The sequence below is a fragment of the Ignavibacteria bacterium genome (assembly GCA_013177855.1).
In the GTDB taxonomy this organism is placed as follows: Bacteria; Bacteroidota; Ignavibacteria; order Ch128b; family Ch128b; genus Ch128b.
Window position 1 is genome coordinate 1,384,115 of sequence record JABLYA010000001.1, and the last position, 230,686, is coordinate 1,614,800.

Annotated in this window: 172 protein-coding genes, 6 tRNA genes, 3 rRNA genes and 1 CRISPR repeat array (2 of these 182 cut by a window edge); of the genes, 109 read left to right on the top strand and 72 right to left on the bottom strand. The window is 33.6% G+C overall.

The genetic code is table 11. From position 1 onward, the window contains the following. The 15 genes from HPY57_05825 to HPY57_05895 form a co-directional block, all read right to left on the bottom strand. Positions 1-833: the 5' portion of a KpsF/GutQ family sugar-phosphate isomerase gene (locus HPY57_05825; protein ID NPV11295.1), read on the bottom strand. 139 nt of this gene lie to the left of the window's left edge; 833 of the gene's 972 nt are visible here — the first part of the coding sequence; its start codon is at positions 831-833; its stop codon lies off the left edge, out of view. After that, entirely contained in the window at positions 821-1,597 is a 777-nt protein-coding gene (locus HPY57_05830) for a hypothetical protein (protein NPV11296.1), read from the bottom strand. The genes HPY57_05825 and HPY57_05830 overlap by 13 nt, the downstream gene beginning before the upstream one ends. Positions 1,598-1,608: 11 nt before the next feature. Beyond that, entirely contained in the window at positions 1,609-2,121 is a 513-nt protein-coding gene (locus HPY57_05835) for an HAD-IIIA family hydrolase (protein ID NPV11297.1), read from the bottom strand. Between the two features lie 34 nt (positions 2,122-2,155). After that, complete coding sequence (gene kdsA / locus HPY57_05840; GenBank protein NPV11298.1) at positions 2,156-2,986, bottom strand: 3-deoxy-8-phosphooctulonate synthase; 831 nt, start codon at positions 2,984-2,986, stop codon at positions 2,156-2,158. Between the two features lie 169 nt (positions 2,987-3,155). Further along, entirely contained in the window at positions 3,156-3,455 is a 300-nt protein-coding gene (locus HPY57_05845; GenBank protein ID NPV11299.1) for a hypothetical protein, read from the bottom strand. A 57-nt stretch (positions 3,456-3,512) separates the two neighbouring features. Further along, positions 3,513-5,753, bottom strand: coding sequence for a copper-translocating P-type ATPase (locus HPY57_05850; protein ID NPV11300.1), 2,241 nt, complete (start codon positions 5,751-5,753; stop codon positions 3,513-3,515). A 154-nt stretch (positions 5,754-5,907) separates the two neighbouring features. Then, positions 5,908-6,906, bottom strand: coding sequence for a cation transporter (locus HPY57_05855; GenBank protein NPV11301.1), 999 nt, complete (start codon positions 6,904-6,906; stop codon positions 5,908-5,910). 40 nt (positions 6,907-6,946) lie between these two features. After that, entirely contained in the window at positions 6,947-7,672 is a 726-nt protein-coding gene (locus HPY57_05860; protein ID NPV11302.1) for a hypothetical protein, read from the bottom strand. Position 7,673: 1 nt separating this feature from the next. Next, the gene (gene sfsA, locus HPY57_05865) at positions 7,674-8,849 is read right to left on the bottom strand and encodes a DNA/RNA nuclease SfsA (GenBank protein NPV11303.1); all 1,176 of its coding nucleotides are present in this window, start codon (positions 8,847-8,849) and stop codon (positions 7,674-7,676) included. A 239-nt stretch (positions 8,850-9,088) separates the two neighbouring features. After that, entirely contained in the window at positions 9,089-9,655 is a 567-nt protein-coding gene (locus HPY57_05870) for an SIS domain-containing protein (GenBank protein NPV11304.1), read from the bottom strand. 18 nt (positions 9,656-9,673) lie between these two features. Beyond that, positions 9,674-10,444 carry a geranylgeranylglyceryl/heptaprenylglyceryl phosphate synthase gene (locus tag HPY57_05875; GenBank protein NPV11305.1) on the bottom strand — a complete coding sequence of 257 codons (771 nt, stop codon included), beginning with the start codon at positions 10,442-10,444 and terminating at the stop codon, positions 9,674-9,676. 13 nt (positions 10,445-10,457) lie between these two features. Next, entirely contained in the window at positions 10,458-13,019 is a 2,562-nt protein-coding gene (alaS, locus tag HPY57_05880) for an alanine--tRNA ligase (GenBank protein NPV11306.1), read from the bottom strand. Between the two features lie 211 nt (positions 13,020-13,230). Beyond that, positions 13,231-13,941 (bottom strand): hypothetical protein, encoded by a 711-nt coding sequence (locus tag HPY57_05885; protein NPV11307.1) that lies wholly within the window; start codon positions 13,939-13,941, stop codon positions 13,231-13,233. Between the two features lie 286 nt (positions 13,942-14,227). Further along, the gene (gap, locus tag HPY57_05890; GenBank protein ID NPV11308.1) at positions 14,228-15,235 is read right to left on the bottom strand and encodes a type I glyceraldehyde-3-phosphate dehydrogenase; all 1,008 of its coding nucleotides are present in this window, start codon (positions 15,233-15,235) and stop codon (positions 14,228-14,230) included. A gap of 31 nt (positions 15,236-15,266) precedes the next feature. Next, a complete protein-coding gene (locus tag HPY57_05895; GenBank protein NPV11309.1) occupies positions 15,267-16,064 on the bottom strand; it encodes a hypothetical protein in 798 nt (265 codons plus the stop codon). A gap of 445 nt (positions 16,065-16,509) precedes the next feature. On the opposite strand from HPY57_05895, the gene fumC reads away from it, so the two are divergent. Then, a complete protein-coding gene (gene fumC / locus HPY57_05900; protein ID NPV11310.1) occupies positions 16,510-17,901 on the top strand; it encodes a class II fumarate hydratase in 1,392 nt (463 codons plus the stop codon). A gap of 66 nt (positions 17,902-17,967) precedes the next feature. Here fumC and HPY57_05905 read toward each other — a convergent pair. The 3 genes from HPY57_05905 to HPY57_05915 form a co-directional block, all read right to left on the bottom strand. Further along, a tRNA-Lys gene (locus HPY57_05905) sits at positions 17,968-18,040 on the bottom strand. Positions 18,041-18,328: 288 nt separating this feature from the next. After that, positions 18,329-19,105, bottom strand: a complete 777-nt coding sequence (locus tag HPY57_05910) for a tetratricopeptide repeat protein (GenBank protein ID NPV11311.1) — start codon at positions 19,103-19,105, stop codon at positions 18,329-18,331. A 27-nt stretch (positions 19,106-19,132) separates the two neighbouring features. After that, positions 19,133-19,618, bottom strand: coding sequence for a DUF2721 domain-containing protein (locus tag HPY57_05915; protein ID NPV11312.1), 486 nt, complete (start codon positions 19,616-19,618; stop codon positions 19,133-19,135). 338 nt (positions 19,619-19,956) lie between these two features. On the opposite strand from HPY57_05915, the gene lptB reads away from it, so the two are divergent. Continuing rightward, the gene (lptB, locus tag HPY57_05920; protein NPV11313.1) at positions 19,957-20,694 is read left to right on the top strand and encodes an LPS export ABC transporter ATP-binding protein; all 738 of its coding nucleotides are present in this window, start codon (positions 19,957-19,959) and stop codon (positions 20,692-20,694) included. Positions 20,695-20,731: 37 nt separating this feature from the next. On the opposite strand, the gene HPY57_05925 is transcribed toward lptB, so the two are convergent. Continuing rightward, the gene (locus HPY57_05925; protein ID NPV11314.1) at positions 20,732-21,850 is read right to left on the bottom strand and encodes a glycosyltransferase family 4 protein; all 1,119 of its coding nucleotides are present in this window, start codon (positions 21,848-21,850) and stop codon (positions 20,732-20,734) included. 137 nt (positions 21,851-21,987) lie between these two features. On the opposite strand from HPY57_05925, the gene amrS reads away from it, so the two are divergent. Further along, complete coding sequence (amrS, locus tag HPY57_05930) at positions 21,988-22,998, top strand: AmmeMemoRadiSam system radical SAM enzyme (protein ID NPV11315.1); 1,011 nt, start codon at positions 21,988-21,990, stop codon at positions 22,996-22,998. Positions 22,999-23,315: 317 nt separating this feature from the next. Here amrS and lptC (HPY57_05935) read toward each other — a convergent pair whose 3' ends face one another. Together lptC (HPY57_05935) and lptC (HPY57_05940) are read right to left on the bottom strand one after the other, a co-directional pair. After that, complete coding sequence (lptC, locus tag HPY57_05935; GenBank protein NPV11316.1) at positions 23,316-24,695, bottom strand: LPS export ABC transporter periplasmic protein LptC; 1,380 nt, start codon at positions 24,693-24,695, stop codon at positions 23,316-23,318. Beyond that, positions 24,692-25,243: an LPS export ABC transporter periplasmic protein LptC gene (gene lptC, locus HPY57_05940; protein ID NPV11317.1), complete on the bottom strand. Its 552-nt coding sequence runs from the start codon at positions 25,241-25,243 to the stop codon at positions 24,692-24,694. The genes lptC (HPY57_05935) and lptC (HPY57_05940) overlap by 4 nt, the downstream gene beginning before the upstream one ends. A gap of 570 nt (positions 25,244-25,813) precedes the next feature. On the opposite strand from lptC (HPY57_05940), the gene HPY57_05945 reads away from it, so the two are divergent. Beyond that, on the top strand, positions 25,814-27,301 hold the full coding sequence (locus tag HPY57_05945; GenBank protein ID NPV11318.1) for a citrate transporter: 1,488 nt from the start codon (positions 25,814-25,816) through the stop codon (positions 27,299-27,301). Between the two features lie 392 nt (positions 27,302-27,693). On the opposite strand, the gene HPY57_05950 is transcribed toward HPY57_05945, so the two are convergent. From HPY57_05950 to HPY57_05995, 10 genes are all read right to left on the bottom strand, one after another. Continuing rightward, positions 27,694-30,279, bottom strand: coding sequence for an aconitate hydratase (locus HPY57_05950; protein ID NPV11319.1), 2,586 nt, complete (start codon positions 30,277-30,279; stop codon positions 27,694-27,696). Positions 30,280-30,316: 37 nt separating this feature from the next. Continuing rightward, positions 30,317-31,303, bottom strand: a complete 987-nt coding sequence (locus HPY57_05955) for a pyridoxal-phosphate dependent enzyme (protein NPV11320.1) — start codon at positions 31,301-31,303, stop codon at positions 30,317-30,319. Beyond that, positions 31,300-32,049, bottom strand: a complete 750-nt coding sequence (kdsB, locus tag HPY57_05960; protein NPV11321.1) for a 3-deoxy-manno-octulosonate cytidylyltransferase — start codon at positions 32,047-32,049, stop codon at positions 31,300-31,302. Before kdsB ends, HPY57_05955 begins: the two co-directional genes overlap by 4 nt. Then, positions 32,049-32,333, bottom strand: coding sequence for an Asp-tRNA(Asn)/Glu-tRNA(Gln) amidotransferase subunit GatC (gatC, locus tag HPY57_05965; GenBank protein NPV11322.1), 285 nt, complete (start codon positions 32,331-32,333; stop codon positions 32,049-32,051). The genes kdsB and gatC overlap by 1 nt, the downstream gene beginning before the upstream one ends. A gap of 2 nt (positions 32,334-32,335) precedes the next feature. Beyond that, positions 32,336-33,046, bottom strand: coding sequence for a 1-acyl-sn-glycerol-3-phosphate acyltransferase (locus tag HPY57_05970; GenBank protein NPV11323.1), 711 nt, complete (start codon positions 33,044-33,046; stop codon positions 32,336-32,338). A 346-nt stretch (positions 33,047-33,392) separates the two neighbouring features. After that, positions 33,393-33,722 (bottom strand): hypothetical protein, encoded by a 330-nt coding sequence (locus tag HPY57_05975; protein NPV11324.1) that lies wholly within the window; start codon positions 33,720-33,722, stop codon positions 33,393-33,395. A 484-nt stretch (positions 33,723-34,206) separates the two neighbouring features. Continuing rightward, positions 34,207-35,952 carry a hypothetical protein gene (locus HPY57_05980; protein ID NPV11325.1) on the bottom strand — a complete coding sequence of 582 codons (1,746 nt, stop codon included), beginning with the start codon at positions 35,950-35,952 and terminating at the stop codon, positions 34,207-34,209. Between the two features lie 414 nt (positions 35,953-36,366). Further along, positions 36,367-36,438 (bottom strand) — tRNA-Asn (locus HPY57_05985). A gap of 67 nt (positions 36,439-36,505) precedes the next feature. Beyond that, positions 36,506-36,793 (bottom strand): hypothetical protein, encoded by a 288-nt coding sequence (locus tag HPY57_05990; GenBank protein ID NPV11326.1) that lies wholly within the window; start codon positions 36,791-36,793, stop codon positions 36,506-36,508. A gap of 16 nt (positions 36,794-36,809) precedes the next feature. Next, positions 36,810-39,485 (bottom strand): valine--tRNA ligase, encoded by a 2,676-nt coding sequence (locus HPY57_05995; GenBank protein ID NPV11327.1) that lies wholly within the window; start codon positions 39,483-39,485, stop codon positions 36,810-36,812. Between the two features lie 746 nt (positions 39,486-40,231). Here HPY57_05995 and HPY57_06000 point away from each other — a divergent pair. From HPY57_06000 to tal, 3 genes are read left to right on the top strand one after another with little or no spacing between them, the layout of a single operon-like run. Next, the gene (locus HPY57_06000; protein NPV11328.1) at positions 40,232-41,926 is read left to right on the top strand and encodes a proline--tRNA ligase; all 1,695 of its coding nucleotides are present in this window, start codon (positions 40,232-40,234) and stop codon (positions 41,924-41,926) included. Between the two features lie 14 nt (positions 41,927-41,940). Continuing rightward, complete coding sequence (locus HPY57_06005; protein NPV11329.1) at positions 41,941-42,177, top strand: CDGSH iron-sulfur domain-containing protein; 237 nt, start codon at positions 41,941-41,943, stop codon at positions 42,175-42,177. An 18-nt stretch (positions 42,178-42,195) separates the two neighbouring features. Continuing rightward, positions 42,196-43,311, top strand: coding sequence for a transaldolase (gene tal, locus HPY57_06010; GenBank protein NPV11330.1), 1,116 nt, complete (start codon positions 42,196-42,198; stop codon positions 43,309-43,311). A gap of 507 nt (positions 43,312-43,818) precedes the next feature. On the opposite strand, the gene HPY57_06015 is transcribed toward tal, so the two are convergent. From HPY57_06015 to HPY57_06025, 3 genes are all read right to left on the bottom strand, one after another. Then, positions 43,819-44,115 (bottom strand): MTH1187 family thiamine-binding protein, encoded by a 297-nt coding sequence (locus HPY57_06015; GenBank protein NPV11331.1) that lies wholly within the window; start codon positions 44,113-44,115, stop codon positions 43,819-43,821. A 51-nt stretch (positions 44,116-44,166) separates the two neighbouring features. Then, positions 44,167-45,864 carry a D-aminoacylase gene (locus HPY57_06020; protein ID NPV11332.1) on the bottom strand — a complete coding sequence of 566 codons (1,698 nt, stop codon included), beginning with the start codon at positions 45,862-45,864 and terminating at the stop codon, positions 44,167-44,169. A gap of 382 nt (positions 45,865-46,246) precedes the next feature. Then, positions 46,247-46,981 (bottom strand): hypothetical protein, encoded by a 735-nt coding sequence (locus HPY57_06025; GenBank protein ID NPV11333.1) that lies wholly within the window; start codon positions 46,979-46,981, stop codon positions 46,247-46,249. Positions 46,982-47,280: 299 nt separating this feature from the next. On the opposite strand from HPY57_06025, the gene cas6 reads away from it, so the two are divergent. The 14 genes from cas6 to HPY57_06095 all read left to right on the top strand — a co-directional run bounded on the left by cas6 (position 47,281) and on the right by HPY57_06095 (position 66,513). Continuing rightward, complete coding sequence (gene cas6 / locus HPY57_06030) at positions 47,281-48,021, top strand: CRISPR-associated endoribonuclease Cas6 (protein NPV11334.1); 741 nt, start codon at positions 47,281-47,283, stop codon at positions 48,019-48,021. Further along, positions 48,014-49,096 (top strand): hypothetical protein, encoded by a 1,083-nt coding sequence (locus HPY57_06035; GenBank protein ID NPV11335.1) that lies wholly within the window; start codon positions 48,014-48,016, stop codon positions 49,094-49,096. Before cas6 ends, HPY57_06035 begins: the two co-directional genes overlap by 8 nt. Further along, on the top strand, positions 49,078-49,554 hold the full coding sequence (locus HPY57_06040) for a hypothetical protein (GenBank protein ID NPV11336.1): 477 nt from the start codon (positions 49,078-49,080) through the stop codon (positions 49,552-49,554). Before HPY57_06035 ends, HPY57_06040 begins: the two co-directional genes overlap by 19 nt. Positions 49,555-49,566: 12 nt before the next feature. Next, positions 49,567-50,619, top strand: coding sequence for a type I-B CRISPR-associated protein Cas7/Cst2/DevR (gene cas7i, locus HPY57_06045; GenBank protein ID NPV11337.1), 1,053 nt, complete (start codon positions 49,567-49,569; stop codon positions 50,617-50,619). A gap of 21 nt (positions 50,620-50,640) precedes the next feature. Next, positions 50,641-51,453 (top strand): type I-B CRISPR-associated protein Cas5, encoded by an 813-nt coding sequence (cas5b, locus tag HPY57_06050; GenBank protein NPV11338.1) that lies wholly within the window; start codon positions 50,641-50,643, stop codon positions 51,451-51,453. After that, the gene (gene cas3, locus HPY57_06055) at positions 51,450-54,107 is read left to right on the top strand and encodes a CRISPR-associated helicase Cas3' (protein ID NPV11339.1); all 2,658 of its coding nucleotides are present in this window, start codon (positions 51,450-51,452) and stop codon (positions 54,105-54,107) included. The genes cas5b and cas3 overlap by 4 nt, the downstream gene beginning before the upstream one ends. Next, complete coding sequence (cas4, locus tag HPY57_06060) at positions 54,107-54,607, top strand: CRISPR-associated protein Cas4 (GenBank protein ID NPV11340.1); 501 nt, start codon at positions 54,107-54,109, stop codon at positions 54,605-54,607. Before cas3 ends, cas4 begins: the two co-directional genes overlap by 1 nt. A 12-nt stretch (positions 54,608-54,619) precedes the next feature. After that, the gene (gene cas1b / locus HPY57_06065) at positions 54,620-55,732 is read left to right on the top strand and encodes a type I-B CRISPR-associated endonuclease Cas1 (GenBank protein ID NPV11341.1); all 1,113 of its coding nucleotides are present in this window, start codon (positions 54,620-54,622) and stop codon (positions 55,730-55,732) included. A 3-nt stretch (positions 55,733-55,735) separates the two neighbouring features. Next, positions 55,736-55,999: a CRISPR-associated endonuclease Cas2 gene (gene cas2, locus HPY57_06070; protein ID NPV11342.1), complete on the top strand. Its 264-nt coding sequence runs from the start codon at positions 55,736-55,738 to the stop codon at positions 55,997-55,999. 97 nt (positions 56,000-56,096) lie between these two features. Next, positions 56,097-62,138: a CRISPR direct-repeat array (repeat unit 30 nt; unit sequence GTTTTAATCGAACCATTGTGGAATTGAAAC). A gap of 868 nt (positions 62,139-63,006) precedes the next feature. After that, positions 63,007-63,516: a nitroreductase family protein gene (locus HPY57_06075; GenBank protein NPV11343.1), complete on the top strand. Its 510-nt coding sequence runs from the start codon at positions 63,007-63,009 to the stop codon at positions 63,514-63,516. A 14-nt stretch (positions 63,517-63,530) separates the two neighbouring features. Beyond that, positions 63,531-64,601, top strand: a complete 1,071-nt coding sequence (locus HPY57_06080; protein NPV11344.1) for a S9 family peptidase — start codon at positions 63,531-63,533, stop codon at positions 64,599-64,601. Between the two features lie 152 nt (positions 64,602-64,753). Continuing rightward, the gene (locus HPY57_06085; protein ID NPV11345.1) at positions 64,754-65,365 is read left to right on the top strand and encodes a TlpA family protein disulfide reductase; all 612 of its coding nucleotides are present in this window, start codon (positions 64,754-64,756) and stop codon (positions 65,363-65,365) included. Positions 65,366-65,369: 4 nt separating this feature from the next. Continuing rightward, positions 65,370-66,026: a signal peptidase II gene (locus HPY57_06090; GenBank protein ID NPV11346.1), complete on the top strand. Its 657-nt coding sequence runs from the start codon at positions 65,370-65,372 to the stop codon at positions 66,024-66,026. After that, positions 65,995-66,513 carry a PaaI family thioesterase gene (locus tag HPY57_06095; protein ID NPV11347.1) on the top strand — a complete coding sequence of 173 codons (519 nt, stop codon included), beginning with the start codon at positions 65,995-65,997 and terminating at the stop codon, positions 66,511-66,513. The genes HPY57_06090 and HPY57_06095 overlap by 32 nt, the downstream gene beginning before the upstream one ends. A gap of 244 nt (positions 66,514-66,757) precedes the next feature. Here the strand turns inward: HPY57_06095 and HPY57_06100 are convergent, their stop codons facing one another. Further along, a complete protein-coding gene (locus HPY57_06100) occupies positions 66,758-67,693 on the bottom strand; it encodes a hypothetical protein (protein NPV11348.1) in 936 nt (311 codons plus the stop codon). A 210-nt stretch (positions 67,694-67,903) separates the two neighbouring features. On the opposite strand from HPY57_06100, the gene HPY57_06105 reads away from it, so the two are divergent. Beyond that, complete coding sequence (locus tag HPY57_06105; GenBank protein NPV11349.1) at positions 67,904-68,560, top strand: fumarylacetoacetate hydrolase family protein; 657 nt, start codon at positions 67,904-67,906, stop codon at positions 68,558-68,560. 346 nt (positions 68,561-68,906) lie between these two features. Here HPY57_06105 and HPY57_06110 read toward each other — a convergent pair whose 3' ends face one another. Genes HPY57_06110 through HPY57_06140 form a run of 7 tightly spaced genes read right to left on the bottom strand, consistent with a single transcriptional unit; the run spans position 68,907 to position 75,953 of the window. Next, a complete protein-coding gene (locus tag HPY57_06110; GenBank protein NPV11350.1) occupies positions 68,907-70,034 on the bottom strand; it encodes an ABC transporter permease in 1,128 nt (375 codons plus the stop codon). Then, a complete protein-coding gene (locus HPY57_06115; GenBank protein ID NPV11351.1) occupies positions 70,031-71,170 on the bottom strand; it encodes an ABC transporter permease in 1,140 nt (379 codons plus the stop codon). The genes HPY57_06110 and HPY57_06115 overlap by 4 nt, the downstream gene beginning before the upstream one ends. Further along, positions 71,163-72,104, bottom strand: a complete 942-nt coding sequence (locus HPY57_06120; GenBank protein NPV11352.1) for an ABC transporter ATP-binding protein — start codon at positions 72,102-72,104, stop codon at positions 71,163-71,165. Before HPY57_06120 ends, HPY57_06115 begins: the two co-directional genes overlap by 8 nt. After that, entirely contained in the window at positions 72,104-73,408 is a 1,305-nt protein-coding gene (locus tag HPY57_06125) for a TolC family protein (GenBank protein NPV11353.1), read from the bottom strand. Before HPY57_06125 ends, HPY57_06120 begins: the two co-directional genes overlap by 1 nt. Further along, on the bottom strand, positions 73,405-74,325 hold the full coding sequence (locus HPY57_06130) for an ABC transporter ATP-binding protein (protein ID NPV11354.1): 921 nt from the start codon (positions 74,323-74,325) through the stop codon (positions 73,405-73,407). Before HPY57_06130 ends, HPY57_06125 begins: the two co-directional genes overlap by 4 nt. Positions 74,326-74,367: 42 nt before the next feature. Further along, a complete protein-coding gene (locus tag HPY57_06135; protein ID NPV11355.1) occupies positions 74,368-75,330 on the bottom strand; it encodes an HlyD family efflux transporter periplasmic adaptor subunit in 963 nt (320 codons plus the stop codon). 2 nt (positions 75,331-75,332) lie between these two features. Beyond that, positions 75,333-75,953 (bottom strand): TetR/AcrR family transcriptional regulator, encoded by a 621-nt coding sequence (locus HPY57_06140; protein ID NPV11356.1) that lies wholly within the window; start codon positions 75,951-75,953, stop codon positions 75,333-75,335. A 317-nt stretch (positions 75,954-76,270) separates the two neighbouring features. Between HPY57_06140 and HPY57_06145 the strand changes: the two genes are divergently transcribed. From HPY57_06145 to HPY57_06250, 22 genes are all read left to right on the top strand, one after another. Then, the gene (locus tag HPY57_06145; protein ID NPV11357.1) at positions 76,271-76,714 is read left to right on the top strand and encodes an Rrf2 family transcriptional regulator; all 444 of its coding nucleotides are present in this window, start codon (positions 76,271-76,273) and stop codon (positions 76,712-76,714) included. A gap of 12 nt (positions 76,715-76,726) precedes the next feature. Beyond that, complete coding sequence (locus HPY57_06150; protein ID NPV11358.1) at positions 76,727-78,061, top strand: cytochrome ubiquinol oxidase subunit I; 1,335 nt, start codon at positions 76,727-76,729, stop codon at positions 78,059-78,061. After that, the gene (cydB, locus tag HPY57_06155) at positions 78,061-79,089 is read left to right on the top strand and encodes a cytochrome d ubiquinol oxidase subunit II (protein NPV11359.1); all 1,029 of its coding nucleotides are present in this window, start codon (positions 78,061-78,063) and stop codon (positions 79,087-79,089) included. The genes HPY57_06150 and cydB overlap by 1 nt, the downstream gene beginning before the upstream one ends. A gap of 162 nt (positions 79,090-79,251) precedes the next feature. Continuing rightward, positions 79,252-79,905: a peroxiredoxin gene (locus HPY57_06160; protein ID NPV11360.1), complete on the top strand. Its 654-nt coding sequence runs from the start codon at positions 79,252-79,254 to the stop codon at positions 79,903-79,905. 79 nt (positions 79,906-79,984) lie between these two features. Further along, the gene (locus tag HPY57_06165) at positions 79,985-80,950 is read left to right on the top strand and encodes an ROK family protein (GenBank protein ID NPV11361.1); all 966 of its coding nucleotides are present in this window, start codon (positions 79,985-79,987) and stop codon (positions 80,948-80,950) included. Between the two features lie 123 nt (positions 80,951-81,073). Continuing rightward, on the top strand, positions 81,074-81,544 hold the full coding sequence (locus HPY57_06170) for a MarR family transcriptional regulator (GenBank protein ID NPV11362.1): 471 nt from the start codon (positions 81,074-81,076) through the stop codon (positions 81,542-81,544). Next, a complete protein-coding gene (locus HPY57_06175) occupies positions 81,541-82,875 on the top strand; it encodes a TolC family protein (GenBank protein ID NPV11363.1) in 1,335 nt (444 codons plus the stop codon). The genes HPY57_06170 and HPY57_06175 overlap by 4 nt, the downstream gene beginning before the upstream one ends. 11 nt (positions 82,876-82,886) lie before the next feature. Further along, positions 82,887-83,915 carry an efflux RND transporter periplasmic adaptor subunit gene (locus HPY57_06180; protein ID NPV11364.1) on the top strand — a complete coding sequence of 343 codons (1,029 nt, stop codon included), beginning with the start codon at positions 82,887-82,889 and terminating at the stop codon, positions 83,913-83,915. A gap of 18 nt (positions 83,916-83,933) precedes the next feature. Then, entirely contained in the window at positions 83,934-87,038 is a 3,105-nt protein-coding gene (locus HPY57_06185; protein NPV11365.1) for an efflux RND transporter permease subunit, read from the top strand. A 2-nt stretch (positions 87,039-87,040) separates the two neighbouring features. After that, positions 87,041-87,331 carry a hypothetical protein gene (locus HPY57_06190; GenBank protein NPV11366.1) on the top strand — a complete coding sequence of 97 codons (291 nt, stop codon included), beginning with the start codon at positions 87,041-87,043 and terminating at the stop codon, positions 87,329-87,331. A 471-nt stretch (positions 87,332-87,802) separates the two neighbouring features. Beyond that, complete coding sequence (locus HPY57_06195; protein NPV11367.1) at positions 87,803-88,516, top strand: hypothetical protein; 714 nt, start codon at positions 87,803-87,805, stop codon at positions 88,514-88,516. A gap of 25 nt (positions 88,517-88,541) precedes the next feature. Beyond that, a complete protein-coding gene (locus HPY57_06200) occupies positions 88,542-91,406 on the top strand; it encodes a S8 family serine peptidase (protein NPV11368.1) in 2,865 nt (954 codons plus the stop codon). A 1,711-nt stretch (positions 91,407-93,117) separates the two neighbouring features. After that, a complete protein-coding gene (locus tag HPY57_06205; protein ID NPV11369.1) occupies positions 93,118-96,354 on the top strand; it encodes a protease in 3,237 nt (1,078 codons plus the stop codon). Positions 96,355-97,012: 658 nt separating this feature from the next. Further along, positions 97,013-101,860 (top strand): hypothetical protein, encoded by a 4,848-nt coding sequence (locus HPY57_06210; GenBank protein ID NPV11370.1) that lies wholly within the window; start codon positions 97,013-97,015, stop codon positions 101,858-101,860. 176 nt (positions 101,861-102,036) lie between these two features. Then, positions 102,037-103,482: a phenylacetate--CoA ligase family protein gene (locus HPY57_06215; GenBank protein ID NPV11371.1), complete on the top strand. Its 1,446-nt coding sequence runs from the start codon at positions 102,037-102,039 to the stop codon at positions 103,480-103,482. Then, positions 103,479-105,038, top strand: coding sequence for a DUF362 domain-containing protein (locus tag HPY57_06220; GenBank protein NPV11372.1), 1,560 nt, complete (start codon positions 103,479-103,481; stop codon positions 105,036-105,038). Before HPY57_06215 ends, HPY57_06220 begins: the two co-directional genes overlap by 4 nt. Positions 105,039-105,177: 139 nt before the next feature. Beyond that, positions 105,178-106,776: a sodium/solute symporter gene (locus tag HPY57_06225; GenBank protein NPV11373.1), complete on the top strand. Its 1,599-nt coding sequence runs from the start codon at positions 105,178-105,180 to the stop codon at positions 106,774-106,776. A 40-nt stretch (positions 106,777-106,816) separates the two neighbouring features. Continuing rightward, a complete protein-coding gene (locus tag HPY57_06230) occupies positions 106,817-107,821 on the top strand; it encodes a Gfo/Idh/MocA family oxidoreductase (protein NPV11374.1) in 1,005 nt (334 codons plus the stop codon). Then, positions 107,796-108,473 carry a class II aldolase/adducin family protein gene (locus HPY57_06235; protein NPV11375.1) on the top strand — a complete coding sequence of 226 codons (678 nt, stop codon included), beginning with the start codon at positions 107,796-107,798 and terminating at the stop codon, positions 108,471-108,473. The genes HPY57_06230 and HPY57_06235 overlap by 26 nt, the downstream gene beginning before the upstream one ends. Then, positions 108,470-109,453 carry a D-alanine--D-alanine ligase gene (locus HPY57_06240; GenBank protein ID NPV11376.1) on the top strand — a complete coding sequence of 328 codons (984 nt, stop codon included), beginning with the start codon at positions 108,470-108,472 and terminating at the stop codon, positions 109,451-109,453. Before HPY57_06235 ends, HPY57_06240 begins: the two co-directional genes overlap by 4 nt. Then, positions 109,450-109,740 carry a septum formation initiator family protein gene (locus HPY57_06245; GenBank protein ID NPV11377.1) on the top strand — a complete coding sequence of 97 codons (291 nt, stop codon included), beginning with the start codon at positions 109,450-109,452 and terminating at the stop codon, positions 109,738-109,740. Before HPY57_06240 ends, HPY57_06245 begins: the two co-directional genes overlap by 4 nt. After that, the gene (locus HPY57_06250; protein NPV11378.1) at positions 109,741-111,015 is read left to right on the top strand and encodes a replication-associated recombination protein A; all 1,275 of its coding nucleotides are present in this window, start codon (positions 109,741-109,743) and stop codon (positions 111,013-111,015) included. It abuts the gene before it with no gap. Here HPY57_06250 and dprA read toward each other — a convergent pair. The 4 genes from dprA to HPY57_06270 form a co-directional block, all read right to left on the bottom strand. Continuing rightward, positions 111,012-112,130, bottom strand: a complete 1,119-nt coding sequence (gene dprA / locus HPY57_06255) for a DNA-protecting protein DprA (GenBank protein NPV11379.1) — start codon at positions 112,128-112,130, stop codon at positions 111,012-111,014. The two genes, HPY57_06250 and dprA, sit on opposite strands and share 4 nt — an antisense overlap. Then, positions 112,130-112,405 carry a EutN/CcmL family microcompartment protein gene (locus tag HPY57_06260; GenBank protein NPV11380.1) on the bottom strand — a complete coding sequence of 92 codons (276 nt, stop codon included), beginning with the start codon at positions 112,403-112,405 and terminating at the stop codon, positions 112,130-112,132. The genes dprA and HPY57_06260 overlap by 1 nt, the downstream gene beginning before the upstream one ends. Positions 112,406-112,408: 3 nt before the next feature. Then, the gene (locus tag HPY57_06265; GenBank protein NPV11381.1) at positions 112,409-112,657 is read right to left on the bottom strand and encodes a hypothetical protein; all 249 of its coding nucleotides are present in this window, start codon (positions 112,655-112,657) and stop codon (positions 112,409-112,411) included. A 108-nt stretch (positions 112,658-112,765) separates the two neighbouring features. Continuing rightward, a complete protein-coding gene (locus HPY57_06270) occupies positions 112,766-113,017 on the bottom strand; it encodes a hypothetical protein (protein ID NPV11382.1) in 252 nt (83 codons plus the stop codon). 335 nt (positions 113,018-113,352) lie between these two features. Here HPY57_06270 and HPY57_06275 point away from each other — a divergent pair. From HPY57_06275 to HPY57_06300, 6 genes are all read left to right on the top strand, one after another. Continuing rightward, a 16S ribosomal RNA gene (locus HPY57_06275) occupies positions 113,353-114,899 on the top strand. 77 nt (positions 114,900-114,976) lie between these two features. Next, positions 114,977-115,050, top strand: a tRNA-Ile gene (locus HPY57_06280). 41 nt (positions 115,051-115,091) lie between these two features. Continuing rightward, positions 115,092-115,164: transfer RNA gene (locus HPY57_06285), tRNA-Ala, on the top strand. A 113-nt stretch (positions 115,165-115,277) separates the two neighbouring features. Further along, positions 115,278-118,344: ribosomal RNA gene (locus HPY57_06290) — 23S ribosomal RNA — on the top strand. A 65-nt stretch (positions 118,345-118,409) separates the two neighbouring features. Next, a 5S ribosomal RNA gene (gene rrf, locus HPY57_06295) occupies positions 118,410-118,526 on the top strand. Together the 16S, 23S and 5S rRNA genes with 3 tRNA genes alongside form the textbook arrangement of a ribosomal RNA operon. Positions 118,527-118,608: 82 nt before the next feature. Next, positions 118,609-118,697, top strand: a tRNA-Ser gene (locus HPY57_06300). Between the two features lie 49 nt (positions 118,698-118,746). Here HPY57_06300 and HPY57_06305 read toward each other — a convergent pair. The 9 genes from HPY57_06305 to HPY57_06345 all read right to left on the bottom strand — a co-directional run bounded on the left by HPY57_06305 (position 118,747) and on the right by HPY57_06345 (position 131,442). After that, positions 118,747-119,283, bottom strand: coding sequence for a hypothetical protein (locus tag HPY57_06305; GenBank protein NPV11383.1), 537 nt, complete (start codon positions 119,281-119,283; stop codon positions 118,747-118,749). A 58-nt stretch (positions 119,284-119,341) separates the two neighbouring features. Continuing rightward, positions 119,342-121,456: a glycoside hydrolase family 97 protein gene (locus HPY57_06310; protein ID NPV11384.1), complete on the bottom strand. Its 2,115-nt coding sequence runs from the start codon at positions 121,454-121,456 to the stop codon at positions 119,342-119,344. A gap of 11 nt (positions 121,457-121,467) precedes the next feature. Beyond that, positions 121,468-123,492 carry a T9SS type A sorting domain-containing protein gene (locus HPY57_06315; protein NPV11385.1) on the bottom strand — a complete coding sequence of 675 codons (2,025 nt, stop codon included), beginning with the start codon at positions 123,490-123,492 and terminating at the stop codon, positions 121,468-121,470. Between the two features lie 10 nt (positions 123,493-123,502). Further along, the gene (locus HPY57_06320; protein ID NPV11386.1) at positions 123,503-125,347 is read right to left on the bottom strand and encodes a hypothetical protein; all 1,845 of its coding nucleotides are present in this window, start codon (positions 125,345-125,347) and stop codon (positions 123,503-123,505) included. Positions 125,348-125,512: 165 nt separating this feature from the next. Continuing rightward, on the bottom strand, positions 125,513-126,727 hold the full coding sequence (locus tag HPY57_06325; protein ID NPV11387.1) for a cellulase family glycosylhydrolase: 1,215 nt from the start codon (positions 126,725-126,727) through the stop codon (positions 125,513-125,515). 132 nt (positions 126,728-126,859) lie between these two features. Further along, on the bottom strand, positions 126,860-128,137 hold the full coding sequence (locus HPY57_06330) for a hypothetical protein (GenBank protein ID NPV11388.1): 1,278 nt from the start codon (positions 128,135-128,137) through the stop codon (positions 126,860-126,862). Between the two features lie 70 nt (positions 128,138-128,207). Next, the gene (locus HPY57_06335; protein NPV11389.1) at positions 128,208-129,173 is read right to left on the bottom strand and encodes an ROK family protein; all 966 of its coding nucleotides are present in this window, start codon (positions 129,171-129,173) and stop codon (positions 128,208-128,210) included. Beyond that, positions 129,173-130,501 (bottom strand): L-fucose:H+ symporter permease, encoded by a 1,329-nt coding sequence (fucP, locus tag HPY57_06340; GenBank protein NPV11390.1) that lies wholly within the window; start codon positions 130,499-130,501, stop codon positions 129,173-129,175. Before fucP ends, HPY57_06335 begins: the two co-directional genes overlap by 1 nt. A gap of 200 nt (positions 130,502-130,701) precedes the next feature. Beyond that, on the bottom strand, positions 130,702-131,442 hold the full coding sequence (locus HPY57_06345; GenBank protein NPV11391.1) for a hypothetical protein: 741 nt from the start codon (positions 131,440-131,442) through the stop codon (positions 130,702-130,704). Positions 131,443-131,535: 93 nt separating this feature from the next. Between HPY57_06345 and HPY57_06350 the strand changes: the two genes are divergently transcribed. From HPY57_06350 to HPY57_06420, 15 genes are all read left to right on the top strand, one after another. Beyond that, on the top strand, positions 131,536-132,861 hold the full coding sequence (locus HPY57_06350; protein ID NPV11392.1) for an extracellular solute-binding protein: 1,326 nt from the start codon (positions 131,536-131,538) through the stop codon (positions 132,859-132,861). 2 nt (positions 132,862-132,863) lie between these two features. Continuing rightward, entirely contained in the window at positions 132,864-134,330 is a 1,467-nt protein-coding gene (locus tag HPY57_06355; GenBank protein ID NPV11393.1) for an ATP-binding protein, read from the top strand. 12 nt (positions 134,331-134,342) lie between these two features. Next, complete coding sequence (locus HPY57_06360) at positions 134,343-135,797, top strand: sigma-54-dependent Fis family transcriptional regulator (protein ID NPV11394.1); 1,455 nt, start codon at positions 134,343-134,345, stop codon at positions 135,795-135,797. A 153-nt stretch (positions 135,798-135,950) separates the two neighbouring features. Further along, a complete protein-coding gene (locus tag HPY57_06365) occupies positions 135,951-138,278 on the top strand; it encodes a T9SS type A sorting domain-containing protein (protein NPV11395.1) in 2,328 nt (775 codons plus the stop codon). A gap of 357 nt (positions 138,279-138,635) precedes the next feature. Then, complete coding sequence (locus tag HPY57_06370; GenBank protein NPV11396.1) at positions 138,636-140,264, top strand: sodium/solute symporter; 1,629 nt, start codon at positions 138,636-138,638, stop codon at positions 140,262-140,264. Positions 140,265-142,349: 2,085 nt separating this feature from the next. Further along, the gene (locus tag HPY57_06375) at positions 142,350-142,787 is read left to right on the top strand and encodes a T9SS type A sorting domain-containing protein (protein ID NPV11397.1); all 438 of its coding nucleotides are present in this window, start codon (positions 142,350-142,352) and stop codon (positions 142,785-142,787) included. A 183-nt stretch (positions 142,788-142,970) separates the two neighbouring features. Then, positions 142,971-145,694 carry a TonB-dependent receptor gene (locus HPY57_06380; protein ID NPV11398.1) on the top strand — a complete coding sequence of 908 codons (2,724 nt, stop codon included), beginning with the start codon at positions 142,971-142,973 and terminating at the stop codon, positions 145,692-145,694. A gap of 16 nt (positions 145,695-145,710) precedes the next feature. Then, positions 145,711-148,833: a hypothetical protein gene (locus HPY57_06385; protein NPV11399.1), complete on the top strand. Its 3,123-nt coding sequence runs from the start codon at positions 145,711-145,713 to the stop codon at positions 148,831-148,833. A gap of 13 nt (positions 148,834-148,846) precedes the next feature. After that, positions 148,847-149,878: a PorV/PorQ family protein gene (locus HPY57_06390; GenBank protein ID NPV11400.1), complete on the top strand. Its 1,032-nt coding sequence runs from the start codon at positions 148,847-148,849 to the stop codon at positions 149,876-149,878. A 64-nt stretch (positions 149,879-149,942) separates the two neighbouring features. Then, complete coding sequence (locus HPY57_06395; GenBank protein NPV11401.1) at positions 149,943-151,748, top strand: family 16 glycosylhydrolase; 1,806 nt, start codon at positions 149,943-149,945, stop codon at positions 151,746-151,748. A 19-nt stretch (positions 151,749-151,767) separates the two neighbouring features. After that, on the top strand, positions 151,768-154,002 hold the full coding sequence (locus HPY57_06400) for a beta-glucosidase (GenBank protein NPV11402.1): 2,235 nt from the start codon (positions 151,768-151,770) through the stop codon (positions 154,000-154,002). A 159-nt stretch (positions 154,003-154,161) separates the two neighbouring features. Next, positions 154,162-156,159, top strand: a complete 1,998-nt coding sequence (locus HPY57_06405) for a cellulase family glycosylhydrolase (GenBank protein NPV11403.1) — start codon at positions 154,162-154,164, stop codon at positions 156,157-156,159. Then, the gene (locus tag HPY57_06410; protein NPV11404.1) at positions 156,156-157,841 is read left to right on the top strand and encodes a spore coat protein CotH; all 1,686 of its coding nucleotides are present in this window, start codon (positions 156,156-156,158) and stop codon (positions 157,839-157,841) included. Before HPY57_06405 ends, HPY57_06410 begins: the two co-directional genes overlap by 4 nt. A gap of 461 nt (positions 157,842-158,302) precedes the next feature. After that, positions 158,303-160,258 (top strand): hypothetical protein, encoded by a 1,956-nt coding sequence (locus HPY57_06415; protein NPV11405.1) that lies wholly within the window; start codon positions 158,303-158,305, stop codon positions 160,256-160,258. A gap of 74 nt (positions 160,259-160,332) precedes the next feature. After that, positions 160,333-161,718, top strand: coding sequence for a T9SS type A sorting domain-containing protein (locus HPY57_06420; protein ID NPV11406.1), 1,386 nt, complete (start codon positions 160,333-160,335; stop codon positions 161,716-161,718). A 207-nt stretch (positions 161,719-161,925) separates the two neighbouring features. Here HPY57_06420 and HPY57_06425 read toward each other — a convergent pair whose 3' ends face one another. The 5 genes from HPY57_06425 to HPY57_06445 all read right to left on the bottom strand — a co-directional run bounded on the left by HPY57_06425 (position 161,926) and on the right by HPY57_06445 (position 167,342). Beyond that, positions 161,926-162,942 carry a T9SS type A sorting domain-containing protein gene (locus HPY57_06425; GenBank protein ID NPV11407.1) on the bottom strand — a complete coding sequence of 339 codons (1,017 nt, stop codon included), beginning with the start codon at positions 162,940-162,942 and terminating at the stop codon, positions 161,926-161,928. A gap of 3 nt (positions 162,943-162,945) precedes the next feature. Then, entirely contained in the window at positions 162,946-164,313 is a 1,368-nt protein-coding gene (locus tag HPY57_06430; protein ID NPV11408.1) for an insulinase family protein, read from the bottom strand. Then, positions 164,310-165,617 carry an insulinase family protein gene (locus HPY57_06435; GenBank protein NPV11409.1) on the bottom strand — a complete coding sequence of 436 codons (1,308 nt, stop codon included), beginning with the start codon at positions 165,615-165,617 and terminating at the stop codon, positions 164,310-164,312. The genes HPY57_06430 and HPY57_06435 overlap by 4 nt, the downstream gene beginning before the upstream one ends. 19 nt (positions 165,618-165,636) lie before the next feature. Then, positions 165,637-166,047 carry a methylmalonyl-CoA epimerase gene (mce, locus tag HPY57_06440; protein NPV11410.1) on the bottom strand — a complete coding sequence of 137 codons (411 nt, stop codon included), beginning with the start codon at positions 166,045-166,047 and terminating at the stop codon, positions 165,637-165,639. A gap of 239 nt (positions 166,048-166,286) precedes the next feature. After that, a complete protein-coding gene (locus tag HPY57_06445; GenBank protein NPV11411.1) occupies positions 166,287-167,342 on the bottom strand; it encodes a class I fructose-bisphosphate aldolase in 1,056 nt (351 codons plus the stop codon). 284 nt (positions 167,343-167,626) lie between these two features. Here HPY57_06445 and HPY57_06450 point away from each other — a divergent pair, with 284 nt between their 5' ends. The 15 genes from HPY57_06450 to HPY57_06520 all read left to right on the top strand — a co-directional run bounded on the left by HPY57_06450 (position 167,627) and on the right by HPY57_06520 (position 182,979). After that, a complete protein-coding gene (locus HPY57_06450) occupies positions 167,627-168,430 on the top strand; it encodes an isoprenyl transferase (protein ID NPV11412.1) in 804 nt (267 codons plus the stop codon). After that, on the top strand, positions 168,402-170,906 hold the full coding sequence (gene bamA / locus HPY57_06455) for an outer membrane protein assembly factor BamA (protein ID NPV11413.1): 2,505 nt from the start codon (positions 168,402-168,404) through the stop codon (positions 170,904-170,906). Before HPY57_06450 ends, bamA begins: the two co-directional genes overlap by 29 nt. A 44-nt stretch (positions 170,907-170,950) precedes the next feature. After that, on the top strand, positions 170,951-171,466 hold the full coding sequence (locus tag HPY57_06460) for an OmpH family outer membrane protein (GenBank protein ID NPV11414.1): 516 nt from the start codon (positions 170,951-170,953) through the stop codon (positions 171,464-171,466). Between the two features lie 12 nt (positions 171,467-171,478). After that, positions 171,479-171,982: an OmpH family outer membrane protein gene (locus HPY57_06465; GenBank protein ID NPV11415.1), complete on the top strand. Its 504-nt coding sequence runs from the start codon at positions 171,479-171,481 to the stop codon at positions 171,980-171,982. Between the two features lie 4 nt (positions 171,983-171,986). Beyond that, positions 171,987-173,033: a UDP-3-O-(3-hydroxymyristoyl)glucosamine N-acyltransferase gene (gene lpxD, locus HPY57_06470; protein NPV11416.1), complete on the top strand. Its 1,047-nt coding sequence runs from the start codon at positions 171,987-171,989 to the stop codon at positions 173,031-173,033. Between the two features lie 10 nt (positions 173,034-173,043). Continuing rightward, positions 173,044-174,462, top strand: a complete 1,419-nt coding sequence (locus HPY57_06475; GenBank protein ID NPV11417.1) for a bifunctional UDP-3-O-[3-hydroxymyristoyl] N-acetylglucosamine deacetylase/3-hydroxyacyl-ACP dehydratase — start codon at positions 173,044-173,046, stop codon at positions 174,460-174,462. 5 nt (positions 174,463-174,467) lie between these two features. Continuing rightward, positions 174,468-175,241 (top strand): acyl-ACP--UDP-N-acetylglucosamine O-acyltransferase, encoded by a 774-nt coding sequence (gene lpxA / locus HPY57_06480; GenBank protein ID NPV11418.1) that lies wholly within the window; start codon positions 174,468-174,470, stop codon positions 175,239-175,241. After that, positions 175,238-175,984 (top strand): hypothetical protein, encoded by a 747-nt coding sequence (locus HPY57_06485; protein NPV11419.1) that lies wholly within the window; start codon positions 175,238-175,240, stop codon positions 175,982-175,984. The genes lpxA and HPY57_06485 overlap by 4 nt, the downstream gene beginning before the upstream one ends. Further along, entirely contained in the window at positions 175,981-176,796 is an 816-nt protein-coding gene (panB, locus tag HPY57_06490; protein NPV11420.1) for a 3-methyl-2-oxobutanoate hydroxymethyltransferase, read from the top strand. Before HPY57_06485 ends, panB begins: the two co-directional genes overlap by 4 nt. Positions 176,797-177,165: 369 nt before the next feature. Then, positions 177,166-178,194, top strand: coding sequence for an ATP-grasp domain-containing protein (locus tag HPY57_06495; GenBank protein NPV11421.1), 1,029 nt, complete (start codon positions 177,166-177,168; stop codon positions 178,192-178,194). Then, on the top strand, positions 178,191-179,240 hold the full coding sequence (locus HPY57_06500) for an ATP-grasp domain-containing protein (GenBank protein ID NPV11422.1): 1,050 nt from the start codon (positions 178,191-178,193) through the stop codon (positions 179,238-179,240). The genes HPY57_06495 and HPY57_06500 overlap by 4 nt, the downstream gene beginning before the upstream one ends. Further along, positions 179,237-179,722: a GNAT family N-acetyltransferase gene (locus tag HPY57_06505; protein NPV11423.1), complete on the top strand. Its 486-nt coding sequence runs from the start codon at positions 179,237-179,239 to the stop codon at positions 179,720-179,722. Before HPY57_06500 ends, HPY57_06505 begins: the two co-directional genes overlap by 4 nt. Before the next feature lie 2 nt (positions 179,723-179,724). Next, complete coding sequence (locus HPY57_06510) at positions 179,725-180,864, top strand: KamA family radical SAM protein (GenBank protein ID NPV11424.1); 1,140 nt, start codon at positions 179,725-179,727, stop codon at positions 180,862-180,864. A gap of 157 nt (positions 180,865-181,021) precedes the next feature. Further along, positions 181,022-182,440, top strand: a complete 1,419-nt coding sequence (locus HPY57_06515; protein ID NPV11425.1) for a nicotinate phosphoribosyltransferase — start codon at positions 181,022-181,024, stop codon at positions 182,438-182,440. Beyond that, positions 182,437-182,979, top strand: coding sequence for a nicotinamidase (locus HPY57_06520; protein ID NPV11426.1), 543 nt, complete (start codon positions 182,437-182,439; stop codon positions 182,977-182,979). The genes HPY57_06515 and HPY57_06520 overlap by 4 nt, the downstream gene beginning before the upstream one ends. A gap of 1,227 nt (positions 182,980-184,206) precedes the next feature. Here the strand turns inward: HPY57_06520 and HPY57_06525 are convergent. Then, positions 184,207-188,343, bottom strand: coding sequence for a choice-of-anchor D domain-containing protein (locus tag HPY57_06525; protein ID NPV11427.1), 4,137 nt, complete (start codon positions 188,341-188,343; stop codon positions 184,207-184,209). Between the two features lie 252 nt (positions 188,344-188,595). Between HPY57_06525 and HPY57_06530 the strand changes: the two genes are divergently transcribed. After that, positions 188,596-188,775, top strand: a complete 180-nt coding sequence (locus tag HPY57_06530; protein ID NPV11428.1) for a hypothetical protein — start codon at positions 188,596-188,598, stop codon at positions 188,773-188,775. A gap of 962 nt (positions 188,776-189,737) precedes the next feature. Here HPY57_06530 and HPY57_06535 read toward each other — a convergent pair. Beyond that, on the bottom strand, positions 189,738-191,108 hold the full coding sequence (locus tag HPY57_06535; GenBank protein NPV11429.1) for a T9SS type A sorting domain-containing protein: 1,371 nt from the start codon (positions 191,106-191,108) through the stop codon (positions 189,738-189,740). A gap of 2,328 nt (positions 191,109-193,436) precedes the next feature. Then, complete coding sequence (icd, locus tag HPY57_06540) at positions 193,437-194,687, bottom strand: NADP-dependent isocitrate dehydrogenase (GenBank protein NPV11430.1); 1,251 nt, start codon at positions 194,685-194,687, stop codon at positions 193,437-193,439. A 489-nt stretch (positions 194,688-195,176) separates the two neighbouring features. Here icd and rsxC point away from each other — a divergent pair, with 489 nt between their 5' ends. The 9 genes from rsxC to HPY57_06585 are packed head-to-tail and all read left to right on the top strand — an operon-like array spanning position 195,177 to position 202,344. Continuing rightward, positions 195,177-196,496 carry an electron transport complex subunit RsxC gene (gene rsxC / locus HPY57_06545; protein ID NPV11431.1) on the top strand — a complete coding sequence of 440 codons (1,320 nt, stop codon included), beginning with the start codon at positions 195,177-195,179 and terminating at the stop codon, positions 196,494-196,496. Positions 196,497-196,520: 24 nt separating this feature from the next. Beyond that, positions 196,521-197,477 carry an RnfABCDGE type electron transport complex subunit D gene (locus HPY57_06550; GenBank protein ID NPV11432.1) on the top strand — a complete coding sequence of 319 codons (957 nt, stop codon included), beginning with the start codon at positions 196,521-196,523 and terminating at the stop codon, positions 197,475-197,477. Then, the gene (locus HPY57_06555; GenBank protein ID NPV11433.1) at positions 197,477-198,037 is read left to right on the top strand and encodes an FMN-binding protein; all 561 of its coding nucleotides are present in this window, start codon (positions 197,477-197,479) and stop codon (positions 198,035-198,037) included. Before HPY57_06550 ends, HPY57_06555 begins: the two co-directional genes overlap by 1 nt. Further along, positions 198,034-198,684 carry an electron transport complex subunit E gene (locus HPY57_06560; GenBank protein ID NPV11434.1) on the top strand — a complete coding sequence of 217 codons (651 nt, stop codon included), beginning with the start codon at positions 198,034-198,036 and terminating at the stop codon, positions 198,682-198,684. Before HPY57_06555 ends, HPY57_06560 begins: the two co-directional genes overlap by 4 nt. Positions 198,685-198,687: 3 nt before the next feature. Next, positions 198,688-199,260 carry an electron transport complex subunit RsxA gene (gene rsxA / locus HPY57_06565; GenBank protein ID NPV11435.1) on the top strand — a complete coding sequence of 191 codons (573 nt, stop codon included), beginning with the start codon at positions 198,688-198,690 and terminating at the stop codon, positions 199,258-199,260. A gap of 10 nt (positions 199,261-199,270) precedes the next feature. Continuing rightward, complete coding sequence (locus tag HPY57_06570; protein NPV11436.1) at positions 199,271-200,041, top strand: twin-arginine translocation signal domain-containing protein; 771 nt, start codon at positions 199,271-199,273, stop codon at positions 200,039-200,041. Then, positions 200,034-201,095, top strand: a complete 1,062-nt coding sequence (locus HPY57_06575) for an FAD:protein FMN transferase (protein NPV11437.1) — start codon at positions 200,034-200,036, stop codon at positions 201,093-201,095. Before HPY57_06570 ends, HPY57_06575 begins: the two co-directional genes overlap by 8 nt. Further along, positions 201,095-201,928, top strand: coding sequence for an RnfABCDGE type electron transport complex subunit B (locus tag HPY57_06580; protein NPV11438.1), 834 nt, complete (start codon positions 201,095-201,097; stop codon positions 201,926-201,928). Before HPY57_06575 ends, HPY57_06580 begins: the two co-directional genes overlap by 1 nt. After that, a complete protein-coding gene (locus HPY57_06585) occupies positions 201,925-202,344 on the top strand; it encodes a SoxR reducing system RseC family protein (protein NPV11439.1) in 420 nt (139 codons plus the stop codon). Before HPY57_06580 ends, HPY57_06585 begins: the two co-directional genes overlap by 4 nt. Positions 202,345-202,432: 88 nt before the next feature. On the opposite strand, the gene HPY57_06590 is transcribed toward HPY57_06585, so the two are convergent. The 6 genes from HPY57_06590 to HPY57_06615 form a co-directional block, all read right to left on the bottom strand. After that, a complete protein-coding gene (locus tag HPY57_06590) occupies positions 202,433-204,466 on the bottom strand; it encodes a VCBS repeat-containing protein (protein ID NPV11440.1) in 2,034 nt (677 codons plus the stop codon). 29 nt (positions 204,467-204,495) lie between these two features. Next, complete coding sequence (locus tag HPY57_06595; protein ID NPV11441.1) at positions 204,496-204,846, bottom strand: STAS domain-containing protein; 351 nt, start codon at positions 204,844-204,846, stop codon at positions 204,496-204,498. Between the two features lie 97 nt (positions 204,847-204,943). Next, the gene (locus tag HPY57_06600) at positions 204,944-205,189 is read right to left on the bottom strand and encodes a thioredoxin family protein (GenBank protein NPV11442.1); all 246 of its coding nucleotides are present in this window, start codon (positions 205,187-205,189) and stop codon (positions 204,944-204,946) included. Between the two features lie 41 nt (positions 205,190-205,230). Further along, the gene (locus HPY57_06605) at positions 205,231-205,656 is read right to left on the bottom strand and encodes an arsenate reductase ArsC (GenBank protein ID NPV11443.1); all 426 of its coding nucleotides are present in this window, start codon (positions 205,654-205,656) and stop codon (positions 205,231-205,233) included. An 85-nt stretch (positions 205,657-205,741) separates the two neighbouring features. Continuing rightward, positions 205,742-207,043: a hypothetical protein gene (locus tag HPY57_06610; GenBank protein NPV11444.1), complete on the bottom strand. Its 1,302-nt coding sequence runs from the start codon at positions 207,041-207,043 to the stop codon at positions 205,742-205,744. Positions 207,044-207,080: 37 nt separating this feature from the next. Next, on the bottom strand, positions 207,081-207,482 hold the full coding sequence (locus tag HPY57_06615; GenBank protein NPV11445.1) for a metalloregulator ArsR/SmtB family transcription factor: 402 nt from the start codon (positions 207,480-207,482) through the stop codon (positions 207,081-207,083). A gap of 739 nt (positions 207,483-208,221) precedes the next feature. Here HPY57_06615 and HPY57_06620 point away from each other — a divergent pair. From HPY57_06620 to HPY57_06645, 6 genes are all read left to right on the top strand, one after another. After that, entirely contained in the window at positions 208,222-209,685 is a 1,464-nt protein-coding gene (locus HPY57_06620; GenBank protein NPV11446.1) for a T9SS type A sorting domain-containing protein, read from the top strand. Positions 209,686-210,053: 368 nt separating this feature from the next. Then, on the top strand, positions 210,054-210,965 hold the full coding sequence (locus HPY57_06625) for a TIGR01777 family protein (protein NPV11447.1): 912 nt from the start codon (positions 210,054-210,056) through the stop codon (positions 210,963-210,965). A gap of 90 nt (positions 210,966-211,055) precedes the next feature. Beyond that, positions 211,056-212,495 (top strand): 2Fe-2S iron-sulfur cluster binding domain-containing protein, encoded by a 1,440-nt coding sequence (locus HPY57_06630; GenBank protein ID NPV11448.1) that lies wholly within the window; start codon positions 211,056-211,058, stop codon positions 212,493-212,495. After that, entirely contained in the window at positions 212,492-214,780 is a 2,289-nt protein-coding gene (locus HPY57_06635) for a molybdopterin-dependent oxidoreductase (GenBank protein NPV11449.1), read from the top strand. The genes HPY57_06630 and HPY57_06635 overlap by 4 nt, the downstream gene beginning before the upstream one ends. 85 nt (positions 214,781-214,865) lie before the next feature. Then, a complete protein-coding gene (gene nikR / locus HPY57_06640; GenBank protein NPV11450.1) occupies positions 214,866-215,294 on the top strand; it encodes a nickel-responsive transcriptional regulator NikR in 429 nt (142 codons plus the stop codon). Between the two features lie 24 nt (positions 215,295-215,318). Beyond that, on the top strand, positions 215,319-215,810 hold the full coding sequence (locus tag HPY57_06645; protein ID NPV11451.1) for an NYN domain-containing protein: 492 nt from the start codon (positions 215,319-215,321) through the stop codon (positions 215,808-215,810). A gap of 73 nt (positions 215,811-215,883) precedes the next feature. Here HPY57_06645 and HPY57_06650 read toward each other — a convergent pair whose 3' ends face one another. Further along, positions 215,884-216,897 (bottom strand): DUF2279 domain-containing protein, encoded by a 1,014-nt coding sequence (locus tag HPY57_06650; GenBank protein NPV11452.1) that lies wholly within the window; start codon positions 216,895-216,897, stop codon positions 215,884-215,886. Between the two features lie 2 nt (positions 216,898-216,899). Continuing rightward, entirely contained in the window at positions 216,900-218,288 is a 1,389-nt protein-coding gene (locus tag HPY57_06655) for a phosphoglucomutase/phosphomannomutase family protein (protein NPV11453.1), read from the bottom strand. Between the two features lie 198 nt (positions 218,289-218,486). On the opposite strand from HPY57_06655, the gene HPY57_06660 reads away from it, so the two are divergent. The 13 genes from HPY57_06660 (at position 218,487) to HPY57_06720 (ending at position 230,663) form a co-directional block, all read left to right on the top strand. Beyond that, entirely contained in the window at positions 218,487-219,041 is a 555-nt protein-coding gene (locus HPY57_06660) for a sigma-70 family RNA polymerase sigma factor (protein ID NPV11454.1), read from the top strand. Then, positions 219,031-219,657 (top strand): hypothetical protein, encoded by a 627-nt coding sequence (locus HPY57_06665; GenBank protein NPV11455.1) that lies wholly within the window; start codon positions 219,031-219,033, stop codon positions 219,655-219,657. Before HPY57_06660 ends, HPY57_06665 begins: the two co-directional genes overlap by 11 nt. Positions 219,658-219,660: 3 nt before the next feature. Then, entirely contained in the window at positions 219,661-220,134 is a 474-nt protein-coding gene (locus tag HPY57_06670) for a hypothetical protein (GenBank protein ID NPV11456.1), read from the top strand. Between the two features lie 103 nt (positions 220,135-220,237). After that, positions 220,238-220,319: transfer RNA gene (locus HPY57_06675), tRNA-Leu, on the top strand. Between the two features lie 60 nt (positions 220,320-220,379). Continuing rightward, positions 220,380-221,141 (top strand): tetratricopeptide repeat protein, encoded by a 762-nt coding sequence (locus tag HPY57_06680; GenBank protein NPV11457.1) that lies wholly within the window; start codon positions 220,380-220,382, stop codon positions 221,139-221,141. Between the two features lie 94 nt (positions 221,142-221,235). Next, the gene (locus HPY57_06685; GenBank protein NPV11458.1) at positions 221,236-222,714 is read left to right on the top strand and encodes a DUF92 domain-containing protein; all 1,479 of its coding nucleotides are present in this window, start codon (positions 221,236-221,238) and stop codon (positions 222,712-222,714) included. Continuing rightward, entirely contained in the window at positions 222,711-225,683 is a 2,973-nt protein-coding gene (locus HPY57_06690; GenBank protein ID NPV11459.1) for a tetratricopeptide repeat protein, read from the top strand. The genes HPY57_06685 and HPY57_06690 overlap by 4 nt, the downstream gene beginning before the upstream one ends. Next, positions 225,680-227,281 (top strand): hypothetical protein, encoded by a 1,602-nt coding sequence (locus HPY57_06695; protein NPV11460.1) that lies wholly within the window; start codon positions 225,680-225,682, stop codon positions 227,279-227,281. The genes HPY57_06690 and HPY57_06695 overlap by 4 nt, the downstream gene beginning before the upstream one ends. Then, complete coding sequence (locus HPY57_06700) at positions 227,281-227,550, top strand: HU family DNA-binding protein (GenBank protein NPV11461.1); 270 nt, start codon at positions 227,281-227,283, stop codon at positions 227,548-227,550. The genes HPY57_06695 and HPY57_06700 overlap by 1 nt, the downstream gene beginning before the upstream one ends. Further along, positions 227,550-228,950, top strand: a complete 1,401-nt coding sequence (locus HPY57_06705) for a hypothetical protein (protein NPV11462.1) — start codon at positions 227,550-227,552, stop codon at positions 228,948-228,950. The genes HPY57_06700 and HPY57_06705 overlap by 1 nt, the downstream gene beginning before the upstream one ends. A gap of 8 nt (positions 228,951-228,958) precedes the next feature. Then, positions 228,959-229,588 carry a MotA/TolQ/ExbB proton channel family protein gene (locus HPY57_06710; GenBank protein NPV11463.1) on the top strand — a complete coding sequence of 210 codons (630 nt, stop codon included), beginning with the start codon at positions 228,959-228,961 and terminating at the stop codon, positions 229,586-229,588. Beyond that, positions 229,585-229,989 carry a biopolymer transporter ExbD gene (locus tag HPY57_06715; GenBank protein NPV11464.1) on the top strand — a complete coding sequence of 135 codons (405 nt, stop codon included), beginning with the start codon at positions 229,585-229,587 and terminating at the stop codon, positions 229,987-229,989. The genes HPY57_06710 and HPY57_06715 overlap by 4 nt, the downstream gene beginning before the upstream one ends. Continuing rightward, on the top strand, positions 229,986-230,663 hold the full coding sequence (locus HPY57_06720) for a TonB family protein (GenBank protein ID NPV11465.1): 678 nt from the start codon (positions 229,986-229,988) through the stop codon (positions 230,661-230,663). Before HPY57_06715 ends, HPY57_06720 begins: the two co-directional genes overlap by 4 nt. A gap of 1 nt (position 230,664) precedes the next feature. Here HPY57_06720 and HPY57_06725 read toward each other — a convergent pair whose 3' ends face one another. Further along, a protein-coding gene (locus HPY57_06725) for a hypothetical protein (GenBank protein NPV11466.1) crosses the window boundary here: on the bottom strand, positions 230,665-230,686 show its final stretch. The gene runs 278 nt beyond the window's last position; only the last 22 of its 300 coding nucleotides appear in the window; its start codon lies off the right edge, out of view; its stop codon occupies positions 230,665-230,667.

Sequence of the window (230,686 nt, forward strand, 5' to 3'; positions counted from 1 at the left end):
GGTTTAATTGATTTTGGATTTTTGCCCATTACATCTTTTGCTTTAAGAATTGAAAGATCCTGAAATTTTTCCATTGCACGTCGAAGATCGCCATCAGTAATTATTCCGACTAATTTCCCTTCATCATTAACGACGCAGGTTGCTCCAAGTCTTTTTGTTGTCATTTCAAGTATCGCTGAATGCAAATCAATGTCTTGATGGACAACGGGGACATTTTCACCTTTCGTCATAATCTCTTCCACTTTAAGAGTCAGTCTCCTTCCAAGCGTTCCACCTGGATGATAAAGCGCAAATTGTTCTTTTGTAAAATTTTTTGCCTTAAGCAAAGCGATTGCAATTGCATCACCCATAACTAACGTTGCTGTGGTTGAAGATGTTGGTGCAAGGTCATACGGACATGCTTCTTCATCAACTGAAACATCCAATGCAATATCAGCTTCTTTGGCAAGATAAGATTTCATATCCCCCACAAGAGCAATTATTTTTGTTCCTATTCTTCTTAAAACAGGAAATATTCTAATAATTTCTGGAGTTGAACCTGATTTAGAAATCAGAATTACAACATCATCCATTTTTACCATTCCAAGATCACCATGAATTGCATCACTTGGATGCATAAACAAAGCAGGTGTCCCTGTTGAATTCATAGTTGCGACAATTTTTCGAGCAATTATTCCCGATTTACCAACTCCTGAAATAATCACCCGTCCTTTTGTATTTAAAATCGCTTCGACAGCTTTTGCAAAATTTTCGTTAATTCTTTCTTCGAGTTTTTTGACCGCTTCGGTCTCAATTCTTACAACTTCTTTTCCATCCTGAATTATTTTTTCCATAAAAACCTCTCAAAAATTTTTTTGAAAAAGTTTTTCTTTTTCGGTTTCATAGGGATTTCTTTTTTCAATTCAAATTTTTTCCAGTATCGATTATAATTTATAAAAGCAGAACGAATTTGTTCATCAGAAAATTTTTTAAGATTAGTAAAGAAATAGTTTATATCAGTTATTTTACTTGCATCTTTAATTCCTGCAACTTTCAAAAGCTCCTGATAGAAATTTGTAACTGGAATAAACTTGTTGAATTTCAGATTATAATCATAAATCCATAAACGTTTATGTTTTGGAGAGATTACAAAATCAAATTCATCTTTTTGAATTTCAATTACTCTTAGTTCAGAGTTATCGAATGGATGATTTTGACCAGGAGACCAATTCGAATAAGTAAACCAATTCTTTTCTTTATTGATCAGCTCAGAAGATTTAATTTGGAAATAATCAAAACCTTCGGATTGAATATCAACTTCAATTTGATTTTCAAATTCCTCGAAAATTGAAATTGTAACGGATCCCAATTCATAAAAAAATTTTCCAGTTGCGATTAAAGGTTGAATTGGAATTGTTGGATCAGGTTTATCATCTTTTTTGCCTAATATTAAATTGTAAGGTGGGAACTTTCCATAACCAATTACAAATAAATCTTCAAGTTTATCGTGATAAAGCTTATAACCTGGCCTATCTTCGGGCAGAATTAATCTCAACCAGTATCTTTCCAATTCATTTAATCTTCGAGGAAAATCCTGTCCATTAAAATAAAAACTCATTTCAGTACTTGCTAATCAAAGTTTTTGCCTTTCTTTTGAGCATCAAGAATTAAGTCGATTACTTCTCTTACAGCTCCTTTCCCACCTTCATTTTTTGTTACATAATCTACAATTCTTTTAACTTCTTTTCGGGCATTCTTTGGTGCACAGGAAAATCCAACTTTTTGAAGTAATGGAATATCAAAAAGATCATCTCCCATAAAAGCGATTTCATCAAAAGTAATGTTATATTTTTTTGCGAAAGATTCTGCGGCAGGCACTTTATCAATTGTTCCCTGAACAAGGTCTTCAATTTTTAAATCCTTTGCACGAGTTTCAACAATCTTTGAATTCCTTCCTGTTATAATTGCAACAGGAATTCCTGATTGTCTAAGCATCTCTATTCCATAACCATCGTGCACATTGAAAGTTTTTATTTCTTCACCTTGAGAAGAATAGACTATGCTTCCATCAGTTAAAACACCATCAACATCAAGAATTAATAACTTGATTCTTTTGAGTTTTTCTTTTAGTTCTTTTTTCATAGTTGAATAATTTATTTTTTTTTGTGGAGTAAAATTATTTCAAATTTATTTCACTGAAATTTTTTACAAGCTCATCAATTTGTTTTACTTGAATTAAAAGAGTCTCAAGAAAATTAAGTGGCAGTTGGGAATCAGCATCGCTTAAAGCTTTTGAAGGTTCTGGATGTGTTTCGAGAAAAAGACCAGCAATTCCAATAGAAATTGCTGCTTTTGCAAGATACGGGATAAACTCTCTTGCTCCACCAGATTTACCTCCAACTCCAGGAATTTGAACAGCATGAGTTGCATCCATTATTACAGGATATCCTATCTTTTTCATAATCACAAGTGAACGCATATCAACAACAAGATTGTGATAGCCAAAAGTTGTTCCTCTTTCAGTTAAAAGAATTTTTTCATTCCTGGTCGATTTAACTTTATCAGCAGCGTACTGAATTTCATCAGGTGCGAGAAATTGTCCTTTTTTAATGTTAACTACTTTCCCCGTCTTGCCAGCTTCAAGAAGCAATTCTGTTTGTCTGCATAAGAAAGCTGGTATTTGAAGTATATCGACTACTTCGGCTGCTAATTTTACTTCATCAACAGAGTGAACATCCGTAAGAACTGGTACGCCAAAAGTTTTCTTTATCTCATCCAAAATTTTGAGAGCTTCCTGATCACCAATTCCAGTAAACGAATTCACAGAAGTTCGATTTGCTTTTTTATATGATGATTTGAAAATGTATGGGATGTTTAATCTCGAAGTAATTTCAATAATTTTTTCGGCAGTTGAAAATACAAGATCTCTGCTTTCAACCACACAGGGACCCGCGATTAAAATGAATGGAAGATTATTATCAATTTTAATTCCGTTTAGTTCAATCATATAAAATTAGATATAAGTGCTTAGTCTAAATTCAATTCGTTAAAAATTTGTTACTAACTTATTGATTTTCGTGGAATAATTCTTTTGGGTTTTTGATAACGACAAAAAAAAGGAGTTTTACCCGAAGGCAAAACTCCTTAACAACTGAAGTGGGCAATATTGATGGAAATTAGTTTTTACTTTCTTTTGATTTTGAAGAATTGGTTTTATCTGTCTTGCAGCAATCGTCTGATTTTACTTGATCTTTTTCAGCATCATGGCTGTGATCTTTTGATGCTTTATCTTTTGTATCGCAAGACTCTTTTTTCTCAACCTTCGCTTCTGATTTTTCGGTTGAACAGCAGGCATCTTTCTTTTCAACTTTTTCAACTTTGGTTTCTTTTTTGACGGTTTGCTTTTCCTGAGCCTGAGAAAAAACAACTATTGTTAAAAAGAAAACTATTGTTAATGCACTTATTAAGTATTTCATAGGTCTCTCCTAATAGATTATTAATTGTTGTTAATTACTTATTAAACTTGCAACAATTTAAAGATTTTTCTTCCTAATTCGCAATGAATTAGTCACCACCGAAACAGAACTTAGAGACATTGCGGCTGCAGCAATCATTGGGTTCAAAATTCCAGCGGCTGCGAGTGGAATTCCAATTACATTGTAAATAAAAGCCCAGAAAAGATTTTGTTTAATCGCTTTAATTGTTAAATGCGATAATTTTATTGCTTTATAAACATCCATCAAATCGTTTTTCATTAATGTGATATCTGCAGTTTCCATCGCTATATCTGTTCCACTCGACATTGCAATGCTTACATCAGCTTCGGCAAGAGCCGGCGCATCATTAATTCCATCACCAACCATCGCAATAACTTTATTCTGTCCTTTTAATTCACGAATAACTTTTGCCTTTCCGTCTGGTAAGACTCTCGCAAAGTATTTATCAATTCCTGTTTGTGCTGCAATTGCACGAGCAGTCTCTTCGTTATCACCAGTTATCATCATCACTCTAATTCCAAGCGACTTTAATTTTTCGATTGCCTGAATGGAATTTTTCTTAATTGGATCACTAACCGAAATTAATGCTGAAGGATTTTTATTGATAGAAACAAAAACTAAAATTTTACCTTCTGTGAAAAGCGTTTCTATCAACTTTTTATGAGTGGAAAAATCAATCCCTTCTCTTTTCATTAAATCTTCTGTTCCTATTAAAATTTTGTCTTCACCAAAATCAGCTTCAATACCAAAACCTGGAAAGTATTTAAAATTATCCGGTTCAACCAATTCAATTCCGTTTTCCTTAGAATGATCTCTAATTGCCTTAGCAATTGGATGTTCTGATTTATTTTCAGCAGATGCAATTAACCTCAAGTTTAATTCATTGTTTGTCTCATTCAGAAAAATTATTTCATTAACTTTTGGTTTACCTTCGGTGATTGTTCCTGTTTTATCCAGAACAAGATCTGTAATTTTATGAGTAAGTTCGAGACTTTGAGCATTCTTAATTAAAATTCCATTATCAGCACCAATGCCAGTTCCCACAATCAAAGCAGTTGGAGTTGCAAGGCCCAAAGCGCAAGGACAGGCAATAATTAAAACAGCAACAAAATGAATTAAAGCTGTAGAGAAATTTGAACCGCTTAAAATCCAGGCAATGAAAGTCAAAGTTGCAATAAGAATAACAACAGGGACAAAAACCGAAGCAATTTTATCTGCAAGATTTTGAATCGGCGCCTTGGATGCTTGTGCTTCCTCAACCAGTTTAATTATCTGCCCAAGAATTGAATTCTTCCCCGTTGCAGAAACTCTGAAATTAAAGCTTCCTGCAAGATTAATTGTACCACCAATAACTTTATCCCCTTCTTTTTTCTCAACGGGAAGACTTTCTCCTGTTATCATTGATTCGTCAATAGAGGATAAACCATTCACAATAAATCCATCAGCAGGAACTCTCTCGCCAGGTCTTACGACTACTAAGTCATTAATCTTTAATTCTTCAATTTTTATTGTTATTTCAATCCCATTTCTGATAACATTTGCAGTTTTCGGTTTCAATCCAATCAGTTTTTTGATTGCTTCAGAGGTTTTGGATTTCGATTTTGCTTCAAGGTATCTTCCAAAAAGAATTAAAGTAATAATTACTGCTGATGTATCATAATAAACTTGCTGATGAGCAGGATGTCCACTAATTCCCAAAAGTTCAGGGAAGAAAGTTACTATAGTACTATACAAGTAAGCCGAGCCCGTACCAACTGCAACGAGAGTATTCATATCGAAAGAAAAATGTTTTAGTGTACTCCAGGCAATCTTGAAAAATCTTTTACCGCTTTTAAAGACCACAGGTGTTGTTAATATAAAAAGCAAGTATGATGAATAATTGAAGAAGCTCCCAATTGCTTTTTGAAAAGGCTCATACATTATAAGCATACTTATCAGGAAAACTGGTAATGTAAATATGAGCGAGAATTTTAAGTCATTTTTTAAATCAGATAAATATTTCTCTCTTTCTTTATCAACAAAATCTTCAACCGAAAGTTTATCTTCATTTGATTCAATTACACTGTAACCTGCTTTTTCAACTGCTTCTTTTAATCTCTCAAAATCAACTTTAGACGGGTCAATTTTAACTTGAGCCTGTTCCGTTGCGAGATTTACAATTGCCTCTTGAACTCCTTCTACTTTTTTCAAAGCTTTTTCCACTCTTAAAACACAGCTTGCACAGGTCATTCCTTCAATTGGCAGAGTTATGATGTCCGTTTTAATTTTATTCTCCATTTTTCACCAAAGTTTTTCAATTAAACAAAACTAAAACAATGAAAGTTTTAAATTTTGAATTTATTAAGCTCAAGTGAATTATTTAAGAATATTATCTGATATCCACTGAACAAAATTTTTGAAAAGTAAAAACTATAATTCCTTGCTAAAAACTTCACTCCATCAACGGAATAACAACTGAGTTACTGATACAATTTTCCTTATTCCATTCAAGTTTGTTAATAAAATCTGAGCTTCGAATTGAACAATCTTTTTTCTCACAATACTGACAATGGTCAGGTTTACAGGGATCAAAGTGAAGCATTGTTTGGAGTTCTGCTTCAAGATTTTGTCGTAAGGATTCTGTAATGAATTTCTGAATTTGATGAGATTGTTCAATGGTATAGTAAGACGGAATTATTAAATGAAAATCCACATAATGATGATTGCCTGCACTCCATGTTCTTAATTTATGAATTTCGATAAAATCATCATGTCTTATTTTGTTAAGGGCAGGAATTAATTTTTCAAGGAATTGATCGTCTCGTTCTTGCATTAACCCGCGAATTGAATGACGAACGAGTTTATAACCTGTTACAATTATATTTAATGCAACAAAAATTGCAATAAGTGGATCGAGGATCTTAAAATCTGTTATCATCACTACCACAATAGATATAAGAACAGCAATGCTGGTAACTGAATCTGTCAAAATATGTTTTCCATCTGCTTCAAGAATTAATGATTTTGTTCTTTTACCAACTCGAATCAAAAACAATCCAAGAAACAAATTAATAGCTGATGCAGCAAAAATTAAATAAGCACCAACATCAAGTTGTTGAAGTTCAATTCCAAAAATTAAATCTTCAATTGCGAAAAATATTATTGACAAAGCAGCCACAATTATTAATCCACCTTCAAAACCAGCTGAAAAGTACTCAATCTTTCCATGTCCATAAGGATGAGTTTCATCGGGAGGCTTTAATGAAATAAGCAAACTTATAAATGCAATTGATGTAGCAAAAATGTGGACAATCGATTCAATAGCATCGGAAAGGATGGCAGATGAACCTGTTATTGCAAACGCAAAAATTTTCAGGAAGAACATTAAAAAGCCAATTAAAAGAGAGAGGAGCGCCGCTTTTTTCTTATCACGTTCAAAATTGTTTATCATTTATTACTCCTTCAATATCTCAAAACTATCAATTTTATTTTTAATATGAATAACCGGCATTAAAAGAGCGAACCATTGCAAAAAACACCGGCTGAAATTTTTTGAATTCATTTTCATTGGGCGAAGTTAATTTAATCACAAAATCAGCTTTGAATGCACCTGTTCTGATGTATACAACCTGGGTTACTTGTTCGTGAGTTTTCTGTGGTTTTGATATGTAATATTGCGCTCGATTATAAGTAAAAGATGAATCATACAAAGATGGATTGAAAAGATTTTTGTTTGTATTTACCTGAATTAAAACCGATAGCCTTTTATCATAATTGGAGTTCTCTCCGGGAATAAAAATTACACCATCGATTATTTCCTTCACACGGTTATCAAAAAAAATCCATCCGTCTGGAAATAGTATTGAAACATTCAAGGTATTTTCTTCATAACGATTGATGATATCTGTAGTGTCAATTTCAATTCCAGCAAAAAAAATTTTTTCAGGTTTAATTTCCAGAGTATCCTTTTGTGGTAATCCTTGAACGACGACCTGAGGTTTTGGTTCTTCAATTTGTTTAAGCTCAACTGCAAATAGTTTTATTTTTTTTATTCTAATTTTGGTTGATTGGTTGAAATTAAGCCCAAGCAAAATTTGAATTACAATGATAAAGATCAGGTGAGAGACAAAAGAATAGTAAACTCCACGCTTCAGACCTTGATACCATTCAAATTTTAATTTCTTGATTTTACTTTGAAAGTCAATATAACTATTCATCTTAAAGGTTGTACTTTTTTATAAGTCGTCCCATTCTAAAGTCCAGAATTAATTCAATAAAATCCTTTCGTTCCAAAGGATTTTGATAGAAATAGAAAAGATGAGAATTGCAATTACAATCACTTGAACCAAAATTTTTAATTTCCCCATCGGCGATTTTACTTAATTCAGAAGCAACTTCACATTCGAGTTTTTCGTTGCTTCTAATTTCGATTGATTTATGAATTTTCGTTTTATCGAGCAAGTAATCAATATGCCAGTGAAAATTTTTTATTTTTCGTTTATGTCTTTCGACTCTCTTTGAAAGATTTTGCATTGCACTTCCGATGTAACAATAGTATCCTTTTTCAAAAGAAATTTTGCCTAAACTTCCAATTTCAATTTTTTGTTTTCGATTATTATAAATTACAAGAACATAAGTTCCAGAATCTTCTAACTCTCTTTCCAGAACATTAAATGGAATTTTAACCTTTTTTATATTCATTGGATCAAGAGATAAAGTATAATCCCAATCAAGAGAATAGACAAAAAATCTCAGTTTATCTTTCAAATGAAAAAAGTTTCTTGCAAATTTTAAGTCAGTATGAAACTCAGGCAAAAAATATTCGACATTCTTATTATGAACTAAAAAAAGAACACCACCAATTTTATCATCAGAATTCAATTCAGCGAGTTCATTTAAATGCTTTGTCCCTCTTTCTGTAATTGCATCGGGGAACATTGCAAGTTTTTTATGAAATAAAGTACAGGATTTGACCTCTAAGAAAAGTTCTTGCCTTCCATTGGTGAGATGAAAGTCAATTCTGCTGTTGTTTAAAGTCTTTTCTCTTGAAATAATATTAAAATCTTTTAAATCCTCAATTAAATGATTTTTAAGAAGCCACTCAGCTACAGAATTTGTTTCGGAAGTATGAAGTAAAACTGGTTCTGAGTTTTTAAAAACAGCTGCAACCGTATAATTCAAATTTCGATCTTCTGAATTTGTCTTGTATAGAAGAATTCTAGAACCTTTAAAGAGCAGTTCCCACAACCTTCCTGGATTTGGCAGATGAGCAAGTTGTTTTTTGCCTTCAATTAAGCATTCAACAACAAAACGATTGAGTCTTCTGATGAAAATTCCTTCAATCAATTTTTCTCTTGTAAAATTAAATATTGAGTAGTTTTTTGACTCATTCATAATTACAAATTAAAAGATTGAAAACTTTCAATGAAAGTTTCTTTACTTGTTTCAAGCATTAGATTTTGAATAAGAATTTCTAGAAGAATGATCATCCAAGCGAAATAGATTTTGTTACGAAGTTATTAAACAGGGAATTAACTTGAACGCTTGATTATAATGAGCAAATTTAAAGGGAGGTAAATTAATTTTATGAATTGAATGACTTGCTGAACAAATTAATCAGATTGTTGCTTCGTTCAATTACAATACAATTCAAGTTCGACCATTTCGCAAATAATGTGTTCGATTGTCAGGTGTCCTTCTTGAATTCGCTGAGTGTTTTCTGAAGGAACTTTGATAATCACATCGCAAAGATTACTCATCTTTCCGCCAGTTAATCCACTCAAACCTAAAACATACATTTTTTTGCTTTTAGCCATTTCAATTGCTTTGATAATATTCGGAGAGTTGCCGCTTGTCGAGATTGCCCAGAGAACATCTCCTTCATTTCCAAGGCCTTCAACATTTCTTGCAAAAACATTCTCGTAACCAATATCATTTCCGCCGGCTGTTAAATTTGATGTGTCGGTTGTTAATGCAATCGCTGGTAATGCTGGCCTTTTAATATGATGACTCAGTCTTATCATTAATTCAGTTGCAATGTGTTGACAATCAGCAGCGCTTCCACCATTTCCAATCAATAAAAGTTTTTTTCCGCTCTTAAAAGCATTAACAAGCAAATCAACTGCTCTTAAAATATCCTGTTCACAATTTTCCAAAATTTGTCTTTTAAGATTTGCACTCTCGTTTAATGATTCTTTTATGAATTTTGATTTATCCATTTAAACCTCTGTTGTTTTTTTGATCTTGTAATGAACCGCCGAAGTAAATTCTTTTAAGTACTTAAAATTTTCAGGATTATCGAAATGATTTCCTACAACGATAATTTTTGCCCCTGCTTCAACTTTTTTTCTTGCTTCTTCCGGAGATCGAATACCTCCGCCAACAATCACTGGAACAGAAACAGTTTTACTTACTGCATAAATCATTTCTTCGGGAACAGAAAGTTCAGCACCGCTTCCCGCTTCAAGATATATTAATTTCATTCCCAGATATTCTGCCGCAAGTGCGTGAGCTGCTGCAAGATCTGGTTTGTGTCTCGGGATTGGTTTGCTGTTACTCAAAAATTCAGCTGTTGTTGCTTTGCCCGATTCAACCAAAATGTAAGCAGTTGATATAGGTTCTAATTTAATTCTTTTTATGAGGGGTGCAGCAATTACATGTTTACCGATTAAATTTTCCGGATTCCTTCCACTAACGATAGATAAAAACAGAATCGCATCAGCATAAGGACTTACCTGTTCAACACCACCAGGGAAAATCACTACAGGAATTTTGGTTTTTTCTTTAATCACTTTTACAAATTGATTGAAATCTGAATCCAGAATAAGACTGCCGCCAATTAATAAAACATCGACATCGGCATTTTCAAAGACCGGAATAAGTTCATCAAGTTTTTCAACTTTGGTTTTATCCGGGTCAAGTAGAAGGAAAAAAAGCGAGCCCTTCTTTTCTATATTTTCAAGAATATAATTATAAACTTTTGTGTTCAATTTTCAGCTGCATTTAGTTTTTAACTAATCTCTGAACAATTTTATCGAATTGATTTAGGGCATCATTCAGTTTCGAAAGATCTTTCCCACCAGCTGTTGCGAGATGAGGCCGTCCGCCGCCGCCACCGCCTACAATCTTAGCAACTTCGCCAACGATCTTTCCAGCATTCAATTTTTTCTCTTTAATCAAATTATCAGTCACAACACACACAAATTGTACCTTATCTTCAATTGTTGATGCAAGAAGTCCAACACCGCTTTTCAGTTTTTCCCTGAGAACATCACCAAGCTCTTTTAATTGATCAATGTTGTCAACATTAACTACGCCCGAAACAACCGCAAAACCATCTATTTGTTTTTTATTGGTGACAAATTTTTCGATATCATGGATTTTTTCTTGAAGCTTAAGCTTTGCAATTTCTTTTTCAAGCTGAAGTTTTTCTTCTAATAATTTTTCATACTTCTCGGAAAGTTCATTTAATTTTTGCAATTGTTCATCAATGTATTTTTCAACGCCTTCTCCTGTAACAGCTTCAATTCTTCTGACTCCACTGCTAATACTTCCTTCGGAAATAATTTTCAACAAACCAATTTCTGATGTATTTGAAACATGCGTTCCGCCGCAAAATTCCATAGAGTAATCTCCAAATTGAACAACATTAACTCTATCACCATACTTATCACCAAAAAACATTAAAGCGCCCATTTTCTTTGCTTCTTCAAAAGGAATATTTCTGTGATGAATCAGAGGAAGAGCTTCTCTTATTTTTTCGTTGATTAATTGTTCAATTGCTTCAAGTTCTTCTTTTGAAAGTTTTTTGTAATGAGTGAAATCGAATCTTAATCTTGACGGTTCGACAAGTGAGCCAGCTTGTTTTACATGATTACCTAAAATATCCCTTAAAGCTTTGTGGAGTAAATGAGTGGCGGAATGATTTCGCATAATTGATTTTCTTCGGAGTTTATCAACCACAGCTTTTACAGTTTTATCCATCAAATCAAAATCAATTTCACTTACTTTGTGAATTATTAAATCACCTTCTCGTTGGGTATCGATTACATCAATCAAATAATTATCGTAAATAATTTTTCCAGTGTCGCCAACCTGACCGCCGGCTTCACCATAAAATGGAGTTTGATCTAACACAACCAAATCTTTTTCCTGAGCAATGACTTTGCTTTCAGAATCGAGTTTATCATATCCAACGAATTCAACTTTTTGTAATTTATCGGTATCGATTTTGCCAACAATAGCTGGTGCACCAAAAAATTTTTTCGTCTCCCTCGAGCGCGTTCTTTGCTCTTCCATTAATTCGTCAAATTTCTTACGATCAACACTAAAACCAATTTCCCTCGCCATCAACTCGGTTAAATCAATTGGAAAACCGTAAGTATCGTAAAGTTTGAAAGCATCTTCGCCGGGAATAACCTTTGAATTTTCTTGTTGAAGTTTTTTCACAATCGAATCAAAAATTTCAAGTCCGCGATCAAGTGTTTCACCAAAGGATTCTTCTTCAGCTTTAATTACTTCTTCAACTTGTTTTTGATTCTGTTTGATTTCCGGAAATACATCGCCCATTGTTTCGACTAAAGTTGGGACAATTTTATAAATCATAGGCTCGTGCATTTCAAGCTTACGAGCAAATCTCGATGCTCTTCTTAAAATTCTTCTCAAAACATAGCCACGCCCTTCGTTCGAAGGAAGTGCGCCATCGGCAATTGCAAATGTAAGAGTTCGAATATGATCAGCGATAACCCTCATTGCAATTTGATTTTCGTTTGAATCATATTTTTTGCCCGTTAACTCTTCTATTTTTTTTATCAACGGCGTAAAGATATCTGTATCATAATTTGACCTTTTATTTTGCAGAACAGCACAAATCCTTTCGAAGCCCATCCCTGTGTCAACAAATTTATCTTTTAAAGGTTCAAGCGAACCATCTGGTAAACGATTGTATTGAATAAAAACTAAATTCCAAATTTCGATGCAATCGGGAGTTCCTGCATTCACAAGGGAGGCATCATCAGGATTATCAGATAGATTAATATGAATTTCTGAACAGGGACCGCAGGGACCAGTATCTCCCATTTCCCAGAAATTGTCTTTTTCTCCAAATCTTAAAATATGATCTGGATTAATATCTGTTAGAGTTTTCCAGCAGTTAAACGCTTCATCGTCTGTTTTATAAACAGTTGCGTAGAGTCTTTCTTTTGGTAATTTCCAAACTTCAGTCAGTAGTTCCCAAGCCCATTGAATTGCTTCTTTTTTATAGTAATCACCAAACGACCAATTGCCGAGCATTTCAAAAAAAGTGTGGTGATAAGTATCGAAACCTACTTCCTCTAAATCGTTGTGTTTACCAGATACACGAATACATTTTTGAGTATTAGCTGCTCGTTTATATTCCCTTGTTCCAATCCCAAGAAAAACATCTTTGAATTGATTCATTCCTGCGTTTGTAAATAGAAGGGTTGGATCGTCAAAGGGTATTACTGGTGAACTAGGGACAATTCTATGGTCTTTTTCTTTGAAAAAATCCAAAAATTGCTGTCTTATTTCTCTTGATGTTAACATAGTGTCCAATTTGTTTATTGATTGATTTTTATTAATAATCAAATATAAGTTTAAGATGAGTTTTATTCAATTTGCGGGAAAAGAAATGAATGATTAAAGCTTCGATATTATAAAAATTGCCAGACTGAAACTGCTCAGCCTGGCATTAAAAATTTTTTGTTGTTTTATTTCTTAGGAATGACAGTATGATAGTAATTAAATCATATAATTTTTATTCAAACAAATCCTGAAGTGCTTCGTACTTCGAATGCATATTTTCAACAGCATTTTCCATGTCTTTATCTTTTGCTTTACAAAGCTCGTTAACGGATTTAATTAATTCCTGAGCGAGCTTTTTGTATTCGTCTGTCTTGTTTTCGAGTTTCTTTGGCAGTTTTGCTTCATACACTTTTTGTGATTTTTCTTTCAAAGCTTCACATTCTTTTCTGATTTCTGCCCATTTTTTATCAGGCAAATAACGATGGTAAATTACATATAAAACTTTGTGGAATTCATCAAGTTCTTTCACGATTGGACGAATAATGCGGACAAGATTTTCATACTTTGCATGAAGTTCTTCTGCTGCATCTAAAAGAGCTTGGTCGTCTGAACCTTGAGCAGCTTCGTTATATTTTTCTACTGATGCTTTAAATTCTTCTACTCCCTTTTTCCATTTAGCTTCTTTTTCACGAAGGATACCTGGAAGTTTAACATTATAAATTTTTTCTGCTTTTTGATTTACTTCTTCGACAAAACTTCTTAACATCTCAATATCTTTAGCAGGATAGGCTGTATGCCAGATTGGATAAATTACTTCGTGAAACTCAGCAAGTGCTGGAATGTTTGTATTTGTTTCGTCAGCACATTCTTCTTCTTGAGCTGATAAATTAACTGAGAAGCAAAAAGTAAGTGCAATTATCAGATACATAAATTTTTTAGTCATTTTTAACCTCCGATTTATGTTAATGATGTTTTATTTCAATTATAAAGTCCTAACCGTGTTGCAATATAACAAAGAAAATTTGTTTTTTAAGTTATTCAATCAAACTGGAATATTGACAAAATTAAAAGAGAGAAAGTTTAATTTTCTTCGTCTCTAAATTTTTCGATTTTTTTCGATTGCTTTATAAATAAAAAGCTCTTTTTCTAAATAATGCGAGTTGAGGCAAGATTTTAAAATAAAAAATCCCCGACGCGTGTCGGGGATTTACTCTGAAGAATAACAATTCTTATTTTAATTCAGCTAATTTCTTTGCAAGATCAACAACACGGCAGCTGTAACCCCACTCATTATCATACCAGCCAAATACTTTTACCATGTTTCCTTCCATTACCATTGTCGACTTTGCATCGAAAATGCAGGATGCTGGATTGTGAACGATATCGGCAGAAACAATTTCATCTTCTGTATATTCAAGAATACCTTTTAGATTGGTTTCAGCTGCTTTTTTAAATGCAGCGTTTACTTCTTCAACGGTTACAGTTTTTTCAACTTCGCAAACGAAATCAGTAATAGAACCATCGGGAGTTGGCACTCTTAGAGCGATACCATCTAATTTACCTTTTAACTCAGGAATAATTTTTCCAATTGTTCTTGCTGCACCAGTTGATGTAGGAATTATAGACATTGCAGCTGCTCTCGCTCTTCTCAAGTCTTTGTGTGGTAAATCAAGCAAATTCTGATCATTTGTGTATGAGTGAACTGTGGTCATCAATCCGTATTTTACTTTGAAATTATCGTGAAGAACTTTTACCATTGGAGCAAGACAATTCGTTGTACAGGATGCATTTGAAATTAACTTCATATCTGGAGTAAGAACATTGTCATTTACTCCTAACACTACTGTCGCATCCATTTTTTCTTCTTTTTCATCAGCTGGAACAGTTAGAATAACTTTTTTTGCTCCGTTCTTTAGATGGACTTTTAATTGTTCTGGTTTTCTAAATTTTCCTGTTGATTCAATTAAAATATCTACATCATCCCACTTTAAGTTTGCGGGATCTTTTTCGGCGTAGACTTTAAGTCTATCACCATTAACTATTAAATCATTTCCATCAACTTCAACTGTTCCGTTGAATTTTCCATGAATGGAATCATACTTTAAGAGATGTGCAAGTGTTTTAGCATCGGTTAGATCGTTGATTGCGACGAAGTCGAAACCGCCGACTTCGAGGGCTCTTCGGAATACTAACCTTCCAATTCTTCCGAAACCATTTATTGCAACTTTAACTGCCATATTTTTTCCTCCAATTACATTTTATTTTTAATTACTTTGCGGCGTATTTCCACCAGTAGAAATACTTTGTTTCTAAATCTTCAATTGATGGCATTGGGTAAAATACCATTTCATCACCATCAACAAACCAGAAACCATGACGAATTAGTGAGAAGGAAATATCCTTTAATACAGATCCAAGACTTATTGTCTTTGTTAATTTTTCTGGATTAGATTTTAATTCTTCAATACATTCTTTAACACGATAGGGATTGACATTTGGAATTGCACAGGTGATAATTGATTTTCCTTTGTTCTCTTCAAAGAATTTATCAATGTTAAAATCAATTTGAGTAAATAAAATTTTTGGTGCACCTTTTGCTTTTGTTCCTCTTGTAATCCATTTACCAAATGCTCTTTGATCAAGTGTTGATGCAACCAATGTTTCAAGAGGACAAATCTCTTGATAAATTCTAATCAATCCAGGTTGATTAACAGCAGTATACTCACCTTTTTCGAGTGGAAGGACTTTTCCATTTGGATGTACCAAATACAAGTCCTTTAATACATTCAAAGGAACGTGCTCAAGAACAGCATAGGAACTGATAAACTTTGTTCTTTTTGGTCTTCCTGTCACCGGATCTGCTTTTGTTTCTTCAAGATATTTATCAATCTCAAAGTATGGATCACGGAAATTAATATCCAGTTCTACAAAAATTACTTTACCACTGTAATGTTTTGTGCTTCCAACAGCGTAGTGCATTCCAAAATCTTCTGGTTCAAGCTGGGAAGCTACAAGCGCGTTTATTGGAAAAACAATCATATACAAATGTTTTGGATAATCAGCCATAAATACCTCGTTCTTGATTATATTAAAATCTTAATTTTACTTTCACAAAGTTACTGATATTAAATTCTTATATCAATTGACAAAACACACACATTTTGAATAACTCTTATTTAGTTTTTAAAAGAGTTTTAAATCTTAAATAGTAAATATAATGAGGTTTAATTGTGGAAATTTCGAAAGATTAATAAAACAAATGGATTTTTTTATAAAGTTATCAACATAATGTTGTGGATAAGTAAAATTAATTCACATTATTTTGTTGCAGTGAACTATTAAAAATTTAATTAACACATTATCCACATCTTTTAAAAATTTATCCACATCAGATCAACATAATTTCATTCAAAAAAATAGTTTAATTTTGTATTGTAAAAATTAATTAAGAATGAAAACCAAGACATTATTCAATCAGGGGATAAACAAAAACAAATAAGTGAGAGGAAAAATGGAATACAGAATAGAAACCGACAGCATGGGCGAAATGAAAGTCCCAGCTGATAAATACTACGGAGCTCAAACTGCTCGTTCGTTGATGAATTTCAAAATCGGTGGTGAAAAATTTCCACCAGAATTTATTCGTGCTCTGGCTATTGTAAAAAAAGCAGCAGCTTTAACAAACAAAGAACTAGGAGTCTTAGCTCCTGAAAAAGCAGAATTAATTGTAAAAGCAGCTGATGAGATAATTGAGGGCAAATTAAATGATCATTTTCCTCTTGTTATCTGGCAGACCGGAAGTGGAACTCAAACAAATATGAATGTTAACGAAGTTATTGCTAATCGAGCTATTGAGATGGCTGGCGGTGTAATGGGAAGTAAAAAACCAATCCATCCCAACGATGATGTTAATAAATCTCAATCGACTAATGATGCTTTTCCAACAGCAATGCACATTTCTGCTGTTGAAGAAATTCATCGAAGATTAATTCCAATGGTTACAAAACTCAGAGACGCTTTGAAACAAAAAGCAGAAGAGTTTAAAGACATAATTAAAATTGGAAGAACTCATTTAATGGATGCGACTCCATTAACTCTTGGTCAGGAATTTTCTGGTTATGCTCAACAATTAACAAATGGACTTGAAAGAATTGAATCATGTTTACCACGACTTTATGAAATTCCTCTCGGAGGAACTGCTGTTGGAACAGGATTAAATAGTCATCCAAAATATGCTGAAAAAGTTGCCGAAAAAATTTCTGAAATTACCGGAAAGCCTTTCAAAACAGCACGAAATAAATTTGAAGCAATGGCTGGAAAAGATGCAATGGTTGAATTGCATGGTGTTCTGAAGACTCTTGCTGCGTCATTAATGAAAATAGCAAATGATATCCGCTGGCTTGCATCCGGTCCAAGATGTGGTATTGGCGAAATAAATATTCCAGAAAATGAACCTGGAAGTTCGATAATGCCAGGCAAAGTTAATCCGACCCAATCTGAAGCTATGACAATGGTTTGTGCTCAGGTTTTTGGAAATGATGTAACTGTAAACTTTGCTGGTGCAAGTGGAAATTTTGAGTTAAATGTATTTATGCCTGTAATTATTTTTAATGTTTTACAATCGATCAGATTGTTAGCTGATGCTTGTGAGAGCTTCACTGATAATTGTGTTGTTGGTATAACTCCTAATTATGACAGAATTAAAATGCATTTGAATAATTCTTTAATGCTTGTGACTGCATTAAATCCAGTTATTGGTTATGATAATGCTGCAAAAGTTGCTAAAAAAGCACACAAAGAAGGAAAAACTTTAAAAGAGGCTGCAGTTGAACTTGGACTTTTAACACCTGAAAAATTCGACGAAGTGGTAAGACCCGAGAAAATGATTGGACCGAATTTATAAGATTTAAAAGCCAAACTAATTCCAATTTAAAACTAAAAATCCCGACGCAGGTCGGGATTTTTTTTGTGCACCCTGCGAGACTCGAACTCGCGACCCACTGATTAAGAGTCAGTTGCTCTACCAACTGAGCTAAGGGTGCAATGCAATTTAAAAAATTTTGTAGTCTCTAAAAAATTTGGAAATTTCATCAAAACGAGAATTGATAATAAATTAAATAGATATGGTGAGGGTATTTATCTTCTTTTTGACTTAACAAGCAGTTGAATAAGCTTTATAAAAATTTTTTTGATGATATCTTTAATTCAAAGGATATTCTTTTTTTTAAAAAGATTAAACCTCTCAGCGAATTTGGAATTAGGAGTAAATGAATTTTAAAATCTTTTAATTAAAAATATCCAAAAACCCGCTGAGAGGTTCTGCTAAGGATTTACTTATTCTTTATTTCGTTTAGCAGTTTCCTTGCTTCAGCTCTATACTCGTCATCATCTTCATCGAGTTTTGGTAGATTTGGAATTACACTCAAATGCTCTTTTGCTTTTGCATAGTTTTCCATTTCGATATAATTTTTTGCTGCTTCAAGTCTGTACATTATAAAGTTCGGTCTCATTTTTATTGCTCTTTCAAAAAGTTTAGCTGCTTCTTCTCTATCACCCCAACCAAGTCCAATTATTGATCGTGCAAATTTTGGTTTTTCGCAGACTTTAGAGTGAGCTCGTGCAAGTACATAAAGAGCAACACTTTGATGAATTTCACCGCCATTATTTAAACTAATGGCTTTTTCACAATCAGCTTTAACGGAATTCACCAAACTAATAGTTTTGAAGACTCCTTTAAACAATGCAATTTTACCATTTGCAATAGCTCTTCTAATGTAACCAATGGATGAATTTGGGTTAACTTTAATAGCTTTTTCTGCATATTCAAGTGCTTTCTCGAACATTTTTAGTTGTTCTTCTTTTTCTTTATCATTTCTTGCAGGTAGATGTTCGCCGTAATCTACATAAGCACGAGACATTCTCCACAACACTTCAAAATTATTTGGTTCGAGTTTATAAGCCTGTTCGATAGTTTTTAGTGCGTTAACATTGTCGAATTTTTCTTCGATGTATTCGTCACATTTTTTGATCAGCTCCTGCACCGATTGTGCTTGTATTAATCCTGCTGATACAAGGATTAAGAAAAATGTTTTGAAAAATTTTTTCATTGAAGTTACTCCCATTTTGTTTGTTGATTATTCCTCTGCTTTAATTTCGAGTTCAATAATTTTATGCCCTCTTGTAATTTCTTTTAATGCATTTAAAATTCCGATGCCAACTGAAATCATTCCAGTGATGAAAGTAATCATCATCAAAACAATCCCCGAGCGAAGGTCAAAAATAAAGTCGAGACCAATCAAAAATGATGTTAAGATAAAAAGAAAAATTCCAGTAGAGTAAAAAACAACGCAATTCTTCACGAAACCTAATCGGCAAAAAAGTTGATCAAGTTGCTTTTTAATACTGGCTAATCTATTCGATTCCAGATAATCTAACTCTTTTCCATCTTTGATTTTAAGAATCAATCTTCTTCTTTCATCGTTTAGAAGTCTAATTCTATTTGCAATTGAAGAGTATCTATTATTGATTCCCAAAAGAAGCAGCCCGCAAGCAGAAATCATCACCGCTGGTGCAAGCATAAATTGAATCATTTTCACAAACATTTCAGATGTCAAGTTCATAGTATACCTTTCAATTTTTGAACTATAACAAAAATATTAAAATCATCTATAGATTGAAATTGGAAAGTATCTCATAAACACGGTATCTATGTTAAAAGAAATCAAGTTCACTAATAGATAAAAAATTCAAGTTTGATTTGTTTTTGATTGATCTAAATAGAGCTGTAAAAAAATACTTAGATATTTTTTTCTAAAGTATTAACAGAGCTAAAATCAGTCTACTCAATTTTTTGTTTTTTTATTTAGTTATTGTTATAAGAAAAACACCTGATAAATTAGAACATAAAGGATTAATCTAAAATTAAAACTCATTATCTTTGAAAAATTTTATTTGAATAATGATGGATATTCTTAGAGGCGAAAAGTTAATTAAGCGATATAAGAAAAGAAATGTGGTAAACGGAGTTTCCCTTCAAGTTCAAAAAGGGGAAGTTGTTGGTTTACTTGGTCCGAATGGTGCAGGTAAGACAACTACTTTTTATATGATCGTTGGAATGATTAAACCTAATGCTGGCAATGTTTTCCTCAATGATGTTGATATTACAAAAATGCCAATGTATAAAAGAGCCAGACTCGGGATTGGTTACTTACCACAAGAAGCATCTGTATTCAGACGTTTGACAGTTGAACAAAACATTCTTGCTGTGCTCGAGTTTATGAATTTATCAAACAGAGAAAGAAAAGAAAGATGCGAGCAATTGCTTGAAGATTTAGGAATTACTAAGATTAGAAAAACTTACGGCTATCAACTCAGTGGTGGTGAGCGACGAAGGACAGAAATAGCGAGAGCTCTCGCAACAAATCCGAAATTTATTCTGCTTGATGAACCTTTCGCAGGAATTGATCCAATCGCTGTTGAAGATATTATGAAGATAGTCGCAAATCTTAAGAATCGAGGTATTGGCGTTTTAATTACAGATCATAATGTTCATGAAACTCTGGCAATTGTAGATCGTGCTTATATCTTGATAAACGGAGAAATTTTACGAAGCGGTATTTCAGAAGAACTTGCAAACGATGAGCTTGTAAGAAAACTTTATCTTGGTGAGAAATTCAAACTTGAAAGATATCTTTAGTTAATTCAAATTCTTGCAAAAAATTAAAACAAAATCTCTATTGCTTGCCCAAAAGACTTTTATACAATTCAACAATTCTCTCGTTATATTTATCAAAACTAAATTCCTTCGCTCTTTCAATTGATTTTGTACTCAGGTGTTTTCGTAGTGCTTCATCAAATATAATTCTTAAAACGTTTTCAGAAAGTTTTTGAATATCATCTCTTTCAAAGACAAGAGAAGTTTCGTTTTCAATAATAATATCTAAAACACCATCAGCTTTACAGACGATGTTTGGTAACCCCATTGCCATCGCTTCAACCAAAGAAATTCCAAATGCTTCAGCATAAGATGGAAAAATAAAAGCGTCACTTGCAGAAAGAAGTTCAGGAACGTCTTTTCTAAATCCTAAAAACTTAAACATTCCTTCAAGTGAATTTTCTTTTACAAGATTGTGAAGATATTCTTCATAGAACTTTTCTGAAGGTTCTGCTTCGCCAACGAATATGAAGATTGTATTTTGAAGTTTTTCCTTAATTGAAGCAATCGCCTTGATTATGATATCCTGCCCCTTCCCTGGTGAAAGTCTTGCAATATTTGTAAAGATAAATTGATCTTTATCAAATCCAAGTTTTAATCTGATTAATTCTTTATCATATTTTGATGGATTAAATTTTTCTAAATCGACCACATTTGGAATGATTACAATCTTATTTTTTTCAAGAGGGGTTGTCTCAATTAAATTTTGTTTTATAACTCTGGAAATGGCAATTGCTTTATCAACTTTTTTATAGATAAACTTATGAAACAAGTCTTTCTTTTTTACAAACGAACCGAGTTGTTTGGTTAGTACGAGAGGGATTTTCTTATCAATTATCATTAATGATGGTGAGATTGTCCATAAATCTCTTGAAAATTGAGTGTGTATTAAATCAATATCATTTTGAATTAGAAATCTTTTAAGCTTTAGAATGTTTTTAATGTTGAAATAGGAATTTGATTTTACTTTTAATTTTTTTTGTTCAGGTATAAAATTAGAGTTTAAATCTATCTTTGAATCTTCAATGCAAAAAAGGTAAACATCAAATTCATTCTTTATCAACTGATCAGCCGATTGAACAGTGAACATTTCCATTCCACCCCAGGAACGAGATAAACAGGAAATTAATATTCTCATACTTAAACTTTTTTAAGGCAAATTAATCGAGATCTTGTATTTGAACAAAATTCAAGTGAGATATTAGAATATCTGCCTAATGACATTGTTAATGGTAAAAAACTTTTTAATTTTTACACAAAAGTTTGAGGTGAATTATGGTTGAAGCAAAATGGTGGAAAACATTAGATAATGGAAAAATCTTATGCACTTTATGTCCGAGATTTTGCACAATTGGGGAAGGACAATACGGTTTCTGTTATGTCCGTCAAAATCATAATGGGAAACTGTATTCGATTGCTTATGGAAGACCGACAGGATTTGGTATTGATCCCGTTGAGAAAAAACCTCTTAATCACTTTCTTCCCGGCACAACCATTTTAAGTTTTGGAACAGCTGGTTGTAATCTTGGATGTAAATTCTGTCAGAACTGGAGTATCAGCAAGGCTCATCTTGACGATACAAACGCAATGCAAGTTTCTCCTGAAGGTGTTGTTAAACTAGCTTTGAAATATAAAACACCAAGCATCGCATTCACTTACAACGAACCGACAATTTTTGGCGAATATGTAATCGATATTTCAAAAATTGCTCACCAGTATGGAATTAAAACTGTAATGGTTACAGATGGATATATTACCGATGAAGCTCGAAGAGAAATCTATCAGTACATTGATGGCGCTAATGTTGACCTGAAAGCATTTACAGAAAGGTTTTATCACAAATTAACTTTTTCTCATTTAGAACCTGTCCTTGACACTTTAATCTGGCTGAAGAAAGAAACTAATGTATGGTTTGAGATCACAACTCTTTTAATTCCAGATGAAAATGATTCAGATGAAGAGATAAATGCGATGTGCGATTGGATACTCGAAAATCTTGGCGATGAAGTCCCGCTTCATTTCACAGCATTTCATCCTGATTTTAAGTTGAGAGATAAACCGCCAACTCCACCATCAACACTTAAGCGTGCAAGAAGAATAGCTTTAAATAAAGGATTAAAATATGTCTATGTTGGAAATGTTTTTGATCGTGAAGGTCAGACAACATACTGTCCAAATTGTAAAATGAAATTGATAGAAAGAGATTGGCATTCAGTAATTTCAAATAGATTAAGAGATGGAAAATGTCCAGCTTGTCAAACCAAAATAGCTGGTGTATTTAGTTAAATATGATCAGCCACGAATTTTATTCGATGTAAAGAATACGAAGAAAGATTTTCAACACTGATGGGATTGAATTTGAAAACAAACACTTTAAGCGGAAATGTTTTTTAGAAATGAAACTTATTACTCAACACAAATCTTATATAACTCTTATCGAATTCTTTGATTTTTTATTACTTATTCTTTGTCTAATTCGAAAACCCAGCCAATCAGATTGAAGTTTAAATTAATTTTCTTCTTCTACTTTTTGATTGTATTCGATGTTAATTTGGGATTTCTTTGCTTGATTGATCATCTCGATGTATTACTTCGATATTTAATCAGAATAAAAAATTTCCTCTCCTTGCAAGGAGATTTTCCTTTTTAGGTCTATTTTCGATCCACTTAAATCCGCTTAACAAAAATTCTTTCTCTTTGCCTGCGATTTTTTCTTCGGGGTGATATTCCCCTTCTGGTGAACCAAAAAGTTTAACTTCCGTTACTTTGTTTTCTTCAATTACTATTAATGCACTATCACTGCTTGACTTGTTCAACCCACTTGGTTCGTTTTCGTCATACAAAAAATAAATACTCAATGCATTGCCGACAATAAAAACTTCTTTTAATTTGTTTTTCTCTGAAAGTTCATCAGTTGCAAATCTTAATTGAATGAAATTTCCATTCATCTGGTTGAATCGATTTTCCATAACAGTGTCTTTTGAAATTAGAAAAGCATTCTCATAAATGTTGACAAATTTTATTTTGTTTTCGTCCACAAATATTTCAACTGAATCACCATAGGAGAAATTTTCACTATACCAGAAGAGAGGTTGAAAATTGTTTGGTGTTGATGTTGTAATCTTTCCTTCGCTTTTATTATAAACAGCATAATCGCAAACAGCAGACAGTTCGTTTCTCCAGATTTTAACAGAATCGATTGCAAAAAATATATCCGATGTATCTCGATATGATTCCATTTTTTCAGCTGAAATTACGAGAGTATCGATTTTATTTTCTGAAGTCGTATCAATTTGAATTAAAATTGGATTGCCAGTTACATAAGTATATTTTTTGTTTTCATCGTTTTCGAGATAATCAGAATAAATCTTTAGATTATCTTTCGTGCTGAAAGCAATAACATTACCGCGAGCTATTGAAAATCTTCTTTTGCGGAAGTAATCAAGAGTGTCTGAGTAGATTTTATTTTCAAACTGGGTTACCTGAACATTGCCAATAGCTATTGCTCGCTCTTCTTCTGTGTAATAAGTCAATATATTTGCTTTCAGTTCAGTTGTATCATCATACAAGATAACTCTCCCTTTGAAAATGGCTTTCTTCTGATCAAAGAAATATTCGCCGCTGTCAGCTTTCAATGTGATTTTCCCATCGTAAAGAGTGATACCTTTTGTTCCAAACGCGGTTTTCGTATTTCCAAAATAAAAACCTTTCTGCGTTGTCAGAACCTGATTGCCCTGAATTATTTTAATATTACCTTCGAGTTCTGCTTTGTTAGATTGAAGATATTGAATCCCTTTATCGCAAAAAATTCGAATGTCTTCGTGAATTAATTGAACATTTCCAAAAAGAATTCTTACTCTTTCGTTATTGACAACTGTACCTATTAGACTATCTGAATTAATTAATTGAACAACTTTTATTTCTTGAGCTTTAAGAAATGAAATTGAAGCGAACAACAAGAAGATGAGCAATATTTTTTTCATTGTTTTGTTTCAATTCTCCCGCTTACTCTGAAGATTACATAATCTTTTAATGATTGATCTGACTCAAGGCCATAGCCTCGTATTTCTTCTGTTGGAGAAGTAATTTCAACATATTTATCTGTTACGATTTTTCTTCGAGCATTAATCCATTTCAATTCTTCTGTTTTCAAAACAACTCCGCTGTCAGACCGAGCGATGACATTCCCGAAAGCGTAAAGATCTTGTGTTAAATCATCTACTCTGCCTCTATCTGCAATTAAATTGCTTGTATGATTTCCATCTCGATCGTAAAAATCAACTTCAATTCCTCCATCGAGAAGAGTTTCATTTCTTGAAGAATAAACTGCGATATGACCAGCTCTTAAAATTGCTTTAACAATTCCCGAATCGGAAAAGACAACTTTTGAGTTAAATGACTCTTGATCAGGGAGCTCTCTGGTTTTAATTGAAATAACTTTTGGTTTTACGCTTTGATCTGAGCAGCCAATCATAAAAAGTGAAAAAACAGACAAGATCAAAAAAACAATATGATGAAAGTCTTTTTTCATATTTCTGGGTTAATTTTGCTTCGTTGTTTCTTTCAGGTAAACCATTAAACCTTAAATTAATAATTACAAATTTAATTTAAGACTTTTGGAAAATTTATTTATTTCTTGATCGGAAGTTAATTTCTAAATAGCTAAAGAGAGAGATTAAAACTCTCCAGATTTATGTAGATTAATTTAAAGAATGATGAATATGCTCATAAAGCTCTGGATTTTGTTTTGATTTGTGTTGATGTTGGTTGGATGAAGTTGAAGAGGCCCCTTCATTTCTAAGCTAACAAATTTTTGCTTCACGTTACTGTATTATCAATCCATTAGAATTAATTGTTTCGTTTTATTCTAAAATTTTGTTTGCGAATCAGGGCTATTCGTATTCAATCCTTTCGGTGTTGATTAACTTTTTCTCCGTCATCACACATTTTTAATTTACAAATGAATTAGGAATGTAAAATTTATTATGAATATCGAGAAGTGAATAATAAAAATTTTTGATCAGGCGCTTTTAATTTTTTTATTAAATTAGTTTCAAATTTTAAAGACAATCTTACCAAAAGAATAAAAACTTGTTGAGTTATGGAAACAATTCAATTGATACTCCTTCTTTTTGTTTTTCTACTGATGTCAATACTAATGTTCCTTAGAAAAATTCCTGCATTGCTTGCTTTACCAATTATGTCTTTTTTGATTCCGCTAATTGCAGGTGTTCCTGTTTTAGATATTCTCCAATATGTTATTGGAGAAGGAGCGGTTAAGCTCAGCAAAGCATACACAATAGCAATCTTTGGCAGTATGCTAAGTGTTTTTCTTCAAAAGACAGGAATTGCTGAAAGTTTTATCAAAAAAGGTGCAGAGCTTTCGGGAGATAAACCCTGGACAGTTGGTGTCTTAATGCTCACAATAATTGTCCTCCTTTTCACAACCCTGGGTGGACTTGGTGCAATAATTATGGTTGCAACTATTGTATTACCAATTATGTCTTCAGTAGGAATTGGTCCTTTAACAATTGCAGGTATTTTTCTTCTTGGATTAAGCATTGGAGGAACTTTAAATGCAGGCAACTGGGCTCTTTACATTGAGATTTTGAGATTAACTCCGGATGAGGTTAGAGAATTTGCAGTTATAATGTTTTTGATAACATTTTTAACGGCAATTGTCTATTTAACAATCCAACTCTATCGGGATGGTCATCAGTTGAATTTTATAAAGATAATTTTATCTACTCTGGTCTTACTTTTTCTTATTGGGCTTTCTCTTTTGATTTATAATTCGATAGATGAAAATTCACAAAAAAAAGTCACCGATGTTATACTAATGGTTTATCAATGGTTTAAATATTTAATTGGCATAGGAATAATTGGATTGATCGCATTAAATCTTATCAGAATAATTTTAAGAAAATCCAATCACAAAAATTTTAAAGAGCGAATTCACTGGAGTTCATATTTTACTCCTTTTATTCCATTAATATTGATTTTATTCTTCAACTTTGAATTTATCACTGCATTTATTTGTGGATTGATTTATGGAGTTTTATCTGTTTATAGAAAAGGAATAATGAACATTTTCGTTAAATCAGCTTTCGAAGGTGGAAGTATGGTAATGCCAGCAGTTGTTTTGATGTTTGGAATTGGAATGCTTTTAAATTCGATAATTGGTCCAGGTGAAAGCTGGACTAAATTAAATCCACAGGGTTGGCCTGTTTTAAATCTACTTCAACCATTTTTGAAACAAATTGTACCAGAAAATTTTTTGAGTTATGTTTTTACCTTCACTCTTCTTGCACCACTGGCTTTATATCGTGGTCCGCTTAATGTGTGGGGAATGGGTTATGGCCTCGCAGGAATTTTACTTGCAAGTGGTATGAATCCTGGTGCAATAATGGGACTACTATTAGGTGTAGGTCAGATACAGGGAGTAAGCGACCCAACAAATACACAAAATGTCTGGCTCGCAAATGAATTGAAAATTGATGTTCAAAAGATTTTGTGGAATACTCTACCATATACATGGGCTGTTGCTCTCTTTGGATTAATAGCCGCAGGATTAAAATATATGATTTGATTGTCTTTGTCATAAAAAATCTTCAATAAAAAGAAGAAAGTTTTTTAATTTTTGAGTAAATATTTTTCAATGGAAAATCTAAAGTTGTTGAATTAACAGTTTAATTATTTCATTATGTTTAAGCCTTTTTAGATAAAATCATTTTTGCTTCAATTAAATTTTTCATAATCCACTTCTTCTGAGTTTTTATTCACTTTCCACATTCACATTCCGGAATCGTATTAAATAAGATTTAATATTAATGAAACGGTAAGTTATGAAGAGATTTGAGATTGTATTTTTCCCCTACACGAATTTGAAGGAAATTAAAGAATGTTTAAAAACAAATCAGGCTAAGACTTGCTTAGCCTGATTATTGAACTAATTCAAAATTAGATTCTAATCAAAGAAAATTATTTTTTCTTTGATGTCTTCGTCTTACTCACAGATTTCTTTGCGGTTGATTTTTTGCTTGTGACTTTTGCTTTCTTTACAGCAGATTTCTTAGCCTTTGCCTTCGTTAATTTCTTCTTCGTTGATTTCTGTGCTTTTACCTTTTTCGCAGCAGCTTTTTTCTCAACTTTCTTTGTCTTCTTGCCCTTAGTCTGAGTTTTTTTGCCAGCCGCAGATTTTTTAACAGCTTTCTGCTTGGGCTTTACATCAACTTCTTGTTTCTCCTCTGCCGGTTCTTGTTTCACCTCAACTGGAGCCGTCTCAATTGCTTTCTTGTGAAATTGTTCTGCAACAAGATTGAGCGCACCACCTGCTTTGAACCACTCAATTTGATTTTCGTTGTATGAGTGATTTAACCAGATTTCGTCCGTTGTACCATCCGAATGTTTAACAATCATTTTCAACGGTTTATTCGGAGCAAAATCATTCAAACCGACAATGCTAACTCTATCATCTTCTCGTATCTTATCATAATCTTCTGGATTTGCAAATGTTAATGCTAAAATTCCCTGCTTCTTCAAATTTGTTTCGTGAATTCTTGCAAATGACTTAACTATGATGGCTTTACCGCCAAGATATCTCGGTTCCATTGCAGCATGTTCTCTTGAAGATCCTTCACCATAATTCTCATCACCAATCACAACCCAGCCGATGCCATTCTTTTTATATTCACGAGCAACTTCAGAAACATTTTTGTATTCACCGGTAAGAATATTTTTTGTTTTTCCTGCTTCTCCAGTGAAATAATTGATTGCGCCTAAGAACATATTATCAGAAATTTTATCGAGGTGTCCACGATATCTTAACCACGGTCCAGCAGGTGAAATGTGATCGGTTGTACACTTACCTTTTACTTTTAATAAAACAGGCAAATCAATAAAATCTTTTCCATCCCATTTTTCAAAAGGAGTTAATGCTTGAAGTCTTTCGCTATCTTCTTTTATCATAACCTGAATATCAGAACCATCTTCAGCAGGCGGAACATATCCTTTTTCATCAACAACAAATCCATTTTCCGGAAGCTCTTTCCCTTCTGGCGGATCGAGCTTTACTTCTTCTCCAGCTTCATTAATTAATGTATCTGTTAGTGGATTAAATGTCAGTTTTCCTGCAATTGCAAGAGCTGTAGTAATTTCTGGACTTGCAACAAATGCAAGTGTTTCAGGATTTCCATCATTTCTTTTTGCAAAATTTCTATTAAATGAAGTTACGATCGTATTTCTTTCGCCAATCTTAACATCCATTCTTTTCCACATTCCAATGCAAGGACCACAGGCATTAGCCAAAACAACACCTCCGAGATCTGTCAATATTTTCAATTGACCATCTCTTTCAATTGTCGCTCGAATTTGTTCAGAACCAGGGGTGATGGTGAACTGAGTTTTTGCTTTCAATCCTTTCTCAAGTGCTTTTTTAGCAACAGCAGCTGCACGTTCAATGTCTTCATAACTTGAATTTGTACAACTTCCAATTAAAGCAGCACTGATTTTTTCAGGATAATCATTTTGTTGAACAGCTTCTTTCATCTTAGAAATGGGCCATGCCAGATCTGGTGTGAATGGTCCATTCAAATGAGGTTCGAGTTCAGATAGATTTATTTCAATAATTTTATCGAAGAATTTTTCTGGTTCAAGCTCGACTTCTGGATCTGCAGCAAGGTAGTTTGAAGCAGCGTAAGCTAATTTCATCGCAAGTTCGGAGACAGCGTCTCTGCCAGTTGCATTAAGATAATCAATCATTCTTTCATCGAATGGGAAAATTGAGGTTGTTGCACCGACTTCGGCACCCATATTGCAAATAGTTCCTTTGCCTGTGCAGCTGATTGATTTTGTACCTTCACCAAAATATTCAATTATGTATCCCGTTCCACCTTTGACTGTCAAGATTCCAGCGAGCTTAAGAATAACATCTTTAGGTGAAGTCCATCCGTTTAATTGTCCTGTTAATTTAACTCCAAGCAATTTTGGAAATTTAAGTTCCCATGGCATTCCAGCCATTACATCGACTGCGTCGGCGCCGCCGACACCAATTGCGAGCATTCCAAGTCCGCCGGCATTTGGTGTATGTGAATCAGTTCCAATCATCATTCCGCCCGGGAATGCATAATTTTCAAGAACAACTTGATGAATTATTCCAGCACCTGGCTTCCAGAAACCGATTCCATACTTAGCAGAGACAGATGCAAGGAAATCATAAACTTCTTTATTTTCATCGAAGGCTCGCATCAAATCCTGTTCAGCACCAACCTGAGCCTGAATTAAATGGTCGCAATGAACTGTTGTAGGAACAGCAACTTTAGGTAATCCGACAGACATAAATTGGAGCAGAGCCATTTGTGCAGTTGCATCTTGCATAGCTACTCGGTCAACTCTAAATTCAACGAAATCTTTTCCTCTTTCAAAGGGCCTCGTTGGTAATTCCCAGGTATGAGCGTAGAGAATTTTTTCAGCGTAAGTCATTGGCCTGCCAAGAATCTTTTTGGCGTGATCAACCCTCTCGGCAAAATCGGAATAAACTTTTTTAATTAGGTCTAAATCAAAAAGCATAACTCCCTCATAATTTGTTTTTGATTAATTGTAAAAATTAAACTTTCGATTGTTCCATTGTTTCGAGATATTTTTTCATTTTTGGGAAAATTCCAAAAACTCCGCCTGTGTGAATAAACATTAATTTATTGAATTCATTCCCTTGATAAATAAAATGATCAACCATACCAAAAAATGCTTTGCCAGTATAAGCTGGATCGAGCAGCAAACCATAATCCTGAGAGATAAATGTAAGAAGTTCTAATTTTTCTTTTGAGATGTTTTCGTATCCTTCGGTTGAATAGCCATCGAGAATTGTGAAATCTTTAGTTGTCACTTTAATACCGAGTTTATATTTCCTGCTGCACTCATTTGCAAGATCACAAACAATTTTTTCAAAATCACCAGAGGTTTTCAGAACATTCACACCAATTAGATTTGACTTCAGCCCAAAAAGTTTTTTACCTACTACAAGTCCTGCTAATGTTCCACCCGAGCCTACTGCAGTTACAATGTGAGATGGTTTATTCTTAAAAGATTTCAATTGTTTTGAAATTTCTCTTGCACATTCAATATAACCCCAGATGCCGAGTGGAGAAGAACCTCCTTCGGGAATAAATACTCCTTTTAAACCTTTCTTTTTGAGAGATATAATTTCTTTCTCAGCAATTTCTTCTATGTTATCATATTCTTCTTGAGTTACAAATCTTATTTCAGCTCCAAATAATTTATCAAGAGCTAAGTTTCCGTCGTAGTGAGCGGGTTCATTACCTCTCAAGTAAAGAATGGATTTTAATCCAAGTCTTGCAGCAACAGCTGCAGTTGCTCTTGCATGATTTGATTGAATTCCACCGCAAGTTATAAGTACATCTGCTTTTTTCTGAAGAGCGTCGAAAACCAAATATTCCAGTTTTCTGATTTTATTCCCTGTCCATTCAATTCCTGTGTAATCATCTCTCTTAATTAGGATTTCGAATCCTTCAAAGAAGATCGCATGAATTGGAGTTGGTATATTGGCAAGTTCAACTTTATCTGGAATGTTCATTCTTTAATCCCATATTTTTCTTTCCAATAGTTGTTTGCATAGATTAAATCTTCTTCTGTATCGACAGATATTGGTTCGTAATCAACAAGTTCAACTTTGATTTTGAAACCATTTTCAATCATTCTGAGCTGCTCTAATTTTTCAATCCTTTCGAGTCTGGTTTGAGGCAGTTTTGTAATCTTTAACAATGCATCACGACGGTAAACGTAAATTCCAATATGTCTTATATATATTTTTTCAAATTCTTCACTCTGATAATATGGAATAACTGAACGAGAAAAATAAACTGCAAAACCATTTTCATCCAACACAACTTTTGGCAAAGATGGATTTGTTACCAGATTCGGATCTTTGAAATAAGTGCCTGCAGTTGCAACCTGAATCTCTTCAATTTGCAAAAGCGGTTTTATTGTTTTATCGATAACTTCTCTATGAATAAATGGCTCATCTCCCTGAATGTTTACTACAATATCGTATTCGGGAAATTTTTCTGAATAATAAGCACAACGATCAGTTCCGCTTTGCAGATCTTGTGGAGTAATTTCAACTTCACCGCCAAAACTTTTTACGGCATTGAAAATTCTAACATCATCAGTCAAAACAACAAGTTTATCTAAGTAAATAGATTTTAATGCAGATTCGTAAGTATGTTGAATCATTGGTTTATTTCCAATGAAGCGAAGCGGTTTACCAAATAATCTTGTCGAAGCAAATCGTGCTGGAATTAACCCTAATATTTTTGACATCAGATTACCTTTGGAACTTTGAAAAATTCTTCTGTTGAATCAGGAGCGTTCTTTAAAGCCTCTTCTCTTTTGACAGAAGGCACAAGTTTATCTTCTCTGGCAACATTAATCACTGGAAGCGGGTGAGACAAAGGTTCAACATTTTCAGTTTCGAGTTCATTTAATTTATCAACATATTCCAGAATTTGATTTAATTCTTGTTGAAATTTTTCAATCTCATCGTCTTTTAATTTCAAGTGTGCTAATTCAGCAATATGTATGACAAGTTCTCTGGTAACTTTCATAATTAAGAGTAATAATTTTTGACAATAATGTTTCTAACTTTTTCCATTAATTCAAGTTCTGATTTTTTATCAATTGATCCATCATGTTCAATTGGCGGATCAATAAACAGTTTAACTTTTCCAGGCCTTATTCTGAATTTTTTCTTTGGCAGAATCTCGAATGTTCCTTTAATTGTTAGTGGAACAATTTTCCTTCCGCTTCTTGTGGCAAGAGTAAAGGCGCCTCTTTTAAATGGTTGGATGTTACCATCCTGACTTCTTGTTCCTTCGGCGAAAAGAAGAACGCTTGCGCCTTTTTCAATTTTCTTTTTTGCGATTTCGAGACTTTCCATAGCTTTTGTTGGGTTTTCTCGATCAATTAAAATGTATGGACCTATTCTCAATTGCCAGCCAAATAATGGAATCTTTGTTAATTCCTTCTTGAAAACTATTCTCAACTGACCTGGAACTGATGCCATTACAACAGGAATGTCAAAGCCGCTGCAATGATTTGCAACATAAACATAATTTTCATTAGAGTTAATATTTTCTAATCCAATTATTTCAACTTTAACACCCGCAATCCATAGCAAAAGCTTTGCCCATATTCTGCCCAGAAAATGATAAACTTTACCGCTTCTATCAAGTAAAGAAGCAATAATTGCAAGTGATGCAAAGATGATTGTTACAATTACGATTAAAATTATTTTGATGACTGTCTTGATAAAATCCATTTTATCCTAAAGTTAATTATTAAAATTAAAGAAGAGCTCTCATCGCTCTCAACTTTCAATTACAAAGATTAATGATGAGTATGATAAAATCAAGATGTGTTTTGGACAAAGTTGATGTCTGTTTTTGATGAATATGATAAAAATTAGTGCAGGATCAGCCGAACTCAATTTTGAAAATGCAGAGAATAGAAGGGAAGGTAAATTGCATTTAAAAAATTTTATATAAGCTAAGTCAAATTTAAAGTGATTAGAACAAATCTGACTTACTCATAACAACTCATTAATAGCTTAAAATCTCCAATCATCACAGTTGCGAATTTCAAAATGACTAGAAATTCACCGCTCTTTACTTCTCGGGAGATTCGTTGTTATTATTTTCAGAAACCGACTTTTTTAAGACATACAAAGAAACAAGAAAAACAATCGCTGCGGCAATATCAACATATCTCCAGATATTTCTATCCAGATAAATTGGGAAAATCGGATTGAATAAAATTGCAATCATTATATGAATCCAGGCCCAGTTACTCTTTTTGATTGTAATAAATAAATAAACACTATAAACAGAAACACCGAAGACAACAAATCTGAGTAATGTATAATAACTATAAGGATGTCTATCAAGTGACCAAAACAACAAAATGACCGCTATAATGTTTACAACTCTGTAAACCATAAAATATTCCTTTCGTTGTTGTTTCAAATTATAAATTTCTCACAACTTAATTTAGCAGGAATAAAAAATTTGGATGGTGTAATCGAAGATATTTAAGAAATGTTTTCTAATGCGATCTTTATAAAAAAGAGTCTGTCATATCAAACCTTTCGAAATAAAATTCCCCTCTGGCTAAAAAGAGCTTGAGCATTCAATTGTTGAGCGGTGATAAAAAAAGTGAGGGAAGGATTTTTATTGAATTCTCCTTAGGTTTCACTTTGCAAAGGCTGACAATATTAATGCTAAGAAGCTACAAAGACCTGCTTTATTTTTTATTGATTTAATTAAAAAAGTCTCTCAGACATATTATAACCTATATTTTATAATATTAATCTCTCGTTTGTATGGTTATGCATAAAGTTTCCCGTCAGATAAATTTAGGCGGAGTAAACATAGAAGTTTGTTTGCTGTTACATAAAATTGGAACGGTCAAATATTTCACCTTTTAAGAAATTATGAAATCTAAAGTATTTCCACATTTTGTGTATTTAAGTACATCATCCAGTTTGTCACATCCTTCCTGATCAATTTCATGATACCTGCCAGCACCCGCATAGATCTGTACAGAGGGAAGTGCTTTCTTTAGACCGCTCCAAGCGTTTAGCCATGTTCTGATTTTTACCGTTGTATGAGGATGATGCAATACGATTTTTGGTTCCTCTTTCTTTGCCAATTCCTTAAATTTCCTATTAACTTCTTTACGCCAACCTTTTGCATTCTTTGATCTAGGATTGAATATAGATAAATCATGACAACCCAAAATCATAACTTTTCCAATATCTAAATTAAAAAAGTGAGATTTTAAGTTAGTATTTCGGACTAAGCTATTTTGTTGCTTTGGTGTAGGATATGATTTCCCGGTGGAGTACGGTTTATTACTCTTCAAATCAAACAAAAACACCAGTTCAATATGTGGTTGATTAATGTAAATTGAAGTTGCTGATATTTTATCTTTGTATGAATCCACACCTAATGTTACATAATCTGTCACTTCCTTTAATTTATTGCGCAAATCTTCGGTTAAAACAGACTCTACATATTTTTCAGCTTCTTTAACTAAAATGTTTACAATTTCACTATCTGGATTTTGGGGATTGTTAATTCTTTTTCTGGTTACATCTTTTGGCAAATCGAACTGTATAAAACCGCCACATGTGATAAGGAATTTTACCTTTGTCCCTTTTGGCCATTCATTATAAATTTCTTCAAGCAATTTTTTTACATTTTCAATCTTTCCTTCCCATTTATCAGCAATGATTATCCTTGCCAAGAAAGGATCCTTATCCATTCTTATTTCAATTTTCCAAAGTTCATCTTGTTTTTCTATCATTCTTTTGAACTTCGCCAAATCCTTTGGATTATCTGGATTTAAACTGCACCATTCAAAATCCTTAGCAAAAAGTCTAACTGTAGGTTTTAATTTAAATTCTGCTGGCAGGAAATCTCTTAAAGTATCATACCATGCGCGTTGTTCATCTCTATAAGGTGGATCATTATCTTTAGAATTAATTTTTTCACATAATCTGATCCATCTTTCTCTGTTAAAACCTAATTCAAGTTCGGAAGGATAATTTTCTAATGCTATTTTTCTAGGTAATGTGAAATGTTGCGATTCATCAAACTCAACAATAAATCCTGGATTTGGAACAAAGAAATCACAATTCGGAAGAGTTTTCGATTTAACAAATTCTTTAAATTCTCTATGCTTCTGGAGCACTTCATAAATTTCTTTCATTTTGTAATAGTATGGTGTGTCTTTAAAATCTTCTGGAGAAGTTCCAACATTAAACTTATAATTCATCTCAACTCTTCCATAAATTTTCTCTAAGAGTTTTCTAATATTTTCCTTACATTCTGGGCATCGTTCATAATGATGATTAACTGATAACTGTCTTTCTTTCTTTTTGTTAAATGGTTTAATTGTTTTCTCTTGTGTTGGAATTTCAACAATATTAAAGCCAAGACTCTTAAGGAAATCATTTGTTTCTCTGCCTCCATTGAACTGGGAAGGGTCTAATGTTTTACCATTAGCATACTTGTTTGCCAAAGAAATAACATATTTAGGTGGAAAGAGTATTCCGTTAAATTCCAAAAGATATTTCCTCGAACTCCTTTCTTTCGGAATTTCGGTTCTTTCAATTTCTTCTATCGCTTTAATGATGTGTTCTTTTCTTATATTCTTTGGAATCATATTAACGCCTCCCAATTTTTATAATGGTTGGGGTGTATCCAAAGTTTGCCAAAGACGAATTTTTCGAAAGGAGGAGAGAAGCATAGCTATATTTCATTTGTTAGTCGTAATTTTCATCATTCTCTAACTTAATTCCCCGATCTGAATGCTTTGTAGTATATCCAAATCTTAAATCATTAAACTATCCGATTTGTTACTTACCTGAGTTCATTAATTTTAAAAATCATTTAATTATACTAACGAATTGAAAATAAAAAGTCAATTTATTCGCAGAAAATTATTTCATTGGTAGATGTAGATAAGCATCAGATCAATCCAGAATATTAAAAGAGGGAATTAAATTTTTACTGACTTTTTTGTACGGATAAATGAAAGGTGAGCTTTGAAGAAGTTTGAAACAGCATTTAAGATTAGCTCCGCGTGCAGGACTCGAACCTGCAACCCTCCGGTTAACAGCCGGATGCTCTACCATTGAGCTAACGCGGAATGGAAATGAACTTTTTCAAAAATTTTCGTGTGCAATAATAATAAATAGAGTCGTTTTTTCAAAAATCTATCGTAAATCTTTCTCATCCGTCTTCTTTTTACCAGAATACATTATCTTCTGTATTAAAAGAATAACAGCAAATCCAAATATGATCGAATTGGTCAGCATTATTGCCCAGTCGTTTCGATATTTTCCATAGATGAACCAGAAAATTGTCGCAGTAATTATCATAAAAATGAAGATCCAGGAAATATCATTTACACTTTTTGTTTTAAAACCCTTCAACACTTGAGGTAACAAATTAAAGCAACTTAATGTAACAGCTATTCCGCCAACTATATCGTAAATATTCATTTTGATTACTTCTCTCTTAATTTTGTTCTAACATTGCAAGATTCTTTTTTACTTTTTCGAGAGCTTCAGAAAAGTTCTTCTGTTTTTCTCTTTCGTTCTTCACAACATCTTCGGGAGCTCTTGTTACAAAGTTTTCGTTTGAAAGTTTTTTATTTACTCCTTCTAAAAGTTTTTCTAACCTCTCAATCTCTTTCTTTAATCTTTCTCTTTCGACTTCAATATCTATTAGTCCTTCGAGCGGAATGTAGATTTCATTACCTTTTACAACTGATACAGAGGAATTTTTTGGTCTTTGAACTGTCTTTCCAACAAGTATGTTCTCAACTCTTGCAAGTTTTTCAATGTAAAAGGGATATGCATTTACTAAATCTTCAAAATCTTTATCTTCAGCCTTTATGTACACATCACATTTTTTCGAAGGTGGGACATTCATCTCGCCTCGAATATTTCGAATAGATGAAATTAAATCCTGCATAAGTTCGAGTTTCTTTTCAACATCTTCATCAATCCATTTTTCATCTACAGCTGGAAATTGTTCTGTCATAATTGTTTTGATTTCGCTCTTATCTTTTCTTGATAAATCAAGATCATAAATTGTCTGGAAGATTTCTTCTGTAATGAAAGGCATAATTGGATGGAGTAATTTCAAGATATTTTCATAAACATAAATTGCTCTCGAAAGAACGGCTGACTTCACATTTTCATTTGTTTCTTCTGCCAGTCTTGTTTTTACAAATTCCACATACCAATCGCAGTAGTCACTCCAGATAAAGTTGTAAATTATCTTCGACGCATCATTTATTCTGAATGTCTCGAGTGCTTCAGTATAATTTTTAATAGTTGAGTTTAATCGGCTCAAAATCCATTTGTCCGTTAAATCAAGCGATTCAAATTTCAAATTGTAATTAACTTTAATTTGCTCGGCATTCATTAATAAAAATCTTCCTGCATTCCAGATTTTATTGGCGAAGTTTCTGCCGATTTCACATTTGTCAACTGAGAATAGAACATCCTGTCCGAGCGGTGCCAGATAAATTATTGTAAATCTCAAGGCATCTGCACCATATTGAGCAATTACATCGAGCGGGTCGGGAGAATTGCCCAATGATTTGCTCATCTTTCTACCTTTTTCGTCACGAATAATACTGGTAAAATAAACATCTTTGAAAGGAATGTTATTGGTGAATTCGTGAGCTGCAATAATCATACGTGCGACCCAGAAGAAGATGATGTCGGGTCCAGTTACAAGTGTATCGGTTGGATAAAAATATTCGAGTTCTTCTTTTGTTCTAAAAACTCCATGCGCCCATAACCAGCTCGATGCCCAGGTATCAAGTACATCTTCGTCCTGTTTTAAATTTGTTGAACCGCATTTGGGACAACTTTGAGGTGGATCAACTTGAACAATAATTTCTTTACAACTTTCATTCTGGCAATACCATACTGGAATCCTGTGACCCCACCACAATTGTCTCGAAATACACCAGTCTTTAATATTATGCATCCAATGGAAATAAACCTTTGTCCACCTCTCAGGATGAAATTTTACTTTTCCTTCTTCAACAGATTTAATTGCGGGTTTAACAAGTTCATCCATCCGCATGAACCATTGTTCAGAAAGGTACGGCTCGATGGGGACTTTACCTCTTTCGGAATAACCAATGTTTGTTTTGTAATCTTCAATTTTTTCGAGTAAACCAAGTTCTTCAAATTTTTCTACAACTTTTTTGCGAGCTTCAAAGCGATCCAATCCACGAAATTCTTTCGGGACATTTTCATTAAGCGTTGCATCGGGATTTAAAATATTAATCACTTCAATCGGATGGCGCTGACTTATTTCAAAGTCATTTGGATCGTGAGCTGGAGTAACTTTAACACATCCTGTTCCAAATTCTTTATCAACATAATTATCAGCAATAATTGGAATTTCTCTATTAACAATTGGAAGGATTACTTTTTTACCAACTAAATGCTTATATCTTTCATCTTCTGGATTGACAGCAACGGCAGTATCTCCAAGCATTGTCTCGGGACGTGTAGTCGCAACTATAATAAAATCGTTACTGTCTTTTATTGGATACTTAAAATACCAGAGTTTCCCATTTACTTCTTGATAGATAACTTCTTCGTCAGAAATTGCAGATTGAGTTGCAGGATCCCAGTTTACCATTCTCAATCCGCGATAGATATATCCTTTTTTATATAAATGAACAAAAGCTTCCAGCACAAGTCGATAGTAATCATCATCCATTGTGAATCTTAATCTATCCCAATCGCAAGCGACACCAAGTTTTCGCAATTGTTTTAGAATAATTCCACCGTAAGTTTCTTTCCATTCCCAGCAGTATTTTAAAAATTCTTCGCGGCCAATTTTCTTTTTATCAATTCCTTTTTCCCTGAGATAAGCTGTTACTTTTGTTTCAGTTGCAATTGATGCGTGATCTGTTCCAGGAACCCAGCATGCATTATATCCGCACATTTTCTTCCAACGGATAAAAATATCCTGAAGTGTATTGTTCAGGATATGTCCCATTGTAAGGCTGCCAGTAATATTGGGAGGTGGAATTACTATTGTGTAAGGTTTCTTGGAATGATCAATTTCGGCATGAAATAATTTATTTGATTCCCAGTATTGATACCATTTATCTTCAACATCCTGTGGGTTATAAACTTTCGAGAGTTCCTTTTTCATACCTGTCTTTTCCCTTTAGATGAATTCATTCAAAAATTACTGAAAAATTTAATTAAGATTGTTTGCAATATAACAAAAGAGAAAATTTGACTTCAATTTAAGGTTAAGAGAAAGTTTATAAATGAGCAAAATTAATTTTCCAAAAAGGTTTAGAATAGACAAAGCATCGTTCAGTATAAAATTAAATTAGAAAGATGAATTTTGAAGTATTTTCAAAACCGCAAGATTCTCAATTTTGAATTCGACGAACAGAGCGCACCATTTAATCCACAACCCGAAAGTATTAAATATGGATTTTACAAGAAAAATATCAGGGGCTAAGAATTGAAGAAAAATTTTCCAACTCCAAAGGGGTTGAATATGAATAGCCCCGAGTTGCACTCGAAGAACATAGTGCATTGTAAAATCCAAAACATTGAAAAGGGTTGAATGTGAGTGACCATAAATAGTATTCGGAATTGGGAATGCGATAAGATTTTTCAATCCTGAAAGTGGTTGAATGTGATTAGCCCCGATTAGTATTCAGAATTAAGCTTGCAAGAAAAATTTTCCAACCCAAAGGGGTTGAATATGAATAGACCCGAGTTGCATTCGGGGAAAAGAATATGAATAAAGATTTTCAACCCCGAAGGGGTTGAATGTAAAGATTTATTCTCAAAAAAATCCTTTAATCAATTACACAAATTAATGATACTTTTGAAAAGCCTACATCGTTTTTTATTTTTGGAGAAATTTACAGGAAAAGTATGAGATTATCCAAAGTATTTATTCCAACAACTAAAGAAGCACCAGCTGATGCTGTAATTCCGAGTCATATTTTGATGATGAGGGCTGGAATGATTCGCCCGCTTGCTGCCGGTATTTATTCTTTTCTTCCTCTCGGTTATCGAATGATCAAAAAAGTTTGCGAAATCATTCGAAGAGAAATGGATGCAATTGGCGGACAAGAATTTCATCTTCCTGCTCTCAATCCCAAAGAAATCTGGGAAAAAACTAATCGTGTAGAAGCTTTTGGAGATACTCTCTTTCAGGTAAAAAATAGGGATTATGTTCTTGCACCAACTCACGAAGAAATTATAGCTCAAATTGCTGCTGACCACATTAAATCTTATCGAGATTTGCCACAAATCTGGTATCAAATTCAGACAAAATTCAGAAATGAACCGAGACCAAGAAGCGGAGTAATTCGCGGAAGACAATTTTTAATGAAAGATTCATACTCTCTTGATAAAGACTGGGAAGGACTTGATAGAAGTTATGAACTTCACGCCGAGGCTTACAGAAAAATTTTCTCTGCCTGTGGATTAAAATTTTTTGAAGTTGGTGCTTCAAGTGGTGCAATGGGCGGGACTGGCTCACAGGAATTTATGGTTGAATCCGATGCAGGAGAAGACACCTGTGCAATTTGTGATTCTTGCGGATATGCAGCTAATGTAGAAGTGGCAAAAGCTAAAGTCGAGGACTATCCAAGAGATGAAAAATCAGAAGAACTTCATGAAATACACACTCCAAATGTTAAAACAATAGATGAACTTTCTGAATTTTTAAAAATACCAACAACTAAATGTGCAAAATCTAGAGTTTACATTCATAACGATCAACCAATTCTTGTCTTGATGCTTGGAAATGATGAAGTTAACGAAGAAAAATTAGTCGCTGTACTTGGAGGAAAAATTCGTCCAGCTCACCCAGATGAATTATTAGAAATCACTGGTGCTGATGCTGGATCAATTGGTCCAATCGGTATTAATATGAGGATCATTGCCGATATAAAATTGCGTCATGCAAACAATATGGTTAGCGGTGCAAATAAAAATGATTATCATATCGGAGGAATTGATTTTGATCGTGATCTGCCGAATATCGAATATTTCGATCTCCATTTTGTTCAGGAAGGTGATAAATGTTATCAGTGTGGTAATAAATTGAGAGTTGTTAAGGCAATTGAACTTGGTCATATTTTCAAGCTCGGTACAAAATACTCTGAAGCGCTTGGAGCAAAATACCTTGATGAAAAAGGTGAAGAGCATCCAATTGTAATGGGAAGCTACGGAATAGGTGTGGAAAGAATAATTGCCTGTTTGATTGAACAAAACCACGACGAGAAAGGTATCATCTGGCCACGAGAAATTGCTCCATTCCAGGTTCATCTCATTGGCGTTAATATGAAGAATGAAGAAATCAAAAGAACTTGCGAAAAAATTTATTATGAAATGCAGGAAAGCGATATTGAAGTCCTTTATGATGATAGAGACGATGTATCAGCCGGATTTAAATTCAATGATGCCGATTTAATTGGTGTTCCTTTGCAAGTAATTGTTGGTGAAAAAAATCTTGCCAAAAACAAAGTCGAAATTAAATATCGAGCAACTGGTGAGAAGAAAATAGTCGAATTGGGAATGCTTATAAGAACTTTACAAGAAGAATTATTTTTACCATAAGAAAGGAGGTAATGATGGATAAACCAAATATTGCCGCTAAAATGCCTGCCGTCTTAGAACTCGAACCAGGCACATACTGGTGGTGCAAATGCGGATTGTCAAAAAATCAACCTTTCTGTGATGGTTCTCACAAAACAACTTCATTCACTCCAATTGAATTAAAGATTGAAGAGAAAAAAAGAGTGGCTTTGTGTCAGTGCAAACATTCTGAAAAAATTCCATATTGCGATGGGACTCACAGAAAATTATAAATCAAAAAGGAATGAATTATGAATAGCAGACTATATAAACTTTTGAAGATTGGACAAAGTATCTGGCTTGACAATATTAGTCGCAGCTTGATTAAAAGCGGTGAGTTGAAATCTTTAATTGACAAAGGAATTCGAGGGGTTACTTCAAATCCAACAATTTTCGAGAAAGCAATACTTGGCAGCAACGATTACGATGAAGCAATTCAAAAATTAATATCAAGAGGATTAAAATCTGAAGAGATACTTGAAGAATTGATGATTGAAGATATAAAAGATGCCTGCGATCTTTTCGGCGAAGTCTATAAAGAATCAAACGGTAACGATGGCTTCGTGAGTATTGAAGTAAATCCATTACTTGCTTACAACACAGAAGGAACAATAGAAGCTGTTAAAAGAATCTGGGAAAAAATAAATAAACCGAACTTGATGGTTAAAATACCAGCAACCAAAGAGGGATTGAAAGCAATCGAAGAATCAATAGCAAAAGGAATTAATGTAAATGTGACTTTGATATTTTCAATTCAAAGATACATTGAAGTTGCCGAGGCTTACATTAATGGAATTAAAAGAAGATTGGGAAATGGTGAAGAAGTAAATAATGTAAATTCAGTAGCTAGTGTTTTTGTAAGTCGATTGGATACCCTTGTAGATAACGAAATTGTAAAAATGATAAATCAGGGTAAACCAGAATTAACTAAATATCTTGGTAAAGCTGCAGTTGCTAATACTAAATTGATCTATCAAGAATTTAAAAAGATTTTCTTAAGTGAAAGGTTTGATGAATTAAAATCAAAAGGAGCAAAAATACAAAGACCGCTCTGGGCAAGTACGAGCACCAAAAATCCAATGTACAGCCTGTTGCTTTATGTTGATGAATTGTTTGCCCCACATACGGTTAATACTCTTCCGCCAAAGACATTAGAAATTATGCTCGAAGAAAGTATAATTGAAGATAGAATAGAAAAAGATCTTGAAGAAGCTAAGAAAATAATCGAAGATTTGAAATCATTGGGAATTGATTTCGAACAAATTTTTGAAAAACTTGAGAAGGATGGCGTGAAAGCTTTCGAAGACTCGTATCTCAATTTACTTTCCACATTAGAGCAAAAAGTTAAAATATTGCAAGACGTTTAATCGTGATATTTTATTTTTTAAACCGATGTTGAAAAACCATCGGATTAAATTTCAATTTTATCTTTAACTAAAATGATTTTTAGATCTTAATTTCATTTTGCGATTTTAATGCAATTGAACTATTCCAGAGTTCTTTATTTTTTTCAAACTTTATCATTTACCAATGCAATTGAGAGCTAATAATATTGAACCCCTTTCAGGGGTCTTTGTTTTTTTATTTTATTACACCAATTACAATTGGGGACCTATCACATTAAATCCTGTCTTTACCTGTCTAAAATTATTTTCAATTCAAAACTGGTTCTTTTCTTCCAATCAATTTAATGACTATAATTTCATATTTCTGAATGAAAACAATTTCGAGGCAATATTCCCTCGTCACAACGGATTTTTAGTCAATCGAGAGTTCTTAAAGCAAAAGATTTTTTAAAAACCTCTTTAGATTATCCAACCTCAAAACACCAATGGCCTGATGATTAACCATTACCAAATTCGATTTTTAATAACTCACATTTTTTCTTCAACACTTTTAATTTTATCCATCATTGTTTGATCTTTATCAATCCGAGTTCCTATTCGAACATTTGTCGAAATTCTTGGAACACCCATTTGATGCAGCCGCTCATGACATTTTTTAATTGCACCAAAAACCTCATCCCATTCACCCTCGATGTTCGTTCCATTTGCATGAAGCATCGTTGTAAGACCCGCTTCTTTAAAAATTTTTTCGCATTCTGCCACGTAAGGCGAAAGAGAGAGACCAACTCCAAGTGGAATTATACTTACATCAACAATTACTTTCATAATTTACCATTCAATTTTTGTTGAATGAAAAGATGATACATTGATTCTGTTTTAGATATTTAATCTCAACACCTGACCGGGCATTGCTCCAGTGTGATCATAATTTGAAATTACAATTTTCCCATTTACAATAACATAAGGAATTCCATCGGGATATTGATGAGGTTCGGTAAATGTCGCTTTATCTTGAATCTTATCGTAATCGAAAATTACAATGTCCGCAATTTTGTTCTCCTCAATTCTTCCTCTTTCTTTCAAGCCCAATTTATCTGCAGGCATCGATGTCATTTTCTTAATAATTTCTTCAAGTGAACAAATTTTTCTTTCCCTCACATATTTTGCAATTGCTCTTGGAAAAGTTCCATATGCTCTTGGATGAGCAATTTCTCTATTCATTGGAGGATATGGTGCATGACTTCCTGCATCTGATGAAATCATTACAAGAGGATGAGCCAAAATTTTCTCAGTTGATTTTTCTTCCATTCCGAAGCCCATCATCATAACCTGATTTTGAGCGTCGAGCAAAACTTTAACGGATGTTTCATAACCATCCATTCCAAATTCTTCGCTTAATTGATGAATTGTTTTACCCTGGTAATGTTTGAATTCATCTTTACCAATACTTGAAATTAAAACGCCATTCCAATCACCATCAAGATTCGATACTTTTCTCTCAACAAATTCTCTAATTTGATTCTGAAGATTTTTGTCTTTCAATCTATCGAGAAATTTTTGAGTTCCGCCCTCTCGAGCCCAGAGTGGAAAAAGTGACGAAAGATTTGTATGGTAAGCAACATAAGTATATCGATCGGCATGAACTTCGAGACCATCATTAACAGCTTTTTCAATTTTTTCAATCACCTGGTCGACTTTATTCCAGTTGCTTTTACCTGAAACTTTTAGATGAGAGATCTGAAGACGGGAGTTTGACCTTTTAGCAATTTCAATTGCTTCATCAATTGCTTCGAGAACATAATTATCTTCATTTCTCATATGAGTTGCATAAAGTCTAAATTTTTCTGGTGCAACTCTGCACAGTTCAATTAATTCCTCGGTCGATGCAAAAGAACCTGGTGTATATTCCAATCCTGTAGAAATACCAATTGCTCCTTCTTCAATAGCCTTGATTACTTCCTGCTGCATTTTCTTTATCTCTTCGTTAGTAGCAGCTCGTTCATCAAGTCCCACGACAAATTCTCTAATTGTACCAAGTCCAACCATAGTTGCAATGTTCACTGAAAATTTTCGACGAGAAAAGTCGTCCAAAAAATCACCTATTGAACGCCATTTCAATTCTTCACCATATTGTTCATAAAAATTCTTTTTGGTCAGTTCAAGTTCAGGTCCGCCAATAGGACCCCACGAAAAACCATCCTGACCTGTTATCTCTGTTGTTACTCCTTGTCGAATTTTGCTTTCTGCTCTTGGATTTATAATTAAATCAGCATCGGTGTGGGAATGAATATCAATAAAACCAGGAGCGACTTTTAATCCTTTTGCATCAATCACCGTTTTTGCATTAATATCAGTTATTTTTCCAATCAAAATTATTTTATCATCTTTAATTCCGATGTCTGCAACAAATTCCTTTTTGCCTGTCCCATCAATTATGGAGCCATTTTTAATTATGATATCAAGAGAGCGGTCCTTTGAAAAAATTTCTGGAAATGGTGAGCAGCCCATTAAGAGTAGCCCTGCGGTTGAAATTGAACCAGCTTCTATAAACTTTCTTCTTGAAATTTTTTTCATTTTTTACCTCACTAAAGTGATGGTTATGTAATATCTTTTTGTTAAAAATTTTTTTTGAAGAATAAACTTTGAGATTTTCTTCATCTCTGTAAAAATAATTAAAAAGAAATTAAAATTTTTTATAGTCTCTTAAACTTAGATTGATGAGAATTGAGATCAAAAATGCAGAGAAAAAAGATATGCTTTAGAATAATACTCTTTGAACGAGGGTGTTTGTAACAGATTAATTTTAAGAATGGTGAATATGCTAACAAAGGTTCCGATTTGTGATGATTTGTTTTTTAGTTCTGAAAGAAAAAACCTTTGAATAAAAACAAAAAATCTCAGCCAGAGAATTACCTCCAACTGAGATTTTTAGCTTTTTAATTAAAAAAGATCTGATTTAATTAAGAATAAATTTTGTTGTTATGGCTAATCCAAAGTCTCGTGAGTTAGAGATGCCTTTAGCAAACTCATTCTGCAAGTAGACTCTATTTCCTAAATAAGTTCCGAAAAATAAACTTGTTGAGAATTCACTTTCCGTTAATCTCTGTCCACCATAACTGCTGCTCTGGACACTTGCATATTCTGCACCAATTCCAACAAGACTATTTTGATTGAAAGAATAGAATAGCCCTAAGTGGCCACCGATGGTGAGGTCCTCGGAGTTATATCCGTAGCTCATTGTTGGATGAATAACATATGTAAAATCGTTGTTGTAGTAAATAAATGGAGTAGAAACTTCAAGTTCATTAGCTCTTTGATTTAAAATTCCGCGATGCTCAACTATTAAATTGAAATTATAGTCATATTGATAAGATGTATAAATATTATAAACACCTCTTACTGCATAAGCATCCAGATTGAATTCGCCTCTGGGTTTTTCACCTGATCCAAGTGTGAATTGCACTGAGAAATTTTTAGCAAGTCCATAGTAAAGACTTCCCATTGTGAAAAACATATCTTCAGCAGGATTGTTGAATCTGGTGAATGAGTATTCACCGTTTAATTCCATCACCAATGATTTATAAGGATAGACCATTGATGCTTTTTTAAGGAAGAGATAAGTGTCAAAGCAAGCATATGAAGAAGAATGGAATAAAATGAAAACGACGAATATTGAAAATAACTTTTTCATTTTTACGCTCCTTTGATTGTGATACTTTTTTTTCAAATATAGCATTGATTATTTATAATGTCAAAGGAATTATTAGTCAAGTTTTAACGACAAAACAAAAAAATACATTTAATTTTACCAAATAAACGATTAAGCATTGTGACCTTTGAGAATAATTCATTGATTTTGAATTATTTGAATAGAATCCGCCTTTAGCCTTGTTGAATATTTAAATCGGAAAATTTAAATTGTAAATGAAAAATAAAGGGCGAAAATGGAAAAAATTCAACACTTCAACTCTATATTAAATGAGGCCAATTATGAGAATAAGTTTTTTATTTCAATTAAAAGAGAGCAACCTGCCAAAAGATTATCGGAGAGGCTTTGCCTCTTTGATTAAGCACGCAATTTCAATAGCAGATCCTCAACTTTATAATATCTACTATAAAGGCAATTATAAGATAAAACCTTTCACATTTAGCGTTTATTTCCCCCATAGCCCGAAATTTCAAGATGATAAATTTATAGTGGGAGATGAAGCAATATTAAATATATCTACAAATGATTATCGTTTTGCATCAAAAATCTACAATGGAATGCTTTCAATTCTAAATTCACCTTATCCGATTTTTGAAAATTCTGTATCCTTAAAGACCATCACTTTTCATCCATTAAAAAGAATTAAAAAAGATGAAATTACCTTTAGAACAATGGATGCAATTTTGATAACAAATAAGAATTGTCATATCGATGTAAATGGTAATCAATACGATCTTTATCTCACTCCAGATGACGAAGGATTTGATGAAGGATTACGATTTTTAATCAAGGAAATAGTGAAAAAATTTTTGAATTATGAAAGGGATTTTTTCTTTGATTACGAATTAGTTCAAGACACGGTTAGAGCAATTCCAATTTGGCATTATAATCAATGGAACACAGGTATCAAAGGTAAAATCAAAATAAAAAGTCATCCCGAAATTCTACAATTAATTTACGATGTCGGGATTGGTGCAAGAAGAAGTCAGGGTTTCGGGATGCTGGAGGTGACAAATGAATGATAAAATAATTTTATATCCTTCAAACTGGCTTTATAATGCGGGTGTGGTTGGACTAATTCAGACACAACCAGATTTTTTTGAGTTTGAAGACAATTTAGTAATAATGGATAGACACATTTTCCAAAATATCGATATTGAAAATTACTTTGATCAAGCAAAAATTATAAATCTTAAAGGTAATAACAAGTTTTATCCAAATTTCATTGATACGGATGGTAACCAGAAAGAATTTTTTATAAAATTTGTTGAATCATTTTTTGACCATCTTAATCAATCAGGCAATTGTCATATTTGTGGGAACGCATATAATTTAGATAATACAGCATTACAAAAACTTATCAGTAAAGATGCAGGGCGACAGTTTATTGAGAAAATCAAAAAGTTTGAAATGGTTTACAATCGTTTGCTTGGTCCTTCGCTTAATAAATTTCCAAATGGGGCATGGAATTTAGACCAAAGCCTTGATATATGTAACCTTTGTACTTTTTTGCTTATTCATCATCATCTTTCGTATACAAAACTTTCTGATAGGTCGGAAATTTTTATAAATGCACCTTCATTCAAATTAATGTATGAATTAAATCGATTGATAAGGAGTTTATATGGACAATCTAATGCAAGTAAAACATCAGTTCGAGAATTATTAGCCATTTCCATAATTGAATATTCGAGAAGACTATCCACTCTTTTGAGCGAATGGTTAGCCTTAAATATTGAAGTCGTAATAAAAACTGATAATAAAATAGATTTCTTTTCATTACCTGCCGAAGTCTCAAACTTAATTTCAGATAGAGATATTTCTGCTCTTTTAGCAGCTATAGGTGAAAGCAAGATTCTTAATTTAGTATTAGATCAAAAATATTCTGATTTGATTGATTATGGTTATAAATTTTTAAGAATTGGATTAAAAGATAAAAATGAAATTAACGAAGCTGACAGAGGGTTTATATATAATACAATAAAGATGGAACGGAACAGAAAAAACCTTTCTGCATTAGCTGACCAACTCTTTAAACTCTATTCAATAATTGAAGAAAAATTAAAGGAGAATCAAAAATGGAATTACAGGAATTAAAAAATCAAATTCAGTTAGGAAATTTTTCTCTTGCTGCTTTTAAGAGTTTTTATGAAGAACTAAATAACACTTACGATGAATTTCAGTCTCTCCTTGAAGAAGCTTATGAAAATACTAAAGATAAAGAATATTATAATTTGCTTAGATATGTAAAAGGTCAAAAATCATCAGAGTTGATAGAAAGATTAAAAAAATATGGGTATAAACTTCGGAAAAATTCCAACATAGCAGAGGCGTTCAAAAATATGGGCTATCGTTTACTTGAACAGGCTCGAGCTGGTAGAAAAGAAGATGTGTTTTATGGTATTTTGAGAATATTCATTTCAGCTAAAGAAAATTTCCCAATTGTATTAACCGAAGTATTTAAACCTTATTACTCAGAAGAAATGTTCAAAATTTTCATCTTCTCGTTCTTAGCCGGAGTAATAGGGCAGGAAGAAGAACAAACAATACAATAAGGAGTAATAACAATGTCAAACTCAATTAAAAATGTCACATTAACAATCATTTTTGAAGGATCTGCACTTAATAGAGATGAAAAAATCGGGGGCAATATCCTATCAATAAAAAAGATGAATATTAACGGGGAAACTAAATCTTTCCTCAGCAAAGTTGCTATAAGGCATTATCTTTTTGAAACTTTACTCAGAGCTTTCCCTGAAAATTGGAAACCTGCAGCTCTTACAACCGGTCAAAATGTAATACAATTTGATCTCACACAGGATGATATTCTTACAAGCGCAGAGCTTGACGCATTTGGTTATATGTATACAATATCTGGTGAAAGTTCAATTACAAGGAAAGCACCAATTGGCATTACTAAAGCTATATCATTAAATAGTTATGAACAGGATTTGGCATTTTATGCAAATCATGACCTTGTGAAGAGAGCAAACGAAAAAGGTTTAAATATTAATCCAAACCCATATAACAAAGAAGAGCATAGTTCTTTTTACAAATTAAGCTTTACAATTGATAGCGAATGCTTTGGAATTGATAGGTGGATTATTTCTTCTGAACCAAACTATTCTGAAAATAAATTAAAGATTAATCTAGGAGAGAATACAAAAATTTTTGATGTAGAGTTTGTAAGGGAAGAAAATGACTCCAGGATTTACCGTAACAGCAATGGCTTTCTTTCGATTAAAAATTTGAGTGATAATGTTTTTGAAGTAAAATTCATTTTAAACGATGATCAGAAAAGAGCCAGAATTAAAAATATTTTAAATGCAATAAAAAATGGACTTTATGCTCAATCCAGCGGAGAATTAAACACAATCGTTCCACTATTTGTAATTGCAAGCGGTGTTAAAATCCCTTCGCCAGTTTTTCATCCATTTATTGATGTCATTAGAACCAATGGTGGTTTCGAAGTAATCGGATTGAAAGACTGTTTGAAAAATGCCTGGCTTAACTCTAATAAAATTTTCTTGATGGGTTCTGAAAGATTTAATGTTAATATAAGCGACAGCAGATTGACAGACAATTGGGATGACTTTTTAGCTGATATCGGTCTCGAATAAAAGCTTATAGAGGACCGAACTATGAAAATATTAAGAATTAAAATTTACCAGCCTCAGGCGCATTATCGAATACCATTTACAGTTCAAAGGAGGCACACTTACCCAATACCTCCTTATTCAACTGTCATTGGTCTTTTAATTAACCTTCTCGGATTGAAAGATCAGTCGGATAGTCTCTTTGTTGATGGAATTAAAAATCTTAAAATTTCAATAGCGGGTTGGTTTGAAACAAAAACAATTGAAAAAATATGGTTTCGTAATCTCTCAAAAGAAAGTCACAAAGATCGATTTGGGTTGGTAAATAATAGAATTTTTGGCGGGCACATAGAACATTTTGGTGGTCAATCTCCAATGACTATCGATATCCTTAACGATGTTCATCTCATAATTTACCTTTTTCATAAGGATGAAATTATTTTAGAAACAATTAAAGAGAAAATTCTAAATCCTATTGATAGACTTGAAGTTTTACATCTCGGCAGAGCCGAGGATTGGATTGTCTTTGAAGATTTACCACAATTAATTGATGTATCTGAACTCGCATACAAAAGAATTGATACAAATTATGAAATTTTCTTCTGGATTCCCGAAAGAATTTTTCAAATCAATGATGAATTGATTGATTATAACCAATTTCAAGGATTGATTTATAATCTTCCTGTTTTCTTTGAAATTGAAAATTATCAAACCACTTTTAATAAGAATGGAAAAAGAAAATTTTCTTACATAAGGGCTAAGTTAAATGATGGAAAAATTTATAAGACAAATATCTTGTTAGATTTGAACTCAGGCTTTCCAAAACCAATGCCAATCTTTTTGGGGGATTTACAATGAACCATCATTTCCCAATCTGGGCAAAAAGTATAAAAAGAGCTGCTGATAATAATGAAGCTAGAATTATTACGCTCGGAGAACACACAGAACACCTCTTAAGCAAATTTGAAAATTTAAGAGACTTTATTCCTCAAGAACTTCATGAACCTATAAGAATTGCAATTATTCTCCATGATATTGGAAAAGTCTTGCCATCCTTTCAAAGAAGAAAACTTGGGAATAGAGATTATAAACCATTTGATGCATTGGTCGATATTGATCATTCAATTCTTTCTACTCTACTTGTGAATAAAGAAAAATTAAGAGAACTGATACAAAATGAAGATTATGAAAAATTTATTTTATCAGCTGTTGCATTTCATCATTGGAGAGATAAATTTGAGGATTTAATCAGGTATGGCAGTGATCAATTTCAAAAACTTAAAAGCAAGTCTGATGATTTCAAAGCTCAATTGATTCACAATTTGCAATCTGAAATGCATAAAATTGAAAATATTGATTATACATTAATTGCATTTGATGAATATATGCTTGAGGGTTTAGCCAATAAATTACCTTTTGTTAATTATGTAATTCCACCTTATCAGTTGTATTTCCTGCCGCAAAGAATTGATATTTCTGAGGATAAAAAGAAAGACTGGATTTTGATTGCAGGCAACTTAATGCGATGTGACCATTTCGCATCATATTGCGAAGAAGATAATATGGATTATCCAATAGAAATCAGCAACATTGAATATGATCAAATAAAAGCGTTAATACAAAATAAGTTTAATGGTCAAAAACTCTGGCAACTAAAATACATTGATCATTGTATTGATAAAAACACAATATTAATTGCTCCCACGGGTATGGGTAAAACTGAATTCGCATTTCTTTGGTCCAATGGCAAAAAGTTTTTCTATACTCTTCCGTTCAGAGCTGCAGTTGAACAAATTTTTGAGAGAGCAAAGAATATTTTTAATTCAGATAAAACCGAGAGAGTAGGGATTCTTCATTCAGATGCTGATGTTTATCTTATTGAACAGGAAAATGAAGAAAGCAGCATTAAATTATACGATAATGCAAGGCAATTAGCTTTTGCTGTTAATATTTCAACGGGTGATCAGTTTTTTCCCTATTCTCTACGTCCACCTGGTTTTGAAAAAATTTATTCAACATTTGCTTATTCAAATCTTGTAATAGATGAAGTTCAAGCCTATGATCCTAAAGCATCAGCGATTGTTGTAAAATATGTAGAAGATATAATTAAAATGGGGGGTAATGTTCTTTTAATGACAGCTACATTCCCGGAGTTCATTAAAGTTGAATTGAAAAAAAGAGTGGAAGAATTAACCCTCAACGGTTTTGAAATTCTTGATCTCTTTGATATCGAAGAATATAAATTCAAAAAATTGATTAAGCATAAAATACAATTGATCAAAATTGAAAATTCCAGAACTAACGATAATAAAGTAGATTTTTCGTTTCCTGATGAGCTCATCAATCAAATAATTGAACAGGGGCGAAACAAAAGAGTTCTTGTAATTTGTAATACAATTAAACAGGCTCAGGATGTTTATTATAAGTTAAAACAAAAAATAAATAATGAAATTGATTTGTACCTTTTGCATTCTAGATTCACTTTTGATGACAGGAAAAAGAAACAAGACATATTGACTCGGGAATTTTCCAATCCAAAAACAGAAAACGAAGATAAAGGTAAAATTCTTGTAGCTACTCAAGTAATTGAAGCCGCTCTTGATATTGACGCAGATGTACTTTACACCGAACTTGCACCGATGGATGTTCTTGTTCAAAGAATGGGCAGAGTATTGCGAAGGTATCGAGAAAATTATACTTATGAAGGTCCGCCAAATGTGAATATTATTCTCTTTAAAGAAAAATATGAATCGGGCAATTCTAAGGTCTATAATTCTGAGTTGCTTGAACTGACTTTAATTCTTGTTTTTATCAAACTCTTTCAAAATGTTGATGCTGATAATCTTAATGACATAATTCCAGTAGCTAAAAGTTATTTCGAGTACAAAAACAGTAGGCTAAAGACAAAAGATAGTTTTAAGAATGATCTTGATAACATTTCGACATTTAATTCAAAATCAAAAGGGAAGAAAGGAAAAAGAAATCAAAATTTTAGTACTCTAAATTTCTCATTATCTGAATACGACAAATATCAACTTACTAATGCTCTCTATTCTTTAATAGATGATCAGAGCAATTATAAACAGGAGTTTTATAAAACTTTGAACACCCTTGATGCTGGATATATGGCTGAAAGTCGGCAAGAAGCTCAGAAAATTTTCAGGCCAATGGTATCTACTTCAGTAATAAGCAAAATAAAATTGGATCAACTTAAAGATGATATATTAAAATTTTTCAACAATTATGGAAATTCTCAAAGAATATTTACACTCTTTAAAGAATACATTATTTCAAGATATGTGGTAAATGTAATCGGAATGCGCGAGAGAAATCCCTTATTGAAACTTGAAAGATGGATCAGTAATAATTTTACTTCAGAGGAAATTGATGAAATCAATTTGAACCGCTTAAAAAGGTGGACAAGAGATATCTACCTGACCGATGCAAATTATTCTGAAGAGATTGGATTAGAAAAAGAAATAGAAACTAAAATTGAAACACAATTCTTATAATGAAAATTACAGGCACACATATCAATTATTATTTTCATTGTAAAAGACATCTATGGTTTTTTGCTCACCATATATTGATGGAACACACAAGCGAACTTGTTGCTATTGGAAAATTCATTTCAGAATCAACATACGAAAGAAAACAACACGAACTCCATTTTGTAGAAGAAGATTTTGAATTTGTATTAGATTTCTTTGATAAAAACACCAACACAATCCACGAAATCAAAAAAACAAACAAAATGGAAGAGCTTCACATCTGGCAATTAAAGTTTTATATCTACAGATTAAAAGAATTGGGCTTTCATAATGTAAAAGGCATTATTGACTATCCAAAATTAAAAAGGTTAATTAAAGTGGAACTAACCGAAAAAGATGAAGAAAAATTAAATGAAGTTATAAAAGAAATTCATCTGTTGGTTAATCAGAAAAAACCACCTAAAGTTATAAGAAAATCTTATTGTCGTAAATGTTCTTACTTTGAACTATGTTATGTTTAATTTGGGATTTTTATGAAAAAGAATTTTTACATATTCACAAACGGTATTTTAAAAAGAAAAGACAACACAATTTGCTTTGAACCATTTATAAATCAGGAAACTCAGAAGCCCTCAAAACTCCTTGAGCAAACTGATCTGACTAATATCCCTGAAGAAGAATTTTTAATTGATAACGATGAAATTGAAGATGAAAAAGAAAATCAAAACGCAAAAACTCGTAAGTTCATTCCTGTCGAATCGATTGACAGTATATATTGCTTTGGTGAGCATCGTTTTAATACTAAATTCCTAAATTTCCTTAGTCAAAGCCAGATCCCGCTTCATATTTTCAATTATTACGGATTTTACACAGGGACATTTTATCCGAGAGAGACACAGGTTTCAGGTAAATTGCTCATTGCACAGGTGCAACATTTTTTAGATGAAGAGAAAAGACTTACAATTGCTAAAGAGTTTATCAGAGGCTCACTTTTTAATATGATTAAAAACTTGCAATACTATAACAACCGTCAAAAAGATCTCTCTTATTTTATTGATTATCTTACCAATGCATTAAAAAAAGTTGATGAAGTAAAATCAGTTGAAGAATTGATGGGCATTGAAGGAAGCGCAAGAAAAAATTATTACGAAAGCTGGCATTTAATAATTAATCAACCGATAGACTTCCAGAAAAGAGAAAAGCAGCCACCATCAAATCCAGTTAATGCTTTAATTTCATTTGGTAATAGCCTTCTTTACACAACGGTACTCGGTGAGATCTACAGGAATCAGTTAAATCCAACTATCAGTTATTTGCATACTCCTGGAGAAAGAAGATTTTCTCTTTCATTAGACATTGCCGAAGTATTTAAACCTTTAATTGTTGATAGAATAATATTTGCACTTTTGAACAAAAACATAATAAAACAGGACGATTTCGAATTTCATTTGAATAGTTGTTTATTAAACGAAAACGGAAGAAAAATATTCGTTAAAGAATACGACGAAAAACTTTCAACGACAATTAAACATAGAAAACTTAATAGATCAATATCCTATCAAACCTTAATAAGATACGAATGTTATAAATTGATTAAACACTTACTGGATGCCGAAGAATATCAATCATTTAAAATATGGTGGTAAAAAATGTATGTCATATTGGTTTATGATGCAGCTCCCAAAAGAGGGCAAAAGGTTCTAAAATTTTTAAGAAAAAAATTAAACTGGGTGCAAAACTCAGTATTTGAGGGTGATATAACAGAAGCTTCTTTTATGGAGTTAAAAAAAGAAATTGAACAGTTGATTGATAAAAAATATGACTCAATCATTTATTATGTGTTTGATTCTAAAAATTACTTTGAGAGGGGGATAATAGGTTTAGAGAAAAGTAATCTAGATACAATAATATGAGTCGTCGCAACCCAATAAATTTTGCACTATCGGTGATTGACGATACAAATTCCACAAAAACCTGTGATATTTTTATTAATTTTATTATATTTGAATGGTTTTAATCGAACCATTGTGGAATTGAAACTTTGCAATATAATATTACAGATTAAACTTGTCAAGTGTTTTAATCGAACCATTGTGGAATTGAAACACTAAATAACTTAAATAAGTTAGAATGTAGTTATTTGGTTTTAATCGAACCATTGTGGAATTGAAACTGAATTCTTTTAAAGTCATTTGCAACTTTTTTACTGTTTTAATCGAACCATTGTGGAATTGAAACGTTAAACAATTTTATGTGATAGCCAGCTCTCATCCGGTTTTAATCGAACCATTGTGGAATTGAAACTTGTAATCCATGCCGTAACTCTCACATAATCTTATGTGTTTTAATCGAACCATTGTGGAATTGAAACAATGAAACATCTTTTCCAATTGCTTTATAAATATCAGTTTTAATCGAACCATTGTGGAATTGAAACTTCCAGCATCCAGAACTTGCATACTACTTACCGAGTTTTAATCGAACCATTGTGGAATTGAAACGATGGCCTCTACTACAACCCCTGAAGAAATCAACAAGTTTTAATCGAACCATTGTGGAATTGAAACAAGAAATTTCCAACTTATATTCCTATTAAGCCAATTGGTTTTAATCGAACCATTGTGGAATTGAAACATTATGCACCGATGTAAGCACAGTACGCCCTGATTAGGTTTTAATCGAACCATTGTGGAATTGAAACTTAAGTTGTTCTTTGTCATCCGACCAGTAGAGGCTTGGTTTTAATCGAACCATTGTGGAATTGAAACTTAAGAGCCGTCCCGCAATATCTGCATCGATGAATCGTTTTAATCGAACCATTGTGGAATTGAAACGGGCACATGTGCCTGTGTTTTGTCCAGTCGTGGTTAGTTTTAATCGAACCATTGTGGAATTGAAACAGGAATTTTAGCCAGCCGTGAAATAACTGGCGGTGGTTTTAATCGAACCATTGTGGAATTGAAACGAGACCGAACTAATCGGATGCCGAATTAATGTTGTAGTTTTAATCGAACCATTGTGGAATTGAAACAATTTATGTTTGCAATGTGGTTAAATTAAGGTTGGGTTTTAATCGAACCATTGTGGAATTGAAACTCTTTTGGGACATTTTTAACCTCCGTTTTTGTTTTTGTTTTAATCGAACCATTGTGGAATTGAAACTAACCCACAACAAACCCATTTTCAGTCACGCTGATAAGTTTTAATCGAACCATTGTGGAATTGAAACTATATTTTAGACGATGGAATTAAAAATTGTTCTACGTTTTAATCGAACCATTGTGGAATTGAAACGAATGCGAATAGTTAAGAGTGTGAAGTGTGAAAGAGGTTTTAATCGAACCATTGTGGAATTGAAACGTAATGATACATAAAATTCGGCCCGTATCCTGAGCTGTTTTAATCGAACCATTGTGGAATTGAAACTAATTTGCAGAAATATTCGCAACAATTTCAATGCGGGTTTTAATCGAACCATTGTGGAATTGAAACACGGTTACTACTTTGTTCCAATCTTCTTCAGGGATGGTTTTAATCGAACCATTGTGGAATTGAAACGAATAAGGGGCATCAGTTTCAAATATGTTTGAAACTGTTTTAATCGAACCATTGTGGAATTGAAACTTTGCCCCCAACTTAACTTAATTTGCCAGGTGCGGGGGTTTTAATCGAACCATTGTGGAATTGAAACATATACCACCTGTAATGATAGCGAAAATCCCGCCCGGTTTTAATCGAACCATTGTGGAATTGAAACAGTTTTGCTATGTTTTACAAAATTTGTACTACTTACGTTTTAATCGAACCATTGTGGAATTGAAACTCTTCAGGGATGACTTTAGCCAGGGCCATCCCTATTGTTTTAATCGAACCATTGTGGAATTGAAACTCTTTTGGGACATTTTTAACCTCCGTTTTTGTTTTTGGTTTTAATCGAACCATTGTGGAATTGAAACATAGTTTTTAAAAATTTTTTTGTAAGGAAATTCTGAGTTTTAATCGAACCATTGTGGAATTGAAACATCTTCTTATCACCATTCCTTAGAATAATTTTAAGTGTTTTAATCGAACCATTGTGGAATTGAAACAATAGATTAATTAATAAATCTATACATTGATTATATGTTTTAATCGAACCATTGTGGAATTGAAACGCACAACCAGCGGGGTGCTGATAGGCCGTATAAGAAGTTTTAATCGAACCATTGTGGAATTGAAACATTTTTACACTCAACGAAGAAATAGTCATCTTCAGTTTTAATCGAACCATTGTGGAATTGAAACAAAGGAGGATGACTTCTACCTTTTAATACTTTTAACGTTTTAATCGAACCATTGTGGAATTGAAACAATAGATTAATTAATAAATCCACTTCCTGATTGTATGTTTTAATCGAACCATTGTGGAATTGAAACGCCTGGCACGAAAGGGATTTATGGAATGAATGGCGTTTTAATCGAACCATTGTGGAATTGAAACAAAAAAACCAACTAAAGGAGACAAAAATGGAAGAAGGTTTTAATCGAACCATTGTGGAATTGAAACGCCAGCTGTCGCTCAATAGCTGCCAACTGTTTTTTATGTTTTAATCGAACCATTGTGGAATTGAAACATTGACTGGCGGGGCCGTTTTTTAATGTTATTGCCCACGTTTTAATCGAACCATTGTGGAATTGAAACTTGGCCAGTCACGGTTTTTTATCTGGCGCTATATTGTTTTAATCGAACCATTGTGGAATTGAAACCGTTATTATCAATTTATTTTATTTTTGCCGCCATCAGTTTTAATCGAACCATTGTGGAATTGAAACGATTTTAATCGATGCCGAAAAATTTATTCAAGAGAAGTTTTAATCGAACCATTGTGGAATTGAAACGTCATCTTTGTGATGACTTCCCCAACAGTCAGGTTAGTTTTAATCGAACCATTGTGGAATTGAAACGGCTATCGACGATAGCCTTAGAAGCCTTATAAAGAGTTTTAATCGAACCATTGTGGAATTGAAACTGCAACCCAAGTTCCTCAAGAAATCATTTAATGGTTGTTTTAATCGAACCATTGTGGAATTGAAACTAATCAAGACCTTGACTACTTCAAAAAAGTAGTTGAGTTTTAATCGAACCATTGTGGAATTGAAACTTAGTCACTGCTATTAACCTATCTCTATCAAACTCGTTTTAATCGAACCATTGTGGAATTGAAACGACTTCTATATCGAAAATCAGAGCAATTTGAATTGCGTTTTAATCGAACCATTGTGGAATTGAAACGGAAGTTCTTTAAGTTTGCTTAACAATTCTAAATTCGTTTTAATCGAACCATTGTGGAATTGAAACTCATAAGTCCCGCAAGGAACATAAATGAAAGCATTAGTTTTAATCGAACCATTGTGGAATTGAAACGGCAGCACAGGAGTTTTTAAAATGGACCAAAGTAAGTTTTAATCGAACCATTGTGGAATTGAAACCTAATAACATTGCCATTATGATCGTAAACAGCAAGACGTTTTAATCGAACCATTGTGGAATTGAAACTAATTCTTCAAAATAAAAGCAGACTCGTCCATTAAAGTTTTAATCGAACCATTGTGGAATTGAAACGAAACTGTCCATCAACATATTTACTAATCGCTTGGGCGTTTTAATCGAACCATTGTGGAATTGAAACTTATTTGGAGGCTTTATTGAAGCAGGTTCGTTATTGGTTTTAATCGAACCATTGTGGAATTGAAACAATTTTTAATACACATTTAAAAAATATTCTTATTGAAGTTTTAATCGAACCATTGTGGAATTGAAACAGAAAAAATTTTATATTTTTTATAAACAAAGTTTTAAGTTTTAATCGAACCATTGTGGAATTGAAACACTTCCGCTCTTGCTCCTCGAACATACGGCTCGAAAGTTTTAATCGAACCATTGTGGAATTGAAACGGGGCATTTATTATTATACTTAAAACAAAAAGAAATGTTTTAATCGAACCATTGTGGAATTGAAACAATTTTTTGTTATACTGGTCCCAAAAATCGGAAGGTGTTTTAATCGAACCATTGTGGAATTGAAACGGATTTATCTGTAGAGCCATTTTGTATCTCCTTCTTTGTTTTAATCGAACCATTGTGGAATTGAAACGCGAAACTTGCCAGTTCTTTAATGGTTGGCCTCCAAGTTTTAATCGAACCATTGTGGAATTGAAACAATACATAACTATTAATTTTAGGTCTGTAAACAGGTTTTAATCGAACCATTGTGGAATTGAAACAGCAACTTACCGCCATTCTCTCGGTCTACAACTATGGTTTTAATCGAACCATTGTGGAATTGAAACAGCTCAAACAAGATTTTTAAGTTATACAGGGCAAACGTTTTAATCGAACCATTGTGGAATTGGAACGTTAACTGATCAAAGATGTCTACAAACTCCGATAGAGTTTTAATCGAACCATTGTGGAATTGAAACTTATTTGCAGGTTCCCCAAAACCAATAGTTAAAATGTGTTTTAATCGAACCATTGTGGAATTGAAACCTAAGCCAATCAGCTACTTTACCACTCAAAAAATCAGTTTTAATCGAACCATTGTGGAATTGAAACTTTCTAATTCCTAATAAATTTGCGTAAGATTGATAAGTTTTAATCGAACCATTGTGGAATTGAAACAGGCTATTAATCAACCAGCTGATATATACCACCTAAGTTTTAATCGAACCATTGTGGAATTGAAACGTATTAATAGACCAATCATAACCAGCAACAAACCCAAGTTTTAATCGAACCATTGTGGAATTGAAACTAAGATTTTAAAGCCTTGTTTCTTCTACTACAACAGTTTTAATCGAACCATTGTGGAATTGAAACAGATTGTTAATCATAATGTAATATTTCATTCTAAACCTGTTTTAATCGAACCATTGTGGAATTGAAACTTGTCTTAGGCTCTTGTGGAGTAACTATTGTAGAGTTTTAATCGAACCATTGTGGAATTGAAACTGAATTTCGTTGTATCTCTTGGAAATTATTGTCTTCGTTTTAATCGAACCATTGTGGAATTGAAACACATAATCATTAACCCCATCAAACTGATACCCACCAACGTTTTAATCGAACCATTGTGGAATTGAAACTATTACTTTCCACTGCATTAACTTAACTTTTAACTTAGTTTTAATCGAACCATTGTGGAATTGAAACGTTAAATCCGTATCGTAATCTGTTATCTTCTCAATTGTTTTAATCGAACCATTGTGGAATTGAAACTTAATATCGAACGGACACTCCATAACTGCAACTTTCGTTTTAATCGAACCATTGTGGAATTGAAACGAGATATACGCAACTCTAAATCGCAAGTCCCATAATGTTTTAATCGAACCATTGTGGAATTGAAACTTATTATCGACCCATTTTCTGAAATTTCGTTCAATCGTTTTAATCGAACCATTGTGGAATTGAAACCAAGTCCCATAATTCCACTGGGACACTCTCTTCTACGTTTTAATCGAACCATTGTGGAATTGAAACTCAGAACTCCTTTCTATTTCCATATAGGCAAGCCGGGTTTTAATCGAACCATTGTGGAATTGAAACATTGTCCTGTTATCCGTGTTACTTGTTACACTTGGAAGTTTTAATCGAACCATTGTGGAATTGAAACGGGGACTTGGTTGCTAAATATAGGCAACCTTAACTTGTTTTAATCGAACCATTGTGGAATTGAAACGATAATCCCGAGTTTCTCTTTGTATACATCTAACGGGTTTTAATCGAACCATTGTGGAATTGAAACATTATTGAATTAACAACCTTTTCAGTATTAACAGAGTTTTAATCGAACCATTGTGGAATTGAAACCCTTATTGTTTAATTCAATAACTAAATTTCTAATACAAGTTTTAATCGAACCATTGTGGAATTGAAACACCTTTACATTTTTGAGATTATTTCTAATAACAATAGTTTTAATCGAACCATTGTGGAATTGAAACAAGCAAAACTCACACAAGAAGCCTTTGTCTGTTTGAGTTTTAATCGAACCATTGTGGAATTGACCCTTCGGCAAGCTCAGGGTAAGGTGTTGAAAAGATAAATGTTGAGCCTGTCGAAGCATAATCGAACCTATACGTATTCGAAACATTTCAATGACGAAGCTGGAAGCTTCGATTACAATGGTTTTTATTGAACAAATGTGGAATTGACCCTTCAGCAAGCTCAGGGCAGGTGTTGAAAGGATAAATGCTGAGCCTGTCGAAGCATAATTGAACCTATACGTATTCGAAACAATTCAATGACGAAGCTGGAAGCTTCGATTACAATGGTTTTTATTGAACAAATGTGGAATTGACCCTTCGGCAAGCTCAGGGTAAGGTGTTGAAAGGATGAATGCTGAGCCTGTCGAAGCATAATCGAACCATTGTGGAATTGAAACTTCGGCAAGCTCAGGGTAAGGTGTTGAAAGGATGAATGCTAAGCCTGTCGAAGCTTAATCGAACCTATGTTTATTCGAAACATTTCAGTGACGAAGCTGGAAGCTTCGATTACAATGGTTTTTATAGACAAAGCTTAAATTGACTCTTCGATAAGCTCAGGGCGACATTCCCTTCAACAAACTCAGGATCACATTACTCTCGAAAGACTTAGGGTGACAACCTTATTATAATTGATCCAATCTATAAATCTATATTTGAAAAAACTTGTTAGTTTATTGTCAAAACTTAAAGCGTCGCTCGATTTTGGAATTACTTATCTTGTTCTAACATTCCATTTATTTTAATGCTTGCCTTTTCAAGGTAATCATTGGTTATTCCTATCTTTTTGGACCAATTTTTTATGAACATAGTCGCTGTAATCCTCCAAAATTTTCTTCATTATGTTTTAGTCTGCCATTTTACTTTTTTAACTTTGAAAAAAATGGAGTGAAAAATGGATTTGTGGGAGGCAATCTTAACTCGAAGAAGCATCCGTAAATTCACCTCTCAACCAATCTCCCAGGATTTAATTGAAAAAATCTTGAGAGCTGGGATGCAGGCTCCATCTGCAAGAAATAAACAACCATGGCATTTCATTGTAATTCAAAATCGTGAATTGCTTGATAAAATTTCTGTTGTACATCCTTATGCTTATATGTTAAAAGAAGCTCCGCTTGGAATTGTCGTTTGTGGTGATAAAGAAATTGAAGCTACTATCGAGTATATTGTTCAAGATTGTTCTGCTGCAACTCAGAATATGCTGCTCGCTGCTCATAACTTTGGACTTGGCGCTGTATGGCTGGGGATTTATCCGCGAGAACCAAGAATTAAAGCGTTGAGAGAATTACTAAATATTCCCGAAAATGTAATTCCAATTTCTATGATTGCTGTAGGATATCCGGGTGAAAAAAAGTTACCAGAAAGTCGTTTTAAACAAGAAAGAGTGCATTACGAAAAATGGTAATTTAAGAGGTAAGTATGAAAAAATTAATTAATCTTTTTGTAGTCTCAATTCTTCTTTTTCAAATTTCTTATTCTCAAGAAAAAAGCAAAGAAGACGAAATCAATCAATTGAAAAGATTAAATGAATATCTTGAACATCGACTTGATATTCTTGAAAAACGGATTGATGATGTTTTGTGGTTCGAGCGTCTTAGAGATTATGCATTTGTTGATAAAGTTTTTTTAACAGGACCACCAAAATGGAAAGAGAAAAATCCAACTGCTCAAGGTGCTGGAAATCCGGTGAAATTCTGGTCATATGTTTTTATCCCAAAAGGAATTGATTACTCCAAAAAATATCCTTTGATTGTTTTGCCTCACGGAGGAGTTCACGCGAATTTCACTACTTATCATACTCATATTGTTAAAGAAATGCTCGCACAGGGTTATATTGTTGTTGCACCTGAATACAGAGGAAGCACAGGCTATGGTAAAGCGTTTTACGAGTCGATTGACTATGGTGGACTTGAAATTGAAGATTGTGATGCCGCAAGAAAATTTATGATTGAAAACTATGAATTTGTTGATAAGGATAGAGTCGGAATTGTTGGCTGGAGTCATGGTGGCTTGATTGCTCTTATGGCAGTTTTTGATCATCCTGATGAATATAAAGTGTGCTTTGCTGGTGTTCCTGTAAGCGATTTAATTGCAAGAATGGGATATAAAGATGATTCATACCGAGAATTATTTTCAGCTGATTATCATATCGGTAAACCGGCTGATCAGGATGTTCAGGAATATAAAAGAAGATCACCAGTGTGGAATGTTCATAAATTGAAGACACCGCTTTTAATCCATACAAATACAAATGATGAAGATGTAAATGTCCTTGAAGTTGAAAGTTTGATTCGTGCGTTGAAAGCGGAAGGAAAAAAATTCGAATACGAAATATTTAAAGATTTGCCAGGTGGACATTCCTTTGATCGAATGGATACAAAAACTGCAAAAGAAATACGATTGAAGATTTATAAATTTTTAGAGAGATATCTTAAGCCACCAAAACCATTCAAATCGATTGATGATATTAATAAGGCAGCTTACAGGTAATTTTTAAATGTTTTGTTTGTTTGTTCATTTATTTTTTTACAATGGATATTCAGAAAATTTTAGTTTATTCTGAAGTAAACAAAACATTAAAACTCTTTTGTGTTTTTAGTTTATTATTTTTACATAAAGAAGACTAATTAATAAAGTGAAGTATGGCGAAAGATAAAAAGCAAAAGTCAACAAGAACGAACCTTGAAAAGAAGAAAATTCATTGGGGTAAAATATCCTGGTACACATTTTTAGTCATCATACTTATTCTTTTCATAGTAAATAATACACGCAAAGACGAAGGTCCACAATTTCAATATCCTCCCGGAACAAAGAAAAATCTTTATGAGCCTGACAATCCAGAAAATCTGCCTTTAGCATACGATTTTACATTGAAATCAATTGATGGCTCAACAAAAAAACTATCTGACTTTAAGGATAAAATTGTTGTTCTTGACTTTTGGGCAACCTGGTGCCAGCCTTGCATTAAAAGTATTCCAGATTTAATCGAGATTCAGAAAACAATAAAAGATGTTCAAGTTATTGGCATTTCGGTCGATCAAAATCCAATGCAAGTCGTTCCTGATTTTGTCAAAAAATATAAAATCAATTATCCTATCTTGATTGGGACAGAAGAGGTTTATGAAAAGTATGGCGGGATAAACGCGATACCAACTTCATTTATTATTGATAAAAATGGGAGAATTAGAAATAAACATATTGGACTTGTGCCTAAAGAAGTCCTGATTGAAGAAATTAGAAAAGCAATGAATTGATTTAATGAAAGTTTTATATTATTCGTTAATTGTTATAATACTTGATCAGGCAACCAAACTTTTAGTAAAAGGTTTTAAAATTCCCTTTCTCAATTTTCATCATCGTGGTTTGAAGATTAACTCGAGTATCAAGGTCTGGGATGATATTATTCAAATTACTCATGTTGAAAATTATGGATTGGCTTTTGGAATAGATTTCGGCAGAGAGTTCAAAGTTGTTTTGACAATCTTCACAATAATTGCAGCTTTATTAATTCTTTACTACCTGTATGTATCTCGTTATAAAGATTTTAAGATTAGACTTGCAATAGCTTTGATTTTTGGCGGAGCAATGGGAAACATTATCGATCGAACATTTTATGGTGTTTTATATGGTTATGCGCCCTTGCTTCATGGAAGAGTGGTTGATTTTATTCATATAGATTTTTTTGATTACAGTTTGTTTGGAAGAACTTATCAGAGTCTTCCTATTTTTAATTTTGCAGATGTAGCAGTACTGGCTGGAATTATAATGCTTCTTTACATCTCCTTTAAATCAAAATTGCAGCGAGATCTTAGCGAACAAAGCACTTCGGAAGAAGCTTCAACCAGCGATTCAATCCAGAGTAATACTGAACAGGAAAAAGAAAATGAAAATTCAAGCGACGCACAAAATTATTGACAAACAAAAAAATTCTAAGTTGTGTTTCGTTTGTGGATTAAAAAATCCATTTGGTCTAAAAGCTCAGTTTTTTGTTTCGGAAACGAAAGAATTGATAGCGATTTTCAAACCTGAGGAAGTTCATCAAAGTTATCCTAACAGACTTCACGGTGGAATAGCCTCAGCAATTCTGGATGAAACAATTGGTCGTGCAATACTCAATCATTATACAGAAGAGGTCTGGGGAGTAACAATTGAATTGAATGTCAGGTTCAGAAAACCGATTGATTTAAATCAAGAATTGAAAGTTATTGGAAGAATTACAAAAGATGATAATCGAATCTTTGAAGGAACTGGAGAGATAATTTTACCTGACGGAGAAATTGCCGTAGAAGCACACGGAAAATATTTGAAAGTCCCTCTTGAAAAAATTACTGTTTTTGATCCCGTTGAATATGAATGGCGTGTGGTTCGAAATGAAAACGATCCAATTGAAATCAAGATATGATTCAAACTTTAGAATTAATATTTGAAAATGCACCTGCCTTGATAATATCCTTCATTAATCTAAATTCCACGAATTTGTCTTCTAAGAAAATCAATTGATTTTTAGAAAACAATTATAAAGTCAGAATTCAATATCACTCTCAAATTATAAATTCAACTCGATATTAAAAATAAAAATCCCAATCGGATAAAGTTTATCACCCGACCCGATTGAGATTTAATGATCTTTTGTTAAGATCTATTAATTAGAAGAAACTTACCATATGAATTACTTCGTCATTGTAGACAAGGAAACTTGCATTTATGTTTTTGTTCTCGTTTAGAATCTTAAAATCTTCGCCAACTCCAATTGATTTTTGATGAATTTGCTCGAGATCAAGTAACTCGCCAATTCTACTCATAAAAATGAATTTATTGTCTGTTTGGAGATTAGTTTTTAATGGATGATCCAGAGCTTCAACAAAAACGGCTCGCAATAGTCTGGATTTTATTTCCGCGAAATAATTTTTATCTGAGAAAAATTCGAATGATATAAGTTTATCGTTGATAAAAACAGCAACACCATTAATGTTTGAGGGTAGTTCGTAACTTGAAAAATCATACATTCTTTCTCGATTTAATTTTTCTTTCATATAATAAGAGTAAGAACGCGTTTCGGAATGCAAGCCATCCTTTTCAAAATCCTTATCAATGTAGTACCACACACTTGATTGATCTGATCTAAATCCCCTTTGTCTTTTTAAATTTTTTGCAACATCAGCATCCACGACTTTTCTAAGTTTATAAGCAACCATTTCTTCAGCTGGAGTGAAATCGGGACTGATGTGAACCCATCTGCCTCGTTCGATACAGCTTACCGGGATAATCACTTCAGAATTTGGTTCGATAAGAATTGATGTATTAACCATTCGATTTTGTTTTGCCCCTTCGAGGTGTTCCCCTTGAGGGATTAAAATAAATTCGTTTGATTTATTAATGATTTTTACTTCGGGAACGCTACCAGCTTCACTAATTTCTGTTACTTGAGCTTTCCCTTTTGAGACGACATATTTCAAAGATTTATAAGTTAATTTCGGAGGGGTTTTTAATTCTACAGGCAGAAAAGTTACATTTCTGAAACTATAACTTGTTTCGTGAATGGTGAGATTATCAAAAAATGATTTAAGATTATATTGTCCCATAGTTATGATCCTCCTGGATTTTTGGTTTATTAAAAATGATTAGTTTCATCCTTTAATCCTCTTTACTGGATATGAGTTGGTCTTCGATATTTTTTCCAATATTTATCTGCAAAGATTAAACAGGAAACTTTACAATTTTTACGGCTTAAAGCTTTATTTTTGATGAAATTTTGTTGTTTTTTTCAAACTAAATCTGAAAGGAGACCTCTTATGAAAAAAGTTTTTGTCAAAGGAAGTACCAATGAATTCATTGTTAGAAAGATTGCGTGTGTCGGGAAAAACTACCTTGAACACGCTAAAGAACTTGGTGACGCTGTACCTGAAAAGCCAGTGATTTTTTTGAAACCTTCATCTTCAATAATATTTAGTGGAGATAAAATTGTTTATCCAGAATTTTCAAAATCGCTTCATTACGAAACTGAGCTTGTTTTATTGATTGGGAAAACGGGGAAGAAAATTCCTGAATCTGATGCATTGAACTACATTGCTGGTTACACTGTTGGACTGGATATGACACTAAGAGACTTGCAATCAGAAGCGAAAAAGCTTGGGCATCCGTGGACAATTTCAAAATGCTTTGATACTTCAACTGTTCTTGGAGAATTTACTCCGGCAAATCAAGTTGAAAATCCCAATTCGCTTGACATTAAACTCTGGGTTAATGGTGAATTAAAACAAAGTGATAATACTTCAAATATGATTTTTTCTGTTGAAGAAATTGTGGAATATCTATCTTATTATTTCACACTTGAAGAAGGTGATCTGGTTTTTACCGGGACACCAAAAGGAGTTGGTGAAGTCAAAGTTGGTGATAAATTAGTCGCGGAAATTTCAAATGTTGGAAGATTGGAGACGGAAGTAATTTGATAAAATTTTTATAAGAAAAATTTTTTACTGAACTAAAGTCCTGAACAGTATTTGAATGATTAATTTTTTGCAAAGCTAAATCGCTGCATTTATAAGCTGAGTAATTTCACTTTAAATCAGAACAGATGATTTTTAAAAAAATATGTGAAAATCCGTTTAAATCCGTATTCATCTGTGTCCCATTTTTGAATTTTTAATAGAACACAGATTAACACAGATAATTACACAGATTTTCACGGATTAGTTTTACGCTAATTAAAAATTAATTTGATCCACGAAGGTCTTAAAAGTAAAGATACACTTGAAATATAAATTGAAAATCTTATTCATTAACCAGGATAGATTTTCAGCTCAATTGTTTTCTGAAAACTAAAACACTGAGAGTAAAGACTACCAACCCAATTGCCAGCATTATTAACATTTCATCCCACAATTCTGCAATGCCAGAACCTTTTAAGAAAATTGACCTGATAATAATTAAGAAATATTTAAGTGGAATAAAGTTGGAAGCGAATTGAATAATTGGGGGCATATTCTCGATAGGAAAAGTAAAGCCCGAAAGATAAAGAAATGGCAGCATAATCAAGAAGACAGCTAGCATCATTGCCTGTTGTTGAGTTCGAGAGATTGTTGAGACGAGCATTCCCAATCCGAGTGTTGAAAATAAAAATGGTATGCAGCTAATCAGCAAAAGTAAAAGACTTCCTTTTAGTTCTATGTCAAAAAATATGAACGCCGCAGCAATGACAAGCAATACTTCAATGAAACCAATGATTGTAAATGGAATTAACTTGCCTATTATTAATTCAAATTTTCTAATTGGAGTCACAATTAATTGTTCATGAGTTCCATATTCCTTTTCTTTTACAATTGCCATTGATGTTAAAATGAGAGTCATAATTGTCAGAAGTAATCCAATTATGCCAGGAACGAAATAATTTGAGCTTTTTAATTCTGGATTATACCATACACGAATTTCCGGATCAATCTTAACAAATGTGATTGGTTTTCCACGCTGATCAAAATATTTAATTAAAATCTTTTTATTGAAATTGAAAGTTAAGCCGGTAATGTAACTCAAGCTCACATTGGCAGAATAAGCATCTGACCCATCAACAAGAATCTGAATGTCTGATTTTTCTCCTTTGTTAATTTTTGAAGAAAAATCTTTTGGGATGACAATTGCTATTGTTGCAAGGCTTTTATCTAAATAGAAATCAATTTCTTTTTGATTAAATACGGTTGCAGTTAAAGTAAAATATCCACTCGATTTAAAACTCTCTATAAAATTTCTGCTTTCTTCGGAGCGATCCAGATCACAAACCACAAATGGAATATTTTTAACATCAAAAGTTATTGCATATCCGATTATGATCAATTGCAAAATAGGTGCAAGGAAAATTAACGGAAGCATTCTCTTATCTCGTTTCAGTTGCAAAAATTCTTTCTTTATAAATTCAATTAGTGTAATCATTTCAATCCCTTAATTTTTAGAATTACTGATGAAATCAAAAACATCATCAAAAGAAAGAACAAAAGATAAGCGAATTGCTCCCACAGAATTGAAAAACCAACTCCTTTCAGAATAATTCCTCTCAAAATCACCAGATAATATTTAGCAGGAATGATGTAACTAATGTATTGCAATATTTCCGGCATACTTCTAAGTGGAAAAACAAAATTTGAAAAAACAAGCGTCGGAATAATTGTCGATAGAAGAGATGCAAGGAACGCTACCTGCTGACTATCAGAAAGAACCGAAATAAAAACTCCAAAGGCAAGGGAAGTCAATAGAAAGATTATTGTTGCAATGAAAAGTAAAATCAAGTTGCCTTTAATTTGCACATTAAATAAAAGATATCCTGTCACTAAAATTAAAACGGCAGCCAAAAACGCAATTGAAAGAGGAGCAACCAATTTTGCTGCAATAAGCTCGTAGACTTTTACAGGCGATATAATAATCTGTTCAATTGTATTTCGTTCTTTTTCTCTTACAATAGTAAGCGATGTTGCAACCACAGCCATAATCATCATTATAAAACCAATCAAACCAGGAATGAAAAAGTTTGCTGTTCTCAATTCGGGGTTGTACCAGATTCTTGGCATTATTACAACTTGCGGAAAACTTACACTTACATTTTTAAGATTTGATTTTACTGAGAAGTTATTGATGTGAGCATTTAAATAGCCGATGATGTTTGATGCAATCATCGATTGAGAACCATCGACAAGAATTTGAATTTTGGTTTCTTTACCAAGAGAGAAATTTTTTTCAAAATTGCTTGGGATTATGATACCAAACTTTATATCATCGTTTTCAATTTTTCCCTCAATCTCTTTGTAACTCGAAACATATCCAGAAAATGTAAAATGTTCGTAGTGGGATAAAGATGAAATCAGGTCTCGTGAAAAAACGGAATTATCCTGATCGTATACGACAAATTTTGCATTCTTAACGTCAAGATTAAGAGCGTAACCAAATAGTACTAGCATAAAAGAAGGAACAAAAAGAAAAACAGCAAGACTTCGTTTATCTCTTGTGAATTGTAAGAATTCTTTTTTGATTATTGGTAAGATCCTTCTGAAACTTGCAAAAATTTTTTCAATCATTTTTGAATGCTTGTTTTTCCTCAATTAGATTTATAAAGACATCTTCCAGTGTTGGATGAATTTGGGATATCGAATAAACTTCTAGAAAGTTTTTTCTCGAAAGTGATAAAATGTCTTCCCTGATTTTTTGATCTTTATCTGTTACGATATGAATTGAGTTGCCAAAGATGAAAGCACTTTTGCAAATTTTTTCTTCGTTGATCAATTCACAAAGTTTAAGGTTATCCGAAGAGAAAACTTCATAAATATCAAAATCGAAAAAATTTTTTAATCGTGAAGGAGTATCCTGAGCAATGATTTTCCCATTGTTGATCAAACCAATTTTGGTGCAATGTTCAGCTTCATCAAGGAAATGGGTTGTTACAAAAACAGTTATTCCTTCGGACGAAAGTTCATAAATCAAATCCCAGAATTTTCTTCTTGAGATTGGATCAACTCCGGCAGTTGGTTCGTCAAGAAAAACGATCTGTGGGTTATGAAGCAGTGCACAACTCAACGCGAGTCGCTGTTTCCATCCAACTGGGAGATCACGGGTAAGTGTGTCTTTTAAACTTTTCAGTTCAGAAATTTGGTAAGCTCTTTCTTTTGCAATTTTTCTTTCCTGGTTGGAAAGTTTGTAAGCACCGCAATAAAAGTTAATGTTTTCTTCAACTGTTAAATCATTGTAAAGAGAAAACTTTTGAGACATATATCCGATGTTTTCTTTTATCTTTTCCTGTTCCTTGAAAATATCGTAGCCTGCAACTTTACCTTCTCCGGATGTTGGATCTAAAATTCCGCATAACATTCTAATTGTTGTGGTTTTACCAGCACCATTTGCCCCGATAAAACCAAAAATGTCTCCTTTCTCAACTTGAATTGAAATATTATCAACTGAAACGAAATCGCCGAATTTTTTTGTAAGATTTTTTGTCCAGATCGCAAAATTATCCATCAATATGTTCCGCTCAAAAGTTTTAGCTCTTCTTTTAATAGTTGAAGTTTGATTTTTGATTCAATTAAATGAGTTTCAGCTTCAATTTTCTGTCGATTGGCGTCGAGTAAATCAACTGTGGCTGCAAGTCCTTCTTTGAATTTATTTTCTGTAATTCTCAGATTTTCAGTTGCATAACCAAGTTCCTTTTTAGTCAGTTCAATTTTTTTCTTTTCTGTTTGAATTCTATTTATAAGATTTATTCTTTCGTTCTCTGATTTTCTGATCAACTGATTTAGCTGAAATTCCGCCTGTTTAATTTGTGTTTCAATTTGTTGTGCTTTGTTGAGCGGAATCATCCAGTCCCATAGATTGAATTGCAAAATAAGATTAACATCCCAGGAATATTTCCATTCGTTTTTGACCGGGAAATATTTTGGATTTGGTTTCGCATAATCATAACCAGCATTAAGAAAGAGATTTGGAAATAGAGCACCATAACTTGCTTTCTTCAAGAACTCATTAGCTGAAATAAAATTTTTAAGTGCAGAGATATCGGGTTTTTCATGCGGAAGATAACTTTCTATTTCTTCGGATTGAGTTAATTTTTCAATATCAAAATCTGGGTAAATTCTATTCGATGGATCTAAGTTTAATATCAGACATAAAGCATTGTTGAGATTATTAATCAAATTTTCCTGCTCGTAAAATTTAATTTTTGCCTGTGTGAGAGCGATATCAATTTTCAAAACATCATTTTCCTGAAGCAAACCATTTTTGGAAAAATTTTCTGCGTTTTTCTTTTGTGTTTCCAGATACTCAATGTTTGTTTCAATCAATTTCAAAACTTGATATGAGAGATAAAGATTAAAGAAAAGCTCTTTAGCTTTGTATAAAACATCACATTTGATTTGATTTAATTCTTCTTCGCTGGCAGCAGCAATTTTCTTTTGTGCTTTGATTGAATTTATTTGTCTCAATCCAGTGAATAGTGGGAAATCTAAACTAATCCTTGAATAAAATTGCTCTTCAACAGGTTCATAAACTCGAATCTGCGGTGAACCAGGAACGAAAGGCAAATTAATTACAAAAGGGTCGATCTTATTCATCCTTGAGTATCTTCCTGAAAGTTTTAATTGAGGAAGTGTCCCAAGAAAAATTTCGTTCTCTTTAAGTTTGTTTTGATTAACCTTTTCCTGATATGATTTAATTGTAAGGTTATTTTCAAGTGTGAGTTTTATCAGCTCATCGTAAGATAATCTAAGTTCTTGAGCGTAAGTAAAGTTCAAAGCGAACAAGACGATGAAAAATATTTTCCCTCTCATATTAATTCCTTCTCCCTGAGTAAATGAATAAAAACATTTTCAATTGTTGGGATTTTTTCTTTGATGTGAAGAACATCAACATTATTCATTTTTAAGAAATTGATGTATCTCTCAGGACTTTCTTCCAAAATTAGGTTGATATTATCCCCAAACATTTGAACTTCTGTATCCTTAAACTCTTTCTGGATTAATTGATAAGCTGTTCTAACAGGAGAACAAATTATTTCGTAAACTTTTTTGGTGATTGTCTTTTTTAGTTCAGCCGGGTTCTCCAGAGCTAAAATTTTTCCTTTATTAAGCATTGCAATTCGATTGCATCGCTCCGTCTCATCAAGATACGGTGTTGAAATTAAGATAGTGATTCCCTGTTTTAGCAATTCAGATAAGATGGTCCAGAAATCTCTGCGCGAGACAGGATCAACTCCGTTTGTTGGTTCATCAAGAATCAAAATTTCTGGTTGGTGAATAAGAGCAGATGCAAGAGCTGTTTTTTGTTTCATTCCTCCTGAGAGATGATCAACCAGTCGATTACGAAACTTTGTCAAACGAGTAAACTCAAGCAATTCATCTCTTCTTTTTTGAAAATTTTTTACACCATGAATTCTCGCAAAGAATTCGATGTTTTCGTCAATTGTTAAATCACCATAGAGAGAAAATTTTTGAGAAAGGTAACCAATTCGTTTGTTGATTTCAGCGCGATTAGCGTCGGAATTTAAACCGAAGATTAAAATTTCACCTTCGTCTTTTTTTTCAAGACCACATAATATTTTCATTAAGGTAGTTTTACCTGCACCATCGGGACCAACAAGTCCAAATAGTTCACCTTTATAAATTTCAAAGGTTATGTCGTCTAAAGCGATTAAGTCATTAAATCTTTTTCTAAGATTTTTGCATTGAATAATTTTATCGCTCGACATAATCTTTAAGGGAATTGGTTTGATCTTTGTCCTTTATCAAAATTACTTCAGATTAATAAGCACATCACAGAGCATTCCATCTTTAAGCAAATGTTCTGGATTTTCAATTTTAATTTTTACTGCATAAACTAATTTCACTCTTTCATCTTTTGTCTGAATGTTTTTTGGAGTGAATTCAGCTTCGTTTGATATGAAAACTATTTTCCCTTTGAATGTTTTATCGGGGAACGCATCAGGTTTTATTTCGACCTCATCTCCTATTTTAATTTTTCCAAGATTTAATTCATTGACATAAACTTTTACAAATACCTCATCGAGATTAATAATTTTGGTAATCAATGAGCCGGAAGTAACAAGTTCACCTTCGTCGTAGTTTATTAAAGACACATAACCATTTGCCGGTGAAATTACAGCCGCATCGCTTAATTTTTTCTCGAGTAATTCTACATTAGCTTTTGCTGCATCAACCAGTGCTTTGGCAGCATCAATTTCTGATTTTAAAGGTCCTCTCTCCGCCTTCTGTAAATTTTCTCTTGCCGATTTTAATTGAGCTTCTGATATTTCTAATCTCAGTTTTGCATCATCAAAAACTTTTTGAGATACACTTTGACTTTCGAATAGGTTTTTAATTCTTTCGAAATCTTTTTTTGCATTTTCAAAATTTACCTCAGCCTGACGAACCACTTCGCGCAATTGAGCCTTGTCTTCGATTCTGACTCCCTGCAAAATTGTTTGATACTTTGCTAGTGCAGAATTGTAATTAGCAACTGCTTGGTTGTATTGTAATAGAATCTCCTTAGGATCTATTAAAAATAAAGTATCTCCTTTTTTAACCTCTTCACCTTCTTTCACAAAAATTTTCTGTAAATCACCTGTGACTTTAGCTCGAACTTCAATATTTGTCGCTTCTATTGAGCTCGATGTTTCTATTAAATTTTTCTTATTTGAATTGCAACCAGCGAGAATAAAGCAGCTAATCAGAAGGAATAGAATAATTTTCTTCATTTTCAATTTCCCTTTTTCTGTTTTTTGTAAAGTTTCTTTCCTTCATTAGTTAAAACTCCATTCAAAAGAATTTCAAATGTTTCGTTGAGAGCTTCGTCTCTGGAAATAGGGCTCGTGATTAAGAATTCAGGATTTAAAACATTTCGAACAGCTCCATAAAATATTCTAAAAACGATATCAGGATTAACATCGTTGAACAGACCTTCCTTTTTTCCTGCTTCAATTGTTTGATAGACAATTTTTTCAAGATTTTCTTTCCTGAATTTTTCAATGTAATTCCAGAGTTTTGGTTTATGTTTTTGAATATCATCTACATAACGAAGGCTGAATTGTCTAATTGAATTTTGGATTAAGTTCAATACATTAAGTAATTTCTCAATTGAATTCTTATCGGATTTCATTATTTCAATAATTGAATCAGTTACCTCGCCGGTGAATTTTTTAACTACGCTTGTCAATAAATCATCCTTTGATTTGAAGTGTTTATAAATCGTTTTCTTGCTTATATGATATTCCCTTGCAATTTCATCAATGGAAGTTTTAAAAAATCCATCTGTAAAAAATTTATGGCGGGCTATTTCTAAAATTTTTTCTCGGGATATGGAATTATCATTTTTTCTCATAAGAAACTATAATTGTTTTTTTCGTTTCCAATATATCTAAAATGAAATTCAAGTTCAAAAGTGAGGCTTGAAAGTTAAGGTGATATGGAAGGATAAAAATTAAGTAATATTGAACAAATCCTAGACTAAATAGATAAAGAACTAAAAATTAATTACAAAGCTCAGTTAACAGTGCAAAGGGAATAGATTTAAGCAAACAAAAATTATAATGTTTAATGAGATAAGAGTTATAAAATTTTATTGATAGAATAAATTAATTCGCTTGTAAAATATGACAAATTTTGTCATATTTGAATTGAAAGATTCAGTAGTTAGAAATGCAATTGACTTTAGCTGGTGAATATGCAATTCGAACAATGATCCATCTCGCCGAGAACGAGGATAAAGAAATTATAACAATCAAAGAAATTGCAGAGCTTCAAAATATTCCTGAAAAATTCCTTCGCAAAATTATTCCCCAATTATGCAGTGCTGGTTTGATTAAATCTTATAAAGGTATAAATGGTGGAATTTCATTTGCAAAAAATCCTAATGAAATTACGCCATACGATATTATTCAAGCTGTTGAAGGTCCTCTAGCTTTAAATAAATGTTTAATCGACAAAGAATTTTGTTCAAATACAAGATGGTGTTCGGTTCATACATTATGGTGCGATTTGCTTGCATTGATGAGGGAGAGACTTTCAAGTAAATCTATCAAAGAGCTTGCATTAGAATCAATGAGACGACGTAATTTGCTTAAACAAAAAATCAACAATTAAAAGGGAGGATTTATGGATCCATTGCTTCTTGCACGTCTTCAATTCGCTCTCACAGTTGGTTTCCACTTCTTATTTCCACCGCTTACAATTGGACTTGCCTGGATGCTTGTAATTATCGAAGCAATTGGGTGGAAAAAGAAAGACGAAATTTATGCAAAGATTGGAAAGTTTTTTGGGAAAGTGCTTGGTTTAATCTTCGCAGTAGGAGTTGCAAGTGGTATTGTGATGGAATTTCAATTTGGTACGAACTGGTCAGAATATTCAAAATTTGTTGGTGATGTTTTTGGTGCACCTCTTGCAGCTGAAGGTGTCTTCGCGTTTTTCCTTGAATCGACATTTCTTGGTTTGTATATCTTTGGCAGGGAAAGAGTATCGAAAGGAGTTCACTGGTTTTCAATTCTAATGGTTGCTGTCGGTTCAACAATCTCTGCGTTCTGGATTTTAGTTGCTAATTCCTGGCAGCAAACACCTGCGGGTTATGTAATTCAGAACAATAGAGCTGAACTTGTTGATTTCTGGGCTGCTGTATTTAATCCTTCAACATTGCCAAGATTTTTCCACACTTTTACAGCTTCATTAATTAGTGGTGCGTTTTTAATGACGGGAGTTGCAGCTTACTGGCTAATTAGAAATAAATCAGTTGATGTTGCAAAGAAAGCCATTTCTTTCTCCGTTGTTTTTGGATTGATTGTTTCGTTACTTGAATTGTTCCCATTTGGTCATGAACACGCAAAACAAGTTGCACAAACTCAACCGGAGAAGTTTGCTGCAATTCAAGGTTTATATAAAACTCAGGAAGGTGCACCGCTTGCAATATTTGCAATTCCTGGGACAAAACCACCTAAACTTTATTTCCCTGTTGAAATTCCAGGACTTTTAAGCTGGTTAGCTTTTGGTGATATTAATGCGGAGATAAAAGGAATAAATGAATTTCCGCCAGATGAAATTCCACCTTTGTGGATAACATTCGTTTCTTATCATAATATGGTAGTGCTTGGGTTGTATTTTATATTTATTACAGCTCTTTCTGCATATTTCTTGAGAAAGAAAAAGTTATTCGAGAAAAAAGGATTGCTGAAAATTTTAATGTGGTCGACTCCATTACCATTAATCGCATGTCAACTCGGTTGGATTTCAGCTGAGGTTGGAAGACAACCATGGATTGTTTATAAATTGATGAAAACGAAGGACGCTGTCTCTGTAACGGTTGGTGCCGGTGAATTGCTTTTCTCTATTATAATTTTTGTTCTGATTTATATCTTGTTGCTTTCCATCTTTCTTTCATTACTATTCAGATGGGTTAAAAAAGGCGCAGAGGCAACAACTACACAGGAGGTTTTACAATGATAGATCTTAACACTATCTGGTTTCTTTTAGTTGGTATCTTAATTATTGGTTACGCAATACTTGATGGATTTGACCTTGGTGTTGGAGTGATTCAACTCTTCACCAAAGATGAAAGAGAAAGAAAAGTTAACATAAATGCAGTTGGACCGGTATGGGATGGAAATGAAGTATGGTTACTAACTGGCGGCGGTGCTTTGTTTGCTGCATTTCCTATTGTTTATGCGACAGTTTTTAGTGGATTTTATCTGGCATTTATGCTTCTCCTTTTCTTTTTAATCTTTAGAGCAGTTTCATTTGAATTTAGAAAATTTTCAGAAACACCAGAAGCGAAGAAGAAATGGGACTTAGCATTTGCGCTTGGAAGTACTGTCCCTGCACTCTTATATGGCGTTGCTATTGGAAATATAATGAAAGGTTTACCAATTGAATTTGTGGATGGCAAAATTGTCTCTCACATTACCTTTCTTGGATTATTGAATCCCTATGCAATTTTAATCGGATTGACTGGATTTGCGATGTTTGTGATGCAGGGTGCAACTTATATGACAATGAAAACAGATGGAGCTCACCTTGAAAAAATGATTAAATGGGCAAATGGTGCTTACATTGCATTTGTATCTCTTTATGTTATTTCAACAATTGTAACTTTATTTGTTGCTTCTTATTTATTTGAAGGAATAATGAAGAACGTATTATTCTGGATTGTGTTTTTGGTTTTGCTTGCCGGATTTGTTTATTATCCCATTGCGCTGAAAGGTCGTAAATTTGGCTGGGCATTTGTCTCTTCATCTGTAATAATTGCAGCCGTAATTGGTTTATTAGCTTTAAGTCTTTATCCAAAACTAGTTCCATCAAATATTGATCTGGCAAATTATAGCTTGACTATTTATAATGCCTCATCTTCACAATATACTTTAAAGACAATGTTAATTATAGCTTTGATTGGTATGCCTGTGGTTATTGCTTATACAATTTTTATTTATAGGGTATTTCGAGGGAAGGTTATTTTATCCAAAGATAGTTATTAATAAAATCAGGCTGAACGAAGGCTCTTTTTACCAGGAGGAATTTTCTTCGTTCAGCCTTTTTGCTCAGTATCTTTTTAAATGACTCAAAATAAACTCGTAAATAGGTTAATCGAAACCTAGTTTTGTTTGTGGCATCTAACCTGAAAAATTATGGAGGATACAATGACTAACGAAACAAGAACTGGAATTCCTTTGTTAGGAGAAAAAATTCCATCTCTTGAAGTTCAAACAACTCACGGTATGAAAAGGATACCAGAAGACTATAAAGGTAAATGGATCGTTCTTTTTAGTCATCCCGCTGATTTTACACCAGTTTGTACAACAGAATTTGTTGCTTTTGCAAAGAGAAATGAAGAATTCAAAAAATTAAATGCCGAATTGATTGGTTTATCTATCGATCAAGTATTTTCTCACATCAAGTGGGTAGAATGGATCAAAGAAAAATTAGGAATTGAGATTCCATTCCCAATTATTGCAGATGATATGGGTAATGTTGCAAAAGCGCTTGGAATGGTTCATCCTGGAAAAGGAACGAATACAGTTCGCGCTGTCTTTGTAATTGATCCAACTGGAACCATACGATTGATGATTTATTATCCTCAGGAAATAGGAAGACAAATTGATGAAGTACTTCGTGCATTGAAGGCATTACAAATTTCAGACGCTAATAAAGTTGCAATGCCTGAGAACTGGCCCAATAATGAACTTATCAAAGATAAAGTTATTATTCCGCCACCAAAGGATGTTGTTGAAGCCGAGAAGAGAAAATCCTGGGAAGGTTTCGATTGGTGGTTCACTTACAAGTCCCTTCAATAAGTTGTATTTGTAAAGGGAAGACGAAAGTCTTCCCTTTTTTATTTTCTAAATTTTTATTTTAAACCAAAAAGATTTATTAATGCCAGAAATAAAAAATTATATTGCGGTTGTTGATCTTGGGGGGACAAAAATTTTAGCTGCAATCTTAAATAAAAATGCAGAGATTATTTCTTTAGCCAAAAAATCGACCAAATCTAAAAATAAGTCAGAAACAGTTTTCGATAGGGTAATTTTAACAATAGAAGAGGCACTTAGTCTAAAAAATTTAAGTCCTTCCAATCTTGATGGAATTGTTCTTGGAATTCCTGGATCACTCAATCCTGAAACGGGAATTGTAAATCTTGCTCCTAATCTTGGATTAAAAAAAGTTGATGTGATTGATCCAATAAAGAATCACTTTAATAAAGAAGTCTTCATCGAAAATGATGCTAATCTCGGGACACTCGGAATCTATCATTTCGAAAGCAGTGAAAATTGTAAAAACTTAATTGCAATTTTCGTTGGGACAGGTGTTGGTGCAGGTATAATCATTGATGGAAAACTTTATAGAGGCAAAAATTTTTCGGCAGGAGAAATTGGGCATATTAAAATTAAAGAAAATGGTCACAAATGTGGCTGCGGTAATTACGGTTGTCTTGAGACAGAAGCTTCAAGAACTGCTATCACAAGAATTATTAACGAAGAAATCAAAAAAGGGAAAAAGTCTGTCATTATTAAATTAACAGATGACCGAAAAGTGATTAAATCTGGAATTTTAGCTCAGGCAATCAAGAAAAAAGATAAGGTTACAATCAAAGCAGTTCAGCATGCGGCTGAAGAGCTTGGTAAAACAACAGGAAATCTGATCAACATGTTTGATTTAGATTGTGTTGTGTTTGCAGGTGGTGTTATAGAAGCAATTGGCAGTTTTATGCTTCCCATCATAAAAGAAAAGGCAAAAGAAACTGCTTTAAAAAGCAATTTTAAGGGCACTCGAATTTCAATTTCTCATCTTAAAGATAATGCAGCTCTATTGGGCGGATTTGCTCTATTCAAAAATGCTTAATTAAGATATCTTTAGTGATAAAATTTAAACTTGACTTAGGAACATTTTTAAACTTATATTTGCTTCGTATTCCGAAATATTCGGATAACTATTATATCGTAATTCTAATAATTGGAAAACCGAATGAGTAAAAATCAAGAAACAGAAGCAATAATTAATGAATTAATGGAGCTTGGTTATAAGCTCCGTGAAGTGATGTTTAAACTTAATCCTACAATATTTAAATCAGAGCTTACGCTTACTCAACTATTCGCTCTTCAATACATCTGTCATATTCCAAATATTACCTTAAAAGAACTTGCAGATAAATTGGTGATAGCTCAAAGCTCAGCTTCTGAGCTTGTGGATAGACTTGTGACGATGAAATATGTGGATCGAAAAATTTCTCCGGAAGACAGAAGAAAAATCATTCTTAACCTTTCTCCAAAGGGGAAAAAATTTATCGAGCAGCACATAGAAGAAAACAAGTCTTTATTTAAAAAATTAATTTCTAAACTCTCACCCGAAGAGCAAAGAGAATACCTCTCTGCAATGCAAAAATTTTATAAAGTTTCACTTGAATTGGTAAATCAAATTGAAAAAGGAGAAATATGAGGAAGCTTATCTTAATTATCTTCGTTATCTTTTGTTCACAAAATTTTCTTTCCGCAGGTGAAAAGAAAATCATTTCAAATCTGACTCTGGACAAAGCAATTGAAATTGCCCTGAAAGAAAATTCTCAAATAAAAATTGCCCGTTATGATATTGAGAAGTCAGAATCTAAACTAACAGAATCGTTGTCATCTCTTTTCCCAAGTATCTCTGCAGAAGGAACTTACATTAGAAATATCAAAAAGCCAGTGTTCTTTTTGCCGGATTTCTTTGGTGGTACTGGACAGGTCAGGCCTATCGAAATTGGCTCGAAGAATTCTTACTCTGGACAATTAAAACTTGGATTGCCGATCTTTGTTGGACAGGCATATACTGGAATTGTAATGAGTAAGTTAGGGCTTGAATTAAGTAATCTAAGTTATGAAGAAACATTGGCTCAAATCAGACTAAATACTACAAAAGCCTTTCTGGATGTTCTTTTGACTCGAGAGACTGAAAAATTTATCAAGCAAAGTTATGAAAATGCTTTGCGTAACCTTGAAAATGCCGCGAAACTCAACAAACAAGGAATCCTTTCTGATTTTGAATATTTGAGTGCACAGGTTGAGGTTGAGAAAATAAAACCAAATGTTCTTCAAGCTGAATACACCTATGAAACAGCACTGAATTTTCTCAAAACGCTTTTAAACTTATCTTCAGAAGACAGTATAGAAGTTGTTGGTTCAATTGAGAATTTCTTCACAAGCAAAACTTTACCTCAGATTGATAGTTATGTAGTTGAAAACACATTTACATTAAAGAAGCTCGGATTACAAAAACAAATTGCCGATAAAAATATAATGCTGCAAAGATGGGGACACTTCCCAAGTCTGGTTGCTTTTGGAAATTATCAAATTCAAACCCAGGCTGAAGATTATAATTTTAATACTTATCGATGGGTTAAAAGTGCTTCGGTTGGATTGACTTTAAGTGTTCCAATTTTCTCAGGATTTGGTGTTAAAAGCCGCGTAGAACAGGCCGAAATTCAATCTAAACAACTTGAAGAGACAATTAATTACACTAAGAAGCAGCTTGATATAGCTATCACAAATACAAAGAATCGAATGGCAACTGCGCTTGAAAAAATAGAAGCTCAAAAATTAAACAGAGAGAAAGCAAGAATTAATTATCGCATTGCTGAAGTTCGTTACAATGAAGGTATGAGTACGCAAATTGAAATCAGCAATGCAAATGTAAACTTACTTTCTGCTGAGCTTGGTTATGCTCAGGCAATTTATGAATACTTGGTTGCACAAGCTGAACTTGAATTTTATCTAAACAAATCAACTAAATAGAGGGTATGAAAATGAAGATCAAATTCTTTTTAGTATTAACATTAATTATTGCAATCATTGGTTGTAATCCAAAAAAGGAAGCTCAAAAAGAAGAAATTAAATCAGTAACTGTTCAGAAAGTTGAAAGAAAAGTCGTTAAGAACAACTTATTGTTTACCGGAACGGTTTATCCATGGGAAGAAGCAGCGCTTGCTGCTCAAATGGCATCGAGAGTCAGAAAAATTTATGTAAAAGAAGGTGATTATGTTAAGCAAGGACAGTTGCTGGTTCAAATGGATGATCAGCAATTAACTCAAATTGAAATTCAATTTAACGATGCAAAAAGAGATTTTGAGAGAGCCGAGAAATTGAAAGCCGAAGGTGCAATCTCTGACCAACAATATGAAAAATTCAAACTTGCATACGAAACATTAAAGACGAATTATGAAAAGATATTAGAGAATACACAATTGCGCGCACCATTTTCGGGTGTAATTACTGCAAAGTATTTGAATGACGGCGAGTTGTTTTTAATGGCTCCTGCTGGTGGTAGATCAGTGCCTGCAATTTTGCACTTAATGAATGTAAGTGAACTTAAAGTAAAAATTTCTGTTAACGAATTAGATGCTTATAAGATCAAAATTGGCCAGAAGGCTTTAGTAACGAGTGATTTTCTGCCTGGAGAAATTTTTACCGGGTATGTGACAAGAATTAGTCCAGTTGTTGATCCAGTCAGCAAAAAAGTTGAGCTTGAACTTCGAGTACCAAATCGTGGAAATAAAATAAAAGCTAATTCATTTGTTCGAGTAGAAATTGATTTGGGCGAGACAAAAGATTTATTAATTCCTACATCAGCTATTTTAGCAGATCCATTAACAGGAAAGAACTTTGTTTATGTTTATCAAGATGGTAAAGCAAGAAAGAAATATGTTGTGAAGGGTAAAGAAGTCAATGATGAAACCGTTATAAAATCAGGATTAAACGAAGGAGATCAAATTATTGTTGAGGGTCAGGCTAATTTAACTGATGGAGAAAAAGTAAAACTTTTCAAAGGTTTATAAGGAGAGGAGATATTTTCTATGAAATTACCAGAAATTGGCGTAAAGCGTCCTGTTTTTACAACAATGATTTTCATTGCGACGCTTGTTTTTGGACTTTATTCAATAAGATTAATTCCAATAGATCTGCTTCCTAAAATTGAAGCGCCTATTTTAACAGTTCTAACAACTTATCCTGGTTCAAGTGCTGATGATATCGAAGTAAAAGTTACGAGAATAATTGAGAAATCTCTTGCTTCTGTACCTAATCTGAAGAAGATAACTTCTATTTCAAAAGAAAATATATCAGTTGTAACGCTTGAATTTGATTGGGGAACTGATCTTGATGAGGCGGCTAATGACTGCCGTTCTTCTCTCGAATTTGCAAAGGTTCAACTACCCGATGGTGTTGAAAGTCCAAAGATATTTAAATTCAGCACAGAACAATTTCCAGTTATTGTTGCAGGTATAACTGTCCCTAAAAATCTTGACTACAAAGAATTTAAAGATTTTGTTGATGATAATATTGCCGATCGTCTTGTAAGAATTCCTGGAGTTGGCGGAGTTCAGGCATTTGGCGCTCCAGCAAGAGAAATAAGAGTGGATTTTGATCCGAATAAACTTAAAGCCTACAATCTTTCAATAAATCAAATTGCACAAATTGTGCGAGCTGAAAACTTAACATTGCCTGCTGGAAATCTTGATGATAAAAAACTTTCTTATATACTCAGAGTAAAGGGCGAATTTGCTTCTCCTGCAGATATTGAAAATGTTGTTATTGGTGCAAGCGGTGGTCAAATTTTATACTTAAAGGATATTGCAACTATTGTTGATACCGTTACTAAAGATGAGAGAAGAACCTTAATTAACGGTGAAAAAGGCGTTGTAGTTTTAATGAATAAACTTTCTGGAGCTAATACAGTTGACGTCTCCGAATCATTGAAAAAAGAAATTGCAAAGATTGAGAAAGAATATGGCTTGAAAATCAACATTGTTTTTGATGGTGCGGAGTTTATTAAAAGATCGATTAACAACTTGTTAAAAACTTTCTTAACAAGTCTTTTGCTGGTTTCGATTGTGGTTTTACTTTTCTTAAGAAGAGTTAGAGCCAGTTTGATAATTGTGCTTTCCATTCCATTCTCTTTGATTATTGCATTCTTCTTTATGTATGTCTTTAAGTATACAATAAACATTCTTTCTCTCTCTTCAATTGCTATTGCAGTGGGAATGGTTGTGGATAATGCGATAGTTGTTCTTGAAAATGTTGTAAAGCATATTGAAAGAGGTGAGCATATAAAGGAAGCCTCAATGTATGGTGCAAGTGAAGTTGGTTCAGCTCTTCTTGCATCAACATTGACAACAATAGCTGTATTCGCTCCTTTGTTTTTCTTAACAGGTATAGCAGGGATACTTTTTACGCAACTTGCTGCAATCACAACTATTACAATTTCAATGTCCCTCTTCGTTGCTTTGTTTTTAACTCCAATGCTTACCTCAACTCTTCTAAAGAAAGTTGAAGAAAAAAAGGAATCAGAAAAATTCCTTGATAAATTATTTAATTGGAGTGAAAATATTTTTAATAAAATTGATGAAATCTACTACAATATTCTTATTTGGGCTATCAATCATAAAAAGACAACTTTAGTTATTGGAGTTTTGTTTTTGGCTTTAACACTTGGGCTTATTCCTTTTATCGGTTCTGATTTTATTCCTGAAAGTGACAGCTCACAAGTCCAGGTTATAATTGAATTGCCAGTTGGAACAAGCGTTTATGAAACTGAAAAATTTGTCCGCGAAATGTACGATCTTATAAAAGAACGAACTCCAGAGATAAAAGATATTTTTTATCAGGTTGGTCAAAGTGCATCGGGATTAGGTTCGGTATTTGGTACAAAGGAAGGTGAGAACATTGGAATTATTAATTTAAGACTCGTTAATGTGGAAGAACGAAAAAGATCAAATAAACAGATTGCCGATGATTTGAGAGAATTTCTAAAGCAATTTCCAAAAATAAATAAGCTTAATGTTTTAACTCAGGCTGGCGGACAAGCTGCAATTTTTGGTCAGGGCAAACCAATATCAATTGAAATTTTAGGTCCTGATTTAAATGCATCTCGAAAAGTTGCTGAACAAATTCGGGATAAAATTTCTACCGTTAAAGGTGTCGTCGAACCGCAAATCTCTTTGCAGGAAAATAAACCTGAGATCACAATTTTAATTGATAAAGATAAAGCTGCAATGCTCGGATTAAATACCGCATTAATTGCAACGAGCTTGAGAAATTATGTCTTTGGAAACATTCCAACTCAATTCAGAGGTACAAAGACAACTTATGACATTAGGCTTCGACTGGATGAAAATTATAGGATGAAAGTTGAAGATATTGCTAATCTGGAAGTTACGAATGTAATGGGTAAACAAATTCCTTTGAAAAATTTCGCAACAATTAAAACTGAATTCAGTCCGATTGAAATTGATAGAAAGAATCAAGAACGAATTGTAAAAGTTGAGGCAGGTCTTTCCGGTACTTCTTTAGGTCAGGCTGTTTTAGAAATTGAAAATATTTTGAAAGATATCCCATTACCGCCAAATACCAGAATTGATTTCGGCGGAAGTTATGAACAACAACAGGAAGCATTTGGTGATTTATTGCTTCTACTCTTGTTGAGTATCGTTCTTGTCTACATTGTAATGGCAGCGCAGTTTGAAAGCTTGCTTGACCCATTTATCATTATGTTCAGTATTCCTTTTGCTTTCGCTGGTGTATTGATTGGTTTATTTGTATTTCGTCAAACTTTAAATGTCATTTCATTCCTTGGAATAATTATGTTAGTTGGTATTGTAGTAAATAACGCAATTGTACTTGTGGACTTCATAAACATCTTAAGGGCAAGAGGTCAGCGCCTTGTTGAAGCAATTTTAAATGGTGGACGAAGTCGTTTAAGACCAGTTTTAATGACATCCTTTACAACAATATTTGGATTGCTGCCGCTTGCACTGAGCACTGGAAGTGGTTCGGAAACCTGGAAACCGCTTGGAGCTGCAATGGTTGGCGGTATGACTTTCTCTACTTTCATCACATTGATTATTGTGCCGGTAATTTACAACATTTTTGAAAGTCGATTAAAGAAAAATAAAGAGAGTTAATTATGAAAGTTGCATTTATTATCCATAATGTTTCTGAAACAGAAAGCGTAGACCAGATTTTAGAAAAACTGGAAATTAAAAACTTCACCCGAATTGATAAAGCAGTAGGAAAAGTTGCAAATACTGACCCATTGTATGATAACAAAATCTGGCCCGGATATTTTACAATTACCATTGTTGAAGACACGGAGAACAAGATTGAAGAAATCAGAAAAGAAGTAAAATATCTAAAAGAACATTTGAAAATTCCTGAGATCAAATATTACGAACTTGAAGCAGCGAATTTCTTCTGATAATTATTCTCTGGATCAGTTGAACATTAAATAAATAGTTATTCTGTCAACTTACTGTTTATGTCAGGTTAAGAATTTATCTTAGCCTGACATTTTTTATTTTATTGGAAAATTAAAACAATAAAATATTCAGCTGATGATGTTGCTAAAGATAAAATTAAAAGTTTTAATCAATTCGCAAAAAGCAAAACTTCATTTTTGATCTCTTAATAAGTCCTATCTTTTCAAATGACTTTGTAATTATCTTGAAAAAATTTTTCATTCCATCCAGAATGAATTAAAGTTTAAGCTTAATCTTATAAACTCGTATTTTTTTGTTGAATTTAAAAGCCTTTCAAATAAAACCAATCCTTTTGTCCATAACCTTTTAATAATCTTTTACTATTCTTGTGGTGAAATACATCCTCTATTGAATTTATCATCTATTTTGATGAATATTAAAAAACAATTATCACCAATTGGAGTTGGATAATGAAAAAGATGCTTCTTCTAAGCCTTTTTATATTGATATTCACTCAATCCATTCAAGCACAGTGGGGACTTTTGAGGAGAATGGGAATTGGAGGCGGTGTTAATTTTGGCATTCTTAGTCCTTCACTCCAGAATTTAAATAACGAACTCAAAAAATTCGATTTGCCAGAATTTGATAAACCAATTTTTGGTTTTGGCGGCGGTGGAAATTTAGTCATTGGCGGGATTAGAATTGGCGGATACGGTATTGGCGGCTCGGCAGAAAAAAATTCTCACCGAACACTTTATAACAATACTTACAATACCAAAACAAAAATCGATTATGGACTTGGATTTGGAACAATCGGTTATGAAATTTATCATCAGAAGAAATTTTCTGTGAACATTGATCTGGGAATTGGAGGCGGATCTCTCGACCTTTACATTTCAGACAGGAATTCTGATTACAATAGCTGGGATGAAACATTGCAGTTGTCTCTTGCGGAAAACAATATCACAAAGAAATTAACTTATTCTTTCTTCTCATTGCAACCATCATTAAACTTTGAGTATATCTACGGAAATTTTTTGAAATTCTTTGTCTCTGGAGATTATAATTTAATATTAAATGATGAATGGTCAAAAGATGATGAGCTTAAACTTGTTAATGTTCCAAAGATGAATTTCAATGGTTTTTCGATAAGACTTGGAGCTCAGCTCGGGTTCTACTTTTAATTTTTAATTAAAAAAGGAGACTCAAATGAAGTTAAGATTAATATTACTAGTTTTAATATTCATCACCTTTGCAGGTTTTAAGCCCTCAGATAGTAATCAATTAAAAGTCATTACTAATGGTGACTTAATTTATAGTTCAAATGAAATTATTATAAAATTTCAGAGTGATTTTGATAATGAGATAAATCGAGTTCAATTAATTTCATCATTATTGAAAATTTTTGATCAAATCTCTATCAAATCAATTGATCCAATCTTTAATGATTCAAAAAATAAATTCTTCAAAGCACAGACAGGATTAGATAGAATTTATTCGATTAAATACGACGGCAATGCAGATCCTCTTTTAATCGCAAAGAAGATCAGCAATTTAGATGGAATTGAATACGCGGAGCCAAGATACATTTATCGTGTTGATTATACACCAAATGATCCATCGCTTTTGTCTCAATCTTATCTTAATCAAGTGAAAGCCCAGCAGGCATGGGATGTTTCAAAAGGCGATTCATCGGTTGTAATTGGAATTATTGATACAGGTGTTTACTGGATGCATCCTGACTTAAACTCAAATATCTGGATAAATAAAAATGAAATTCCTTACAACGGAATTGATGATGATAACAATGGTTATGTTGATGACATTCGAGGCTGGGATTTTGGCGGACTTAACGGAACGCCCGATAACGACCCACAGGAAGATGCACCTTATCATGGAACTCATGTGGCAGGCATTGCTTCAGCTTCAACTGATAATGGAATTGGTGTCGCTGGAATGGGATTTAAGTGTAAAATTATGGCTGTTAAAACTGCTCGTGATGACCAGAAAGATCCTGGTTCCAATTCACCTTATATCTGGTATGGTTATGAGGGAATTGTTTACGCTGCTGATAATGGTGCGAAGGTTATTAATTGCAGTTGGGGTGGAGGCGGATTTTCACAATTTGCTCAAGATGTAATTAATTATGCAACGACAAAAGGAGCTTTAATCGTTGCAGCTGCAGGTAATAGTAATTCTTCATCAGATTTTTATCCAGCGAGCTATAAAAATGTTCTTTCTGTCGCAGCTGTTAATTCAGATGATCGAAAAGCGAGCTACTCTAATTATGGATATTCGGTTGATGTAAGTGCACCAGGAACAGCACTTTACAATACATGGGGTTCAAGCTCTTATGCTCAATTAACAGGCACTTCAATGGCTTCTCCTCTTGTAGCAGGAATCGCTGGTCTGGTCAGAGCAAAATATCCTTTTCTTACTCCTGAACAGGCTGCTGAAAAAATTCGCGTTGGTTGTGATGATAATTACAGTGTAAATACGACTTATCGTTATATGCTTGGCAAAGGTAGAGTTAACGCCTGGAGAGCTTTGCAAGATTCAATAAACACATCTGTTAGAATGCTTTCATATCAATTGAGCGATAATGCGCCGCTGGGCAATGGAAATGAAATCCTCGAAGCAAACGAACAGGCTGAAATAAAAATTGTTTTCAAAAATATTTTGAATTCAACTAATAATTTAAATATCACCTTAACTTCCTTAACATCAGGAATTTCAGTTATTAATGGAAACTTTAACGCAGGAACGAAATCGTCTGGAGAAGTTTTTAATAATTACACTGCACCATTTAAAATTCAAGCTTCAAGTTCTATAGGTTATGATTTGAATGTTAGATTGCTCTTAAATTTCTCAGATGGAACTTATTCTGATTGGCAGATCATCAATTTTATCGCAAATCCAAGTTATACAGTTTTGAACAATGGTTCAGTATCAATTACAATTGGAAGCAAAGGTAATCTGGCTTTCAACGATTATCCAACAAACAGTCAGGGGCAGGGATTTAAATACAAATCAAGCAGCAATCTTTTATTTGAAGGTGCATTAATTATTGGAACAAGCTCAACAAAAATTTCTGATGTTGCAAGAAATCAAACTGGCAACGCTCAAAATCAGGATTTTACAATTATCAGTCCAATAAAAAGTTTTTTCCCTGGTACAATTTCAGATTTGCAATCTCTCTCAATTTTTAATGATGATGGAGCTGGAGCAAATAAAATTGGTGTGAAGGTTATCTTGAATTCTTATGAGTATTCAAGTAATCCCTATACCGATTTTGTTATCCTTCATTACAAATTTATAAACACAACTTCGACACAGATAACTAATTTCTATGCAGGATTATTTTTTGACTGGGATTTAATTAATAACAGCGGTCTTGATGATGTTGCAATGTGGGATGCTGTGAATAAGATGGGTTATGTTTACAATCAACCTGGAACAACACCTTATTATGTTGGCTCGGCTTTATTATCTCACAACAATTACCATTTTAGAGCTATTCTGAATGCAGGTGGTGATGGTGGCTGGGGAATTTATGATGGATTTACTGATGATGAAAAGTGGCAAGCAATCAGCGGAGGTGTATCTAAAACACAGGCTGGTGCTGGTGATGTCTCTTTTGTAGCTTCTGGCGGACCTTACACAATTAATCCAAACGATACTTTGAATGTTGCATTTGCGGTTCTGGCAGGTAATAACCTCTCACACTTGCAGAGTAATTTATCTTATGCAAAACAAAAATGGAGTCAAATAATTACAGGTATAGATGAAGATGAGACGGTTGTTTATGATTATGAGCTTTATCAAAACTTTCCAAATCCATTTAATCCCGAGACACGAATAAAGTATTCTATTAAAGAAAGAAGTTTTGTGCAAATAAAACTTTTTGATATGATGGGACGAGAAGTTGCAACTCTTGTTAATGAGTTTAAAGATACAGGATTATACGAAGTAAAACTTGATGCTGGGAATTTGGGTTTGAGCAGTGGAATATATTTTTATCAAATGAAAGCGGGAGAATTTACAGCGATAAAGAAGATGATTTATTTGAAATAACTGAGACTTAAAAGCCAGCCTGATTTGGCTGGCTTTTTTGTTTTAAATCAATTTTCTAACATTTTACCCACCAGCGATAAAAGAAAAAATGTTTGACAACCCCAAAATTAAAGTTGCGTAGCAACGACCTATTTGTAGGAAAAATGTTGGACAACCAAAAATAAAAGTCACGTAGCGACGACCTATTTGTACAACGAATTATATACCGAATAAAAAATCAAATCCAGAATGGATGAAATTATTATAGAAAAAACAATTACACATAAAAAAATAAAAAATATAAAAACCCCCGAAGGGGTTTAATGTGAATAGCCCCCAATCGCATTGGGGGTATATGAGAACAAAAACCCACAGAACCCCAAAGGGGTTCAATTACAAGAAAATTTTTTTGATCTAAAAAATTCCATTTCCAATAAGACATTAAAAAAATTTTGAAACCCACATTCAACCCCTTCAGGGTTGGAATTTTCTTTTGACGATAGTCCCCGAGTGCAACTCGGGGCTAATCAAATTCAACTCCTTCGGAGTTGAGAAAATTATCCCCCAAAAGAGATTGATTTAATTTCCATGAATTGAAAATCTAATTCAGAATGGATGGAATTATTTTAGGAAAAATTGAGGGGATAAGGAATTACAAATCCTGAAGGGATGACATTATTATAGATAAAATCGCAGACACAAGAAAAATAAAATCCCGAAGGGATGACATTATGACTAACACAATAAAAGAACAAAATTTCTGATCAATGGTATTTGGTGATTGAAATTAAAATGTCACTCCTTCGGAGTTTTAATTTTTGGGTTTGTGTAATTTTCATTCTATAATAATTTCACCACTTCGTGGTTAGTTTTGCAAATAGGTCGCTCCGATGGAGCTTTGGTATTTTCTTATTTCTTGTCTTTTCTACAAATAGGTCGCTTCTATGAAGCTTTTCTAAGTTCAATAAAAACAATAAAATTACCTACAGACATTTTAATAGAAATCGTCTAAAAATTATAAAAAGATTTTTTGAAAGAAATCCCAAATCAATGAACTAATTGGAGAAAAAATATTGAACAACTCAAAATTAGAGTTGCGTAGCAACGACCTATTTGTAGTAGGAAAATTGCGAAGAGCCCAAAATAAAAGTCGCATAGCGACGACCTATTTGTAGAAAGAATTAAGTGCCGCACATAAAAAAATCAAATCCAAAATGGATGAAATTATTATAGAAAAAAACAAGCGTCCACAAAAAAACAAAATCCTGAAGAGATGAAATTATAATAAAACAAAGAATCAATTCAAATATTTGATTGATTTATTTTTATCACTGTTCTTAAAATGTCACTCCTTCGGAGTTTTAATTTTTTTTGCTTGTGTGAATTTCACTCTATAATAATTTAACCACTTCGTGGTTAATTATCTGTTGTTGAATTTCTATAAAAAATAGGATGTTCTTAAAATAATTAGACGAACCAATCAAATTTTAGAATTATTTTCTCGATCAAAAAATGAAATGATTTTTTTATTTCAGCTTAAACTCTCACAACTTCATTAAATCTTCAAAATAAACTCTCGTTTCTTCTCGTTTCTATCAAACCTTAACTAAACCCCTTCCAATATTTTTTTTAATCTTTGGACTTAATTATCTGACATTTTATTCTGCATCTATCTTCAATAAAAATCTTGTAACTTTGTTTTACAAAGTCTAACAAAAAAAGAGGTAGAGAAATGAAAAAGTTGTTCATACTTTTCCTGCTCATTTCAATTTCAAATTTATTTTCAAACGAGGCTCGTCTTCTCCGTTATCCAAATTCTTCTGCAGATAAAATTGTCTTTGTTTATGCAGGCGATCTATATCTTGTCGAAAAATCGGGTGGAGTTGCAAGAAAGATAACCTCGTTTGAAGGCTATGAAATGTTTCCCAGATTTTCTCCAGATGGAAAATTTATTGCATTTTCTGGTGAATATGATGGAAATAGAGAAGTCTATTTGATGAACTTAGATGGCGGTGAACCTGTACGATTAACTTACACTTCTGATATTCCAAATCTTCCAGAAAGAATGGGTCCTGATAAAATTGTTATGGGTTGGCATCCCGATGGAAATAGAATTCTTTTCAGATCACGACACGAAAGTTTTAATGCCTGGATTGGACATCTTTATCTTATTTCAAAAGATGGTGGAATGCCAGAAAAACTTCCACTTCCGAGAGGTGGTTTTGCTTCATTTTCTCCTGATGGACAAAAACTCGCTTATAACAGAGTTTTCAGAGAATATCGAACCTGGAAAAGATACCGCGGAGGTCAGGCAGACGAAATATGGATTTATGATTTCAAGACTAAAAAGACAGAAGCAATTACATCGAACGATGCGCAGGATATAATACCAATGTGGTATAAAGATAAAATTTATTATCTATCTGATCGAGATGGTAGAATGAATATTTATGTTTACAACACCAAGACAAAAGAAACCAGGAAAATTACAAACTTCGATAAGTTTGATGTAAAATTTCCTTCGCTCGGCAAAGGTGAAATTACTTTTGAAAATGGCGGATATATTTACTTACTCGATTGTGAAACAGATAAATATCAGAAAGTTACAATTTATATTCAGGATGATTTTAATACAGCAAGATCAAAAATTTTGAATGTGAAGAATTTCATTACTCAATATGAAATTTCTCCCGATGGCAAACGAGCTTTGTTTACTGCAAGAGGTGAAATTTTCACTGTTCCGGCAGAAAAAGGCATTACTAAAAATCTGACAAACTCATCAGGTATTCACGAGCGAAATGCTGTCTGGTCGCCCAATGGAAAATACATCGCATTTATCAGTGATAAAACAGGGGAGACAGAAATTTATATTTTATCTCAAGATGGCAAAGGTGAACAAATTCAATTAACAAAAGATGCAGATACTTATCGCTTTGAATTGAAATGGTCACCTGATTCTAAAAAACTTTTGTGTTCTGATAAAAAGATGAGATTGTATTATGTTGATATCGAAACAAAGAAAACCAAACAAGTTTTCCAATCAAATCGATGGGAAATTAGAGATTACGATTGGTCACCTGATGGTAAATGGATTGCATTTACTACTCTTGAAGAAAGCGGGTTCTCAACAATTTATATTTATTCTTTACAATCTGACAAATCAACAAAAATCACGAGTGAATTCTTCAATTCATATTCACCTGTTTTCGATGTAGATGGCAAGTATATTTTCTTCTTATCGGATAGAAATTTCAATCCGACACTTGGTGCGTTTGAAAGAAGTTTTGTTTACACAGATATGACCAAAATTTACGGAATAACATTAAGCGATAAAGAAAAATCACCTTTCCTTTATGAAGATGATGAAGTATCTGTAGATAATTCAGCTGAAACAAAATCATCGGAAAAGCAGGATCAGAAAAAAGACGAAAACAAAACAAAAGATTTAGTAATTGATCTTGAACGAATTTCAGAAAGAATATTTGAGCTGCCAGTTGATGCAGGTAATTATCGCTCTTTAAGATCTGTAAGCGGCGTGCTTTATTATTTGAAATCTTCAGGTAACAAATCAATTCTTAAAGCATTCGACTTTAAGAAGAAGAAAGAAGTAGAAATTGGTCAGATAGATGGATTTGAAATTTCATCTAATGGGAAAAAAATTCTATACAAACTCGGCAACGATTATTACATTACTGATTTATCAACAAATCTAAAAATTGGTGAAGGTAAACTTAATCTTAACGATATGACGATGACATTAAATCGTCGTGATGAGTGGAGACAAATTTTTTACGAAAGCTGGCGACAGATGAGAGATTTCTTCTACGCACCTAATATGCACGGCGTTGATTGGGAAAAAGTAAAAAAGAATTATGAAGAACTTTTGCCGTATGTTGCTCACCGCTCTGATTTAACTTACTTGATTGGAGAAATGATCGGTGAATTAAATGCAGGTCATGCCTATGTTGGCGGTGGAGATTTACCGAAAATTGAATCTATTCCTGTGGGACTTCTTGGAGCTGAGTTGAAATTAGATCAGAAGAGCGGATATTATATAATCGATAAAATTTTGCCGGGAAGAAACTGGGATGAATCGACTCGCTCGCCTCTCACTGAAGTTGGAATTGATGTGAAAGAGGGTGATTATTTATTAGAGATTGATGGAGTCTCTTTGAAAGGAGTAAAAAATCCTTATGAACTTCTGGTTAACAAAGCAAATAAGCAGGTGAAAATAAAAGTCAATTCAAAACCAGTTGACGAAGGATCAAAAGAATTTATCGTAAAGACGATTTCAACAGAAAGTGGATTGAGATATTTCAACTGGGTTGAGAACAATCGAAAGAAAGTGGAAGAAGCGACTAATGGAAAAGTTGGATATGTTCACATTCCAAATATGGGGATTGATGGGTTGAATGAATTTGTAAAATATTTTTATCCACAAATTCGCAAAGAAGGATTGATTGTTGATGTTCGTTATAATGGTGGTGGGTTTGTTTCTCAAATGATTATTGAGAGATTAAGAAGAGTAATGACAATGGCGGGAATTGCAAGAAACTCGAAAGTTGTTACCACATATCCCTCAGCTGTGTTTTTAGGCCCGATGGTTTGTCTTGTAAATGAATTTTCCGCATCTGATGGTGATATTTTTCCATATCAATTCAAGAAAAACAATCTCGGAAAAGTGATTGGTAAGAGAAGCTGGGGTGGTGTAGTTGGAATAAGAGGAACCCTTCCTTTTGTTGATGGCGGATATCTAAATCGTCCAGAGTTTGCAAATTTCAGCGTTGAAGGTGAATGGATTCTTGAAGGTGTTGGAATGGAGCCAGATATTGTTGTTGATAATGATCCAGCTCTTGAATTTGAGGGCAGAGATCAGCAACTCGAAAAGGCTCTTGAAATAATTAAAGAAGAGATGAAAAAGAAGCCAGCAAAACTACCCGAAATTCCTGATTGGCCCATCAAAAAGTGATATTTTGATTTAGACCATTTAATTTTTTGCGGCCTTGTGAGATAGTTTTTTATCCGCAAGGTCGCAATTTATTTTTTAGAATATGGAATGATGATAATTTTAAAGTTTAAGATTTAATAGTGTCTGAATTAAAGTTTTAAAAACATTCCTTGATCCCGCAGTGATTAAATTTGAATATCCACGAATTGTATTCGGAATTAAGATAAACAAAAGAAATTTTCATCCCAGAAGGGGTTGAATGTGATTAATAGATTTTGAAGGAGATATTTTTTGTAGAATGAATTCTATTTTATAATTGAACCCCTGTGGGCTTCTTTATTTTTTTTACCTTCGTTTTTCACCCAATACAATTGGGGGCTAATCATATTGAACCCCTACGGGGTTCTTTATTATTTTTTGCACTTGCTGCTTATCTCAATTTAATTAGGGGTTAATCTTATTGAACTCCTCTGGCATTTAATGAAAAGATAACTAATACAATAGTTTCAAGATTTTTAATCATTCTTTAATTTATATTGAATTTCTAACATTAAACTTGCTTCTCAAAAATTATTGTAAATAAAATTTGATTTGAAAATTCAAAAAAATCTATATGATCAATTTAGAACGGCAACTTAATCCCCACTCGCAAGTAATAACCAAAAAACGAGAACTCAAAATGATAAAAAAAATTATTCCTCTCTTTTTCATCTTCATTCAAACAATTTTCAGTCAGTCGAGTTTTTACATTTATACAAATAAAAATATTCTCCCCGATGAGGAAGTTCAGGTACAAGTCAGTGGGTACAATTTAGTCTCTCGTATGATCACATTTGAAATTTATAGAATTAAAGACCCACTAAAATTTATTTCTTCCACTATTGATTTGTTGAATTTTACAGATGAAGCCTTTAATAAAATCAGCTCTTTAGTTGAATTGGTTAGTTCATCAGAAAAAATGGTGGAGACTAATAATATCTGGTTCAACCAAAGATTTAATCTCGGAAAGATTAATAGCCGAGGAAACTATATTATAAGAGCAATAAATTATAAGACAACTGGTTATTCTTTCTTCGCCTGTTCAGAAATTGGGTTAATCTCAAAAAGAAGCATTGACGAAATTTTGATTTATGTTTCCAATCGAAAAACTTCCGAACCAATACCGAACTTGAAACTGAACTTAATCTCACTTGACAAAAAAATATATTCATTAAGAACAGATGAAAATGGAATTGTTTATCAAAAAATTGGCAACAGACCTGAAGACAGAAAATTTTTCATTGCATTAACAGAAAACGACACTACGATACTTATCCAGGGACCAGTATTCTCACCAACTGATGAGTATGATAAATATTTAGTTTACACTTATACAAATCAGCCAGTCTACAGACCACAACAAAAAGTTTTCTTCAAATCAATTGTTCGTTTAAGGGACAAAGACGAATTAACCACACCACAAAATCTTCATGTTCAAGTAAAAGTATTAATGCCAGATAATTCCCCATTGTTTGATTCAATCTTCACAACAAATCGAAATGGGACAATAAACGGCTTATTTGAAATTCCCGATGATGCCCAGCTTGGTAATTATACGATTTCAGTAATTATTGAGAATTTCAGTTATGCATCCTCGTTCTTTGTTGAAGAATACAAGAAACCTGAATACAAGGTCTCTGTGCAGACAAACAAAGGAAATTATTCCGAAAACGACTCGGTTAAAATTAAAGTTACCGCTGAATATTTTTTCGGTGAAAAACTTTCAGAAGGGAAAGCCAAACTTTTAATTTATCGAAGTCCACTTATCAGACACTGGTGGGAATTTGAACCTTATGCAAAATTTTATCGTGGATGTTTTGTTGATATCATCCCTTATTATCAGCCTGAATTAATCATAGAAACAGAAGGTAAAATTTCTAATGGAGAGCTTGATTATATTTTTGTTATTGAGAAGGAATTACTAACAAATTTTGAATACAAAGTTGTGGCTTATGTGAAAGACGAATCGAACCGAGAGGTGATGGGGACAGAAAAGTTTTATGTGACAAAATATAAAGTCTCAGTCACCACAAATCCCGATAGATATTTCTATCCAACAAATGCAAATGCGATTCTAAAAATCATAACAACTGATTTTTCATTCAAACCTGTCAGCAAAGAATTCAAAGTCATCATTCAAAAAATTCATAATTATAACTTTATAGATTACTATGAAGATGTAGATACATTAACTGGAAAAACTCAGTCTGATGGAATTGCTTATGTTCAGTATAGAGTTAAGGAGAGTGGAAGATATTCCTATTTAGTAATTGTTGAAGATGAAAATAAAACTGTAACAGCGAGAGGAAATTTTTATGTGGGAGATAAAAATTTCGATGTGTCTGGATTGCGTGAAGGATTACAGATTATTCCATCCAAAGACATTTACGATGAAAATGAAGAACTTGAGTTTTTAATAATATCACCAGTTAAAAATATCAATTTGCTGCTTACTCTTGAGCAATCAAAAATTTATGATAAAAGAGTAATAAAACTTAATGGTTCATCCATAGTGGTTAAGTTCAAAACAAAGCTACCATCGATCACTCATATATCAGCGGGATTTTATTATGATAATCAATTTTATAGTTCATTAAAAAAGATTGGAATATTAAAAAATGAAAAGAGGCTGAGTGTAGAAATTTATTCTGATAAAAATTCTTATAAACCTGGAGAAAAAGGAAAGATTAAAATTAAAGTTAAAGATCACACTGGCAAACCAGTAAAGGACGCTGAACTTTCAGCATCTATAATTGACGAAAGTATTTTTTCAATAAGACCAGAACTATCAGAAAATATTTTCGATTTCTTCAATCAGTCATCTATTTATAAGATTTATACTTCATCAATGGAAATCTATTCGGATTATTTTTATGAACAAACCAGAGAACAAGGGCTTTTGAAACAGCCTGAGTTTTTCTTTTTTTCAAAAAAAGGAAGATCCAAAATTACTGGTAGATTAATCAATGCAAGCACTAATGAACCTATTCAAAAAATTGAACTGATTTTGATAAAAGATAATAAGCAATTAAAGCTAAGTACAGACGAAAATGGCAGATTTATTTTTACATCACTTTCATCGGGGAATTATTTACTTCTAATCAGTTCAAATATGTTTGAAAACAAAGTAATTCGAATTAATGATTTGAAAGAAAGAAGCATCAGAGATCTTGGAGTAATAAGACTCTTCCCGATAGAAATTTCAGTTCCATCCATTGTTGATAAAGATTATATCCTGCGAGGTGTAAATGTCCTTTACAAACAATCACTCGATGCAGTTTCTCCCGAAAGTGAAATGGATCGCCTTCAAGGTTCTGCTTTGAAAGAATTTTCAGAACCAGTTATTCGCAAAGATTTCAAAGACGCAATATTCTGGAATCCAGCTCTTACAACTGATGAAAATGGAGAAGCAAATTTTGAAGTAAAATTTCCAGATAATCTGACTTCGTGGAGAAACACAATTAAAGCAATAACTTATGATTCAAAATCAGGAGAAAATTTTTTCAATGTGCTTGTTAAGAAAAATCTTCTAATCAGAGTTGAAGTTCCAAGATATATCGGTGAAAAAGATGAAATCTCTCTGCCAGTTCTTATCCATAATTATTCAGATACAGAGCAATTGGTTAGAGTTCAGCTCGATTTAAAGAATGGTGAGATTATTAACGACTTTAACGAGCGAATGCATCAAAGAATAATTAATCCATTTACAAGGGAAGAGATAATTAAACCAGATGAAGTTTTAAAAACAATCTGGCGGATTCGAGTAGGTGAAAATGTTGATACTTTGAAAATTACTGCGAAAGCTCTGGTATTGAAAACAAGTGAACAAATTGTTGAGTCAGACGGTGTTGAAATAAGTGTTCCTGTTGAACCACAAGGAATTCCGATTGTTATTGCAAAAAATTTTAGTCTGGATAAACGCAAAGATTCATTCGTGAAAGAATTTGAAATAAACAATGCTCAACCCAAACAGAAAGTGATTTTGAAGTTAAGCCCCACTTTAATTGGAAACATTTTGAATTCCTTAGATGACCTTGTCGGTTATCCTTATGGATGTGTTGAGCAGACTATGAGTAGATTTTTGCCTTCGATTATTGTTGCCAATCTTATCAACGAATTGGGTATCAATGTTCAATCAAAAACATTTGAAATTCTTCCTGAAGTAGTCAAATCAGGCTTAAAGAGACTAAAAGATTTTCAGCACAAAGATGGTGGCTGGGGCTGGTGGGAAAATGATCAAACAAATCCATTTATGACAGCTTATGTGGTTTATGGATTAACGCTTACAAAGTCCGCTGGTTTTAGTGTTGATCAAGAAATGTTTAATCGAGGATTGGAAGCACTCAGAAAGTTTATTGATGATAAGATGCTTGATTCAAGAACTCGAGCTTACATTTTGTTTTCGCTTGCGGAGGTTCAAAAATTTGTTGATGAGAATAACAGCGACAAGAATTTGATCAGAGAAAAATTCAATGAGTTGGTTTCGTTGAAGAAAGATCCTTTTGTTTTATCTTATTTAATTCAGATTGCAAATGAAAACGGGTTTAAAGATGAAATTGATGATTTGAAAAAATCACTCTTGAAGTTAGCAGTAATTGAAGGGAATATGGTTTATTGGGGAGATGAATCCTTTGCAGCCAGATTTATAAATGACAAAGTTGAAATTACTGCAAGTGCATTAAAATCTCTAATAATTACAGGCGAAAAGTCAAATTTGATAGAAAATGGAATTCGATGGCTGATGTATCAGAAGAAAGGAAATTTCTGGATGAGCACCAAACAGACAGCTACAGTTATTTTTTCTCTTGTTGATTATCTGAAAAGCTCATCGGAGCTTGATGCAGATTTTTCTGTGGATGTGAGATTAAATGATAAAGTTGTAAAGTCATTTAAGTTTACAAAACAAAGTATTGCTTCGAATGAGATCATAATTGATTTAAGCTCAGAACAGCTTAAAAAAGGTAAGAACAAATTGGAAATTTCTAAATCGGGTAAAGGGAAGTTATACTGTTCATTAATTGAAAAATATTTTGTTAATGAGGCAGCTGAAAGCAACCAGCATTTTGTTGTAGAACGAAAATATTACAAATTATCTTATGTGAAAGAAGGAGAAAAGTTTGAGAAAAAACTTTCAGAGGTGAAAGATACAATTAAAGTAGGTGAACGAGTTTTTGTTGAGATTAAAGTAAAATCAAATAATGATTATGAATATTTCATGCTCGAAGATCCGCTCGTGCCTGGATTTGAATACTTGCAAAGCATTGAAGAACAAGGTTCATTTACTGGCTGGTATCATCATAAAGAATTAAGAGACAGGCGAGCGGTTTTCTTTGTTACTAACTACAGTCGTGGAGAATATACATTCAGTTATCTGACTTATGCGCAGTTTCCAGGAGTTTATTTAGTTCCGCCGTCAGCTGCATCTTTGATGTATTATCCTGATCTACGAGGGATTGGAAAGGCAAAAGAAATTGTGATTGTTGAATGATATCGAAGTTTTGAAAGTAAATTGAATTTAGTTTAGAGTTTAAGTTCAAGAAGAATACTTTTGATTGGGAGAGGATTGTGTGATTCACTTTTTCAATTCGGATTAATGATATTTTTATCGTTCCAAAGTAATTATCGATGAAAATCAATTCATAATTTTATTATTTTTCATTTTGTATGAGTATCCTTTACAATTCAAAACTCTGGTTGCGAAATAAACTCGGTCGGGATAATCTCATTTTCCAATCTCTCGAAAAATCTTTCGATTGGCTTAAAAGTTTTATCCCATTCGAATGGAGGTACAATCCAGAATTCTCTCAGTTCAAAAAATTTCTTAAAGAGTCGCAATACTGGGACAAAGAAAAATTAGATGAATATCAATATCAACAAACAAAGAAAATTCTTGAATATGCTGAAAAAAATATCCCCTGGTATCAGAAAAAATTTGTTGAGTTTGGAGTCAGCTCAAAGGATTTTGTAAATCTGCAAGACATAAAAAAATTTCCGTTACTTACCAAAGAAGAAATTAGAGATAATCTTGATCAATTTATCTCCAGAGAATTTTCGAGAAGTAAATTAATGTATGTGACTACAGGAGGCTCTACAGCAATTCCATTTGGTTTTTATCAACCTCCATCACTTGAAAAAATTGATTTAGCCTTCTTTGATCATCATTGGGGATGGGTCAATTGTAAATTGACTGATACTTCGGTTGTTCTTAGAGGTGAATTTGTTGGAAATGAAAATAAACTTTTTGATTACAAACCATCGAAAAAAGAGTGGAGGTTTTCAACCTATTATCTTAATGAGAAAACTTTTGATAAATATTACCAAAAACTTAACGAGATTAAACCAGATTTTATTCAAGCTTATCCCTCTGCCGCTGAGCTTTTCGCTCAATTGATGATTGAAAGAAATTATCAGCTCTCCTTTAAGCTGAAAGCAATTATGCTTGGTTCAGAAAATATTTACGATGAACAAATTGATCTAATAGAAAAAGCATTTAATACAAAAGTACATACCTGGTATGGACAGGCGGAGAGAGTTTCGCTGGCTCCCTGGTCAAAGAATTCGAGATTGTTCCATGTTTTTCCGCAATATGGATTGACTGAGTTGCTGGATTCAGCAGGTAATGAAATAACAGAAGAAAACGAAACTGGTGAAATAGTCGCAACTGGTTTTTATAATTTTGCAATGCCTTTTATTAGATATAGAACTATGGATCTTGCAACTCATACAAATCAAAAAAGTCCAGATGGATTTAATTACAGACTTTTCAAAAGAATTGAAGGTAGATTACAAGAGTTGGTTGTTACTTCAACTGGCAGATTGATTTCAATGACAGCGATCAATATGCACGATGAGACTTTTGACAATGTTCGTCAGTTTCAATTTTATCAGGATACACCGGGAAAATTAATTCTTAAAATTCTTCCAAATGAAAAATTCACTGATAAAGATTTGAAGCGAGTTTACGACAGCATTAAATTTAAATTAGGTGAAGATACAGATCTTGAAATTAAAATCGTCAACTCAATTCCAAGAACGAAAAGCGGTAAACTTAGATTCCTTGATCAGAAACTGGAAATCAAAAATTGGTCTAAGATTGAGAAAATAAAATGAAAGAAATAGTTGATAGTAGAAGAGCAAATTTAGTTGCAATATTTAATGATGAGAGTTGTCGTTATTCACAGAATCCTCCTTATCATCCAAATAAATTTTATCCCGAATATCCTTTCGATAGAAAATTTGTTGATCAATCATTTACAGGATGTGATGCCTACGAAGCTGTGAGAAATTTATTTTACCTTCTTGGCTATGATAAAGAAAATTTCGGAACTGAGAAGTGGAATCCACTTGGTCATTTGATTAAGCCGGGCTACAGTGTTGTTTTGAAACCAAATTTTGTATTGCATTTTAATGAAGGTGGCTATGATATATATGCCAGTTTAACTCATCCGTCTATCATTCGAGCTGTCGCTGATTATTGTTTAATTGCACTGAAAGGTGAAGGCAACCTGGTTATTGCAGAAGCTCCACAGATGAACTGTGAGCTTGATAAAATTGAACAGATAATGAACTTATCCTCAATCTTTGATTTCTACAGAAAAAATTCTGCAATTGATTTCAAACTTATTGATATCAGAAAACTTACCTGCAAGTTTGACTACGATAAAGGATATTTCCCATCAGATAGTTTTGTGATTAATGAAAATGCTGATCCACTTGGTTATGAAATCATTAACTTGGGTGAAGACAGTTATTTACACAATTTACCTGGACTTGAAAATCTTTATGGTGCCGATTACGATAGAAAATTCACCGTAATGAATCATTCCAACGGAGTTCATAAGTATTGCGTCTCTAAAACAATTTTGAGTGCCGATACAGTAATTTGTCTCCCAAAACTTAAAACTCATAAAAAAGTTGGAGTTACACTTAATATTAAATTGCTTGTTGGAATAAATGGAGATAAAAATTATCTGGCTCATTATAGAATTGGTACACCTGATCAAAATGGAGATGAATTCCCGCCGAGCGAAAAAGCTGATATAAAAATTTACAGAAAGTTTACGAGATTTTTCAGCGATCACTTTTTTGCAAAGCGGAGTCGATTCGGAGATAAATTGTTTTTATTAATCAAGTCAATTGCTCAACCAACTTTGAATTTCTTAAGATCAAAAAAAATAATCTCACCGCCAGATACGAAAGATAGAATTTACGGTGGCAACTGGTATGGTAATGATACAGCGTGGAGAATGGCTCTGGATCTTGCAAGAATATTTTTATACGCCGACTCAAATGGTCAGATGAAAAATGAACCTCAAAGAAATATTTTCTCAATCGTTGATGGAATTATTGCAGGCGAAGGAGATGGTCCAATGTCTCCCGAACCAAAAAATATAGGAACATTAATTGGAGGTGAAAACATCCTTGCGGTTGATACTGCTGCCTCAACCCTGATGGGCTTTGACTTTAAAAAAATTAGAATGATAAAATTTGGCTGGGAAGAAAAAAAGTATCCGTTAAGTTTATTTACGTCAGAGTGTACAAAAGTAATTTCAAATGATAAATCCCTGGATGGTAAGAATGTGACAAACTGCATTAAATATAAATTCAAACCACATCCAAACTGGAAAGGTCACATTGAATTAGAAAATCTCGAAAACAATTTTTAAGTTTTTATATAATCGAAAATCTTTCGATAGAAAAATGGATTTTATAATCATTATCATTTAAGACTTGTTTGCCAGATAAGATTTATGAACAAAAGTTATAAAATTAAATTTTACAATCTCTAAAAATCTGGAGGCAATGATGAATGAAAATATGTCCTTCATTGATTACTCAATAATTGCTGTTTACATTTTTATTGTTCTTCTTATTGGTTTTTACTGGAGAAGAAGGACAAGAAATTCTGAAGAGTATTTTCTTGCAGGTAGAAAAGTCGGTTGGATTGCCATTGGGGCTTCACTCTTTGCGACAAACATTTCGAGTGAACATTTTCTTGGTCTTGCTGGAACAGGTTCAAAATCTGGATTAGCTGTTGGTCATTTTGAGTGGCTTGCCTGTTTAATTTTGCTTTTACTCGGATGGGTTTTTGCTCCATTTTATATTCGTTCAGGCGTTTTTACTATGCCCGAATTTCTTGAAAGGAGATATAATTCAGCTTCACGATATTATTTAAGCATTGTCTCAATTATCAGTTACATTTTGACAAAAATTTCAATTTCACTTTACGCCGGCGGGATCTTGCTAAAAGCTGTTGTTGGTTGGGATATGTATACTTCTGCTATTGTTATTGTGTTGATTACCGGGTTATACACAATTCTTGGTGGACTTTCTGCTGTTATTTATACCGATTTATTTCAAATGTTGATTCTGATAATAGGTTCAGTTGCATTAACTCTGATTGGATTAGATAAAGCAGGAGGATGGTTAAATTTGGTAGCAAATACTCCAGCAGATTTCTGGAGTATGTTCAAGCCAATGACTCATCCAGATTTTCCATGGACAGGGATTATCTTTGGCGCACCGATTTTAGGAATCTGGTATTGGTGTACTGATCAGTACATTGTTCAGCGTGTTTTAAGTGCTAAAAATTTACATAATGCACAAAGTGGAACTATCTTTGCCGGATTTCTAAAAATCTTACCAGTATTCATTTTAGTTCTTCCGGGAATAATTGCTTATCAACTTTCTCATGGTCAGGTGGCCGGAGATCAAGCTTATCCATGGCTGGTTACGAACCTTCTTCCAACTGGACTTAGAGGAATTGTTGTTGCGGGATTGCTTGCAGCTTTAATGTCTTCATTAAGTGCAATGTTTAATTCCACTTCTACACTCGTGACAATTGATCTATACAAAAAAATAAAACCCGATGCGGATGAAAAATCAGTAGTAAGATTTGGAAGATTAACAACTGGTTTGATGGTAGTTCTTGGATTATTGTGGATACCATTTATTGGACTTCTGAGTGATGATCGTATGTATGTCTATTTGCAAAGTGTTCAGGCTTATATTTCACCTCCAATCGCTGCAATATTTTTACTCGGACTTTTCTGGAAAAGGGTGAATGGCAAAGGAGCAATTAGTGCGTTGTTAACAGGATTTGTTTTAGGCACAATTCGATTGGTACTTGAGATTAATAATATAATAGCTCCACTTGAAAATGAATTTTTGAGAGCAGTTGCTTCAATCAATTTTCTGCACTATGCGATTATTTTGTTTGTGATCTCAGTTTCAGTACTTGTATTCGTGAGTTTACTCACAGAAAAACCATCTGAAGAAAAGTTGAAAGGTTTAATCTTCGATAAAAATAAAATCAGTGAAAAGAACAAATGGAGAATTGTTAATATTGTAATGTCTTTTGTGCTTGTGATTGTTTTGTTTAGTTTGTGGTGGATTTTTAGATAAAATTTTTCAACTAAAAAAATTAATTAAACAAATCGAAACTATGAAAACTATAAAGAATGTTTTAGAACCAAAGTTCAAATGGGGAATTGCAGGGCTGGGTAACTTTGCTGTTAATAGTGTCATTCCTGCAATCAAAGGATTGAGAAGATCCAAAATTACAGCTCTCTTCAGTCATTCTTTTGAGAGAGCGAAGGAAGTTGCAGGTTTATATTCAATTAAAGAATACTTTGATGATTTTGAAAAATTTCTTTCTGCAGATTTTGATGCTGTTTACATCACAAGTGCAAATCAATATCATTATGAACAGGTAATTGCTGCGGCTAAAGCTGGTAAACATATCATATGTGAAAAACCGCTGGCTTTAAATTCTCAACAGGGCGAGGAAATGATTAGAGTCTGTGAAGAAAATAATGTAAAGCTTTCAATTGGTTATATTCAAAGGTTTCATCCATTAACAAGAAAAGCTAAAGAAATGATTGAGGCGGGACTGATTGGTCAACCAGTAGTGATCAATGTTTCTCAATCATTTGATTATCCTCCAAATCAAAATTTCAGATACCAGAAAGATTTTGGTGGAGGTGCTTTAAGAGATGTTGGAACTCATTGTATTGATTTGCTCAGATTTTTTGGTGGTGAAATCGAAATTATCGATGGTTTTGTGGATAATGTAATTTATAAAAGCGAAGTCGATGATTTTGTAACTGCTTCCTGTAAATTTAAAGATGGAGGTTACGGGAATTTTTATGCTTCATTTTGTATAGGTAAACCAATTAATAGAATTGAAATTGTTGGATACAAAGGAACGATTATCATTGAAAATTTGATTGGTAAAAGGTCCGACTATGTTAAACTTACTATTCAAAAAGTTGATGAATCTAAAAAAGCATTCAGAATGAAAGCTAATAAAGTTCAAAATCTTATTAAGAATTTTCAAAAGGCTTTGACTGAAAATGAACCATTGCTGGTAACAGGTTACGATGGATTAATTAATTTGAAATTAATTGAGGAAATTGAAAGAAGTGCAGCTCAAAAAAGAATTAGTTGAAATTTGTCATAAGATTCATTCAAAAGGTTTTGTTTCAGCAACTGATGGAAATGTTTCAGTAAGAATTAAGAAAGATAGAATAATTTGCACACCAACATCGGTCCCAAAAGAAAAGATTACAGAGAAGGATTTAATCACTTTAAATCTTGATGGAAAAATAATTTCTGGTTCAAGAAAGCCCTCCACTGAAATAAAGATGCATCTTGCAATTTACAAGGAGAGAAAAGATGTAAATGCTGTTGTACACGCCCATCCAATTTTTGCAACTGCATTTGCCAGTTCGAAATTAGCTCTGGATATTCCATTTTTGCCAGAAGTAATTTTAAACTTAGGTCTTGTCCCAGTTTGTGAATATTCCACTCCATCTACCGAAGAAGTAGTAAAATCTATAATTCCTTTTATTCAAAAAACAAATTTGCTTTTACTTCAAAATCATGGTGCAGTGACTTATGGAAAAAATCTTGAGGAAGCTTATTATCTTCTTGAAAAGTTAGAACACACTGCAAAAGTATTTTCAATTGCGATGCAACTGAATGGCGTACGTCCTCTCACTAAAAAACAATTAAAATATCTTTATCAAGTAAATGAAAACACTTATAAAATAAACCAGGATTTCAAAATCAAGTTCAAAAACCAAAGGAGAAAAAATTGAGAATCATTTTACTTGCAGGAGGTTCTTCTCCAGAAAGAGAAATTTCATTAAGAAGTGGGAAAGCAGTTTATCGGGCTCTGCTAGAATTAAAGCATGAAGTTTTTTTAATTGATCCTGCCCTTGGAAAAAATCAACCGCAATCACCTGAGGAATTTTTCAATCCATCTTTGCATAAAGAATTGGTTAAAACAACAAATTATCTTGATGCTTTTCAACTTGAAGTTTTTAAAAATGTTGATTTAGTATTTATTATTCTTCATGGTAAATGGGGGGAAGATGGAACAGTTCAATCAATTTTAGATTTGATGAATATAAAATATACCGGCTCGGGTGTTTTAGGAAGTTCAATTGGCATTGATAAACATATTTCAAAAGTTATAGCAAAACATACTGGTATATCTACTCCCGAATGGAAAGTGTTAAAAAGTTATGAGATGTTTGATGAAGAAAAAATATTAGAAGAAGTTGGATTACCCTGCATTTTCAAACCAAATGATCAGGGTTCAACAATTGGTTTTTCTTTGGTAGAAAAAAAGGAAGAACTCAAAAAAGCATTTGAAGAGGCTTCTAAATATTCTGACAAGGTTTTGATTGAGAGATATATTAAAGGCAGGGAACTAACAGTTTCTATATTAGGTAATGAAGCGTTACCTATCATTGAAGTAAAACCAAAACATCAACTTTATGATTATGAATGTAAATACACCAAAGGTATGACTGAATATATTTGTCCTGCTGAGCTCGATGAAGATCTTGCAAAAGAAATACAAAGACAGGCACTCGTTGCTTTTAGTTCTTGTAGATGCGAAGTTTTTGGCAGAGTCGATTTCATTCTTGATGAAAATAATATTCCTTATTTTTTAGAGATTAATACTTTGCCCGGTATGACAGATCTAAGTCTTGTTCCAATGGCGGCAAAATCAATAGGATTAAGTTTTAACGAGTTAATAAACAAAATCATAGAGCTTTCGTTAAGGTGAAGTTTAAAGCAAAAACGATTAATTATATAATTCTAATTTTTTTATTTCTATTGTTAGTGCTTGTACTTACTTTTTCAAACCAGGGTTTTTATGATTATTTTCTTTATCGCGAAAATTTAAATGAACTTAAGGCTACGATTGATAGTTTGAAAAAAGTCAACGATAGTTTGTCAATTGAAATTAAATTGCTCAGATCAAATCCAGAAAAAATCGAGAAAGTTGCTCGTGAGAAATATGGTTTGATTAAGCCAGGTGAAAAAATTTATAAAATTAAAATTGAAGAGTAGATGATACCCCTTGCAGAAAGAGTTAGACCCAAAACATTAGATGAGTTCATTGGTCAGGAACATCTTCTTGGCAAAGATAAAGCTTTAAGGAAGCTCCTTGCTCAGAAAAAAATTTTTTCAATGATTTTATGGGGACCACCTGGAAGTGGTAAAACAACTTTAGCTAAGTTAATCGCAGATTTAATTAATGCTGATTTTTACCAGATCAGTGCTGTAAGTTCAGGCGTCAAAGAAATCAGAGAGATAATTCAAATAGCAGAAGAAAACTTTCGAAAAAACAAATACACAATTTTGTTTATTGATGAAATTCATCGTTTTAATAAAGCACAACAAGATTCATTACTTCACTCAATCGAAAGTGGTATAATTACATTGATTGGGGCAACAACCGAGAACCCTTCTTTTGAGATTATTCCTCCTTTGCTCTCCCGATGCCGTATTTATGTATTAAAACAGCATTCAGATGAAGATCTTAAAAAAATTCTACGACAGGCCATCTCCAAAGATTCTTACCTAAACTCATTGAATATTGAATTTATAGATGAGAATTTTCTCATTCGAAATTCAAATGGTGATGCGAGAATTATGCTTAATGTATTTGAAATTGCTGTTGAGCTTGCAAAGACTAAAGGTGAAAAACTTAAAATAGATAAAGAAATTATTCAAGAAGCACTTCAACAAAAAAAGATTGATTATGATAAGTTAGGAGAAGAACATTACAATCTCATTTCAGCATTTATTAAAAGTATACGTGGAAGTGATCCCGATGCAGCAGTATACTATCTCGCTCGTATGCTTGAAGGAGGGGAAGATCCACTTTTTATAGCAAGAAGAATGATAATCCTTGCAGCAGAAGATATCGGTAATGCATCACCAAATGCGCTTGTTTTAGCAACAACTACTTTTCAAGCCTGTCATTTTGTTGGTATGCCTGAAGCTAGAATAATTTTAAGTCAATGTGCAACATACCTCGCATCTCAACCAAAAAGTAATGCCTCATATATTGCAATAGAAAAAGCAATTGACGATGTGCGAAATCTACCAGATTATCCGGTTCCGCTTCATTTAAGAAATGCACCAACGAGATTAATGAAAGAATTGGGTTATGGAGAAAATTATAAGTACGCTCACAACCATGATGAACATTTCATTCAAGAAAATTACCTCCCAGATGAATTGAAAGGTAAGCAGTATTATTTCCCAACTGACTCAGGTCAGGAAAAGACATTAAAAGATAGATTGAAAAATTGGTGGAAGGGAAAGAAAAAGTATTAGGTTTTCGTAAAAAATTTACCCGGCAACGATTTTACCAAACCTTTAAATTCGAGTGAAAGTAAATGAACAAGACACTCTGATGTGGTAAGTTGAACTTTCTCGGCTAATAAATCAATATGAACAGGTTCTGAATCTAAGGCAGAATAAATTTTGTTTTCAAAAATATTCAGAGAAGATAAATCGACTTCCTTAAGCTTTTGATCTTTCTTTATAAATTTTTCTCCAAATTCAACAACAATATCTTCTGCATTTGTGACAAGTTTTGCCTCGCCCGACTGAATAAGAAAATTAGTACCTCGGCTTTGCTTTGAATCAACATTTCCTGGGATCGCAAAAACTTCTCTGTTTTGATCAAGAGCATATTTAGCTGTTAACATTGCACCGCCTGTGATGTCGGTCTCAACAATTACTGAACCGAGCGATAAACCACTTATAATTCTATTTCTTCTAGGAAAGTTCATTGCGTCCGGTTTGGTGCCAAATAAATATTCTGTAACTATACATCCATTCTGTGGAATTGATGCAAACAATTTCTTGTTTTCGGCTGGATAGATAACATCCAAACCTGAACCAAGTACAGCTATAGTTCGTCCCTTCTTTTGAATTGCTGTTGAATGAGCAATTGTATCTATTCCACGAGCAAGACCGCTGACGATTGTAATTTTATATTCAATCAATTCTGAAACAATTCGCTCGGTAATTTTTCTACCATAATAAGTTGGATTTCTTGTGCCAACTATTGCAATTGAATTTTCATCTTCTTCCTTTATTTCACCTTTAATAAATAAAAATACAGGTGGATCGTAAATTTTCCTGAGATAAAAGGGATATTCATCATCCCAGAATGTGATCATTTTTGCTTGATGTTTTTCAAGCAAACCGAGTTGATACTCAGACACATTTAAATATTTTTTATTGATGTTTTCATTAACAATTCTTCTTGCAAGTGTCTGATTTATGCCCTCAACCTCCATTAAATCAACATAATCAGCATTTAATACAGCGAGAGGTGAAGTGAAATGATTAACTAAATTTCTAATTTTATTAACCCCAAGCCCTTCTATTTCATTTAATTGTAAAAGTGCAATTAATTCATCCGAGTTAAATTTGTTCATCAACTTTCAACATCAATTTTATCAACGACGGCAACTATTACTGTATGAACAGGAGCGTTTCGGTGTCCAAGAATTTGCTGAGCGGCATCACCTTCCTGTGTGACTAAAACTATATCGTTCACTCCTGCATCTACAAAATCTAATGCAATCATATCTTTGTTACCAATGGGATTTAAATCAAGGTCTACTGGTTTTACAATTAGATGTTTGTGCTGAACTAGATAAGAATTTTTCTGAGTTGAGACTAATGTCCCAATAACTTTTGCAAGTATCATCTATCAATTAGAATTTTCTTTCTTCAGAATTCCTAATGGAAATATTATAAAATAAGCTAATAACAAGATTAACGGAGAAATTACCAGAGCAAATACACTATCCCAAGGAGGTATGGTCATTATATAAAACCCTATTATAAGAAGAAGAATTCCGATGACAAATAATATAAAATTTTTTCTTGTCAATGGAATTGACCATCGAACTTTTTCTTTTTGAAATTTCTGCTTTTGAATTTTTTTTGCTTTACTCATAAATAAGTCCTTTATATTGGTTTAAATATAAAAAATAAGCCCAGCATATGAAACTGGGCTTAAAAATTTGAAAAAAGTAATGATATTTATGTTTGATTAAGAAATGAATTACGAGAAGTTGTTTTTGTTAATTTGATAAACAATCTTTCTAATTGTATCAAATTGTAAGTACGGATATTCTTCTCGAATATTATCGATTGCATCTCCTGCACTGACTTTTTGTTGGCGCAATTCCCGGAATTTTTTTCTGATTAAATAATCACGAACAGCTTTTTCGTCAATGATATTGTGTTCTTTTAATCTTATATAAATTTCATCCGGGATTAGTTCAGGGATTGGGTTTACAATTTTGCTTTTCATGGTTCCAACCTCTTTTCTTGTTTTTATTGGTTTTACAGAATAACAAGGTGTGCAGTAAAAAAATTTCATTTTAGCTATTTGACATTAATTAAAAATTACTTATACTTGCACCGCTTAAAAATTCTTTTACAAAGTTTATAAAAATTTTATCATTGCTCTTGACAGCATTGAAAAAAAGATTTATATTTGTATCCCAATTTGATTGAAAAAGTTAATTGAAAATTTGAATAAGAAATGCGTCCGAAAAGACGCATTTTTTGTTCTTTGAAAGAATGAGTGATTGGCGTCCGTCATAGAAACAGTTTCAACCTCAAGGATTTAAACTTCTCTACTACGGAGAGTTTGATCCTGGCTCAGGACGAACGCTGGCGGCGTGCCTAACACATGCAAGTCAGGGAGAAAGGGGTAGCAATATCCCGAGTAAACCGGCGCACGGGTGAGTAACGCGTAGGTAATTTGCCTTGGAGACTGGGATAACCTTGCGAAAGCGAGGCTAATACCAGATAGGCAATTCTGAGGCATCTCGGAATTGTTAAAGGGTTGGCAACAATCCGCTCCAAGATAAGCCTGCGTCCGATTAGCTAGTTGGTAGGGTAATGGCCTACCAAGGCTACGATCGGTAGCTGGTCTGAGAGGATGATCAGCCACACTGGGACTGAGACACGGCCCAGACTCCTACGGGAGGCAGCAGTGAGGAATATTGGGCAATGCCCGAAAGGGTGACCCAGCAACGCCGCGTGGAGGATGAAGTCCTTATGGATGTAAACTCCTTTTAGAGGGGACGAAAAGCCCGATTTGTCGGGAATTGACGGTACCCTCAGAAAAAGCACCGGCTAACTACGTGCCAGCAGCCGCGGTAATACGTAGGGTGCGAGCGTTGTCCGGATTCACTGGGTGTAAAGGGTGCGCAGGCGGGCTCTTAAGTCAAAGGTGAAATCTCTCGGCTTAACCGAGAAATTGCCTTTGATACTGAGAGCCTTGAGTACGGGAGAGGGAGATGGAATTCCAGGTGTAGCGGTGAAATGCGTAGATATCTGGAGGAACACCGGAGGCGAAGGCGGTCTCCTGGCCCGTTACTGACGCTCAGGCACGAAAGCGTGGGGAGCAAACAGGATTAGATACCCTGGTAGTCCACGCCCTAAACGATGGGTACTAGATGTCGGCTCCGAAAGGGGTCGGTGTCGAAGCTAACGCATTAAGTACCCCACCTGGGGAGTACGATCGCAAGGTTGAAACTCAAAGGAATTGACGGGGGCCCGCACAAGCAGTGGAGCATGTGGTTTAATTCGATGCAACGCGAAGAACCTTACCTGGGCTCGAAAGACTGGATTATCCACCGATGAAAGTCGGTGGAGCCGCAAGGCAATCCAGACAGGTGCTGCATGGCTGTCGTCAGCTCGTGTCGTGAGATGTTGGGTTAAGTCCCGCAACGAGCGCAACCCCTATCCCTAGTTGCCATCAGGTAATGCTGGGCACTCTAGGGAGACTGCCTACGCAAGTAGTGAGGAAGGTGGGGATGACGTCAAGTCCTCATGGCCCTTACGCCCAGGGCTACACACGTGCTACAATGGGTGCTACAAAGGGCTGCGAAACCGCGAGGTGGAGCCAATCCCAAAAAAGCACCCTCAGTTCGGATTGGAGTCTGCAACTCGACTCCATGAAGCTGGAATTGCTAGTAATCGCGCATCAGCACGGCGCGGTGAATACGTTCCCGGGCCTTGTACACACCGCCCGTCAAGCCATGGAAGCCGGGGGTACCCGAAGTCGCTAGCCCAACTCCGAGCAATCGGAGAGGGAGGCGCCTAAGGTAAAACCGGTGACTGGGGCTAAGTCGTAACAAGGTAGCCGTACCGGAAGGTGCGGCTGGATCACCTCCTTTCTAAAGAGTTAAAACTGTTCTATGACAAGCCACACTCATTCTTTCGTTTTTATTGTTCTTTTAATTTTTGAGTTTAACCCGGGCCTGTAGCTCAGATGGTTAGAGCGCACGCCTGATAAGCGTGAGGTCAGTGGTTCAATTCCACTCAGGCCCACTAAAGCAGGTGGGCGCTCCAACCTTCTGATACAGAAAGTTGGGGCTATAGCTCAACTGGGAGAGCGCCTGCCTTGCACGCAGGAGGTTAGCGGTTCGAGCCCGCTTAGCTCCACAAATTAAATGAGTTCTTTGAAATTTTGGAAGAGCGTAAGCTTTATGAGAGTGAGCGTTCCTCTTGTAAAGCTGAGCTGAGAGCCAAAAGCTAATTTTACCTGTGTAAAAATTTTAGGTTAAGTTACTAAGGGCACACGGTGGATGCCTTGGCACGAGAAGACGATGAAGGACGCGGCTACCTGCGATAAGCCACGGTGAGGTGGAAGCAACCTAGGACCCGTGGATCTCCGAATGGGGAAACCCTGCTACCTTAATAGGTAGCAACTGCCAGCTGAATACATAGGCTGGTAAGAGGCAACCCAGGGAAGTGAAACATCTCAGTACCTGGAGGAAAAGAAAACAAAATGTGATTCCCTGAGTAGTGGCGAGCGAAAAGGGAACAGCCCAAACCATTTGACACGTAAAAGCCTGCAAGCGTTGTGTCAAATGGGGTAGCGGGAATCATCTGGACCAAATTGCAGTGCGGTCGGAGAGTCAAAAACCGAAAAGTTAGCCGAATTACCTGGAAAGGTAAACCACAGAGAGTGAAAGTCTCGTAGGCGAAAACTTTTCGGCTCTCTGAGATGATCTCCCAAGTACCACGGAATAAGTGGAAGTCTGTGGGAATCTGCCAGAACCATCTGGTAAGGCTAAATACTCTCTCGTGACCGATAGTGCACCAGTACCGTGAGGGAAAGGTGAAAAGCACCCTTAAGAAGGGAGTGAAATAGAACCTGAAACCGTGTGCTTACAAACGGTCGGAGCTCTGAGTAATCAGAGTGACGACGTGCCTTCTGGATAATGAGCCAACGAGTTGCTCGTGCGTTGCAAGGTTAATCCGCTCAGCGGAGTAGCCGAAGCGAAAGCGAGTCCGAATAGGGCGTTAAGTAACGCGCGGCAGACGCGAAACCGGGTGATCTACCGTTGGCCAGGATGAAGTGGCGGTAACACGCCATGGAGGTCCGAACCGGTGTGGGTTGAAAACCGCTCGGATGAGCTGACGGTAGGAGCGAAAGACCAATCAAACTCGGTGATAGCTCGTACTCCCCGAAATAGCTTTAGGGCTAGCCTCGTAGTATAGTGTCATGGAGGTAGAGCACTGATTGGGCTAGGGCCGTCACAACGGTACCAAACCCAGACAAACTCCGAATTCCATTGATATGTTCTACGGGAGTCAGGCAGTGGGGGATAAGCTTCATTGCCAAAAGGGAAACAACCCAGATCGCCGGCTAAGGTCCCCAAATGCCAGTTAACAGAGAAAGGATGTTGAGTTGCTAAGACAACTAGGATGTTGGCTTAGAAGCAGCCATTCATTTAAAGAGTGCGTAATAGCTCACTAGTCAAGCGACTCGGCGTCGACAATTATCGGGACTCAAACTGGCTACCGAAGCTGCGAACTTTCAGCATTAGCTGAGAGTGGTAGGGGAGCATTCTATGCGGGAACCACGAAGTGGTATCCCGACTTTGTCGGGGTGAAGGTGCGGCGTGAGCCGTGCTGGACTGCATAGAAAAGCAAATGTTGGCATAAGTAACGATAAGGTCGATGAAAAATCGGCCCACCGAAAGTCTAAGGTTTCCTGAGCAACGTTAATCGACTCAGGGTTAGTCGGACCCTAAGCCGAGGCTGAAAGGCGTAGGTGATGGGAAACAGGTTAATATTCCTGTACCTGGTGAATTTCGCTTGACTCTGAGGGGTGACGCAGGAGTGAAAGGTCAGCCACCTGCTGGCCTAGGTGGTCCAAGCGTGTAGATGGAGGATGTAGGCAAATCCGCATCCTCGTTAACATCGAGACGCGACGGGGAGTCCCTATGGGACACAAACTGACCCTAAGCACACTGCCAAGAAAAACCTCGCAGAGGAGAAATTCATCAGTCCGTACCGCAAACCGACACAGGTAGACGGGAAGAGTATTCTAAGGTGCTCGAGTGAGCCGTGGTTAAGGAACTCGGCAAATTGACCCCGTAACTTCGGGAGAAGGGGTGCCCTGAGTAGGTAACAATCCTCGCGGTTGGAGCCGAAAAGGGTCGCAGTGAAATGGGCCAAGCGACTGTTTATCAAAAACACAGGTCTCTGCGAAGTCAATTAAGACGACGTATAGGGACTGACACCTGCCCGGTGCTGGAAGGTTAAGGGGAGGGGTTATCCCGAGCAATCGGGAGAAGCTCTGAACCGAAGCCCCAGTAAACGGCGGCCGTAACTATAACGGTCCTAAGGTAGCGAAATTCCTTGTCGGGTAAGTTCCGACCTGCACGAATGGTGTAACGACTTGGTCACTGTCTCAACCACGGGCTCGGTGAAATTGTGGTACCGGTGAAGACGCCGGTTACCCGCATATGGACGGAAAGACCCCGTGCACCTTTACTGCACCCTAGCATTGGGTTCGAGTAAGGCATGTGTAGGATAGGTGGGAGACTATGAAGTCTCGACGCTAGTCGGGATGGAGTCGCCGGTGAAATACCACCCTTGTCTTATTTGAATTCTAACCTCGGCCCTTGAATCAGGGTCAGGGACAGTGTTAGGCGGGTAGTTTGACTGGGGCGGTCGCCTCCTAAATGGTAACGGAGGCTCCCAAAGGTACCCTCAGCACGGTCGGTAATCGTGCGTTGAGTGTAAAGGCATAAGGGTGCTTAACTGCGAGACCCACAAGTCGAGCAGGTGCGAAAGCAGGGCTTAGTGATCCGACGGTTGCGCGTGGAAGCGCCGTCGCTCAAAGGATAAAAGGTACGCCGGGGATAACAGGCTGATCTTGCCCAAGAGTTCACATCGACGGCAAGGTTTGGCACCTCGATGTCGGCTCATCGCATCCTGGGGCTGAAGAAGGTCCCAAGGGTTTGGCTGTTCGCCAATTAAAGCGGTACGTGAGCTGGGTTCAGAACGTCGTGAGACAGTTCGGTCCCTATCCTATGCGGGCGCAGGATGTTTGAGAAGAGTCGCTCTTAGTACGAGAGGACCGGAGCGAACGAACCTCTAGTGTACCAGTTGTCACGCCAGTGGCAGCGCTGGGTAGCTATGTTCGGACGTGATAAGCGCTGAAAGCATCTAAGCGCGAAACACTCTTCAAGATGAGACATCCCTCTCCGAGTAATCGGAGCTAAAGACCCCTGGGAGATTACCAGGTTGATAGGCTGCAGGTGTAAGCCCAGCAATGGGTTGAGCCGAGCAGTACTAATAGGTCGTGAGACTTAACCTTTTAATATTTTTTACAAGGTTAATTAGCTTAACTCTCAGCAGCTCTTCCAAAATTGTTTTTATGAGTTTTTATTCTTGGTAACCATAGCCGGGGTGGTACACCTCTTCCCATTCCGAACAGAGAAGTTAAGCCCCCGAACGCCGATGGTACTACGTGGGCGACCGCGTGGGAGAGTAGGTAGTTGCCAAGAATTATTTTTTTAACCCCGACTTTGTCGGGGTTTTTTGTATTAAGTCGAAAGTTATAAGAAAAATTTTTTAATTTTGTTCTCAGGAGAGGTGGCAGAGTGGTTGAATGCGGCGGTCTTGAAAACCGTTGTACCGAGGAATCGGTACCGGGGGTTCGAATCCCTCCCTCTCCGCAAATTATTAATGCCTTCCTTAATTAGTTAAATTATTATAGAAAATTTATCACCCATTATATTTTCTTCTCAGATATTTTTCTGCTTCGTTTAGGTAGTGGTTTTTTAATTCAATATTACCAAGCTTTCCGAAAAATTCACTTAATTTAAAATAGATTGTGGAGGGATCTTTTACTCTTGTTGTACCGCGTTTTAAGAAATTTATTACTACTGCTGGTGGGTGAATTTTTAATTCAAAATTATAAGCATCTGCGGCTTTTATATATGGTTCGTTTTCAAGTGGTTTTAAATCAGAAGCTTTTCTGTAGAAATTAAGAATTGTTTCAAAATTCTCGACATTGTCAAAAGATAACTCAATTACTTTTGCGCCCCACATATAAACATCATAAGCAAGATGAGGAAAAGTGTTTGCTAATTTTTTTATGAACATACTTAGTTCATCGATGCTTAAGCATGGATTCCAAAAGAGAATTTTGTATAGTTCCAGATCATCAATTCCTTCTTTTAGTGCATTGTCAAAGGCGTCAAAAAGTTCGTCGGAGTTTTTAGAGTTCTTAAAAATGTATTCGTACTTATATTTTTCCATTTTTTTAAAACCTCAATATGCAGGTTTAAGAAATTTAAAAGTTTAATATTAGTTAGTTTTAGTTTCCCAACTTCTTTAAAGAAATTGCACACCCACCTCCTTCGGCTAATTTTATTTTGATATTTGATTTATTATCAACTATTCGTTTTTCAATTTTATAAGACATTGGATTTTTTTGCCAATGAGCATCATCAGCATCACGATAAATTATTGCTTCGTACTTTGCATTATCAAGAAAATTAAGTTTAATATTAAATTCTCTTGAGTTTTCATCTGTGATGGCGCCAATGAACCAATTATCAGAATTTTTATCTTTTCGTGCTGTGACTATGTAATCTCCAGGTTCGGCAAAAAGAACTTTTGTATCTTTCCAATCAACGGGAACATCTTTAATAAATTGAAATGCATCGAGAAATCTTTCGTAATTTTCTGGCAGATCTGCAGCCATCTGCAAAGGACTATAAAGGACAACATAGAGAGCTAATTGTTTGGCAAGTGTTGTATGAACTTGAAAATTTTTTCTTTCATCACTGTAATAACCCATTTTAATCTGGAAGATTCCCGGAGTATAATCCATTGGACCACCAATTAGTCTTGTGAAAATTAGAATTGTTTCGTGCTCGGGAGGATTTCCTTCGCTCCAGGCGTTGAATTCGTTCCCGCGTGCGGCTTCTGCAGCTAACCAATTTGGATAAGTTCGATGCAAACCTGTAAGTCTTACTGACTCGTGTGAAGCTATACAGATTTTTTCTTTTGCAGCTTTTTCTAAAACTCTAATATAATGGTTAACCATCCATTGACCATCGTGATGCTCGCCTCGTGGAATAATGGGACCGACATACCCGGTTTTTATAGCCGTATAATTATATTTTTTTAGAAATTCAAATGCTTCGTTCATTCTTCTTTCATAATTAGTAACGGACGAGGAAGTCTCATGATGCATAATTAATTCAACACCTTTCTCTTTAGCATAACGAGAAACTTCATCAACATTAAAATCAGGGTAAGGAGTAACAAAATCAAAAACATTTTCCTTCCAATGGCCAAACCAATCTTCCCAACCAATATTCCAACCTTCAATTAAAAGTGCATCGAAGCCGTGTTTAGCAGCAAAATCGATATAACTTTTAGCGTTTTCGGTTGTTGCTCCATGTCGTCCATTTGGTTTTAGTGTATCGTAGTTAATCTGGTCAATTCTAATATTATCAATATCAGCATAATTCCAGGATTCTTTCCCAACATGCAACGACCACCATATTCCAATGTATTTTTTTGGTTTAATCCAACTAACATCTTCGAACTTTGCAGGCTCATTTAGATTTAAGATGATTTTTGATTCTAAAATTTTTTCTGCTTTGTCAGAAACGATGATGGTTCTCCAGGGAGTATTAAAAGGAGTTTGAAGATATGCTTTGTTGCCATACGCGTCTGGACAAAGATGAGTTGAAAGTACGAAATTCTCTTTATTAACTTTGAGATACATTGCAGGATAATCAATCAACGCTGCTTCGTGAATGTTTATGTACAATCCCTCATCGGTTTTGATCATCAAAGGAGTTTGAACGAAATTTTCTCCAGGAATTGATTTAGTGATTATATCATCAAAGTTTCTTCCCTTTAAGGCATTGATTTCAGAGAATCTGGAAGTAGTGTATGTGTATTCTTGTGAGTCATAATCTCCGGGAAGCCAGAAGGCTGTATGATTACCGGTCATTGCAAATTGAGAATTTTCTTCAGCTATGATAAAATATTTTAAATTCTCCTGTCTTGGGAATTCATAACGAAAACCGAGTCCATCATTGAAAATTCTGAATTGAACATTTAAAAATCTTTGGGTACTTCTTTGTTTAAGATAAACTTTAATAGCATTGCAATGATTTACTATTGTGTCAACTTCACCCCAGACAGGACTCCATTTTTCATTGATTTCATTTTGTTCAATTTTTAAGATTTCAAAATCATCATTAAGGCTATTTTCTCTAACAAGATCAAAACCAAGCTTACTTAATTTGATAACAGGTTTATTCTTAAATTGTAGCGAATAAAAAAATTCCCCTTTTTCATTTAGTAAAATTTTTAGTTTCAGATTTTTATCCGGGGAGTAAAATTCTTGAGAGAAAGTTATTTTAATCATTGCTAAAATTATAATTATTGATAAGAATAATTTGTTCACTTTTGTCTCCTTTATTTAAGATAAATCATTTTCTTTGTGAAGGAGTTCTCGTTAACATTAAGTTGATAAAAATAAATACCCGAGGGTAATGATTTTGTTGAAAAGCCTGATGCATCAAATGTCTCTTCATAAGTTCCAGGAAATCGATATCCATCATAGAGTATAAAAATTTCTTCACCTAGTAAATTAATAATCTTGAGTTTAATTCTGAACATTTCATTCATTGATTTTGATTTGATGGAATAGCGGATTTTAGTTTGTCCGTTGAATGGATTTGGAAAGTTTTGTTCGAGTTTAAAATTAAGATTAGAGTTTATCGATTGTTCTTCTACTTGTGTGAGAAAAAAATTGTTAAAGTAGCCTGAAACAAATACAAGCGGTGCGTTCCAATTTATAGCTACTTCATTTGAAGCATAACTTTGTAAATGATCAATATAGCAGAGAGCGGGTGGAGTATTCTGGTTGAAATATTGTTGAAGTACTGGATCGTTTAAGTATTGATTTGGACCACCTACAACAAATCCTGGAACAGGTTCAATAATACCATCGGCTTCTGAAGGACGATGATGAGGTTTCTTGGGATATTTTTTACCAACACCTGTTACAAATGAAAGGTTGTGAGCATTAGAACCCAAAATGTAATTTAGTTGTTCTAAAGCAGCTGAAAGATAGATTGCTTGATTTGTAATTTTATAAGCTAAGATTAAAATAATCGCATTATTTAAGACCTGTGAATTTGAACCCCAATAGTATTCACCTGGACTTATTGTTACTCCAAATCCATTTGAATTTCTTTTAGCAACAAGATTATTTGAATACGAAATGAGTGAATTACGAAGTTGTGATTTAACGCTTTGATTAACATCGAGCTGTTTTGAAAATAGATAAGTCAAATGAGCAAGTATTCTGACATTTTGCCAGTTCATAGTTGAATTAATCAAACCGCCTAAATTGTAATTAAATTCATAATAATCTTTATAAGATTGTTCGCCAGTTGCTTCGTACAATTCTACTGATGCCCAGAGTCTTTCGTCGGTGTCGTTATTATCACCGTATTCTCCAGTTTGAGTTCCTGGTGGATTTTGAAATCCACCTTGAGGAATTATTGAAGGTTGATTTATCAACCAGTTCCAGGCATTTTTTGCTGCATTCAAGCATTGATGGGCAAAAAGAGAATCAAAATTTTTATAAACACGATAAAACCTTGCAAGAACTGCTATGAAATTACCAGTTGCAGTAGAAGACTTCTGGTAAATAAAACGCATTCCCGAGTCTTGTGAAGGCATCACAAATGATTCAAATTGTTCTTTTGTAAGTTTGTGATATATAGCACCATCAGAATCTTGCATAGTGAGTAACCATTGAATTTCGTATTTAACTTCGTCTAAAATATCTGGAATACCATTTCCGCTTTCTGGAATGTTAAGTGAGTCGGAATTAAAAAATTCTGGGAATAATTCATAAGCCATAAGTAAAGTTGCAATAGAAATTCCAGCATTGACTACATATTTACCATAATCACCTGCATCATGCCAGCCGCCGCGAGAAAATTTAAATCCGCTCTGACCAGTCGATGAATGATAAAAACCATCACCAGTATGACAGACATTTCTCTGATAAACTCCCGCGTGCTGGAAAAATAGTTGACTGCCACATCTCTGGAAATAAAATGCTTTTAATGATTTTTGAAAAAGGTCTTCATAAATTGAATTTGAGATTGTAAAATGGTAGGAAGTATCATTTGTATTTAATCGAATATAAAACTTCCCTTCTAAATTAAAATTTGAAAAATCACCTTTGCGAATTTGCATTCCTGTTGCTGGATCATTGGGAGAGATTAAGTATAAGCTTCCTGAATACACAATATTGCCAGTGATTTCATCAATTACTTTAAAAGAATCGGAAGTCAAGTTTGTGTAGAAAAATTTTGGTAAAAAAGTTTTATAACCAATCTGATTGATGAAGATTTGAGAATATGAATTTGAAATGAATGAAGTAAGAAATAAAATAGCTAATAAATAAATTCTTGTTTTCATTTGCATAGCTCTAAGGAAGTAATTTTGTTTTGAATTCATTAATATCAATCATATAAAACCAATTATCGAGTAAAGGAACTCCAGCAATTCGTCCGCCAAATCCGAGCAAACGATGAACAAACATCGGGATACCAGTAGTTTTAATTTGACTTAAATTGTCTTCGTAAATTTTTACACCATATTTATTTGCTAATTTGATAGTCTGATCTGCAATAGCTGAATTAAATTTTTTGATAAACAAATAATTCTTTATGTAACCTTTAGCAGAATCAAAATCGACATAAGTTGTGTCTGAGATCTCTTTCTTTTCTTTTACCATAATTAATGTATATTCATTACCTCTCTTAATCGGACCATAAACTTCGTTAAGGTTTAGCTTGCTTGCTATGAAACCAAGTTCGCCGAAATAAATATTGGGAAGGAGTTCAGTTTCACCTTTATCATTAACGAGTGAGTCTGTTTTTCCAAAACTTTCAACTATTTCGTCAAAAGATTTCCCAGAAGAAATTAAATTCAAAACTCTTTCAACTTCTTCAAGTTCAGTGAGATTTAGGATTTTCATTTTTATGAGAAGATTGTTTTTATCTTTTCGATATTCATTATTGAAGTAGTTTAAGATTTCTTCCTCGGATACTCGGGATGAGTCGAGAAAAGAAAATCTCAACATTTGAGCGAGATAATGAACTTTCCAGTTTTCAAGTTCATCTTTAAGATTTTTGTTTTTATCGATCCCCTTTCTTTTTGCTTCAAAAGTTAGATATTGTTGAACTACAAAATCTTTGATAATCTTCGTCAGCTTAGAATAAATTATGTTTCTGTCTTTTGACTGAAATCTATGTTCTTCAAAAGCAAGATTTGCAAGAAAATCCCAAACCTTAACCTTATGCGAGTTAATATAAAATAGATTTTCATGAAGTGTTTTATTGCCCAGTTCTTTTTTTATTTCACGATAATCATAATCATTTAATATGTAGGATGTACGCATAGAATCCGGATTACTTTTTGTTCTCTCGAGAATTAAATTATAGATCACATAGAAAACGGAATCAAAAACTGTATCGTTGATATCAATTGTTTTATTGCTTAGGAGATTTTGTAAATATTGATTAGCTTTTATCATCACTCTTCTGGATTTAACAATTCGTTTTATATCATCTATCTGCTTTTGATTTGTAAGGTCAATCGGTGTGAATAACTTATCTATAATTAAAAAGATAACCCACCCAACTTCACTCCGAATAGGTTGAGTAAATTCACCCGGATTTAATGTGAAAAGATAATTTTCAACTTCTTCATCTTTTAATGAGCCAAGAGAAACTTCAAATTCACCTGCAGGAATAAATAAAAAGTCAGGAATTAGTAAAATTGAATCAAGTGGAATATTTTCTTTAAGAAGTGAATGGATTCTAAAGATCTTTACTGAGTCTTCTGAGTTAATAATTCTTGCTTGTAGTTTGAATTGAGCATTATTAATTGATTGACTAATATCTTCAGCAGAAAGTCTGACTTTATTTTCGATTTCTTCTTTGAATAGATAATCTCGCAGTAAAGCATCTTCGAGCGGTTTGATGTAAAACTTAAAATCTTCCGAATTCTGCAGACCTTTATTAATTGCATCTAAGTAAAAGAGTTTTTCTGCAATCATCGAAAGCAAAAAATCATATTTGATTGTGTCCTGATTCCATTTTGAACGATGAGAAACAAAAGGAGAAAGTTCATATCTGATTTTGAATTCACTCTCAGTGATTTTTGCGCTGCCAATTTCAGCAATAACTTTATCAGCTCTCTGGGAGATTAAATTTACTGGTAAAATTAAAAGAGATGTGAGTACGATGATTGGAATTAAATATTTCATGGTTTATTTCGCATTTGTATTGGCAATTTATAAACGAAGTTTAATAAAGAAAATGCAAAGACCTTAGCAATAAAGAAAAGAATAAGTTTTCAAATAATGTTCAATGAAATTAAAGACTTTATAAAAAACATTTTTGAAAATAAGATCGCTCGTTACTCTTTGTATTTATTTTTTTAAACCGAGTGCTTTGATGTAATTCTCATTTATGATGCAATTTTTCAATTTAATGTTTTCAATAAATTGATTTAAAATGCGTTTTACTTTTGAAATTTCTGGTCTATTATTTCTTATAAATTCATACGATACATCAAATTCATTAGCAAACTTAATTATCTCATCATATCCTTGTGGTTTTTTTATTGAAACAATTCCTCTTTCGCTTTCAAGTTTTTTGTAGGGCCAGAAACACCATCCAATATTATTCTTCTCGAGCACTTGCCTGAATTCATTTATCCATTCATTTGTATTTTCACCCGATTCGCCCATCCAGATTGGAACATTTAATTTTTCTCTAAAATCAATGTATTCTTGAATTACTTCCTGTGTTGGTGGTGTCCAATATTTATGAAAAGTGTAAATAGCTTTTGGATCAATTGGTTCAGTAAAAATGGAAAAATCGGAATCCCAGATTGCACCGCCATAAATAATGATATGATTGGTATCGACTTCGCGAATTGCTTTTGTTATTTTCTGGTAGAGAGGGACAAGCAAAGGTTTTAGTTTTTCTTTATCGAAATAGTGAGCTATCGGTTCATTTAATAAATCATAGCCAAGGATAATGGATTCATCTTTGTAAATTTCTGCAATTCGTTTCCAGATTCTTGCAGTGAGTTCTTGACTGAATTCGTCTTCAAATAAAAATGGATATCCATAACTATCATCAATATTATCACCAGTCTGTCCACCAGGTGCGCAGTGCATATCTAATATCACATAGAGATTTTCTTCTTTACACCACTTTATCACACGATCAAGCAATTCATAACCTGGACCTTTAAGTTCATAAAATGGATATTCTGTTACGAAGAGACGAAAGTTGAAAGGAATTCTGATTGAATTAAAACCGAGAGATTTAATAAAGTGAATGTCTTCTTTTGTGATGTAATTTTCTCTAAACTTTTCCCAGAAATTATTTGCTTCGGTTTCACCAACTAAAACATTGAAGAAATCATAGATAAGTCTTGGAGAGTTAATTTTTTTGAAGTGAAACATATAGCCTTCTGGCACAAGCCAGTTGCCCAAATTTATTCCCTTTAATAAGATAGGACGACCATCAAGATCGATGATGTCTTTTCCATTAACAGAAAAAAACTTTTTTTGTTGACTCAAAACCGGAAAAGAAATTAATAAAACAAATAAGAATATTATCTTACTTCTCATTTTTTTTAATCTTATTTTGTAGGACTACGCCCCTCGATGTACAGTGATGACAGAGTGGCTTTTCGATTTGAATTTTTTCAGGTTCTTGTTTGAGATATTCAATGAATTTTTTGATAAAACTTTTTATGAATTTCATTTCCAGTTTCTTTGAAACATATAATATGCCTCTCGAGGAATCCATTCGTCTAAGCCATCATTATTTGAATCTGGCAGAACACGAATTATTCCCCACCACTCTTCATTTGAATAACCATCAGGATGTTGATTTGTAGGATATCCACCGAAATCATGAGACCATGGGTCTTTATCTTTCCACCATTCATCAGTGAATTCAAAAACAGTTGCACCAATACAAACATCTTTCACTGAGAGAATTTGTTGCCAGTTAAGTGAATCGAAAACGGCTTGCATAGTTTCATATTCTTGTTTGGTTCTATTATCCAGAGCATCAATCCCGAATTCTGTAATTACGACTGGCTTAATTGTTTTAGTTTTATATTGATTAATCCTTGATGCAAGATTGTAATTGTAAAGATTCATTGCCCAGAGATCGATATAAGTCAGTGAGTTATCATCTGCATACATTGATGCATTCCCAATATTAAAAATTTCACCATTATTTATCGCGACTGGATGATATTTTTCGCCCTCAATGTTATAGGCTATTGTTGCAAGTTCCTGACATAAAGAATACCAATATGGATTATTTCCATTCTGATAATTTTGTTCGTTGCCGATGTTCCAGATTAATAAACCAGGATTATCTTTGAATTGATAGACAAATTTGATCCAATCATTTTTAATTTTTTCTCGATTTGCTGGAATTGATAAATCGAGATTATAATCAACCCAAAAACCCAGAATGCAATAAATCCCATTCTCAGCGAGTCTTTTAAGAAATGAAGGATTTGCGCCGCTGTATGTTCGAATTGTATTTGCATTAAGATCTTTTAAGAATTGAAGACTTCTTTCTTCTTGTTGAATTGTAATTGGACGGTTTCCAATTGGAGTAGGCGAGAAAGCTACTCCTTTAATGAAGAAATCAGAGTAATTCCCATCACCATCAAAATCAACTTGAAGCTTGTTGTTGAAAATTCTAACTGGTCCTTTGCTAACGGGTTTATTCGAAGGAGTAGTGTATGATTTTTTAATAAGAATTGGATTGATTGTGGAAATTCCATTTACAGCAGATGGAACATCTGCAATATAATCTTCATAGCCATAGAGTTCGACTTTAATTTTATGTTTTGCTGCTGAAACATTTTCAATTCTGAAATATCCCTGTGCATTTGTAAAGACCGGTTCAATTTCAGGTGCGGTGATTAAACTAACCTTTGCATTTTCAAGTGGCAAGCCAGTTTGATTTTTAACCTGACCCGATATAATCCTTGGGAATTGATAATCATTCACACCACTCTTGCTTGAACAAAAACTAAAATTAAATATTAGCAAGAGTGATGTGAATGCCAGGAGGACTTTTTTATTTGTTAAGAATTTCATGCCAGATTAATGCTGCTGCACCGAGCACAGCAGATTTACCTTCATTTAAATCTGATTTTAATAGTTTGACTTTATTTCTAAATACATGAAATAAATGTTCTTCCATATATTTTTTTGTTGGAACTAAAAGCAAGTCACCTGCATTTGCTAATCCGCCGAAAAGAATAATAGCTTCTGGACTTGTATGGGCTACGGCATCAGCTAGTTTTATTCCTAATACTTTTGCGGTGAAATCAAACGCTTCAAGTGCAATTTGATCACCTTCTAATGCTGCATCAGTTATCATCTTTGCATCCAAGTCTTCAAAATTTATATGTCTGAATTTACTTGGATAATTTGTTTTAGCGATGATTTCAAGAACTGTTCTTTTTATTCCTGGAGCTGAAGCGTAAGTTTCGAGACAACCTTTTTTCCCGCATCCGCATAATCTTCCATTTGGATCATAAACTGTGTGACCAATTTCTCCAGCAAAACCATCGTGACCATAAACTAGGTTACCATTAACGATTATTCCACTGCCAAGACCTGTGCCTAATGTTATCACAATAAAATCTTTCATACCTTTTGCAACGCCATAATACATTTCACCTAAAGCTGCAGCATTTGCATCGTTTGTTAAAGCAACAGGTTGGGTGTAAAATTTTCGAATGATTTTTTCAACTTCAATATATCCCCAATTCAGATTAGGAGGATATTCTATTGTCTTTTTATAATAATTTGCATTTGGTGCACCGATACCAATTCCAACCAGATCGAAATCAAAATTTAGATCATTCTTCATTCTGTCGAATTCTCGAAATAAGCGATAAAATAAATTTTCTGCTGGTTGATCTGAATTAGTTGGAATTGAACCCATTAAGTAATCATTACCATTTTGATCGATCAAACCGAATTTTGTGTTTGTTCCTCCAATATCAATTCCGAGAACAAGTTGTTTTTTATTCATTATGCTTCCTCAATTGCAATTTCAGCTTTTTCAAAGGAAGGAACACTTCCTTTAAATCCATAATAAGCAATATACCAATAACATAAAACGGGTAGAATAAATGCGTGATGAATTCCAATATTATCAGCAAGCAATCCTTGAAGAACTGGAACAATTGCACCGCCTACAATTGCCATGCACAAAATTCCTGAAGCCTGACCAGTATGCTTGCCTAAACCGCGAATTGCAAGTGAGAAAATTGTTGGAAACATTATTGAATTGAATAAACCAACAAGCAAGATAGACCACATTGCAACTTTTCCATCATTTAGCATTGAAGTAATCACAAGCAGAGAGGCCATAATTGCATTAAATCCTAAAACTATACCTGGTTTTATTTTTCTCTGGACTGCAGAACCGATGAATCGTCCAACCATTGCACCGCCCCAATAGAATGAAACCATCTTACCAGCTTCAACCTCTAACATATTTGGATCCAAGTTCACGAAATATTTTACAAGAAAACTTCCAATCGAAACCTCTGCACCTACATAAACAAAGATTCCAATTGCGCCAAGAACTAAATGACGATAACCCCAGGCACTTTTGTGAAGATCATCGTAATTCATTCCATTGTTTTCAGAAGATTGAACAGTGCTTGCTTCAATCTGTGGTAATTTTAGAAGTGCAAAAATACCTGCCATAATGAACAGAACAGCTGCAAGTCCGAGATAAGGATATTGAACTGCTGCAGCTTCAGCAACACGATAAGCTTCTAATTCTTGTGGAGATAATTTAGCAAGTTCTTCGGTTGTCTTAACAGCGTTTGATAAAATTAATAATGAGCCAAAGTAAGGCGCTACTGTAGTTCCAAGTGAATTAAAAGCTTGAGTTAAGTTTAATCTTGATGATGCTGTTTCTGGTTTACCTAAAATGGTTACATAAGGATTAGCTGCAACTTGAAGAAGTGTAATTCCAGATGCGAGAACGAAAAATGCAAAGAGAAAAACAGGATAAGATCTTAAAGCAGCAGCTGGATAGAAAATTAATGTTCCAATTCCAGCAGTGAGTAATCCAATTACTATTCCTTTTTTGTAACCGACTCTTTCGACAAGCCAGCCTGACGGAAGAGAAACGATAAAATAAGCGAGAAAGAAAGTAAATTGAACTAACATTGATTGGAAGTAATTCAATTCAAAAACATTTTGAAGATGGGGAATTAAAATATCGTTAAGGCAGGTTAAGAATCCCCACATAAAAAACAGTGAAGTTAAAATTGTAAGTTCTGGTAAATAGCTTTTGTTGTTTGATGAACTAACAGCTTCCATATTTGAAGTAAATGAAGACATACTAATCTCCTGTTTATTTTTCAATCGCTCAATTAAGTCAAAAATTATGCCCTTAGGAAATTTAGATTAGTTTGTGAAAAATTAGAAGTTGATAATCTAAAGAGGGATTTTGAATATCATTTTAATAAACGAAAATTATTAAAGTGATAAAGTGATAAATTAAGATAGTAATTGTTGTGAGGCTTTATATGGAATTAAAATTAAAAAGTTAAGTTTAGTCTATTGTTGATCTCAAACGATTCAATTGTTTTTGAGTGAAGCTCGGCAACATCATCGAAGCTCCAGAAATAAACTCTCTCTTTCAAATCAGAAAAACTTGAGGTTGAAATGCGTTTCTCAAATTCTCTTTTTCTGTTTTTTTCAGAGATGATGATAAACTTGGAATTGAAATCTTGTAATTCATAAAACTTGTGCAGAGAGTTGATCATATTGGTAGTAAACTCAATTTCAAAGAAGCTTGAAGGCATTTTTCGATCGTTAAACCAGATTACATCAATTGTTCGAGCGATGTTTACAAAGTTGTTATAACTAAATGGATAAATCTTTTTTAAGGTTTGTATCTGATATAATTTTTTATTTAAAAAATCCTTGTTTTTATCCTGTGCTGGGACGATTGTTTTAAACCCTTTCAAATTACCTATTTCGACAATTAAACCTTGATAATATGTGTGATTAAATTGGTTGTAACTTTTCTCATCTTTTTCTCGGGTTGTAATAATTTCATCAGGCAGAGTGTTTTTATAGGATTTTAATGCCCACAAACCTGGTTTTATTTTGAAGAAAAATCTTTCATCCTGTACAATTCTTCTAATGCTTGCGAAAGGAGTTTTTGTGCCCCACTTGCAATCTGGAATTTTTAAAACCTCTTGATACAAATGACCAAGAGTTGCATAACCACCATTTTCTTCCATTACTTTAATTACGGCTTCGTACTGTTTCATTGAAATTGTCTATTCAAACCTATCACTTTTTTCGATTTTAAGTTTTTTTACAAAATCTTGCTAATTTAAAATTGAATTACATTATAAATTGATATGAACATCGAAAAACTTTTTTACATAGTTACGAGCACAATTCTGGTTACAATTTTTTTACTGTTTACATTTGTCTTCTCTCCTGGAACTTACAGAGAAAATTTTAAGAACAAAGAAAAAGTAATTTACTATGTTGACCATATCTCAAGTGCTCATAAAAAACTAATTGATAAATTTAATCAGAAATACAAAGGTCAAATCAGGGTAGAAATAATTAATCTTTCTTTTGATAAATTCAGTACCAACGAAAGAAAAGATTTACTTGCTCGTTACTTGAGAAGTAAGAGTAATAGAATTGATATTTTTTCAGTGGATGTGATCTGGGTCTCCCGCTTCAAAAAATGGTCAGTCCCGCTTACTAAATACATTGATTCAAATCATATAAAAAACCTGCTGCCGCATACACTTAAAACTTGTGTTTTTAATGATACTCTCTTTGCTGTCCCGCTTTATACAGATGTAGCTTTGATGTTCTATCGAGAAGATATATTGAAAAAACTTCCTGATTCTGAAAATTATCAGAGAGAACTTGAAGAATCCATCAGTTGGGAAAAGTTTTTTGAATTGAAAAAGAAACTCGAAAGATATAGTCAGGCTTCTAAACCATTTTATATATTTCAGGCTGATAAGTATGAAGGATTGATGTGCTCTTTTGTTGAGATCTTAAATAACTTTGGAATTGATCTTATGGATAATGAACAGAATTTAAATCTTGAAAACGACCGTGCAAGAAAAGCAATTCAGTTTTTGATTGATCTCGTAAACAAGTACAAAATATCACCAAAAGAAGTTAGCAACTTGAGGGAGAATGAAAGTTATAAATATTTTTCTGACAATGATGCTTTCGCTGTAAGAGGCTGGCCTAGTTTTACAAGCAAGGACAATAAATATGTTAATCCTGAGCTTTTACCCCATATCAGGAAAGCACCAACTCCACATCTTGAAGGTTCAAAACCAGCTTCTGTTTTTGGCGGATGGAATTTAATGGTCTCAAAATACTCAGACAAAATTCCTGAAGTTGTTAAGTTCATTGAATTTCTAATTGAACCTGAATCGCAAAAGATTCTTTATGAAGAAGGTGGATATTTGCCAGTTTGTCAGAGTTTATACGATGATTCAAGTTTTATCGCAAAACATCCGGATTTAATGTTTTACAAGAAATTATTTGATCAAGGTATTCATCGTCCAATGGATGAAAACTATACAACAATTTCTGATTTAATCTCATTAAATTTAAGCAAAGCTATCGAACAAAATTATTCAGCTGAAGAAACAATCAAGAAAATTGTTAATCAATTAAAAGAAAATGTGGCGCTTGCAAGGTAATTATGTCTAACAAGATTCGTGAGAAAATTAAGGAATATCATTTTGAGTTTAAGCATATAACAGTTTTATTCATTATTCTTTTTGCCTTTCAACTAATTGTTTCGTTTGTCAATAAAGCATCGATAAAAGATTTTATTACAACAACGCAGGATTGGTACTTAAGAGAATCGGCGGAAGAAATTGCAAACCTCACTGCAACAGCTATTGAACTTGTGCTCGAATCAGTTGATAACAATAGAACCAGATCAATTGAAGAAAGAAAAAGAATTGAACAATCTTTTGATATAATATTCAGCCAACAACAACTTGCCCACAATATTGATAAACTTGGTTTGCTCATAAAAAAAGCCAATCATTATGTTCTAATTGATGATGGAAAAACTCTCTACAATATCTTAATTGAGCAGAATAATTCATCAAATAAAATTCAAATTGATTCAAATATTATCAAACTTTATCAGCAGGTCGAGAAAGATGTAAGAGTGAACGAACAAATTAAAAGCATTCGCGACGGAAAAACTTTTCACACCTTTGTCCCATTTGTTCTTCACGGTGAATTCATTGGTGCAATTTATATGAGTAATTCCCCTGATTTGAGTGTAATAAGCAATCAGGTTATAAGCAATTATGATGAGACCTCGATCATTTATTTATCTTTAATACTGCTCGGATTGCTTGCAATGTATTTCATTTCGTCATATACAGTTAAAGAGAGAGACGAAGCTCAAAAACTTTTTCTCGAGGAACATGAAAAAAATATTAAAAAGCAGATTACATATGAGAAAGAATTGAGTTTTACCAAACGAATTTATCACACTCATCATAAAGCTGAAAAAATAATGGGCTTTATCAAAGAAGATTTGAGAACTCTTTCAACTGAGAATATTGAAGAGGTTAAGTATCGAGTTACCAAGTATTCAAATTTTATATCCAGAGTTATTTACGATATGAAATGGTATGATCCGCCAATTCAAACAATCAGAAGTTCTCTCTTTCAGACAGATTTAAATGAAGTTTTAAGATTCATTGTTAATAATATCTTTCAGAGAATTTCAAGTAAATCTGACGCTTATGAAATAAAAATGGAACTTGATGAAAGTCTGCCAATAATTAACATAAATGAGTTTGTCATATGGGAAATTGTAGAACCATTAATTCAGAATAGTATTGATCACGGCGGAGAAAGTAATTTGCTCATTAAAGTTTCTACAAAATATGATAGAGAAAAGAACATTTCGTATTTGATGATTGAAGATAACGGTCGAGGCATTGTTAAGGAAATGCTCGAAGTAAATGAGGAAGGAATTAAGAAGCTTTTTATTGAAAACTCAACAACTAAGACAAAAGGAATAAATAATTCTGGTTATGGCTGTTATATTGCTTACGAAATGGTAAAGCGATGCGGCTGGGAAATTGATGCTGAAAATCTTGACAAAGGCTGTAGATTTACAATCACAATTAAGCATTGAAAGGAAATTATGATGCTCTCAGACAAAAAGATTAATGTACTTTTAATTGAAGATGAAGATTTTGATGTAAGACGAGTAATTAAAACAATCGAGCCATTCTCTGATCAGATAAAAATTCTCCAAATTGTTTCGAATGGAAAAGCTGCACTTGAATACATTGAAGAGAATAAAGGCAAAATTCATGTTGTTATAATGGATTATCAAATAGCTGGCGGATTAATGGGCGAAGCTTTGATCCAGAAAATTAAAGAGATTGATTCTTCGCTTCAGATTAATGTCATTACGAAAATGACAATCAATTTAACAGATTTCAATTTTGCCAATAAGCTGCTTAAAGCTGGTGCTTTCTGGTATTGTACGAAATACCCAGGTGATATTGAGGATTTCATTTATCAGCCGACCGATTTTATCATTAGTATTTTTAATGCATACGAAAAATGTATGCTCGAGCGTGAAAGACTTCGTGCTCTTCAGAAAATGAAAAGTAATGTTGAGGATATTTTAAATGAGAAGAAAATCATTGGTGAATCGCCGGTAATGATTCAATTGAAAAATGATATTGAAAGCCTTGCAAAAAGCAATCTCAATTTATTAATTAGAGGAGCTTCAGGCACGGGAAAAGAGCTGGTTGCTTACAACATTCACTACAGAAGCGATAGGAAATATGAAAAGTTCGTTGTAGTGAATTGTGGCGGAATTCCAGAAAACTTAGTCGAAAGTGAATTGTTTGGTTATGAAAAAGGTGCTTTTACAGGTGCTGATAGACGAAAACCTGGATTCTTTGAAATGGCAAATCACGGAACAATTTTTTTGGATGAGATTACTGAGTTGCCGCTTCCTGCTCAGGTTAAACTTTTAAGGGTTATTCAGGATGGCGAGATTGAAAAAATTGGTAGGACTGAAACCATAAAAGTTGATGTCAGAATTATTGCAGCAACAAATCGAAACATTGAGCAAGAAGTTAGAGAAAAAAGATTTCGTGAAGATCTTTATTACAGATTAAATGTCCTTTCAATTGAAGTTCCGCTATTGCGAAAGAGAGTTTCAGATATTCCACTTTTAATTGACTATTTCCTCACTAACTTTTCAATTGATATGGGTAAAGATAAACCGGAAATCCCGGAAGAGACAATGAAAATTTTTCTGAATTACGATTGGCCAGGCAATGTTCGAGAGCTAAAAAATGTTGTTCAAAGAATTCTCTTCAGAGCCGGTAAAGTAATAACCCCCGAAGAAGCAATCAATGCAATTAGCTTTGGTCAAAATCTTTCTTTTGATAAAGATGATATTCGGTCATTATTCAATCCTCAGAATATTCTTCCACTTAAAGATGCTGAAAGAATTTTTCGAGAAAAATATTTTCGTTTTGTAAGAGAGATTTCCGCTTCCGATAAAGACGCAGCTCTTAAACTTGGTTTAGCTCCTTCCAATTTTTATCGAATGGCAAAAGAACTCGGAATGAAGTGAGACACTTAATTATTATTTAGATAAAATTATATTATCATATTAATAACCTGCCTTTTAAACTTCTCTTCAAAAAATTAAGATTCAGCAAATATTTGAATTTTTTGAAAAGGCATTGAAATTGTTTTTTAAAAAATCAATCAAGTGGAGGACTGAATGAAAAAAAGTATCTATTTCATTTTAATTCTGTTCTTAATTACAAAAATTTCTAATTCTCAAATTGCAAGTCTCGAGGCTACAATTAGTCTTAAACAGGTTGATGGCGTAACAATTCCTTTTCAGAATGGAATGCCTCTGCCGACCTTTGAAAAGCAAAATAGATACATTATTAATCTTGGCGGCAATTGGAAAAAGCAAAGGTTTAATGCAAATGATAACATAACTCTTGCCAAACGAGATGCAGCAGGCTATCAAAATTTAATCAACGAAGCTGCAGGAAGACAATTACCTGATTTTGATGACTCACAATGGGCAGATAAACTCATCCCTTCTGTTGAAAATCAGATGAATCCATTCCCAATAGTTCCTGAATATTATCAGAATGGTGTTTGGTATAGAAAAAACTTTACTGTTGATTCTGCTTTAGCCGGGAAATTTGTTAAGCTGATTTTTTACGCAGTCAATTATGTCGCCGATGTTTGGTTAAATGGAAACTATGTCGGTTATCATGAAGGTGGTTATACATCATTTGCATTTGATGTTTCGAATTATCTTAATTTCGGTGGGAACAATGTTTTAGTCGTTCGTGTGGATAATCCGGAATGGGGAACTCGAAATGATATTGTCCCTTATACTCAATGTGATTGGTTTAATTACACAGGAATTATTCACGATGTTTATCTTGAATTTTCAAACCCTGTTAATGTTGTTAGAACAAATGTTGTCCCACTTAACACAAACGGGGATATTCAAACAACGGTTGTGCTTTACAACAAATCGAATTCAAATAAGAATGTTGATGTGTCAGTTGAGATTTTTAATGCAGAGATAAATTCACAAAACATAATGAGTGAAAGAGCAAGTGAGTTAATAGGTTCGCCAGCTTCTTTTATTGGGGTAAATCAGACATCGGTTTCGATTCAAAAGGATTCAACTCGAGTTTGGGGAACAACATTAACAATTCAAAATCCCAGATTGTGGACACCAAAAACTCCAAACCTTTATGTGATGAAAATCACACTAAGAGAAAATGGCGAAGTAATTGATGAATATTACACTCAATTCGGTATTAGAACAATCAGGACAAATGTTGACAAAGTTTATCTCAATGGAAATCCTGTATTCTTTGTGGGAGTTGCAAGGCACGAAGATCATCCAGTTTACGGCAGGAGTGTTCCTTTAGATGTAATTTACTCCGATTTATTAAAAGTTAAAGAAATAAACGCAGTAATGTTGAGGACAGCTCATTATCCCAATCATCCTTACACTTATTTATTAACCGATCGATTAGGAATTGTTGTAGTCGAAGAAATTCCGGTCTGGTGGTTCGATGTAACTTTAGCGTGGGTAATTCAAAATAGTGTCAGACATATTCATGAGCAGATGTTCAAAGAAATGGTTTTCAGAGATTACAACAGACCCTCGATTATAATGTGGAGCACTACAAATGAATGCAAAGATGTTGATAATAGAAGAGTTTTTATTAATCGAGTCAAGCAGGAACTTCAATCACTCTATCCGGATGGACGTTTAATCACTCAATCAGCAGCGGCAGATAGACCAGGCGCCGACGATCCATCTCAACAGGTTTGTGATGTTGCTGGATGGACAATGTACTTTGGTATCTTTCATGGCGGGACTTATTATGATGGGACAAGATTATTCCTAACAATGGCTAATTATTACTATCCAGAGAAGCCAATATTAGATACTGAGTTCGGTTACTGGTCAGGTGAAAATAATGCGGTCGGCGGGCAAAATGCTCAGGTGGAAGTTTTCAAAGAAACATTCAGGGCTTTTACTTTCAGAGCATCAGTTATTCGTCCTGATGGAAGTTATCGAGACGGCGGATATTTGATGGGTGTAACCTGGTGGTGTATTTTCGATTGGTATTCTCACCAACATCCTCAAGGTTTTCAAAGTATGGGATTGTATCGAATGTTTAGAGATACAGCAAAATTTGTAAGAGATACTTTGAAAAGATACTATGAACCATTTTATAATATTGGCGGATTTGTAACAGAAGTCGAAACAGAAAATTTGAATTTATTGCCCAAAGATTTTCAACTCTACCAGAATTATCCTAATCCGTTTAATCCTGTAACAAAAATTAAATATGCAGTTAGTCGTCAGGAAAATGTGGTTATAAAAATTTTCGATTTGCTCGGTCGTGAAATCGCAACTTTAGTAAATGAAGAAAAATTACCCGGCAATTATGAGATTGAGTTAGATGCAGACAAATTAAATTTATCAAGTGGAGTTTATGTTTATCAAATGAAGGCAGGAAATTTTCTTGCAAGTAAAAAGCTGATTTTGTTGAGATGATTTTACATAGGTTTGATGACCAAATTTTATAAGAAACTTTCAAAAACATTTTTAGAGTGAAAATAAATGTATTAATAACTTCATCCTGATTTAGTCTATTCTTTTCATACATTTTTATTTCGATGTTGATGCAGGGTAGATGTCTGTTCAATTATGATGATTAGAAAAATTTTGATTCCCGAACTCGTTTTTGAGTAAAAGGTCTTTATCAATTTAATAAATATGATTTATCAAAATCATAATTGACAGCAAATTTGATTTAAGTTTTGTTTGATTAAGAGAGATTTTTTAGTGTCTTTGCAGGTTCTTAATGGCATTAAATTTGACTTAATCAATAATGACTAAAAATATCTTTTTATGTTTGAAGTATTTTCATACATAGATGCGGTAGTCCTCATTGTTTACTTCATTCTTATCCTCAGCCTTGGATTTTATTATTCTCAAAAGAATGATGATAATTACGAAAAGTATTTTCTTGCTGGCAAGAATATCCCCTGGTTTATTGTTGGAGTTTCAATTTTTGCAACAAACATTTCTAGTGAACATTTTATCGGTCTAGCTGGTGCAGGTTCATTGAGAGGACTTGCCGTAGGTCAATTTGAATTAATGGCAATTTTCACGCTTCTATTTCTTGGGTGGTTTTTAGTCCCAATTTATTTCAAAACTGGAGTTGTTACTGTCCCCGAATTTTTAGAGAAGGTTTTCGACCGCCGAATTCGAAAATTCTTTGCTCTTTTTTCTATAATCATTTACATCTTTACTAAAGTGCTTGTCTCTCTCTTTGCAGCCGGACTTTTATTCTATGATTTATTCGGATTGAATATTTATGCTTCTTCAATTTTGCTTGTTTTGATAACTGGACTTTACAGTGTAATTGGTGGATCAAGTGCTGTAATTAAAACACAATATTTTCAAGGATTAATTTTAATGATTGGTGCGTTTATTTTATCGATAGCTGGATTTAATGCAGTTGGTGGATTTGAGGGATTAACTTCAAAAGTCCCTGACGATTTTTTCAATATGTTTAAGAGCGCAACTGATCCAGACTATCCATGGACAGGAATTATTTTTGGAGCTCCAATCATAGCTTTCTGGTATTGGTGCACCGATCAATATATAGTTCAAAGATTGCTTAGTGCAAGATCAATTGATCAAGCTCGAAAAGGAAGTTTGCTTGCAGCGTCATTAAAAATTCTCCCAATATTTATTCTTGTTTTTCCAGGAATTTTTGCTTCAATACTTTTTCCGGAATCGAGAGGTGATAGTGCTTACTCTGCTATGATTTACAGCGATATTGTCCCGCACGGATTGAAAGGATTTGTTATTGCCGGTTTGCTTGCAGCAATTATGTCTTCTCTCGCAGGAGTTTTTAATACAATCTCTGTTTTGTTTACAAATGATTTTTATAAACTACGACATCCTGATGCAAATGAGAGAAAACTTATTCTAGTTGGAAGATTATCAACTACGGCAGCAGTTGTAGGAGCAATTTTAATAGTTCCACTGGTGAAAGTAATCACATCACAAATTTATCTTTTCCTGCAAAGTGTTCAGTCTTTTGTTAGTCCACCAATTACAGCAGTTTTTTTGTTCGGATTATTTTCAAAAAAGATGAGTCCGAATACTGCAATCATAACTTTAATCATTGGTGAAGCAATTGGAATATTGAGACTAGTTCTTCAATTGATTAGTGATAATGGTGTTGTATTACATCCAATTCTGGCTGGTATTCTTGGAATCAATTTCTTGCACTTTTCAATTTTATTATTCCTTCTTTCAATTTTAATAATTCAAGTTGGGAATGCTTTTTCAACAGCTGATAAAACCCAAATTGTATCTGTTATAAATTCATCAATGAAAGAAAGTCTTAGCGAGATACGATTAAATTTTGGAAGGATTGGACATTTAAAATCTCTGAATTCAAATTTTGCAATTTCAATGGTGATAGTTTTTGTCATAATAATTTTATGGACATTCTGGAACTAACTAAAAAATAAAATCAAACAACAAAAAGAGAGGTTAACAATGAGAAAACTCTTTCAAATTTTCGTTTCAATCCTGTTCTTAGCCTCGATTACATACGCTCAGAGCTATATAATCGAGAGCTTTGATACAGACCTTTCTCAGGATAATACCTGGCAATTCTTGCACGAAGGTCCGCCGAGCCGAATTGATTATTCTTTAAACACAACTGATAAAGTTGAAGGTACAGGCTCAGCTAAGGTTAAATTTGTTATTGGTGCTCATCATGAGTGGGGAAGCTATGCACAATTAATCAAAACTTTACCTGCCGAAGCAACTCCCTGGGATTGGTCCATTTCAGATTCTCTTGCAATCTGGATTAAAGTCCTTACTCCTCCAACAATTCCTACAAATATGGTTTTCCGAATTCACTTAAAAGATCGTCCTACAGCTGCTTCAAATATCGAAGAGTGGATTTATCAACAGGATGTAATTTTAGATGCGACAACAAACTGGGTAGAATTACGAATCCCACTCAAAATACTTGATTCAGAAGGAAACACAGATCCTAATGATCAAGGATTTGTAATTTTCCCGGCAAACTGGGGCGGTTCTTCTTTCTGGAACAACAAAAAATTTGATGCTGACAAAATTGTTGGTTTCAACATTGCTGCTGTAACTGCTGGTTATACTCCTGGTCAGAATCTTCCGGCAGATTCACTGGAAGTAATGTTTGATGGTTTTAGAAGATTTGGTTTGAAAGCTGTCCCAGCAGTTATTTTCAATGGAATAACTTTCCCAAGCCAGATTGCTAATGTTTGGGCATGGGGTCAATCTGCAGTTGAAGTTGTAAAGGGTGCAGGACCTATTCCCAATTCTAATGCTATTAAATGGACACAAGGTGATGAATGGGGTAATGGCTGGACAGGTTGGGGAATGGATATCAACCCACCATTTAATTTAGCTGGTGCATGGCCAAAAGATACTTGCCAGATTAAATTGAAATGCCCGGCAGGAACTGGTCCACTTAGAATTCAATTCGAAGGTGGTGCAGGAAAAGTTGGAAAAGTCTTCCAGCCAATAGATGATGGACAATGGCATACTTATTACTTCCCATTGAGAGAAATGGAATATCAAGATAATACAAGCAACTTTGATTCATCTTCAGTTCATATTGTAGGATTGATGGCTCAAGCATCAGGTGTTGCAGGAAGAGTTATCTGGATTACAGATTGGTGGACAGGAAATCCAGAATTTGATGTCATCCCGCCAAATCCACCTCAGGGAGTTTTAGCAATTGCTGGAACTTATCAAAATATTATCACCTGGCAGGATGTACCCAACGAAGAAGGTGAAAAATACAATATTTATTACAGCAAGAATCCAATTACCGATATTAACGCTCCTGGTGTTGAAGTAGTTAAACTTGGTGTTGCTGAAAATAATCAATTGATTGAGCACTTGTTATTTGCACCTAATACAAATCAATCTGTTACATATTATTACGCTGTTACCTGTGTTGATGCATCGGGTAATGAAAGTGATGTCAGTACAAATTCAGCTCCAGTTACAAATACTGCTAAAGGTGTCGCAACAATTTCGCTCAATGCGCCAAACTTTAATCCAGATGGTGACTTGAGTGAATGGGCAAATATTAGACCATTCAGAATGTATCCATCGGACGGAACAGGTCACATTGTCACAAATACTCAAATTAATGGAGATAATGACTGTTCTGCAAATGCTTATGTTGCTGCAGATCAAAATTACCTTTATGTAGCTTTCGATGTTAATGATGATGTCTTTGCACCAACAGGAAATTCTTCTTCCTGGTTAAATGATGCACCGGATATTTATATTGGACTCTACAACTGGCATGGTTTACCACATACAAATTATCAAAGAGGCAATCAACCAGACTATCATATTAGATTTACTGGTGTTAACATCCTTGGTGATGCACCTGCTGGTGTACTTGATACAATCGGACCGAACTATTACATCGGACCAAAATTCCCAACTGGTTATGTTGTAGAAGCAAGAATTCCATGGACTGCACTGGCTGCATTAGGTAACGATGCTTTATTCACTCCGGTCGAAGGTTTCAGAATACCAATTGATTTTTCTATCAATGATAGAGATAATGGCCCAGAGCGAGAAGGTATTCTCACATATTCACCTTACAACGAAGATCAATCATGGCGAGATGTCTCGAGATGGTTATACACCTGGATTGGAAATCTCTGGGAACCAACATCGGTTCAAAGAGAAGATGTGGTTATAAAAGATTATCAGCTCTATCAGAACTATCCGAATCCATTTAACCCAACAACTGAAATTCAATTTGCTTTGCCAAAGAAAGATTATGTTTCATTGAAAGTTTATAATGTATTGGGTAAAGAAATTGCAACTTTGATTGAAGGGGAATTGCAATCTGGTCTATACAAAGTCAAATTTGATGCTTCCAAATTAACGAGTGGCATTTACTTCTATAAGTTAACTGGAAGCTCATTTAACCAGACTAGAAAGATGGTGTTAATTAAATAAATTTTTGCCTCTTTAGTTCTAATAAATTTTGGATGTCAGGCTGAATTTTTTAGCCTGACATCCATAATATTTTTTACATATTTATTTGTTTTGAAATCATGATCTGAGATGTATTTCAGATAAAGTTTTTAATTAAAAAGATTGAATGTTCATTTAATTAAATAATCATTCAGGGATAAGATTATGAAAAGAAAAAATATTCTGAATGAGAATCACAGCTTGAAACAACTTGCTTTGATTTTTCTGATTTTAATTTTTTCGGGATATAGTTTGTTTGCAGGCACAACAGGTAAAATAGTCGGTAAAGTGACAGACGCTCAAACAAATGAACCAATAGTTGGTGCAAACATTATTGTTGAAGGGACTTACTTTGGTGCTGCTGCAGGTATCGATGGGTTTTATTCAATTAATAATGTTCCTCCTGGTAAATACAGACTAATTGCATCGGCTGTTGGTTATCAAAAAACAATCATTGAGAATGTGATTGTAAAGATTGATCTGACTACCCGTATTGATATTAAAATGACAAGCTCGGTCATTCAGCTTGATAAAGAAGTAGTTGTAACATCTGAAAGGCCACTTGTTCAAAAAGATTTGACTTCCACCTCTGTTACCATTTCTTCAGATGATATTAAGATGATGCCCGTTGAAAGTGTAAATAGAATTGTAAATCTTCAAGCGGGTGTAATTGACGGACATTTTCGTGGTGGTCGAGCAAACGATGTTGCATATCTTATTGATGGTGTGATGGTTACTGACCCATTCAATGGTGGATTTAACATTGAGGTTGAAAACACTTCAATCCGTCAAATGGAAGTTATAACCGGTACATTTAATGCTGAGTATGGTCAGGCACTTTCAGGAGTTGTGAATATTGTTACTGAAGGTGGTTCAGATAAATTTAAAACAGATATAAGCGCTTACACTGGTAATTTCGTCACCACTCATACAGATATTTTTAGAAATTTAGATCGGGTTGACAGAATATCTCAAAAGAATTTACAAATCACCATTAGTGGACCTTTAAGGCCAATTAAAAATCTTTATTACTTTTTGACAGTCCGCTACTACGATGATATTGGTCATTTATATGGAAAAAGAGTTTATAATACCTGGGATGATGTTCCCTTTTATCCCGATCCATTAAATAAATCTATATGGATTCCTCGAAACACAGGCGATGGTGCCTATGTGCCGATGAATCCATTCACAAAGTATTCAGCAAATGGGAAGTTGACTTATGCTCTTCCATCAATTGTTCTTTCTTATTCATTCTTCTATGATAAAACCAGAAACAAATACTATGACCATTACTGGTCCTGGACACCCGACGGAATGATGACGCATTACGGAAATGATTGGATTCATAATTTTCAATTGACACATTATATCTCTTCAAACACAAGTCACAGTTTCAAATTCACATTTAATAATTACAACTTCAAAGGTTACTTGTACGAAGATGAATTTGATCCAAGATATGTTGATCCACGACAGGGAATTGCAATATCTGGTTATACTTTTCGATCTGGTGGTAATCAAGGTGGAAGATACACTCGATTCACAAGATCTTACATTGCTCAATGGTCAATTTCTTCTCAGGTAAGCAAAGAGCATAAAATTGGTTCTGGCTTTGAATTGAGATATCATCACATTTATAATCATTACAAAGATTTAATTAATCTGACAGATGGAGTTGTAGATAGTCTTGGGAATAAAGTCTTTACTCCCGGATATCCTGATAAAGGAACAATTACTGACCGTGGTTCACATATCGAATACACAAGGTTTCCTTATGAAGCTTCGGCTTACATTCAGGACAAAATGGAATACGACATAATGATTATAAACGCCGGTGTGCGGTTTGATTATTTCAATGCAAACGCGAAACTTCCTGCAGATAAAAGAAATCCAACTCGAAATCCAAACTTTCCTGGTTACAATGAATGGGTAAAAGCAAAACCGAAAATGCAGGTCAGTCCGAGACTTGGTGTTTCATTCCCAATCACTGATAAAGGAATCATAAGATTTTCGTATGGACATTTCTTCAAGATTCCGAATTTCGAAAATCTATATGCAAATCCAGAGTTTGTCGTCCAGCCAGGTAATTCTCTCAGCTCAATTATTGGCAATCCTGATTTAAATGCTGAAAAGAATGTGATTTATGAATTGGGTCTGCAACAGGTTTTAATGGAAGATCTTGCATTAAACGCTTCGCTTTACTACAGAGATATTCGTAACTGGCTCGGTATGGAGATCGTTAATACTTATGAAGGTTTCAAATATGCTCGTTTCATTAATCGTGATTATGCAAATGTTAGAGGCTTGATTGTTACGCTTGATAAGAGATTTTCTAATTATTTCGGAGCTAAGTTAGATTACACATATCAAATTGCTGAAGGTAATGCTTCTGATCCTTATGCTGTCTACAATTACAATCAAACAAATCCGCCAATTGAAGAATCGAAAACCGTTGTGCCTCTTGATTGGGATCAACGACATACTTTGAATCTAAGTATAACTGTAGGAATTCCTGGTGATTGGTCAGCAGGATTAATTTTCCAGTATGGTTCAGGAACTCCTTATACTGAAGATATCAAGATTTCCCGCGGTGTCCGATTTGAAAATGGCGGTAGAAAGCCAACATTTATTAATCTCGATTTAAGGGCGGATAAATTTTTCAAAGTTTTTGGCGTCAATCTTTACACTTACGCTATTATTTATAATGTACTTGATATCAAAAACGAGGTTGGCGTTTATGCAACAACTGGAAGAGCAACTGCTGATTTAAATGTCAAATATGCTGGTGAAATTATTGGTTTGAATACCATCGATGAGTATATCAAAAATCCAGCAATGTATTCATCACCAAGACAAATTCGTCTTGGAATCGGATTCCAATTATAAAATCGGGAGATGAAGAATGATGCGGAAATTTGTTTTATTTATACTTTTAATTTTGGTTGAGTATACATTTTCACAGGTACCTTATCAAATTCAACTTTATCGTGATGAACCAAAAGGAAACATCCAGTATCGCCGTGAAGGCGTAATGGATGGTAATCAGATTAGAACATTGTTCTACAATAATGGTGAAGTTGGTCAGTGGCCCTATCAACCTTCTGGGGAATGGCCCAAAGGCAGTGGACATTCTTACCTTGATGGTGTTTGTGTATTAATTGCATCAGAAGTTACAGCACCAGGAACTGGACAAAAAATTCATCCATTAGAATCATCTTATCGTGAATGGATGGATAAAGATCCTGTAACTGGAGAAATCTGGGGACTTGAACCAGTCCCGGGTTATGTAAATCCTTCTTCAACAAAACCTGCAATAAACACAGATCCAAAATCCTGGCCACCGATTTGGCCTCGTGCTTTAAATCTAACCCCTGAATGGAATGGCTATTGGTATGGTTATTTCGGCCGCGGTGTGATGAATTCTGATTTTGAGACTTTCTTTGTTATGGATGACTCGAGAGATAAGGAATTTACTCGTCCACCATATTTATATTTTCCAATTGCATCGGATTCGGATCGTGGTGGACTTGGACTTAGAGTTGAAGTTCGCGGTTTTCAATGGTCTCATGTTTTAGCTGAAGATATAATTTTCTGGCATTATGATATTGTAAATATTTCTGATTTTGATTATCCAACTACAGTTTTTGGTTTTTATACTGACTGTGGAGTTGGTGGAACTCAAGATTCAGGTGATGATTGTGCATCGTTCGATTTGAAACTCGACCTGGCTTACTGCTATGACAATGATGGCTTTGGTGTCCCTGATATGTGGAAAACAGGTATGTATGGTTATGCTTATCTGGAAAGTCCCGGAAATCCTTGGAATGGGATTGATGATGATGAAGACGGTATGGTCGATGAGCGAAGAGATGATGGTATTGATAATGATGGTGATTGGATTCCATATTCTGATTTAAATGGAAACGGCAAATGGGATCGAGAAGAAAATGAACCGCTTAATGATGACCTTGGTAAAGATGGTGTGGGTCCTTGGGATAGACAGTACAATGGACCCGACGAAGGTGAAGGTGATGGGATTCCAACAGACGGTGAACCTCATTTTGACAAAACTGATAAAGATGAATCAGATCAGATTGGTTTAACTGCTGTTTCAATTTATAGACTTGGCGAAGGTGGAACTGGCGGCGGCTGGCCCAAAGATGATGAATCAATGTGGCTAAAAATGGTTGCCGGCACTTTTGATACCTCACTGCAAAGATCAAACATTTCAATGGTCTTCGCTTCTGGTCCATTCCCACTTTATAAAGGACTTAGAGAAAGATTCTCGATGGCTTTAGTTTTTGGTGAAGATTTAAATGACTTAGTATTCAACAAAGAAACTGTACAACAGATTTACAATGCAAATTATAATTTCTCTAAACCACCACTTAAACCAAAACTGACAGCCGTACCTGGTGATGGTAAAGTATTTCTTTACTGGGATAATGTCGCCGAAGAATCCCGGGATCCATTCTTAGGTTATGAAGATAATGATCCAAGAAAAGGATATAAAAAAGATTTCGAAGGTTATTTAATTTATCGAAGTCAAGAACCAGAATTCAACGATATCAAAGTTATTACTGACTCTCGCGGATTGCCAAGATACTGGAAACCAATTGCCCAGTTCGATAAGATTGATGGAATAAAAGGACCGGATCCAGTTGGAATTAATGGAGCTCATTTCTGGCGTGGTGATGATACTGGTTTACAATATTCTTATGTAGATACTGATGTTAAAAACGGCGTTACATATTATTATGCCTGCGTCTCTTATGATATGGGTGATCCAAATTATGGAACAACTGGACTGCAACCTAGTGAATGCACTAAAATTATAACTGTTGATTATGCCGGTAATGTTCAATTCGTCGATATCAATTGTGCTGTTGTAACTCCAAATGCACCTGTTGCGGGTTATGTGCCTCCGCAAATTTTAGGTGATACTAAACAAGTTACCGAAGGAGTTGGTACTGGATTTTTACAATTTCATGTTTTCGATCCTAGAGTAGTTGAAGATGGAACCAAATACGAATTTATATTCAAATCAACCAATGATTATCCACTTTACAAAACTCTGAAATATGAAATTGTTCGAACTAAAGGCAGTGATGTAGATACAATTCTTACTGTTGATTCATCATATATTGGTGCTGATAAAGTTAGTCCACCATTCGATGGGTTAGCAGTTACAGTAATAAATGATACGGCAGTCACAATCATTGATTCTCTAACCGGCTGGCTTGTCGGAAAAAGTAATCTTGTTATGAATGTTTTCCCCGATCAAACACCAATTCGTGGTGTTCCCTGGCCCGCTGATTATGAAATTACATTTTACGATGGACCAGCTGATACCTGTTACATTTCTTCACCACCGCTTTACAGGAGATTCCCTGTAAACTTCAAAGTATGGAATAAAACAGAACAAAAATATTGTAAGATAGCAGTTCAGGATAGAGATCAATCTCAATCTCTTTCTCTTGGTGATGTGATTCAAATTCTTGAGTTCAAAGATAAAGTCATCACACCTGCAAATATTCGTTTTGCCTGGAATATAACTTACAATTCTCCGTTTAATCCAAATGTTCAACCAGAATATCCGAAAGATGGAGATAAATTTATTATAACCACAAGGAAACCATTTAAAACTGGAGATAAATTCATAGTTACAACTAAAGCAGCTGCCACAGATAATGCGCTGGCGAAATCTCAACTTTCAAAAATTGATGTAGTGCCGAATCCTTATTTAGGTGCCGCTGCTTGGGAGAAGAGGAATCTTAATACAACCGGTCGTGGTGAACGAAAAATTGATTTTATAAACCTTCCGAATAAATGCACAATTAGAATCTATACACTTTCAGGACAGCTGATTAAAACTATCTATAAAGATTCGGGTTATCTCGATGGTACTGTCTCCTGGAATTTAATAACTGATGACGGAATGGAAGCAGCCTACGGTGTCTATGTTTATCATGTTGAAGCTCCCGGCATTGGAGAATACATCGGCAAATTTGCATTAATCAAATAGCGGAGAGATGAAAATGATGAAAAAGATTTTTTACTCAGCTTTGATTTTTGTTATGATATTAAATTATGCTTTTGCACAGACATTCAAAACAAATGTTTCAAAGAGAGGAACTACTGCCGCACCTTTCCTCTCAATTGGTCAGAGTGCAAGAGCAATTGGTATGGGTTCAGCTTTCGTCGGTGCCGTAAATGATGTGAGCGCAATTTACTGGAATCCTGCTGGACTAACTAAAGCACAGGGCGGACAAATTCTAGTCGATTACACAAACTGGATTGCCGGCACCAAATACAATTTCCTCGCTGTGAGTTATAATATTGGTGATTATGGAACAGTTGGTGTTAGTTTTACAGGTTCTAATATTGGTGATATGAAAGTCACAACGATTGAAGAACCTTGGGGAACTGGTGAGGTCTTCTCCGCTACCGATATGGCAATCAGTCTTGCTTATGCTTTGCAATTAACAGATAGATTTTCCATTGGGTTCAATCCTAAATTTGTCTATCAGGGAATCTGGAAAATGAGTGCAAGTGCTTTTGCAATTGATATGGGTGTTCAATATGTAACTCCATTTGATGATGCAATTCTTGCAATGTCAATTTCAAATTTTGGAACGACAATGCAGCTTCTTGGCCAGTCGAATCTTGTTTTGTATGATCCAGATCCTTACACAACTGGTAATAACGGCAAAATTCCAGCTTATCTCGAAACAAAAACTTACGATTTGCCGCTGACATTTAGAGTTGGTGTTGCATATAATCCAATTAGATCTGCAAATCACAGATTGACTTTTGCATTCGATGCTTTGCATCCAAGTGATGACTATGAAAGTGTCAATGTTGGTTTCGAATATGGATTTCAAGATTTTCTTTTCATTCGTGGTGGATACAAATCTTTATTCCTTGATGACTCAGAAGAATCATTTGCGCTTGGATTTGGTTTGAAACAAAACCTTATGGGTAATGTAGCTGTTAAAGTTGATTACGCTTATCAAGATTTTGGAAGATTGAACAACATTCAAAAATTTACTCTTACTGTTTGTTTCTGATAGACGCTCTCCTCCCGGATTCTGTTTCGACGGAATCCGGGACTGAATTTTTTAAGGACTGCCTATGAAAAGAAAAATTTTACTTCTTGTATTCTTAATAATCCCAATATTTCAACTCCATTCTAAAGATTTTAAAGGAGCTGAATTTAGGACAAAACAATCTTTCCTTTACGGAAGATTTGAAGTTCGAATGAAATCGGCGTTCCGGGAAGGAATGCTTTCTTCTTTTTTTACATATCATGAATTTTCTGGCGGGATTGAAAACTGGAACGAAATTGATATCGAAATTCTTGGACGATATCCAAACGATATTCAATTCAATACAATCACATCAGGTCAGACCAATCATGTTAGTCATTATCCTTTGCCTTTTTCTCCACACGAAGATTTTCATGTTTACGCTTTTGAATGGACACCAACTTATGTTGCCTGGTTTGTTGATGGAGTTGAAGTTTATCGCCAGACAGGAGATCACATCTCAACATTAAACAAACCACAGAAGTTAATGATGAACATCTGGAATCCAGAAGCAACAAACTGGGCTGGTCAATTTGATCCAGATGCACTTCCGGCTTTCGCTTATTATGATTGGGTGAAATATTATTTGTATACTCCCGGCTCCGGAAATTATGGAACTGGGAATAATTTCACTTTATCATGGTCAGATGATTTTAATTACTGGAATACATCACGATGGGATAAAGCGACTCACACCTGGGTTGGAAATGGATGTGATTTCATCCCTGAGAATACTGTGATTAGAGATGGTTATTTGATTCTCTGCTTGACAAATAGTGTAAATATTGGATATACCGATGCGAAAGGTCCCGTTCTTTATTCTGCTAAAGTTCACAACGGAAAAATTCTCGTTAATTTCTCTGAAGAACTTGATGAAGTTTCAAGTCAAAATAAATCAAACTATATAATTTATGGTGTGACAATCGACTCGGCAAAATTACTTTCCGATAAAAAGACAGTCGAACTTACAGTCTCTGGTTGGGATTTTATCTCACCAAAAACACTTGTTGTTATGAATGTGAAAGATGATTGGAATCCTGCAAATACAATGAGTCCAAAAGCCGTTAGTATAGTAACGCAAACTCAATTCAATTTTCCTCTAAAAATTAATTGCGGCGGACCTGCTGCACTTGGTTATTTGCCTGAAAAATCCTGGACATTGACTTCGGATTACGGTTCAATAGACGGCGGTAATTCAACTTATTCGTTTAACATTAACAATACAGATGAAGATGAAATTTATCAGTCTGAAAAATGGGGGATGACAACTTATCGGGTTCGTCTTCCTAATGGCGTTTACAATGTTAAATTAATGTTTGCAGAAAATTATCATAATCAAGCCGGAAAAAGAGTTTTTGATGTCTGGATTGAACAGGATAGGATATTACAAAATTTTGATATTTATGCCTTAGTGGGAAGAAATACTGCTTATGTAAAAGAAGTTAATAATGTTCAGATTAATGATGGTTATCTGGATATTTATTTTGTAACTCATAAAGATAATCCAATGATAAATGGAATAGTCATAGAATTAATATCACTTGGAGTAGATGAATCGGAGCTTCTACCAGAAAAAAATTTTATGCTTCATCAAAACTCTCCAAATCCTTTCAACGGAATGACAACAATCTCTTATAACATTTACAAACCTGATTATTACTCTTTTAAGCTTTACACTCTTCTTGGTAAACAAATTATTAAGAAAGATCTCGGTTATTTAACAGAAGGGAGTTACTCTCTTCATCTAAATTTTAATGAGATAAAAAATTTTACTCCTGCTTCTGGAGTTTACTTTTATGTTTTGCAAAACAGCAATTCACAGCAAACTAAAAAAATGATGTTCCTGAACTAAATCAAATATGGGTGTTCAAATGCAGCAAACATTTTTAATTTTTTCAATCTTTGTTTTAGTAATTACATCTCAACTTTTTTCTCAACAGTCAAAATCAATCGATGAGAAAGTACAGGAATTGCTCTCAAAAATGACAGTTGAAGAAAAAGTTGGTCAAATGACTCAAGTTACGCTCGAGGTTGTTTCTAAAAAACAGGGAACAAAAACTCAAAAGCACGAACTTGATGAAAAGAAATTAGAAGAAGCAATTGTTAGATATCATGTCGGTTCAATTCTAAATGTCTATGATGTTGCTCATTCAATCGATTACTGGCATGAAGTAATTACAAAAATTCAGGACATTGCAACAAAAAAAACGAGGCTCGGAATTCCAGTTATTTATGGCATAGATGCAATTCACGGAGCTACTTACACAAAAAACTCAACGCTCTTTCCTCAGGCTTTAGCTGTGGCGTCAACTTTTAACAGAAATATTGCTGAAAGAATTGGTGAGATTACTTCACTAGAAACTCGAGCAAGTGGAATTCCCTGGAATTTTTATCCTGTGATGGATCTTGGAAGACAGCCTTTGTGGCCAAGACTGTGGGAAACATTTGGTGAAGATGTATATCTTGCTCAGCAGCTTGGAATGGCTTACATTAAAGGTGCTCAGGGGAATGATGTCAGCCGTGCTGATAAACTCGCAACTTGCCTTAAACATTATGTCGGTTACAGTTTCCCTTTCAATGGTTTTGATAGAACTCCAGCTTATATGTCCGAAAGAACTTTGCGGGAATATTTTCTGCCGCCTTTCGAAGCAGGAATAAAAGCCGGGGCAAAAACTATTATGGTCAATTCAGGTGAAGTAGATGGAATTCCCGGTCATGCGAATTATCATCTGCTCACAGAAATTCTTCGTGGTGAATTAAAATTTGATGGATTTGTTGTCTCTGATTGGGAAGATATTATACGTCTTCATACAAGAGATAGGGTTGCATCATCACCAAAGGAAGCAGTTAAGATAGCTGTGATGGCAGGCGTTGATATGAGTATGGTTCCGTATAATTTTAGTTTTTATGATTTACTTCTTGAGCTTGTAAAAGAAGGCTCTGTTCCAATGTGGAGAATTGATGAAGCAGTGAGCAGAATCTTGAAAGTTAAATTTGAACTTGGTTTGTTTGAAAATCCATATCCGAAAAAAGATTACTTAGAAAAATTTGCAAGTTCCGAACATACTCAGGCTAATCTGGAAGCAGCAAGAGAATCAATTATTCTTGCAAAGAATGATAACAACATTCTTCCATTAAAAAAGAATAAAAAAGTTTTTGTTACAGGACCAACTGCAAATAAACTTTCGGTCTTAAATGGCGGCTGGACAATTACCTGGCAAGGAAATGAAGAAGAACTTTATCCTCAGGAGAAAAACTCAATATTAGAAGCAGTAATCGAAAAAGTAGGGAAGAAAAATGTTTTGTTTGAGGAAGGATGTTCTTTTGATAAAGAATTAAATTCAAACTCAGCAATTCAAAAAGCAAAACAATCTGATGTAATAATTCTTTGTCTCGGTGAACCAGCTTATTGTGAAACTCCTGGCAATATAAACGATCTCACACTTCCAGAAGCACAGTTGAATTATGCCAAAAAATTAATTGCGACTGGTAAACCAGTAATTCTTGTAATCGTTGAGGGCCGCCCAAGATTAATTACAAAAATTTTCAATGACGTGAAAGGCGCTTTAATTGCTTTTCTGCCGGGTATGGAAGGAGGGAATGCAATCGCTGATGTATTGTTTGGCGATGTAAATCCAAGCGGAAAGCTGCCAATCTCTTATCCCAAATATCCAAACGCAATTGTTCATTACGATTATAAACCAATTGAAAATTCTGCTGAGAATAAATATGACCCACTCCTTCCTTTTGGATTTGGTTTGAGTTATACAAAATTCTCTTACTCAAATTTAAGATTAAACAAAAATGAAATAACTGAAGATGATGAGTTGCTTGTTTCGGTTGATGTGAAAAACGAAGGTTCAATAAAAGGGAAAGAAGCAGTTTTGATGTACATTACAGATGTTTATGGTCAAGTTAGCCGCCCCAATAAACAATTAAAAGGTTTCGAAAAGATTGAACTTAATCCTGGCGAGACAAAAACGGTTACTTTCAAGATAAACAAAGATCATCTTTCATTTATTGGAATAAATAACAAAAGAATTATTGAGCCCGGTGAGTTTATTGTAACAATTGGTGATCTGCAATCAAAATTTTATTTGAAATAAAAATTTATTTTGAGCTTGTCGAAGGATGACTTTAACGAAAATGTTTTTAATTCTATCGCTGTCATACTTCGATGAACTCAGTATGACAGCATAAATTGTCATTCTGAATCTTGATTAAATTAATAACTTCGAACGCTAATAAAAATTTGAGAGGAAAAAGTGCTGAAGGTACCAAAAAATTATTTCTCTATTCTCCTTTTACTTTTATTTCTTTTCTTCAATCCAGAAAGTCTTCTTTCGATTGGTTTTCTTAAAGCAAAAGGAAAAGTAATAGTTGATGGAACAGGTCAAGAATTTTATTTGAAAGGAATTGGACTTGGCGGTTGGCTTTTGCAGGAAGGTTATATGCTTCACACCTCTGGTTTTGCAAATGCCCAATGGCAAATCAGACAAAAAATTGTCGATTTAATTGGAGAAGCAAATACAGAAATATTCTATGAAACTTATCGAAGAAATTTCATTCGAAAAATTGATATTGATTCAATTAAAGCCTGGGGATTTAATTCAATTCGGCTGCCTTTTCACTGGAATCTATTTGCTGTCAATACGAATCCGCCTCAATTTATTAACAAAGGTTTCGAAATAATCGACTCCCTTTTAGCATGGTGCGAAGCAAATCAGCTTTATCTTATTCTTGATATGCATGCCGCTCCTGGTGGACAAAGCGATGAAAACATCAGTGATTATAATCCTGCTTATCCTTCTTTATGGCAAAGTGAACAAAATAAAGATTTGACAGTCAAAATCTGGAGAAAAATTGCTGAAAAATACAAAGACAAAGAATGGATTGGTGGTTATGATTTATTGAATGAACCTAAATGGAATCTGCCTCCAAACAATCAGCCGCTTCGAGAGTTATATATTCGAATTACTGACACAATTAGAGCTGTTGATACAAATCATATAATTTTCATTGAAGGTAATTGGTTTGCGACTGATTTTACGGGACTTACTCCACCATGGGATAATAATATGGTTTACAGTTTTCATAAATACTGGAATTCAAATGATCAAGGAAGTATTCAATATTTAATTGATATAAGAAACCAGTATAATGTTCCATTGTGGCTTGGCGAGACAGGTGAAAATTCTAACAAGTGGTTTGTTGATTGCGTCGAATTGATGAAACGAAACAATATCGGTTGGGCTTGGTGGACTTGGAAAAAAATTGAAACTATTGCAGGTCCGCTTTCAGCTGTTATGTCGCCATTTTATCAAACTTTGTTGAATTATTGGAGCGGCTCGGGTCCAAGACCGAGCGCAACTTATGCTTTTAATGCACTTATGCTTCAGGCAGAAAATTTAAAATTTGAATTATGTGAATTCAGAAAAGATGTAATTGATGCATTAATGCGGCAACCAAATAACACTCAGACAATTCCATATAATCAAAACATAATTCCAGGGACTGTTTACGCTACTGAATATGATATGGGAAAATTAAATTATGCTTATTATGATGTTGACTATCAAAATGTAGGCGGCGGAACCTGGAACTCTGGAGGAAAATTTAGAAACGATGGCGTTGATATTGAAACCTGTATTGATTTCGGTTCAAATGGATATAACGTCGGTTGGATTCAAAATGGTGAGTGGTTGAGATATACCTGTAATATTACGCAAAGCGGGACTTATAAAATTAAAATTAATGTAGCTTCAATGAATACAGGTGGACAAATCCTTTTGCGTCTCGATGGCTTAGTTCTTGGCGGTCTGATCAATGTACCAAACACAAATGGCTGGCAAAACTGGCAATTTGTTGAACTTAACAATGTTTATCTCCCGCAAGGCATTCATCAACTTGAAGCAAGATTCTTTAACGGAGGCTTTAATCTCAGTCATTTTGAGTTTGAATTACTTTCTACTGATGTGGAAGAAAAAGATTTATTACCGAAAGATTTTGATTTAAAACAAAATTATCCTAATCCGTTTAATTCAAAGACAGTTATTACTTATTCAATTCCTGAAATCACAAATATCAAACTCAAAGTTTATGATTTACTCGGTAATGAAACTTTCACCATTGAAGAAGGATTAAAATCTCCAGGAACTTATGTCGAAGAATTTGATGCTCATAATCTTTCGAGTGGAACTTACTTACTGAGATTAGAAACTGAGAAAAAAACCTTTGTCAGAAAGATGATAATTTTGAAATGATGAAAATTATAATTCAAAGTTTTTTATTAATCCTTTTTCTGTGCCTGATTTCAATTAGAGCTCAGTCGGTTAATTTCACTTCTTCAAATCTCCCAATAGTTGTGATAAATACTTTTGGTCAGGAAATTCCAAACGAATATAAAATTCAAGCACGAATGGGAGTAATTTATAATGGTGAAGGTGTAAGAAATTACATTACAGATCCATTCAGTCATTACGATGGTTGGATCGGGATTGAATTGCGTGGTTCAAGTTCACTAACATTTCCTAAAAAAAGTTACGCAGTCGAAACAAGAGACTCGCTCGGGAACGATAGATCAGTTTCATTGCTCGGTTTCCCATCTGAAGCTGATTGGGTTTTTTATGGTCCATACAATGATAAAACTTTAATTCGCGATGTTCTTGCTTATAAACTTGCTCGAGATTTGGGTAGATATGCTTCGAGGTCAAAATTTTTTGAACTCGTTATAAATGGCGAATACAAAGGAGTTTATGTTCTTCTCGAAAAAATTAAAAGAGATGCAAATCGAGTAAATATAAAAAAATTAAATCCAGCTGATACATCAGGCGATGCATTGACTGGCGGATATATCATTAAAATTGATAAGCTTGATGGTGAAAATAACGATGGCTGGTATTCTAACTTTCGTCCATTCCCGCAATTAAGTGCAAGAATTTTTTATCAATATCATTATCCAAAACCCAGTGAAATCGTTGAAGCTCAAAAAAATTACATCAAAGCATGGATTTATGCATTTGAGTCGGCAATGTTTGGACCTTATTACGCCGATTCAATTCTTGGTTATCAAAAGTATATTGATGTCAATTCGTTTGTTGATTACATTCTCTTAAATGAACTTGTTAAAAATATCGATGCCTACCGATTGAGTACTTTCTTTTATAAAGATAGGGACAGCCGCAATCCAAAATTATTTGCTGGACCTGTTTGGGATTTCAATTTAGCTTTTGGAAATTGTGATTATTATCAGGCATTCAATTCAAGTGGATGGTATCTTGAGTATGTTTCGGAATATTCAAACATTCCAAGCTGGGAAAATTATTTCATTCCATTCTGGTGGAAAAAAATTTTTAATGATCAAAATTTTCGAACTAAATTCAGACAAAGATGGATTGAGCTTAGAAATTCTGTCTGGACAAATGAAAAAATTAATTCTACCATCGATTCGCTTGTTCAATTACTTGAAGAATCAAGACAGAGAAACTTTCAGAAATGGCCTGTCATTGGTCAATATGTTTGGCCTAATTACTATGTTGGTCAAACTTACGAAGAAGAAATCAACTATCTGAAAAACTGGCTCACATCAAGATTAGCGTGGATGGATTATCAGTTAATTTCTGATGTCGAAAAAGAGAAATCAGAAATTTCAATTAATGACTTCAAACTTCTACAAAATTATCCGAACCCATTTAATTCAAATACAATAATAAGTTATATCATTCCAGGAAATTTAAACTCACTACAAAAAGTTACTTTGAAAATTTATGATGTTCTCGGTAGAGAGATCACAACACTAATTGATGATTATCAAACTGCCGGCTGTTATTCTGTAAATTTTGATATCGAGACAATTAAACAACAAAGTATATCGACGAGCGTTTTAATTTGCCAGCTTTTTGTTGGAAATAAAACTCAAACTATCAAAATGCTTTATTTGAAATGATAATAAAAAATTTTGTTCAGGGATCTTATACAGCTCCTCTAAAAATTTCCGGAATGCAATGATTTTTATTTTCTGCTGCGCCTTACTGCTTAATCTTTTTAACCTAAAAATTTGTTACCGAGTGTAATTTATTTCGATTTAATGATTACTATTCTCGATTAATATTTCTCAAAGAATTTCCATTCTTATTTCAACTCACCAGTTATATCAAATCCGGCAATGAAATTCGTTTACTATTTTCATTATACTTAACAAAATTCTTTTTTTACTTCATTGAGCAAGACATATAATTTGTTTTGGGCATTAAAATTCGGGAGAAATATTTAGCAGATAGTTTTGTTATTCAATAAAAGATTTTAATGGGAAATCTAATAACAGTTCTTTTAATGAAATGTAAAGTCAAATTATTGATTTTGTTTTTTAGAAAATTTAACTTGACTCAACAAAAGCGGGAGTTCAAAATGAATAAAAATCTTAAACTCATAAAGTTTCTCCCCCTTCTTTTAATCATCTCTTCTTTAATTTTCACCGGTTTTGGCAGCGAAAAAAACAGAGCAGCGAAAATTAAATCTTTACAGACAGATAGTTACTATCTTAAACTTGACCGTTTTGAATTACCTTTTACGAACAATGGAATACTGGCTGATGTGGTAATTTCGTCAAATGAGCCTCAAGCTAAGTTTGATGGCAAACAGGTTATTTTCTCTGGGGGGTTCTTAATTGGTGGACTAATGTACGCTGGTTCTCCATCTGAGCGTTTTTGGATCAATGGAGTATTCACCAGCTCTCGTGTTGAAGATTATATTCCGGGAAAAGTTGGTATGGATAAAAACGATCCAAAAGCTAAGCTTTACATTGTTCAAAGTTCAGATCCACCATTTTCTCAAAGCTGGCTGGAGTGGAAAAATGCGGTTGAATTAGGAGCAGAATTTTATGACGGTGATAATGATGGTGTTTACAACCCCGTTGATAAAAATGGAAATGGCATCTGGGATGCAGACGAAGATAAACCAAATTTAATTGGTGATTTCACAGCATGGTGCGTTTATAATGATGGGGTTCCGCAAAATATTCGTCACTTTACATCAATACCACGATTAGGAATTGAAATTCAACAAACTTTATGGGCATATAAAACAATTCCTAAGCTGGCTAATTCTGTTTTTATTCGATATAGAATTAATTATAAAGGCACTAACGAATTTCCAGATTTAAATAAACTCGACAGCGTTATTTTTTCCTTTGTTAACGATTATGATCTTGGTAATTATACTGATGATTTATTTGGTACTGATACTTTGCTGCAATCGAATTATTGTTATAATGATGGCAGTGATGCTGAATTTGGAAATAATCCTCCTGTTATTATGTCACAGCTTTTGCAGGGACCTTATGCTTTCATCCCTAATGTATCATTTGTTGATGCAAATGGTAATGGGATTTATGATTCGGGTGATACACCTATTACTTCAGCTAAAATGCTAATTGGAATAAATAAGGTTCAAGAAATTCCCGGTGCGTTGAATTTAAATATTTCATCATCAAGCTCTCAATTCACAGGTATTGTGGAAATTCCTGAATATGCGTACTGGAATATTATTCAAGGATTAAATCCGGTTGGTCTAAAATACAATCCTTGTAATTTTGATTACGGAACAGTTGTAGGCGGAGTTAATTGTAATCAAGTCAATCCATATTTCTTGTTTTCGGGTGATCCTGTTACTAATGTTGGATGGATTAATATTCGGAGTTCTGATGTCCGAGGTTTTCTCAATGTCGGCAGGTTCACACTTGAGAAGAATAAACCAGTTGATGTAATAGTTGCTTATGCAATTGGAAGGGGAACTGATCCCATCAATAGTCTTATTGAAACTCGTAAAGTCGCAGCACTAAATAAGTTGTTTTATGAAATGAATTTTATTCAAACAAAAACATTGCCAACAACAGAATTAAAAATGAGAAGCTTTGAGGATAGATTGGATATATTCTGGCAAACTGCGAATGATTTTCAATTTAAGGATTTTATGGTTACATCTGCTGGAGATACTTTAATAAATACCGAATTTGAAGCTTATGAGTTGTGGGCTCATTCAACACCTGAGCTTTATTATGGACCAGATACAAGTCGTTCAAAAAAAGTTGCCGGTTTTGATGTTAAGAATGATATTGAAAGATTGTTTTTTGTGGACGACGATGGAATTACGATTAAAAATGTTTTCTCAAATTACACTCAACTTGACCCAGTAATTTATTCAAATTCAAATAGAGGATATATTTTGGTTTCTCTCACCGAAAATCCATTTACAGGTAAAAAGTTGAAGAAAGGGGAAAGACTTTATTTTTCACTTCGAAAAATTTATTTGAATAAAACTTCAACAGAGTTGTTCAGATCAAAGATAAACCCAAAAGTTATTTAGTTATTACAAAGAGTTTTGGACTAAGGGAGAAAATTTCAGACCTGTACGAATTTAGAGTTGGTGAGTATTTCAATATGCCTTTAAATTTGATGTCCCCGCCTATTTCTGCTCAGTTGAATACAACAGAGAGTGAAATTTATTTTGAGGAAGTAGATAATACTCAATTGACAGATGATGAATATCAATTAAGTTTCTTTAAGGATCTATCTACTACAGATTACTCAATGTTCTGGCGATTAAAAAATTTAACTAAGAACAGAATATTGCTTGACTCACAAAAGGTATATTTCAATTTAGATGATAGACCAATTGTTGTTGAAGGGTTGTATCCAAAGATAAGCTGGGTTGAACCAGAAATTAAAAATGTTAATTATAAACCTGAAAACAATAAATGGTTTGGTGACTTTAGAAGCGAGATTTCGGGTATTTTTTATTTAGGTCCTGAAAAAGTAAAAGGAGTTTCTGCATATAATATTCTTCCATTGGGTAATGTGGGAACAAAAAAATCCTCCTTAACGACTTTTGATAAATTAAGGAGAATTGAAATTCGTTTTGGCAAATCTCAAAAAGCTTACAGATTTGTCTCAAATTCGTTGGGAACAAGATACTTAAGTGGCGCAAGTACTGAAGGGGTATCAGGAATATGGTACCCAGGTGAATATTTTGTTGATGTTCCTTTTCAAGTCTGGATAAAAGATGATAGGTTTGGTGAAGAAAAACAACTTACCTGTGGTTTTATAGAAGCAAGAGCACCTTTAGGTGGAAATCCTGATGGTGAATGGGATCCCGGTACAAATATTAGTTTAACACGAGAATACATTATTATATTTAATCAACCCTACAATCCTTCTGGAAATCAAATGGAGTATGTTGGTTATCTTCCAACAACGGGAACGAAAGTTTATGCAGATTTGAATGGATGGAATCCACCGGCGGAAGCCAATTTTACACCTGAACAGATTGCACGGGCAAAATCTCCGTGGTTTGATGCTTTGCTTGTAGTTGGTTTAGAAAGAACTTCAGTTGATACATTTTATAAACCTGGAGATATTTTAACAATACCAATCTCGTATGTAATTACTTCAAGAGATACTTTTTATTATAGATCAAAATCAAAAATGAATAAATTAACTCTTGAGGAGAAGAAATCGCAGGTAAGCAAGATTAATGTGTTTCCAAATCCATACTTTGAATGGGAAGATTTTAGAGCAGTCAGAAACGGTGTAATAATTTTTTCAAACTTGCCGGAAGAAGTAACTATAAAGATTTATACACTGTCTGGCAATTTAGTTAGAACTTTGACAGAAAATGATAAATCATCAATAACTTCTCCATTTATCGAATGGGATTTAAGAAATGAGAATGGCAAGAAAGTTGCCGATGGAATTTATCTCGCTCATATTAAAACAAAATTTGGAGATAAGGTTCTAAAATTCTCGATTGTTAAGCAGAAAAGATAAATTATTCAAAATTTAATTCATCCAATTCCTCAAAGTTCAATTAGAGCTTTGAGGAATTTTCATTTTAAATAATAATTGTTCTTGAGTTTGTGGGTTTAAGAGACTTATTTACCAAAAGTAAAATAAGGAAATTGCTTGCTTTACTTTTCGGGCTGAAAGTAAAATAAGAAATCTAAAAACAGAGGAATTTCAAAAAATTGAAATGATTTACTTCGCGTAAACCATAGCTTTTACTTTGATACCCGAATCAGTTTTCAATTTATAGTAATAAATTCCAGACGATAAATTAAACTCTCCGGCTTCAAAATAAGCTTGATGCAATCCGGATTTTAATTCGCCATCAATAAAAGTTGTGATTTCTCGCCCGAGTATATCGAAGATTTTGAGATTGACTTTTTCGTTTCTCTTTAAATTAAACTGAATGATAGTCGAACCATTGAAAGGATTTGGATAATTCTGATAAAGTTCAAAGTTCTCGATAATTTTATTCTCATTTTCTACTAATGTTGGAGTTTTGAATTCAACAAGCTCACGCATTGAACCAGGAATAAATAAATTCAGAGTATCAATTGAAAATGGTTCCTGAATCGATTTAATGATATATCTTCCCTGAGCAAGCCAATCGTTAAATGGAATTGTGACTATATCAATTCCAATCGGTGGAAGCGGTGGAGGCAGGGCAACCAGATATTGAACTTTAATTTCAGTCCTAAATTTTACAGCATTGAAAAATCCAGCTGGAACTGTAACAGTATCAAGACCAAGTCTTGCTCCGCGCATAAGAAATCTTAATGGAAGTGTTCCAAGCTGTGGAACCGTTAGAGTTGTATCAAATCTATAAATTTGATAGAAAGTGCCAAGCGAAGTTCCAAATCTGTAATATTCAAACCAATCGGGCAATTTGAAAGTTATTAATGTATCGATTTCTAAATCTCTTTGATGAATGAAAATGCTTTGAGTTGAAGCAGAAACCCAATTTGTATCTCCAATCTCAACTCCGGCGGGTCGTGATACAATAAAAAGAGTTTGTCTACCTAAAAAGTTTTGATAAGCCACAGATGAATCAATAATTACTTGTGGTTCACCAACCGGATTTCCAAGTGAATCAAGCAGATAAACATTATTAACCCACACATTTCCAACTTCAATCGGTAAATATTGCTGCGCATTTTGTGAGTAGAGAATTGAACCCATTAAAATCGAAAGAAGAATAAACTTCCTCATTGCTCACTCCACTAAAATTTCATAACTAATTTGCTGAACTTCAACGAATTTTTCCAGCTGAGATTTTATCTCTTTCGAATCACCTACTACGACAATCAAAACATTATTTTCCGGGAAATATTCTCTTATAACTTGCTGAATTTTTTCTTGAGAAGTGTTCTTAATTTTTTCAGAGAAGTTTGTCAATAATTCTTTGTCTTTATTATAGAATATGATTTCAGTTAAAGAATTCACAAATCCTTCAGGGGATTGAAGATTTCTTGAAAGATCGCCAATTAGATAATTCTTAGCCTTTTTTATTTCCCAGTCACTAACACCGGACTTTTTTAATTTTTTTAATTCATCAAGAATGATTTGAATAACTTCGCCGACTGTTTGATTTTTAGTAAATGTAGATATTAAAAATTTCCCACTTTGCTTCAGCATTTGAAATGAACTTCTTGCTCCATAAGTCAAGCTTCTCTTTACTCTTATTTCTTCAACAAGCCGGGATGTAAATCCATCGCCTAAAATCGTATTAACGATTGATATTGGGATTTCGTCAGGATTGTTTTGACTTATTCCAATGTTACCAACACGAATTTGTGCCTGTGTTAATCCAGGTTTATCTACAAGGATTAACTTTAAATTTGAAAGCTTTTGAATAGGTTGATCATTTAATTTTATCTTTTCACCTTTTTGCCAATTTGAAAATAAATTTTTTATAAGTTGTTCCGCCTCTTGAGTATCGATATCTCCATAAAAAAGAATGGTGGTTTCGTTTGGAACGAAATAAGTTTTGTAGTGATTGCGAATTTGTCTCGCTGAGATATTATCAATCTGTTTTACAGTTCCACGAATTGATTGAGAGTAAGGATGTCCGTTAAAAATAAATTTATTGAAAAATTGATTAGCAACATAAGTTGGATTTTCGAGAGAAGATTTTAATTCTGAAATTAACTTATCTTTCTCTTTATCAATTTCTTTAGAATCAAAAGCCGGTGAAGTTAGAATTTCAGCTAAGATGTTCATTCCATCTTGAAAATTGTATTTTAAGAATTCAGTTGATACAAGAGTGTAATCGTAATTTGTAGAGATATTTATTGTTGATCCAAGAAATTCAAATTCTTCCGCAATCTGCTGAGCAGTTCGTTTTGTTGTTCCTTTCAAAAGCAATTGCCCGGTTAGGTAAGTCAATCCCTGATACTTTTGCGGATCAAGACGCGCTCCGCCGTTGAAAATAACTCTAACTTGAACAAGCGGAAGCTTTTTGTTTGGGACTATAACATATTTTAATCCGTTATCAAGATTTTTTATTTCAAAATCAGAAACGGTTTGAGCATTAAGTGTATAAATGCAAATTAGAAGCAGAGTTAATAATATCTTTTTCATTGCTTTTCACTTTTTGGTTTTGAAATGATAATTGTTCTTGAACTACTTGAAAAATATTTTTGAGCGACTCTCTGAATTTCTTGTGGGGTTACCTGAGCATATTTATCTACAACTTTGAAAAGATTATTGTAATCTCCAGTCAATGTTTCAAAATATCCTAAAGCAAAGGAAAGTGCTTCGTTTGTTTTGAATGAGTCAAAGTATTCAAGGACTTTAGAGTTTTTTGCTTTTTCAATTTCGTTAGCCGTCACACCTTTTGTTTTGATATCTTCCAAAATTTTTTCAATCTCTGGTAAAAGTTTTTCGAATTCTTTTTCACCTCTTGCCTGAGCATAAATTTTGAAAAGCCCTGGATCTTCCATTTGATCCTGATATGCGTAAGCTTCAGTTATTAATTTCTTTTCTTCACTTAAAACTTTGTTGAATCTTGAACTTAAACCTTTGCTTAATATATTAGCTAACAAATCCATTGCATAGAAATCGCTGTCGTTAATCGAGCAAGATTTATATCCTATCATCAAAGATGGCAATTCAACTTCTTGATAAAGAGTTATTATTTTTTCTCCGCTTTGATCTGGTTCGGTGATTTTTTTATAAGCAGGAATTTTTGCTTTTGGAATTTTTTCAAAATATCTGGCTATTAATTTTTTTGCTTGGGCTTTGTTGAAATTGCCGGTTAAAATTAGAACAGAATTGTTAGGCGAATAATAAGTTTTATAAAAATATTTACAATCATCTAAGGTAATGTTTTTCAAATCATTCATCCATCCAATAACAGGTTGACGATAAAGGTGAGAGACAAAAGCATTTGCATAAAGTTCTTCTTCCATTTTTTGTTGTGGATTATTATCAACACTTAACCTTCTTTCTTCCATTACAATGTATCGTTCTTGTTCAAGATTTTCAGAATCTAGTTTTAATGCTTTCATTCTGTCCGCTTCCATATCTAAAATTAGCTCGAGTTTGTCTGAATTAAATTCTTCCCAGTAATTAGTGAAATCATTCCAGGTGCTTCCGTTTGAATAGCCGCCGTTTTCTTCGAGAATTTTATCAAACATACCTGGTTTATATTTTGCTGAGCCATTAAACATCATATGTTCAAAAAGGTGTGAAATACCTGTAGTGCCAGGTGACTCATATTTCCCGCCAACTTTGAAAAAAATTCGAAAACAAATGCTCGGCACTTCATTGTTTGGTGAAAGAATTACTTTCATCCCGTTTTTTAAGTAATAACTTTCAATATCAAGATTTTGGGCGGATAATTTTAGAGTGATTAGTAATGTTAAAAAGAAAAATTTTTTCATTGTGATTTTATCCCTGAGTTTAATTCTCTTTTTTTGTTTGACAGAATTCTGTTAAAACACCATTTACTGATTTTGGATGAATGAAAGCAATTAAAAAATCTTCAGCACCAATTCTTGGTTTTTCGTCAATAAGACTGAAATTCAACTCTTTAAGCTCATTTAATTTGTTCTGCAAATCATCAACTTCAAAAGCAATGTGATGTATTCCTTCGCCGCGTTTTTCAATGAATTTTGCAATTGGACTATCTGAAGAAGTGGCTTCCAATAATTCAATTTTTGTTTCACCAACTTTTAAAAATGCAGTTCTGACTTTTTGATCTTCCACTTCTTCGATTTTATAACAATTCGTCTCCAAAAGTTTTTCAAATAATGGAATTGCCTGCTCAAGATTTCTTACAGCAATTCCTATGTGTTCAATTTTTTTTACCATATGAAACCACCAGATTTTACATTCAAAATAATATTAAAGGAAAGAAAAAGTAAGAACTATTTAAAGAATTTTATTCAAATCAGTTTTGAGCTCATAAAAAAATCTTGCATTATATTTGAATTACTGTGATCTTTCTGGATTATTTAATTTAAATACAACTGCCAATCTTGAGATTTAAAACAAAAAACGCCAGTCTTAAAAAATTAAAACTGGCGTTTCGCATTTAAGAACTCAACTAATTATGCAACAGTTACATCTTTGCAGAGATAAACATCTTGAATTGCGTTCAGCAATTTCACACCTTCATTCATCGGTTTCTGGAATGCTTTTCTGCCAGAAATCAATCCCATTCCACCAGCTCGCTTGTTAATGACAGCAGTTCTTACGGCTTCAGCAAAATCATTCTCTCCAGAAGGACCACCAGAATTTATTAATCCAATTCGGCCCATATAGTTATTTACAACTTGATATCTTGTTAAATCAATTGGATGATCACTTGTTAACTGCTCATAAACTTTCTTGTGTGTCTTCCCGAATTTTAGAGCGTTATATCCGCCGTTTGTTTCTGGAAGTTTTTGTTTGATAATATCTGCTTCGATTGTTGCACCTAAATGATTTGCCTGTCCGGTTAAATCGGCTGCAACATGATAATCTTTGTCACCAACTTTGAAAGCAGAATTTCTCAAATAACACCAGAGAATTGTAACCATTCCAAGTTCGTGAGCATACTGGAATGCTTGTGAAATTTCCTGAATTTGTCTCTTTGATTCAGCAGAACCAAAATAAATTGTCGCACCAATTGCAACAGCACCGAGATCAAAAGCTTGTTTAACTGATGCGAATAAAATTTGGTCGTAAGTATTTGGATAACTCAAAAATTCGTTGTGATTTATTTTAAGTATGAAAGGAATTTTATGAGCATATTTTCTTGCAACTGATCCTAATACGCCAAGAGTTGATGCAACAGCATTGCACCCGCCTTCAATAGCGAGCTTTACAATGTTTTCAGGATCAAAGTAAATTGGATTTGGGGCAAATGATGCGCCAGCAGAGTGTTCAATTCCCTGATCTACTGGAAGAATTGAGAGGTAACCAGTTCCTGCAAGTCTGCCAGTATTAAATAAAAGCTGAAGATTTCTTAGAACCTGAGGATTTCTATCGGAAGGAACAAAAATTCTGTCAACAAAATCAGGTCCAGGAAGATGAAGCATATCTTTTGGAACGGTTTTGCATTCATGCTTTAGAAGATAATCTGCTTCATTGCCTAAAAGTTTTACAATTTCATCTATTGTCATTGTTATATCTCCAATTTTAGTTGTGGTTTAAACAAATATAAAAAAATCGTTCAGGACTTTTATTTTTCATTTGACAAATAAGGAGTAGAAGAAACTGATGACAAAGTCTAAGCTGACTGAAAACATTAAAAAATTTAAGTATAACTTGAAACTTTTTTGAGTAAATGGTTTACAAAGAAGATAAAAAATGAAGATTTTATGCATTAATCGCTCTTATTTTTTTTTCGTTTTAATCTTAGTAAATTGTTTTGCTTTAATCAATTAAATAAAGAGAATGGTTTACGATAGTGCAATCAACTGAGGATCAAAAACTTCAAGAAAAGCTTAAAAATCGGGGAAATTTGCCAAGACATATCGCCATTATCATGGATGGTAATGGCAGATGGGCTAAAAAAAGAGGATTACCTCGAGTCGCAGGCCATTCTGAAGGTGTTAAATCTGTCCGTGATGTAGTCGAAGCCTGTGCTGAACTTGGAATTGAATATTTAACACTCTACGCTTTTTCCACTGAAAACTGGAGAAGGCCCAAAGAAGAAGTTTCAACATTAATGAAATTATTACTAAAAACTTTAAAGACAGAAACCGATGAACTTCATAAGAATAATATTCGATTAAGAATGATCGGAGATTTTGAAAGTTTACCTGAAGCTGTCCAGAAGCAATTGAAAGAGGCTATCAAAAAGACAGAGAAAAATACAAGATTAAATTTAATTTTAGCTTTGAGTTACTCAGGAAGATGGGATATACTTCAAGCCACAAAAAAAATTGCTGACGATATATCACATAAAAAAATTAAAAAATCTGAAATCGATGAAAATACTTTCAAAAAATATCTTTCAACCGCAGAATTCCCCGAACCAGATTTGTTAATCAGAACAAGCGGAGAGATGAGAGTAAGCAATTTTCTATTATGGGAAATTGCGTACACCGAACTATATGTAACAGAAACTCTCTGGCCAGATTTTAGGAGAAAAGAACTTTATAAAGCGATTGAAGATTATCAGAAAAGAGAAAGAAAATTCGGTTTAGTCAGTGAACAGATAAAAGGATATGGAAAAAATGCTCTTCTACTCAGGCAAACAAAATAAAATTCATCTTTTGATTCTTTTCGTTCTAATTTGTCTATTATTCAATCAGACATTCGCTCAACAAGTTTTGCCTACCTACAAAATTCTTGGAATTTCGGTCGAGGGGAATGTAACTGCCGATCCGACTGTTATCATAGCATCGAGCGGACTTAAAATTGGTGATGTAATTCAAGTCCCTGGTGATGCAACAATAAATGCAATAAAAAGAATCCTTGCTCTGAATATTTTCTCCGATGTTCAACTCATTAAAGAAAGACAAATTGGTGATGGAATTTATATCCTCATCAAAGTACAGGAATTTCCAAGGCTTGAAGATTTCGTTTTTGTTGGCAATGATGAGATAAGTGAGAAAGATCTAAAGAAAGAAGTCACATTAATAAAAGGACAAACATTAAAACCACAGGATATCAGTAAACTTAAAAGAAATATTCTTCGTCTTTACGAAGAAAAGGGAATGTTGAATGCTGAAATTTCTGCATCACTTCTTGAATTTTCGAAAGTTGATACAACTAAGAAGAAACTTTTGATTCACTGGATAAACAAGTATGATCCCGAAGATACATACACAACAGAAATTAGTCTGAGCGATAAACCTGATGCAGAAACTATCAAAAGAATTCAAAATCGAGTTTTATTAAAAATTAAAATCGACGAAGGGAATGTTGTTCTTGTAAAGAAAATTAATTTCTACGGCAATAAGAATTTCTCTAAAAGTAAATTGTTAAGCCAATTTGATGAGATTGTTGAAAAAAGATGGTGGCGTTTCTGGAAAAAAGAAAAGTTCGATAAAAAGAATTTCGAAAAAGACAAAGAAGCTTTAGTCAAATTTTATAAAAAGAACGGCTATAAAGATATAACGATATTAAAAGATTCTATTTATACAGACGAAAGCAAAAAAAATCTTTACATTGATATTTATCTTTATGAAGGCCCCCAGTACAAAGTCAGAAATATACAATGGATTGGAAATACCGTTTTTTCAACCGATGTATTGAACAAAAGACTTGGATTCGAAAAAGGTGATATTTTCGATTATGAAAAATTTGAAAGAAATCTGAGACAGAATGAACAACAAACCGATGTTTCTTCGCTTTATTTTGATAATGGCTATCTTGGATTTTCTCTTAAAACTGAAGAAGTAAAAGTTGCAGAAGATTCACTCGATATCATTATCAAAATCGCAGAAAGAAATCAGTTTAAAATTGGTCAGGTAGAAATTAAAGGTAACGATAAAACGATGGATAAAGTGATTCGTCGTGAATTGTTTACTAGACCTGGTGATTATTTCAATCGTGCTTTGCTTTTGAGAAGTTTGCAGCAACTCGCAAATCTCCAGTATTTTAATCCAGAAAAACTTTATCAAGAAGGACTTGATTATTTCCCTTCGAACGATTCAACAGTCGATATAACTTATAAAGTTGAAGAAAAATCCAGTGATTACTTAAATGCTTCGGTAGGTTACAGCGGGAGCTGGGGTTTTAGCGGTGCGGTCGGAATCACATTAACAAACTTTTCGCTTGCTCATCCTTTTACGCTCGGCGGCGGTCAAGTTCTAAACTTTAACTGGCAATTTGGGATTGGAAATTACTACAGAACCTTTCAGCTCGGTTTCACTGAGCCTTGGTTTATGGATACACCTACTTCAATTGGATTCGATGTTTTCGATACAAGACAAATTTATATTTATGAGCTCAGACAATACGGTGGGAGCGTTAGAGTTGGAAGAAGACTTTCCTGGCCCGATGATTATTTTATGGTTAATGGAAGTTTTAGATATTATATGAACGATGTTAAAGGCGGCGGTGGTTATTACCGCGAAGGAATGTATAAACAATATTCATTGACTTTTGGAATTGGAAGAAAAGATATTGATAACCCAATCTTCCCAAGCACAGGAAGTAATCTCGGAATTGATTTTGATTTATCCGGTGGTCCATTTCTTCCTGGCGATGTAGATTATTTGAAAGCTGATATTAACCTAGAAGTTTATAGGAGATTATTTGGTACAAATAAAGTTACTCTCTTTTTAGGAAATTATTACGGCTTTATCTACGAACTTGTGCCAAATACTCCAATTCAACCTTTTGAATATTATTATATGGGTGGGAGCGGTTTAATTATTGCAACTGAACCTTTGCGAGGTTACGATGACCGTTCAATTGGACCCAAAAATGTTAATGGAAATGTAATTGGCGGTAAAATATTTTCGAGAAATACTTTTGAATTAAGATTTGCTGTAACTCTTCAACCTATGCCTCTCTATGTTCTTGCTTTTGCAGAGGCTGGAAATGTCTGGAGAGATATGAAAGATGTTAATATATTTGATTTAAAGAGGAGTGTCGGATTCGGTGCGCGTGTGTTAATAAATCCAATTGGAATGATAGGCTTTGATTTCGGTTATGGATTTGATAGAAAATCAGTAAGTGGTTACGATCCGCAATGGATCTTCCACTTCCAATTTGGTAGAGGAATGTAAAACAAAAACAAATTAAGAGGTTAAAAGTGAAAGCGTTAAAATTAATTTTACCTTTGATTTTGCTTGTATCAAATTTATTATTTGCACAACAACCAGCAGTTAAAATTGGTGTTGTAGATTCAGAAATAATTTTGAGTCAGCTCCCTGAATACAAAAAAGCCCAAGATCAATTAAATGAAATCGTTAAAAAATGGCAGGCCGAACTTGATAGTCTCTCAATCGAATATCAAGAACGCATTGATAATTATCGTAAACAAGAAGCTCTGATGAGTGATGAAGTTAAGCTGAAAGAACAACAAGAGATAATGAAACTCGAACAGGAAATTTATAATTTCCGTCAAAGAAGATTTGGACAACAGGGTGACTTTGCTCAGAAGCAAGAAGAATTACTTACACCAATAAAACAAAACATCATCAAAGCAATTGAGAAAGTTGCTAAAGAAGAAAAAGTTACAATTGTTTTCGATAAAGCTGGTGATGTTGTGGTTTTGTATTCAGATCCGTCTTATGATTTAACATTTAAAGTTTTAGATCAATTAAGACGCGGGAAAGTCAAATAATAAGAGGCTTTTATGAAAAAGCTAATCATTCTCTCCGCATTATTTTTTGCTCTTCCAATTTTTGCTCAGGTAAAAATTGGTTATATAAATTCTGAAGCAATTATGAAAGAACTTCCCGAAGCTCAGGATGCTCAACGAAAACTTGATAATCTGGTTCAAGAATGGCAAGCAGAACTCAGAAAACTTGAATCGGAATGGAAACAAAAATATGATGCTTACGATCGTGATAAATTAATTATGAGTGATCAAACAAGAGCCGAAAAAGAAAAAGAACTTGTTGATCTTGAAAATAGAATTATGCAATACCGCGAGCAAAAATTTGGACAAAATGGCGAGCTCTTCCAGAAGCAGGAAGAATTTATGAAACCAATTCAAAACAAAATTTTCAATGCTCTTGAAAAAATAGCTAAAGAAGAAGGATATGATTTTGTTTTCGATAAGAGCGGTGAAATCCTTCTCCTTTATGCAAATGAAAAATATGATTTAACCAACAAGGTCTTACAAGCATTAAAATAATTCTATGAATATCACAGTAGAAGAGATTGCCGAGCTTGTTAATGGTGAAGTTGTCGGTAATAAAAATAAAGTGATTAAAAATGTTGCAAAGATCGAAGAAGCAGGTGAAGACGATCTTACATTTTTATATCAAGATAAATACGAAAAATTTTTAAATCCTGCTTCTTCTTTTGCAATACTTGTAAAAAAAGACTTCACCAAAAATTTCCCCGCATTAACTTTAATTAAAGTTGCTGACCCTTATCTTTCTTTCATCAAAGTAATTGAGAAGTATTTTCTACCAGAAGTAGAATTACCTCCGTTATTTGATAAAAAACCCGAAGAGGTTAGCTTTACTTTTGGAAAAAATTTTAGATGCGGAGAGAATGTTTCTATTGGAAAGAATTGTAGAATTGGTGATAATGTAACTATTTATTCAAATGTGTCTATTTTGAATGATGTTGAAATTGGTAATGATACAATCATCTATCCAAATGTAACAATTCGTGAAAGATGCAAAGTTGGCAACAGAAATATTATTCATGCAGGGGTTGTAATTGGCAGTGATGGTTTTGGTTATTACAAAAAACCTGATAAGACATACAAGAAAATTCCACAGATTGGAATTGTAGTTCTTGAAGATGATGTAGAAGTCGGAGCAAATACTTGCATTGATCGAGCAACAATAGGCGAGACAAGAATCAAAAAAGGAACAAAGATCGATAACCTTGTTCAAATTGCTCACAATGTAGTTATTGGTGAAAATTGTGCCGTCTCTGGTCAGACTGGATTTGCCGGAAGCACAAAAGTTGGTAACAATGTAATCATTGCTGGTCAGGTAGGTTTTGCTGATCATATTGAAGTTGAAGATGATGTAGTTGTAATGGCTCAATCGGGAGTATCTCACAGCTTAAAAAAAGGGAAAGTTTATTTTGGATATCCAGCTATGGAAGTTAGAGAAGCATTTAAATTAAATGCTTTGATTAGAAATCTTCCAGAGCTGAGCGAAAAATTATTTAAATTGAACAAACGTATCGATGAACTTGAACAAAGACTAAAAGAGAGTAAATAGGAGAAATTTTATGGTTGAACAACAGCGTACCATTGCAAAACCAGTTACAGTTTCAGGGATTGGTATTCATACTGGTACAGAATGTACAATGACATTTAAACCTGCACCAGAAAATTATGGAATTAGATTTATTCGCGTAGATCTTGGTGGTAATCCAGAAATTCCTGCAATCGTTGAAAATGTTGTTGATGTTTCAAGAGGAACCACAATCGCTGTTGGGGAAGCGAAGGTTCATACCGTTGAACATGTTCTTGCTGCAGTTTATGGATTGAAAATTGACAACTTAAAAATTGAACTTGATGGAATTGAACCGCCAATTGGTGATGGAAGTGCAAAACTTTATGTTGACGCACTTCTTGAAGCTGGTATTGTGGAACAGGAAGCGCCTAAAGATTATTTAGTAATTGATCAAACAGTTATGTATCACGACGAAGAAAGAGGAATTGATATAGTTGCACTTCCTCTTGATGACTTTAGAATTACAATAATGATTGATTACAACAATCCTGCTCTCGGAAGTCAGCATTCAAGTTTATTTAGCCTTGAAAAAGAATTTATTACAGAGTATTCCACTGCAAGAACATTTTGCTTTTTAAGCGAAGTTGAACAACTCGTTAATCAAAATTTAATAAAAGGCGGAGATATTGATAACGCTGTTGTAATTGTTGACAGAAAACTTGATGAAAAAGAATTAAACAATTTAGCTCAAAAGTTAAATATCAAACATCCTTTGTTCATTGGTGAAAATGGAATTCTAAATAACGAGACTCTCCGATTCAAAAATGAACCTGCGCGTCACAAAGTTTTAGATTTGATTGGTGATCTTGCATTAATTGGTGTCCCGCTTAAAGCACAAATTTTAGCAGCTCGCCCTGGTCATAGAGCAAATGTTGAATTTGCTCGAATGATTAGAAAACTTTATCAGCAGAAAAAACTTGAGAAGAAATATCAATTTATTAAAAAGGAAGGCGTTGTATTTGATGCAAATGCAATTCTCAGAATCCTTCCCCATCGTTATCCTTTTGTGCTTGTCGATAAGATCGTTGATTTGAAAATGGGAGAAAGAGTCGTTGGTATTAAAAATGTAACTATCAACGAACCATATTTTCAGGGACATTTCCCGGGACAAATGGTTATGCCCGGCGTCTTGATTATTGAAGCTCTTGCCCAAACAAGTGGAATTTTGCTCCTTAATTCTATCCCTGATTTTGAAAATAGTTTAGTTTACTTTATGGCTATTAACAATGCAAAATTTAGAAAACCAGTTGTTCCAGGTGATCAGTTAGTTTTAGAAGTTGAACTTGTAAATTCAAGAAGCAAAACATTCACAATGAAGGGAAGAGCCATCGTTGATGGAAATCTTGCCGCCGAAGCTGAATTTATGGCTGCAGTTGTTCCAAAAGAAGAAAGTCAAAAATCACAGAAATAAGACTTATGCCTGAAATTCATCCTACCTCAATTGTATCAAGCGAAGCACAGATCGCAGATGATGTTGTAATTGGTCCCTTCTGTATTGTTGAAGGAGATGTAAAAATTGACAGCGGAACAAAATTATTAAGTCATGTTGTCGTTTATAATGGTGCAAGAATCGGAAAGAACAATAAAATTTTTCCGGGCGCTGTAATTGCTGCTGTCCCCCAAGATTTAAAATTTAATAATGAATATACAGAAGTCTTTATCGGTGATAATAATACAATTAGAGAAGCCGTTACGATAAGTCGGGCAACTTCGGCAACAAAAAAAACAATTGTTGGAAATAATTGCCTTTTGATGGCTTATGTTCACATTGCTCATGATTGTGTGGTTGGTAATAATTGTATTCTTGCTAATTCGGTTGAGCTTGCTGGTCATGTGCATGTTGAAGATTATGTTATCATTGGCGGTCTGACGGGTGTTCATCAATTTACAAGTATCGGGCAGCATGCGATGATTGGTGCTTGTTCAAAAATTGTGAAAGACATTCCTCCTTACACTTTATTCAGCGGCAATCCGATACATTACGAAGGATTAAACATCATTGGATTGAAGCGGCGTGGATTTTCAGTTGATGCAATCACCTCACTCAAGGAAGCTTATAATATTCTTTACAGTCCATTCTTTAATACTACTCAAGCTGTTGAAAAAATCAGGAATGAAATTAAACAGACAAGCGAAGTAAAAAATCTTTTGGACTTTATTGAAAAAAGTCGTCGCGGAATTAGTAAATGAAAGAATGGTACTATATAGATACGGGGAAAAACACCGGCACCTTTAATATGGATTTTGATTTAAAGCTTGTTGAAAAAGTTAGGGAAGAAAGAATTCCATTTTTACGTTTCTATCAATGGCAGCCTTTTTCTATTTCTTTGGGCTACCATCAAAAAATCGAATCGATTAATTCAAAATTATGCGAAAAAGATTCCATTGATATTGTTAGAAGACCAACCGGCGGCAGAGCAATTTTGCATTCCGATGAATTAACCTACTCCGTTACAATACCCCTTGATTTGTTTTCTCCGCACGAAGTTTATTATAAAATTAATTATGCATTGCTTGAGGGATTACATCTCTATGATGAAAAATTGAAGTCGGTTGAACTCGAAAAATCACAGATTGATTTCAAGAATTTTTACAAATCATCTCGTTCTATTCCTTGCTTTTCAAGTTCAGCAAGAAATGAAATTAAATTTCAAAACAAAAAGCTTGTAGGTTCAGCACAAAGAGTTATTAATGATATAACTCTTCAGCATGGTTCAATTTTAATTGGAGATTATCACAAAAGAATAGTTGATTACCTTAACTTAAATGATGAAGAAAGAAAAATTTTAAGAAGCGATCTTGATGAAAAAACAATTTCATTAAAAGAAATTCTCAACTCTGAAATTGATCTGGAAAAATTAAAATATTGCTTAAAAAAAGGTTTTGAAAAAGTTTTTGAAGTAAATTTTATCGAGAGTGAGGTGATGGTATGAGCTCGACATCAGAAATTAAGAAAGTTACCACGAGAAGAATTCAGGAGATGAAAGATAACGGCGAAAAAATAACTGCACTTACAGCATATGATTTTTTAATTGCTCGCCTCTGTGATCGTGCTGGGATTGATATTATTCTTGTGGGCGATTCGCTTGGAAATGTTTTTCAAGGACATTTGACAACATTGCCAGTCACTCTCGACGATATGATTTATCATACAAAAGCTGTCCAACGTGGTGTCAAAAGAGCAATGATTGTTGTTGATATGCCCTTTATGTCTTACCAGACAAACATCGAAGAAGCATTTAGAAATGCTGGAAGAATTATGAAAGAAACTGATGCAGGTGCAGTGAAAATTGAAGGTGGTGAAATTTTTGCGGAAACAGTTGCAAAGCTTACTGCAAATGGAATTCCAGTAATGGGGCACATTGGATTAACACCACAATCGATTCATCGTTTCGGTGGTTATCAGCCAAGAGGAAGAGAAAAAGAAGAAGCTCAGCAATTAATTCGTGATGCTAAAGCGCTTGAAGAGGCAGGTGCTTTTGCTATTGTAATTGAAAAAGTACCAGCAAAACTTGCAAAGAGAATTACTCAATCCGTTAAAATTCCAACAATCGGAATCGGCGCAGGAAAATTTGTTGATGGACAGATACTCGTTGTGTATGATATGCTTGGTTTGACAGAAGAATTTAATCCTCGATTTGTTAGAAAGTATGCTCATCTCTCTGAAACTATCTTCGATGCATTTAAACATTATATCGAAGATGTTCGAAGCGGCAATTTCCCAAACGAGAAAGAAAGTTATTAATAATCACTTCTCCGAGTTTTAATCATTAATCATTTCATAAAAATATTTTTAAACACATCAAACAAAATCTTATCTCTCGCATTAAGAATTTTTTTGAGTATGAAAAAGAATTAATAAAAACTTGAATAATGTTTTCTTCTTATTTCAAAAAATCATTCACATCATTTTCAACAAGAAAAATTTTTTTATCAACTCACACATCACTCATCAAAAAAAATTTTTAAAATCATTCAAAAACTATTGACAAAAAATTTATAAATCATATATTAGCAAGTGAATTAAGTGAATATGTTGAACAAATTGAGAGAGTGATTTATTAGTACTTATACTTCTTCTGGAAAAAAATTAAATGTTGTTCTCACCTATAACATTAAGCAGGAAGGTTTTGACACTCCATCGGCTAAGTATCCTTTTCTCAAAAAATTCAATTACAATTCTGAGATCAATCAAGATACTTTTGCAGAATGGGACACTGAAGAAACAATTAATGCCGTCAGAGATGCACTCGCATTATATCACAATGTAACTTTAGTTGAAGCTGATAATGATGCATTCGAAACATTCCGTGAGTTAAATCCCGATATCGTGTTCAATATTGCAGAAGGTTTTAATGGAATTAGTCGTGAAGCCCAGATTCCTGCCATGCTTGAATTCTTAAATATTCCATACACTGGTTCAGATCCTGTCACACTTGGAATTTGTTTAGATAAATCTCGAACAAAAGAAATACTTTCGTTTTATAAGATTCCAACCCCTCAATTTGTTTTGATCGATAAAGATGATGATTATAGTTCAATTGATTTTCCTTTGCCTGCTATCGTAAAACCGGTTGCAGAAGGTTCGAGCAAAGGAATATATAATTCATCGGTTGTGAGAACAAAAGAAGAATTATTAAGAGAAATTCAAAAAATACATCAGATTTATAATCAATCTGCACTGGTCGAAAAATTTCTGGAAGGAAGAGAATTTACCGTTGCAATTCTTGGAAATGGAAAAGATGCAAAAGTTTTGCCAATTATTGAGATGAAATTTGAAGAATTGCCGGAAGGAGTTTTGCCAATTTATTCTTATGAAGCGAAATGGATTTTCGATACAAGAGAAGATCCTCTTGATATTTATGAATGTCCAGCCAATATAGATGAAAGATTAAGAACTCAGATTGAAAAAATTGCGCTTGCAACATATCGAGTTTTGCGATGCCGAGATTGGTCAAGAATTGATATCAGACTTGATGAAAATGATGTTCCAAATGTACTTGAGATAAATCCTTTACCGGGAATTTTGCCCGATCCAAAAGATAATTCCTGTTATCCAAAAGCTGCAAGAGCAGCTGGAATGACTTACGAGGAAATGATAAATGCAGTTTTGAATGAAGCAAGAAAAAGATATGGAATATGAAAGAAGATATTAAAATACTTTTAGTATATAACCAACCAGTTGGTGGAATATTCGAAAGTTATGATGGCAGGAGGATAAAATCTGAATCTTCTAACTCAATAGATTTATCTGAAGTTGGTGTTTTAGAAGAGTATGAAGAAATTAAAGAAGCATTAACTGAAAGAGGATATAAAACAGAATCTTTTAATCTTCTTGATAACATTAGTGAATTATGTTCAAAAGTTGGAGCGGGGAATTATGATGTTGTCTTCAATTTAGTTGAGAGTGTTGGCGGTGAATCAATTAAAGAGATGTATGTTGCTGGAATTTATGAACTTTATAATATCCCTTACACTGGATGCAGCGCTGTTACTCTTGGTCTTTGTTTGAATAAACATCGTGCAAAATTGCTAATGAAGGGAGCTGGATTTAATGTCCCGGACTGGAAACTTTATGCGAATCCATCAAAAATAATTTTTGATTCAAAACCTGAATTTCCAATGATTGTGAAACCATCACAGGAAGATGCAAGTGTTGGAATAAGTGAGCAATCGGTTGTATATAATGAAAATGAATTAAAAGAGCAGCTTGAATTTATTTATAATACTTTAAAGCAGCCAGTTTTGGTTGAAGAATATATTGAAGGAAGAGAAATTAATTCAGCTATTCTTGGTGATAAAGAAAAAGTCGCTCTTCCACTTTCTGAAATTAGCTTTGATACTTTGCCAGATGATCTACCAAAGATTGTAACTTATGACGGCAAGTGGATTAAAGATAGTCTTTACTGTCAAAATACAATCCCTGTGTGCCCTGCACCGCTTGATGATGAACTTGCAGAACATATAAAGAGAATTGCTCTAGATGTTTCAAATCTTTTCGGTTGCCGAGATTACTGCCGGGTTGATTTTCGAATTGATAAAAATAATAAACCTTACATTCTTGAAGTAAATCCAAATCCAGATATCTCAAAAGATGCTGGTTTTGCCAGAGCAGCGAAAGCGTACGGATTAGATTATGATGAACTTTTAATTCGCATAATTGAATTTGCTTTAGAAAGAAGAAAATGAAAATTCGAGAAATGAAAAAAGAAGACAGAGAAAAATTAAAAGATATTTTATTTAGAACAGAAAATTTTTCACTCGAAGAGAAAGAAGTAGGATTAGAATTAATTGATATTGCCTTGAATAATCCAGAACAAAAAGATTATTTCTTCAAAGTTGCCGAAGAAAATGGAAAAGTTTTAGGATATTACTGCATAGGTCATCGTGCATTAACTGATGGAGTTTATGATTTGTATTGGATTGTTGTTGATCCTGGAACACGCGGTTCAGGAGTTGGATCACAATTGATAAAAGATGCTGAAGAATTTGTTGCATCAAAAAATGGAAGATTAATTTTAGCAGAAACATCATCGCGTGATGACTATCAAACTACAAGAAATTTTTATAAGAAAAACAATTACAATGAACTTGCTATCATCAAAGACTTTTACAAACAGGGTGATAGCTTAATAATCTTCGGCAAATACTTACAAAATCAAGGGGATTAACTATGGAACTCTGGCAAAAAATGATCAGAGACAGCATTCATTCAGTCGATCAACTCGTCGAGAAATTTAAACTCGATAGACGAGTGGCTGAAAGACTGGATAAATTCTTCCAGGCTCGCATCAATCCATATTATCTTAGTTTGATCCGTTATCCTGGCGATCCAATATGGTTGCAATGCGTTCCAGATGAAACAGAACTAAATGATATTGACGCTCCTGAAGATCCTTTGGGTGAAGATTCAATGAGTCCTGTTCCAAATATAACTCACAGATATCCTGATCGTGTTCTCTTTCTTACAACGAGCCAGTGTGGAATGTACTGTCGATTCTGTACAAGGAAGAGAAAGGTTGGTGATTCATCCAAAATTTCAATGCGAGGTCTTGAGGCAGCATTCAAATACATTGAAGAGCATAAAGAAATTCGAGATGTTATTCTTTCTGGTGGCGATCCATTGATGTTAACTGATGCAATGCTTGAAAAAATTCTTCAAAGATTAAGACAAATTCCTCATGTTGAAATAATTCGTCTCGGTACTCGAATGCCAGTAGTTCTTCCACATCGAATTACCCCGAAACTTGTAAGGATGCTGAAGAAATATCATCCAATTTATGTGAATACTCATTTTAATCATCCCTGGGAAATTACTCCTGAAAGCAAACGAGCCTGCGAACTTTTAGCCGATGCTGGAATTCCGATTGGTAATCAAACCGTACTTATGAAAGGCGTAAATGATGATCCAGAAGTTATTAAAGAACTTTTCAGAAAATTACTTTTAATGAGAGTTAGACCTTATTACTTGTATCAAGCTGATTTGACAAAAGGTGCAAATCATTTCAGAACACCTGTGAAAGTCGGTCTCGAAATTATGGATAAATTGCGTGGACATACATCGGGACTTGCAGTTCCATATTATGTTATTGATGCACCTGGCGGTGGTGGAAAAATTCCATTGCTTCCTCAATACGTTTTGTATCAGGATGATGAAAAATTAATTCTTAGAAATTACAAATATGAAACTTTCGTTTATCCAGATGTTAAGCCTGAAGAATACAGATCCGGTATCCCTGTTCAAACAGAAACTTACGAAAGCAATTCAACTATTTCGTTACCTGTAATTCAATACCAGAACGAAAACGAATGATTTAAAATTTTAGTTAATCGAAAAGGTTTAGCGGATAAACTCTGCTAAACCTTTTTTAATTTTAAAAACATATCTCGCTTAAAACGGAAGTTCTGAATTTTCAATTTGTCTAATTTTATTTCTTAAATTCTTTTGCTTTTTATATTTTTTAATTGCTATGAAAAATCTATTTGAAAACTTCGGCCTTTATCTTGATTATTATGAGCTTACAATGGCTCAGGGTTATTTTTTGAGCAATCGACGCAATTTAAAAGCAACCTTCGATTACTTTTTCCGCAAAAATCCTTTTGGTTCTGGTTATACAGTTTTTGCAGGAGTTTCCGATTTACTTGAGTTATTAAAAATTTTTCGTTTTGGAAGTGAAGCAATTGATTTTTTGAAATCGAAAGGCTTTAAAGATGAATTTCTCGACTACTTGAAAGAATTTCGTTTTGCTGGAAGTATTTATTCTGCTAGAGAAGGTGAAATTGTTTTTCCTTACGAGCCTTTAATTAGAGTCGAGGGAAATATTATTGAAACTCAGATTATTGAGTCACTTCTTCTTAATCTAATTAATTTTGAATCATTGATTGCAACAAAAGCAAAAAGAATTCGATTTGCGGCAAAAGATAAAATTATATCTGACTTTGGATTAAGAAGAGGTCAGGGACTGGCATCTTTATTTGCAAGTCGAGCTGCGGTAATTGGTGGAGTGAACAGTACTTCTAATGTTTTAGCAGCATTTAATTATGATTTAATTCCAGCTGGTACTCAAGCTCACTCCTGGATTCAAAGTTTCGAAAATGAACTCGAGGCTTTTAGAAAGTTTGCCGAGTTTTATCCTGATAATTGTATTCTTCTTGTTGATACATTCGACACACTGCGGAGTGGAATTCCAAATGCGATTAAAGTTGCAAAGGAGCTTGAGCAAAAGGGTAAAAGATTGAAAGCAATTCGATTAGATAGTGGTGACCTTGCTTACTTCTCAAAGAAAGCAAGAAAAATGTTAGACGAGGCTGGATTGAATTATGTGAAAATTGTCGCTTCTAATCAGCTCGATGAATATCTAATTAAAAGTCTTGACGAACAAAATGCACCAATTGATTTCTTTGGTGTTGGGACAAATCTAATTACCGGTCAGAAAGATGCAGCGTTGGATGGTGTTTATAAAATCTGTCAGATTGAAGATAATCCAACAATTAAATTATCTGAAGATATTAGCAAAGTAACTTTACCGGGACCAAAAAAGATTTACCGTTATTTTAATGGTGAAGGAAAATTCTATGCTGATTGTATCGCGTTGATTGATGAAGATGAAATTGACTTAATGATTCATCCGTTCGATATTTATAAAAAATGTAATTTGAAAGAATTGAAAAGAGAAGAAATTCTGGAACAGGTTGTAAAAAATGGTGATGTAATTGTTCCCGAAAAATCTGTAAATGAGATTGCATCTTATTCTGAATTTCGTTTCTCGCAACTGCCTGATGAACATAAGAGATTTGAGTATCCCCATATCTATAAAGTTGGAATAACTCCGAAACTTTTAGAGCTTCGAGATAATTTAATCAGAAAAAATAAGGAGGGTAAATTATGAAAGCGTTATTTATTGTTGACCTTCAAAATGATTTTTGCCCGTGGGGAGCTTTACCAACTCCAAAAGGCGATGTAATTATTCCTGTATTGAACAAAATAATGGATAAATTCGATCTTGTTCTGGCTTCCAAGGATTGGCATCCGGAAGATTCAATTCATTTTCAAAAATGGCCTAAACATTGTGTTCAGAACACGAAAGGTGCAGATTTCCCCGATGGATTAAATACTGAAAAAATTAAGAAAGTATTTCTAAAAGGAACTGGCAATAAAGATGATGGTTACTCTGCCTTCGAAGCGACAAACGAAAATCTTGCTGAATTTCTGAGAAAGAATAATGTCGATGAGTTATATGTAACTGGTTTAACAGCTGAGTATTGTGTTAAACAGACGGTACTGGATTCATTGAAAAATGGATTTAAGACTTTTGTTATTAAGGATGGTGTTGAAGGAATCTATCAGAACGAGGGCGATGTTGAAAATGCTTTCAAAGAAATGGAACAAGCTGGAGCAATTCTCATTACTTCTAACGATTTGAAATAGATTAATCACACTCCGACTACTTTATAAAAATCTTTTAATTAAACTGATTTTATTTTTTTTGTCAGGCTGAGCTTGTCGAAGCCTGACGACAATTAAACTTAAAGCATTCTTTAAGGTCATACTTCGTCAAGTCTCAGGATGACCTCAAATTTTCGCTGTCATACTGAGTTCATCGAAGTATGACGGCGATTATTGAGAACATTTGAGTTAATATCATCCTTCGTCAAGGCTCAGGTTAACAATTCCTTAAAAAAATCATAATGGGTCGCTCCTATGGAGCTTAAATATTTTTTGTTGGTTTTGCTCTCTACTACAAATAGGTCGCTTCTACAAAGCTTTTAAAGAATAAAATTTAGTAGGTAAGAAAAATAAAAGTCGCGTAGTGATGAACGATTTGTAGCAGAATAATTACTGAGCCCGAAACAAATTGAAGTTGCATAGCAACGACCTCTTTGTAGAGAAAATTATGAACAACTAAAAAGCTAAAGTCGCGTAGCGACGACCTATCGTAGATATAATTATAAACCGCATAAAGAATTAAATCCAAAATGGAAGAAATTATTATAGAGAAAAACAATCACAAACAAAAAAATAAAAAAATAAAAACCCCGCAGGGGTTTAATGTGAATAGCCCCCAATCGCATTGGGGGGTAAGTGAGAACAAAAAAACAAAGAACCCCAAAGGGGTTCAATTATAACAGAAATTGTTTTAAACGATCCTAAAAATTCAATTGCAAATCAAACATTAAAAATATTTTGAACCTCTCATTTAACCCCTTCAGGGTTGGAATTATCTTTTGGCGATATTTACCGAGTGCAACTCGGGGCTAATCATATTCAACTCCTTCGGAGTTGGTGAAAATCAACCAGAATAAGATATTGATTACAATTTCATTAACTGATAAATCCAGAATGGATGAAATTATTATAGAAAGAAGAAGTGCGCATAAGAAAAAATCCTGAAGGTATGACATTCCGTTCGTCGAGGCTCAGGATTACAATTCTCTGTCAGGCTGAGCTTGTCAAAGCCTGACGACATTAAAACTATAAACATTTTTTAGGATTACATTTTTTAATTCTGAACGATACTGAAGAAAGGTAATTGTCAGAAAAAAGATGAGTTTAAAAAATAAAAGTAAGAGCTGCCCAGTTTTTTTGTTGATGCTCATTTAAGATAGAGATATTAAATTTTTTCTCTGGACAGCTCTAATTGAAGAGCAATAATTTTTATTTCAAATAGACCATTTTCTTTATTGATTTATAATCTCCAGAAATTAATTGGTAGAAATATATTCCACTTGGAATTTTGTACTGAGCAGCATCAAAAATAAAGCTATAGATACCTGCTTCTCTTTCTTCATCAATCAATGTAGAGATTTCTCTGCCAATCACATCGAACAATTTTAACTGAACTCTGGATTTTTCTTTTAATGCAAACTTAATCTTTGTAACAGGATTAAACGGATTTGGATAATTTTGATAAAGTTCAGTTCTATCTGGAATTGTAACAGGTGAAAGTTTTAACAGCTTTATGTTTTTATCCTCGATAACTAATTCATCACCGGGCGTAAGTGTTTGGCTAATCTCTTGATTAGGCTCGCTTTCAACTTTGACTTTTAATTTTGTTGATTTAATTCTAATTGGATATTCTCCCGAGTTTATGATCAAATAATTTTCCTTATTAACATTTTCAACAAATCGATTTGAAGAAAATCGAACATCAAAAATTTGAGCTGGTGGAGTTGGTGGCAATTCAAACAAATCATTTTCCAAATTGTCACTCAGATAAAGTTTTACGCTTCGATCTTGATTATCTGTAATTATTAATTCACCAGCGTCACTTAATATTTTTTCAAGTGTTGAGAATTTAGACTTTACTTTCCCCATATTTTGATTAAAAATAATTTTCCCATCTTGAGAAACTTTTATCCAGTAACCTTTGCCTTTTTGAATTGTGCTGGCAACAAAATATCCATTCTGGTAACCGAAGAAATAAGATTGCAAAATGTCAGGCGGATTCGTTGTAATCGAATTCACTGAAACATCATTTTCAAATCCACCAATTAAATTCCATCCAGCTTTTACATTAGCAAAAGGATTTTCAATTGGTAAACCGCAAACCGTAACTTGAGTTGAGTTTGGATATTTCAACCAATAACCTTTTCCATTTGAAAGAGTATCAACTGTGTAGTAACCGATTGATTGACTAAATGCAAACGCTGATGATGTTGCATTTGGAAAGATATCAGTCTTTGACATATTTGTTCTTGCAACAGGAACAGAAACAATATTCCATCCTGAATTTAAAGAAAAGTTAACGCACAACTCAGTTCTAATCGAAAAAGTATTGTCGCTAATATCGAAGACATTTGGATTTTCAAGAGAAGAAATTTTAATCAAACATTGTTCTGAAGTAGAACCCGTTACTAACCATTCATAAGAACCAGATTGAGCAGCAATGTTTGTTGCAATTAGATTCCATGTGCTTCCATTATTAGTCGAAATTTCTATTTTCACATTGTTTACATTCGTACTTGTCCACTCAATTAATTTATGTTGATTCACATACCAGATTTCACCGCCATTTGGTTTTGTAACTTGAATTGAACTTGCTTGAACAACTACACCACCAGAGAGCAGCGCAACATTACCAAGATTTGACCCAACCAAAATTTCTTTTGAACCATTATTATCAAGATCAGGGACAACAGCAACTTCTCTTGCCTGAGTATTTCCACCAAATGAATAAAGAGCCAGTTCATTACCATTGCTGCCATTTACAATTAGAGCTCCTTGATTTTGTACTGCAAACACAACATCATCGGAGCCGTCTCCATTTAAGTCTGGAATTATATCAACACCCATAGTATTGCCAGTTGATTTGTACCATAGAGTATTTCCATTTGCACCATCAACACAAACAGCGCCGCCTGCTAAAATTGAAATTACAACTTCATCAACTCCATCTCCGTTTACATCTCTTAAGATTTTCATTTGAGTTGGTGCACCGCCGCCGGTTGAAAATGTCCACAGAGGTAAACCAGTTGTTCCTTTCAATCGATAAACTGGGCCCCAGAAAGCTCCAGCAATTACATCAGGTTTTTGACCTGGAACTGGAAATACTAAAACTTCTTTTGCACCGCCAGTATTCGAACCAACTTGATATGCCCAGATTAAATTTCCATTTGCTCCGCTTAATGCCTGAAATTGATAAACTGGTTCACCAACTGTTGCAATGACATCTGGAATTCCATCATTGTTTATATCTGGAATTGCGGTAACTCCATGAGTAAATCCACCGACAAATCTTTGCCAGATAATTTGTCCATTTGGTCCATTGAAAAGATAAACCGATCTTCTTCCAGCTACTCCGCCTGATTGAGTTGCACTTGCAGCTGCTATTACATCTGGAATACCATCGTTATTAAAATCGGTTGTTGCATCGACACCAGTTATATCACCTAAAGCAAAACTATCGGGATGATCAGTTCCAAATTTCCATAACATTTGACCTGTTTTGCCATTTAAAGCATAAACGGACTCATTTCCACCACCTGTTCCGATTACTACATCATTAAAGCCATCGCCATTTAAGTCACTTGCGATTGAAAGCGCTTTTTGATAAGAATAATCTCCGGTTGAGCCAATAGAACCTGCACTTGAATTTGAAATGTAAGTATTAAAAGACCACAGAGTATCATTCCCGCCTGAAGAATTTCCATTTAATGCTGCAGTCCAATAGTTTTCAGTGCAGACAATTACATCAGATTTGCCATCACCGGTTATATCGTTGATAGCTCTAATTCCTTTTATGGTTCTGTATGTGTTTGAAATTGGATGATTGGGCATTGTATGAGTCCATAAAGGTTGAGCAAGTGAAAGATTCTGAATTTCGCCTGTGCCTGTTAAAAAAATCTTTGCTTCTGGAGCATTTGTAGAATTGTTGATGATTCTTAAAGTATCAGAAATTAATCCTGAAGATCTTGGATTGAACCACACTCTTACATATTTAAAACTATTAGCAGGTAAATTTAAAGGAAAGATATCTGGTTCAAGATAAAAATCTGGAATTGATGTATTCCATGAAAAAATGTTAATTGGTTGATTGCTTAAGTTTTCAATTTTCATCCACCAGAAATTTGTGCTTCCAACTCTTTTGGTTCCAAAATTATAAGACGGCGGAACACTAATTACTCCCTGACCATAAATTCCATTTCCAACCAATCTTATCACCTGCGCAGGTCGTGATAAATCATTGTGATAAATATAGAGATGAGAACTATCCGAACCGTATGCGATTGGCGAAAAGAAGATTTGAAAGCTCAGATTACCATTTGGTTGAATGATTGCTGGTGTTGTTAGATTAGTTGTAAATCTTGATGAGTAGAAAAATCTTAGGCTGTCAATTACGAGATTTGCAGTTCCATTATTAACAATTGTTGCGGTAATCTGTCCTGAATTTCCAAGAACAACATTACCAAAATCAAAAAATTTTGTTGGGATGTTAATAGATGGACTTCCACCGCCAATTACATATTTAAAGATTTGTCTGCCCGATGATGCACCAACAGGTTCAGCAAGGAGGTAAAGGTAATTTCCATCCCAAGCAAGTCCTCTTGGATTTTGTCGTTGTCCGGGTGTTTCAGGAAGCGGGAATGAAAAAAGAGTATCTTTTGTAAATCTGTTTACAGCATAAATTCTTTCCGGGTCTCCATCAAATCCATCCATTACATAAAATATTGTATCTCCTTTGACTGCAATACCCTGAGGTTGTAAACCAAAAACTGGAATTGTATCTGTAACCTGACTTGTGTTTATATCAATCCGATAAAGTGCAGCACTTGAATTTGGATAGTAAACTGAAGCCCATATTTGTCCGTCATAAGCAAGTCCGCCAAGATAAACGCTTGAAGCAGTAGGCCAATTCAATGAATCAAGTATCTGACCATTTTTAGCAATTCTAATAATTCTACATCTTGCTGTGTATCTTTGAACAAAGTAAAAAACATTTCCATCTGTTGTTAAACCCTGTGATGAGTTCACATGTGAACTGCTAAAGATTACACTATCTCGAATTATACCAAGCGTATCAACTGCATAGAGTTTTGCCCCTAAATTTCCAGTCGAATATGAACTTGAAACCCACAAAAGTCCATCTCGAATTGTTAAACCATATCCATAGTTAAAGAAATTGTCGTTGGGCAAATTGATTACCTGGACAAGTGTTTGCCCGTTTAAAATTTTAGTGAGCAACAAATAGATTATTAAAGTTATAATGAATGATATTATGAAACTCTTTTTTGGTTTTTGTGGGTTTGTAGTTTTTCTATTAGAAAAAAGCGGCAGGAAATTATCTGATTTCATAAGTCACCTCAATTAAATGTTATGACCTGGTTCAAATTAATTAATTATTTTTTTAAAATCCTGGAAAAGATTTGAATGAAAATGAGGGTATTTGATTTTCTTTCTCTATAAATCTTATAAGGGAAGATTATTGTATTAACAGGCTCGAGGTAATTTGAATTTAAATGAAAGTTCTTTATTAAAAGTCTTAATGGATTTGAATTTCAAATAAAAGCTGACTACTTTTGAATTGTAAACATAAGGGGTTCAAAAATGAAGAATAAAGTTATTTTAATCCTTCTCATTGTCGCCGCTCTAAGTATTGTAATAGGACTAATTGGAAAATTTTCCGGCTCTTTTATTGTTTTTGCAAATGCAACTTGGCATATGTTCGCTCAAACCTGTTTATTGGCTGCCATTGCATTTGGGGTCGGTAAACTCCTGGAGAAATAAAATTTAATTTGTCTAAAAATTTTTCAGATTAATTCTGCTTAAAAAAGTATTAATTCTTCTCTTTCATTAAAATCATTATTAAACACAACTCTTGAAAGTTGCATTGGGTGAAGAGCTTTAAATTCGGGGAATTGTAAATCATTAATTTCAAATTGAACCAGGCTTCTGTGCAGCTGGCATCTTCAAATGTAAAAGTAAATCTATCATAATCATCTGGTTGAGCTGGTGTCCTTTTACAGGTTAAGGTTGTTAGAGCTGTGGTAAACAAAAAATGAAAAATGAAAATTTTTTTAAAAGACTAAAAATAAATCCTCCTGTGATATAGGAGAAAAATAAGAATTAATAAAATGAAATCCTTTGCTTGTGATTTTGTAAACAAGAATTTTAAAGCTGTTTAATATATGCGGGGGGCGGACATTAGAGGACTTACACTGATTATTGTATTTGAGATTTTAATAATCATCTTTTTCGCTAAAAGGCTTAATGGGTATTTACTAATCTAAAAACATTTTTCAATTATGTTTTTATGAGATTTATCTATAACAATACTCAGATTAAAAAATATTGGGATATGAATATTTATTGAATGAAATTCATAGAATGTAAATGTTATACAAATAGTTGTTCTTTCTAAAAGAGATTTATTTGTTTCCGGGAAAATTGCTTCGCTTAACTTACAATAGATTTTATTTTTGAAAATTTTCCGTTAAAAAATTATTGACCTTAAATGATGATGCACATAAAAAATAGTATTCTTAGCTTATAGAAATTTATCTAAGATGGAAAGTACAGACACAGAACTGTTCAGTTGTTATTTTTCATTTATCTGTTATTTTTTCGGTATGAGTTAAATTATACTCTTTAATATCAAAATTCCATTTACACAAATTTTAAAGACTCTGAGGTTTGCTTAATTTCATTGGACAAATGTAAGATTAAAGTTAAAATTTTTAATCAATTTCTTATTTCATCAAAATAAATTTTTTAGTTTGAACCAAAGAATTGTTTTTCAATTGATAAATATAAACTCCTGTACTTAGATTATATTGATCGGCATTGAATTCAATTTCGTATTCCCCGATTTGTTTATGTTCATTCACAAGAGTTACAATTTCCTGGCCGAGTAGGTTGTAGATTCTTAAGCTTGTAAATCCAGAGATAGGGATTGAGAATTTAATTTTTGTTTTTGAATTAAACGGATTAGGATAGTTTTGAAAGAGAATAAATTTTTTTTCAATGTAATTATTATCATAAACATTGGTTGGTAGATTAACGCCACTTATACCATTTTCATTAAAAATTGCGAGACCCCAGTCTTGGCCATAGTCACTGGCAATCCATTTATTATTGAATTTATCAATTTTTATATCCACAATGCTTCGGTTAGTTGTTTGATCAAATAAAGTAAAATTTGTCCCATCATATTTCAATAATCCATCATCAGTTCCTATCCAGAGATTATTAAATTTATCAACGGTAATAACATTAATATAATTATTAGTGAAAGGTGCGTTATTTGAGTTAAATACAATAAATGTTGAGTCATTTATCCATTTTAATAATCCCATTCTTCTTGTACCAAGCCAGCGTGTACCATATAAATCTTTAACAAAATAAGTAATTTCTTGACTTGGCATTTTAGTATTAGTTGTATCATAGATTTTCCATTCGTTATTGTATAGTAAAACCAGCCCTTTAAATGTACAAATCCAAATCGAATCGCCGTAAGGAATTACCAACATACCATTATTTGAGGGTAAAGGAGAATTAGATGTGTTAAAAAAATAATAATTATTTAAGCTATCAACTTTCAAAACTCCACTTCCTACGGGTGCAATTATCCATTTATTTCTTGACTTATCAATGTTCATTCTTGGATATTTGACAGCAATTAAAGGAGTAGAGTATGAACTAAAAGAATAACCATCAAAACTGATTAACCCTTTTCCAACCATATATAACCAGATAATGTTGTTACTATCAATTGCAGATATAAAATGATTTGGATTAACATTAAATGTGTCTGAGATTTTCCAATAATACCAATTAAATCCATCATACTTTATAAGAGCATTATAAGTATTATATAAACTGAATGATAACCATACATTTTCGTTCTTGTCGATAATAATGTTGTATACATCCTGTCGTAAATATTGCGAGGTATCAAATCTAATGAACAACCATTGATCTGAATCTTTACTTAGATTTCTTGAAATAAACAGAGGTATCTGAAATGGTTTAAAATTATTGTCACCAGTTAAATTAATTGATTGCTTTTGGATTTCAGGATTTATCGTGATGGATTTTATGGGCGAAGGATTACTTGACATAAGATTTGTATTTATTGTCCAGACGCGATATTCAACAGTAATTGAATTATTTCCCCCATTCCAGGTAATATCATAATCAATGAAATGATTTTCGTTTGTTTGATTTAATTTAAACCAGTTACTGTTATTTTTTCTTCTTTCTATTAAAAATCCTGTATAAAATTCTTTACATTCCCAAAAAAGAAAAGGGTGGTTATCATAATTATTAATATTAAGCTCAATAATTTGTGGCGGTTCAAAATATTTTGTGACGGGTAAGCCTTGATTTTTTATCTCCCAAACTTTCAATAATGAACCTGCCTTAAATGTGTACCAATTAGTTTTATCGACACTATAATTTAATGTATTTGTACCAAAATCAAATTTGATAAAAATATCAGGATTATAGCTGTTTGATACACTACCACTCCATCTACAATCCCTTGTGTCCAGATAAAAATAAAGATTGTTATTTTTTGAATTAATTATTTTATAAAATCCATATGTGATTACAGGGGAATAACCACTTCTATAAGAAAACCAGCAGTTCCATTTCGATGGATCATTATTACTGATCCCAGTAGTTTCTAATTCACTGTTAATTAAACTCGAGTCGTTAGTAATTGAAAAAATAGTGTCAGATGGATTAATCCAGGTAATTCTTTCACTTTCAAGAAAATATTTAACCTTTTCGTTTTCATCAACACCAAATGTACCTACAAACAAAACGCCTTCAGTAATTTTTTCTTGAGATAATAAATTAAAATAGGATATGAATAATAAAAGGAGTGTGAAAAATTTTTTCATATTATATCTCCTAAACAAAATCCAAACAAATATATTTTATTTTTTTTTAAAAAACAAATAAGCGTTAAGTATATATGAAAGCGGCTGATATATTTAAAAATGCTTAAATATGTTTTTTGTATTGGTCTTATTGTTACAGCCAATGTTTCTGAAACAAATTAAATATTTTTATTGTCAACAATTTTTAAAAACGTTTGTTTGAATATTTGACAAGCTCTGCCTTAGATTGAGCTTTTAGAAATTAATTGCTGTCATACTTCGATGAACTAAGTACGACAAAGAAGGGAATGTCATCCTGAGCTTGTCGAAGGGAATGTCATCCTGAGCCCCGACGAAGGATGACACAAAAGAATGTTTTAAATTTCATTGCTGTCAGGATTCGACTGGCTCAGCCTGACAAAGAATTGGCATCCTGAGGTCAGTCGAAGGATGACCTGAAAGAATATTTTATGTTTGATCGCTGTAATACTTCGATGAACTCAGTATGACAGCGGAATTGTCAACCTTAGCCCCGACGAATATAATGTCATCCCTTCAGGATTTTTTTATGGGTGCTTGTTTTTTTCTATAATAATTTCATCCATTCTGGATTTAATTTTCAATTAATCAAAAATAAATCAATATCTTTTTCTGATTGATTTACATCAACTCCAAAGGAGTTGAATATGATTAACCCCGAGTTGCACTCGGGGAAATATTGTCAAAAGATGTTTCCAACCCTGAAGGGGTTGAATGTGAATTTCAAAATTTTTTGATGTCTGTTCTGCAATTGAATTTTTAAGATCGTTTAGAACAAATTCTGTTATAATTGAACCCCTTTGGGGTTCTGTGGGTTTTTGTTCTCATTTACCCCCAATCCGATTGGGGGCTATTCACATTAAACCCCTGCGGGGTTTTTATATTTTTTGTTTTTTATGTGTAAAGGTTTTTTCTATAATAATTTCATCCATTCTGGATTTAATTTTTATGCGGCACATAATTATTTCTACAGGGAGGTCGTTGCTGCGCAACTTTAATTTTTTTTCGGGCTTAGTAATTTTTTGAATACAAAGAGTCTATCGCAACGCGATTACACATTTTTAGTTTTATCATTTTTATTCTGAAAATAGAACAACGCTATTTTATTTCTTTCAAGTTTGTTTTAATTATTTCATTTTTTTATGGTTTACTTTGAAATAAAAAATCATTTAGATAGATCTTCTTTCTATTGAACTTAAAAAATCTTCCTTGGAAGCGACCTATTTGTAGAGAAAGAACCAAACAAAAAATATCAAAGCTCTATCGGAGCGACCTATTAACATTAGCTGTGAAAAACTGAATTTTAAAATATTTTTATTATCAATGGTGAATTAATAAACATTCTCAATTTTCTGAAAATTTGGAGAGAAATTTACGATCAATCAGATTTTATCAAGTATAAAAATTCTGTCTATGATTAAATCTTTTGATTGAAAAGGGGAGTGCTTTTTAATTTTAATAAAAAAACAAAAAATCCTTTCTCCACTCTTTAGAAGCAGAGAAAGGATAAATTAAATCAACAAATTACATATGATCAACTATGTTCTTACCGAATTCAGAACATTTAATTTCAGTTGCGCCTTCCATCAATCGGGCAAAATCATAAGTTACTCGTTTGCTTGCAATTGCACCGCTGATTCCTTTTATGATTAAATCAGCAGCTTCCGTCCAGCCCATATATCTAAACATCATTTCTCCAGATAAAATTACAGACGAAGGATTTACTTTATCCAGTCCTGCATATTTTGGAGCGGTTCCGTGAGTTGCTTCAAAGATTGCGTGACCCGATTCGTAATTGATATTTGCACCTGGTGCAATTCCAATTCCTCCGACCTGAGCGGCTAATGCATCGGAAATATAATCACCATTTAAGTTCATCGTTGCAATCACATCGTATTCGGCAGGGCGAGTTAAAATTTGTTGTAAGAAGTTATCGGCAATTGCATCTTTAATTAAGATTTTTCCTTCAGGAACATTTCCCTGACATTCATCCCAAGTTACAACTTGATCACGAAATTCTCTTGTTGCAAGAGCATAACCCCAGTTTCTAAATGCACCTTCAGTAAATTTCATAATGTTGCCTTTGTGAACGAGTGTAACGCTTTTTCGATTGTTTTTAATTGCGTAATTAATTGCAGCACGAACAAGTCTTTCTGTCCCTTCTCGTGAGATTGGTTTAATTCCAATTCCACTTGTATTGGGGAAACGAATCTTTTTTACGCCCATTTCGTTTTGTAGAAATTCAATGACTTTTTTTGCTTCAGGTGATTCTGCTTCCCATTCAATTCCTGCGTAAATATCTTCTGTGTTCTCTCTGAAAATTACCATATCAACAAGTTCAGGATGTTTGACAGGCGAAGGGACGCCAGGGAAATATTGAACTGGTCTCAAGCAGACATAAAGATCAAGTAACTGTCTTAATGCAACATTAATTGATCTAATTCCACCGCCAACAGGAGTTGTCATTGGACCTTTAATTGCAATTAAATATTCTTTAATGGCTTCAAGAGTTTCGTCGGGAAGCCAGGTGTTTGGTCCATAGACTTCGTTTGATTTTTCACCAGCATAAACTTCCATCCAGACAATTTTTCTTTTTCCACCGTAAGCTTTTTCAACTGCTTTATCAAATACATATTGGGCTGCTCGCCAAATGTCGGGACCGGTTCCATCTCCTTCAATGAAAGGGATAATTGGTTTATCAGGCACATTTAGTTTTCCGTCCTGAATTGTAATTTTTTCACCTTCAGTGGGCACTTTGATTTTGTTGTACTTCATCTCAATAATTCCTCTCTTTTATTTACTACAAATTTAGAAAAATTTATTGCGTGTTTTTTGGCAAGAAGTTTTATTTGAAGTGAATACGTATGTATGTGAAAATTAAAAATTAATAAACTCCTTTCAATTAAAGATTAAAAATTCTAAGTGTGAAAAGAATTTTTATTATCTAACGAATTTACTTTTCTGAAATGTGATCATAGCATTCAATTGGCTAATGAATCAACGAATGAAATTGATCTCTCAAATAATTAATAAATGAATGTTAATTGATTACAAGAGTGACTTACTCGCATAACTAAGAATTAATTTTTTCAATTGTGAAATAAAATTAAAAAAAGCTGTTTCAGAATAAAGATTAAATTTTATTTTCAAAGCTTTTTGCTGGCATAGGATGTGATTTAATCAGTCGACTATTAAAATTAATCGTTAATGATTAAAAAATTTTTGCATTCGAATAAAAGTCACACCAATAATTTTTAATGATCTATGCTAATCTCAATTAAAAAATCATTTAAAGGCGGTGTTCATCCTGAAGAGTATAAAGAATTAACTAAAGATAAAGCATTTGAGAAATTACCAAATCCTGTTGAAATTTCGATTCCTCTTTCACAACATTTAGGGAAGGAATCAATTCCAATTGTTAAGAAAAATGATAAGGTAAAAATCGGAACATTAATAGCTGCTGAAAACGGATTTATTTCTGCACCAATTCATAGTCCAACAGCGGGAATTGTTTCATCAATCACCAAGACATTTTTACAAACTGGATTTCAAATATCATCAATTCAAATTAAGTCTGACTCTTCAAATGAAACAGAATTTTTACAACCGCTTGATTACGATTCAATTTCACCCCAGCAAATAATTCAAAGAGTTCGTGAAGCTGGAATTGTTGGACTTGGCGGAGCTGCGTTTCCGACATATGTAAAGTTATCTCCTCCAGCAAACAAGAAAATTGATCATATAATTTTAAATGCTTGTGAATGTGAGCCTTATTTAACTCGTGACTATCGAATAATTCTTGAAAGAACTGATGATGTGATTAAAGGTCTTCTTTTGATTATGCGAGCAACGAATGTTAACAATGGTGTGATTGGAATTGAAGACAATAAACCCGCAGCAATTAAAAAGTTAAAAGAAGCTCTATCGAATTATCCGCAAATCAAATTAATTGTTCTTAAGACAAAGTATCCTCAAGGCGCTGAGAAAATGTTAATTAAGGCGGTGCTTGGCAGAGAAGTTCCTCCAGGAAAATTACCGCTTGATGTTGGCGTGATTGTTCAGAATGTTGGAACTGCCGTCTCGATTTATGATGCAGTTGTTAAAGGAATTCCATCAATTTATGCTTATCTGACAGTTAGCGGAAAAGGAATTAAAGATCCAAAAAATTTAATAGTACCTATTGGAGCAAGTATCAAGGATGTGGTTGAATTTTGCGGCGGCTTGACTGATGATGCAAAAAGAATCGTAATTGGCGGGCCAATGATGGGCTTTGCTCAGTTTGACTTATCAATTCCTGTGACAAAAGCAACATCGGGAATTCTTGTTTTAACTGAAGAAGAAGTCAAAGAAATTCCAGAAACTAATTGTTTAAGATGTGGAATTTGCGTAAGTGTGTGTCCATTGAATATTACTCCTACTCGACTTGTGAGATTAATTCAGAAGAAAAGATTTGAGGAAGCAGCAAAACTCAACGTTTCGCTTTGCATGGAATGCGGAACTTGTGCTTATAGTTGTCCAGCATATATTCCGCTTGTCCAGTGGTTAAGATTGGGAAAACAATGGGCTTTGAAAAATAAGGTTTAATAAAATTATAATTTTTGAAAAACTATGGATGAGAAGCAAACAAAATATAGTTTTGAATATCGAACCTCACCGCACTTGCATTCGAAATTTTCAACTTCTCAGGTGATGTGGCTGGTCAATTTAAGTTTACTTCCATGTTTGATTTCTGGAGTTATTTTGTTTGGAGCTTATCAACTTGTAATAGTTTTGACAGCAATTATTTTTTCTATCTTGACAGAATTCTTAATTCAAAAATTTACAAAGCAAAAAATAACCATCAGCGATGGAAGTGCATTCTTAACAGGATTGCTTTTAGCTTTAACTCTTCCACCGAATTTTTCGTTGAGTGCAACTGCAATCGGGGCAATCTTTGCAATAGGAATTGGTAAACAAGTTTTTGGCGGTTTAGGATATAACATTTTTAATCCTGCTCTTGCTGGTAGAGCGTTTCTTCAAGCAGCTTTTCCAGTTGAAATCACAACCTGGACAAAGCCAGCATATTCTGTTGATGCTGTAACTTCAGCAACTCCTCTTGCTGCATTTAAGTACGATAGAGTTTTAACTGAATTAAAACCTTTGATTGTAGGAAATGTTGGTGGATGTATTGGCGAGACATCGGCAATTGCAATTTTAGCTGGCGGAATATTTTTGATTTTAATTGGTATAGTTAATTATAGAATTCCTCTTGCGATGATTATTGGGATTTTTCTTTTTGGTGGAATATTTAATCTGATTGATCCAGCAAAATATCCTCCACCAATCTTTCATCTTTTTGCCGGCGGCTTTTTGTTGGGTGCATTTTTTATGGCAACTGATTATGTAACTTCTCCAATCTCTTCTAAAGGAATGTGGATTTATGGACTTGGAATTTCGCTTGTTATTATAATCATTCGTTTGTTTGGCGGAGTCCCTGAAGGCGTAATGTATTCAATTCTCTTTATGAACGCATTTGTTCCATTAATTAATAGATATACGCTTCCAAAACCATTTGGAATGAAGTGATGAAAAAGGTTTTACAAATTATTCTTGTTTTAACTTTTACTGCTGTTGTCTCGGGATTTGTTTTATCAAGTGTAAATAACTGGGCTAAACCATTAATTGAAGAGAATAGAATCAAAGCAATTTCGCAAGCTATCTTTCTTGTTCAACAAAGTGGCGTACGATATGAAAAATTAAAAATTGATGAGATAGATGTTTTTGAAGTGTTCGATGAAAATAATAACTCAATTGGTTATGCAGTTGTAAGTGAAGGCAATGGATTTCAAGGAACAATTAAATTAATCTTTGGAATTGATAAAGATTTAAATCGCATTAAGGCTATCGAAATCCTTGAACAAGTAGAAACTCCAGGACTCGGTTCACTCATTACTGAAGACAATTTCAAAAATCGATTTAAGAATTTGAATACTCAGCCATTAATTCAAGTTGGGAAAGGTAAAAAACCTTCAAATGATAATGAGGTTCAGGCAATCACTGGTGCAACTATCTCCTCCAAAGCAGTTGTGAGAATTGTAAATGATGCAATTAGTAAGTTGAAGAAGTTCAATGGAATTCAGAAATGAAAAAGCAAGTCAGTTTACATTACGAATTTTTAAAAGGTTTGTGGGATATTAATCCTATCTTTAAACAAATTCTTGGAATGTGTCCAACTCTGGCTGTAACTGTTTCTGCAATCAATGGTCTGGCAATGGGACTGGCAACTACTTTTGTTTTGATTTTTTCAAGTGTGATAATTTCAAGTGTACGAAAGATTGTTCCAAATCAGGTTAGAATTGCAACTTACATTTTAATTATTTCCACATTTGTTACAATCGTTGACCTCGTGATGAAAGCCAAGTTTCCAGAATTAAGCAAAGCACTCGGACCATTCATTCCTTTGATTGTTGTGAATTGCATTATCCTGGGTAGAGCTGAAGCTTTTGCATCAAAAAACAATGTGCTTAGATCTTTTTTAGATGCTCTTGGAAATGGGACAGGATTCCTTCTTGCTCTTCTCGTTCTTGGAAGCATCAGAGAAATCTTAGGAACAAGAAGTGTCTTCGGCTTTCAAATTCTTCCAGATGGATTTTCAACATGGATGGTAATGATTTTACCTGCTGGTGCATTCCTCACACTTGGATTGCTGCTTGGATTTGCAAATGCTTATACAAACTGGAAAAAGAAAAATCAAAAGAACAAGTTTTTCAAACGAAGTGATAAAGTGAGGTGATGGATGGAATTAATTATAATTTTTTTAAGTGCTGCTCTGATTAACAACTTTGTTCTCTCGTATTTTCTTGGAATTTGTCCTTTCATTGGAGTATCGAGCAAAATATCTTCCGCTGTTTCGATGGGGCTTGCGGTGATTTTTGTGATGACAATTACTGCTATTGTAAGCTGGCTGATTAATCATATGATTTTAATTCCTTATCATCTTGAGTTTCTTACAATCCCTTCTTTTATTCTTGTGATTGCGTCGCTTGTTCAATTTGTTGAAATGGTAATTAAAAAAGTCAGCTCGGCAATTTATCGTGCACTTGGAATTTTTCTTCCATTAATAACAACCAATTGCGCAATTCTTGGATTGGCTCTTTTTGCATCAATGAGAGAATATACTTTAATTCAAAGTGTGATTTTCGCTCTCGGAGCTGGCAGCGGTTTTACTCTCGCACTTGTAATTATGGCTGGAATTCGTGAAGAACTTGAATTAGCAAATGTCCCCAAACCTTTTCAAGGTGCTCCAATAACTTTAATTGTTGCTGGACTTTTAGCTTTAACATTTATGGGTTTTGCCGGAATTATTTAAGGAGTTAATTATGATTTCAAGAAGAGATTTTTTAAAACTTGCTGGATTATCAACTGTCGCTTTTACTGCTGGAATAAAACTCGGCAATTTTGTGAAGAACTCTGAGGGATCACATATTTACTTAACAGCTTTCCTTCCAGAAAATGATCTTTATTTGAATTTTGTTCTTCAAAAATTTTTAGATCAAGTTGAATCTTATGAAGGAAGCGACAACAGTGTAAAAAGTTTAAGGAAAATTCGTTTCGCAAAAAATTTATTGTGTGATAATGATAAATCGAACGATTTGAAGAGAATATGTAATGGAGATTCAGAGATTATTATCTCAGGAGATTGTCTGATTATATTTCAAACTCTCAATGGAAATTTGAATTCAGATATCTTTCTAAAAGACGATAAACATTCCATTTATCAACCTGATGAAATTTCAGAACTATTTTTTATTCGAGATGAAATTTTAAATCAACAAGCAAAATATAAATTGATCTGTGAGTACAAAAAAGAAAACCTGCTTGATAAATTTCTTCAGTTTAAAGAGAAAAAGGTCATTGTTGAAGTTGATAATGATATTGTAGAAGAAATTCCTATTAGCAAAACTTATAAGCAAATTTCGGTTAATGGGTCATCGGGTAAAATACATTTTTCAGTTCAGGATGGAAAAGTTTTTGTAACCGAATCATCTTGCAGGAATAAGCTGTGTGTCCACTCAGGATTAATTGAGAATTTAAATCAGAATATCGTGTGTGCACCAAATAAAGTTATAATTAGAATTGGCAATGCATAATCAATCAAGTTTTAAAAAAAACATTCTTTTTGCTCTTATAATCATTCTGTTTTTTTTGATTGGATTATGGATTAGTAATAAACCAAATGGAGAAAAACTTTATTCTAAAAGTAAATTTTATCTTGGCTCAATTGTGGAAGTTCAGTTTTATTGTGATGATGAAAAATCAGCCGATCATTTGATGAAAGTTGTTTTTGATGAATTTGAAAGAATAGACAAAAAATATTCATTTTACTCGAGTGAAAGTTATTTAGCAGAAGTAAATTCGGATACATCCTCTCTGATTGAAGTCGATGATGAGACTTTTTTAATTATTAAGCTTTGTGATTCAGTTTACAATATTACTAATGGAAAATTCGACGCATCAATTGGCTCATTAACAAAACTCTGGAAAAAATATATTGAAGGCGAAGATTTTTCTCTTTTAAGAGTGAGCTATGGTAAAGATGAGCCAGAGAACCCAAAACTAATTCCTGATGAAGAAGAAATTAATTATTCAAAGAACAACTCTGGATGGATAAATCTTCGAATTGCAGGCGAAAATAAAATTGAAAGATTTAAGAAGTTCTCTTTAAACTTCGATGCAATTATTCAAGGTTATGCTGCTGATCGTGCAATTAAAATATTAAGATCTAATGGAATTGAAAAAGCTCTTGTAAATGCGAGCGGAGAGATACGAGTAATTGGCAATAACTGGAGAATAGGAATAAAACATCCGAGAAACCTTAATCAATTAATTGAAAAAGTTAAACTATCAGATTACTCTATCGCAACATCGGGCGATTATGAAAAATTTATTGAAGTGGACGGGAGAAGATATCATCACATTATTGACCCCGAAACTGGTTTTCCGTCTACAAAAAATATGAGCGTGACTGTTATTGCTAAAGACTGTGCATTAGCTGATGCGCTTGCAACCGGATTTTTTTCACTTGAACCCGAAGAGATTATTCGCATAACTAATAGCCTTGATGATGTTTATGTTTTTATAGTCGATTCAAGAAATCAGATCCATAAATCTCGAAACTTTGATAAATTTTTGTGGAGGAAATGATGACAGCTGATTTAACAATTGCAATTTTTACAATGGGTGGATTGGGTTTATTGTTTTCATCAATACTTGTTTTTGCAGATAAAAAATTAAGAGTTCAAGAAAATCCACTTATTGGTCAGATAGCTGAATTGTTACCGAATGCAAATTGTGGTGCCTGCGGTTTTGCCGGCTGCTATGATTTTGCAACGAAAGTTCTTGAAGGCAAAATTGATTTATCTAAATGTTCTGTTTGCGACAGTGATTCAAGAGAAGAAATTTCAAAACTCCTTGGTATTGATTCATCTCAAGCAGAAAAGAAAGTTGCTCGAATTTTGTGTCGTGGTGATAATGAAGCTGCAAAAAGTAAAAATGTTTTTTACATTGGACCAACTTCCTGTTCGGCTCTTTCCTTGATGGGCGGATTAAAATTATGTCAATATGGTTGTCTTGGAGGCGGTGATTGTGTGGAAGCTTGTCCTTTTGATGCGATGTTTATGGCAGATAATGGATTGCCAGTTGTAATCGAAGAAAAATGCACGGGTTGTGGATTGTGTGCAAAAGCTTGTCCGAGAAATATAATTGAAATTCACCCGATTGATAGAAATGTTTTCGTTTTCTGCAAAAGTGAAGACGATCCAAAACTATCAAAGGAATTTTGTAAAAATGCCTGCATCGGTTGTGGAATTTGTGCGAGAAAATCTGATGGTGGAATTGAAATGGTAAATTATCTTGCCGTAATTAATTATGATAAACTTGACATCTCGAAAATCCCATTTGACAAATGTTCAACCGAAGCTTTACAATTATTAAATCATCGAGAAGAAATCGTTGAACAAGTTATTCAGGCAAATTGATGGTCGAAGAAGTTCTAATTGAAGAAGGTATTGTAACCAAAGTAACTGAAAAAGAAATTGAGATAGAGCTTATAAAAACAGGTAATTGCGATAATTGTGGGACAAAGGATTTTTGTAAGGGCGGTGAAATAAAAACGATCACTTTAAAAAACGAATATGATTTATCAATGGGTGATAAAGTTATAATTGAAGTTCGTGGGAAAACAATTTTAAAGACGGTTTTCTTGCTTTATGGAATTCCACTTCTAATATTAATTTTATCATTCCTGATTTCATATCAAATTTTAGAAGTTAATAAAGAGTTAATTGCGAGTTCAGTGAGTTTCACTTTTATTGGAATTTATTACCTATTAATGGCTACTTATTTCAGAAAATTTGAAAATCAATTTAAAGTAAATTTGACAAGGATGAATTGAAAAACGAAAATAACCTCTATTCTTTCGTTCTATCTAATTTACTCATCAAAAAAAATTATGAATTAAAAAATTAATGTTTGAGTTTCGTTCACTTTAAGAAGAAAAATTTGCCCCAGTAAAACTCACCATTTGAAATCTGAATAGTATAAAGATAAAAATTTGATTCGGTCGCGATTTCTCTAAGATTAAATTTGATATTATGTTCACCAGGTCTTAAAAATCCAGAATAAATTGATCTTACAAAGTCACCTCGATTATCATAAAGATTAATCAAGACAAACTCGGGCTTGAAGGGATTAAAAATATCTTTCGCTTTTGAAATTTTGAAATTAATTGCGAGCTCCTTTGCAAATGGATCAAACGAACTTTCAGTTGGTGTAAAGGTCTCTTTTGCTCTTGCATAAAAGTTTACAAGATTAAGCGGGAAGTTTGCTTTAAAGTAATAGAAGTTTCCATTGTATTCACCAACTACAAGTTCCGGCCTCCCATCACCATCAAGGTCGGCAAAGCCAGGAGATGAGTTTTGTTTTACTTTTACATCTTTGAATAAATCTCTGTTTAATTCGAAGTAAGGTTTTTCTGCAATTCCAGTGTTTTCGAAATAAATTAATCTTCCATCTCTTCCACCGATGATGAGATCAAAATCACCATCGCGATCAACATCAGCAAAAGTTGGTCGTGCATCGTAGGGGAAACTTACTCTTTCAATTAAAGAATTATCTGGTTTAAAATTTCCTTTACCTTGATTCAGCATAAATAAATATTGATTGGGCAAACCGCTACAAAATAGAAAATCAGTCAGTCCATTATTATTAATATCCACAGCTGCTGGTGCACTTTTTTCTCTAAATCTTACATTCTTAAAAGGATTTGCATTCTCGATGTATCCGTTTTTAGTGTTGGTAAAAACATAAATTCTGCCGTCGAGTGCACCAGAAATGATGTCTAAATCTCCATCATTGTCATAATCAACAAAAATTGGTGTGCTGAAAGATTGAACTTTTAGTGATGTAAAGCTTGCAGCTGATCTTCTAAAAACAGGCCTGTATTTGTTTCCAATATTTTTGAAATACTGAAATCCACCTAAATAATCACCGCTTAATAAATCATAATCTCCATCTTTATCGAAATCGGCAAAAGAAACTGAAGGTGAGCCACCAGCAATTCTAATCGGTTCAAACAATTGAGCTTCAAGTTTAAACTTCGGGTTTTTTCTTGTTCCGATGTTTCGGTAAAAATAAAGTTCACCATCACCTGAGCCGTATATCAAATCCATATCACCATCATTATCAATATCAGCAAATGTCGGATTTTTCCAATAAGATTTCTTTTCGAAGTCGCCAAATGTTATTGGTTGTCTAATCCACTTTGGATTTTTTTTAGTTCCAGCATTTATGAAATAAGCAAAAGTGTTTTGATCTCTTCCTATTAAAATTTCATACTTTCCATCGCCATTTAAATCAACAAAAGCAGGAAATGCATTCAAACCAAGGTCTGCAATTCCTGTGGTTAAAGCTTTATCTCTAACAAATCTTGGAAAAGTTTTTCTACCTGTGTTTCTGAATCCAATTACAGTTCCTGCGACTGGTCCGCCAAAAAGAGATTCACCAATACCGATGAATAGATCAAGATCGCCATCACCATCAATATCAACTAGCGCAGGCTTTGCGTCATTACCGGTAAACTTATTTACCTCAAAAAAGAAATTGTCAATCTTAAAAAAGATTGGGTAGTTTTTATCACCAACATTACGATAGAATTGTAATCCTTTGAAAGTACTTAGAATTAAATCATAGTCGCCATCTCCATCTAAATCCGCAAGGAATGGATAAGAAGGGGAGTTGTGATATTCTTTTAGATTTACTTCTTTTAGTAAATTATCGTCTCTAATAAATCTCGGTTCTGTTGGGCTTCCCACATTTCTGAAGAATAAGATATTGCTTAACGATGAGCTTCCAATAAAAAGATCAAGATCGCTATCTCCGTCAATATCACAAAAAAACGGAGAACTAAAACTAATAGCCTGAATTTCATTAGGTGTAAAAATGGAATCTATTCTTATCCAATTTTGCGAATATGCAATTTGGATAAAAGTAAGAAGGAGTGAGAAGAGTAATTTCATAAGATTAAATTTGGTGGTAGAGACTGGATTTAATTTTTAACTTGTGTGAAATTGTTGACTGCTTCATCAACTGTTGAAAAGATTTTAAATATTTTACTCATTCGAGTCATATCTAAGCTTGCAATAATATTTTGATTATTAACAACCAGATGAATATTCCCACCAATTGGGATTAGCCTTTTGTATGAAATCACAAGTACTCCCAGAAATGTACTGTCAACGAATTCGCACTTGGAAAAATCAACTATTATGTATTTTTCTCCGTTTTCAATTGCGTTGAAAATGAGTTCTTTAAAGTCATTTGCCAGATAGATACTTGTTCGTGGAATATTTACATCTACAACGAAAATATCATTTAGTCTATTTGTTCTTAGGGTCATCGTTATTGAGAAAATTCTTGTAGCTAAAATAAAAAAAATAGACTACATAAGCATTAGTAAGATGCTCAATAAATAAAAAATAAACTCTAGAAACTGATTATTGATTGAAATTCTTCAACCAATTTTCTAAAGTTGCTTTAGTGGGAATTTTTCCCTGAATAACAACCTTATTATTTACAACTAACGCAGGGGTTAACATAATACCATATTTCATAAATTCTTCTGGTTTAACAACTTTCTCAAGTTTTGCTTCTATGTTATTTTCATGAATTACTTCACTGCAAAGTTTAAAGAGTTTTTCACAATTCATACAACCAGGACCAAGAACTTTTATATCAAGCATTTTTTCCTCCAAATTTTTTTGATTTTTGATCTGTTTAGTTTTTAAGATTTTAATTCATTTGTATAGAAATCGAAAAACGCGTTTTTGATTTCATCTCTAACTTTTCTGAAGACAGCTAAAATTTCTTCTTCAGTACCTGTTGCTTCAGCTGGATCTTCAAATCCGATATGTAATTGTTTCCCAACTTTACCCATAAATACCGGACAGGTTTCTTTCGCATTGTCGCAGACTGTTATCACGTAGTCAAAAGATTCATTTATAAATTGCTCAACATCTTTTGGATAATTTTGACTGATGTCTATTCCAATTTCTTTCATTACAGCAACAGCTTTTGGATTTACTTTATCAGCAGGTTTTGTCCCGGCGGAATAAACCTCAAGTTCTGAATCAAATGATTTTAAAAATCCTTCAGCCATTTGACTTCTGCAGGAGTTCCCTGTGCAAAGAATGAGAATTTTCTTTTTCATATTTTTCAATCTCTTAAGTTTTGAAGAATTAATTTTTTAAGATCAAACTATTATAAAAATCTAAAACAAAATCTTTTTAGTTCTATCAGAACAAGGATCCGTAAATTAATCCACTAATTGTAGCCATAATTATAACAAGCGAAACATAAACAACAGTTTTCTGTGTTCCAATAACGCTTCTTATAACTAGCATATTTGGTAAAGATAGTGCTGGTCCCGCAAGTAGTAAAGCTAATGCTGGACCTTTTCCCATTCCATTGTTAATCAATCCTTGAAGAATTGGAATTTCTGTCAATGTTGCAAAATACATAAAAGCACCAGTAACAGATGCAAATAAATTTGAGAATAAAGAATTTCCACCGACTAATTTATAGATCCATTCTTTAGGAATAATTCCACCATTACCTTCTGCAGAACCGAGCAGAAAACCAGCTACGAGCACACCCGCACCGAGAAGAGGCATAATTTGTTTAGTAAATCCCCAGGTTTCACCAAGCCATTGATTGGGTTCGCCTTCTGTAAAAGTTAATGCTAATGTTGTTGCAACTACTCCGATTACAAAAGGTATAGTTGGATTATTATAAAAGAATATTGCAGATAGTATAACTGCAACGACACCAAACAATACATATAACTTCTTTACACCAATTATATATATCAGTGATAATGCAAAACCAAATCCGAACAATGCTGTGATGAACCACTTATTCGCATATATAAAATACCAGAAGCCCTCTGTCTCCAGTGGTTTGCCCCAATTTACAAAAACAAGTATTGCAACAAGAATGAAGAAATGAATTGAAGTTTGCCAGAGTGGTCGTGGTTCTTCAACTTCTGGCATTGCGAGCTGTGTATCAGCTCTTTCTTTTTCTTCTTTACGATAAATGAAGGCCATAATCAGTCCAATAACCAAACTAAATGAAACAGCACCGATAACTCTTGCAATTCCGAGCTCAAGACCCAGGACTCTTGCAGTTAAAATAATAGCAAGAATATTTATTGCTGGTCCCGAGTAAAGGAATGCGATTGCAGGTCCCAGACCCGCTCCTCTCTTATGAATACTTGAAAACAATGGTAAAACTGTGCAAGAGCAAACAGCTAGAATTGTCCCTGAAACCGAAGCAATAAGATATGCTTTCCACTTTTTTGCTTTTGCACCAAAATGTTTTACTACTGATGCTTGACTTATGAAAACAGCAATTACCCCGGCAATAAAGAATGCGGGAACAAGACATAAAAGCACATGTTCCTGTGCATACCACTTAGCCAGGGCAAACGCATCAATTATAGAATTACGAAATGTCTCGTTATCAATGGGCATAAAGTAAGCAAAGAGAAAAAAGCCCATAATTAGTAGAAAAGTTTTGTATTCTTCTTTCCAGTTCATTTTAATCTCAGCAATTTGTTATTAAAATTTTTTTGAATTATCTCTTAACTTTTTTTGAGTTCTTTTTTACAGGTTTGGTTTCAGGAATAATTCCAATAACGCAGCGATTATTTTCTCTTAAGTTTAATCTTTGCATTAATCTTTTTTCATCCTCTTTCATTAGGTCATTTGATAAAAAATCTCTTAAGAAATCAAAAAGAAGAATATTGTTTTTTGTTGGATTGAGTTTGTAGTATGTCCATAATCCATCTTTTTCGAAAATTAAAAGTCCAGCCGATCTAAGAATGCTCAATGCTTTTGAAATGGTGTATTGGGGAAGCTGAAGAGCATCCATTAACTCACAAACACAAATTTTTTCCTGACTTTTAATGAAGAGGTTGATTATTCGAAGTCTTGTTTCGTCAGACAAAGCTTTAAATATTTTTGTTAATTCCGTCATAAATCCAAATTTTGATTGCAATTATATGCATTATTTGGCATATAAAAAAATTATGTTGAAGTTAAAAATGATAAGCTATAGTTTTTCAACTTTTGTTTTAATTTAAGTTTTAGCTTTTTTAACAGAAAGAAAATTTATTACAAAATGCAGGTTAGTAATCCAATTTGAGATTTTGTATTTTTTATTGTCAGAAGGGTTTTAATAATGCTTACAAATAGTAAAAAATACTTGTTGGGGTTAAATTATCATTTGATTTAATACGGGAGTAGTTTTTGAAAATCAAATTCGGCAGTAACTTTTCGAATCAAAGGAATGTTGATTAGTTTTTCCATTTGTTTAGCTTAACAAAGCTTTGATATGAATTTCAGTTTAAGATATATCGTCAGTTACAATGAAATAAAGAGCATTGAAATTAGAAAGAAAATTTTTTTCAATTAAAATAAAGGAGGTTCTGTATAAGAGATAAAAATCAAATAAGTATAATTTTTTGCCTGAAACCTTGTGATAGGGTATAATATAGAGTTGTTTCGATAAGCCGTTCCTTTTGAAAATTTAATTTAGATTTTAAATCCTTCTTTGATATTACCCTACCACTTTAAATCTTCACAAAATTGTGAAAGCAAATAAAGAGTTAATATTAACATCATTGTATTTTATAACTTATTTTTTTGTGACTGAATGTATTATGATTATTTAGTCCATTTGAATAAAAAGTATTTTATTAGATGGAGGTCTGACAATGAAAAGAATAATTTATTTGATTGGTCTTTTTTCCTTTCTCTCAGATCTTGTTTTATCACAAAATATTCTCTGGACTAAATTTTATGGTGGTCCATGGCCGTACTTTGATGTTGGAAATTGTGTAATATCTACATTTGATGGTGGATACGCAATTGTTGGAGAAACTGACTGGCGCGGAGCTGGTTGGAAAGATGTCTGGTTAATTAGAACAGATGGAAGTGGTGACACTTTATGGACAAGAACTTATGGTTTTTCTTTCAGTGATCGTGGCCGTTCGATTTTAGAGTTACCTGATCGTGGTTTTATTATTGTTGGAGGATGTTATTATGAAACTAGTTACCCGCCACCAAGAAAACCTTCTGTTTATATTATTCGCACAGATCAAAATGGTGATACACTTTGGACTAAGGTAATTTCAAGCGATTTTGATTCACATATTGATGAAGGTTATTCAGTGTATCAAACACCTGATAATGGATTTCTGATTACTGGACTTTGTACTCCTCATGTTCCAGGAGGCAAAAGAGTTTATGTTTTAAAGATTGATTCGATTGGGAATAGACAGTGGGAAAAAGGATTTGGTATTCCAGGAAGAGTAGATGCACAACCACATAAAATGTATCCAACTTCAGATGGTGGATTTATTATTACTGGTTCAGCGGAATCTTACCCAGATATAGTAGACCTATTCATTATGAAATTTAATTCGAGTGGAGATACACTCTGGTCAAAATTGTACGGGGGTTCTCTACTTGATTGGGGTCAAGATGTTTGTGAAACAAATGATGGAGGATTTATAGTGACTGGATCAGTGGACTTTACTTTTCCAGGTTATGGTGATCTCTGGGTATTAAGGACTGACTATAAAGGAGATACTATATGGACGAAACGATTTGGGATATCAGTTTCTTCGGCAGAAGGAATTTCCATTTGTCGAGCTTCTGATGGTGGTTATTTCATCGCTGGGCGAAGACAGAACTATGTATATGTTTTACGTTTCAATCAAGATGGTGATACTTTGTGGACAAGAGAAATCCATGAGTTTCATGGTGCAGGTTATTCGGTTAGTCAGGCTTATGATGGTGATTTTTTAATTACGGGAACGGGATCGGCAAGAGATCAAAGCAGTGATATATTTCTATTAAAAATTACAGAGCAAAGTTCAGGACTGAAACAAGAGTTAAACCCTTCCCGATTTGAACTGTATCAAAATTATCCTAATCCATTTAATTCTGTCACGGTAATTAAATACGAAATTCCAGAAACAAACGTACCAATTAAGGTTTCCTTAAAGATTTATAATATTTTGGGAGAAGAAATCGCATCCTTAGTTAACAAAATACAGACAACGGGACATTATGAGGTTACATTTAATTCATTACAGCTCACAAGTGGAATTTATTTTTACAAATTACATACAGATAATTTTGTATTAACTAAGAAGATGGTATTAATTAAATAAAGGGAAAAATTTAGTCAGGGTTAGTAAATAGTACATTCCCACAATTTTAATCTAACCCTGACTTTTTTATGGTTTTGAAACCTTATTGATTATGAACAGAATTCTATTATTTATTTTATATCCCAAGACATGTGTAAGGATATCAAATCTTAATTTTAATCTCTGACTTTTTGGTGATAAAACTTATCTGTAAACAATTTATTTCATTGGGATTTGTTGTTTTGATTTTAAAGCAATTTCTTTACTTACCAGAATTTTAATCGAACTTTATTTTTTTCTGTTTATAATTTTTATACTCTTAAACATATCACATTTCTTGAATTCTCAGTATTTCTGATTTAATTTGTTTTAAAAGCACTGAGGTTTTTATGTCAGGAAAAATTTTAATTGCGGGGATTTCGGGTTTGATAGGGGAAAAATTAGCTCGTTTCTTAATGCCCGAATACAAAGTCAGAGGACTTGTTAGAAATGTTCAAAAGGTCAAACAATCTTTACCAAATGTTGAGCTTTATTCGTGGAATGAAAGTGAAAAATTTCTAATTAACTTAATTGAAGATACTGATGTTGTTATAAACCTTTCGGGGAAATCGATTGCAGGCGGCAGATGGACTGAAAAAGTTAAAAAAGAAATCTATTCAAGTAGAATTGATACGACAAAAAAACTTGCTGAGTTGATTTTAAAATCATCGCAAAGACCAGAGAGTTTTATTGTTGCTTCTGCTGTTGGTTATTATGGTCTGGATGTAAACAAAATTTCGGATGAGAACTCACCACCATCAGATGATTTTCTTGGACAGGTTTGTGTTGATTGGGAAAAGGCTTCTTCCATTGTTGATCAATATCAGGTGAGAAGGGTAAATGTAAGGATCAGCACTGTATTGAGTCGAGATGGAGGTGCTCTACCTCTTTTGGCGTTACCATTTAAATTTTTCACTGGGAATTATTTCGGCACTGGAAATCAGTTTTTCCCATGGATTCATGAGAAAGATTTAATTCGACTTTTCAAATTTGTGATTGAAAATAAGTCAATTTCTGGTCCAATAAATGCTGTTTCGCCTCAAGTTGTTACAGTGAAAGAATTTTGTAAAACACTCGGCAAAGTATTGAAGAGACCTTGTTGGATTCGAATTCCTGAATGGAAAATGAAAATAATATTTGGTGAAATGGCTGAGCTCCTTATTAAAGGCGGAAGAGTAATTCCAAAGAAAGCAATTGAATCAGGTTTTAGATTTGAATTTGAAGATCTTGAAACTGCATTGAGAGATTTATTCGGTAAATGACAAATGTCATTTAAGATTTTTCAAATGGCAAAACCACTTTGAATTTCTTTTTAAAAAGGCTAATTTTTGAATGAAATCATTGAGATAATTATGATAACCTTCATTCTAAATAACGAGATTATTAAAACCAGCCTTCCATCTGGATTTGTTTTACTCGATTTTATCAGGAAACATCAGCGTTTGACGGGTACAAAAGAGGGTTGCAGAGAAGGTGATTGCGGTGCTTGTACTGTTCTTGTTGGTGAGTTACGCGATGGCGAAGTAAAATATAAGACTGTTAATTCCTGCCTTTTTCCGCTCGGTGATGCACATCTGAAACATATTGTTACAATTGAAGGATTAAATTTAGATCAGATGAATTATCTTCAAGCAAAGTTTGTTGAACTTGGTGGGACACAATGCGGCTTCTGCACACCTGGTTTTATTGTTTCTGCAATGGGTTATTTCTTGACGCAGGAAAATTATCGAAATGATGATGCAATACAATTTGTTGCGGGTAATATTTGTCGTTGCACTGGTTATGCAGGAATTAAAAGAGCATTAAGCAGTACAATTGAGTATCTAAATTCTTCAATTGAAAAAACAAATGGAAAAACTAAAAAGACATTTGAGGAATTAATAAGAATCGGATTTGTACCAGATTATTTTTCTTCTATTCCTCAAAAATTAAAAGCACTTCAACTCGAAGAAAAAACTTTATCTGAAAGCTCAAAAATTTTTGTCTCAGGTGGAACTGATGTTTATGTTCAGAGGTGGGATGAGCTTGTCGATAAAAATGTAAGCTTAATTTCATTAAAAGAAGAATTTAAAGGCATAAAACAGGTAAATGATGAAATATTTATTGGCGGGGCTACAACAATTTCGGAGATTGAAGAGTCAGATTTAATCCATTCAATAATTCCTGAGTTGAAAGATTATTTAAAACTATTTGGTTCAAAACCTATCAGAAACAGAGCAACGGTGGCTGGAAATATTGTCAACGCATCTCCAATTGGAGATATGACAAATATTCTTCTCGCTTTGGATTCAACTGTCCACTTAACAAACGGAAACGGAAAAAGAACAATCCAATTAAGAAAATTTTTCCTTGAGTATAAAAAGCTAGATAAAAATGAAGACGAATTAATTCAGTCGGTTAGTTTCAAAGTTCCGAAGAAAAAATATTTAATAAATTTTGAAAAGATTTCTCGTCGAACTTTTCTTGATATAGCAAGTGTGAACTCAACATTTTTTGGATACATTGAAAACGATTCTTTCGAAGAAATCTCAATCACTGCAGGTGGTGTTTCGCCAATTCCTCTATATCTTCAAAAGGCATCAAATTATCTGAGAAATAAAAAAATTAATGTCGAGACAATTAGTAAAGCAATCGAAGTTGCTTTGAGTGAAATTTCTCCAATCAGTGATGCTCGAGGCTCTGCTGAATATAAAAAATTATTACTTCGTCAATTGCTTCTGGCGCATTTTGAAAAATTTTTCCCTGACTTGATTTCAAAGGAATTAGTACTAAGTGAGGAGGGTTTACTATGATTAATTATGACTCAATCAAACATGTTAGAGGCGAATCTCAGTTTGTTGATGATTTTATCCCATTTGAGAAAATTCTCTATGGATATGTTTTCACTTCTCCAATCGCACATGGTATCATCAAAAAATTAGATATAGAAGAAGCTCTTAAATTCCCAGGAGTAAAATATATTTTTACTTTCAAAGATATACCTGGCGAAAATCAAGTTGGTGGGATTGTTCAAGATGAAGTTTTATTTGCTGAAGATAAAGTTGAATTCGTGGGTCAACCGATAGCTTTTGTTGTAGCTGAAGATTTTCTCAGTGCTAAAAGAGCAGCAAAGAAAATTAGGGTTGAAATTGAAGAACTCGAGCCAATTTTTGATCCAAGGCTCGCATTTGAAAAAGGTTTGTTAATAATCCCGCCGAGAATTTTTTCGCTTGGAAATGTTGATGAAGCTTGGCAACAATGTGATTTTGTGATTGAGGGGCAAGTTGAATCTGGTGGACAGGAACATCTTTACCTTGAAACGCAGGGCTCCATAGCCTTCCCAGTCGATAAAGAGAGTGTAAAAATTTTCTCTTCTACCCAAAATCCAACTCATGTTCAAAAAATAGCTGCTCATGTTTTGGGTATCCCGATGAATAAAGTTGAAGTTGATGTATTGAGACTTGGCGGTGGTTTTGGTGGGAAAGAAGATCAAGCGACTCACTGGGCGGTTATGACAGCTTTAGCTGCAAAGAAATTGAACACAGCTGTAAAATTAATCTTGCCCCGTCAGGAAGATATGAGGATGACTGGTAAACGACATCCTTACTCTTCTGATTTTAAGATTGGTTTGAACAAAGAAGGTAAAATTTTAGCTTATGAAGTTACTTTCTATCAAAATGCTGGTGCCGCTGCAGATTTATCTCCAGCAATTCTTGAAAGAACTTTGTTCCATACGACAAACACTTATTACATTCCAAATGTAAAAGCGACTGCATACAGTTGCAAAACAAATCTTCCACCCAATACAGCATTTCGTGGATTTGGTGGTCCGCAAGCAATGTTTGTAATGGAAAGCGCCTTGTTCAAAGCTTCGCAGGTTACGGGAATTGATTATCATAAACTTCAAAAAATTAATCTTTTGAACGAAGGAGATGAATTTCCTTACGGTCAAAAAGCATTTAACTGCCGAGCTAAACTTTGTTACGATACACTTGAGAAAAAATACGATGTTGAAAAAGTCAAACTCGAAATAGATGAGTTTAATAGTAAAAGTAAATTTGTAAAAAAAGCTTATTCAATAATGCCGATTTGTTTTGGAATTTCATTCACATCAACATATTTGAATCAGGCGAGTGCACTCGTTCACATTTATGTTGATGGAAGTGTTGGAATAAGTACAGCAGCAGTGGAGATGGGTCAGGGTGTTAATGCAAAACTATTGCAAATTGCATCAAAAATGTTTTCTATCTCGCCAGAAAAAATAAAAATTGAGTCAACCAATACAACCAGGATTGCCAATACTTCACCAACAGCAGCAAGCAAAGCTGCTGATTTAAATGGTTTTGCACTAATGGAAGCCTGTGAACTTATTTTAAATAGATTAAAAAAATTTGCAGCGCAAAGATTAAATGTATCAGATGAGTCAAAAATAAAATTCGAGAACGAATGGGTTTTTGTTGATAATGTAAAAACAGATTTGAACTGGGGAAATTTAATCAAACAAGCGTATTTGAATAGAATAAATTTATCAGCTCATGCACATCACGCAACTCCAGATGTTTATTTCGATAGAGAGATTTCAAAAGGAAAACCTTTTGCTTATCATGTTTATGGAACTGCTCTCATTGAAGTCACAGTAGATTGCCTGCGTGGAACTTACAAAATTGATTCTGTCAAAGTCGTTCATGATTTAGGAGATTCAATTCATCCAGTTGTTGATCTCGGTCAGGTAGAAGGCGGAATTGTTCAGGGTATTGGCTGGATGACAGTTGAAGAAGTTATTTATAATGATAAAGGGAAATTAATTACCGACGCACTCTCTACTTACAAAGTACCTGATATTTATTTCGCACCTGAAAAAATTGAAGTTCAATTTCTTGAAAATGCTTCGAATCCATTTGGTCCTTTTAAGTCTAAGGCAGTTGGTGAGCCACCATTTATGTATGGAATTGGAGCTTTTTTCGCAATTTTAAAAGCTATGCTGACATTCAATCCTGAAATGGAAATTCAGTTCAAAGCACCAATGACCAATGAGAGAGTTTTGATGAGCATTTATTCAGGAATAAAAGAGAAAGTTTTGAATCACATTCATATTTAAGAACATCGAAAGGACGAAATGTTTTTAATATTTAACTAAACAAAAAATTTTAATAACTTAATCAAAAACAAAAAAGAGGTGATATATGCCAATAAGAAGAAAAAAGAAAGATGAGCTTTATCGTTTCGGGGTCTCAATGGAATATGACCTTATCCAGAAATTCGATAAATATTTAGAGAAGAGAGGTTTCTACAACCGCTCCGAAGCAATTCGTGATCTTGTCAGACAATTGCTCGCAAAAGAAAAAGTTGAAATTAAAAATGAAGTAACTTATGGAATAGTGTCGTTCATTTACAATCATCATCAGCGAGAACTGGAAGAAAGGATTACTCATCTCCAACATCATAACTTTAAATCAATAATTTCAACCACACATATCCACATTGATGAAGAGTATTGTCTTGAAGTGATAATAATGAAAGACAGAGCACAAAGAATTAAAACAATCGCTGAAGCTATCTTTAGTCTCAAAGGTGTAAAGAGTGGTGAAGTATCGTTTGTCACTCTTGTTTAAATCTAAAAAATAGATTAAAAATAAATGAGAAGAATAGGCGTTTTTATTGATTTGCAAAATATTTATCTGGCAGTAAAGACTATTGAACAAAAATCTAAAATTAACTTTACTGTCTTGAAAGAATATTTACGTTCGAATGATGCGATCGTAACGATGTCGGTTTTTACTTGTTATGATCCAGAATATAAATCACAGATTGATTTCATTAATCATCTGGCATTGCTCGGTTATCGTGTGGTTTCTAAACCACTCAAGAAACTTCCCGATGGAACGACCAAAGCAAATATGGATCTTGAAATGGCAATGGAAGTTATGAATCAAGCTCCCCACCTTGATGAGATTGTTCTGGTAACTGGCGATGGCGATTTTGCTCCGCTTGTTAGTTACTTATGTTCACTAGGGAAATTTGTGAAGGTGATCGGACCAGATGTTTTAACTTCTCCCGATTTAATCCGAGCATGCCATACCTTTGTTAATTTGAATAAGATTGAAGGAATATTTGATGTAAATCAATGAAGGGTTTGGTTCCATTAAAAAGGAATTTGATTTTGTTTTAAGGAAGAATAAAAAAATTATGTTACCTGCTTAACTAAAAATAAATTCCATACCATATTGTTGATGGAGTGATTCTCACTGCAGGTGCTGGGAAATGAAAATTATCAAGCAAGTCTAATACTTCTCTTAAAATTTTTGATTCTGGGTTAAATAATTTCAATAAACTGTAATCAAGAGAAATATACCATTCTCTATCTCCGAGTGGTTTTCCTGAACTATTCCAGATGTTTTTCCCGAGTTTAACTTTCTCGACACCATAAGCTATTGCAAAATTCAACCATTTGGGCCAGTAATTATCAACTGGTGAAGGAAGAATGGAATGAATATCAAAACTCAAGTAATATGTAAATCCTTCATAATCCTTAATCCAGTAATCATACCAGCCTTTTTTGTAGGCAGGTGATGGATGGTAACTCCACTTTAAATTAACCGATTGAAGAGGTTTAAAATGATTTTGAAGATGTGGATAGATTGCACCTAGAACATTTCCACCAAAGTCCCACCAGCTCCATCCCCACTTTTTGTAATAAGCATCGTGAAATTCAATTTGAGTTTGAAAAAAAATACTTGAAAGGATTGAAGAGATAACAGAGTAATTCTCGGGGACATTGGTTGCTCTCAAAACTTTGTAGGCTCCTTTTGACAATAACATTCCAGCATAAAAATGACCCAACTTATCAATATTCATATCAGCGTTATTCCAATCGTTAAAAGTATGGAACTTTGTTCTCGCTTCGTTCCAGTAAGCATCTTTGAAAATAAAATAAATTGAGACATTCGTAATTACTGTTGCACCAATGAAAGGTCCGAGATATTCCCACTTAATTCGCGTCGAATCATTATTCTTTTGATTTGTATTTTTTTCGATAGGTGAAATATTGAATAAGAATTCTTGTTGTTGAAAAGAATTTAATCTTAACAGAATTCTGTTTTGCTGAAGTTCATAAAAATTAATAGGAGTTTCATCTAATTTAATTTTTGTGTATCCACCCGATGAGAAAACTTGATATTGGGTTAACAGCAACAAAATAAAAAAGTATCTAATCATAATTATTGAAGATTGATCCCTGCGTCTAAAAGTTTTTCAACTTTTTCAAATGTATCTGCTTCGGAGTAAAATCTTAAAATAGGTTCTGTACCAGATGCTCTGATTAACAGCCAGCCATTTTCAACAAAAAATTTGTAACCATCAAGATCAGAGGTTCTAATTACATCGTAGCCGTTGAGAGATTTAATTGTTCCACTTTTGCATTTTGAAAGAATTGCCTGTTTTTTCTCTTCTGTAGTGTGGATATCAATTCTTTTGTATTTGTGTGGACCGAATTCGTCTTCCAGTGATTGAACAAGCTCACTTAAAGGTTTTTGATAATCAATTAAAAGTTCTGTTAAAAGTAAACCTAAAAATATTCCATCTCTTTCAGGTAAATGAATTTTCACGCCAATACCACCGCTTTCTTCACCTCCAATAAGTACATCTTTTTCAAGCATTAATTTACAAACATGCTTGAAACCAACTGGTGTAACAGTGATTTCGAGCCCAAATTTATCACACATTTTGTCCAGCATTTCAGTTGTTGAGAATGTCTTTACAACCATTCCACGCAAATTTTTCTTTTCGTAAAGATATTTTAACAACAGAGAGAAAATTTTATGTGAATCGACAAATTGCCCTTTTTCATCCATTGCACCAATTCGATCTGCATCGCCGTCAACCGCAAGACCGATATCGTATTTGCCTTTTACAACAGTTTCAGAAAGTTCTTTTAAGTTTTCTTCGAGCGGTTCAGGATTGATTTTTCCAAATAGAGGATTGTGTTCATTATGAATTTCATCAATTCCAAGAAGTTCGTTCATAAATCCCTGTCCCGAACCATACATTGAGTCATAAACAATCTTCAAGCCTGAATTTTTAATTTTATTGATATCAAACTTGGTGATAATGTAGTCTTTGTAAAATTTTCTCAGATCAGTCAAAACGATTAAGCCTTTATCAACGAGTTCATCAAATTCTTTTAACTTAAAATCTTTTTCAACATTAGGAAGTTCTTTTTCGACTTCAGCGACCATTTCTGGATGAGCAGAGCCGCCAAATTCACCTTTGATTTTGAAACCATTATACTTTGGAGGATTGTGAGAAGCAGTTATCATTATTCCGCCAGCCAGATTCATATTCTTTGCTGCAAGTGAAACCATTGGAGAAGAGACCATCTGATCAGCAAGCAAAGTTTTTATGCCTTTAGAGGCTAAAACTCTTGCGACTAATTTTCCATATTCATCAGAGAGGAAACGAGCATCATAACCCACAACAATTCCATTCTGGATTTTGGGATGAGAAGAAAAGTATTTTGCAGTTGCAAGTGAAACTGTAATTAAATTTTCAAATGTAAAATCATCGGAAATAACTCCACGCCAGCCGTCAGTTCCAAATTTTATTTTCATAACTTCTCCGTAATTTGTTTTTGTTGAAATGTCAATAGCAAAATTACTTAAATCTAAAGAATAGTTTAAGACCTAATTTCATTAAATCAAATACGATTTTATTATCAAAATATTTAAGTTCCATCATTCAGGTGTCGCTTAATTGACAAATTTTAAGAGAAATTAAACTTCTTTTGACCTATTTTTGTCAATAGATAGATGAAAAGTCAGTTAGATGATAATGTTTTAATTGATAGATTTTTAGCCGGCGATACGAAGGCTTTTAATCTGCTTGTCGAAAAATATAAAAGGAAAATCTATCTGACTGTTTATAGATTGCTCGGAAATCATGAAGACGCCAGTGACATTACTCAAGAAGTCATAATTAAAATGTATAATGAATTAAAAAATTTTAGACGTGAGTCATCAATTTATACTTGGATTTATAGGATAGCGACAAATTTATCGTTGAATGAGTTAAAAAGGCGAAAAATTAGAAGTTTTTTTGATTTTGATGAACTTGAAGAATGGTTATTTAAGGATGAAAAACAATCACCCGAATTAAGCTTTAGAGAAAATGAATTGTCTAATAAAATACAGGAAGCGATAAATAAGCTTCCAGAAAAACAAAGAACAGTATTTACTTTAAGATATTATGATGGTCTTTCTTATGAGGAAATTTCTGAAATACTTGGGACTTCAGTCGGTGCTTTGAAAGCAAATTACTTTCATGCAATCAATAAATTGCAAAAGGAGTTGAAAGATGTTCTGTGATGATTACAAAAAATTAATGATCGAATATTTTGATACGGGTCTAAAAGATCAAGATAAAATCCGTCTCGATGAACACCTCGAAATTTGCAGCTCTTGCAAAATGGAGTTTAATGAACTTGAAAAACTATTTAATTCATTGGAAAGAGAAAATCAAATCGTGTTAGTGGAAAGCGAAAAGTATATTCAATCAATTGATGTAGATGAGATTATTGCGCGAAAGAAAAAAAGGAAATGGTTTGAATTTCAATTCAGTCAATCAATAGCTTTTGCTCTAATTCTCTTAGTTTCCATTGTGATTTATTTTAACTTAACAAAGGTGAATAACCTGAACAATAAAAGTTTAAATGGTGAACTAACTATGAGCGAAACAACAACAAACGATTTTTTAGGAGATTATATTAATCAAGATTATCTATATGAAAATGTTGATGAAACAATTCTATCTCAATCTGATTACTTCAAAGATGTATTAAATTTCATTGATGAATTAGAATCTTTAGCCTTTACTAATCAAGATTTATTAATCGGAACTGAAACCGAGATAAATAAAATTGATGAAAATGATGTGGACGAAATAATAGCCCAATTAGAAAATAAAAAATTCTTAGGAGAATAAGATATGAGAATCATTTTAAGCTTTTTGGTTTTAATGTTTGTATTTAATCAGGTGAATGCCCAGCAATGGGGAATGCGTGATAACCAGAGAAAGAAATTGGAAGAATTCAAAAAAATTAAGTTGATAGAGGAGCTTGATTTAAATCAAGATGAATCTACTCGGTTTTTCGCTTTATATAATGAGCACCAGAAAAAGGTTCGAGATATTCAAAAGGAAAGAGATAAAGTTATCGATCAAATTGAAAGATTGATCAAAGATGAAAACAAATTTCAACCTAAAAAATTTGAAGAGCTTGAGCAAAGATTGAATGAACTTGAACAGGAATTATTTAGAAACCGAACGGAGTTTCATTCAAATATCAAAAATGTTCTATCCCCATATAAAGTTGCAAAGTATTATGTTTTTGAACGACAATTTATGCGTGAAGTAAATAAACTTTTGATGATGAGAAGGGGTAGACAACTGCCTGAAGAATAAAATTTTGGGAGATTAAAATTAAAAAAGAAGTTTTCTGCGTTCTTCACATTTGATCAAATCTTGTAATTTTTTTTTCAAAGTAATATTTTTGCACCAGTTCTTTGCGGAAGTGGTGGAACTGGTAGACACACCATCTTGAGGGGGTGGCGCCGAGAGGCGTGCGGGTTCAAGTCCCGCCTTCCGCACAAAATTTTTTGTAGAGTTAACTTTAAATCCATCATAATCATAATAAACGGAGCTAAAATATGAAGTTGTTTCGAGCGTTTGCTATAATCATTTTATTTACTTTATCACTTCAAGCTCAAGAAATGAATCCCGAGGCAGCCAAATTATATAATGACGGTAATCAAAAAATGAAAGAAGGAAATTTTTCGGCTGCACTTCAGCTTTATGAACAGGCATTAAAAATTCAAAAAGATTATAGAATTCTCTATCAGAAGGGAATTGCCCATAGAAGGATGAATCAACTTGATCAAGCCTATAATGATCTAACAGAAGCACTCAAACTCAAACCTGATTTTGATTTAGCTTATAATGCACTTGGAACACTGGAATACACTCGTGGAAATTATGAGCAATCGGTTAACAATTTTCTTAAGACACTTGAACTCACCAAAAATGCCCAGCTGAAAAATCAGGTTGAAAAAAATATCTCCCTCTCTTATCTAAAACTTGGAGATCAGTACTTAAAGAATTTTGAATATGAAAAAGCAATTGATAATCTTAAAAAAGCCATTCAATATGATCAAAAAAATGATGCTGCTTATTTAGCTCTTGCGCGAGCTTATGTTGAAACTGGCAAATATGATGATGCGCTTGTTTCAGCAGACAATGCATTAAAATACCGAAACAAAATTCCTAAAGGTGGAATTTATTATTACAAAGGTCTGGCTCTCAAGAATCTTGGAAAGTTAAACGAAGCCAAAGCAGCATTTGAAGAAGGAAAAAAAGATCCAACCTACAAAGCAGTTTGTGATTACGAGATTAAAAACCTCCCTAAACAATAACTGATAAATAGAAAGCCGCCTCTTGCAGGCGGTTTTCTGTTTTAAATTGTTATTGCAAATCTTTTTGAATGGGTTTATCTTTATTTCAAAAACTATGAATGAATTTCAATCACTTCTAATCTTAGCTGCAATCACTATCTCGTTGCTCATCTTGTTTGAATTTCTTGCGAGAAAAAATGTTATAACTAAAAACCTTTCCCGAAAATTATTGCATATTACAACAGGCTTTATTGTTGTTTATCTTCCTTTTGTTGTACAAAATTTCTGGCTCGTTGTTTTTGTCGGGACAGCATTTAGTATCTCGAATTTTATTTTAATTAAAAAGCATTTAATCAAACAAATAAACGATACAGGAACTGTAAATTGGGGGATTTTTTATTATCCACTTTCTTTTTTGATATGCACTTTGCTTTTCTGGAATGTAAATAAATTCATAATCAGTTTGAGCTTTTTGATTTTTTCAATTGGAGATGCATTTGCTGCACTTGTTGGAAATTATTCGTCAATTAAATATCTGACACGCATTACCAAAGAGCCAAAGACTTTTAATGGTGTGATTGCGTTTGTACTAAGTTCTTTTTTCCTTCTATGGATTGTAAAAGTTTTTCTGTGGGAAAAATTGAATTTTATAGATTATAATTGGTTAGAGTTTTCTTTCCTTGCTTTAATATTTTCCTTGCTCGGGGGAATTACTGAAGCGGTTAGTACTAAAGGTACAGATAATCTTAGCTTACCTATTATACTTTCGTCAGCAACAATGATGTTTTTTGTAAAAGGGATTGATTTAAGCTCATTTGTTCTCGCATTTGTTCTTGCATTTTTGATTTCAATCTTTTCATATAAAATGAAATTTCTTGATCTGGGTGGTTCAGCTGTAACTTTTCTTTTGGCGGTTTTCATATTTGGAATTGGAGGATGGAAATGGACAATTCCGATTCTTACATTCTTCATTTTCTCATCGCTTCTCTCAAAAATTGCTGAAAGAATAAGCAAAAAAGATGTGAGTTCAATTTTTGAAAAAGGGAGTCAAAGGGATTATAAACAAGTCCTTGCAAATGGCGGGGTACCTTTGCTTATTATTGTTTTAGGTAATTTGGTACCATTGAAAATTGATTGGTATTCGATCTACTTGCTTTCGATTGCAATTGCTACTGCTAATACCTGGTCGACTGAATTTGGAACTCTCTTCGCAAAGAATGTCTATTTGATTACAAATTTCAGAAAGGTTACACCAGGAATTTCTGGAGGGATTTCATTTATCGGTACTTTGGGCGGTGTTTTAGGCTCTATTTTGATCATCTTAAGCGCAGGATTTTTTATTCCATTAAATCTTAAAATTTTTCTTTCAATTGTTTTCTTCGCATTGCTTGGTAATTTGTTTGATAGTCTAATGGGTGCAACGATTCAGGTAATTTACAAATGTTCGATTTGCGGAAAATTAACAGAGAAGAAGTTTCATTGTTCTAAAGAAACTGATTATCACAAAGGCATAAAGTTCATTGATAATGATATGGTTAATTTAGGTTCGGTTTTTTTCATAAGTTTAGTTTATTTCCTATTTTTGATTGTATGAGAAGGCTAATTTTTATAATAATTATAGTATCTTTTCGTCTACTATTTGCTCAAACATCGATTGATAAATTTGAAAGAGGGCTAAGACTTTACGAGGAGGGATTTTATGCTGAGGCTTATCAGATATTTAATGAAATTAAAGAAAGCAAAGAATTAAGCTATGAATCATTAGCTCAAATTTATTTTCTTCTTGGTGAGATAAAATACAGATTAAATGAATTTGTTGAAGCTACCTTCGATCTGGAAAATTATGTAATTAAATTTCCTTATGATAAAAATTATGATCTTGCTCTCTTAAAGTTAGGTCAAATTTATTTTACTCTTGGGGTTTTTACTAATGCTGAGAAATTCCTGATTAAGCTAATTGAAAATGTCCCTGACAGCAGATACATAGGTCTTGCTCACTACTGGTTGGGTGAAGTTTATTCTGCCCAGGATAGATTTGAAGATGCTGAAAAAAATTTTCTTGAAGCTTTAAGTTATAAAGAATCAAATACAAAACTCGATCACACCTATTTTTCTCTTGGTTATCTATATGAAAAATTAAAATTATATGATAAGGCTGAGTATTACTATGAAAGTCTGATAATGAGTTTTCCAAATTCTCAACTTACTCCGCTTGGACTTGTAAGAGTTGCACTTGCTCATTACATCAACGGAAATTATAATAAAGCAATTTCGCGATTAAACGATCCAAAGGTTCGCTCACTTTCACAACAAAATCTCGCTGAAGCTTATTACATTCTTGCCAATAGTTATTATAAGATTGGAAAGTTTTATGAAGCTCAAGTAGAATTTCAGAATGTTGTTAATAGATATCCAGACTCAAAAATGGTAAGACCCGCAAAGTATGGTCTTGCTTGGTCTTTCTATCAACAAAATAAATTCGAACAAGCTCATAGAGTCTTTAAAGATTTAAGCACAGGTGATGATTCATTAGCTGAGAGGTCACTTTACTGGCTTGGATTTATCAGCAGAAACCTTGAAAACAATCAAAGAGCCATTCAAGAATTTTCAGGTTACATCTCAAAATATCCTTCAAGTGAATTTACTTCGAAAGCTAAATTTCAAATTGGTTTGATAAACTACGAATTAAAGAAATATCAGGATGCAGAGCGGTTCTTGATTGAAGTTATCGAAGACACTTTAGATGAAAAAACTCGTGCAAGTGCGGCACTTTTACTCGGTACAATTTCGATGGATAGAAAAAACTTCCGTGTGGCAAAAACCAATTTTGAACTTGCTGTAAGTTTAATTGATGAAAATGACGAAGATTTTTCTGATGCTTTACTTGGGCTCGCCATTTCTAATTTTTATTTGAATAATTTTGATGCAACTATTTTTATTGCCAATAGAATTTTAAGTAGAAAGAATTTCAGAGATGAGGACAAAGTTAGATTTTATCTTGCTGAATCCTATTTCACACTTAATCAATACAATAATGCAATTAAAGAGTATGAACGGGTGATAAAATTAACGAACGATGAATTATTGAAAGAGTTATCAACCTATGGTTTAATCTATTGCAATTTCAACACAAAAAATTATTCAAAAGTGATTCAGTTAGCTCAACAATTTCTTGATAATTTCACCTATTCGAAATATTACAATGAAGTCAAATTAAGGCTTGCAGATTCTTATTATGCTCAGAAAAATTTTGCAAAAGCAAGCCAGCTTTATCGTGACTATTTTTCCGATCCTGATGCACGGGGAAGTGATTATGTTTCTTATCAACTTTCACAGGCTCTCTTCAGAGCAGGAAATCTTGAGGGTGCAATTGATGAACTGAAAAGATTCTTGAATCAGTATCCAGCCTCACGATATGCTGATGAAGTTCAATATTTAATTGGCTGGATTAGATTTAAGCAAGGGAAATATGAAACGAGTATCGAAGAATATAGGAAGCTCATTAATTCGTTCCCAAATTCTCCAATTGTACCTCTTGCATATTACTCAATTGGGGATGCTTATTTCAATCTCGGTTTGTATGATAAAGCAATAGCAAGCTATGACCAGGTTTTGAAAAACTATCCAAATTCTCAATTTGTTATCGATGCAATGAATGGAATTCAATACGCTTATGTTGCTCAGGGTAAAATTGATCTTGCAGCTCAGGTGATAACAGATTTTGTATTTTCAAATCCAGGAAATCCACATCTCGATAAGCTTCTAATTAAAAAAGGAGATTTGTATTTATCGCAAAGAAGATACCAGGAGGCAATTTCTGCATATAGAGAATTTATTTCATTTTTCCCCAATAGTTCATTAACTACAAGTGCATATTATTCAATTGCGAAAGCTTTTGTCCAGCTAAAATCTTATGATGATGCAATTTTCAATCTTTCAATCATTATAAGAAATTATTCAAACGATGAACTTGCCGATGATGCAATTCTTGAACTTGGCAACATTTACAGAACTTTGAATAGATTTGATGATGCTATTGAACAATTCCAGAATTTGATTCAGAATTATCCAAAGTCAAATTTGATTGCCGAAGCAAATTACTGGCTGGGTAAAGCGTATCTTGAAAAAGGCGATTTAACAAATGCTAAGTCAAAATTTTTAGAAGTCTCTTCGAGATTTAAAGAATCGGGTTTTTATTCCAGAGCATTGTTTGATCTTGGTAAAATTGAGTATGAAGCCAGACCAGATACCGCTCTAAATTATTTCAAAAAAGTAGTGGAATTACGAAACGATGAATTTGGAGCTGAAAGTCAATATCTAATTGGTGAAATCTTATTAAAGAAAAAGAATTATCAAGATGCAATTGCAGAATATCTAAAATTAAGATATGCATTTGCAGGTTATACAGATTGGCTTGTAAAAGGTTTATTTAAAGTTGCACAGATTTATGAAACAATTAAAGACAAAAAGAAAGCAAGAGAATTTTATAATGAAGTTGCCAAACTTGATCCAAAAGGTGAATTAGGACAAGCAGCGAAAAATAAGTTGAGAAGATTGCGATGAAAAAGATTTTATTTATTTTATTTATAAACACAGCTGTTCTTCTCGCTCAGCGTGATACAATTAAATCGAAAATTCCTGAGATCGAATTACCTGATTTTGTGATAACTGGACAAGCAACAGTTGAGCTTCCACGTCAAAATAAAGCCACTCCCGATTTAATTGTTCCGCTTTCAAAAGAGTTTATTTTGCCAAGAATTAAAATTCAAGAATTAAGACTTGAAGGTTTATCTGATCCATCAAGACAGCAGCCTTCAATTGTTGATACATCAATTAAATACTCGGGAAGGATAAAAACTGCTGCTGGAATTTATTCACTCCCTGAAGCTGAAATTTTTTATTATGGTCGATTAAGGAATATCTTATTTGCAGCTGGTGGTAATTTTGAGAATAGCAGAGATTACGAAAAAAATTCAAAGTACCTGAAGACAAATTTCTTCCTGAATAATTCTCTCATCATTCAAAAAGAAAAAGAACCGCCTGCAAGATTAAACGTCAATGGCGCGTTTGATTATTTCAAATATTCTAATTTCAAATCTTTCTCATCCGACACATTTAATAACATAACAAACTTAAATATTAATGGTTCTCTCGAAAACTTATTCTATCGTGAATTCAATTTAAATTTTGGTGGTAATTTCGATTATCAAAAACTTAGCCGGTGGGATTTTTCATTTGCAGAAATCAGCGCATTTGGAACTTTAAAATCAACATTTGAACATTTTGAATTAACCGCATCGGCTCATCCTTATCTGTATAAAGTCTCGAAAAATTTAACAGAAAATTCTCTAATTCTTTCAGCTTATGGAGAGTTATATTTTAGAAAATTATTCAATGTAATGAATATCGTTACAAGATTGGATTATCAAAGTGAAAAAGAAAATAACAGTCAATTTCTTGCACCGAGCACTCGAATTGGCTTTGGATTAAGTGATTATTGGACACTAACATTATTCTATGAAAACAAATTGTTAAATAAAACACCAATTAATCTGTGGAATGAAAATCCTTATCTTGACTCAGCCTCTTTTAATTACTCAATTGAAAGGATTAAAAATAAATTTGGATTTGGAACAATCATTTACTTTGACAGATCAAGCAATTTGAAATTTGAACTTTCTAGATATAATGTTGCTGGTAAAAATGTGTTTATAGTAGATACAACTAACACTGGATATTTCAAAATTCAAAAACTCGAAACAGAAACGATTGAATTAAATACTTTTCTTTTTGTTGATTTAAATCGATATGGAGATCTGCTGCTCAACTTAAAATATATAAACTCAAGATTAAAGCTTACAACAAGGCAGGAACCACATAATCCAGCATTTCAATCTAAATTGTCCTATGGATATAGGTTTGCATTCCCACTTTATTTAAGATTAAGTTTTTTGTATAATTCAGTTAGTTACGGTGATATTAATCATCAGATAGAAATCGAGCCATATACAGATATTGAATTTAGTGCTGATTATCAATTAGTAAAATTTTTAAATGCTGGAATTGAATTGAAAAACATTTTGAACAAAAAGAATTATAGGTGGTTTAATTATCAACAAAAACCAATTGATTTTCAAATTTATTTGAAAGCAAGATTTTAATGAACAAAAGTGACTTAATTGCACAAATAGCGAAAGAAACAAACCTCACTCAAAAGAGAGTAGGCGAAATTTTAGATGCAATCCTTGAATCTATTATTGAAGTTGTAAAAGAAAGTGGTTCTATAACTTTTACGAATTTTGGAAAATTTGAAAAAAGATTAAGAAAAGAAAGAAAAGGCGTAAATCCAAAAACAGGAGATTTAATTTTAATTCCACCTAAAGAAGTTTTTATCTTTAAACCATCTAAAAACATTTTTAAGACTGAGTAATGGATCGCAAAGAATTTTTAGAAAAAGTTTCTTCTAAGATTGGTGCTGATGTAAAGGAAGTTGAACAAGTTTTCCAGAAATTTATTGATTCAGTCACAGCAGCACTCAGAGATGGTGAAAAAGTTAGCCTTGGAAATTTTGGTACTTTTTCTCCGAAGATCACGAAAGCTACAAAAAAATTCAGTGCCCTTTTAAATCGTGAGATTGAAATTCCAGAAAAGTTCACCATCTCATTTTCACCAGCTTCAAAAGTAGCTGAGGAAATTAATTTAAAGTATAAGGATGAAAAACCAACCGTAATTAAAGAAGCATCCGAACGGGAAATTGAAAAGAAGGTAGAGATTATGGCACAAGAAAAGGAATCTTCAGAAACTGATAAACAAGCAGAAGAAATTTCAAAATTGGAAGAGAAAACTTTAGAAGAAAAGCTTGAGCCTGAAGAAGAAAAAGATATTAGCTTATCAGCTGAGTTAATGGAAGTATTAAAAGAGGTCGAGGAAAAACTTCAGGAGGAAGAACAAGCGGAGCAACTATCAACTATTCCTGAGGTACACGAAACAAAAGAAGAAAAAGAGGAGGTTTCACAAATGCCCGAAATGAACCTCAATCAAGATAAACCAAAATTTACATTTGGGGAAGATTTAACATCTCAACCAATTGGCTCGGGAAGTTACCAATCACCATCTTCAACGAGTGGAGCTGGACCAGCACCATCAAGTGCAGGACGAGAAAGTTCAGGTGCATTATGGATAACATTAATTATATTATTGATTGGTATCATTGGAGTTGGTATTTATTGGGCTTTAAGTTCGGATGTAACAGAAAGCAAAAAAGAACCTGTAGTTGAGCTAAAAAAAGAAACAACCCCACCTGTTGTAATTGAGAAAAAACCACAAACTGCAGGCAAAAAACAAATTATCATTGCACCAGAAGAATATTCATCTATTCCACCTGATACATCAATCAAGCAAAAATCTAACCTAATTGTTGAAGAACCTATCACAGAGAAAAAAGAAACAGTAACAGAAACTTCGAAAACTCCTGCTAAGACAGAAATTGTTAAACCAGAAACAAAAACAACTGTAACTCAGAAAGTAAAACCAATTCAAAGAAAAACAGTTGTTACCAAATCTATTGCGAGGAAGGCACCTGTTTCTTCGCAGGGTGATTACTTTATCCAGGTGAATTCTTATAGTGAGAAAAGATTTGCCGATGCATTTGCAAAGGATTTAAGGAACAAGGGATATCGTGCGTTTGTAGAAGTGAGCGATGTTCCAGGATTTGGTAGAATGTACAGAGTAAAGGTTGGTTTTTATTTGGATGAAGATGCAGCTGCGAAAGATTATCATAATTTAAGATTATTACTCAAAAAAGAAGATATATACGTAGATAGGAGATAATTTGTAATATGGATTTACTTACAGGATTTTTAAAGGGTGGGCTACTTATGTGGCCCATTCTTTTATGTTCAATAATTACAATTGGAATAGTAATCGAAAGATATTTTGTTTTGAGGCAGGCTTCTGTCAATGTTCCTCGTTTTATGATTCAAATTCGAGAATTAATGAAAAAAGGAGACATTGTCGAAGCCATTAATTATTGTTCAGAATATAATTCACCAATTGCAAATATTATTCGCAAAGGACTTTCCAAATATCATTTCGGAATGGAAAGAATCAAAGAATCGATTGAAAGTGCAGGTAAACAAGAAATTTATAAACTCGAAAAAGGATTGTCTGTTCTTGCAACAATATCTGGTGTTGCACCTTTGCTTGGATTTCTTGGTACAGTGACTGGAATGATTTCAGCTTTTATGAGAATTGAATCTCTTGGTGGAAATGCTTCGCCTTCTGATCTTGCTGGTGGAATTTGGGAAGCATTGCTCACAACTGCATTTGGTCTTTCTGTAGGAATTATTGCTTATCTATTCTATAATTATTTCGTTACAAGAATTAATAAACTGATTTCGGAAATGGAGATTACCTCTACTGATTTTATTGACGTTCTATACGAAAAAGAACATGGTAAGATGAAATGAAGTTTGAATCGGAAACTAAATTGTTAACAGCTTTTAATTATTCGTCACTTACTGATATTGTGATGCTTTTATTGATTTTCTTTCTCCTTACATCTCAATTTGTTATAACGACTGGTGTGCAGGTAAAATTACCGAAATCTGAAACTTCTGAACCTGTTAATGAAAATCAATTTATAGTTACAATTACAAAAACAAACGATATTTACTTTGGAAGTGAAAGAATTAGTTTAGGTGAACTTGCTGATAAAATAATTAAATCACCCGAACAGCAAAGAGAACGAAATCTTGTAATTAAAGCTGATAAAGAAGTCCCAATAGAAATTTTAATTAAAGTTATTGACATTGCTAAAAGTTCAGGTATAAATAAGTTTACGATTGCGACTGAAAAAGAAAGTTTATGAAAAGATTTTTGTCTAATCGAAGAAATGCATTTATCGTCTCATTTCTTCTTCATACAGTTTTATTAATTTTCTTCTCGTTTGTAACTCTTGGGACAACAATCGAAGAACTTGAATATGTAACTGTTGATTTTGGTAGTCCCGGTTCTGGCAAAATGGGCGAATCACCATTAAGCGAAAAAGCCAATACAGCTCTTGAGGAACAAAAAGAAATTTCCGAAGAATCAAAACAAAAAGTAGAAACACCTAAAATCAGACAAGAATTTGATGAAGTCATTCAAAAGAACAATAAACCTGAAGAAGATAAAAGAAAAATAGAGAGAGCGAAACAATCTGAAAATATTTCCAAAAATGTTTCTAAGAATTCAGAAGGTGAACAGCCATTTGGTTCAAGCGGTTACAGCTTTGATTGGGGTGGCAGAGGAACAAGAAAAATTTTAAGATGGGAAAAACCTAAATTTCCCGAAGGTGTTCAGAAAGAAATTGATATTAAAATAAAATTTACAATCCTTCCCGATGGTTCGGTTGTGTCCCCTGTTCCATTAATTAAAGCAGATACTCAACTTGAAGATGCCGCCATTCAGGCATTAAAAACATGGAAATTTGAACCATTAAGACCAAATCAAATTCAATTTGAACAGACGGTAATTATTACCATACCGTATAGATTAGAATGAATTAAATAAGTGATTCTTTCCCC

What these genes read in the sequence shown, in the direction of transcription:
- HPY57_05830 (NPV11296.1), bottom strand. Translation starts at nt 1,597, where the DNA reads ATGAGTTTTTATTTTAATGGACAGGATTTTCCTCGAAGATTAAATGAA.
- HPY57_05835 (NPV11297.1), bottom strand. Translation starts at nt 2,121, where the DNA reads ATGAAAAAAGAACTAAAAGAAAAACTCAAAAGAATCAAGTTATTAATT.
- kdsA (NPV11298.1), bottom strand. Translation starts at nt 2,986, where the DNA reads ATGATTGAACTAAACGGAATTAAAATTGATAATAATCTTCCATTCATT.
- HPY57_05845 (NPV11299.1), bottom strand. Translation starts at nt 3,455, where the DNA reads ATGAAATACTTAATAAGTGCATTAACAATAGTTTTCTTTTTAACAATA.
- HPY57_05850 (NPV11300.1), bottom strand. Translation starts at nt 5,753, where the DNA reads ATGGAGAATAAAATTAAAACGGACATCATAACTCTGCCAATTGAAGGA.
- HPY57_05855 (NPV11301.1), bottom strand. Translation starts at nt 6,906, where the DNA reads ATGATAAACAATTTTGAACGTGATAAGAAAAAAGCGGCGCTCCTCTCT.
- HPY57_05860 (NPV11302.1), bottom strand. Translation starts at nt 7,672, where the DNA reads ATGAATAGTTATATTGACTTTCAAAGTAAAATCAAGAAATTAAAATTT.
- sfsA (NPV11303.1), bottom strand. Translation starts at nt 8,849, where the DNA reads ATGAATGAGTCAAAAAACTACTCAATATTTAATTTTACAAGAGAAAAA.
- alaS (NPV11306.1), bottom strand. Translation starts at nt 13,019, where the DNA reads ATGTTAACATCAAGAGAAATAAGACAGCAATTTTTGGATTTTTTCAAA.
- HPY57_05885 (NPV11307.1), bottom strand. Translation starts at nt 13,941, where the DNA reads ATGACTAAAAAATTTATGTATCTGATAATTGCACTTACTTTTTGCTTC.
- gap (NPV11308.1), bottom strand. Translation starts at nt 15,235, where the DNA reads ATGGCAGTTAAAGTTGCAATAAATGGTTTCGGAAGAATTGGAAGGTTA.
- HPY57_05895 (NPV11309.1), bottom strand. Translation starts at nt 16,064, where the DNA reads ATGGCTGATTATCCAAAACATTTGTATATGATTGTTTTTCCAATAAAC.
- fumC (NPV11310.1), top strand. Translation starts at nt 16,510, where the DNA reads ATGGAATACAGAATAGAAACCGACAGCATGGGCGAAATGAAAGTCCCA.
- HPY57_05910 (NPV11311.1), bottom strand. Translation starts at nt 19,105, where the DNA reads ATGAAAAAATTTTTCAAAACATTTTTCTTAATCCTTGTATCAGCAGGA.
- HPY57_05915 (NPV11312.1), bottom strand. Translation starts at nt 19,618, where the DNA reads ATGAACTTGACATCTGAAATGTTTGTGAAAATGATTCAATTTATGCTT.
- lptB (NPV11313.1), top strand. Translation starts at nt 19,957, where the DNA reads ATGATGGATATTCTTAGAGGCGAAAAGTTAATTAAGCGATATAAGAAA.
- HPY57_05925 (NPV11314.1), bottom strand. Translation starts at nt 21,850, where the DNA reads ATGAGAATATTAATTTCCTGTTTATCTCGTTCCTGGGGTGGAATGGAA.
- amrS (NPV11315.1), top strand. Translation starts at nt 21,988, where the DNA reads ATGGTTGAAGCAAAATGGTGGAAAACATTAGATAATGGAAAAATCTTA.
- lptC (NPV11316.1), bottom strand. Translation starts at nt 24,695, where the DNA reads ATGAAAAAAATATTGCTCATCTTCTTGTTGTTCGCTTCAATTTCATTT.
- lptC (NPV11317.1), bottom strand. Translation starts at nt 25,243, where the DNA reads ATGAAAAAAGACTTTCATCATATTGTTTTTTTGATCTTGTCTGTTTTT.
- HPY57_05945 (NPV11318.1), top strand. Translation starts at nt 25,814, where the DNA reads ATGGAAACAATTCAATTGATACTCCTTCTTTTTGTTTTTCTACTGATG.
- HPY57_05950 (NPV11319.1), bottom strand. Translation starts at nt 30,279, where the DNA reads ATGCTTTTTGATTTAGACCTAATTAAAAAAGTTTATTCCGATTTTGCC.
- HPY57_05955 (NPV11320.1), bottom strand. Translation starts at nt 31,303, where the DNA reads ATGAACATTCCAGATAAAGTTGAACTTGCCAATATACCAACTCCAATT.
- kdsB (NPV11321.1), bottom strand. Translation starts at nt 32,049, where the DNA reads ATGTCAAAAATATTAGGGTTAATTCCAGCACGATTTGCTTCGACAAGA.
- gatC (NPV11322.1), bottom strand. Translation starts at nt 32,333, where the DNA reads ATGAAAGTTACCAGAGAACTTGTCATACATATTGCTGAATTAGCACAC.
- HPY57_05970 (NPV11323.1), bottom strand. Translation starts at nt 33,046, where the DNA reads ATGGATTTTATCAAGACAGTCATCAAAATAATTTTAATCGTAATTGTA.
- HPY57_05975 (NPV11324.1), bottom strand. Translation starts at nt 33,722, where the DNA reads ATGGTTTACAGAGTTGTAAACATTATAGCGGTCATTTTGTTGTTTTGG.
- HPY57_05980 (NPV11325.1), bottom strand. Translation starts at nt 35,952, where the DNA reads ATGATTCCAAAGAATATAAGAAAAGAACACATCATTAAAGCGATAGAA.
- HPY57_05990 (NPV11326.1), bottom strand. Translation starts at nt 36,793, where the DNA reads ATGAATATTTACGATATAGTTGGCGGAATAGCTGTTACATTAAGTTGC.
- HPY57_05995 (NPV11327.1), bottom strand. Translation starts at nt 39,485, where the DNA reads ATGAAAAAGGAACTCTCGAAAGTTTATAACCCACAGGATGTTGAAGAT.
- HPY57_06000 (NPV11328.1), top strand. Translation starts at nt 40,232, where the DNA reads ATGAGATTATCCAAAGTATTTATTCCAACAACTAAAGAAGCACCAGCT.
- HPY57_06005 (NPV11329.1), top strand. Translation starts at nt 41,941, where the DNA reads ATGGATAAACCAAATATTGCCGCTAAAATGCCTGCCGTCTTAGAACTC.
- tal (NPV11330.1), top strand. Translation starts at nt 42,196, where the DNA reads ATGAATAGCAGACTATATAAACTTTTGAAGATTGGACAAAGTATCTGG.
- HPY57_06015 (NPV11331.1), bottom strand. Translation starts at nt 44,115, where the DNA reads ATGAAAGTAATTGTTGATGTAAGTATAATTCCACTTGGAGTTGGTCTC.
- HPY57_06020 (NPV11332.1), bottom strand. Translation starts at nt 45,864, where the DNA reads ATGAAAAAAATTTCAAGAAGAAAGTTTATAGAAGCTGGTTCAATTTCA.
- HPY57_06025 (NPV11333.1), bottom strand. Translation starts at nt 46,981, where the DNA reads ATGAAAAAGTTATTTTCAATATTCGTCGTTTTCATTTTATTCCATTCT.
- cas6 (NPV11334.1), top strand. Translation starts at nt 47,281, where the DNA reads ATGAGAATAAGTTTTTTATTTCAATTAAAAGAGAGCAACCTGCCAAAA.
- HPY57_06035 (NPV11335.1), top strand. Translation starts at nt 48,014, where the DNA reads ATGAATGATAAAATAATTTTATATCCTTCAAACTGGCTTTATAATGCG.
- HPY57_06040 (NPV11336.1), top strand. Translation starts at nt 49,078, where the DNA reads ATGGAATTACAGGAATTAAAAAATCAAATTCAGTTAGGAAATTTTTCT.
- cas7i (NPV11337.1), top strand. Translation starts at nt 49,567, where the DNA reads ATGTCAAACTCAATTAAAAATGTCACATTAACAATCATTTTTGAAGGA.
- cas5b (NPV11338.1), top strand. Translation starts at nt 50,641, where the DNA reads ATGAAAATATTAAGAATTAAAATTTACCAGCCTCAGGCGCATTATCGA.
- cas3 (NPV11339.1), top strand. Translation starts at nt 51,450, where the DNA reads ATGAACCATCATTTCCCAATCTGGGCAAAAAGTATAAAAAGAGCTGCT.
- cas4 (NPV11340.1), top strand. Translation starts at nt 54,107, where the DNA reads ATGAAAATTACAGGCACACATATCAATTATTATTTTCATTGTAAAAGA.
- cas1b (NPV11341.1), top strand. Translation starts at nt 54,620, where the DNA reads ATGAAAAAGAATTTTTACATATTCACAAACGGTATTTTAAAAAGAAAA.
- cas2 (NPV11342.1), top strand. Translation starts at nt 55,736, where the DNA reads ATGTATGTCATATTGGTTTATGATGCAGCTCCCAAAAGAGGGCAAAAG.
- HPY57_06075 (NPV11343.1), top strand. Translation starts at nt 63,007, where the DNA reads ATGGATTTGTGGGAGGCAATCTTAACTCGAAGAAGCATCCGTAAATTC.
- HPY57_06080 (NPV11344.1), top strand. Translation starts at nt 63,531, where the DNA reads ATGAAAAAATTAATTAATCTTTTTGTAGTCTCAATTCTTCTTTTTCAA.
- HPY57_06085 (NPV11345.1), top strand. Translation starts at nt 64,754, where the DNA reads ATGGCGAAAGATAAAAAGCAAAAGTCAACAAGAACGAACCTTGAAAAG.
- HPY57_06090 (NPV11346.1), top strand. Translation starts at nt 65,370, where the DNA reads ATGAAAGTTTTATATTATTCGTTAATTGTTATAATACTTGATCAGGCA.
- HPY57_06095 (NPV11347.1), top strand. Translation starts at nt 65,995, where the DNA reads ATGAAAATTCAAGCGACGCACAAAATTATTGACAAACAAAAAAATTCT.
- HPY57_06100 (NPV11348.1), bottom strand. Translation starts at nt 67,693, where the DNA reads ATGGGACAATATAATCTTAAATCATTTTTTGATAATCTCACCATTCAC.
- HPY57_06105 (NPV11349.1), top strand. Translation starts at nt 67,904, where the DNA reads ATGAAAAAAGTTTTTGTCAAAGGAAGTACCAATGAATTCATTGTTAGA.
- HPY57_06110 (NPV11350.1), bottom strand. Translation starts at nt 70,034, where the DNA reads ATGATTACACTAATTGAATTTATAAAGAAAGAATTTTTGCAACTGAAA.
- HPY57_06115 (NPV11351.1), bottom strand. Translation starts at nt 71,170, where the DNA reads ATGATTGAAAAAATTTTTGCAAGTTTCAGAAGGATCTTACCAATAATC.
- HPY57_06120 (NPV11352.1), bottom strand. Translation starts at nt 72,104, where the DNA reads ATGGATAATTTTGCGATCTGGACAAAAAATCTTACAAAAAAATTCGGC.
- HPY57_06125 (NPV11353.1), bottom strand. Translation starts at nt 73,408, where the DNA reads ATGAGAGGGAAAATATTTTTCATCGTCTTGTTCGCTTTGAACTTTACT.
- HPY57_06130 (NPV11354.1), bottom strand. Translation starts at nt 74,325, where the DNA reads ATGTCGAGCGATAAAATTATTCAATGCAAAAATCTTAGAAAAAGATTT.
- HPY57_06135 (NPV11355.1), bottom strand. Translation starts at nt 75,330, where the DNA reads ATGAAGAAAATTATTCTATTCCTTCTGATTAGCTGCTTTATTCTCGCT.
- HPY57_06140 (NPV11356.1), bottom strand. Translation starts at nt 75,953, where the DNA reads ATGAGAAAAAATGATAATTCCATATCCCGAGAAAAAATTTTAGAAATA.
- HPY57_06145 (NPV11357.1), top strand. Translation starts at nt 76,271, where the DNA reads ATGCAATTGACTTTAGCTGGTGAATATGCAATTCGAACAATGATCCAT.
- HPY57_06150 (NPV11358.1), top strand. Translation starts at nt 76,727, where the DNA reads ATGGATCCATTGCTTCTTGCACGTCTTCAATTCGCTCTCACAGTTGGT.
- HPY57_06160 (NPV11360.1), top strand. Translation starts at nt 79,252, where the DNA reads ATGACTAACGAAACAAGAACTGGAATTCCTTTGTTAGGAGAAAAAATT.
- HPY57_06165 (NPV11361.1), top strand. Translation starts at nt 79,985, where the DNA reads ATGCCAGAAATAAAAAATTATATTGCGGTTGTTGATCTTGGGGGGACA.
- HPY57_06170 (NPV11362.1), top strand. Translation starts at nt 81,074, where the DNA reads ATGAGTAAAAATCAAGAAACAGAAGCAATAATTAATGAATTAATGGAG.
- HPY57_06175 (NPV11363.1), top strand. Translation starts at nt 81,541, where the DNA reads ATGAGGAAGCTTATCTTAATTATCTTCGTTATCTTTTGTTCACAAAAT.
- HPY57_06180 (NPV11364.1), top strand. Translation starts at nt 82,887, where the DNA reads ATGAAGATCAAATTCTTTTTAGTATTAACATTAATTATTGCAATCATT.
- HPY57_06185 (NPV11365.1), top strand. Translation starts at nt 83,934, where the DNA reads ATGAAATTACCAGAAATTGGCGTAAAGCGTCCTGTTTTTACAACAATG.
- HPY57_06190 (NPV11366.1), top strand. Translation starts at nt 87,041, where the DNA reads ATGAAAGTTGCATTTATTATCCATAATGTTTCTGAAACAGAAAGCGTA.
- HPY57_06195 (NPV11367.1), top strand. Translation starts at nt 87,803, where the DNA reads ATGAAAAAGATGCTTCTTCTAAGCCTTTTTATATTGATATTCACTCAA.
- HPY57_06200 (NPV11368.1), top strand. Translation starts at nt 88,542, where the DNA reads ATGAAGTTAAGATTAATATTACTAGTTTTAATATTCATCACCTTTGCA.
- HPY57_06205 (NPV11369.1), top strand. Translation starts at nt 93,118, where the DNA reads ATGAAAAAGTTGTTCATACTTTTCCTGCTCATTTCAATTTCAAATTTA.
- HPY57_06210 (NPV11370.1), top strand. Translation starts at nt 97,013, where the DNA reads ATGATAAAAAAAATTATTCCTCTCTTTTTCATCTTCATTCAAACAATT.
- HPY57_06215 (NPV11371.1), top strand. Translation starts at nt 102,037, where the DNA reads ATGAGTATCCTTTACAATTCAAAACTCTGGTTGCGAAATAAACTCGGT.
- HPY57_06220 (NPV11372.1), top strand. Translation starts at nt 103,479, where the DNA reads ATGAAAGAAATAGTTGATAGTAGAAGAGCAAATTTAGTTGCAATATTT.
- HPY57_06225 (NPV11373.1), top strand. Translation starts at nt 105,178, where the DNA reads ATGAATGAAAATATGTCCTTCATTGATTACTCAATAATTGCTGTTTAC.
- HPY57_06230 (NPV11374.1), top strand. Translation starts at nt 106,817, where the DNA reads ATGAAAACTATAAAGAATGTTTTAGAACCAAAGTTCAAATGGGGAATT.
- HPY57_06250 (NPV11378.1), top strand. Translation starts at nt 109,741, where the DNA reads ATGATACCCCTTGCAGAAAGAGTTAGACCCAAAACATTAGATGAGTTC.
- dprA (NPV11379.1), bottom strand. Translation starts at nt 112,130, where the DNA reads ATGAACAAATTTAACTCGGATGAATTAATTGCACTTTTACAATTAAAT.
- HPY57_06260 (NPV11380.1), bottom strand. Translation starts at nt 112,405, where the DNA reads ATGATACTTGCAAAAGTTATTGGGACATTAGTCTCAACTCAGAAAAAT.
- HPY57_06265 (NPV11381.1), bottom strand. Translation starts at nt 112,657, where the DNA reads ATGAGTAAAGCAAAAAAAATTCAAAAGCAGAAATTTCAAAAAGAAAAA.
- HPY57_06270 (NPV11382.1), bottom strand. Translation starts at nt 113,017, where the DNA reads ATGAAAAGCAAAATTGTAAACCCAATCCCTGAACTAATCCCGGATGAA.
- HPY57_06305 (NPV11383.1), bottom strand. Translation starts at nt 119,283, where the DNA reads ATGGAAAAATATAAGTACGAATACATTTTTAAGAACTCTAAAAACTCC.
- HPY57_06315 (NPV11385.1), bottom strand. Translation starts at nt 123,492, where the DNA reads ATGAAAACAAGAATTTATTTATTAGCTATTTTATTTCTTACTTCATTC.
- HPY57_06320 (NPV11386.1), bottom strand. Translation starts at nt 125,347, where the DNA reads ATGAAATATTTAATTCCAATCATCGTACTCACATCTCTTTTAATTTTA.
- HPY57_06325 (NPV11387.1), bottom strand. Translation starts at nt 126,727, where the DNA reads ATGAGAAGTAAGATAATATTCTTATTTGTTTTATTAATTTCTTTTCCG.
- HPY57_06335 (NPV11389.1), bottom strand. Translation starts at nt 129,173, where the DNA reads ATGAATAAAAAACAACTTGTTCTCGGAATTGATATTGGAGGAACAAAC.
- fucP (NPV11390.1), bottom strand. Translation starts at nt 130,501, where the DNA reads ATGTCTTCATTTACTTCAAATATGGAAGCTGTTAGTTCATCAAACAAC.
- HPY57_06345 (NPV11391.1), bottom strand. Translation starts at nt 131,442, where the DNA reads ATGAAACAGTACGAAGCCGTAATTAAAGTAATGGAAGAAAATGGTGGT.
- HPY57_06350 (NPV11392.1), top strand. Translation starts at nt 131,536, where the DNA reads ATGAACATCGAAAAACTTTTTTACATAGTTACGAGCACAATTCTGGTT.
- HPY57_06355 (NPV11393.1), top strand. Translation starts at nt 132,864, where the DNA reads ATGTCTAACAAGATTCGTGAGAAAATTAAGGAATATCATTTTGAGTTT.
- HPY57_06360 (NPV11394.1), top strand. Translation starts at nt 134,343, where the DNA reads ATGCTCTCAGACAAAAAGATTAATGTACTTTTAATTGAAGATGAAGAT.
- HPY57_06365 (NPV11395.1), top strand. Translation starts at nt 135,951, where the DNA reads ATGAAAAAAAGTATCTATTTCATTTTAATTCTGTTCTTAATTACAAAA.
- HPY57_06370 (NPV11396.1), top strand. Translation starts at nt 138,636, where the DNA reads ATGTTTGAAGTATTTTCATACATAGATGCGGTAGTCCTCATTGTTTAC.
- HPY57_06380 (NPV11398.1), top strand. Translation starts at nt 142,971, where the DNA reads ATGAAAAGAAAAAATATTCTGAATGAGAATCACAGCTTGAAACAACTT.
- HPY57_06385 (NPV11399.1), top strand. Translation starts at nt 145,711, where the DNA reads ATGATGCGGAAATTTGTTTTATTTATACTTTTAATTTTGGTTGAGTAT.
- HPY57_06390 (NPV11400.1), top strand. Translation starts at nt 148,847, where the DNA reads ATGATGAAAAAGATTTTTTACTCAGCTTTGATTTTTGTTATGATATTA.
- HPY57_06395 (NPV11401.1), top strand. Translation starts at nt 149,943, where the DNA reads ATGAAAAGAAAAATTTTACTTCTTGTATTCTTAATAATCCCAATATTT.
- HPY57_06400 (NPV11402.1), top strand. Translation starts at nt 151,768, where the DNA reads ATGCAGCAAACATTTTTAATTTTTTCAATCTTTGTTTTAGTAATTACA.
- HPY57_06410 (NPV11404.1), top strand. Translation starts at nt 156,156, where the DNA reads ATGATGAAAATTATAATTCAAAGTTTTTTATTAATCCTTTTTCTGTGC.
- HPY57_06415 (NPV11405.1), top strand. Translation starts at nt 158,303, where the DNA reads ATGAATAAAAATCTTAAACTCATAAAGTTTCTCCCCCTTCTTTTAATC.
- HPY57_06420 (NPV11406.1), top strand. Translation starts at nt 160,333, where the DNA reads ATGCCTTTAAATTTGATGTCCCCGCCTATTTCTGCTCAGTTGAATACA.
- HPY57_06425 (NPV11407.1), bottom strand. Translation starts at nt 162,942, where the DNA reads ATGAGGAAGTTTATTCTTCTTTCGATTTTAATGGGTTCAATTCTCTAC.
- HPY57_06430 (NPV11408.1), bottom strand. Translation starts at nt 164,313, where the DNA reads ATGAAAAAGATATTATTAACTCTGCTTCTAATTTGCATTTATACACTT.
- HPY57_06435 (NPV11409.1), bottom strand. Translation starts at nt 165,617, where the DNA reads ATGAAAAAATTTTTCTTTTTAACATTACTAATCACTCTAAAATTATCC.
- mce (NPV11410.1), bottom strand. Translation starts at nt 166,047, where the DNA reads ATGGTAAAAAAAATTGAACACATAGGAATTGCTGTAAGAAATCTTGAG.
- HPY57_06445 (NPV11411.1), bottom strand. Translation starts at nt 167,342, where the DNA reads ATGACAATAGATGAAATTGTAAAACTTTTAGGCAATGAAGCAGATTAT.
- bamA (NPV11413.1), top strand. Translation starts at nt 168,402, where the DNA reads ATGCTCTTCTACTCAGGCAAACAAAATAAAATTCATCTTTTGATTCTT.
- HPY57_06465 (NPV11415.1), top strand. Translation starts at nt 171,479, where the DNA reads ATGAAAAAGCTAATCATTCTCTCCGCATTATTTTTTGCTCTTCCAATT.
- lpxD (NPV11416.1), top strand. Translation starts at nt 171,987, where the DNA reads ATGAATATCACAGTAGAAGAGATTGCCGAGCTTGTTAATGGTGAAGTT.
- HPY57_06475 (NPV11417.1), top strand. Translation starts at nt 173,044, where the DNA reads ATGGTTGAACAACAGCGTACCATTGCAAAACCAGTTACAGTTTCAGGG.
- lpxA (NPV11418.1), top strand. Translation starts at nt 174,468, where the DNA reads ATGCCTGAAATTCATCCTACCTCAATTGTATCAAGCGAAGCACAGATC.
- HPY57_06485 (NPV11419.1), top strand. Translation starts at nt 175,238, where the DNA reads ATGAAAGAATGGTACTATATAGATACGGGGAAAAACACCGGCACCTTT.
- panB (NPV11420.1), top strand. Translation starts at nt 175,981, where the DNA reads ATGAGCTCGACATCAGAAATTAAGAAAGTTACCACGAGAAGAATTCAG.
- HPY57_06500 (NPV11422.1), top strand. Translation starts at nt 178,191, where the DNA reads ATGAAAGAAGATATTAAAATACTTTTAGTATATAACCAACCAGTTGGT.
- HPY57_06505 (NPV11423.1), top strand. Translation starts at nt 179,237, where the DNA reads ATGAAAATTCGAGAAATGAAAAAAGAAGACAGAGAAAAATTAAAAGAT.
- HPY57_06510 (NPV11424.1), top strand. Translation starts at nt 179,725, where the DNA reads ATGGAACTCTGGCAAAAAATGATCAGAGACAGCATTCATTCAGTCGAT.
- HPY57_06515 (NPV11425.1), top strand. Translation starts at nt 181,022, where the DNA reads ATGAAAAATCTATTTGAAAACTTCGGCCTTTATCTTGATTATTATGAG.
- HPY57_06520 (NPV11426.1), top strand. Translation starts at nt 182,437, where the DNA reads ATGAAAGCGTTATTTATTGTTGACCTTCAAAATGATTTTTGCCCGTGG.
- HPY57_06525 (NPV11427.1), bottom strand. Translation starts at nt 188,343, where the DNA reads ATGAAATCAGATAATTTCCTGCCGCTTTTTTCTAATAGAAAAACTACA.
- HPY57_06530 (NPV11428.1), top strand. Translation starts at nt 188,596, where the DNA reads ATGAAGAATAAAGTTATTTTAATCCTTCTCATTGTCGCCGCTCTAAGT.
- HPY57_06535 (NPV11429.1), bottom strand. Translation starts at nt 191,108, where the DNA reads ATGTCAAGTAATCCTTCGCCCATAAAATCCATCACGATAAATCCTGAA.
- icd (NPV11430.1), bottom strand. Translation starts at nt 194,687, where the DNA reads ATGAAGTACAACAAAATCAAAGTGCCCACTGAAGGTGAAAAAATTACA.
- rsxC (NPV11431.1), top strand. Translation starts at nt 195,177, where the DNA reads ATGCTAATCTCAATTAAAAAATCATTTAAAGGCGGTGTTCATCCTGAA.
- HPY57_06550 (NPV11432.1), top strand. Translation starts at nt 196,521, where the DNA reads ATGGATGAGAAGCAAACAAAATATAGTTTTGAATATCGAACCTCACCG.
- HPY57_06555 (NPV11433.1), top strand. Translation starts at nt 197,477, where the DNA reads ATGAAAAAGGTTTTACAAATTATTCTTGTTTTAACTTTTACTGCTGTT.
- HPY57_06560 (NPV11434.1), top strand. Translation starts at nt 198,034, where the DNA reads ATGAAAAAGCAAGTCAGTTTACATTACGAATTTTTAAAAGGTTTGTGG.
- rsxA (NPV11435.1), top strand. Translation starts at nt 198,688, where the DNA reads ATGGAATTAATTATAATTTTTTTAAGTGCTGCTCTGATTAACAACTTT.
- HPY57_06570 (NPV11436.1), top strand. Translation starts at nt 199,271, where the DNA reads ATGATTTCAAGAAGAGATTTTTTAAAACTTGCTGGATTATCAACTGTC.
- HPY57_06575 (NPV11437.1), top strand. Translation starts at nt 200,034, where the DNA reads ATGCATAATCAATCAAGTTTTAAAAAAAACATTCTTTTTGCTCTTATA.
- HPY57_06580 (NPV11438.1), top strand. Translation starts at nt 201,095, where the DNA reads ATGACAGCTGATTTAACAATTGCAATTTTTACAATGGGTGGATTGGGT.
- HPY57_06590 (NPV11440.1), bottom strand. Translation starts at nt 204,466, where the DNA reads ATGAAATTACTCTTCTCACTCCTTCTTACTTTTATCCAAATTGCATAT.
- HPY57_06595 (NPV11441.1), bottom strand. Translation starts at nt 204,846, where the DNA reads ATGACCCTAAGAACAAATAGACTAAATGATATTTTCGTTGTAGATGTA.
- HPY57_06600 (NPV11442.1), bottom strand. Translation starts at nt 205,189, where the DNA reads ATGCTTGATATAAAAGTTCTTGGTCCTGGTTGTATGAATTGTGAAAAA.
- HPY57_06605 (NPV11443.1), bottom strand. Translation starts at nt 205,656, where the DNA reads ATGAAAAAGAAAATTCTCATTCTTTGCACAGGGAACTCCTGCAGAAGT.
- HPY57_06610 (NPV11444.1), bottom strand. Translation starts at nt 207,043, where the DNA reads ATGAACTGGAAAGAAGAATACAAAACTTTTCTACTAATTATGGGCTTT.
- HPY57_06615 (NPV11445.1), bottom strand. Translation starts at nt 207,482, where the DNA reads ATGACGGAATTAACAAAAATATTTAAAGCTTTGTCTGACGAAACAAGA.
- HPY57_06620 (NPV11446.1), top strand. Translation starts at nt 208,222, where the DNA reads ATGAAAAGAATAATTTATTTGATTGGTCTTTTTTCCTTTCTCTCAGAT.
- HPY57_06625 (NPV11447.1), top strand. Translation starts at nt 210,054, where the DNA reads ATGTCAGGAAAAATTTTAATTGCGGGGATTTCGGGTTTGATAGGGGAA.
- HPY57_06630 (NPV11448.1), top strand. Translation starts at nt 211,056, where the DNA reads ATGATAACCTTCATTCTAAATAACGAGATTATTAAAACCAGCCTTCCA.
- HPY57_06635 (NPV11449.1), top strand. Translation starts at nt 212,492, where the DNA reads ATGATTAATTATGACTCAATCAAACATGTTAGAGGCGAATCTCAGTTT.
- nikR (NPV11450.1), top strand. Translation starts at nt 214,866, where the DNA reads ATGCCAATAAGAAGAAAAAAGAAAGATGAGCTTTATCGTTTCGGGGTC.
- HPY57_06645 (NPV11451.1), top strand. Translation starts at nt 215,319, where the DNA reads ATGAGAAGAATAGGCGTTTTTATTGATTTGCAAAATATTTATCTGGCA.
- HPY57_06650 (NPV11452.1), bottom strand. Translation starts at nt 216,897, where the DNA reads ATGATTAGATACTTTTTTATTTTGTTGCTGTTAACCCAATATCAAGTT.
- HPY57_06655 (NPV11453.1), bottom strand. Translation starts at nt 218,288, where the DNA reads ATGAAAATAAAATTTGGAACTGACGGCTGGCGTGGAGTTATTTCCGAT.
- HPY57_06660 (NPV11454.1), top strand. Translation starts at nt 218,487, where the DNA reads ATGAAAAGTCAGTTAGATGATAATGTTTTAATTGATAGATTTTTAGCC.
- HPY57_06665 (NPV11455.1), top strand. Translation starts at nt 219,031, where the DNA reads ATGTTCTGTGATGATTACAAAAAATTAATGATCGAATATTTTGATACG.
- HPY57_06670 (NPV11456.1), top strand. Translation starts at nt 219,661, where the DNA reads ATGAGAATCATTTTAAGCTTTTTGGTTTTAATGTTTGTATTTAATCAG.
- HPY57_06680 (NPV11457.1), top strand. Translation starts at nt 220,380, where the DNA reads ATGAAGTTGTTTCGAGCGTTTGCTATAATCATTTTATTTACTTTATCA.
- HPY57_06685 (NPV11458.1), top strand. Translation starts at nt 221,236, where the DNA reads ATGAATGAATTTCAATCACTTCTAATCTTAGCTGCAATCACTATCTCG.
- HPY57_06690 (NPV11459.1), top strand. Translation starts at nt 222,711, where the DNA reads ATGAGAAGGCTAATTTTTATAATAATTATAGTATCTTTTCGTCTACTA.
- HPY57_06695 (NPV11460.1), top strand. Translation starts at nt 225,680, where the DNA reads ATGAAAAAGATTTTATTTATTTTATTTATAAACACAGCTGTTCTTCTC.
- HPY57_06700 (NPV11461.1), top strand. Translation starts at nt 227,281, where the DNA reads ATGAACAAAAGTGACTTAATTGCACAAATAGCGAAAGAAACAAACCTC.
- HPY57_06705 (NPV11462.1), top strand. Translation starts at nt 227,550, where the DNA reads ATGGATCGCAAAGAATTTTTAGAAAAAGTTTCTTCTAAGATTGGTGCT.
- HPY57_06710 (NPV11463.1), top strand. Translation starts at nt 228,959, where the DNA reads ATGGATTTACTTACAGGATTTTTAAAGGGTGGGCTACTTATGTGGCCC.
- HPY57_06715 (NPV11464.1), top strand. Translation starts at nt 229,585, where the DNA reads ATGAAGTTTGAATCGGAAACTAAATTGTTAACAGCTTTTAATTATTCG.
- HPY57_06720 (NPV11465.1), top strand. Translation starts at nt 229,986, where the DNA reads ATGAAAAGATTTTTGTCTAATCGAAGAAATGCATTTATCGTCTCATTT.